The following is a 212,203-nucleotide window of genomic DNA, read 5'->3' as shown; positions in this document are numbered from 1 at the left end:
GAAAGGCAGACGGTTGTAGCTTAACCGGGTGTCCTCGAAACCGGGTGCAGCTCACATCTCGCGGATCGCTATTTCTTCGAAACCCTCGTTCGAATCCACCGGGCGACGGAGGGCGAGGCCTTCAGCGGTCTCAAGCCGGCCGGGAGCGTAGACCCGGCGATCGCTGCTGCGGACCGGGCGCTCGAAAGCGGCCAAGGTAACGTCATCGCCGAAGAGATCGCCGCCGGGGTTAGAGCCGGCGTTCAGGAACGGTTCGCTGCCGCATACGCCGCCCGGCAGACGGCAGACCGCTCCGCCGCGGATGGCAGGGCGTATGTTCAGGCCTATGTGCAGTTTACGCACTTTGTGGAGACGGCAAGCCACTTGGTGGAGAGTGGGGCGAGCCATCAGCATGCCGACGACCCGCAGTCCCACCGATGAGCGGCAGCGGCTATGGGGCTGTCATCGGTCAGCGTCGCCACCAACGCGCTACGTGTGAATCGCGTCAAGCTATAGAGCCGACGCTACACTCTTGATCGACGACGGCGTGGGGGTCATCGGGACCGAGAGGCTGGGAGCCATCACTGGCCGCTCTGGGTCGAGGCTGTGTGAAAACGTCGTCGGATCGACGGAATTTGCCTTATAATCCTTAGCTCGGAGGCGAAGTTGGCGCGGATTTGCCTGGCACCAACCGCTTCCTCTAGGCAGCGGACCGGATGTCGTTCGCTACGACGCCGAAAATCTGCACGGCGAGTTCGGGCCGAAGTTCCGTCTGTTGGATAGTATTACGGATTTGCACGAGACGCCTTGGGAGACGGTGTTGTCAGGTTAACCGCGCCAAGTCGAAAGCCGCCCTTCCCTACCGAAATCAGGCAACCGCAGCTGCCCAAATTGACGCCGCTCCGGCGCGGAAACGGCGAAGAGTGGGTCTGCTGATCAGGTGACGTTGGATGTTGAAGGTGTTGTAGATCGCGGCGTGGGTGGTGAGGAATCTCTGGGCCGAGGCTTGGGATTTGAACCGCTGCTGCTGGCGTTCTCGTCGTCGGATCGGGAGGTGGGAGTTCTCAACGCGGTTATTCTCCCGGAGCCGGCCGGGTCGATGAAGATGCCTCAGATCCAGCTGATCCAGAGCGGCTCCGTACGACGCCAGACCGTCCGTCGTGATCGTCTCCGGATCGACAGGCTGGTTGTGCAGCAGGCGTCGGAGAAGCCTCAACGCCGCCTCTGTATCCCGCCGGCGCTGGACCACAAGGTCCAGGACTTCGCCTTCGTCGTCGACCGCCCGCCACAGATACATCCGCTTGCCGGCGATCCAGCAGACCATCTCGTCCAGGTGCCAGCGTGGCGAGGGCGCTGGCCGGCGGCGCTTCAATCGCCTCGCAATGAGAGGTCCAAACTTGATGGTCCAGCACCGGATCGTCTCGTAGCTGACCTCGATCCCCCGCTGCGCCAGCAGCTCCTCGACGTCCCGAAAACTGAGGCTAAATCGAAAGTACAGCCACACGGCGTGGCGGATCACGTCCGCCGGAAATCGGTGACGTTTGAACGAAATCGGCTTCACGAAAAATCATCCCCGACAGCGGCTTACGCCGACTTTGCCGGAGACCTTTTAGCGTTAGCCTGACAGCACCCAGGTGCCAGCGTGGCGAGGGTGCGGTGCGCCGCTTCTTAAGCCGCCTGGCGATCAGGGGGCCGAACTTGATAGTCCAGCACCGGATCGTCTCGTAGCTGACCTCGATCCCGCGCTGGGCCAGCAGCTCCTCGGCGTCGCGAAAACTCAGGCTGAAACGAAAGTACAGCCACACGGCGGCGGATCAGGTCCGCCGGAAACCGGTGGCGCTTGAACGAAATCGGCTTCACGAAACACCATCCCCGCCAGCGGCTTACGCCGATTTTGCCGGAGACCTTTTAGCGTTTGCATGACAGCACCCACCGGCGAGGTCCGTTTGATGCGGATCAAGGCGGACTGGGTCCGACATGAGATCCTGTGGTCGGACAACAGGATTGAAGAAGGGCCGTGAACAGTCTTCCAAGGACCACGAACCATGAGCCCGGACCCCTTCTCTGGCGGGGGTCGCGCCGCCGGCTTGGGCATGGGCCGCCGCGGCAGGATCTTCACTTGCAGAAACGCGGCCTCGGGCGAGGGTTCGGGGACGGGCGCCACGGGGTCGCCAACGCCGCGCTTCCGCGATGAAGATCGCGCAGATCACCCCTCTGTATGAGGCCGTTCCCCCTCGGCTGTATGGCGGGACGGAGCGGGTCGTCGCGCATCTGACAGACGCCCTCGTCGATCTCGGCCATGACGTCACCCTGTTCGCCTCCGCAGAGGCCGAGACGCGGGCCCGCCTGATCCCGGTGCGGGATCAGGCGATCCGGCTGGACCCCGCTCCGCTGAAATCGGAACTCGCCGCCCACATGGCCATGTTGTCGGATGTATTGAAGCGCGCTGACGACTTCGACGTCCTGCATTTCCACACAGACATGATCCACTTCCCCTTCTTCGAGCGGTTGGCGGACAAGACCATCACCACCCTGCACGGGCGGCTGGACATGAAGGACCTGCCGGGTGTTTACGAGCGCTGGCCCCAGTTCGGGCTGGTGTCGATTTCCGATGACCAGCGCCGTCCCCTGCCCTTCGCCGGCTGGAAGGCGACGGTGCATCATGGCATGCCCGCAGACCTCTACGACTTCGGCCCGCGGTCGGACGGCTATCTCGCCTTCCTCGGTCGCATATCGCCGGAGAAGCGCCCGGACCGGGCCATCGAGATCGCCACGAAGCTGAACAAGCCGCTCAAGATGGCGGCCAAGGTCGACGCCGCCGACAAGGTCTATTGGGAGACCGTCATCCGGCCGATGGTCGAAGCCAATCCGCTGGTCGAATTCATCGGCGAGATCGGCGACCACCAAAAGTCCGTCTTCCTGGGCCGGGCCGAGGCGTTGCTGTTTCCGATCGACTGGCCAGAGCCGTTCGGCCTGGTGATGATCGAAGCCATGGCCTGCGGCACGCCCGTGGTAGCTTTCCGCTGCGGTTCGACCTCCGAGGTGATTGAGGACGGCGAGACCGGCTTCCTGGTCGACACCCTTGAGCAGGCGATAGCCGCCGCCGGGCGCGCCCACCTGCTGGACCGCGACGCCATCCGCGCCCGTTTCGATCTGCGCTTCTCCTCGACCGCCATGGCAAGGCGCTATCTCGACGTCTACGGCGATCTGCTGGCGCGGCGGCCGTTCGCCGAGAATCCGGTTCACCGGGCCGTCACCCGCATTCTCGAGCGAGCCTCTCTTAAGGTTCCTGGCGCGCCTGACCGCACGATGGTTCTCCCGCCGTGAAGGCCTGGAGTCGTGCCAAGGCAGGACTCGGGAACCTAGAGAGCGGGAGCCGGCCGCTGATCGAGCTCTCCCGGTTCGACGCGGCGGCGTTTGACCTCGACGGTGTGATCACCCGAACGGCGACGGTGCATGCGACCGCCTGGAAGCAACTGTTCGACGACTTTCTCAACTGTCGCGCATCCGGCGCCGAATTCACGCCGTTCGACCGACAGCGGGACTATGGGCTCTACGTCGATGGCAAGCCACGGCTCGCCGGCATTCGGGACTTCCTCGCCTCGCGGAGCGTCGACCTGCCGGAGGGCGACCCCGAGAATCCGCCCGGACGCGCAACGATGCACGGTCTCGCCAAGCGCAAGAACGAACTGTTCCTGCAGGCTATCGCCCGGGACGGGGTCGAAGTGTTCGACGACGCCATCCGGCTGGTGAATTCGCTTCAAGCCGCGGGCCTGAAGCTAGCGGTCGTTTCCGCTAGCGAAAACACCAATGCGATCCTGCAGGCGGCGGGCTTGGGAACCCTGTTCAACGTTCAGGTCAACGGGCTGACGGCGAAGCAACAGGGGCTGAAGGGCAAACCCGCGCCCGACACCTATCTTCACGCCGCCGGTCTGCTCGACGTCGAGCCCCGCCGCATAATCGGGTTCGAAGACGCGCTTTCCGGCGTCGAAGCACTCCGGGCCGCGGGATACGGGCTCGTGGTCGGAGTCGACCGGAACGGAAACGGCGACGGGCTGTCCCGCCGCGGCGTCGACCTGGTGACGACCGATCTGGACCAGATCGAATTGAGCCCACGGAAGACCCCCGGCCGGCGGCCGTCCCTACTTCAGACATTGCCGGCGACGCGCACGACCGACCCGGACTGGATCATCGAGGAGGGTCCCTTCACGCCGGCCCGGGAGCACGAAATGGAGTCCCTCTTCTCGGTGGCCAACGGCTTCGTGGGGACGCGAGGCTCCCTGTCAGAGGGGGATGGGCTGTCAGCACCCGCGACCTTCGTGGCCGGCGTATTCGAGGCCGCTGGCGACACGACTCCGGCCCTAGTTACTGCCCCGGACTGGACGCACATGGCCCTGACGGTGGAGGGACGGCCGGTTCGGCTGGACGTCGGGCGGCGGCTGGAGCATCGGCGGATCCTCGACCTCCGGCAGGCCATCCTCTGGCGCGAATGGCGGCAGGAAGATCCGGCGGGCCGCGTCACGCGCATCGTGGGGCTGAGGCTCGCCTCGGCCGCCGATCGCCATCTGCTGATCCAATCGACCCGGTTCGAGCCGGAGAACTACAGCGGTGAAGTCACGCTCGACACGGCCGTCCGGGGCTCGCTGATCCACCGAACCAGCACCGGGACGACGATCGCCATGGCCTCAACGACGCGCCTGGGGGGCGGTGGCGAAGTCGCGACGGCGGCCGACGACGCGGACTCCCCGGCCATGACCGTGGCGATCGGCGAGGTCTACGCGCTCGACCGTATCGTCGCGATCCACACCTCACGCAGCCCGGGCGACCCGGAGGCCCTGGCCCGCGTTCACCTGGAGCAGGCGTCCGGGCGGGACATCGCCGATCATATCGAGGACCATCGGCAGGCGTGGCTCGAGCGCTGGGCCCGTTCCGATATTCGCATCGAAGGCGATCCCGCCGCCCAGCAGGCGGCCCGGTTCGCGATCTATCACCTGATCAGCGCCGCCAACCCCGAGGACGAGCGCACGTCGATCGGCGCCCGCGCCCTGACCGGGAGCGCCTATCGGGGACACGTGTTCTGGGACACGGAGATCTTCATGCTGCCGTTCTTCATCCTGACCTGGCCCGCGGCCGCCCGGTCGCTGCTGATGTACCGCAGCCATACGCTTCCCGCCGCGCGGGCCCGGGCCGCCGCCGGGGGCTGGCGCGGGGCGTTATACGCTTGGGAGTCCACCGACACCGGTGAGGATGCGACGCCGTCGCTGGTCGTCCAGCCGGGCGGCGACGTTCTGCGAGTGCTCACCGGCGAGCAGGAGCAACACATCAGCGCCGATGTCGCCTACGCCGTCTGGAGTTACTGGACCGCCACCCGGGACGAAGCCTTCCTGCTGGAGGCCGGCGCGGAAATCATCCTGGAGACGGCCCGGTTCTGGGCCAGCCGGGTCGAGCGCGGCGAGGACGGCCTGCACCACATCCGCGGCGTCATCGGCCCTGACGAGTATCATGAGACGGTGGACGACAACGCCTACACCAACGCCATGGCGCGTTGGAACCTGACGACCGGCCAGGAGGTGGCCGCGCTGATGGCCGGACGTTGGCCCGACCGGTGGCTCGCCTTGTCCGCGGACATCGGCCTCACAGCCGACGAACCCGCGACCTGGGCCGCGATCGCCGACAATCTCTACACCGGCTTCAACGACGCCACCGGCCTGATCGAGCAGTTCCGGGGCTATTTCGACCTTGAGGATCTCGACCTTGCGGCGCTCGAGCCCCGGTCCGCGCCCATAGACGTCGTGTTGGGGCGCGAGCGCGTGCAACGATCGCAGCTGATCAAACAGGCCGATGTGGTGATGCTGCTGCACCTGTTCCCGGACGCCTGGCCGCCGGAGGTGCACGCGGCCAACTTCCGTTATTACGAGCCGCGGTGCGCCCACGGCAGCTCGCTCAGCCCCGCCATCCACGCGCTGGTGGCGGCGCGGCTGGGGGACATGGAGCTGGCGGCGCGGTATTTCCGGCAGGCCGCAACGATCGACCTGGCCGACAATATGGGCAATGCGGCCGGCGGCGTTCACGCCGCCGCGCTGGGCGGACTATGGCAAGCGATCGTGTTCGGCTTCGGCGGTCTTGACCTCGCGGAAGACGGGCCCCGAACCCGGCCGAACCTTCCGCCAGGATGGTCCGCGCTGTCGATGGAGATCACCTGGCGCGGCCAGAGGCATGCGATCCATATTCCCGCCGCCGGCGCGCCGGAGACCGCCCATGACTGAGCCCCTGATCCTCGTCCCCCTCGACGGCTCGACCCACTCCCTGGCGGCCCTGCCCGTCGCCGACGCCCTCGGGGAAGCGCTGGGCGCGTCGTTGCGGATCCTCCAGGTGACCAGCAACGCGCCGCCGTCCCTGGGGGTCCTGGCCCAAAGCCTAGGGCTGGAAGGCGCCGCGCATCACGCCTGGAGCCTTGAGGCGCGCGTGGGCGACCCCTCCGACGGCATCCTTGAGACGGCCTGCGAGGCCGGGGCCCGGTTGATCGTCATGTGCACCCACACGGCCTCGGCCCGGCCAACGGCGATGCTGGGTCACACCGCGCTCGATGTGCTGCGGCGCGCGCCGTGCCCGGTCGTGCTGGTGTCGCCGGTGCAGGACCTGAAGGGCTGGCGGCCGCGCCGGATTCTGCTGCCGCACGATGGCGGGACGGCGGCGGACATTGCAGTCGGACCCGCCGCCGAAATCGCACGTGCGACAGACGCTGAACTGTTGATCGTGGAGGTGGGCGCCCCCGGCGTGGGATCGCCCCTTGAACCCGGTTCGTTTCCGGTGCCGCGCTATGTGGACCAGGCGCAGCACGAGTGGTCCAGCTGGACGGACGAGGTCCTCGCCCGACTGGCCCGGCTCTGTCCGGACGGGCCGCTCAAGGCCCGGCTGCAGGTTCTGGGCGGCAACCCTGGCCGGGAGATCCTCAGGGTCGCCGCCGATCAGTCCGTCGACCTCATCGTCGTCGCCTGGAAGGGGGCCTGGAGCGACGAGCGGGCCCACACGCTGAAGGCCATCGTGCGCAACGCGCCCTGCCCGGTGATGGTGGTGCGCGCCGACCCGAGCTGCTGTTCACCGAGATCGAGCGCCTGATGCGAACGGATTGATCTGGGTCAAGGCGGTCGCCATCGCTTTCGACGAGGTGACAGTGGACCAAGGCAGATGCAGGTCGGCGTCAGACCAAAAGACGACGCGCGCGACTTCAACGCGCGAACGGTCAAGGCGCCGACCGAGGACCGCATAAACCGGCCGGAGAACTGACGCCATGAACCGCCTCACCGACAAGGTCGCCGTCATCACCGGCGCCGCCGTGGGCCTCGGCCGCGCGACCGCCATCCGCATGGCCGAGGAAGGCGCCTCCGTCGCCGTCCTGGACGTCCTCGACGCCGACGGCCTGGAGCTGATCGAGAGCCTGCGCGAGCGGAGACTGCCGGTCGCGTACTGGCACTGCGACGTGTCCAGTGAGCGCGAGGTGCAGGCGGTGATGGCGGAGATCGTCGAGCATTTCGGCCGCATCGACGTGCTGGTCAACAACGCCGGCGTGGCCGGGGTCAACAAGCCCACGCACGAGATCACCGAGGCCGAGTGGGACTGGGTCCAGGCCATCAACGTCAAGGGCGTCTTCTTCTGCACCAAACACGCCATTCCCCACCTGAAACAGGCCGGCGGCGGTTCCATCATCAACCTGTCGTCGATCTACGGCCTGGTCGGCGGGCCGGACATTCCGCCCTACCACGCCTCGAAGGGCGCGGTGCGGCTGATGACCAAGACCGACGCCCTGATCTACGCCCCCGACCGCATCCGGGTGAACTCCATCCATCCGGGCTTCATCTGGACGCCGATGGTCGAGGGGCATCTGTCGGGAGGGCTCTGTCAGCTCAAATGCACCGCTCGGTAAGGCGTAGCGTTTAGGCGGGCAGAATGGCCCGTCCAAAAAAGACCCACGATCCGTTCCGCTGGTTTGACTCGTCGCCGGAGGTGATCCGGACGGTCGTCATGATGTACGTGAAATTCCCGCTGTCTTTGCGAAATGTGGAGGACCTGCTGGCCGAGCGCGGCATCGACATCTGCCACGAGACGGTGCGGCTCTGGTGGAACCGGTTTGGGCCCATGTTCGCCGCGGAGATCCGCCGCAAGCGGGTCCAGAAGATGCGCGCCTTCACTCACTGGCGATGGCACCTCGACGAGGTCTACGTGAAGATCAACGGCGAGATGCACTACCTCTGGCGGGCCGTCGACCACGAGGGCGAGGTGCTTGAATCCTTTGCCAGCAAGACCAGAGACAAGCCAGCGGCCCTGAAGTTCATCAAAAAGCTGATGAAGCGGCACGGCCGCGCGAAGGCTATCACGACCGACGGTTTGCGGTCCTACAAGGCCGCCATGAAGGAGCTCGGCAACGCTGAAAAGCAGGAGGTTGGTCGGTGGGCCAACAACCGGGCTGAGAACTCACACCTGCCGTTCCGACGACGAGAACGGGCCATGCTGAGGTTCCGGCAGATGAAGACGCTGCAGAAGTTCAGCTCCGTACACGCCGCCTTCCACAACCACTTCAATCAGGACCGCCACCTCATCAGCCGAGAGACATATAAGGCCCAACGATCAGCCGCCCTGGCTGAGTGGAAGACGCTCGCTGAATAGGCTCTGCGCCCCCTGCCCTAGCTGCGGCTAGTGGAGACAAGTTGTCGTTGGACTGACAGCACCCTTTATAGGGATGCGATCCCCCCGTTTGCGTGGCCCAATGGCGCTACGTGTAACGACAGCGTCTTAGCCCCCGCGTTGGACTTCCGGATTCCGCAGGGGGTCCAGCAGCAACTGGGGGGCGAGAGCCAGCGCGCTTGCCAACCTGGCTAAAGCACGTACCGTCGGATTGCGAACGCCGCGTTCAACGTCGTGGAGGTAGCTGCGCTTCATTCCCGCTTCGATGGCGAGCTGTTCTTGGCGAGACCCGCTTCCTCACGTAGCCACCTGACGTTCCGCCCACAGATGACCACGAGGTCCAGACGCCATCCATTCTGGATTCCGCGCATACTCGGCAATCTCAGAAGGCCGCCGACGACTGAACCCGCACGCGCCTAGCATGTCTCTGCGCCTCTCCCTCACGGAGACAAGTTGCGATTGGACTGCCCCACCGCCACGCACTTCGATGAATAGTCTCAGTAAAGAGACGACGTAGACCGCGCGAATACTAATAACCGAAACTCAACCGCCAGCGATATTTAAATCGTATAACCTCTGTTCCGCGAAGCAGATGCGCAGAATGTCGACCGTGAGAAAGGGCGCCATTTCTCCTTCTGCGCGGGTGGTGTGTCAGACTGCCGTCTTCGACATAGCCGCGCCGGCGCGTGGGTCCGCGCTCGTCCTGACAACAAGGCGTCGACCGTCCCACAACTCCAGAGTTGGAACCTGGGTTACGTAATTCGAGAGTTTTCCAATCGCGGATGCATCATCGACCCCATCGAACTCCACACTATCGACGAACCTGCCTCCAGGCCCCAGCAAGTAAATCCGGTAACGCGTCATGGCGCGTCTAGCCCACACGCGACCGGGACTGCCCGCGGGGCCCAAAGAAAACGCGTCCGCCCGTCACGGGATAAGTACAACTGCGGGGTCGGCCAGTTTGGCGAACCGTTCCAGATGCCAGCGCGTGTCGCCGTATGACCTTTCGATGAGCGTCAGCCGCTTCACAAAGCTCCCAGCCGGATACTCCTGGGTCAGCGCGATAGCGCCGTGGAGTTGGATCGCCGCTTGGCCGACAACCCGGGACGCCTTGCCGATCGCCGCCCTGGCCGCCGAAACGTCCCGAGATCTCCGACGGCCGTCCGGGTCGCTGACCGCTACCGCGGCCAGGATCGCCATGGATCGCGCCAGCTCGAGATTGATCCGCATGTCCACCATCCGGTGCTGGAGCACCTGGAATTTGCCGATCGGCTGCCCGAACTGCTCGCGGGTCTTGAGGTATTCGGAGGTCATGTCGCAAAGCTCGGCCATGAGACCGATGGCTTCGTTCGCGAAGGCGGCGTTGGCCCGATCGAGAGCCCAGGCGACCGCGTCCCCGGCGTCGCCTTCGGCGCCCAGTCGCGCATCGGCGGGCACGAAGCAGTCGTTCAGTTCCAGGTCCGCGGCTCCCGTCCCGTCGTAGAGCTCCATCGACCTTATAGACAGCCCCTCGGCCGTCGCCGGGACGAGGAACAGCGTCAGGCCTTTTGCGGTATGGGCCGAGACGACGAACACGTCCGCGCTATCGCCCGCGAACACCATCGCCTTTCGGCCCTCGAGCTTCCAGCCGCCGGACGCCGGAATGGCGGTGGTCGCGACATCGTCCGCGCCCTGGTCGGTCGTGTCGTGATGGGCGAGGACAACCCTTTTGGCCCCTTCGACGACAGCCGGCAGAAGCGCGGCCTTTTGCGCGGCATCCCCCAGTCGCGAAACCAGTGCGGCCGCAGTGACGACGACCGGTCCGAAGGCTCCTGCGCCTCCGCCACGTCCCAGAGCCTGCAGGATGACCGCAAGGTCCTCGAACGTGCCGCCGCTGCCTCCGTCAGCTTCGTCGATTTCGGCGCCCAGCAGACCCAGCTCACCGAGTTGAGGCCAGAGCGCCGACGTGGTCTGCGAGGCCTGAAGCGCGCCGCCTCCCCGGACGGCCTGAAGGTGCTGGCCGACAAGCGCGTTCGCCGTTTCGGCGATCAGCGTCTGGGTGTCAGTGAGTCGGAAATCCATGTCACAGACCCATGAGCGAGCGGGCGAGGATATTGCGTTGGATCTCGTTGGACCCTCCGTAAATCGACACCTTGCGGAGGTTGAAATAGGTCATGGCCGTCGCGACGGCGGGCGAGGTTTCCAGACCGTCGCCCACGAACGCCGGACCGAAGGCTTCCGGGCCCCAGGCGTCCATGATGGCTTCCGCGATATCCTGCTGGAGCTCTGATCCCCGGATTTTCAGAATGTTGGCTTCCGAGCCGGGGGGCGCGCCGGCGTGCAGGGCGCTGACCATTCTGAGCGTCGTGAGTTCGAGCGCGCGCAACTCGATCTCGAGCGATGCGATGCGGGCGGAGAACACCGGATCGTCCCGGAGCGGCCGACCGCCGCGAACGACGGCGGCCGCAAGGGTTTTCAGCCGGCCGATCTCCCGTTTGGACTGGCCCACGCGGGCGATCCCGGTCCGCTCATGTCCGAGCAGGTATTTCGCATAGTCCCAGCCCTTGCCCGCCTGGCCGACGATATCTCCGGCGGGAATACGGACATCGTCGAAGAAGACCTCATTGACCTCGTGGGCCCCGTCGATGGTGATGATGGGCTTCACGGTAATCCCGGGCGCGTCCATCGAGACCAGCAGGATGGACAGCCCCTCCTGCTTCTTCGGCGCATCCTCAGTCCGCACCAGGCAGAAAATTCGGTCCGCCTGATGGGCGAGCGTCGTCCAGATCTTCTGTCCGTTGATGACCCATTCGTCCCCTTCGAGCCGGGCGCACGTGCGCACCGCCGCAAGATCCGAACCGGCGTTCGGCTCCGAGAACCCCTGACACCACCAGTCGTCGATGTTCAGAATACGGGGCAGCAGTTCGTTGATCTGTTGCGGCGTGCCGTATCGCATCAACACCGGCGCGAGCATCGACATCCCGAAAACGGGGGGCATCGGCGCGCCTTCCTCTGACAGGACCTCGTCGAACAGGTACCGTTCGACGACGGACCAGCCGGGACCGCCGTGCTCGACCGGCCAGGCGGGGGCGCCCCAGCCCCTTGCGACCAGAGCGCGCTGCCAGATTGTGCGTTCAACGCGGTCGGGAAGGTGTCCGAGAAGCACCTTTTCCCTGGTCCCGGGATCGAGGTTCGAGCGCACGAACGCGCGCACCTCCTCCATGAAGCCGAGCGCGTCATCGTCGAAATCGAGGTTCATCGCGCACCCGCCATATCGGCCATTTCAATAGTTATCAGGCGCCCTGATAATGCAACCCCTCAATCGTCGTCAAGCTGATCGGGGAGCGAGAGAGGATTTGCCGCGGCGCTTGCTCTCGTCGGCCAGGACGCGTTCGAGGTGGCTGCGCAACGCCTGCAGCTCGTCCGGCCCGAGAACGGCGAAGAGCTTCGCTTCCAGGGCATCCACCCGCGCCTCGGCCTTCTCGAGCAAGGCGCGTCCCGCGGCCGAGAGGCTGATATCGAGCACGCGGCGATTGCCGTCGCTTTCCTGCCGCTTAATCAATCCCTTGCGGGAAAGAGCCATGATCATTTCCGACATCGACTGCGGCGTCACCAGGACCCGGCGTGCAAGATCGGACGACGAAGTCTCGGGATGCAGGGCGAGCATACTCAGCGTCGCGTACTGGCTTGGGGTGAGGTCCAGATCCTTGAGCTCCGTTTCCAGCAGGGCGCGGCTGGCCACCTCGGCCCGCTTGATCAGATAGATGGTTCTCGCCCGCATTCGCTTCCTTTCCTCACCGCATTGACGGGTGATAAGACCGCCTGTTATCAGGTAACCTGATTAATAGGGGATCGGTAAATGTCATGGTAGATAACGCAGCAACGGCGGACGAGCTATTCGCCCGGTTGACGACCGTCAAAGTCGAGTTCGACGAAGGTATCGCCTGGGTCACGATGAACCGCCCCGAAAAGCGCAACGCCATGAGCCCCACGCTGAACCGAGAGATGCTTGAGGTTCTTGAAGCGCTCGAGTTCGACGAGCGGTGCGGGGTCCTTGTTCTGACGGGCGCGGGCGATTCCTTCACCGCCGGCATGGATCTGAAAGAGTATTTCCGAGAAACGGACAACGCGCCCGCGTCGGTGAAGCTGAAGATCCGTCGTGCCGCGGGCGAGTGGCAATGGCGCAAGCTTCGCCTCTATCCGAAACCGACCATCGCCATGGCAAACGGCTGGTGCTTTGGCGGCGGGTTCTCCCCTCTCGTCGCCTGTGACCTCGCCATCGCCGCCGACGAGGCGACCTTCGGCCTGTCGGAGATCAACTGGGGCATCATTCCCGCCGGGACCGTGACCCGGGCCGTGGCCGAGGTCATGAACCACCGTGCGGCCCTCTATTACATCATGACCGGCGAACCGTTCGGTGGGCAGGTGGCGCGCGAGACCGGGCTGGTCAATGAATCGGTGCCTCTGGCCCGCCTGCGGGAGCGGACGCGCGAATTGGCCAAGGTGCTGCTGGGCAAGAATCCGACTGTGATCCGTCAGGCCAAGAACGCCTTCAAGCGGATCGGCGTCATGGACTGGGATCTGGCCGAGGACTACCTCGCGGCCAAGGCGGAACAGACCGCGGCTCAGGATCCGGAAGGCGGTCGCAACAAGGGCATGAAACAGTTTCTCGACGAGAAATCGATCCGTCCGGGTCTGGACACCTATCGCCGTGACAGCTGACGCCATGAAGGCCTTCCCCGTTGCCCGGTTTCTGCGGCCCCGATCCATCGCCATCGTGGGCGTGTCTCCGGACCCGTCTTCGATGGGCGGGCGGGCGCTCTCGAACCTCGAAAGCTTCGGCTTCAATGGCGAGATCCATCTGGTCAGCCGCAGCAATGCGGCGATCGGTGACCGGGCCTGTGTGCCGACGATCGACGACCTGCCCATGGGCGTCGATGCAATGATCCTGGCCCTGCCCTCGGCGGCGGTGCTGGAGGCGGCAATGGCAGCAGCCCGGCGCGATGTCGGCGGGATGGTCGTGTTCGCTGCGGGGTTCTCGGAAACAGGCGACGAAGGCCGAGCGTTGCAGGATCAGATCAGCGCGGTTTGCAACGAGGCCGGCATGGCCTTGCTTGGACCGAACACTCTGGGCATGACCAACTATGTCGCCGGCGTTCATCTGGGCTTTGGACCCAACACCCCGGACCCCGTGGACGCACGCCCCTCACTCGCGGTCATCGCCCAGAGCGGCGCGATGGCCGCCAGCATGCGCCTGTCGTCCAGGACCCGCGGGCTGAGGACGTCCTTCAGCGTCGCCACGGGCAACGAGGCCGTGACCGGAGTCGAGGACTATCTGGCCGAGATCGTGGACGACACGGCTACCAGCGTCATCGCCATCTACGCTGAACAGCTGCGCAAGCCACGCCTGTTTCTGGAACTGGCTGCCCGGGCGCGAGAGAACGGAAAGCCGATCATCATGCTGCATCCCGGGCGCAGTGAGCGGGCCCGGGTGTCAGCGACGTCGCACACCGGCGCCCTGTCAGGCGACTATCCGACCATGCGCGCCCTGGTCGAGGATCAGGCCGTCGTCGTGGTCGAGACCCTGGAAGAGTGGCTGGATACATCGGAAATGCTTGCGCGTTTCCCGAACCCTTCGGTCAACGGCCCCGGCGTTATCACGGACTCCGGCGCTTTCAAGGGTCTGGCTCTGGATCTGGCGGAGACAATCGGCCTGTCGATACCGGACCTGTCCGGGGTGACCGCGAGAACCTTGGCAGAACGACTGCCGACCTTCGCCTCACAGACCAATCCGCTCGACATCACTGCCCAGGGTCTGAAGGACATGGGGATGTACGGGGAGGTCGCCGCCATCATGCGCGATGACCCCGGCTTTGGCGGCCTGATCCTGTCCTTGATGCCGGGCGCACCCGCAGTTGGCAAACTGAAGGCCGAGGCCGTCGTATCGGCCCTGGCTCCCCCGCGCGCGCCGACGGCGCTGGTCTTGATGGGCGGTGCGGCGCCCGTCGCGCCGGACCTGGAAGCGTCGGTTCTTGCTGCCGGAATTCCCTTCTTCCGCTCTCCGGAACGGGCGTTGCGCGTCTTCGGACACCTGCAGAGATATGCCCGCGCGAAGGCCGACGCCCAGAATACGGCTGTCATGCCCTCGGCGCCGGTTGAGCGCATCGAAGGCTCCGGAACACTGGCCGAGCACCTCGGCAAACGTACCCTGACGGAGGCTGGGCTGACGGTGCCGCAGGGCGCGCTGGCGACCTCCGTCGAACACGCCCTGGAGATTGCGACACGCATTGGTTGGCCTGTCGTCGCCAAGGCGCAGGCTGCCGATCTGCCGCACAAGACGGAGGCCGGCGGCGTCATCATCGGCATCGATGGACCTGACAAACTCCGCGCCGCCTGGACCGACATACATCGGAATGTTGAAACCGCGAGGCCGGGTCTGGCCCTCGACGGAATCCTCATCGAAACCATGAGCCCCCGAGGACTGGAGGTAGTCATCGGTGGTCGCAACGATCCGGCCTGGGGGCCAGTGCTTCTGTTCGGTCTCGGAGGAGTCTGGATCGAGGCGCTGGGTGATGTCCGACTGGTCCCGGCTTCAATCAGCAAGGAGCGGATCATCAATGAACTGCACAGGTTGAAGGGCGCGACCCTGCTCAAGGGTTTCCGCGGAAGTCCGCCCGTCGATCTGGCGGCGCTCGCTGATGCGATCGCTGCTGTGGGCCGGTTGCTGGTGACGCACCCGGAGATCGCCGAGATCGACATCAATCCCGTCATGGCCTTTGGCGAGGGAATCGACCCGGTCGCGCTCGACGCCCTGGTGGTGCTGGCCGACTAGGCCGGGATATCCAGCTCCCTGTAAGGCAGGAAAGGCACGCTCGACCGGGCGTGCCTTTCTCGCTGTTCGGCGCAACAAGCCAGCTTTCCGCGGGTCCAACTCAACGAAAAGCGGCGACTGCAGGGCAGTCGCCGCCTTCGATCGTCTCTTCCTGGAACCGCGTCTGGCGAGAAGACTGGTCGTTAGAACCGGACCCGAATGCCCGCCTTGAAGCTCCGACCAATCTTGTCATAGAAGCCAACCACCCCGGTGTAGGGGAAGGGCGGCTCAACATTGGCGAGGTTATTGACGACGCCGTAGATCTCGACCTGGTCGTTCACTTGGTAGTTGGCCGACACATTGGTGTAGAACTGCCCGTCGATGGTATTGTCGCCGATCGAAATCGGGGACGCCGGATTGTAGTCAGGGTCGTCGGGCCCGACGAGGGTCGCGTCAGTGATACCCCCGCCAACATAGCGCTCCTGGACCGTAACGGACCAGGCCTCGCGGCTGTACGTGGCGCTGGCATTCAGGATCCAGTGCGGTGCACTGGTCGCCCCGGTGATGCTGCTCGACGTGAAGCCGCCGACCTGACCGGCGCGGTCCACCACGCTTCCCACCGTCTGGATGACGCCCGCGCCGTTATAGGTGCGCGCCACATTCAGACCGTCGTCCGCAATCAGGTCTTGGGTATAGGTGCCGAAGAGGCGTGCATTGACTGAACCGCCTGCGAGGTCGAACCGGTAGGCCGCCTCGAAATCATATCCCCGAGCCTGGAAACCCGAGAGATTCAGTAACGGGGTGGCTATCGAATTAATGACGGTGGCGCCCCCCGTCCCGCTGCGGGAAACAAAGCCGCAGAAGAAGCCTGCTGCGCCGGCCGTGATCTCGGCGGCGCAATTGTCCAGAACATTCTGGGCGCCATACGACGAAATGGCGTCGGCGATATCAATGTCGAAATAGTCGATGGACAGCCGAAGTCCTTCAAGGAATCCGGGGCTGAATACTGCGCCGACGGTCAGTGTATCGGCCTCTTCCGGCAGGAGCGCCGTATTGCCACCGCTGATGACAGTCATCTGTGTCGTCGAGCCGGAGAATGGATTGCGATGCGTCGCCTGTGTGCTGGTCTGGGCGTAGAGATCGCTGTTGTTCGGCGCCCGGATATCCCGTGAGCGGGTGGCGCGGAAGGTCAGCATATCGTTGACGTCCCAGGTCAGACCCGCCTTCCAGGTCCAGACGCCACCGCTCGTCGAATAATCGGTGAAACGAACAGCACCGTTAAAATCGACGGACTGCGCGAACGGCGCATCCCTCAGCAGAGGCGCGACGATTTCGACGTAGGCCTCGTTGACGTCATAGGAACCCGCGAAATTTTTCGGGTTGCCATAGGAGAAGCCGCTCGCCTGGGAGATCGCATCGACACGCGCTTCCGCCTCTTCAATCCGCCGCTCCAGGCCGGTAGCCAGCGACACCGGGCCAGCCCAGGTCGAGAAGGGCTCGCCCCGGAGATTGATCGCCATCACTTCCTGGGACGTGTCGACGTCATAGTGCGCCGTCCCGGTGACATAGGCGATGGCCGCCGCTGTCGCCGAGCCTTCGCCGAAGAGATTGATGGGTACGCAGCCCGCGGCTTGGGCGGCGACATCGCGGCAAACGATGGTCCCGCCGCTCAACACGGCGTCGGTCGCATAGCGCAGGTTCTGGTTGATCTTGAGACGTTCGAGGGTCGAGCGGTACTCGTTCTCCCCATACTGATAGTAGGCATCCCAGGACCAGGTCCCGCCGAGGTCGCCGGACGCGCCGAAAGCGAACCGCGTCGTGGTGTTGAAGTTGCTCGCCGCCACCTCGCCGAAATCGCGATGCTCGCGACCGAGCGAGAAGGAGGTGATGTTGTTCGTCACCATGATGTCGCGGACACTGGTCGGCAGATAGGCATTGTCCCGCCGGATCACCAGCGCATTGGGCGTCGAGTCCCGAGCGTAGGCGGTATGGAAGTCCGCGCCGGCTTCCGCCCAGGATCCTTCGGCGAACAGCTTCAGCCGGTCGTTCACGTCGAAATCGGCGTGGAACATTGCGATGCTGCGTTCGACAGGAAGAACCAGGGTGTGACCCGAGCGGATCGACAGGCCCGGCTGGCCGCCCGTGAAATCGATGGCCGAAGTGCCGACGACCGTGCCGTATGGGAAGGACTGCACCGTTCCGCCCGGTCCGAACTGGATCCCGCGCAGGGGCTGGCCGACGCCAGTGTTCGGGCCGATGATCATGCCGCCATCGGTGAAGGTCACCGGGGTCACGCCGTGGGCCCAGTATCGTGAAGGCTGATCCGCCCCCCGGACTCCGGAATAGGAGACCAGTTCCTGCTGGTCTCGTCCGAACGGCCGATCGAAATGGCTATCGACCCCGTCAGCCTTTACGTATTCGCCGCCAACGACGATATGCCCACGCCCCTCGAGGAGGCTTGCGCCCCAGGCTGCCGAAGCGCGGATTTCCTCGTTGTCACCGTAGGTCGTCTCTCCATAGGAAAAATCGGCCTTGAACCCGTCAAGCTGGTTGTTGAGGATTACGTTCACCACGCCGGCGACGGCGTCGGATCCCCACTGGGCCGATGCCCCGCCAGTGACCACTTCGACGCGACTGACCAACACGGAGGGGATCAAATTGAGATCGACCTGACCCTCGGGCGAACTCGGTACGAACCGCCGACCGTCGACCAACACGAGGGTCCGGATGCTGCCCAAGCCGCGCAGGTCAGCGAAATACTGGCCCGCACCGCGCGCGCTCTGGGGATTCGACTGGGGCGTCTGGGTCGCGCGGAAGGCCGGAGCTTCGGTTAGAAATTCGCCGATCTGGGCGGATCCACGCTGCTCCAGTTCTTCAGACGACAACACGGTCGTCGGAGTCGGAGCATCGAAACCGCTGCGGTTCACCCGGGTGCCGGTGACGACCACATCGTCAATCTGGGTGGCGTCGGGCCCTGAACCTGTCGGGGCCTGAGGACTGACTTGGGCATTCGCCGCTCCGGCGGCGGCACAGACGAGCGCTGAAAGCGCAGCCGTGCAGAAAAAGCGATCACGCCTGATCATTGGACTTAAACTCCCCCTATGATTTGGCAGCGCCTCATTCATCGGACGCCCACATTAAGGAACTTTGCCTCAATCAGGGACCCTGTCAATAACAATCAGACGTCTGCTGTTGTGCGTCATGCTTCGCCGCAATGTCGGCTGGGCTCCCCACTATTGTTCGTCGCCAGCCTTTTTCCTCCTCGTCAATTGGCCTCGCTGCCTCTGCAAATGACCGTTTTTGGGCGGATCAACAGGCATCAGTCTTTGGACTTTGACGCCCGGGGCACTCCAGAGCGGCTTGCCAGATTACACAGACGTCTGCATATTTCGGCGCAAGAGGTTGTCGCGGCGCCCTTGCATCGCAGTCGACCCGCCGGGGCACGCCCCCAGGAGGTATATCTCGATGTTCAGATTTGACGCCGTCTTTCGCGACGAGCTTCGCGCCAACTGGCCCGTGCTCCTGCTCGCCTTCAGCTGCCTGTTCTTCGGATTCAGCGCGCCGGCGTTCGCGCTGCCCTTCCTGTTCTCCGAAGTGATCAAGGAATTCGGTTGGACCCGGGAACAAGCCACCCTGCTGGCGTCGGCGAAATACCTGACCGGCGCGGTTTCAGCCCTCCTGGTGGGCCGGTTCCTCGACGTCACCGGCGTGCGCGTCGCCCTGCTGACCACCCTCGGACTGGGCGGTCTGGCCTTGATAAGCTTCCTTTGGGTTCCAAACCTGACCGCCTACTACATCGTCGGCGCAGTGATGGGCCTGGCCGGACCCGGCGCCATGGTCGCGGTCAAGGTGATGGTCTCGCGGACCTTCCATGCCTCGCAAGGCACGGCGACCGGCGTGGCGCTGCTCGGCACCAGCCTGGGCTCGGTCCTCGTTCCCCTGGTGATCACCGGGCTGATCGGCGCGTTCGGCTGGCGTCTGGCGTTCGCCGGGCTCTCCGCGGGGATCTGGCTGATGGCTGTGCCCATGCTTTTGTTCTTCTTCCCGAAGGCCGCTCGAACCCCCCTGCCCGAGCCCGTCATCGCCGGCATAGCACCCACCGCCACGGGCCTTGGAGAAGTCGCCAGGCTGGCCAAGGGCAAGGCATTCTGGTTGCTGGGATCCGCCCTGTTCATCGGCGCCATGGTCGATCAGGCCTTCATCCAGCACCAGGTCCTGATCCTGAACGATCTGAACATGTCACGCGACATGGCCGCTCTGGCGATCAGCGCGATCGGGGTCGTCGGCATCTTCTTCCGCATCCTGATCGGCAACCTGCTCGACGGCACCTCAAACAAGGGCCTGAGCGCCATGTATCTGGTGCTGAGTGTCTCCTCGATGGTCGCCTTCTACCTCGTCAACCCGGTGCTGCTGATGAGCTTCGTCGTGCTGCGCGCAGCGGGGCATGCGGCGATCCTGCTCGATACCAATGTGATGACCAAGCACACGTTCGGCCTGAAGAATTTCGGCACCATGGTCGGCGTCTACACGGCCATAGTCAGCCTGGGGTTCGCCGTCGGACCGTGGGCCATGGGCCGGTTGTTCCAGATGTACGGCAACTACCACGCCGCCTTCCTGCTGTTCGCAGCCCTGCCGCTGCTCGGCGCGGTGCTCATCTGGAACCTCAAGCCCACATACTGGCTCGCCGCAAAGGCCGAGAAGGCCGCTCTCGCCGCCAAGACCGAAAGCTCCGCCGTCCTGCCATGACCATACTGAATGTAACCCTGCGTACCGGCGAAGAGCGGGCGATCGAGGCCCGAACCGGAGCCTCCGCGATGGAGACGATCCGGGACAGCGGCATCGACGAAATCATGGCCATCTGCGGTGGCTGCTGCAGCTGCGCCACCTGCCATGTGTATGTGGCCGAAGAGGACTGGGACCGCCTGTCGCCGGCCAGCCCGGACGAACTGGGTCTGCTTGAGTTCAGCGAGCATCCTTCGCCGCGCTCGCGCCTGTCGTGCCAGATCAAGATGTCCCCGGCCCTCGACGGACTGAAGGTGACGATCGCGCCGGAAGACTGAACGACCTTCTCCTGACCCTCAGATGCCGATCAGGCTGAGCGCCATCTTGATCCCGGTCGCGGCCAGGAAGAGCGCGAAGGCCAGGCGCAGCCAGCGGCGCTCCAGCTTGTGGGCGAGCGCCACGCCCCAGGGAGCGGCAAGGAGTGTCGTGGGTATCAGCGCGACGACGCCCACGACATTGGCGAACCCGAGTGATCCCCATGGCCGATCAGGCTCGCCCAGACCTCCGAGAATGAAGCCGACGGCGCCCGGCACGGCGATCAGCACGCCGATGGCGGCGGCCGTACCGACGGCCCGATGGATCGGATAGCCGAACAGGGTCAGGGTCGGGACCGTGAAGGTTCCCCCACCGATACCCATCATGACCGAGACGCCGGCGATCAGGACGGCCATGACGGTCTGACCAGCCCGACCGGGCAGCTCCGACGCCACGCGCCAGCTGTCCTTTCCGAACGCCATATAGAAGGCGACCGCCAGGGCGAAGACCGCGAAGACAGTCATCAGGACGGGCCCCTTGACCGAGGCGGCGGTCAACACCCCGAAGAGCACGCCCAGGGCGATACCCGCCAGCCAGCGCCGGAACATCGCCTCGTCGACCGCGCCCTTTTTGCGGTGCGCGAGAGCGGAGCGGATCGAGGTCGGAATCATCGCCGCCAGCGATGTACCGACCGACATATGCATGCGGACCGACTCGTCCACGCCCAGCAGGCCGAAGACGTAGTAGAGAACCGGCACCATGATGATGCCGCCGCCGACCCCAAGGAGGCCCGCCAACAGGCCCGCGAACAGGCCGGCGGCCAGCAGCGCGGCCGCAAGCGACGCCAGGAGTTCAATATGGGGCAAGCGCCGATCCTCTGCGGGTAGTGGCGATCTTCAGAGGAATCTGGTCGGGGCGATGATGGTTCGCCACATGTGGGTGGCGGGGCTGTTGTCGTTGCCCAGGCCGTCGGTCGGCTGTTTGAAGTTGCGGCCGATGATGTCCTCAAACTCGTCGATCTCGACGACGACGCCCGGCTCGAAGGCATAGAGGTCGTTGAGGGTGACCAGACGCGCGGTCATGTACCATTTGTGCTTGCGAGCTTCCTGGTACGCGCGGTCGATGAAGGGGTCGGGCACATAGTCAGCGCCGAACATGCGCAGATAGACCTCGGGGTATTCGTAGCCGACGCTCTCGTCCGGATAGAAGCGCAGCGCCTGGTGCGCCCGGATCGCCCAGCTGACTTCCTCCTCGACATAGGGCTCCAGAAGCTGGGCGCCCCAGTAGCCGTGGTCAGAGCGGATAAATCCGAACACGGCGATGTCGTGCAGCAGGCAGGCCAGAACCGTCTTCTCGTCCAGGCCGTTCTTCAGCGCCAGACGGGCGCTCTGCAGCAGGTGCTGCGACGGTCCGAACCGGTATTTGAAGAAGTCGATCAGCGTCGCGTTCGCCGGCATGGGCCGCAGGCGCGGATCCTCGCCCATCAGATAGTGCCGCCCCGCGGTCTCCGCCTTGGAGGGCCGCGCGCGCTCGGCGGCCGGATCGATGTCGCCGGACTGGTAGATCACCGACTTCATGACCAGCGCGTCGAGCTTGTCGCTCATTTCCGCCTCATGCGCCTCGGCCCGGTCGGACAAGGTTTGCAGGGAGATGGTCATCGGGACGTCTCCGCGATCAGAGCATATAGACATCGGCGACCGCCGGTATGCTGTCGTTGAGCAGATAGATGGTCTTGGCGGCAATTCGCCAGCCGTCCCCGGTCTGACGCAGCCGATAGACGTAGCGGCCGAAGAAGACGTGGCTGGATTTCCGTCGGGGGTCATAGACGCTGACGTTCCAGCTGGCCTTGACCTCCGCCTCGCCCGGAACCGTGGCGTCGGTCACCAGCACATTGGTCACCAGATGGGCCGTGCGCCGCAGGGGATTGGACGCGATCGAAAGCCCGCTCTTCAGCCGCCAGATGCGATCCTCCAGCCCGTCCCGGCTGTCGTAGAAGATCAGCGAGATCTCCGTATCGGGATCGGCGGTCGGATTGCCCTCGGCCGTCCAGGCGGGAACCCAGTAGCGGGCGTCCGGTACATACAACGCCAGCCAATCGTCCCAGCGCCGCTCATCGAGGTACAGGGCTTCCTGGTGCAGAAGTGTCGCCGCGGCGTCTTGCGACAGCGTCTCCCGCGAGACGGGGCGAGTATCCAGATCGACGCTCATGCCGCGACCTCCTCGGACCGGGCGGCCTCGGCGCGCGCCACCGCCGACACCCGTTCCCGCCAGGCGCGGTAGTAGGCGTGGAAGATCGTCTCGTCGCTCAGCCAGCGATCCGCCGCGACCGAACTTGACGGTTTCAGGCCGATCATGTCGGCGAACTGATCCGGCCCCTTCTTGCTGGCGCACATGCCCCGCGCATACCCCTGCAGCCAGGGCGACTGCTGTGAGGCGTACCCTTCCTGGCAGGCCTCATAGACGACAGCGTCGTCCGGCGTGGCCAGGCCGCTGGGGTTGAAAAAGTCCTCATACTGCCGGATGCGCTTCCTGCGGGCCTCGGCGCTTTCGCCGACCGGGGCCATGCAGAAGGTGCGCATCTCGGTCAGCCCGACCGAAATCGGCCGGATGATGCGCAACTGGCTCGAGGCGTTCTCGGCGAACTGCACGTTCGGGAAGATGGTCAGGTTGCGCGAGTACAGCATCCAGTCGCGCTTGCCCTCGCCGAACTCGCGAGCCAGTTCATCGTAACGTTCGAACAGCGGCAGGGCGTCCGGCGCATCGGCCATCCGCCAGTTCAGCACATGTCCCTGGTCGAAATTGTAGGTGCCGCCGGTCGGTTCGCCCGGAACCTCGTCGTGCCGCTTGTTGACGTCCCACATGTTGCGGGTTGCGCCAGCATAGGCCTTTTCCGTGCGGCGCTCGAGGATGCGCAGGTAGGACGGGTGCACCGAAGAGAAGTGATACTGGTCCGAGCAGTTCTCCAGCTGGAGCTTCCAGTTGGCCTCAAAGGTGAAGGTCACCGCGCCGGGCACCAGTTCGATGCCATGCGGGCTCTGGTCGACGATCAGATCGATCAGCTTCGTGGCCGCACCCAGGTGATCCTCCAGAGGCGGCACGTCGGCGCTCAGGCTGGCGAACAGCAGCCCGCGATAGTCGCCGAATTTCGCCACCGGACGCAGGTCGTGGCTGTCCTGATCGAAACCGTCGCTGTAGGCGCCCTGGGCCTTGCCCTTGATGGCCCGGTTGCGGCCGGCGCTGTCGAATGACCAGCTGTGATAGGGGCATACGTGCAGCTTCGCATTGCCCTGATCCAGCGGACAGATGCGAGCGCCCTTGTGCGGACAGCTGTTGATGAAGGCGTTCAGCGTGCCGTCGGCCGCCCGCATCACCGCGATGGGATGGCGGCCGATCGTGGTGGTGAAATAGTCGTTCGGCCGCGGCAGCTGCGACGACAGCCCGAGGAAGACCCAGCCGCTCTCGAAGATGGCCTTCATCTCCAGTTCGAAGATGTCCGGGTCGGTGAACAGGCGGCGGTGGACGCGGAAGACGCCGTCCTCGGGGCGGTCGTCGATCAGGTCTGCGATGTCTTGTGGCGCGATCATGATCACCCCTGGGCCACGTATTTGGTGACGAGGTAGGCCTCCAGACCCTCATGGCCCCCTTCGGAGCCATGGCCGCTTTCCTTGACGCCGCCGAAGGGCGTCTCGGGGCCGGTGAGGATGGAGAAGTTGATGCCGATCATCCCGGCTTCCAGCGCATCGCCGATATCGGCCGCCGTCCGGGCGGACCGGGTGTAGGCATAGGCGGCGAGGCCGTAAGGCAGCCGGTTGGCCTGTTCGACGACCTCGTCAAAGGACGTGAAGCGCTGGGTCACGGCGACCGGGCCGAACGGCTCTTCGTTCATGATCCGGGCGGAGTTCGGCACGTCGGCGAGAAGGGTCGGCTGCCAGAAATTGCCGGGGCCGCCCAGACCTTCGCCGCCCGCGGCGGCCTTGGCGCCCTGCCCGATCGCATCGCCGATGAACTCTCCCATGGCGCTCAGGCGGCGACGGTTCGCCAGCGGCCCCATCGCTGTCGCGGGATCCATGCCGGCCCCCAGCTTCAGGCTGTTCGCATACGCCGCGAATTTCTCGACGAAGGCGTCGTGAAGGCTGTCGTGCACATAGAAGCGGGTCGGGGCGATGCAGATCTGCCCGGCGTTACGGTATTTTGACCCGGCGGACAGGCGGACGGCGAGGTCCAGGTCCGCGTCCTCGAAGACGATGACCGGGGCATGGCCGCCCAGTTCCATCGTCGTCGGCTTCATGCCGTCGGCGGCCAGTTTGGCCAGATGCTTACCGACGACCGTGGAACCGGTGAACGACACCTTCCGGATGACGGGCGAGGCGATCAGATAGGTCGAGATGTCGGCCGGCACGCCGAACACGACATTCAGCACGCCCTTGGGAAGACCCGCGTCGTCGAGGCAGCGCGCCAGTTCCAGGCAGCTGCCCGGGGCCTCCTCGGCTGGCTTGATGATCACCGAACACCCGGCCGCCAGGGCCGCCGCCATCTTGCGCGACGGGATGGTGGTCGGGAAATTCCACGGCGAGAAAGCGGCGACCGGACCAATCGGCTCCTTGAACACCATGTGCCGGACGCCGGGATGTTTGGACGGAACGATACGGCCGTAGGCGCGGCGCGCCTCTTCCGCGAACCAGTCGAAGATATCGGCGCAGGCCATGGCTTCGGCGCTGGATTCCGCCAGCGGCTTGCCCTGTTCGGTCGTGCTGACCGAACCGATGTAGCGGCTGCGTTCGCGCATCAGCCGCGCGGCGTCATGCAGTATGCGGGCGCGGTCGTAGGCCGAGGTCTTGCGCCACACCTTGAAGCCCGCGTCGGCGGCGGCCAGCGCCTCGTCCAGGTCGGCCTCACCGGCGACGGGCAGGTCGCCGATGGTCTCCCCGGTCGCGGGGTTCAGGACCGGCTGGGTCGCGCCGTCGCCGGCCATGCGCCACACGCCCGCGATGAAGAGCTTGGGGGCCGGATAGGTGAAGGCGTCGGTCACTGGCGTTTCCTTTTCCCGCTTCGTCGTCAGGTCGCGACGCTCACAGCGGCTGGTCAATCAAGAAATCAGACGTCTGATTATAGGGACGTCATAAGGCTCCGGCTGCGGCGGGTTGGGGCGCGTCGTTCCAGCGTTCGCGCCAGGCCGGCAACGCCGCCGGGTTATGCAGGTAGTCGGGCCGCCGCCCCTCGAGCGCGGCCAGGGTGTTCTCGGCGGCCACGACCGGAATACGGGCGTACAGGTCCGTGGAATGGCCGACGTCGTGCGAGGTGGCGATGACCGCCGGATGGCTGCGCAGCGCATTGTCGGGCGCCGGCGGTTCGGACTCCCAGGCGTCGATGGCGACCGCCGCGAGCTGGCCGGAGTCGAGCGCGGCGATAACCGCTGCCTCGTCCATGCACCCGCCCCGGCCGATGTTGACGATGGCGCTTCCGCGCTTCATCGCGGCGATCCTGTCGGCGTTGACGATGTGCCGTGTCTCCGGCGTCAGGGTCACAAGGATGACCACGACATCCGACCGGCGGAACAGGTCGTCGATGCCGACCAGCTCCACATCCAGCTTCGCCGCCGCCGCGGGATCGACATAGGGGTCGCAGGCGATGATCTCGCAGTCCCAGCCGTTCAGCCGGCGCGCGACCCCCTGCCCGATCCGGCCCAGGCCCAGGATGCCGATGGTGGATTCCAGCACCAGGCGGCCCGCCGGAGCGGTCTTCCATTCTCCCGCCCTTACGGCGGCGGTCTTGCCGGCCAGCGCCTTGCGGGTCGCGGCGATCAGCATGACGCCGGCCTCGGCCATGCCGTCGAAATTCTCTGACATGGCCCCGTGTGCGACCAGAACGCCCGCCTCGGTCGCCGCTTTGACGTCGATATATTCGGTGCCGATGATCGGCGAGGTGATCACGCGGGCCCGGGGCGAGGCCTCGATCACCTCGCGGGGCAGTCCGATCCCCCGGAAGGTTCCGACATAGGCGTCGGCGGTGGAGGCGTAGCGGGCGATCAGTTCGGGAGTCCACGTCGTGGCGGCGGCCGGCAGCCGGTCGATCTCGCAGCCCGCCTCAACCAGGCGCGCGATCACGCCCTCGTGTGGGCCCAGGCTCGCTGTTGCGACGACCCGCCAGGCCATGGTCAGGGCTTCTCGCGGCGCTGGAGCAGGTGATAGCCCTGCTGCTTGCGGGCGTCATCCAGCCGCATGCCGGACGAGATCAGCTCGCGAATACGGCCCTCCGCCACCTCGATCGCCTCGGCGATGTCGAGCACCTCGGCCTCCCGGGCGCGCGGGATGACCACGACCCCGTCGGAATCGCCCCGCACCAGGTCGCCGGGACTGACGCGCGCATCGCCGATGTTGACGACCTGACCGACCGCTTCCAGCTGGACCCGGTCCTTGCCGGTCCGCATCGAATAGCTGCGGCTGTACATCGGATAGCCGAGATCGAGCGCCAGATGAGTATCGCGGCACGCGCCGTCGATCACCGTCCCGCCCAGTTTTCGCTGATGCGCGCACAGGGTCATGATGTCCCCCCAGACAGTCGCATCGGGCCGTCCGCCGTTGTCGATCATGACCACATGACCGTCCGGCACGTCGTCGATGAAGTCGCCGACCGTCCCACCCGGCGCCGCCGGGGCGTAGGTGACGGTGAAGGCGCGACCCGCGAGCCGGAACCCGTGGTCCAGCGGCTTCACGCCCAGGCACTGGCCGGGGATCCCCAGCTTGTCGAGCGCGTCGCTGAGGGTCGCTGTGTCGATGCGGCCGACCCGTTCTACGTTGGCGTCGGTCATATCAGCCCTGTTCCAGAAGGTGTTCGTAGCTGGCGCCCATCACGTCGCTGACCGGCTGACCGGACATGACCGCCTTGGTCATCGCCGCTTCCTTGACCGCGATCCGCTCGGCCGCCGCCAGCACCGCCTCGATCCGGTCGGCCGGCACGAAGGCCGCGCCGCTGGAATCGGCGACGACATAGTCGCCGTTCGAGACCGTGGTATCGCCGACCTGGATCGTCCCGCCGGTCTCCGCCTCATGGATGCGGCCGCGTGCTGTGCGTGCCGTACCGCCGCGCGCATAGACCGGGAAGCCGATGTCGGCCGCCTCGTCGATGTCGCGGGCCAGACCCTCGACGATGACGCCTGAAATACCCCGGCCGCGCGCCGCGTTCGACAGGATGCCGCCCCAGCCGGCGCATTCGACGCCCGTGCGCTGTTCGACCACGATCACAGCGCCGGCGTCCGAGCTGTCGATCGCCGTCGTGCACAAGTGTCTGGACGGCGCACCCTCAAGCGGTTTGCCGGCGGCCAGACGGACGGTCGTGACCCGACCGGAAATGCGCTGCCGCGCGGACAGGGCCTTCAGTCCCGTCACCGATGGCGGCGCCCCGACCTGATCGAGAGCGTCGGAAACGGCGCAGGCGTCAAGGCGCGCCAGGCGGATAAGGATTTCGTCGCTCATGCTCCCGCCTTCTTGTTCCACGCAATCCAGCCGTTGGCCGTGCCGGTCCCCGCCTCCGAGCGATAGCAGGGCACATAATCGACCAGATCGCCGCTCAGGTCGGTCTCGAAGAGACAGCCCGCAGCCGCGATCCAGTTCTTCAGCTCGGAGGTTCCCGCCTGGAAGTATTCCTCGCCGATGGAGCAGAGTGTTTCGGCATCGCGAGCCTGGATCGCGTCGATGATCTTGGCGTCGAAGGCCTCGTCGATGACGAAATGCGTCATGCCGCCCGACCCGAAAACCGCGACGCGAGCATCGGAGTCCCAGGCGCGGATCGCCCGGCCGACCGCCTGGCCGAAAGCGAAACACCGCCGCGCCGTCGGCTGGTTGGGCGGGAAGAAGGTGTTGGCGAACAACGGAACGTTGGCGACCGGCTTGTCGCGCATGATCTGGCGATAGATGAAGCCGAAGGCGTGCCCGATACCGCTATGCCAATTACCCGGATTCTCGGGCAGCTTCGACGACTTGGCCACGTCGAATCCGTCTGCGATGGCCTGCCGGATGATGCGATTGGCCAGCTCGGGGTGGCCGGGATATTCGGTGTACTGAGGCGGCTTATGCCCCCACTCCGATACGTGGATGCCCGGTGGCGATATGGCGGCCTGCGCCTCGGTCGCCGGGGCGTTCCAGATGGTCTCGCCGTTGAAGACGGTCAGGGCCGGGATGAGGTCATCCAGAAAGATTTCGTGCTGATCGTTGCCGAAGATGACCGCCACATCGACGCGAGCTTTCTCATAGATGTCCGCCAGCCGATCGATGGCGGCGCGACAGAGGAGCGACCGCCGGGTGCGCTCTTCCAGGGTCGCCTGGGCGGCCAGGTCCTCGTCTTTGCGCAGTTCGACGAGGGCGGGAAAGTCATAGGTTGCCCCCCGGAACGGGTGGTCCTTGCGCGCCTTGTCGGCGGGCAGGCGCAGCAGCCACTCTTCGGGCGTCGTCGAAAGAGTTGGCCCGTGTGTGGTCCAGGCGCCCAGAACGATCTCGGCCATCAGGGCCCCCTACTGGTCCAGCCGGAAGACGGCGCGGGCGTTGTCCTCGAAGATCTTCTTCTTGTCGGCGTCGCTCAGGAAATCGAACTTCGCGATGGTCGGTGCGATGTGGTCCATGGTGTGGTCGTGACCGTCCACGACCTTGGAGCCTACGCCCGGGCATTCCGACCCGAACAGACACCGGTCCACGCCGACCGTCTCGATCAGCAACCGCAGCGCGCCCTCGGTGTAGAGCACTGTGTCGTAGTAGAGCTTGCGCATCCCCTCTGAGAACCGGCGCTTTGATCCCGGATGGATCGAACCTGCCTCGAACCGGCCCAGCTGATAGGGTATGGCGCCGCCGCCGTGGCTGACCACGATCTTCAGCGAGGGGAAGTCGTCCAGCACGCTGGAGTTCACGAGGTTGAAGACGGCGATCGTCTCCTCATTGATGAAGTGCAGGCTGTAGGGCGTCCGGTCTGACCGCGACCCCGTCGCGTGTATGTGCGCTGGAATATCCAGTTCGCAGAGCTTCTCGTAGAGCGGATACCAGTAGCGATCGCCGAGGCCCGGCTGGTCAGTCCGCGTATTTTCATATGGGTCGGGGTTCAGCAGGCAGCCTTTGAAGCCCAGGCCGATGCAGCGATCCAGTTCCGCGAAGGTATTCTCTATCGGCTCGCCCGCCACCTGGGGCAGCCCGCAGACGCCGACGAACTTGTCCGGGAACAGCTGCGTCTGGCGATGGATGATCGTGTTGCACTCTTCCACGAACCAGTGGACCACCCGGCCCGGCTCGAAGCTGGACATCATCTGGAAGGGACGCGGGGAAATCAGCTGCAGGTCGGTGCCATGGCGCTCCAGCATGTCGAGGTGGCCGCAGGGCGCCATTTCGACCTTGTTGACGGCGCGACGGATGTCATCGTCGGAGACGCGGACGCCGCCTCGACCATGGGAGCCCCGATGCGACAGCACCGACGCCTTGTAGGCCCACAGTTCCGCGGGAGCGCTGACGTGGCCATGGCAATCGATGATCATTGTTGTCTCCGCACCCGCTCTTCGTAAGCTTAGCACCCATCACGACGTGATTGCGCAGACGTCTGTATATCCAGCCTGAACCGGAGCTTGCAAGGCTTTCTCGCTTCACAATCGGGTGCGGCGGCAGTTTTTCCTTGGCAACCAGGCAGACGTCTTATCATATAGGGCGAAACTCGATACAGCCCGGGAGGCCAACATGCCCGTACAGTCCAAGGAACGGCGCGACACGCAAGTTCTGCCGCAATCCGAAGCCGTCGCGGAAACCTTCCTGGCGCTGCTGAAACAGAAGGGCGTCGACTACCTCTTCATCAACAGTGGCACGGACGCGGCCCCGATCGCTGAGGCCTACGCTCGCCAGTCGCTCTCCCACCTCGACTTCCCGGCGCCGATCATTGGCACGCACGAGAATCTCGTCGTCGGCATGGCCCATGGCTACACCATGATCACGGGTCGGACGCAGGCGGTCATGGTTCACGTCAGCGTGGGGGCCGCCAACGCCGTCTGCGGCGTGATGAACGCCAAGCGCGACGAAATACCCATGCTGTTCATGGCCGGCCGCACGCCTCTCTACGAGAAGGGTCCCTTGGGCGCCCGCAGCGGCGCGATCCACTGGGCGCAGGAAATGTACGACCAGGCCGGTATGCTGCGCGAACTGGTCAAGTGGGACTACGAACTGCGTTCAGGCCTGAACCTCGAGGACGTCCTTGATCGCGGACTGATGACCGCCCAGGCCGCGCCCGCCGGACCGGTCTATCTGACCCTCCCGCGCGAGGTGCTGTCGGCGCAGTCCGAACCCCACACCGTCGAGGCCAAGCCGCTGGCTCCGACCAGCCGCGCCGCTCCGGATCCCGAAGCAATCCGGAAGCTAGCGGAGATGATCGACGCCGCCAAATGCCCACTGCTGGTGACGTCTGCCTCGGGTCGCGACCCGGAAACCGTCGCGCCGCTAGGCGAGCTCTGCGAACGATTCGGCATCGGCATCGTGGAGGCCAAGTCCCGGTATGTCTGCGCCTCGTCCGATCATCCCTATCACCTCGGCCAGTCGGTGCATCCGTATCTCGGCGAGGCCGATCTGCTGATCTGTCTGGAGACTGAGGTGCCCTGGCTGCCGGAAACGCGGGAGCCCCGGGCGGAGACCCGGATCGTCCATGTGGGCGTCGATCCGCTGTTCCTCGACTATCCGCTGCGGTCCTTCCGCGGCGAGCTGTGGGTCACGAGCTCCGCCGGCCAGTTGTTGGGACCGCTGACCGAGGCCCTAGCCGAGATCGTGGAGGAAAAACGCCTCTCTGACCGGGCGGCGAAGATCGCCACGCTTGCCGAAGGTCGGCGGGAGCGTCGGCGCAAACGTCTCGCCCCGCTGGCCGACACCCCGCGAATGAACAAGGACTGGCTGAACCTCTGCCTCAACGAGGCGCTTCCCGCCGACGCGATCGTCGTGAACGAGTACTGGGTCGACCGCGAGATATTCGACGCGAAAACGGCCGGCAGCTTCTACATGCACTCTCCGGCGGCAGGCCTTGGCTGGGGCATGCCCGCCGCCATCGGCGCCGCCCTCGCCGCCCCCGACCGGCCGGTCGTCTGCACCATGGGCGACGGCGCATATCTGTTCTGCAATCCCGCGGCCTGCCACCAGGCCATCGCGATGCATGAGACGCCCCTGCTGACGATCATCTGCAACAACGCCCGCTGGGGCGCGGTGCAATCCTCGACCATCGGCGTCTTCCCCGAAGGCCATGCGGCGCGCGGACCCAAACCGGCTCCGCTCAGCGATCTGCGCCCCATCCCCGACTTCGAGAAGTACGTCGAAGCGTCCGGCGGCTACGGCGAACGCATCGAGGATCCGGCCGCCGTTCCCGACGCGATCCGACGCGCCATCCGCATGGTCCGCGAGGATCGGCGACAGGTTCTGCTGAACATCATATCCGAGTGACGGCTGAGACGCATGTGGGCCTGACGGCGCCGCGACGGCACGTCGCCGTCCTGGCCTTGTCGCTGGGCACCGGTATGCTGGTCGTCGACAACGCGATCGCCACGGTCGCCCTGCCCACGATCGCGCGCGCGCTGAGCATCTCCTCCGCCAGCGCCGTGGTGGTCGTCACGGTCTACCAGGTCGCCATGCTGATGGCGCTGCTGCCCTTCTCCGCCCTGGGGGATCGGGTCGGGCATCGGCGCATGTATCAGTCGGGACAGCTGGTCTTCCTGATCGCCAGCCTGGGCAGCGCGCTGGCGACCAATCTGCCCATGCTTCTGGCCACGCGTTGCCTTCAGGCGCTGGGCGTCGCGGCGGCCCTGAGCGTCAGCTCCGCGCTCCTGCGTGCGACCTATCCCTCGGCCAGGCTCGGGCGAGGTATGGCGTTCAACAGCCTGGTCATCGCCGTGGCGGCCGCGGCGGCCCCCAGCCTCGGCGGGCTGATTCTCGGCGCGGGGTCGTGGCGCTGGGTGTTCGCGGCCGCCACCCCCTTCGCCCTGCTCTCGCTGGCCCTGGGCCAGGTTCTTCCCGACCCCAAGGCGCACAGCGACCGGTTCGATGCAGCCGGCGCCCTCCTCTGCGCCTTGATGTTCGGCCTGCTGATGAGCGGTCTCAGCCTGCTGCTGCACGGCGACGGCCCGATCGGCGCGGCCCTGGTCGCCGTGGGAATTCCCGTCGCCATCATTTTCGTGCGGCGCGAGATGCGATCGGCGCGTCCCATACTGCCGGTGGATCTTCTGGCGCGCGCGACCTTCGCCCTGCCCGCCGCGGCGGCGCTGTTCGCCTTCTCGGCCTCGGTGGCCTTCATGGTGGCCCTGCCCTTCCGCCTGCAGACCGCAGGCCTTCAGCCGGCCGAGATCGGGCTCGTGCTGGCGGTCTGGCCCTTGGCGATGATGATCGCCGCACCTGTCGCGGGTCTGTTGGCCGATCGCGCGCCCAGGGGCCTGCCCGGCGCGATCGGGATGATCCTGGCGGCGACCGGACTGGCGACCGCCGGCATCCTTTCTCCTGACAGCGGCGTCGCCGTTCTGGCGATCCCGATGGCGCTGGGCGGCGTCGGCTTCGGCCTGTTCATGGCCCCCACCGCCCACCTGATCATCGGCGCGGCTCCCCGCGATCGGGCGGCGTCCGCAGGCGCGCTCGTCTCGGCCACGCGTTTCGTCGGACAGGCGCTGGGCGCGGCGATGGCTTCGGCCCTCCTCGCCACCGCGTTCGGAGCCGGGCCGACGCCCGCCTTCGCCGCGGCGGGTCTCGCCCTGACCTCGGCCGGCTTCTCCCTTGTCAATCTGTTCAGAGGGGCCCGCCAGAGAGCCCTGGGGCCGACGGAGATCGTCCATGTCGAACCCTGAAGGCCGTCCCCGCGCCGCCTCGCCGCATTCGACAGTGTCACAGACGCAGTGTACTGATCGCCTTGAATCGAAGCGTCTATCTGGCGCGAGTTCGAGAAACCGGGGCTCCGACTTGCCTGCACGTTCCGCGACAAGCGCATCCGACATCAACAGCGTCGACGCACTCTACAAACGCCCCGGCTTCCTGCTGCGCCGGGCGCACCAGATCAGCGTCTCGCTGTTCATGGAAGAGAGCGCCGAGTTCAACGTCACGACGACCCAGTACGGCGTCCTGGTGATCCTCCGGTGCTGCGAGGACCTGGACCAGATCGGCCTGTCGAAGAAGGTCGGGCTGGACCGGTCGACCACCGGCCTCGTGGTCAAGCGCCTCGAAAGCGAAGGCCTGATCGTGAGAGTCGAGGACCGCGCCGACCGTCGCCGCAAGGTCATCGTCCTGACCGGCAAGGGCGAGAGGAAGCTGGAGAACCTGCGTCACGCCGCGCGGACCGCTCAGGAGCGCGCGCTGTCGGCCTTCACGCCGGAAGAAGGAGCGGAGTTCCTGCGCCTGCTGGGGAAGTTCGTGGACCGCTTCAACGGCGTGACCCGCGCGCCCATCGTCCTCGACGACGACTGACGCCGACCCCGATCAGCGTGTGCGCCCCGTGAACGGCAGGCCCGCGGCGATCTCCGTCGGCGCTCCCTTCGCAAAACCATAAAGATCCAGGGTCCGCTCTCCTCGCCGAATGGCCGCGATCTTGGCGGTCTCGTCCGCTTCACGTCGCTGTCCGGCTTCGACCACCTCCTCAGCCCGCGCCATGGACAGGGCGAAGACGCCGTCCCGGTCGCCGACGATCAGGTCGCCGGGCTGGATCAGCACCTCACCCATCCGCACCGGCTGTTGCAGCCATGCCGTGGCGTCATAGTCCTTGCCCGTGCCGCGGATGCAGATGCCATTGGAAAAGACCGGGAAGGCCATCTTCGTCAGGCCCGCGCTGTCTCGAACGCCGCCGTCGATCACCAGGCCGCCCAAGCCCCGCGCCAGAGCCGCCTCGTTCAGGATGTCGCCCCAATAGCCCGCTTCCACGCCTCCGCTGACATGGACCACCAGGATGTCTCCCGGTTGCGCGTGGTAGAGCGCGTGGTGGATCTGCAGGTTGGACAGCGCCGGGCAGTGCACGGTGAAGGCAGGTCCCGCCAGTGTCATGGCCGGATCAACCGGCTTGATCACGGAGGGGAGCGCGCCAATGCGCCCCGCGGCCTCGTGCAACGTCGCGGTTCCGAGCCGGCGCGCTTCGGTGATGGTTTCTGCCGATGGGGACATGGCTGGGTTTCCCGTTGATACGCGACGAACGATGCGACTTTCGACTTCACGTCAGATTCAGCGACTAATCAGACGTATTACATTCCGCGAACTTCGAGGGCTAGTCCGATTTTCGGCGGAGGCTCATATGCAGCTCCGGCACACAAAATTGCTGATAACGCGAGGATTCTAGCACCATAAAATGAGAACCCTTCATGGGGCGGATTCCGGGCGGCCGCATTTTTTTGAAAGGGCAATTGAACAGACGTCTTTCCATTGGTATGACCTCTGATGACTGGACGCCGTCCCACATCGAGTGGAGCCGGATCAAAGCGGTGAAGGAGGCGACGTGGAGATCGCGATTATCGGCGGCGGAATCGCGGGGCTGGCGCTGGCCATCGGTCTGCATCAGCGCGGTATTGAAAGCCGGGTCTTCGAGGCCGCGCGCCAAGTCCGCGAGATCGGGGTCGGCATCACCCTGTTGCCCCACGCCATGCGCGAGATCGCCGCCCTGGGTCTGCAGGACGCCATCCGGTCCAGCGGCGTCGAAACCCGCACCAGCGAGTTCTACAATCGCTTCGGTCAAAAGCTTTACAGCGAGCCTCGCGGCGTCGCAGCCGGGTACGACCTGCCCGAGGTCGCGATCAACCGCGGCAAGCTGCATTCGGTGCTGTACCGGGAAGCGCTTGCCCGCCTCGGCCAGGACCGCGTCCTCACGGACAGGACGCTTGCCGGCCTGAGCCAGGACGACGCCGGTGTGACCCTGCAGTTCACGGAGACGTCCACCGGTTCCGCATTGCCGCCGGCTCGGGCTGACATCGCGATCGGTTGCGACGGGGTCAACTCGGCGACCCGCAAGGTCTTCTATCCCGACGACAAGGTCGTCTTCACGGGCATAAACACCTGGCGGGGCGTGACGCGCCGCAAGCCCATCCTGGACGGGCGCACCTATTTCCGGATCGGTTCGATCCGGACCGGGAAGATCGTGATCTATCCCATCACCGACGACGTCGACGGCGAAGGCAATCAACTGATCAACTGGGTCGCCGAGATCGAACGGCCGACCTCGACGATGAACGACTGGAACCGGGGCGGCCGCCTGGAAGACTTCCTGCCGACTTACGAGGGCTGGCGGTTCGACTGGCTGGACGTCGGCGACCTGATCCGCAGCGCCGACACGCTGCTGGAGTATCCGATGGTGGACAAGGATCCGCTCGAGCGATGGACCTTCGGCCGCGTGACCCTGGCCGGCGACGCCGCCCACCCTATGTATCCCCGGGGCTCGAACGGTTCCGCCCAAGGCCTTATCGACGCGCGGACCTTGGCCGACCTCCTGGCCGCCGGCGGCGATCCTCAACAGGCGCTCATCGCCTATGAGGCCGCGAGGCTGGAACCCACCGCCCGGATCGTACAGACGAACCGTACGGCTCCGCCCGACATCATCAATCTGCGCGTTGAGGAACTGACGGGCGACCGACCCTTCGAGAACCTGGACGACTACATCACACATGACGAACTCCGCCTGTTGTCGGAGAACTACAAGCGCGTGGCCGGATTCACCGTTGATCTGGCTGCTGCCAAGTAACAGGGAGCCTGGCTTTGGACGCTGAAACCAACGAAATGCTTACCAGGGTCGGCCCCGGCACGCGCATGGGCGCCGTGCTGCGCCGGCACTGGACTCCCATCGCCGGCGCCACCGAGTTCGACGACAAGACCCGCATCAAGGCGATCCGCCTGATGGGCGAGGACCTGGTCCTTTATCGCGACCTGTCCGGACAATACGGCCTCGTCCAGCGCGCCTGCGCCCACCGCCGCGCCGACCTGTCGTACGGCTTCGTGGAGAAGTGCGGCCTGCGCTGCAACTATCACGGCTGGGCCTACAACGAGACCGGCCAGTGCGTGGAAATGCCCTACGAGGACACCGTCGCCGCCCGCGCCAAGTACAAGGACAAGGTGCGGATCACCGCCTATCCGGTGCGCGAACACGCCGGCATGCTGTGGACCTATATGGGGCCCCTGCCGGCCCCTGAGCTGCCGAACTGGGAGCCCTTCACCTGGGCCAATGGCTTCACCCAGATCATCATCTCCGAAATCCCCTGCAACTGGCTGCAATGCCAGGAGAACTCGATCGATCCGGTCCACTTCGAGTGGATGCACACCAACTGGTCGCGGCGCCAGACGGACGCCATGGCCGAGCTGGGTCCGAAACACCTGCAGGTCGCGTTCGACGAGTTCGAATACGGACTGATCTACCGCCGCCAGCGCGAGGATTTGCCCGAGGACCATTCGATGTGGACCGTGGGTCGCGTCTGCCTGCTGCCCAACTGCTTCTTCCTGGGCGATCACTTCGAATGGCGCGTGCCGATCGACGATGAGAACACGCTCAGCATCTCGTGGGTCTATACGCGGGTTCCGAACGACGCCGAGCCCTATGTGCAGGAAACCATCCCGACCTGGCACGGCCCGATCAAGGACCCTGAAACCGGCCGCTGGATCAGCACCCATGTGATCAACCAGGACTTCATCGCCTGGGTCGGTCAGGGCGTCGTCGCCGACCGCACCAAGGAAAAGCTGGGCCTGAGCGACCGCGGCATCCAGATGCTGCGCAAACAGCTGATGACCGACATGGACGCGGTGGAAAACGGCGAGGACCCCAAGGGCGTCATTCGCGACCCCGAGGTCGCCGCCTTCGTATCCCTGCCGATCGCCGAGCGCGACCTGCTGATCGAAGGAGTTTCTCTCGACACCTATCGGGCGCACCCTGTGATGAGCAAACACCTGGAGCGCTTCATGTTCCAGGCGGGACAGCCGGCCCAGGTCTGGGACGCCTATTGCGACGCCATGGGCATCGGCGGGGTGAAGGCGATTGACGACCGCATCGTCATCGAAATCTGACCGGATCGGATCATGTCGCACGCCGTCCTCAGCAACGAACAGTCCAGCCAGCTCCAGGCGCTCTACGACGAAATGCGCCCGGCCAGCCTGACGCCGCTGTGGGAAGTGCTCAGCTCGCTTGTGACGCCTGAGCCGACCTCGGCGGTCGTCGCGCACCGTTGGCGCTACGACGACGCGCGCGGCTATCTGATGCGCGCCGGCGACCTGATCAGCGCGGCCCAGGCCGAACGCCGCGTGCTGATCCTTGAGAACCCCGGCCTGCCCGGCGCCTCGCGGATCACCACCAGCCTCTACGCCGGGCTCCAGCTCATCCTGCCGGGCGAGGTCGCGCCCTGCCATCGCCACACCCAGTGCGCGCTGCGTTTCGTCATGGAGGGCGAAGGCGCCTATACGGCCATCGACGGCGAAAAAGCCGTCATGCGGCCCTTCGACCTAGTCCTGACGCCAGGCGGTCAGTGGCACGATCACGGCAATCCGACCGACGGTCCGATGATCTGGCTGGACGGCCTCGACATTCCAACCGTCAGCCATTTCGACGCCAGCTTCTCCGAGAAGCTCGGCGCGGATCAGCATCCCGAGACTGTCCCGCCCGGCGACACATCCAGCCGATACGGCCACAATCTGCGCCCCCTTCGCGGTAGCGCCGCCGATCGTCGCCCCGCGCATCAGCCCCTGTTCCACTATCCCTACGCGGAATGGCGGCCTGCGCTTGACCGGCTAGCGAGCGCGGCCGAACCCGATCCGCACCTGGGCCATGCCCTCGAGTTCCTGAACCCCGCCGACGGCGGCTCGATCATGCCCACGATTTCGGCCCACGTCCGGCTGTTGCCAAAGGGCTTCGCGACAAAGACCCGCCGTTCGACCGACGCCACGATCTATGTCGTCGTCGAGGGGTCCGGCCGGGCCTGGCTCGACGACCAGCCGATGTCGCTCGCGTCGCGCGACGTGGTCGTCGTGCCGTCGTGGACCAGTCTGCGCTTCGAGGCCGAAGAGACCCTGGTTTTGTTCGGCTACTCGGACCGGGCCTGCCAGGAAAAACTGAACCTCTTCAGGGAAGAAAACGCGTGACCCTCACCTTCGAACCCCAGCCGCCCGTTCTCGCCCCGACCACGGACGGCAAGGCGTTTCCGGTCCGCCGCATCTTCTGCATCGGCCGCAACTACGCCGCCCACGCGCGCGAAATGGGCAGGGACCCGGACCGCGAACCGCCCTTCTTCTTCACCGCCTGGGCCGAGACCGTCGTCCCGGATGGCAGCGTCATCGCCTATCCGCAAGAAACGGCCAACTACCACTACGAGATCGAACTGGTGGTCGCGATCGGCAGGTCAGGTCGCGAGGTCTCGACTGACGACGCGATGAGCCTGGTCTACGGCTATGCCGTCGGTCTCGACATGACCCGCCGCGATCTCCAGCTGGTCGCCCGCGACGCCGGCCGGCCGTGGGATACCGGCAAGAACGTCGAACAGTCCAAGCCCCTCGGCCCGATCCATCCGGCAGCCGGGATCGACGCCTCCAAGGGCGCCATCACCCTGACCGTGAACGGCGACCGCAAACAGACCGGCGACCTGTCCGAACTGATCTGGTCGGTGCCCGAGGTGATCGCCCATGTGTCCCGCTTCTACCGGCTGGAGCCGGGTGACCTGATCTACACCGGCACCCCCGCCGGCGTCGGCGCGGTCGTGCAGGGCGATGTGCTGGTTGGCGCGATCGCCGGGCTGGGCGAGCTGACCGTCACCATCGGCCCGCCCGCGGCCTGAGGACATCACGATGCTCCTGCACGGCTATTTCCGTTCTTCAGCGGCGTGGCGCGTTCGGATCGCCCTGAACCTGAAAGGGCTGACGGCGGACAGGCGCTACCATCACCTGCGGAAAGGCGAACATCGCCGGCCGGAGTATCTCGCCGTCAATCCGCAGGGGCTCCTGCCCAGCCTCGCCCTCGACGACGGCTCGGTCCTGACCCAGTCGCTGGCGATATGCGAATATCTGGATGAGCGGCATCCTGAGCCGCCCCTCCTCCCGGCCGATCCCGTGCAACGCGCTCAGGTTCGCGCCTTCGCTCAGGTTATCGCCTGCGACATCCATCCGCTTCAGAATCTCAAGGTGCTCAAAGCCCTGGCCGCGTCCGATCAGTCGGAAGATGAGGTCCAGGCCTGGGCGCGCACGGTGATCGAGGGCGGCTTCGACGCCCTTGAGGCCCTCATCGCGCACCGTGCCGGCCCGTTCGCCTTTGGCGACCGTCCGACCCTGGCGGACGTCTGCCTTGCCCCTCAGATCGGCAACGCGAGACGGTTTGGGGTCGAGATGCGCTGGCCGTCGCTGGAGCGGGCCGACGCCGCCTGCGCCGCCCTGCCCGCCTTCATCGACGCCCGGCCGGATCGCCAACCGGACGCGGAATAGGAACCGCCGATGAAGGTGCTCATCCTCGGCGCGGGTCATGCGGGCGGTTCGGCGGCGGCGTTCCTGCGCAGTTCCGGATTCGAAGGACGGATCGTGCTGGCCGGCGAGGAGCCGGTTGCGCCTTACCAACGCCCCCCGCTCTCCAAGGCCTGGCTCAAGGGCGAGGCCGATCTCGACGCCCTCCTCCTTCGCCCCGAGACCTTCTATCCCGAACACACGATCGAACTGCGCACAGGCGTTCGCGCGACCTCGCTGGACGCCGGGGCCCGCGTCGTGACCTTCGACGATGGATCGGTCGAACCCTACGATGTCCTGATCATCGCCACTGGCTCGACGGCCCGTCGCCTGCCGATCGCGGGAGCGGACCGGCCGGAACTCCTTGAGCTGCGCACCATCGCCCACGCCGAACGGCTGAAGGCCAGTCTGGGCCCGGGCCGCAGACTGGTCGTCGTCGGCGGCGGCCATGTCGGGCTTGAGGCCGCCGCCTCCGCACGCGCCCTCGGCGCCGAGGTGGTCATCCTGGAGCGCATGGATCGCGTCCTCCAGCGTGTGGCGTCGGAACCGCTGTCGGCCTTCTTCACCGCCCGCCATCGCGCCGAAGGCGTGGACGTGCGGGTCGGCGTCGAGGCGACGGGTTTCGAAGATGGCGGCGTGCGCCTGGCCGATGGCGAGCTGGTCGAGGCCGACGTCATCCTGGTCGGTGTCGGCGCCCTGGCGAACGACGCGCTCGCCCGCGACGCCGGCCTGACCTGCGAAGCCGGCGGCTCCGGCGGCGTCGTGGTCGACGAAGCCTGCCGGACCTCGGACCCGTCCATCTACGCCATCGGCGACGTGGCCTTCCGGCCCATCCCCGCCCACGCCCTTCACTTCCGGCTGGAGAGCGTTCCGAACGCGCTGGAGCAGGCCCGTCAGGCCGCCTTCGCCATAACCGGCAAGACCCCGCCCCCGCCCGAAGTCCCGTGGTTCTGGTCCGACCAGTACGACATCAAGCTGCAGATCGCCGGCCTGCCGTTCGAAGGCGACCGCATGGTCGTTCGCGGCGACACCGACAGCGGCCGCTTCGCGGTCTTCCACCTGTGCGGCGATCGCATCGTCTGTGTCGAGGCCGCCAACGCCCCGCCGGAGTTCATCGCCGGCAAACAGCTGATCGGCCGGCGCACACCGATCGACCCTGGTCGGCTGGCTGACCCGACGGTCTCGATGAAGGCGGTCGGGTTAGAGCCGAGTCCGGCCGCGTGAACGCCTCTGACGCCGGCCGAAAGGCCGCCAGCCCGGTCGCCGTGGTCACTGGAGCCGCGTCAGGCATCGGACTGGAGATCGCGATCGATCTCGCCGCTCGCGGATACAGGATCGCCGCTTGCGACATCGCCTGGCCAGACGAAGCGATCCAGCGCATTCGTGGGGCGGACGGCGAAGCCCTGTGCATTCGGGCCGATGTGGCGGACCAGGCCGCCGTCGACGCCGCGGTGCAGGAGTCATTGAGGCGCTTCGGTCGGATCGATGTGCTGGTGAACAATGCCGGCCTGTTCACCACCCTGACCCGCGGCGCCGCCGACGCTATCGATCCGCAGGAGTGGCGTCGAGTCATGGACGTCAATGTCACGGGAACCTGGCTGTTCAGCCGTGCCGTCCTGGCTCCGATGCGAGCGCAACGGCGCGGGCGCATCGTCAACATCACCTCCGCGACCGCCTTCTCGACGCCTCCGTCGATGCTTCACTACGTCACCAGCAAGGGGGCGGTGACGGCGATGACCTCCGCATTGGCGCGCGAGGTCGGCGTCGACGGAATCACCGTGAACGCGGTGGCGCCCGGTTTCACATTGAGTTCCGGCGTGCGCCTGCACCGGGCGGAAGGTCTCGAGGTCCAGTCGGCCCGGGCCCGCTCCGCGCGCGCCATCCCACGCGATCAGGAGCCCCGGGATCTGCTGGGCGCGGTCGCATTCTTCGCCGGCGACGAGAGCGGGTTCGTGACCGGCCAGACGCTGGTCGTGGACGGCGGCGGAGTCATGAGGTGACGATGAAATATTCAACCACGGATTCGCTCGCAGCCCTCGCGGCCTGCGTGAGCCCCGGTGCCCTTCTGGACGCCGCCGACGCCATGGCTCCCTACCTGTCCGACTGGACGGGCAAGGAAACGGGCGATGCGATCGCTGTGGCCCGCCCCGCATCCACGGCTGAAGTCTCCTCGCTGTTGCGGGTGGCCTGTGAGCACGATCTCGCGGTGACTCCGCAGGGCGGCAATACGGGGCTGACCGGCGCGTCGGTCCCCAGAAGCCGGCAGAGATGCCTGCTGCTCTCCCTGGATCGCATGACCGCCGTCCGTTCTATGGACGCCTTCACGCCCTCGATCACGGCCGAGGCGGGGTGCGTCCTCGCCGACCTGCAGGCCGCGGCGCGCGAGGCGGGGTTCGCCATTCCGCTGGGCTTGGGCGCGGAAGGAAGCTGCACCCTCGGCGGGGTCATCTCGACCAACGCCGGCGGCATCCGGGCCCTTCGTTACGGCAACTGCCGCGAAAATGTGATGGGCCTCGAGGTAGTCCTTCCGGACGGTTCGATCTGGAACGGGCTGCGCGCCCTGCGCAAGCACAACATGGGCTACGATCTGAAGCAGCTCTTCATCGGCGCCGAGGGCGGTCTTGGCGTGGTGACGGCGGCGGTGATGCGCCTGACGCCCGCCTGGCGCCAGATCGAAACCGCGCTTGTCGCGACGCCGGATCCGGCGTCCGCCATGACGCTTCTGAACGAGGTCCGTGGGGCCTGTGGCGACGCCGTCGTGGCGTGCGAACTCATCGAGGGGATCGGAATGGAGCTCGCGCTTTCCGCCATTCTCGACGCCCAGGACCCTTTGCCGGGCGACTTCCCTTGGTACGTACTGATCGAAGCCGCGACAGCTGCGGACCAGGGCTCCCTCCGGGCGGCCTTCGAGACCGGTATCGGTCAGGCCCTTTCGAAGGGCGCCGCGCTCGACGCTGTGCTCGCCGAAAATGAAGGCCAACGCAGCCAGCTCTGGCGCCTGCGCGAAGGCGTCGTCGACGGGCAGCGGCGCGCGGGCGCGTCCATCAAGCATGACGTTTCCGTACCGCTGGGGGCGGTCCCCGAGTTCATAGATCGAGCTTCCACTGTAGCGCGGACAATCGTGCCTGGCTGCCGGCCGCTGTCGTTCGGCCATATCGGAGATGGCAACATCCACTTCACGGTGATCCAGCCATCCGGCGATGAACCGCCGTCCTTCCTCAAACACGCTCCGGAGGTCATGGCGCGCGTGCACGACATCGCGCTTGCCTTGGGTGGTTCGATCAGCGCGGAACACGGGGTCGGGACCTACAAGCGTGACGAGTTCCATCGCGTCGTCGACGCCGTCGAGCTGGATCTGTTCGGGCGGATCAAGTCGGCCATTGACCCGTCCTGGCGCATGAATCCCGGGGTTCTTCTGTCACCCGGCGGTTAGAGAAGGCTGCGGTTCAATAGCGCTGCCCCGCCGCATCCTCCGCTTGTCCCCTGCCTTCAGCGACTATTCCAAGCCACTCAGCGGAGACCTTTTAGCGTTTGCCTGACAGCACCGCCACGCACTTCCCGGGTAGCTGCCGGGTCCCGTATTCAGGGATTACCCGCACATTGCCGCGCCGCCGTCCTGCTCGCACCACCCCGGCTGTGGCTCAGATCCTATGAGTCCTGAAGCTGGGTCGGCCTCAGGCCCAGGCACATCATCTTCAGCTCCAGATATTCATCCAGACCGAAGTGCGAACCCTCGCGGCCGAGGCCCGATTCCTTGATCCCGCCGAACGGGGCCACCTCGGTGGAGATCAGGCCGGTGTTCAGGCCGACCATGCCGTACTGCAGTCCCTCGCCCATCCGCCAGGCCCGGTCGAGGTCACGGGTGAAGACGTAGGAGGCCAGACCTGCACGGGTGTCATTGGCCATGGCCAGGACCTCGGCCTCGGTCTCGAACCGCACCAGGCCCGCGACCGGCCCGAAGGTCTCTTCCCGGTTCAGCAAGGCCGCCGGCGCCACATCGCACAGCACCGTCGGCTCGAACCAGGTCCCCTGATCGCCGCGCCGCGCGCCGCCGGTCATGACGGCCGCCCCGCCGGCCAGGGCGTCGGCGATGTGCGCCTCCACCTTGGCCACGGCGGCGGCGTTGATCAGCGGCCCCTGATCGGTCGGACCGTCCAGCCCGTCGCCGACCCGCAGGGCCTCGACCCGCGCCACCAGCCGGGCGGCGAAGGCGTCATGGATGCCCGACTGGACCAGCAGCCGGTTGGCGCAGACGCAGGTCTGGCCGGTGTTGCGGAATTTCGAGGCGATCGCCCCCTCCACGGCCGCGTCGAGATCGGCGTCGTCGAAGACGATGAAGGGCGCATTGCCGCCCAGCTCCAGCGACACCCGCTTGACCGTGCCCATGCAGGCGGCGGCCAGCATCTTGCCCACCGGGGTCGAGCCGGTGAAGGTGAATTTGGCGACCCGCGCATCGGTGGTCAGCACGGCTCCGATCGGCGCCGGCGGACCGGTGACGATGTTGAACACCCCGGCCGGCAGCCCCGCCTCCTCGCCCAGCACCGCCAGGGCCAGGGCCGAAAAGGGCGTAAGCTCCGACGGCTTGAGCACCACGGTGCAGCCGGCGGCCAGGGCCGGGGCGACCTTGCGCGTGATCATCGCGGCGGGGAAATTCCACGGCGTCACCGCGGCGACGACCCCCACCGGCTGTTTGAGCACCACGATCCGCTTGTCGGCCAGATGGCCGGGGATCACCTCGCCATAGGCCCGACGTGCCTCTTCCCCGAACCACTCGATGAAGCCGGCGGCGTAGGCCACCTCGCCCTGGGCCTCGGCCAGCGGCTTGCCCTGTTCGGCCGTCATCAGCCGGGCGAGGTCGTCGCGGTGGGCCATGACCAGCTCGTACCAGCGGCGCAGGATCAGCGACCGCTCCCGGGCCGAGCGCGCGGCCCAGGCCGGGAAGGCCGCGGCGGCGGCGGCCACCGCGTCCTGCGTCTCCGCCTCGCCGAGCGCCGGGACGACGCCCAGCACCTTGCCGGTGGCCGGGTTGGTCACCTCGATCAGCGTCTCGCCGGTCACCCAGGCGCCGTTGATCCAGGCCGCCTCGCGCAGCAGGTCGGGGCGTTTGAGGGCCAGACGCGCGCGCTCGGCCGGATCATGCGGATGGCTCAAGACAGACGCTCCAGCGAGGCTTCCAGGATATCCAGCCCTTCGTCGAGGATGGCGTCGGGCGTCGTCAAGGGCGCCAACAGGCGAATGGTCTCGCCGTAGACGCCGCAGGACAGGAGGATGAGTCCCTTCTCCAGCGCGCGCACGGTCACCGCCTTGGCCTCGGCGCCGTCGGGCTCGCCGCCGCCGTGCGTCCGGACGATGTCGAAGCCGACCATCGCGCCGGGACCGCGAATGGCGGTGACGGGAACCAGATCGTTGCGCCGGCTCATGGCCTGCAGCCGGCCCTTGATCCGCTCGCCCTGGGCGTCGGCCCGGGCCATCAGCTTCTCGTCCGCGATCACATCCAGCACCGCCAGGGCGGCGGCGCAGGCGATCGGCGGGCCGGCATAGGTGCCGCCCAGCCCGCCGGGCTCGGCCGCATCCATGATCGCCGCCCGGCCGATGACCCCGGACAGGGGGAAGCCGCCGGCCAGCGACTTGGCTACGGTGATCATGTCCGGCTGCACCCCGCTGTGCTCGATGCCGAACATCTTGCCGGTGCGGGCGAAGCCGGCCTGCACCTCGTCCGAGATCAGCAGGATGCCGGTCCGGTCGCAGATCTCGCGCAGCGCCCGCAGCAGTTCGGGCGGGGCCGGCTGGAAGCCCCCCTCGCCCTGCACCGGTTCGATGATGATCGCCGCCACCCGTTCCGGCTCGACATCGGCCCGGAACAGGAAGTCCAGCGCCCGCAGGCTGTCCTCGACGGTGACGCCATACTGCGGAACCGGGAACGGGGCGTGGAACACCTCGCCGGGCAGCGGGCCGAACAGCCGCTTGTACGGCGCCACCTTGCCGGTCATGGCCATGGTCAGCAGGGTCCGGCCGTGGAAGCCGCCGGTGAAGGCGATGACCGCGGAACGGCCGGTGGCGGCGCGGGCCATCTTCACGGCGTTCTCCACCGCCTCGGCGCCGGTGGTGAAGAAGATGGTCTTGGCCGGTCCGTCGAACGGGGCCAGCGCATTCAGCCGCTCGGCCAGTTCGACATAGGGTTCATAGGCGACCACCTGGAAGGCGGTGTGGGTGTAGGCTTCCAACTGCGCCCGCACGGCCTCCAGCACCCGGGGATGGCGGTGGCCGGTGTTGAGGACGGCGATGCCGCCGGCGAAATCGACATAGCGGCGGCCCTCGACATCCCACAGCTCGGCGTTCTCGGCGCGGGCGGCGAAGATCTGGGTGGCGGTGGCGACTCCGCGCGGCACGGCGGCCAGGCGACGGGCGTGCAGGTCAGCATTGGTGGACATGGGCATCAGCTCCGATAGGCGAAGGACAAGGGGCGGTCGTTGCGGACCGCGTTGAGGGTGGGAATCAGGCCGGTGGACGCTGTCGGTCCAGCGCCAGGGCCGGGGCGATCGAGGCCAGGCCGCTGAGCAACAAGCCGGCCACGGCCAGATTGATCAGGCCGTCGTACCGCCCGCCGGCGACGACGAAAGCGGCCAGGGCAGGGCCGGACGCCAGGCCCATCTTGGAGAAGAAGCCGCCCAGCGCCGCCATCTGGCCAACCGTGTCGAAGGCGGCGCACATGCCGAGCAGATAGGGGATGACGAAGGCCCAGGTGACGGCCGTCCCGATGTTGGCGATCAGGAAAATCCACGGCAGGCCGCTGAAATGGAACGCCCAGGTCCCGCCCAAGGTCAGGGCCAGTCCCGCCATCAGCGGCCAGAAGCGGCCGAACCTGACCCCGATCGCCACCACCAGCATGGAGCCGAGGGCGCCGATCCAGTTGGCCGCGCCGAGGGTGCCGGTGATCAATCCGAGCCCCAGACCCGCGGCCTTGCCCAGCCCGATGATGTAGGCGGCCAGACCCATGTTGGCGGCCTGGAACAGGAAGATCGCGGCAAAGGCGAGGATCAGCGGGACCCAGCGGGTCACCGCCCTGGCGGCGAGCGGCGAAGGCGCCGGCCGGGGCGCATAGACGCCCAGGAACGGCGTCATGGCCAGGGTCACGGCGCTGAACGCGGCCAGCGCCAGGAACAGCACGCCATGACCGAAGACCGGCACCAGCCTGGGCAGGAACATCAGGCCGAGCCCGCCCAGTCCGAACTGGACCACCAGCAGCATGCCGAAGGTGCGATCCGGGGTCTTCGTCCGCGCGATGACCGCGAAAGCCACCCCGACGAGCAGGCCGCCGATCATGCCGTGGAAGAACCGCAACCCGATCAACGCCTCCGGCGCCTTGATCAGGGTTGAGATCAGATCGACGACGATCAGACCGCACAACACCGAAAGGGCCGTCGGTCGCCAGGGCAGGCGGCGGATGATCAGGACGGCGATCAGCGCGCCCAGCGCCGCGCCATAGACATTGGCCGAGGCGACCAGGCCCGCCTGCTTCGGCGTCAGACCGGCGCCGCTGATCAGGCCGTCGACCAGCGCGGCCATGATGTTCACATAGAACAGTCCGGCGGTGGCCAGGAAGGACAACAGGACGCTGGCCAGCAGGCTGTCCTCGGGGATGTGCGGCAGGCGGCGGCGCGGCGGCGCGGCGGCCAGAACATCGTCGGTCATCGGCACAGTCCCCTGATCTTCGCGGCTTCGACCGCGGCCGGGGACCAGTCGAAGATCCCGCTGTCGCCGAAATAGTAGAAGGTCATTTCACCCGGCAGCATGACCACCGAGATGCCGCCATATCCGGACATGAAGGGCGTCCAGAGCGGCTGGTCGCAGCCGAGCGGCCCGGCCAGATTGCGGGCCCAGAAGCCGGTCTTGTAGCGGTAGTCGGGGCCGCCGCCGGGAAGGCCGGCCGGGGCCGGATCGCGCTGCAGGGCCGCCTTGAGCATGGCCGCGTCCAGCGCCGGACGTCCGTCCACCGGCGCCCCGTCGTCGAGCCACCCCGCGACGCGGACGATATCGTCGCTGTGATAGATCAGGCCCCAGCCGGTGAACGGCTGGCGCACCGCGTCGGCGGTCCGGCGCGTCTCCAGGATGGTCGGGCTGAGGCTCAGCGACCGCCACAGCGGCGCGACCAGATCGTCGTAGAGATCGCCCCCTGTCCGGTCCTCGAGGATATCGGCCATGGCGACGCCCAGCAGATAGGTGTCGGTCGTGTGATAGACGAAGGTGCGCCCCGGCCCGGTTCGCCGCCGGTATTCGCCGCAGGCGTAGGCGACCTTGGCGGCGTGATCGGGGGCCTCGAAGAAGGCCTGGATGGAAGGCGCGTTCTCGTCCGCCTCGAAGACGGTCGATCCGTAGATTCCCGTGGCCATGTCGGCCGCATGGCCCAGCGTCACCCCGGCCCAGGCCTCGCCGCGCGCGCAGGCCGGCACGTGATCGCGGATGAGGTCGGCGGCGGTTCCCGGATACATCGCTTCCAGCCGCATCAGCCCGACGCCGCCGACGATCGACTTGGCGGTGGAATAGGACGGCAGGGCCAGAACCTCGCAGAACGGATAGTCCCCGTGGCGGGTCCGGCAGGGGCCGGCATAGTGGACGCCGTCCACGACCAGACCCCAGGCCGAAGCCGGATCGCCGTCGGCCGGGGTCATCAGATCAAGCCGCCCGAGGTCGACGCCCGGATACAGGCCGGCGAGGTCCGCGACGGGCCGCACCGGCAGACGCGCCGCAACCTCCTCGCGCCAGGCGGTCGCCGCCGCCTCGCTCCCCGCCACGGGCCCCGGGACGAAGCGCGCGGGGGCCATGCCCCAGGCGTCGAACTTCAGATAGGCGCAGGTCTCGGAGGCGACTTCCAGGGCGACCCGCGACACCGCGCCGTCGGGCTGAAGCAGGAAGGTCAGCACCCCGTTGTGCAGACAGTTGGCGTTGCGCTCCGCCAGGGCGAACGGCACGGCGGCCCGCAGCCAGCCGTGGTCGCCCTCCTCGCGCCAGACCCGGCCGGGTTCCAGCACCCACTCCCATTCGGAATGCGTCGCGGCCACGGGTCCGCGCTGCAGCGGGATCAGGGCGGCCCCCTCCTGGACGAAGGCGAAATCAAAGGCCGGCAGGGTGGCCCGCGCGGCGCGGGCGGCGGCCGTGTCGGCGGTGTCGTCCTTCAGCACCGTGAGGTTCAGCGAGACGCCGGAAACGTCCAGGATCAGCCGTCCCTCGAGCCGCCCGGACGGCGCCCCGGCGGCGGGCGGCGGGGCGAAGGCGGACAGGTCGACGGGGGCGGCGAAACCGGACCCCGGCATCAGGGTATCGAAGGTCAGGTCGGTTCTCGCCGCCGAGGCGGCGGTCGCAGCCACGAGAGGCTGGCCGGTGACCGTGACGCCGTCGCCCCAGCAGGTGGCGTCGCGGCCGCCGGCGGCCCTGAAACGCAGCATCAGGCGAGGATTGTCGTCGGCGCCTGTCGGCGCGGTTTCTCCTCTGTGCAGGGTGACGCCGTCGTCGGCGCCGGCGCGGACCGAGACGACCTCACGCCAGGTCGCGCCCAGATCCGTGGAGACTTCCGCGACGCAGGCATCGTTCCGGCTCAGCGACAGGGCCGCCAGCGAGGCGGCGATCGTCACCTGCCCGTATCCGGCAGTCGAGACGGACGTCGTGGCGGTGGCCCCGCCGGTCAGCCGGAGCGCCACATTGCCCTGCCAGGTCGACAGGCGCACATCGCCGACGCCGGCCGCGCCCCATCCGTCCGCCTGGCCGTCCTGGAAATCGTCGACGAAGATCGGCGCCGACAGGGCGGAGGTCGCGAGGGTCAGGGCCGTCGTCAGGACGACGCCCCCCGGCCAGATACTGCGCATCAGACCAACTCCATCGGATCGACGCCGCCCGCTCTCAGCGCCACGGCGAGAGGCTCAAGCTGGCCGGCGTACCGCCGCCACAGGCCGACGGATCGGGCATGGATCGGCTGGCGAACCTGGGCCGCGCTGGCGGTGGCGGCCGGCGCGGTGTTTTCGTGGAAGGTCAGGCAGGCGTCCTGCCAGTCGAGGCCGCAATGGTCGATGATCCGTCGACTGACGGTTTCCTGATCGGCGACCAGCGCCTCGTAGTCGACGTCCAGAATCCGGCCCGGCGCCACCGCGCGCCAGTGGTCCATCAGGCGACGATGCGCCAGCATATAGGCCGCCAGATCCTCCAGATCATAGGAATAGGGGCAACCCATGCGAAACAGCGTCTTGTACAGCGCATAGCCGCTGTCGAGCGGATGACGACGCAGATGAATGATCCGGGCGTTGGGCAGGGCCCGGGTGATCAGGCCGATGTAGAGAAAATTCGCCGGCGTCTTGTCGATGAACATCGGCCGGGTCCGGCCATAGCCGGCGACGCTGTCCAGATAGGCCCGGCCCAGCGCGGCCGGATCGAGATCGGCGGATCGGCGGATCAGGTCGCCCTTGCCGCCCGCGGCCCCCGCCAGCCGCGTCAGGGCGAGCGCGAAATCATTGATCTCGCCCAGGCTCTCCACATCGCTGTGCGAGCTGATGATGCGATCTACGAGGGTGGTGCCGCTGCGCGGCAGGCCCATCACGAAGACGGGACCGGTCTCCGGGCAACCAGCCGGCGGGTGGTCGAACAGGGCGGTGTCGAACACCCGGGCGATCTCCGCCATGGCCGCAACATCCGCCTCGACGCGGTAGCTGAGCAGGCTGCGCCGCCGGTCGGCGCCGCGCTTGAGCCAGGCGAAGCTGTGATCCGGGTCGCCCAGATCCTCCAGTTCCTTGGCGAGGGCGTAGCAGAGCGCGACCTCGGCGGGCCCGGACCGGACCTGTTCCACAGCCTTCAGCAGGCCGGGAACATGGTTGGCTTCCGGGGTCTGGCGACGAAGCGTCGAGCGGTTCTGCCAGGCATCGGCGTCGTGCGGAGCCAGGGCGATGACCCGATCCAGCAGCGCCTCGGCCTCGACGATCTGTCCAAGCGCGATCAGCGCCGCGGAGAGATTGTAGAGGCAGCCGGGATCGTCAGGGGCCAAGGCGACCGCGCGCCGGTAGCAGCGGGCGGCGGCGTCCGGCTTTCCGCAGTGGGTATAGTGCTCGCCCAGGTGCTGCAGCAGGCGGGCGTCGTCGCCCGCCCCCGCCTCGATCACGACCAGCCTGGACAGGGCATCGCCGATGCGGCCGTCACGAATGAGCGGGGAGATCCCGCCCAGCGCCGCCATTGCATCGTCTTCCGCCGCCAGGCTGGCCATGTCCATCCTAGAAGCTGTAGTCGAGCGACAGGCCGATGGTCCGCGGCAGCGAGATGAATTCCTTCGATCCGTTGCCGTAGTAGCCCGCCGCGGGCGCCGTGCCCATGTAGGCCTCGGTGAACTCGCCGGTCACGCCCTCTTCTTTGAAGATGTTCTTGACGAACAGGGTCGCGGCCCACGGCCCGCGCGCCAGGGTCGCCGAGACGTTCCAGATCTGGAAGCCCGCGAGCGGGGTGTTGAAGGTCGGCCCCCCGATCGCGTTGCGGGTGCCCGACTGGTAGTAGCCGCTGGTCCGGGCGACCAGATTGACGTCGCCGCCCAGCTGCCAGGTGTAGTCCGCCGCCGCGGTGATCGCGTGCTCGGGCGTGCCCGGAAGGCTCGCGCCGTCCAGGGCGAGGATCGTGCCAAGCGGACTGACCACGTTCTCGCTCAGCCGGGCGTTGGTATAGGTGTAGCCGAGGCTGTAGTGCAGGGCGTCGGTCGGCCGCCCGTCGATGGCGGTCTCGAGCCCGTAGGTCCGGGCCGTGCCGCCGTTCTGGACCACGTAGAAGCCCCAGGCGGGCGTGGCCGTATTGAGCTGGATGTCCTCCCAGTCGACGTAGAACAGCGCGGCGTCATAGGTGATGGAGCCGAGCCGGCCTTTGACGCCGGCCTCGTAGTTGACCACCGAGTCCGAGGTGTAGACCTGCCAGCGCGGATCCTCGGCGAAATTGCCGGACAGCGGCACGGCGTTGGAGCCGCCGCGGCGGTAGCCTTCGGACACCGTCGCATAGAACAGTCCGTCGTCGCTGAAGGCCCAGGACAGGTTGCCCTTGAACAGCGCCTTGCTCTCGGACGAGCGGAACGTCGCCGTCACCGGCTGGCTCAGGGACGTGTAGAGCGGCACGTCGATGAAGGTGTTGTTGACCGCCTCGTTCTCGAACCAGCGGACGCCGCCAGTCAGGGCGAGGGTGTCGGTGGCGTGCCAGGTCAGCTCGCCGAAGACCGCCTTGTCGGTGAACTCTTCGTGGCGGCGATAGATGAAGTCCCGATCCCCTGACACGGCCGACGGGAAGCCGGTCAGGAGATCCCACCAGCGCTTGAACCCGCGCAGATAGCTGTCCTGCGTCACGATCAGGGTGTTGTCGTTATAGAAGGCCCCGACCACATAGTCGAAATCGCCGCCGGTCCGGGAGACCAGCCGGAGTTCCTGGATGGTCGCTTCGTCCGAATAGGCGCGCTCGGCCGAGGCCATCGGACGCGGATAATTATAATAGAAGCTGAGGAAGCCGGCCTTGGCGTAGAAGCCGGTGTTCTCGCTGACGCTGCTGCCCTCGTGCTCGTAGTGCGAGGTCGAGGAGGTCAAGGTGGCGAAGCCGAGGTCGACGTTCATTTCCAGGCTGCCCAGGCTCACGTCCCGGGAGGACGGCTCCAGCTGGACCGAGCCGTTTTCGTAGTCGCCGTAGGCGTTGCCGAAACCGTCGACGCCGCGGGTCACCTGGCGCCGCCCACCGATCTCGTCCGACTGCCGGGCGTAGGTGGCTGTCGCGTCGAACCACTCATTGGGAACCCAGCGCAGGGCCGCCCGGCCGAACCAGATGTCGACCGTATCGGCGTCTTCCTGGCTGCGGTAGGCGGCGTCCGGCGACAGAATTCCGCCGGGCGCGGACGGCGCGCCCGTACTGTCGAGCACATAGAGGTTCACGTAGTCGGTGAGGCCCGGGTAATCGAGCCGCGTGACCGTCGCGCGGAAGGCGAGCGTGTCGCCCAGCGGCACGTTCAGGGTCAGGTCTGCGCCCCAGCCGATGCTTTCGGAGCCGTTGACATTGCTGCCGGTCAGGTTGGCCGCGCCCTCGAAGACGCCGAGCTTCGGCGCGCGGGTGATGTAGCGGACGGTGCCGCCGAGCGACCCGGAGCCGTACAGGGTGCCCTGCGGCCCGCGCAGAATCTCGACGCGTTCCAGGTCCTTGAGCAGGAAGCCGGCGAACACCGGCGTGTCGTTGATATAGGTCGAGACCGGCGCGACGCTGGAGACGGCGTAGTCGCCCAGCGCATTGCTGTCGACGTTGATGCCGCGCATCAGGACGTTGTTGATCACACCGGAATTGCGGTAGCCGCGATCGACCACAGACACGCCTGGAATGCCGCGCATCAGCTCGGCGGCGTCGGTCATCTTGGCGTCCTCGATCGCCTCGCCTGACACGGCAGAGATATTGTACGGCACGTCGAGCACGCTCTGCGCGCGCCGCGTGGCCGTGACCACGACGTCGTCCAGCTGCGACTGCTGACTCTCCTGGGCCATGGCGCCGCCGTGGGCGGCCAGGGCCAGTAGCAGGGAGCCCATCGACGCGGCGCCCCTAAGGTGTGACTTGTTCATCCTGAAACCCCCTCCTTGAACACAGACTCTGCTGTGCTTTTTCTGTCTGGCGCATTCGGCGCGCCAGGGCCGCGTCCTGGATCCTGCCCCTGGGTTACGGTTTCTTCGTCCGTTCAACCTGCGGCTTTTCCAACGGCCCCAGTCCGGCGAACGCCGGCGAGGCCGGGAAACCCTTTGCGTAGGGCGGGAACACGATCGGCGTGTCCCGCAGACTCTTCAGCGGCTGTCCGAGACCGTGCCAGCCGCGCTCGCGAACCCGGGTCACCTGGTCCAGGTCGAGTTCAATGGCGATCACCTCGTGGCCGGAGGCGGCCTGGTGGATCACCTCGCCGCCGGGGCCGAACACGCCAGACCGTCCCACGCCCAGCGGTCCGGCGACATTGATATCGACGAAATACACCTGGTTGGTCGCCGCGCTGGCGCGGGAGATGGCGAGCTCCGCCTCGCGGTCGACGGTGTTGGTCATGCCCGGATGAAGGATCACCTCGGCCCCCATCCAGGCCAGGGTCCGGATGGTTTCCGGGAACCACATATCGTAGCAGATCGACAGACCGAACCGCCCGACGCCGGGGACATCGAACACCACGAAGCGATCGCCGCTGGAGACGCCCTGCTCATAGGGGTGGAACGGAAAAATCTTGCGGTAGCGATCCACCACGCGACCATTTGGATCGATGATCGGGGCGGTGTTGTAGATGCGCTCGCCGTCCCGTTCGAACAGGGTGCCGGGTATCAGCCAGACCCCCGCCGCCCGGGCCGCCTCGCACATCTTCGCTTCGGCGTCGCCGGGCATCGGCTGGGCGTCAGCCGTCGAGGCGCCAAACAGCGCCAGTTCGCCCAGCACGACCATCTCCACCCATGGCATGCGCGCCTTCACGGCCGCGACCTCGGCGGCGATCCGCGCGGTGTTGTCGCCCTTGGCCAGCTGAAGCTGCAAGCCCACGATACCAAACGGCCGCATGTCGTCTCCCGGTCACGGATCCTCCCGGACCCTGTGACAGGAGAGTGACGGCGGCGGAGATCGTCACATAGCGCCAGTGGCGACGCTTCAATGGAGCCAGTTCTGGCTCATGGCGCGCAGGAGTAGCAATCTGGCGCCAGACTCAATCCGTATCCGCCCGTCGGATGACCGCCGAGTCCAGCAGCCGCCCGCCCGCGTCGAACCAGCCGATCCGGTCGCCGACGATGACGGTTCTCAGACTGGAGACCTCGCCGTAGGACCAGCGCGTCCATTGCCGCCGCCAGACCTCGCCCTCGACCCACCAGCGCCCCACGTCGCAGTCCTCGTTCGCATAGCCTGCGCGGCCGACCATCTGACCGTCCGGCAGAAGTTCGATGGTGCAGGGATCGCCGTAGATGGTCTTGCACAGGAGGACCGAGCCCGACATCGCCGCCTGCAGCGCTTCGCCTTCAAGCCGCTGTTCGACCGAATAGGGAAAGGTCCGGGCGGCGACCGGCAGATCACGCATCAGGTCGGCCAGCACGGCCACGCCCTCGCGGATGCGATCGATCGGCAGGCTGGTGACCCCCAGGCGGAAGATGTTCCGCGGCCCCTTGCCGTCGGCGAAATAGGGTCCGACCGGTTCGATCAGCACCCCCCGCCGCTCGGCCTGGGCCGCGAATTCCTCGACGTCCAGGTGGTCCGGCCCCCGCACCCAGTAGGTCGCGCCGCCGCGCAGCGGGGCAATGGCCACCGACTGCTGGAGGTAGTGGTTGAGGGCGTCGCGCAGCGCCGTGCGCCGCTCGCGGAACAGCCGCCCCAGCCGTATCATGGTCGCATCGTAATGACCCATGCCCAGGAAATGCGCCGCGGTGCGCTGATTGTTCAGGGGCGGATGCCGCACCGCGAGATGACGCAGCCGCCGGGCTTCGGCGATCACCTCGGGCGAGGCCACGATGAAGCCCAGCCGCAGGCCCGGCCCCAGCACCTTGGACAGGCCGGCGACATAGATCACCCGGTCATCCTGATCGAGGCTGCGCAGCGCCGGACAGGCCTGGTCGAGGTAGTTGGTCTCGCAGGCGAAATCATCCTCGATGATGACCATGTCCCGGGACGCCGCCTTCTTCAGGAGGGCCTCGCGGCGCGCCTGGGTCATCATGACCCCGGTGGGGAACTGGTGGCTGGGCGTCACATAGACCAGATCGCAATCGTCGAGCCGGCGATCGACCACCAGCCCCTCGTCATCCACCGGCTGGAAGACGAGCCGGGCCCCGCGATCCGCGACCAGCCGGCGCATGTCGGGATAACCGGGATTCTCGACGGCGACGGTGCTGTCCCGATCGATCAGCATCTGGCTGACCAGGGCCAGCGCCTGCTGGGCGCCGACGGTGATCAGGATTTCGTCCGGCCGGGCCCGGATGCCGCGGCGCGGCAGCACCTTGGTGCGTATCTCCTCGATCAGCATCGGGTCGTCGGCGTCGCCGCTATCCATGGACCACTGGCTGATGTCGCCCACCGTCAGGGCCTGGCGGCTGGCCTCGCGCCATTCCGTCACCGGGAACAGCGAGGCGTCAAACAGCCCATCGATGAAGGGAAAGGGATACTGGCGCCAGTTGGGCGCCCGGCGGGCCGTGGGGACGTCCCCCTCCCCGGTCTTGAACCGGTCCGTCCAGCGTGACGACCGAAGCGGCTCCCGGCCGCCTGCCACGGACTCCACGGCGGCGCGGCCGCGCAGCATGTCGTGGTCGACATAGATCCCGCTGCGCTCGCGGCTGATGAACAGACCCTCGTCAACCAGCTTTTGATAGGCCAGCGTCACCGTATTGCGGGCGATTCCCAGCTGGGCGGCCAGGGCCCGCGAGGAGGGCAGCCGGCGCCCCGGCGGAAACGCGCCGGCGCAGGCGGCGTCGACCAGTTTCCGGCGCACCTGATCCTGGAGACCAAGGTCGCTGCCAGGATCAAGGAAGAAAAGCGGTGACGACATGCGGCGATCTTCGCGTGCCGCGAACGCTTGTGTCCAGCCGGCGCTGTCAGCTTGGCAGCCGTCGTTCTCGTCGTCGAATCGGAGATTTCCGCCCGATTGTTCTCCCGAAGACGACCTGGCCTGTGCAAATGGCGCAGATCCAGCTGATCGAGGGCGGCGCCATCGACGCCGTCGGCCGTGATCATCACCGGCTCCACCGCTGGCCATGGAGCAGGCGCCGGAGCGCTTCGAATCGGCCTCCGTGTCCCGGAAACTCAGGCTGAACATTCTGGAGCGGGACAGGCGCGAGAGCCGAGTGCACCTCGATCCCTGTCGCACCGGCGCCTCCTGATCGGCCTGATCCTCCCGAGCCGGAAGCTACCGGGGCGGCGTCGCGAGTCAGCACTGAAGAGACGGACATCCGCCCAAAAGTTAGCCGGCTGTGAAAGTTTTCTTGACGACGCCGTGCGTCACTAGATACTTTCCGTCGTGGCTAAGTTTCCGACCGAACTGAATAGCGCTTTTTCGGCGCTCGCAGATCCGACCCGGCGGGCGATCGTGAGCCGTCTGTGTGACGGACCGAAATCCGTCAGCGAACTTTCCGAGCCGTTCGAACTTGCTCTTCCCTCGCTGCTCAAACATGTGCGCGTGCTTGAGCAAAGCGGGCTCATCAGCTCCGAGAAGATCGGACGCGTTCGAACCTGCAGGATCGAGCCGCACGCCCTTCGGGCCACCGAGGCGTGGTTGCACCAGCATATCTCTGCCTGGGAGAGCCGCCTGGATCGTATGGAAGCCCACATCGAACGCATGAAGAGGAAGCATTGAGATCATGGTCGACCCATTCAAAACCCCCAATTCCCCCTGGCGGGATTGGCCCATCGATCGCGAAATCGTCCTCGCTCGGGTCATCGACGCGCCTCGGAGCGTCGTCTACTCCGCCTGGACGGATCCCGAACAAATCCAGGAGTGGTTCGGGCCTGACGGCATGTCGATCGAAACCCGCGAAATCGACCTTAGGCCGGGCGGGGTCTGGCAGTTCGACATGGTCGCTCCTGATGACGTCCGCTACAGCAGCCGTATGGTGTTCCTCCGTATGGTGGCGCCAGCGCTGATCGAAGTCGAGCACGGTTCGGATCAGGAAAACGACCCCGACAAGTTCAGAATGCTCGTCACCTTCGACGAGCAAGAGGACGGCAAAACCGTTCTGACGCTCCGGCAGATGCACCCCTCCAAAGCGCGACGAGATTGGGCGATCGGTTTCGGCGCTGTCGAATATGGGGGGCAGACCATGGCGAAACTGGCCGCTCACGTCGCGAAACTCATGAAATGAAAGAACACTGATGTCGCTGACGCTTTATGCTCACCCCTTCTCTTCCTACTGTCAGAAGGTGCTCGTGGCGCTGTGGGAAAACGATACTCCATTCGCCTACCGACATATGGAAGAGCCGGGGGTGGGCGACGACCTGGCCAAACTCTGGCCGATCGCGAAATTCCCCGTTCTGGTCGATGAGGGTCGCGCCATTGCCGAGACCAGCATCATTATCGAGCATCTGGATCTGCAGCATCCGGGGAAAGTGCGTTTCCTCCCGGACGACCCTGCAACGGCCCTGGAGGTGCGACTGCTCGACCGCTTCTTCGATCAATATGTGATGAACGCCGCGTCGGGGGTGGTAGGCGAAGCGCTACGGAAGACGCCTGACCGGCTGCAAGAGGCAACGGAGAATGCGGCGAGGGCGCTGGACGTGGCCTATGGCTGGCTGGAAAAGCGACTGGACGGGCGCGAGTGGGCAGCCGGCGACGACTTCTCGTTGGCCGATTGCGCTGCGGCGCCGTCTCTCTTCTACGGCGACTGGGTAAATCAGATCAGCGATGCCTACCCTCAGCTTCGCGCCTATCGCACGCGATTGCTGGCGCGACCGTCATTCGCGCGGGCGGTGGAAGAAGGGCGGAAGTATCGCTCATATTTTCCACTCGGCGCGCCGGATCGGGATTAGGCGCCTGCCGGGCCCGCTCAACGGGTGATCCGGCCCGTGGCACGGCGCGGCCTCAATGACTGTCCGCAACGTCAAGGCGGCCATCCCTTCGCCAATGGCTTTGATCGCCATTCTTGTAACCTGATTGGGAGTTCGGCGGGCGCGCAGTGGAAGCACCTGAGCAGCTCCCGCCCACCTCAGCTTCGGTCGGCTGGGGTGGCAAGGCTTTGATGGTAACAGCACCCTCTCCGACATCCCCATCGATTTGTGACTCAGGACGTTCGTGACGGCTGCCGAGTCCTCAGGCGTATTGGCGCTGGCCCGATTTCCGTATGGCGGCGCCTTCGCGGGAAAGACTGCCGCGCCCCGTTCGGGATGATTCTTGCGGCGGGAGCAAGGTTTCTGCGAAGTTGCGCAATATTGTTGCGAAACTACCTTGTGCACCGCAGCAAAATGTGGGTAGTCTTCAATCGAACTGGAGATTCACGTGGCCAACAGCGCCCGCATCGCTGATCGCACCATCGCCGTTTCGGCGACTGCGATGGCGCGCGAGTCGAACGTCCTGATCGCCCCTAGAACCCTTATTCTCGTTGTATCGCTTGTGCTGCTCCCCGGAGCGGTGTGGATGCACGCAACCTGAACCCAAGCCCCTTCAGGATCGCCCGCAGCCACCCGCTCCCGAAAGGAAGCGGGTTTTTTGTTGCGCGCGGTCCGGACCACTCCCGGAACCGACGCCCGCCATGACGCAAGATTTCACCTCACGCCCCGGACCGGACGGCCGCCCGCCGAATGCGCGCAGCCGCGCCGTCACGGCCGGTCCCAGCCGGGCCGCCGCGCGCAGCTATCTGCGCGCCGCCGGCATGCAGGACGCCGACTTCGACAAGCCGATGATCGCGGTGGTCAACACCTGGTCGTCGGTCACCCCGTGCAACATGCACCTGGACCGGCTGGCGAAGGATGTTCGCGCCGGGATCATCGCGGCGGGCGGCTGGCCGGTCGACTTCAACACCATCGTCGTCACCGACGGCATCTCCATGGGCACGGCGGGGATGAAGGCCTCGCTGATCAGCCGCGAGGTCGTCGCCGACTCCATCGAACTGGCCGTCGAGGGCCACCAGCTGGACGGCGTCATCTGCATCGTCGGATGCGACAAGACCATTCCCGCCGCCGCCATGGCCCTGGCGCGGATGGATATCCCCGGTCTGGTCTATTACGGCGGCACCATCCTGCCCGGCCGCATCGGCGCGCGGGAAGTCTCGGTCCAGGACATCTTCGAGGCCATCGGCGCCCACGCCGCGGGCGCGCTGGACGACGCCGGGCTGCAGGCCGTCGAGAGCGCCGTCTGCCCCGGCGCGGGAGCCTGCGGCGGTCAGTTCACCGCCAACACCATGGCCATGGCCCTGACGGTCATGGGCCTGTCGCCCATGGGCGCCAATGACGTGCCCGCCGTCGATCCGGCCAAGGGCGCCGAGGGCGAGCGCTGCGGCCGGCTGATCGTCGAGCGGGTGTTCGCCGGCGACACGGCCCGCAAATACATCACCCGGGCAAGCCTGAGAAACGCCGCCGTCGCCGTCTCCGCCTCGGGCGGCTCGACCAACGCCGTCATGCACCTGACCGCCATCGCCGCCGAGGCGGGCGTGGAGTTCGGCATCGAGGACTGCCACCAAGCCTGCGTCGACGCCCCGGTCATCTGCGACCTGAAGCCGGGCGGCCGCTTCCTGGCCTCGCACCTGTTCGCGGCCGGCGGCACGCGGCTAGTCGCCCAGCGAATGGCGGCGGCGGGCAAGATCGTCAACGCCCCCACCGTCAGCGGCCGCAGCCTGTTCGCCGAGGCCGCCGAGGCCGAGGAGACCCCGGGCCAGCAGGTCGTCGCCGACTTCGCCGCCCCGGTCATGGATCGCGGCAGCTACGCCGTCATCTATGGCGACATCGCCCCCGACGGGGCGGTCATCAAGCTGACCGGCCACAAGGTCGACCGGTTCGAGGGCCCGGCCTGCGTCTTCGACAGCGAGGAAGACGCCTTCCACGCGGTCCAGGACGGCTCGGTCGGCGAGGGCGACGTCATCGTCATCCGCTACGAAGGCCCCAAGGGCGGTCCGGGGATGCGCGAGATGCTGCAGGTCACCGCCGCCCTGAAGGGTCGCGGCGTCGACAACGTCGCCCTGATCACCGACGGCCGCTTCTCGGGGGCCAGCTACGGCTTTGTCGCCGGCCACGTCTCGCCCGAGGCGGCGGTCGGCGGCCCGATCGCTCTCATTCGCGACGGTGACCGCATCGCCATCGACGTCAGCAACCGCCGGATCGACGTCGACGCCGATCTGGTGAAGCGCCGGGCGGACTTCGTCCCCCGATCGATCCGCCCGGCGCACGGAGTCTTCGCCAAATATCGCGCCTCGGTGGCCTCCGCCGCCCAGGGCGCCGTGACCATTCCCGATCCGCCGCCGGTGCAGCGTCCCGCTGAAACCGAAACCCGATCCGCCCGAGAGGACGCCTGAACCATGGCCATCACCATCTACACCAATGACGATATTCGCCCCGGCGCCATCGCCGGCCAGCGCATCGCCATCATCGGCTACGGCTCGCAAGGCCGGGCCCACGCCCAGAACCTGAAGGACTCCGGCCACGATGTGGTCGCCGGCGTTCGCCACGGCGGCAAGGGCTGGCGCAATGCCACCGCCGACGGCGTTCCGACCGCCGAACCTGACGAGGCCGTCCGGGACGCGGACATCATCGCCATCCTGACCCCGGACATGATCCAGGCCGAGGTCTATCGCGACGTCATCGAGCCCAACGCCAAACCGGGCGCCGCCATCCTGTTCGCCCACGGCTTCTCGATCATCTACGGCCGGATCACGCCGCGCGCGGATATGGACGTCATCCTGGTCGCGCCCAAGGGGCCGGGCGATCTGGTCCGTCGCGAGTTCCAGCGCGGCCGGGGCGTCCCCTCCCTGTTCGCCATCGAGAAGGACGCCACCGGCAAGGCCCGCGACCGCGCCATGGGCTACGCCCGAGGCAATGGCGGGGCGACCGGCGGCCTGCTGGAAACCACCTTCCGCGAGGAGACCGAGACCGATCTGTTCGGCGAACAGGCCGTCCTGTGCGGCGGCGCCAAGGAGCTGGTCATGTCCGGGTTCAACACCCTGGTCGAGGCCGGCTACCAGCCCGAGATCGCCTATTTCGAATGCATGCACGAGCTGAAGCTGATCGTGGACCTGTTCTACGAAGGCGGCATAACCAGGATGAACGAGTTCATCTCGGAGACGGCGAAATGGGGCTCGGTCAAGTCCGGCCCGCGCGTCATCACCGACGAGACCCGCGCCCGGATGAAGACCATCCTGGACGAGATCCAGTCGGGTCAGTTCGCCCGCGAATGGATCGCCGAGAACGAGGCCGGCAAGCCCCGCTACGACGCCTGGGTCAAGGTCGACGGCGAGCAGCCCATCGAGATCACCGGGGCGAAGCTGCGAGAGCGGATGGCCTGGCTGCACGCACCCAAGTCGGAAGCCGCCTGACCCATGAACGCCGCCGCTGTCCGCGTTTCCGAACCCGTCGCCGCCCCCCGTAGCGGCGCGCGCCTGCTCGTCTCCACCCTGGAGCGGCTGGGGGTGGAGGTGGTGTTCGGCTATCCGGGCGGCGCCATCATGCCGGTCTATGACGCCCTGGCCGGATCGAAGCTGCGCCACATCCTGGTCCGGCACGAACAGGCCGCCGCCTTCGCCGCCGACGCCTGGGCCCGGCGTAGCGGCAAGGTCGGGGTCTGCCTGGCCACCTCCGGCCCGGGGGCCACCAATCTGATCACCGGCATCGCCAATGCGATGATGGATTCCGTCCCCATCGTCTGCATCACGGGCAATGTCGCCCAGGGCGTCATGGGGACCGACGCCTTCCAGGAGATCGACATCCTGGGCGTCACCCTGCCGATCGTGAAACACTCCATCCTGGTGCGCGACCCGGCCGACATCCCGGCGGCGGTCGAGGAAGCCTTCCACATCGCCGCCTCGGGCAGACCCGGCCCGGTCCTGATCGACCTGCCCAAGGATGTCCAGGTCGGCCAGACCACCGAGGACTTCGGCTTCCCGTATCCGAATACGGTCGCAACGATCGATCACGACGCCATCGCCGCCGCCGCACAGGCGATCCGCGAGGCCCGGCGGCCGCTGATCTATGTCGGCGGCGGGGTGAAGATCGGCCGGGCCACCGAGCAGGTTCGGGCCTTCGCCGACGCCACCGGCATTCCGTCGGTCGCGACCCTGAATGCCCTGGGCACCATCCCCACGGACGCCCCAGGCTTCCAGGGCATGCTGGGCATGCACGGCGCGCGCGCGGCCAATGAGGCGGTGCAGGAGACCGATCTGCTGATCGTCTTCGGGGCCCGGTTCGACGACCGCGCCACCGGCAAGCTGGCCGAGTTCGCCCCGCACGCCCGGGTCATCCATTTCGACATCGACGCCTCGGAGATCGGCAAACTGCGCGAGACCTGGATTCCGGTCGCGGGCGAACTGGCGCCCGGGGTCGAGGCGCTGACCGCGCATCTGGCGGGCCAGACCCTGACCATCGATCCGTGGATGATCCACTGCGCCGTCCGCGTGCAACGCACCGCCTTCCGCTACGACGACGCGCCGGGCGAGGGCGTCTTCGCCCCGGCCCTGCTGAAAGCCGTGTCCGAAGCCGCCGGCGACTCCTTCGTCGCCGCCTGCGACGTCGGCCAGCACCAGATGTGGGCCGCCCAGCACTGCCGCTTCTCAAAGCCGGAGGCCCACATCACCTCGGGCGGACTGGGAGCCATGGGCTTCGGCCTGCCCGCCGGCATCGGCGCCAAGCTGGCGGATCCGGAGGCGACGGTCGTCGTCATCGCCGGCGACGGCGGCTTCATGATGAACGTCCAGGAGCTGGCCACCCTGCGCCGCTATGGCGTGGCGGTGAAGATCCTGCTGCTGGACAACAGCTCCCTGGGACTGGTCCGCCAGTGGCAGGAGCTGTTCTTCGCCGGCAACTATTCGGAGATCGACCTGTCCGACAATCCGGACTTCGTCAGGGTCGCCGAGGCCTTCGGCATAGAGGCCTTCCGAATTAGCCGGCGCGAGGAGGTTCCGGCCGGAATCGCCCGCCTGCTGGCCGCCGACGGCCCCTGCCTCGCCCACGTCATCATCGATCCCCGGGAGAATGTGTGGCCGCTGGTCCCGCCCGGAAAGAACAACGCCGAAATGATGGAAGGCGCCTGACATGACCGCTGACACCCTGCACCTGCATATCGACCGCGCCGACGGCTCGCTCCAGCGCCTGATCGGTCTCGTCGAGCGCCGCGGTTTCCACATCGACGGCATGACCCTGAGCGACGAGGGCCATGGCCGGCGCGTCGAACTGGCCGTGCGCGGCCGCGACGACGGCCGTTGTCCCCACACCCTGGGCCGGCAGATAGACAAGCTGTTCGGCGTCACCCGCATCGTGGCTCCGGCCGCCGCCTTCCATCCCGAGGTAGCGGCATGACCCGGGTTCAGACCGCCGTCGCCGCCGACCCGGACAGGGTCGTCGTCTTCGACACCACCCTGCGCGACGGGGAACAGGCGCCGGGCTTCTCCATGGGGCCGGACGACAAGGTGCGCATGGCCCGGGCGCTGGCCGCGCTGAAGGTCGATGTGGTCGAGGCCGGCTTCGCCGCCGCCTCGCCCGGCGACGAGGAAGGTGTCCGGCGCGTGGTCGGCGAGGTGGAAGGCCCGGTCTTCTGCTCGCTGGCCCGCGCGAGCGAGGCGGACATCGACGCGGCGTACCGCGCCCTGCGCGGGACGGAGGAACGGCGCTGCCACATCTTTCTGGGGACCAGCCCCATCCACCGCTCGGCCAAGCTGAGAATGTCGAAGGCCGAGGTTCTGTCGGTCGCCGGGCGCGCCGTCGCCTATGCCCGCACCCGCTTCGAGGACGTGGAGTTCAGCCCCGAGGACGCCATCCGCACCGAGCCGGAGTTCCTGGCCGAGGTGTGCGAGGTCGCCGCCGCGGCGGGGGCCACGACGCTGAACATCCCCGACACCGTCGGCTATTCCACGCCGGGCGAGATCGGCGACATCTTCCGCACCCTGATCTCGACCGTCCGCGCCCGCTTCCCGCAGGTCGTCTTCTCCGCCCACTGCCACAACGACCTGGGCATGGCCGTCGCCAACTCCCTGTCGGCCGTCGAGGCCGGGGCGCGTCAGGTCGAGGGCGCCATCAACGGCATCGGCGAGCGGGCCGGCAACGCCTCGATCGAGGAGATGGTCATGGCCATCCGCACCCGGTCGGACCGCTACGGCCTGCACACCGGCGTGGACGCCACTCATCTGGTCCGCGCCAGCCGTCTGCTGAGCGAGATCACCCACACGCCGGTGGTCCGCAACAAGGCCATCGTCGGCCTCAACGCCTTCGCCCACGAGGCCGGCATTCACCAGCACGGCATGATGGCCGATCCCTCGACCTACGAGATCATGCGCCCCCAGGACGTCGGCTTCGAAGGCACCTGGTTCGTGCTGGGCAAACATTCGGGCCGCCATGCCGTCGCAAAGCGCGCCGAAACGCTGGGCCAGCCGGTGACCGGTCTGCACCTGGCCGCCGCCTTCGCCGGCTTCAAGGCCCGCGCCGACCAGATCGGCGAGATCAACGACCACGAACTGCTGGCCATCATCGAGGCCGCCCGACCCGTCACCCATCAAGAGGAGCCCGCCTATGCGGCCGCTGGCTGAACACATCTGGATCAACGGCGAGCTGACGCCCTGGGCCGACGCGAAGATTCACGTCATGAGCCACGCGCTCCACTACGGCACCTCGGTGTTCGAGGGCATCCGCGTCTATGACACCCCCGACGGGCCGCGCGGCTTCCGTCTGACCGACCATGTGCGGCGGTTGTTCGACAGCGCGCGGATGTACCATTTCCAGCTGCCCTGGACCGAGGACGAACTGGTCGAGGCCTGCAAGGCGACGGTCCGCGCCACCGGCCTGCGCAGCGCCTATATCCGGCCCATCGCCTTCCTCGGCCAGTGCGGCATGGGGGTGACGCCCTCGCCCGACAATATGAACATCGACGTCGCCATCGCCGCCTTCCCGTGGGGGGCCTATCTGGGCGAGGAGGCGCTGGAAAAGGGCGTCGACGCCTGCGTCGCCAGCTGGTCGCGCATCGCCCCCAACACCGTGCCCTCGGGTGCCAAGGCGGGCGGCAACTATCTGTCCTCCTATCTGATCGGTCGCGAGGCGCGGGTCGGCGGCTTCGGCGAGGGCATCGCCCTGGGCACCGACGGCCGCCTGTCCGAAGGCGCCGGCGAGAACCTGTTCCTCGTCAAGGACGGCGAGATCATCACCCCGCCCGCCGCCGCCTCCATCCTGATGGGCATCACCCGCGACAGCGTGCTGAAGCTGGCTCGCGGCCTCGGCTATGAGACCCGCGAACAGATCCTGCCGCGCGAGGCCCTGTATGTCGCCGACGAGATCTTCATGACCGGCACGGCGGCCGAGATCACGCCGGTGCGCTCGGTCGACGGCATTCCGACCCGCTGCGCCGGTCCGGGACCGGTGACAAAGGCGGTCAACGCCGCCTTCCGCGGCCTGTTCGACGGAACCACGCCCGACCGGTTCGGCTGGCTGGAGCCCATCGCCGCGCCCGCCGCCGCACCGAAACGCGAGGTCGAACATGCGTGAGACCCTGTTCGACAAGGTCTGGAACCGGCACGTGGTCACGCCGGAAACGGTGGACACGCCGGGCGTGCTCTATGTCGACCTGCATCTGGTGCATGAGGTCACCAGCCCGCAGGCCTTCAGCGAGATCGAGGCGCGCGGCCTGGCCGTGCGCCGTCCCGACCGCACCTTCGCCACCCTCGACCATTCGACCCCGACCCTGCCCGCCGGCGCCGACGGCGAACGGCCCTATGTGACGGCGGCGGCGCGGTCGCAGGTCGAGCGGCTGGAGGCCAATTGCGCCCGCCATGGCGTCCGGCTGGCCGGATGGGACAGCGACGATCGCGGCGTGGTCCATGTCATGGGCCCGGAGCTGGGCCTGACACGGCCCGGCATGACCGTCGTCTGCGGCGACAGCCATACGGCGACGCACGGCGCCTTCGGAGCCCTGGCCTTCGGCATCGGCACCTCGGAGGTCGGCCATGTGCTGGCGACCCAGTGTCTGCTGCAGCGCAAGCCCAAGGCAATGCGGGTCACCGTCACGGGCCGGCTGCAACCGGGCGTGTCGGGCAAGGACGTGGCCCTCGCCGTCATCGCCCGCCTCGGCTTCGGCGGCGGTTCGGGCCATGTCATCGAATACGCCGGCGAGGCCGTCCGCTCGCTGGACATGGAAGGCCGGATGACGGTCTGCAACATGTCGATCGAGGCCGGAGCCCGGGCCGGCATGATCGCCCCCGACGTGGTCACCATCGACTGGCTGCAGGGTCGTCGGCACGTGCCGAAGGGCGAGGCCTTCGGACGCGCGGCGGCCGACTGGCTGACCCTGAGGAGCGATCCCGGGGCGGTGTTCGATTCCGAGATCGAGATCGACGGCGCGGCGATCCGGCCGATGGCCACCTGGGGCACCACGCCCGACGCCGGCTCGCCGATCGGGACCCTCGTCCCCGCCCCGCGCGACGCCTCCGACGAGAAGGCGCTGGCCTACATGGGCTTCGCCGCCGGGGAGGCGACGACCGGCCATCCGGTCGATGTCGTCTTCGTCGGAAGCTGCACCAACGGCCGCCTGCCCGATCTGCGCGCCGCCGCCGAGGTCCTGCGCGGCCGCAAGGTCAGCCCCGGCGTCCGCATGCTGGTGGTGCCCGGGTCCGAGGCCGTGCGACGCGACGCCGAGGCCGAAGGTCTGGACCGGGTCTTCATCGAGGCCGGGGCCGAATGGCGCCTGCCCGGCTGTTCGATGTGCATCGCCATGAACGGCGATTTCGTCGCCCCGGGCCAGCTGGCCGTCTCGACCTCGAACCGCAATTTCGAGGGCCGTCAGGGCAAGGGCGCGCGCACCATCCTGGCCAGCCCCGCTACCGCCGCCGCCAGCGCCGTCGCCGGTGTGCTGAGGGACCCGCGCGTCTATCTGAAGGAGGCCGTCGATGCCTGAAGCCTTTCAAGCCCTGACGTCAAAGGCCGTGGTTCTCAGCCAGGCCAATATCGACACCGACCAGATCATCCCCGCGCGCTTCCTGACCACCACCTCGCGCGAGGGACTGGGCAAGGCGGCCTTTTACGACTGGCGCTACGAGACCGACGGCTCGCCCAAGCCCGAGGCGGTCTTGAATCGCATCGATCCGGCCGAGCGGCGCATCCTGCTGGCTGGGCCGAATTTCGCCTGCGGCTCGTCGCGCGAACACGCCCCGTGGGCGCTGGTCGACTACGGCTTCCAGGCGGTGATCTCGACCTCGATCGCCGACATCTTCACCTCCAACGCCCTCAAGACCGGCCTGCTGCCCATCGAGGTCAATCAGGCGACGTGGGACGACCTCGCCGCCTTCCCCGACCAGCCGGTGACCATCGATCTGGAGGCCGGAGAAATCCGCCGCGGCAACGCCGCCCCCACGCCCTTCACGGTCGAGCTGTTCGCCCGCCGCTGCCTGCTGGACGGCGTCGACACCCTGGGCTGGCTGCAAGCCCGCCTGCCCGACATCGCGGCCTGGGAGGCCGCTCACGAAATGGAAACCGCCTGATGCCCGCTCCCCGCACCTTCGACATCGTCGTCCTGCCCGGCGACGGGGTCGGCCCCGAGGTCGTCCACGCCGCCCGCGCCGTGCTGGCGGTCATCGGCGACTTCTTCGAGCATAAATTCCGCTTCCACGAGCATCTGATCGGCGGCGCGGCGATCGACGCGACCGGCGATCCCCTGCCGCCGGAAACGGTCAGCGCCTGCCTCGCCGCCGACGCCGTGCTGCTGGGCGCGGTCGGCGGTCCCAAATGGGACGGCGGCGCGCGCCGGCCCGAGGAAGGCCTGCTGGGCCTGCGCAAGGCCATGGGTCTGTTCGCCAATCTGCGGCCGCTGCAGGTGTCGCCGGTGCTGGCCCACCGCTCGCCGCTGAAGCAGGAGATCGTCGAGGGCGTCGATCTGATCGTGTTCCGCGAGCTGACGGGCGGCATCTATTTCGGCGAGAAGACCCGCACCGCCGACCGCGCCACCGACCTGTGTGTCTACACCACGCCCGAGATCGAACGCATCGCCCGCGCCGCCTTCAGGACCGCCCAGCTGCGGCGCGGCAAGGTGACCTCGGTGGACAAGGCCAATGTGATGGAGACCAGCCGCCTGTGGCGCGAGGTCGTCACCCGCGTCCACGCCGAGGAATTCCCCCGCATCGAACTGGAGCACGCCCTGGTCGACTCCATGGCCATGCATCTGATCCGCAAGCCGCGCGAATATGACGTCATCCTGACCGAGAACATGTTCGGCGACATCCTGTCGGACGAGATCTCGGTCCTGGGCGGCTCGATCGGTCTGCTGCCCTCGGCCTCGCTGGGCGCCGACGGTCCCGGCCTGTTCGAGCCGATCCACGGCTCGGCGCCGGACATCGCCGGCCAGGACAAGGCCAATCCAGTCGGGACCATCCTGTCCGCCGCCCTGATGCTGCGCCACAGCCTCGGACTGGAGGACGAGGCGGCCTCGATCGAGGCCGCCGTCGCCGCCGTGCTCTCGGCCGGCGCGACAACCGAGGACCTCGGGGGGACCATGGGCACGCGCGACGCCGCCAATGCCGTGATCGACGGTCTGCGCGCCATCCACTGGGCCGCCGCGCATCGCGTCCAGATGCACTGGGCCTGAGCGATGATGAGTGAAACCGTGTCGTCCAAAGCGCACAACATGGCTCCTCGAAGCCCTGAACAGATCAACTCGCGCCCATCCGGCAATAATATTGCCGGACGACTTGACGAAAGCCCGTGGCGCCCCGCAGCCTGCCGCCTGCACTTCAATGTGAGCCTGGTCCCGTGATCCGTTCCGCCGCAGCCTTCGCCGCCCTCTCGCCCGCTTCGCGCGGCGGCGAGATCGTGCGCCTCGGCGGGCTCGGCATGACCACCATGACCATCACCACCATCACCACGCCGACGGCGGGGACAGGTTAGCGCGCACCGAAGCTCAGGATCGCAATAACCCAACCCCGCCCGGACCCCCGGGCGGGGTTTTTCATTCCGCCCCACGCCTTTCCCTCCCCGCCCTGCACCGAAAGCCCCGTTCATGCCTGGTCTCGCCCTCCTCCGCCCCGAACCGCTTCCCGCCGTCGTCGCTCGCGACGTCCCCGTCGTGGTGATGAAATTCGGCAGCTCCGTCCTCACCGGGCCCGCCGACGCACCCGCTGTCGCCTCGGACATCTACGCCGAGGTGCGCCGTGGCCGCCGGGTCATCGCGGTGGTGTCCGCCTTCGCCGGCGAGACCGACCGGCTGCTGGCCGAAGCGCGAGCCCTCGGCCTCGCCCACGACAATCCCCTGCTGCCCGCCTGTGTCGTCCAGGGCGAGGAACGGTCCGCCGCCCTCGCCGCCCTCGCCTGCGACCGCATCGGTCTCAGCGCCACCACCCTGTCGGTGCGCGACCTCGGCATCGCGGCCGAGGGCCCCGGCGAGCACGCCCGTCCCGTCACCCTGAACCGCGGAGCCCTGGACCGGGCGCTCGACCGGCACGAAGTCGTGGTTGTTCCCGGATTCGGAGCCATGACCGCCGATGGGCGGGTGGTGCTGATGGGGCGCGGCGGGTCCGACCTGACCGCCCTGTTCCTCGCCGCCGAACTGGGGCTGGACCACGTCCAGCTGGTGAAGGACGTCGACGGCCTCTACGACCGCGACCCCAACGCCGACCCGGCGGCGCGGCGCTACGACCGCGCCAGCTGGGCCGAGGCCAAGACGCTGGGCGGCGGACTGGTCCAGCCGGACGCGCTGGATCTGGCCGAGGCCCGCCGCCTGCGCGTCGAGGTTCGCAACCACGCCGACGGCCACCGCACGGTCATCGGCGCCGGGAGCGCCCCGCCCCGCCCGGTCCAGCCCTCCAGACCGCTCAAGGTCGCCGTCGCCGGTTGCGGCGTGGTCGGCGGCGGGGCTCTCGCCCGACTGATCGCCGACCGCCGCGTCGAGGTGGTCGGCGTGCTGGTCCGCGACCCCGCGCGGCCACGCGACGTGCCGGGCGTCTCCGCCGAAGCGCTCGCCCCGTTGCTCGTGTCCGACATCCCGGCCCTGCTGGATCGGGAGCCCGACATCCTTCTGGAAGCCCTGTCCGAGGCCGGGGCGGGCCACGCCCTGATCCGTGCGGCGCTCCAGCGCGGCGTCGATGTCGCCAGCGCCAACAAACAGGCCGTCAGCCGCGATCCCGCCGGCCTGCTGGCCTTGGCGGAAGCGCACGGCGCCAGACTGCTGTGGTCCGCCTCCGTCGGCGGCGGTGCGCCGATGGTCGAGGCCTTGCGCGCGGCCCGCGCCCAAGGGCCGGTCGCAGCTTTCGAAGCGGTGTTGAACGGCACGGTCAACTTCATGCTCGAGCGGCTGGGCGGCGGCGCTTCATTCGAAACCGCCCTGGCCGAGGCGCGCGCCGCCGGTTTCGCCGAGGAGGACCCGTCTTCGGATCTGGAAGGCCTCGACGCCGCCGCCAAGGTGCGCCTGCTGGCCTTCGAAGCCTTCGGCGTCATGCCGGACGAGGCCGACATCCCGCGCGACATCCTGTCGGCCGACAGCCCCGCCGCCATCGGGACCCGGCAACTGTGTCGCTGCCGGATGGACAACGGCCGGCTGGTCGCCGAGGTTCGCCTCGTGGCCGATGCGGTGGACCCCCTGTTCGCCGCGCTGAAGGGAGAGGAGAACGCCTTGAAGGTCATCGCCGCCGACGGATCAGCCGTTCGTTGCCGGGGCCGGGGCGCCGGGCGTTGGGCCACGGCCGAAAGCCTGTTGGCCGACCTGTCCGATCTCGCCGCCCGCCGTCTCGCGCTCCGGAACGCCTGACATGGCCGTCTTCACCCCCGTGGACGAAGCCGACGCCGAGCCCTTCATTAGCCGCTTCGGTCTTGGGCCGCTGCGCGCGCTGACGCCCATCGCCGAAGGGGTGGAGAACACCAACTACCGGCTCGACGTCGATCAGGGGTCATTCGTCCTGACCCTGTTCGAGGGCCGCACCGACGCGGCCGCCCTGCCCTTCTGCCTCGGCCTGACCCGGCACGCGGCGGAGCGCGGCCTGCCTTGCGCCCGGGCCCTGACCGATGAAGACGGGCGCGCGATCGGCCGCCTGAACGACCGGCCGGCCGCCATCCTCAACTGGTTGCCTGGCGCGTCCACGGCCAGGCCGACCCTGGCGGACCAGACAGCCGCCGGGGTGATGCTCGCGCGCCTTCATCTCGCCGCCGCCGATTATCCCGCGCACCGCGACAACCCCGTCGGACTGGCGGGCCAGCGGGCGCTGTTCGATCGCTGCAGCGGCCGCGCGACGGGCTCTGACCGAAGTCTGCTCGAGCGGGTCGCGCCCTGGGTCGGCGAAGGCGCGCCCGATCCCGCCCCCGGCCTGCCGCGCGGGCCCATCCACGCCGACTATTTCCCCGACAACATCCTGTTCGAAGGCGGCTCGGTCAGCGGACTGATCGACTTCTATTTCGCCTGTGTCGACTCTCTGGCCTACGATCTCGCCATCGCCCTCTCCGCCTGGGGTTTCGACGAGAACGGCGCCCCGCTGCCGGCGGCCATCCAGGCGTTCCAGACTGGATATGAGTCCATCCGCCCACTCACCGCCGCCGAGCAAGCGGCCCTGCCCGGCCTCGGCGCCGTCGCCGCCGTCCGCTTCATCCTCACCCGTCTGCACGACCGGCTTTTCCACGACACCCGGGCCCTGGTGACGCCCAAGGACCCCGCCCCGTTCCTGCGACGGCTGGACTGGTGGACGGAGTTGAGCCTGGCGGCCTGACCTCAGTCGACGCGGCCGATCGCGGCCAGAACAGCGTCGAGGGACGGGTCGATCGTGTCGAACACTTCGGTCCGGCCTTCCAGCCCCTCCAGCTGAGGCGGGCGTTCCGGGGCGAAACCCAGGGCCGCCTCGACCGCCTCCGGGAATTTGGCGGGGTGGGCCGTCGACAGCGCGACCACGGGACCCGCTGACCGGTCCAGCCGCCGCGCGGCGTGGAGAGCCACAGCCGTGTGTGGACAGATCACGCGTCCCGTTTCCGCATGGGTCCGCGCCATCTCATGACGGGTTTCCGCCTCGCTGACCGAAACCGCCGAGACCTCGCGCCGCAGCGCCGCCAGGAGCTCGGAGGGCAGGGTCACCCGTCCGTGGCGGGAGAAATCCTCGAATAGACCGCGCGTGAGGGCGCTGTCCCGACCCGAGGCCTCGAACACCAGCCGCTCGAAATTGGACGGCGCCTGCACATCCATGCTGACGCTCGCCGTCGGCTCGGCCTGGATGCGTTCGTAGACGCCGGTCTCCAGCGCCCGCACCAGGGCGTCGTTCCGGTTCGTGGCCGCCACCAGTCCGCCCATTGGCAGGCCCATCCGCCGCGCCGCCCAGCCCGCGAAGGCGTCTCCGAAATTGCCCGTCGGGACGACATAGGTCGCCTTGCCCGCCGAGCGCCCCAACGCCTGCGCCGCGCTGACGTAGTACGGGATCTGCCCGGCCAGGCGCGCCCAGTTGATCGAGTTCACCGAGCTCACACGCCGCCCGGCCGTCAGGGCGCGATGGGCCAGAAGTCCCTTCACCAGCCGCTGGCAGTCGTCAAAGTCGCCCCGCACCGCCAGGTTCAGCACATTGGCGGCGCCGGAGGTCGTCATCTGCAGCCGCTGCACCGGCGACACCCGCCCCAGGGGGTGCAGCACCACGAGGTCGATCCGGTCCACGCCGCCGAAAGCCCGCACCGCCGCCGCGCCCGTATCGCCGCTGGTTGCGGTCACCAACAACAGTCGTTCGCCCCTCGCCCCGAGTGCGGCCTCCGCCAGCACGGCGACCATCTGCATGGCATAGTCCTTGAAGGCCGCCGTGGGGCCATGGAACAGCTCAAGCACGAAGAGGCCGGACTCCAGCTCCACCAGCGGCGTCGTATCCGGGTGGCTGAACTGGTCCGTCAGCCGCGCCGCCGCGCGGTCCAACGTCCCGGCCGGCAAGGAGTCGCCGACAAATGGAGCCAGGATCGCGGCGGCGAGATCAGCGGTCCCCGTGGCGGCGGCCGCCGTCTCCGTCAGCTGCGGCCAGAACGTCGGGACATACAGACCACCATCCGGGGCCACTCCCGCCAGTAGCGCGCCGACGAAATCCACATCCGGCGAGGACCCGCGCGTACTGACGTAGGCGGGGAAGGGCGAGGCGGCCATCAGCGTTCCATCCGGCCGTGCGCGGCCGTCGACATTTGATCGCCTCCCCCGGAACGATGCAACAGCTACTGGCGGCGTGAAAGCATCAGCCGGCGGCAATCGCAGAATCATCCTGACAGCCCGCAGCACGCCTTGGCATCGCCCGGTGGGACCGCCATGCTGGCGACATGCTCCCCAGCACCACATCCATGCCGGAAGTCGGCGTTCAGAACGCGGGCCAGGTCCTGGACGCCGCGCGCCGGGTGGTGGTGAAGATCGGGTCGTCGCTGCTCGTCGATTCCGCCAGCGGCGATGTTGATAAAGCCTGGCTTGACGCCATGGCCGGAGACGTCGCCCGGCTCCGGACGGCGGGCAAGGCGATCATCGTCGTCTCATCCGGCGCCGTGGCCCTGGGGCGCCGACGTCTCGGCCTCTCCGCCGACGCCCGACTGGACGAGAAGCAGGCCGCCGCCGCCGTCGGGCAATCGATATTGATGCAGGCCTGGTCCGCCGCGCTGACGGCTCACGACCTCGTCGCCGGCCAGGTGCTCTTGACCCGGGAAGACACCGAGCGTCGGCGGCGCTGGCTGAACGCCCGCGCCACTCTCGAAGCGCTTCTGACCCTCGCCGTCGTGCCCGTGGTCAACGAAAACGACACCGTGGCCACCGAGGAAATCCGCTACGGCGACAACGACAGGCTCGCCGCCCGCACCGCGCAACTCGCCAGAGCCGACCTGCTGGTGCTCCTGTCGGACGTCGACGGCCTCTACACTGCGGATCCACGCCGCGACCCGGGCGCGATCCACATCCCGTTTCTGGCTGACCTGACCCCCGAAGCCCTCGCGGCGGCAGAGGGCCCGAATAGTCAGACAGGCGTCGGATCCGGCGGCATGGTCACAAAGCTGATGGCGGCCCGCATCGCCCGTTCGGCCGGCTGTTCGACCCTGATCCTGTCCGGCGCCGCCCGTGCGCCACTGTCGGCCCTCGAACGAGGCGCCAGGGCCACCCTGATCGCCGCCCCCGGCACACCGATGACCGCGTACAAGCAGTGGATCGCCGGGAGCCTCGAGCCTGCCGGCGTCCTGGTTGTTGACGACGGCGCCGCCGTCGCGCTGGCCCGGGGCAAAAGCCTGCTGGCCTCGGGCGTTTCCGAGGTGCGGGGTGACTTCGACTCCGGCGACTGCGTTCGGGTAGTCGGACCGTCGGGACCGCTCGGCATGGGCCTGGCCGCCTACGCCGCCGGTGATTGTCGACGGATCCAGGGCCGCAACAGCCGCGATTTCGAGGCCCTGCTCGGCTGGAAGGGTCCCGGCGTTGCGATCCATCGCGACGATCTGGTGCTGACGTCATGACAATGATCGAGGGCGCGATGCAGGCGATGGGCGACCGCGCCCGCGCCGCCTTCGAGTCTGTGCGCATGACACCTGCGGCTGCCCGCACCGCCGCCCTCCACGCCATGGCGGACGCCCTGGAGCGTGGCGCCGACGAAATCCTCGCGGCCAATGAGGACGATGTGGCCCGTGCGCGTCAGGGGGACATGGCCGACGCCATGCTCGATCGACTGGCGCTGACCCGAGACCGCGTCGCGGGGATGGCCGACGGCCTTCGGGAGATCGCCGGCCAAACCGATCCCGTGGGTGTCGAGGACGAGCGCTGGACGCCGCCCAGCGGTCTCGACATCGCCCGTGTCCGGGTGCCGATCGGCGTGCTGGCGGTCATCTACGAGAGCCGGCCGAATGTCACCGTCGACGCCGCGGCCCTGTGCGTGCGCTCCGGCAACGCCCTGATCCTCCGGTCCGGCTCAGCCGCGCTGGCCAGCGCCATCGCTATCCACGCCGCCCTCGTGGAGGGACTGACCAAGGCAGGACTGCCGGGCGACCTGGTCCAGTTGGTCAGCACCCCCGACCGTGCTGCGGTGGGCGCCCTCCTGACCGGCCTGAACGGCGCCATCGACCTCATCGTCCCGCGCGGTGGACGCAGCCTGGTGCAGCGGGTCCAGAGTGAGGCCCGGGCTCCCGTGCTTGGACATCTGGAGGGCCTTTGCCACACCTACCTTCACACCGCCGCCGATCCGGAAAAGGCTCGCAGGATCGTTTTGAACGCCAAGATGCGGCGGGTCACGGTCTGCGGCGCGACCGAGACCCTGCTGGTCGACGCCTCGGTGGCGGATGCGCTCTTGCGGCCCGTGGCCGACGACCTGCTGGCGGCCGGCTGCGTCCTGCGCGGCGACGCCCGGACGTGTGCGATCTTGCCGGAGGCGACGCCCGCCGTCGAAGCCGACTGGACCACTGAACATCTGGCGCCGATCCTGGCCATCCGGGTGGTGGACGGAATGGCCGAGGCCCTGGCGCATATCGCCCGGCACGGCTCGGGTCACACCGACGCCATCGTGACGGAGGATCCGGCCGCCGCCGCCGAATTCCTGGACCGCGTCGACAGCGCCATCGTCATGCATAACGCCTCCACCCAGTTCGCGGATGGCGGCCAGTTCGGGTTCGGCGGCGAGATCGGGATCGCCACCGGGCGCCTGCACGCCCGGGGTCCCGTCGGCGCGGCCCAGCTGACCACCTACAAGTACCTGGTCCGCGCGCAGGGGGCGGTTCGCCCCTGAATTCATTGACAGGGCGCCTGTCACGGCCGCGCTGGACTGCCCGCACCGCCACGCGCCGGGCAACGCCCCCATGCCCATGACATTGGACCAACAGGAACCCGCCGAACGCAGGGTCGTTCAGATGCCGCTGTCACGTCGTGCGCCCCCTTGGTCGGTAGCGTTTGATTCACTCCGCGGGAGCATCCTGCGGATGGGGGCGCAGACGTCGGAGTTCTGACCTTCCATGACTACCAGCCGCATCCTGATCGCCGACGACGATCCACTGTTGCGGTCCTTGCTGGTCCACAAGCTTTCGGCTGACGGCCACCATGTTCTGGTCGCCGAAGATGGCGCCCAGGCGCTCGTCGCGATCGCCGAGCAGAACCCCGACCTCATTGTCCTCGACGCCCTGATGCCGATCATGGACGGCTTCGAGGTCCTGCGCCGCCTGAAAAGCGGCAACCTGTCCAGTGCGCCGGTCATCATGCTTACGGCGCTGAAGCGTGAACAGGATATCGTGGGAGCGCTGCAACTCGGCGCCGCGGACTATCTGGTCAAGCCTTTCATCCCCGACGAGCTGAGCCAGCGCGTGCGGCGGCTTCTGCTTCCGGCATCCTCCCCGCCACAGGAGGACCGGAATGATCGTGATCGCGCCTGAGGCCCAGGCTCTCGCACAAGCCGATTCCCAGACGCTCTACCGCGCAGCCGTAGCGGACCGCCGGGCGGGCCGGGCGGCCGACGCCGTGGCGAAATTGCAGCTCGTGCTGGCAGCTCGCCCGGACGATGTCGACGCAAGGCTCAACCTTGGCCTGGCCCTGATGGCGCTGGACCGACTCGACGAAGCCGAGGCCGCCTTCGCCGACGTGATCTCGCGGGCGCCGGACTATGTGGACGCCCGGGTTGGTCTGGCCCGGGTCGCCCAGCGGCGTGGCGACCTGGCGACCGCGCGCCGGGAATCGGCGGAGGCCTCGCGGCTGGCTCCCACGGACACGGAGGTGGCGGCGCTGGTTCGATCGCTCGAGCTGGGACCTCGATGGCGCCTGGACATCGCCGCCTCGCGCAGCGCGTTGTCAGGCGGACTCCCGGACTGGGCCGAGGCGCGCATTGCAGTGTCGAGAGCCCTGGGAGACCGCTGGAACGTCGCGCTTGCGCTCGAGGCGACCGAACGGTTTGACAACCGCGACACCTATGGCGAGCTCCGTCTTGACCGGCGGTTGGATGGCGGCGCCGTCTACTTCGCCCTGGGCGGCGCGCCGGACGCGGACTACCGGCCGGAGCTGGTTCTGGGCCTGGGCGGTCAGGCGCGCCTGACGGATCGACTGTCGGCGACGCTGGACGCGTCGGCGGCTCGATATCCGACCGGCGCCGTAACCGCGATCCAGCCCGGGGTTCTCGTCGAGATCGTGCCCGACCGGCTGCAACTGGCGGCCCGATGGATCGTCGTCCGCGACGAGACTGACGATCTCCGTCACGGCTATGCCCTTCAATCGCGCTGGCAGGCGTCCGAACGGGTCGGCCTGCGGCTGGGCTACGCAGACGCGCCGGAAAGCTCGGAAGGATTCACCGTTCAGGTGGCGGCCTGGAACGTCGGCGCCGATATTGGTCTGACCGACCGGCTGACGCTGCGCGTCGGAGCCGTATTCGAGGATCGCGGGGCCTATGAGCGCCAGGAAGCCTCTGTCGGCCTCGGCCTTCGTTTCTGATGAGCGGCCTGCTGCTCCTGTGGTGGACGTCGATCTCGCTGGCCGCGGGCTCGCTCGCGTGGATATCCGCCCTCGTCATCGGCCGGCTTTTCCGTGAGCAGAAGGATGCCCGGCGGGCGCGCGATCGGAACAGGGCCTGCGACGCCTTTCTTGATGTCATGAATGGTTCGGGAGACGCGTTGGGGCGGTTGCGGGGCGTGGATCATCGCGCGCGGCTGATGGGCGAGAGCCTTCTGGAATTGCTGGCCATGGTGCGGGGCGTGGAGCGGGAACGGCTGATAACCGCGCTTCGGTCGATACAGCTGGACGACCGATTGCGACGACGACTGTTCAAGGGGCGGATCGCAGGCCGCATGGTGGCCGCGGAGGCCCTGTCGATCTTCCCGGGGCCGGAAACGGTGAGGGCTTTGCGCGCCGCCCTTGATCAGACGCGCAACGGCAACCTGCGGGTGGCGCTCATGCGGTCGCTGATTGAACTCGACGCCGCGCCTCCGCTGGCGCAGGTCCTGCAGGATGTCCATCGCAGTCGGGGCCCGGAGTCCCTGCTCTACCTTCCCCTGATGGGGCGGCTTGTGAACGGCGATACAAGGGCGGCTCTGCGCGCCTTCGGCGACCCGGACACACCACCACGAGCGCGGGTGATCCTCGCCGAGGCGCTCGGGGCCAGCGGGGACTTTCGCGCCCTTCGGCCCCTATGCATCACGACCGGCGCACCCGACTTCGAACTGAGAATCGCCTCCGTGCGAGGTCTCGCCGCCATGGGCCATCCGGCCGCCGAGGGGCGAATTCTCGCGGCGCTGGAGGATCCCGTCTGGATGGTGCGGTCGGCCGCCTGCGAAGCAGCCGGACGGATCGGGCTCAGGACGGCCGTGCCCCTGCTCATCACTCAACTCTCCGATCCCGTCTGGTGGGTCCGGTTCCGCGCCGGGGAGGCGTTGTCCGCCCTGGGGCCGACCGGAGTGCGGGGCCTGCAAGCGGCGGCGACCGGGCCCGGCGACCGGCCGCGCAGGGCAGCGTCCCTGGCGCTGGCGGAACGCGGTCTGGCGATGACGGCCGCATGAGCGGGGTGATCACCCATTGGCTGACGGTATTCGCCCAGTCCATCGCGACCTTTGTCATCGTGACCGGCCTGCTTCAGAACCTCGTCTATCTCGTGCAATTAGGTCTCGCGGCGGCGGCGCTGATCCAGACTCCGCCGACCCCGTCGGGCGGCCTGCTGTGGAGGCGATATGCCGACGCCTCCCCGCCCATCGCCCTGCTGGCGCCCGCCTGCAATGAAGCCCTGACGATCGCCGAAAGCGTCCGTTCGCTGCTGTCACTACAGTACCCGAGCTTCGAGGTGATCGTCATCAATGACGGATCCAGCGACGACACCCTTCAGGTCCTGATCGACAGCTTTGGCCTCCGCCCCATCAAGCGCCATTACGATCTGCCGATTGATCACAAGCCGATCCGGGGGATCTACGGCGCGAAACACCAGCCGCGACTGATCATCGTGGACAAGGAGAACGGCGGGAAGGCGGACGCCCTCAATGCCGGCATCAACATCTCGCGCGCGCCGATCTTCTGCTCCATGGATGCCGATTCCCTGCTCGAACCAGACGCATTGCTGCGAGCGGTCAGACCTTTCGTGGAGGACCCCGAACGGACGGTGGCGGTGGGTGGCACGGTACGCATCGCCAACGGGTGCCGCATCGAACACGGCCGCGTGCTGGAAATCCGGCCGCCGCGAAACCTTCTGGCCCTTCTGCAGACTGTGGAATATCTGCGCGCCTTCCTGATGGCCCGCCTGGCCTGGAGCCGTATCAACACCCTGACCATCATATCGGGCGCCTTCGGCCTGTTCCGGCGCAACCGCGTAATCGAGGCCGGGGGCTACACGCAGGGCACGGTCGGGGAGGACATGGAGCTGGTCGTCAAACTGCACCGGCTGATGCGGGACAAGGGCCTGCCCTATCGGGTCGCCTTCGTGCCCGAACCGGTATGCTGGACCGAGGCGCCGGAGGACGTCCGCGTCCTGGGTCGCCAGCGCGCCCGCTGGCATCGTGGCTCGCTCGAGACCTTCGAACGTCACTGGGACATGATGTTCCAGCGGAAATACGGGCGGGTCGGTGTCGTCGGGTTCGGGTATATCTTCCTCGTCGACGTGCTGGGGCCTGTTGTCGAATTGCTGGGATATTTCCTGATCCCGCTGTTCTGGCTGACCGGCCTGCTGTCGATCGAGTATCTGCTGGCTTTCGCCGCCGTGACCTTCACCTTTGGCGTGGTGATCTCTGTCGGGTCGCTGGCGCTGGAAGAATCCAGCCTGCGTCGCTTCCCGCGGGCCCGCGATCTTGTGCTGTTGACCCTGGTCGCGGTCCTTGAAAACTTCGGCTACCGGCAGCTCAACAACCTCTGGCGGCTGCGCGGGGTCTGGCAATATCTCCGGCGCAGCCAGTCCTGGGGAACCATGACGCGGAAAGGCTTCGGCGCGCCGGTGGCTGGGCAGGGAGCCGGCGTTCCATGAGCAAGGATCCCGTGCAGTTGGGTATCGAATCCGCCGTGCCCGACAACGAACGGGAGCGCCTCGATGCCCTGTACGCGCTGAGGGTGCTCGACACACCGCCCGAACCGCGGTTCGACCGGCTCACCCGCCTTGCCGCCACCCTGTTCAACGCGCCGACGGCGCTGATTTCGCTGATCGACGCCGAGCGGCAATGGTTCAAGTCGCGGCACGGGTTCGACGCCTGCGAGACCTCACGGGGCGACGCCTTCTGCAGTAGCGCCCTCCTCTTGCCCGGCGGCAGCGTCATGGTCGTGGAGGACGCGACGAAAGACCCGCTCTTCGCCCGGAATCCGCACGTCACCGGCGCAGATCATGTGCGATTCTACGCGGGCGCGCTGCTGACCACCGCATCCGGCCACAACCTGGGCACGCTCTGCATCGTGGATACCGAACCGCGACGATTCTCGGAGGCGGAGCGCGCCTTGCTGCGCGAACTCGGCGACCTGATCATCGAACAACTGGAGCTGACCACCGAGCGGCTGGAGGCCGAGGAGAAGCGGCGGCTCCTCGAACTGGCAGAGTCGGTTTCCCACGTCGGTCACTGGCGGCGTACGGCGGAGGGCGAGACCACCTGGTCGACGGAGGTCTACCGGATTTTCGGCCTGCCCCCCCGGAAGCCCGGCACGCCGGTCCCCATGGACATCGTCCGTTCCGCCTACGACGGTGACCAGAGAGCGCGGCTGGATGCCTTCCTGGACCGTGCGATGGATCAGGACGCGACTGACGAGTTCCAGACGTCCATCACCCGGCCCGACGGCAAGCTGCGCCAGGTGGTGGTCAGCGCGCGCCGCCAGCTGGACAAATCGGGCCGCGTCGAGGCCCTGTTCGGCGTGGTGCAGGACGTGACCGACCGGCACAGGGCCCAGGAGCGGGTCCGTCGCAGCGAGGCGCAGTTCCGCCTGCTTGCGGACCATATGGGCGACGTCGTCACGCGCTTGAAGCTGGACGGCTCGAGTCGCTACATCTCGCCGGCTATCCGGGGGTTGCTGGGTTACACGCCCAAGGAGATGGAGGGACGTCCGGCCCAGGCCTTTCTTCATCCCGACGACCAGGCCGGGCTTCTCGACGCCTTCGCCCGCATCGCGGGCGGCCAGCGCCGGTGCGTCCTCCAGCACCGCGCCGTGCATCGCGACAGCCACATCGTCTGGGTGGAAACAACCTTCCAGGCAGTGCTGGACAGTGAGGGTCGGCCCACCGAGGTGATCGCTGTGATCCGCGATGTGTCCGAACGGCACACGCTCGAGGAAGAGCTCCGCGACGCCCGTGACAAGGCCGAGGCGGCGTCCGAAGCCAAGACCCGGTTCCTGGCCAACATCAGCCACGAGGTCCGGACTCCCCTGACCAGCATCATCGGCTTCTCGAAACTGCTTCAGGCGCGCAAAGGTCTCGGCGTGGTCGAGCGGCAGTGCGCCGACCGGATCAGCGTGTCGGCACAGGCCCTGCTCAACGTCATCAACGACGTGCTGGATTATTCGAAGCTCGAGGCCGGCGCCATGGTGCTCGCAGCGCAGCCGTTCGCAATCCGCACCCTGTTCCGCGAGACCGCCGAGATCGTGCTCGGCCAGATCGAGGACAAGGGCCTCACCTACGCCGAGGACGTGGGTGAGGATGTGCCCGCCGTTCTCATCGGCGACGCCGCCCGGTTGCGGCAGGTCCTGCTGAATCTCATGAGCAACGCCATCAAGTTCACGGAACGCGGCGGCGTGAGCGTCTCCGTGCGGTCGAGGACCGCCCCGGATGGCCGCTCCCTTGTCCGGGTGACGGTGACCGATACCGGAATCGGGATCGCGCCGGAGGTAGCGGCCACGCTCTTTGAGCGCTTCGTCCAGGCCGACGAGTCGACCACACGCCGGTTCGGCGGCACCGGACTGGGTCTGGCCATATCGCGCCAGCTGGTCGAGATGATGGGCGGCGCCATCGGCGTCCACAGCACCCCCGGGCAGGGATCGGAATTCTGGTTCGAGTTTCCTCTCAAGCGCGATACGGCGGCAGGAGCCATGCCATGCTGATCCTCCACGTCGATGACGACGAAGGCATCCGCGCCCTCACCGAGCTGGCGTTCTCCCTTGGCGGCCACGGAACCGTGCGCTCGGCCGCGTCTGGAGCCGAAGCGATCTCGGCGCTGGAATCCGGGTTCAGGCCAGACGTAATCCTTCTGGACGTCATGATGCCCGTGCTCGACGGACCCGGCGTCCTGACCCGGATCCGGAGGCTGGAAGGCCACGACGAGACCCCGGTGATCTTCATGACCGCCCAGACCCAGGATCACGAACTGAACCGCCTCGTCGCCCTCGGCGGCATCGGCGTCATTATCAAGCCATTCGACCCCTTGACGCTGCCGGACCGCGTGAAGGGCCTGTTGGGGAGCGGCTGCCCGTGACGGACCCCCTTGCGGCGCTCAGGTCGCTCTTCGTGGAGCGCTGCCGGGATGACCTTCGGGAACTCCGGCGCCTTCGCGACCAGGCCGATACGGACGCAGTGTGCGGGATCGTGCATCGCCTCGCCGGAGCGGCGGGCTCATTCGGATTCCCGGACATCAGCCGGGCCGCGCTCGTGATCGATCAACGGATGCGTGACGGTCGCGAAATCTCCGGAGTTGATGTGGAGCGGTTGCTGGCGCTCCTGGTCGAGGTCACGAACCCACCCGATGCCGGGTCTCCCCGAAAAGCCAACTCGGACGACGTTACATCGCAGGACTGACCAGCTCGCGGAGCACTCCGGCGAGCAGATCATCCCCGAGGGTGCGGACGCGGGGACGTCGCCCTGTCGGACGACGATCAGATTCCGCGACGGTGTCGTGAGGCGCGGAGGGGAACCGTAGACAACTCGGCGCCATAGGGGGTGTTTGAAACCTGCGCGCCGAGCGCTCCGTAATTCTTCCAGTTCTCGCCGCCCTGGCTGTAGAGGTCGAGGTCGGTATCGAGGAAGGCGCGCAGGGCCCCCTCGACCGTGGGCTGCCCCTGGTTTCGGCGTCATACTTGTCGAGCGCCTCCATCCGGTAGGCGATGGTCACCCCCGCCCACCGCGCGATCACGGCGTCGAACAGCTTCTTCTTGGCGGTCACACCCCGTCCTCACGTTCCCGACGCGCGCCCTGATTCTAGGGCCGGGCCCGGACCTGGCCGCCATCGGAGATCGACTGCCCCGGATGGAGCACCACTCGCTCGCCCGGCTTGAGCCCGGACCGAACCTCCGCGAATTCCCCGTTGTTCTGGCCGATTTCGACCCGCTGCAAACGGGCGCGGCCACCCTCGACCTTGAACACCGCCCACTTCCCCTGATGCCGGAACAGGGCGGCTACGGGCGCCCGGACCGCCGCCTCCCCGCGCCAGATCGTGACCGCCACCTCGACCCGATAGCCATGGCCGACCGACGCCCAGGCCACGGGAGGGTCGACCGGATCGATGATCACATTGACCCGCTGTTCCTCGACGCCGAGGGCCGAGACCTTGAGGAAGCCATAGGGTTCGACTTGCCGGACCCGACCCGGGATCGCCGGGCCGTCCCCCCAGGCGTCGATCACGGTCGGCGCCCCGACGGAAATCCGCGCCGCATCGCTCGAGAGCAGTTCAGCGACCACCTCGAGATCGCCAGGGTCGCCGATCTCCATCACCGGCGCGCCCTGGGCGACCACGTTTTCGCTCTCCTGGAACACCCGCAGGACCCGCCCGGCCACGGGGGCCCGGATCGTCACCGTGCGCCCCCCGGAACTCGCGGCCGCTGGCTCGACCAGACGCACGCGGGCCGCCTCGAGCGCCGCCTGCCGGACGCCAACGCCGGCGCGGGCGTTGGCGACAACGGCGGCGGCGGTGCGCACGTCGAGACGGGCGCGGTCCAGGGCGCTCCTCGACGCGACATCCACGGCGAACAGGGTCTCGGTCCGTTCGGCCTCGATCCGGGCATGGGCCAGCCGGGCTTCGGCGCCTTCCAGCTCGGCGCGCGCGAGGGCGAGGGCGGCTTCGGCCGAACGAACCCCGGCCTGGATTTCCTGGCGGGACCGTTCGTCCACGAAGGTCGCCGGCGCCGGCTGGATGATCGCGATCACCGCCCCGGCCTCGACCCGTTCGCCCGCGCGGTTGCCGACCCGCAGCAACCGGCCCGCGACGGGCGCGGACACCACATAGACGTTCCGGGCCCGGGTCCGCGCCTCGTCGCGAACCGCGACCGTGAGAGGGCCGCGGCTGATCTCGCCGAGGTCCGCCAGGACCGGCCGCGGCCGGAAGGCGAAGACCAGCAGCACCGCCACCGCCAGCGCGGCGGCGACCCAGAACAGGGTCCGGAATTTGAGATTGAACCGGTTGATCTTCACTGGGCTATTCTCCGGTCTTCAAGGCTTCGGCCAGATCCAGCCGGTCGATCTGACGCCGCACCATCAGGCTCGTCACGACCGTGATGACCAACACCACCGCCCCGGCCATGCCGAAGGTCGCGGGAGCGACGGCGAAAGGCAGCCGGAACAGGTCCGAACTCATGGCCCGGGCCAGATACCAGGCGAGACCGGCGCCGGCCGCCGCGCCCAGCGGCAGGGCGAGGAGCATCAGAAAGGCGACCTCGCCGAGCAGTATGTAGGACACGTCGGCGCGCGAGAAGCCGAGCACCCGCAGCGACGCCAGCTCGCGCTGGCGCTCGGCGAAGGAGATGCGCACCGTATTGTAGACCACGCCCGAGGCGATCAGGCCGGCGAAGAGGAAGAAGGTCAGGATGGATCGACCGAGGTTCTCGTCGAGCATGGCGGCCAGGCGTTTGACGGCGTCCCCCTGCAGGCCCACGCCAACCACCGAGGGCGCCTCCTTCAAACGCGCGTAGAGGCTCCCGGTCCGGTCGGCGTCGATCGTAAGCCAGGCGCCTGACACCAGCGCCCCTTCGCCCATCGCCCGGTTCAGGTCCTCGATCCCCATCCTCGCGCCGGACCCGACATAGCTGGTGGTGACGGCCGAGACCGGAAGCGCGAGCAGAGGCCGGCGGCCCTCCGTGACCTGCGCCTCGACGATGTCACCCGCCTCGATCCGGAGTCTGGCGGCCAGGTCGCTGGACAGGACCAGGCCGCCGGGATGCGGCTGGACCGGCCGGTTGTGGGTATCGACCATCCTCGACAGGCTGCCGTCCAGCGGCGCGCCGGTGATCACCGCCCGCTCCTCGCGCGCGCCATGGCGCAGGCGGACCGGGACGACGCGAAAGGGCTCGGCCGCCAGCACCCCGTCCTCGCGGGCCAGACTGAACAGGGCGGCGCGCGACCGGGGCTCGACAAAGCTCACCGACACGTCGTGGGGGTTCGATACGGTGAAGCTGGAATCGATCATCACCTTGATCCCGTCCATCATCGACATCGTGCCGATCAGCAAGGCGCCGGACGCCGCGATCCCGGCCACGGTCAGGGCCGCGCGCCAGGGCCAGCGGATGATCTGGCGCAAAATCATGCGCGACTGCTGGTCGAGGACCTTGATCCGGGTGATCCACGCCCCCGCGGCGCGGGAATAGTCGGGCGGGGGCGCGGGCGTCATGGCTTCCGCCGGGTTCAGGGCCGCGGCCCGCCGCACCGCCAGGGCCGCGCCGCCCATCACCGTCAGCATCGCTACGCCGACCACGGTGGCGTAGTCGGCCGGGTCCGCCTGGAACAACAGGAAGGGGAAGCGGTAATACTCCATATAGAGCTCCGCCATGCCCCGACCGAGCCAGATCCCCGCCGCTCCCCCGATCAGCACCCCCGTCGCCGCGATGACGGCGACCAGTTTGAGATAGTGGCCGATGATGTCGCGGTCGCGGTAGCCGAAGGCCTTCAACAGTCCGATGCCCGCCCGCTGGACGGCGATCAGTCTTGAAACCACGACATTGACGAGGAAGGCCGCCACCAGCAGGAAAACCGGCGGCAGCACCTGCCCCATGGTCGCCAGCTGGTCGATCTCACTGGACACGAAGGCGTCCGAAATCTGGTCGGCGCGGCCATAGGCGCCCGGCGCTCCGTAAGGCTCCAGAAGGCGATCCAGCCGGGCGATCACCGCCGGCTCGGAGGCATCACGTGAGAGGCGGACGACCGCCTCGTTGAAGGCCTCGTCCTGATTGACGGCCTGCGCCAGGGCGTTGCGCCGCATCCACAGGACGCCGAACAGCCGGTCATCGGGAACGAACTGGCCCGGGCCGATAGCGTAGACGTGTTCTGGCGACAGCGCGATCCCGACCACGGTCAACTGCCGGCGACCGCCGTAAAGGGTGGCCGGAACCGTGTCGCCGATCTCGAGCCCGTGGGCGTCGGCGAACGCTTGAAGCACCACCGCCTCATCCCGCTGCCCGGCGGTCGGAAGGCGACCGCGGACCAGGTGAAGGCGATTGACCGCCGCCTCTCCCAGGTCCGGCAACGACAGGACTTCGCCGGTGGCGGGGGCGCTCATGCCCTCCATGGCGAAGATCGCCGGAACCCGGATACGGGTCGCCGCGGCCTGAACTCCCTCGATCGCCCGGATGTCGGCGATCAGACGCTGCGGCGCGCGCACCACGGGCGCCCAGACGTCGGCGAACAGATAGCGTTCGTAGTAGGCGCGCCGGGTGTCCTGCAACGAACTCAGCATCCCCGCGGCGAGCAGATGGACGGCGACGCCCCCCGCGATGACGAAGGCGATCGCGAGCGCCTGGGTCCTCATGCGCCAGAGCTCGCGCACCAGCTTGCGGTCCAGCGCGCCCATCCAGGCCGGCAGCCGGTTCACCAGTAAATCTCCCCGGGGAGCCGTTTGTCTGCGTTCTCGCGAACTTCGCGCACCCGTCCGTCGGCGAATATCACCACGCGGTCGGCGATGGCTGCGATGGCGGCGTTGTGTGTGATCAGCAGCGTCGTGGCCCCCAGGCTGTCGTTGACGGTCTTGAGCGCCTCCAGCACCCGCACACCGGTGGCGGAATCCAGCGCGCCCGTCGGCTCGTCGCACAGCAGGACCGACGGCTGCTTGGCCACGGCGCGCGCGATCGCTACGCGCTGCTGTTCGCCGCCCGACAACTGGGCCGGAAAATGATCCAGACGGTTCTCCAGGCCGACCATGGCGAGGGCGTCTTCGGGGCGGAGCGGGGCCTCGGCGATTTCGGTGACGAGGGCGACGTTCTCGCGCGCAGTCAGGCTCGGCATCAGATTGTAGAACTGGAAGACGAACCCGACGTGCCTGCGACGGTATTCGGTCAGGCGCCGCTGGTCCGCCCGACTGATGTCCTCGCCCCGAAACAGAACCTCGCCGCCGGTCGCGGTGTCCAGACCGCCGAGAATGTTGAGAAAGGTCGACTTGCCGCTGCCGGACGCGCCCAGCACCACGACCATCTCCCCGTCCGGCAGGTCGAGATCAACGCCGCGCAGGGCGTGGACCGCCGCCGCACCTGACCCATAGACTCTGGTCACCGCGCGGGCCCGGAAGCAGAGCCCGGACGATGCCGATGCCCCGGTTCCGGCTCCGGTTCCGGACGCCCGTCCCGGGCCGGGCCCTTGCCCCCCGGGCGGCGTTGATTGCTTGATCCGCAAGGGCATGGGCGGCGGTGATCCAGGTCAGCCAGTCCACACGGTGGCAGACAGCAGACCCAGGCCCGTGATCTGGATCAAGACGGGCCGAAACCGCTGGCTTCAGATTTCGTCGACGGCCGCTCGCAGATGCTCACCCACGGTTCGCGCGTGGCCCAGGAGGTCAGGATTGTCGATGGCGCTCATCGATGCGGACGGATCGACGGCGAAGACCTCAACGCCCCCTTCGGCCTGCTGGACCACGACATTGCAGGGCAGCATGACACCGACGTGCGGCTCCAGCTTCAGAGCCTCATGGGCCATGACCGGATTGCAGGCGCCGAGAATGCGGTAGGGGCGGAAATCCTGCCCGATCTTGGTCTTGAGCGTGGCCTGAACGTCGATCTCGGTGAGGACGCCGAAGCCGTGCTTCTGAAGCGCCGCCCGGGTCCGCTCGACGATCGCATCGAAGTCGCCCTCGATGGTGCGGGCGTGGAAATAGGTCATGAAGTCCGTTCCTTCGGTTTGTCGCGGTAGATGTCGCAAAGCAGGGCGATGACCCGGGCGGCGGCCGGGTCGGCGATGCCGTAGTAGATGGTCTGCGCCTCGCGCCGCGGAGCGATGACGCCGGCGTCGCGCAGACGGGCGAGGTGCTGCGAACAGGCCGATTGCGACAGGCCGACGAAGGTCGCCAGGTCGCCGACGGCGCAGTCGCCCTCGCTGAGCCGGCACATCAGCATCAACCGCTGCTCGTTGGCGAACAGCCGCATCAGCCGGGCCGCCGGGGCGGCGTTGGCCTCAAGCTCGGCCAGGGTGGCCGCGTTCGGCGTGGGCAAGGCGTCGGTCATGGCGTCTCATGCGCGGGCTCGGGCGCGGGCTCGGGCGAGGCCAGGGGCCGGCCATCGTCCTTCAACGCAATATAGATGGCCGGGATCACCAGCACCGTCAGAATCGTCGAGGAGATCAGGCCGAACAGCAGGGAGATCGCCAGACCCTGGAAGATCGGGTCGAACAGGATCACCGCCGCGCCGATCATGGCCGCCAGGGCGGTCAGCAGGATCGGCTTGAAGCGGATGGCCCCGGCCTCCAGCAATACCTCGCGCAAGGGCCGCCCCGGCGTTCGGGCGTGGCGGATGAAATCGACCAGCAGGATCGAGTTTCGCACGATGATCCCCGCCAGGGCGATGAAACCGATCATCGAGGTGGCGGTGAAGGGCGCGCCGAACAGCATGTGCCCGATGACGATGCCGATCAGGGTCAGGGGGATGGGCGTCAGGATCACCAGCGGGATGCGGAAATCCTTGAACTGGGCGACGACCAGAACATAGATTCCCAGCAGGGCCACGCCGAAGGCGGCGCCCATGTCGCGGAAGGTCACCCAGGTGATCTCCCATTCGCCGTCCCACAGGACGGTGGGCCGGGCCTCGTCGTCCGGCTGCCCGTTGAGGCGAACCTCGGGCCGCGGCAGCCCCTTCCAGTCGTGCGCCTTGATGGCCGCGTCGATGGCCATGATGCCGTAGATCGGAGCTTCGAACTGACCCGCCAGTTCGGCTGTGACCATCTCGGCGGCGCGGCCGTCGCGGCGGTAGACCGGCCAGCCGCCCAGCTCGCGCCGCGCTTCGACGACCTCGCCAAGTTCGACCAGACGACGGCCTCCGTCGAGGGTGGTGACGGCGACAGGCATGACGGCCATTTGTTCGGTCCAGGCGCGGGCCGACTGGGGCAGGCGGACCGCGATCTCCACCGGGGTCCGCTCGTTGTCGCGCGCGGCGTAGCCCAGGATCTGGCCGCCCATGACGGCCGCGATGGAGTCATGCACCTCGCGCTCGGACAGGCCGAAGCGCTCGATCTTCTCGCGATCAGGGATCAGGCGCAGGACCGGGCGGCGAACGCCGTAGCTGTTGTCCACGTCGACCACCGACGACTGGGCCCGGAACAGGGTCTCCAGCTCGGCGGCCACGGCGCGGCGGGTGGCGGCGTCGGGGCCGTAGACCTCGGCCAGCAGGGTCGCCAGCACCGGGGGTCCCGGCGGGGCCTCGACCACCTTGATCGACGTACCGGCCGGCAGCGGCAGGTCAGCCAGGCGCCGGCGCAGGTCGAGGGCGATCGCGTGGCTGCTACGATCGCGCTCGCCCTTGGGAGCCAGCATGACGGCCAGGTCGCCCTGTTCGGCGCCGGCGCGCAGGAAGTAGTGACGCACCAGGCCGTTGAAGTTGAACGGGGTGGCGGTCCCGGCGTAGCTCTCCAGCGACTCCACCTCCGGCAAGGTCTGGGCCACGGCCGCGGCCCCGGCCAGGGTGCGTTCGGTGGCCTCCAGGCTGGTCCCCTCGGGCATGTCCAGCACGACCTGCAACTCGGACTTGTTGTCGAACGGCAGCAATTTCACCGGCACCGCGCGGAAGCCGAACATCGACATGGCCAGCAGGGTGGCGACGCCGACGACGATCAGGAAGGTCCAGGCGCTGCGGCGCGAACGGATCACCGGCGTGGCCACCTTGCGATAGAGACGGCCCAGCATCCCCTCGCCGTGCTGGTGACCGTGCCCCCCGGCCAGGGTCTTGCGGGCCAGGCGGATCATCAGCCAGGGCGCGATGACCACGGCGACGAAGAAGGAGAAGACCATGGCCGCAGAGGCGTTGACCGGGATCGGGGCCATATAGGGACCCATCAGGCCCGAGACGAACAGCATGGGCAGCAGGGCGGCGACCACGGTCAGGGTGGCGACCACGGTGGGGTTGCCGACCTCGGCCACGGCCTCGACGGTGGCCTGGGCGCGGCTGCGATCGTCGTTCATGGCCCAGTGGCGGGCGATGTTCTCGATCATCACGATGGCGTCGTCGACGAGGATGCCGATCGAGAAGATCAGGGCGAACAGGCTGACCCGATTGATGGTGTAGCCCATCAGATTGGAGGCGAAGAGGGTCAGCAGGATGGTCGTGGGGATGACCACCGCCGTCACGCCCGCCTCGCGCCAGCCGATGGCGAAGCCGATCAGGATGACGATGGAAATCGTCGCGAGACCCAGGTGCATCAGCAGCTCGTTGGCCTTCTCGTTGGCCGTCTCGCCGTAGTCACGGGTGACCACGACCTCCAGGCCGTCCGGGATCAGCGTGCCCTTCAGCGCCTCGACCCGCTGCATCACCCCGTGGGAGACGACCACGGCGTTGGCGCCCTGTCGCTTGGCCACGGCCAGGCTGACGGCCGGAGTCCGGCTCCAGTTCTCGCCGACGCGGGCATAGTGGGCGGCCCGGGCCTGGTCCTCGCGCGGCGCCTGCACGATGGTCGCCACGTCGCGCAGGTAGACGGGCTCGCCGGCCATCGAACTGACGGTCAGCAGGGCCGCATCGTCGGGCGTGGCCAGTCGTTCGCCGGAGCGAAGGGTCAGGGCCCGGCCCTGTTCACGTATGGACCCGGCGGGGAAGCTGCGGTTGGCCTGGGCCACGGTCTCGAGAATGGAGGTCAGCGCCACACCGCGCGCGGCCATGCGGGTCGGATCGGGCTCGACGCGAATCTCGGACGGGCGGCCGCCGACAATGAAGGTCAGGCCGACGTCCTCGACCTTGCCGATCTCGGTCCTGAGCCGGGCGGCGACCTCGTACAACGCCTGGTCGCTCCAGCGCCCGGCCGCGTCGGCGCGCGGCGTCAGGGTCAGGACCACAGCCGGGACGTCGTTGATGCCCCGGGTGACGATCTGCGGCTCGGACACGCCCGTGGGGATCGAGCCGTAGTTGGCGCGCACCTTCTCGTGAACCCGGACCGCGGCGTCGTCGGGGTCTGAGCCGACCACGAAGCGGGCGGTGACCATGACCTGGTCGTCCTGCACCTGGGTGTAGACATGCTCGACGCCGTCGATGCTGCGTACGATGGCTTCCAGCGGCTTGGCCGCCAGTTCGGTGGCGTCGGAGGCGCTCAGTCCCGGGGCCGCGACCATGATGTCGACCATCGGCACGCTGATCTGCGGCTCCTCCTCGCGCGGGATCGACAGCACGGCCATCAGGCCGACGGCGATCGCCGCCAGCAGCATCAGGGGAGTCAGGGGTGAGTTGAGCGTGGCGCGCGTCAGGCGCCCGGAAAGGCCAAGGTTCATCGTGCGCGCTCCGACGCGGCGACACGTGTCGGGGCAAGGACGACATCGCCCACGGTCAGGCCCGACAGAACTTCCACGCGGTCGCCGGCGACGGGGCCGCCCAGCTGGACCGGGGCCTCACTGACACGGCCGGCGCGGTCGACGGTGCGGACGAAATCGATGCCGTACCGGGTGGCGACGAAGCGGCGCGGCAGGACGAGCGCGCGCCGCTGGCCGACAGGAACCTGGACGATGACGCGCTGTCCGACCCGGTCGCTGGCCAGGCCATCAACGGCTATGTCGGCGGTGGTCCGCCCGGCCGTGGTGGCCGGATAGACCTGGGCGATCGCGCCGCCGGTCACCCCGGGCAGGTCCTCGGACGAAACGACGATGCTTTGACCGACCCGCAGGTTGCGGCCCTGGGCCTCGGGCAGTTCCAGCCGCAGGACCAGCGGTCCGGCGGTGATGGTGGCGACGGATTGTCCGGCGTTGACCACCGAGCCGGCGGGCACGTCGGCGGCGAGCACCCGACCTGAAGTCGGAGCGAGGATCCGGCCCTGGGCGCCGGTCTCGGCGCTGGCCGAACGCACGGCGCGCGCCGCCCGGACCTGGGCGTTGGCGGCCTGCGAGGCCGCGAGGGCCTGGTCAAGCCGGGCCTGGGCGTAGATGCCACGATCGAACAGGGTCTGGATCCGTGACAGATCGGCCCGGGCGCGAGCAGCCTCGGCCTCGGCCGCCGCGACCTGGGCGCCGAACGCCGCCGTCTCGAGGCCGACCCGGTTGTCCGTGACCACGCCGATGACCTGGCCCTCGCGCACCGTGTCGCCTTCGCGCACGTTCAACGCTGTGAGCGTGCCCGGAATGCGCGCCCGCGCCTCGCCGAGATCGCGCGAGGCGACCACGGCCGAGGCCGGCTTGATCGCATCGATCAGCGCTTCCGTCACGGCCATGCGCTCGCCCCGCGCGGGGGCGGTGGCCACGACCTCGGGTTCCCCACCGCAGGCCGACAGGCCGCCAGCCAGCAGGGCGGTGGCGGCGAGAGCGGCTAACAGAGCCGTGGGCTTCGTCATCGGGGCGTCCTTATGTAAGCTTGCTCTAATATTAGATATCTCTTATATGATTGCAAGCCTGAGGACTATGCTCCCGGCGTCGCTCGCGGACCTTGATACGGATCAAGGCGCGGCGGTCCGGGCGGCGCAGGATCAGGTATCGAAGACTGCCTCTGGAAGGAAATCGCGCATGAACCGGCCCACTATCGTCATCATCGGCGCAGGTCTGGGCGGCGCCATCGCCGCCTACGAAATCCGTGACGCCCTCGGCGACCGCGCGCGGGTTGTCATGGTGTCGAAGGGCGACACCTTTCACTTCACCCCCTCCAACCCGTGGGTGGCGGTTCACTGGCGCAAGCGCGAGGCCATCGAGGTCAGCCTGCCGGAGGTGATGAAACGCAAGGGGGTCGAGTTCATCAATGTCGGCGCCAGCCGCATCCGGCCCGCTGAAAAGGGCATCGACCTGGCCGACGGCCGGGCCCTGCACTACGATTATCTGGTCATCGCCACCGGTCCTGACCTGGCCTTCGACGAGATTCCGGGTCTCGGGCCGGACGGCCATACGGTATCGATTTGCCATGTCGACCATGCCGTCCACGCGGCCGAGGCCTTTGACGCGTTCGTGACGAATCCGGGCCCGATCGTGGTCGGGGCCGTCCAGGGCGCATCCTGCTTCGGCCCCGCCTACGAGTTCGCCATGATCCTCGACACCGAACTGCGGCGCCGCAAGCTGCGCGACAGGGTGCCGATGACCTTCGTCACCTCGGAACCCTACATCGGCCACCTCGGCCTCGACGGGGTCGGGGACACCAAGGGGCTGCTGGAAAGCGAGATGCGCCAGCGGCACATCAAATGGGTCACCAACGCCAAGGTGAAAAGCGTCGACGCCGGCATGATGCATGTCGAGGAGATCGGCGAGGACGGGACGGTCAAAGCGACCCACGACCTGCCCTTCGCCTATTCGATGATGCTGCCGGCGTTCCGGGGCGTGGAGGCGGTGCGGGGCATTGAGGGGTTGACCAATCCGCGCGGCTTCATCCTCGTCGACAAACACCAGCGCAATCCGGCCTGGCCCGAGATCTTCGCCCTGGGGGTCTGCATCGCCATCCCGCCGACCGGACCGACGCCCGTTCCCGTGGGCGTTCCCAAGACCGGCTTCATGATCGAGAGCATGGTCACGGCCATCGCGGCCAATCTGAAGCAGATCATCAGCGGCCAGGCGCCGACCAATGAGGCCAGCTGGAACGCCATCTGCCTGGCCGATTTCGGCGACGGCGGCGTGGCCTTCATGGCCCAGCCGCAGATCCCGCCGCGCAACATCAACTGGTCGGCCAGCGGCCGCTGGGTGCACGCGGCCAAGGTCGCCTTCGAGGGCTACTTCCTGCACAAGGTCCGCAAGGGTCAGGCCGAGCCGCTCTATGAGAAGCTGGCCCTCGACCTGATCGGCGCCCACAAGCTGCGCCGCCCTGCCCCCCCATCCACACCCTCGAAGGAGCCCTGAGCATGAGCCTCGATCGCACAGTCATGATGTTCGCCGGCCTGATGGTCCTGGTGAGCGTCGCACTCGCCCACTGGGTCCATCCGGGGTGGGCGTGGCTTACCGTATTCGTCGGAGCCAACCTGATGCAGGCGTCAATCACAGGCTTCTGCCCGGCCGCGATGCTTTTCCGCCGGCTGGGCGTGCGGCCGGGGGTCGCATTCCGGCAATAGTACCCGGACGCGGGCTCCGGGCTCCGGGCTCCGGGCTCAAATGTTGGAGGGAGGGTTTTCCGAATCGCTGAAGCGGTCGGGACCGCATCTCCTCGCCATAGCCCCTGGCCTTACGCAACGGGTCCTCGTGTTCGGGACTACGCGATCGGGACGGTAGCCGTTCGGTAGCCATTGCCCACCGATGCATGGGTGCACCGCATCAGGCCTTGGCGGCGAGGGAGGGCGGAACGGCGGCCGAGCGGGCGGCGACCGCCAGGCCGATGGCCAGGCCGGCGAGGCAGCCGGCGAGGACGGCGGCAAGACCGATCGGCCAGCCGAGGCGCACAGGCCACTCCCAAAGCCGGGCGGCGACCGCGGCCCCGAGAGCGCCGACGACAAAGCCCGCGACGGAGGCGCCCGAGGCGATCACGGCATGTTCGGTAGCAACCTGGGTCAGGATGTCCCGGGCAGTGGCCCCCATGGACATCCTCAGGGCGATCTCGCGACGGCGGGCAGCCGTCGCGGCGAGGGCGATGCCGCCATAGCCGGTCAGGCTGGCGACGAGAGCGGCTCCGGTGATGGTCCAGAGCAGCCGTGACAATGCGTCCCGCTGACGCGCCTGGTCAACGAGTTCGGCTCCCGGGTCATCATAAGAGTATGGGCTCTCCCGGGACATCGGGACACCGGCGACCCTTCGCAGGTCCCGGTCGATCAGATAGCGGGCCTCCGCCATGTCCGACCCCTTGCGCAGGAAAAAGCTCAGCCAGGTGGCCTCCCTTGGCCCGGCTCCGTCCTCGCCCGGCCCGCGAGCATCGAAGTAGCGTCGCGCCGCGAAGAAGGGGGCGATGACCGCGTCGTTGAAACGGCCGGCGGGTCGGCTGTCCGCATAGTCGAGCACGCCGACCACGCGGCAGCGCGGCCCGCCCAGGGACAGCTCCGAGTCCAGCGCAGGCCGACCCATGCGCTGCAGGTCGGCGGCCAAGGTCGCGCCGACCAGGCAGTGGCGCGTGAGCCCGCCCAGTTCGGTCTCCGTGAGCCATCGCCCTTCCGCGAGGACGGCGTCCAGCTCGCGACGGTAGTCGCCCAGCGCTCCATAGACGCGTACGATGCGGGTCTCGCCAGCTCCTCGTAAAGGTGCGGAGACCTCGACCCAGGCGGCGGATCCTTCCGCGTTCGGGATAAGGCCGTTGAGGCGGGTCCGGTCGTCGAGCGAGGGCCCGCCGCGCCGGGACGGGACGACGCCGTTGGCCCGGACAACGATCGTGTTGGCGTACTCGCCGAAGGCGAGTCGTCGCAGACGTTCGGAAAAGCCGCCAAGGATCGAGGCTGAGAACACGACGCAGCCGACCGCGGTCGCGAGGGAAAGGCCAAGGGCGAAGCTGCGAAGCGGCTGGGCGCGGATCGCCCAGAGCGCCGAGCGAAGCGCCAGGGCGCTCATGCAGACCGCTCGGTAGACACGATCCGGCCCCGTCGCATCTCGATCCGGAGGCCGGCCCCCGCAAGGACGACGGGATCGTGGCTGGCGCAGACGACGAGGGCCCCGGCGCGCGCCCTTTGCATCAGGAATTCGACGACCGTCCCGCTGTTGGCCTCGTCGAGGGAGGCCGTCGGCTCGTCGCAGATGACGATCCGGGGCTCCGACGCCAATACCCGGGCCAGGGCCACCCTTTGCCGCTCGCCCCCGGAAAGCAGGTCGACCGACGTGCCCGCCCGGTCGCCAAGGCCGACCCGGGCAAGAGCCCGGGTCGCGCTGACGAGGGCCTCGGCACGGGGGACGCCCCTGTAATCGAGCGGAAGGACAACGTTGTCCAACGCGGACATCCGGGCGATCAGACCGGCGTCCTGGAACAGGAAGCCGACGTGCTCACGGCGCAGGACGGCGAGGGCCGCCGACGGCAGGGCTTCCACCGCGGCGCCGTCGAGGCTGAGGCAACCCGTCGAAGCGCGATCAAGCAGGCCGAGGAGGTTGAGCAGAGTGGACTTGCCGCAGCCGGAGGGACCCGCGATCACGACAAAGAGGCCCGCTGGCAGCCGCAGATCGACGGCGTCGAGCGCCAGGACCGGGCCGCCCTGGCCATCGAAACGGCGGGACAGGCCGGCCGCCTCGAGGAGGACCGTCACGCCGGCTGCACCGAAGGCCCGCCGACCTTGCCGGTAATCACGACGTCGCCCTCCCTGAGACCTTCGATGATCTCCACGAAGTCATCCGTCTCCGCCCCGATCCGGACCTCCCGACGAGCCGGCCGGCTTTTCTCGAGGACGAATACGACCCTGCGACCTTCCTGGATCATCCGACGAAACTCGCGCCCGCGGGCGCCGACCCTGACCGCCTGCATGTCACCGTGGTATTCGCGCTTCAACTGTTCGAGGACATCCGGCGCGACCGGCGACACGTAATCGTCAGGCATGAAATAGGTCGCCCGCGCCGGAATTCTCAGGGTATTCCGCGCGTCCGCGCGGATGATCTGGACGGAGGCGCTCATTCCGGGCTTCAACACCTCCGCCCGGTTGTTCACGGTCGCCAACCCCCGGTAAGAGACGAAGCGCCCCTCACGTATGGGCGCGGCGCCGATGCTGACCAGTGTGGCGTCCTCCTGCACCCCCGGATAGGCGTCTACCGAGAAGCGTACGCGGCTGTTCGCGGTCACCCGAGGCAGGTCGGCCTCCGACACCATGATCTCCAGCGTCAGCGCGCGGATGTCCTGGCCCGTCTGAAAAAGGGGGCGCTCGTCGTCCGGCGAGACCTGCTGGCCGACGCGGACCGCCGCGAGGGTCACGACGCCGTCGAGCGGCGCGATGATATCGGAGTCCTGGCCTTCCGCGGAGGTCAGCCTCAGGCGCGCCCGCGCGGCCTGGCCCTCCGAGGACACGCGTTCGATCGAGGCCCGGGCTCGCTCCACCTCAGCCTCCCCGTTGCGGACGGCGGCGGCGCTGACGAAGTCCCGAGCATGCAGGGTACGGCTTCGATTCAGCTTTTCCTCGGCTCCGCGAAGCGCGATCCGGGCTTCCCGCAGGCTCGCCTCCGCGGCCTGGACATTGGCCGCGGCCTCGTCCCGCGCCGCCACGCGCGTCGGCGAGATCAGCCTGGCCAGGACCTGGCCGGCCCGCACCACCTGGCCTTCCTCGACCAGAACTTCGCCAACGACCCCCGCGCGGGGGGCGCGGATTTCGGCGCCGCCGCTCGCGACCAGGGTTCCGGTCGCCGGCACAATGTCCCGGACGTCGCCAATCCCGGCGATGGCGGTGGCGTATTCGGAAGCCGGGTCGGCTCGCGAGCAGGCGACGGCGCCCGCGACGACCAAAGCCGTCAGGAGCACGGCGAGCGAACGGCGGGGCAAGTGCTACTCCGTGCGGGGTATCAGCACGAGAGTACCCGAGGATGTGCGCTCCGCAATAGGCCAACCCCGCGCATGGGAGACGACATACTCGTTGTCGAGCGTCTCCGAGAGCTCGTCCGGGTTCAGCGTGGTCGAATAGGGCATTACCAGCCGGTAGACGACCACGGGCTCGCCCGCGGCGCCGGTGATCGCCGCCGCAGAGACGCCGCATTCGATCAGGGTGACCTTCGCCTGGCCCTGAAGCGTCGAGCGGCCACGGGAGTAGGCGGCGGGGATGGTAACGGTTTGACCCGGCTCCAGCGCGGTCATGGCGTCGTTGGCGCCCTCATAGCGCACCGAGGCGCCCAGAATCTGCGTCGGGAGGATCACCAGCCGGACGCCGCGGGCTTCCGCCGGAAAAGCGCCCTGCCCCGTCATCTCCAGCATCTCGTCGTAATCGACCACATCGCCGGACACTGCCTTGACGGTTTGGCGGCGAAGCGCCGATCGGTCGAGGCCGCCGGCGTCAGTCAGCATGCGGTAGTCGAAGACCTCTCCAGGCGACGGCCGCCCGGAAGGTCCGGCCGGACAATCGGCTTGCCGGTACAGCGGTATGGTCGCACCTGGGGCCGGGCCGACCGGAGCCGCCGCCTTGGCCGCCGGTTCGGCGGCGGAGAGCCCCGGCTCCTCGGCCCGGCCACAGGCGACAGCCGCGATCCCCATAAGGCCTATGCTCATCAGATTCGCGATCCGTCGCGCCATGGTCGGGCTTCCTTTCACAGTGGGTCAGGCAGCGATCAGCAGCCGCAGCACTGCGCGATGCAGCGGATGCGGTCGGTCGCGTTGGAGTACTGTTGGGCGCAGGGTGTGTAGCACTGGCCCGGCGTCGGGTTGGCGCCGAGTTCTTCCTGGTCTTGAGCGAACGACACCCCGCCCACCGTCACAAGGGCGGCGAAGGCGATTCCGGCGACTAACTTACGCATAGTTCCCTCCAAAGAAGTTGTTGCTGCGAAAAGGCTCGCAACCATGACGGAGCACGATACAACCCAGAGAGTCAATCGCTGGAGTTGTGTATCACAGCTTATGGTTTTCTTTGGCCGATCTCCGTTCGCCGGTTCGTGTCCGCTCCGGGGGGAGTGCTGTCGGCTCCGCCTTGGCGCCCGAAACCAGCGCTATGCTTGCCACGGGCCTCGACAAACTTGACCTTGCGCCTTGCGCCCGATGGCGCGCGCTCCCCCGGCCACCGGTGCGGCCCGGCCGGCCAGGCGGCGAACGGACGGTTGATCCGGATCAAAAGCGGGACAAGGACGATCCGGCGGTTCTGGTTCTCCACCAGGGAGATACCGAGGCCCGAAGCCGCCATGCCTAGTCGGCGCGGGCGCCCATCGTTCGAAGCTGCGCCAGATAGCGTTTGCGGCTCGCGTCGGACCGGGTCTCGACCCCGCCAATGATCGTGTCCCGGATCGGGCCGATGCCGACCAGGGCGAGGACGTTGCGCTTCAGGCTGCGCAGCGAGTGGGCGAGATAGAATATCCGGTAGGCGGCCGCCGGCATTCCCATGGTGACAACGATGCGCGCGGAGCGGCCCTTCAGCTTGCCGCCGCCGGGGGAGACCGTCTTGCCGCCGAAGGCGAAGGCAGGGCGGAAGGCCTGCTCGAGCAGCGCCTTCAGTCGCGCAGGCATGTCGCCCAGCCAAAGCGGATAGATGATGACGACGTGCTCCGCCCAGTCCAGCTGATCCTGAAGGGCGAGGATCGCGGCCGGCGTCGGGCCATCCTCCCAGTCGCTCCTGGATCGCAGAACAGGAAAATCCAGATCCGAAAGGTTCGTCCGGTGGACCACGTGCCCGACCCCGACCGCGCCCTGCGCATAGCTGGCGGCGAGGGCGTGGCAATAGCGCGCCGGATCCGGATCGGGATGTCCGTCAAGGATAAGGATGCGGCGGCTCATGTTCACAGGGTCGTCACGCGTTCGACGCGACAGGTACGGACGCCCCCGTCGCCGGCGATGTTGGAGCCATGCTCCCCCGGCGCGAAACGCTCGTTCCAGGACGGAAGCCGGTCGCGCCCCCGGCGCGGATATGGCTGGCCTCGGTGGTCACTCTGGCCTCCTTCAATGAGCCAGGACCAGACAGATGGTGCTGTCGGCGATCAGATCGCGGGTCACCCCCCCGAGGGCCCATTCACGCAGGCGGGCATGTCCGTATGCGCCAGCGACGATCAGGCCGGATTCACGCGCCATGGCCTCATCAAGGATCTGGCGACCGGGCGACTGGTCGCCGGCAAGGGCGATGACGGGCTCAGCCTGGATTTCGTGGCGCGCGAGGTAGCGGACCACCTCGCCGATTTCGCCGTCCGCCTTCTCGTTCTCCTCGGGAGTGCAGACGCTGTAGAGCGTCACGCTTGAGGCGCGCTGCAGAAGAGGGATCGCGCCGGCGAGGGCGTGTCGAGCCTCGCGACAGTCCTTCCATGCGACGAGAGCCGGATTGCCGACAGGCGAACGCATTCGCGTCGGCGGGGTCACCAGCACCGGGCGACCGCATCCCATCAGCACGTCCCCGACATCCGGGGCATGGTCCGGCGCGCGGCGGTTGCGCCCGCCGAGGATCACCAGGTCCGCCGCCCGGGCGGCCCGCGAACAGAACTCCGCCGGATAGCCGATGCCGCCGCGCCATTCGGTTTCGAGCGCCCGGTCGGCCGTGATCTCCGCAAAGCGAAGCCGCGCCCGTTCAACGTCCGCTTCGGCCATGTCGCGATACAGGGCCAACAGCTCTCCGACCATCGCTCCACCCGCCAGCGGATCGTACAGGGGCGGGGCGATCGACCCGACCGACATCCCGACAAGCAGGGCGTCGAAGGCGATGGCGAGATCGCAGGCCAGTTCGAGGCGGCTGTCGCTCTCCTCTCCGTCTTCGACGGCGACGAGCATGCTGGCGTAGGTCATTGGCGATCTCCTTGACGACAGGAGGCCCCAGGAAAGCATCGCCCGCCTTGATCCGGATCAAGATCGCCAGCAGCGAGGACTGACACCATCGGCCAACCTTGGAGCAGGTCATGTCAACCACCGCCCGCGCTATCGCCATCGCCTTCGCCCTCGTCGCCGGCGGGTCATCCTGTGCCCGAACCCCGGTCGCCCCTCAGGCCAGGGCGGAGACGTCAGTCAGCGTCGCCGCAGAGGCGATCGAGCGCGGCAGACTGCTGACCTCGACCACCTGCGCGGGTTGTCACGCGACCGGCGCGTCGGGAGACAGCCCCTTGCCGGCCGCGACGCCGCTGCGAGAGATCGCTCATCGCTATCCTCTGGATCAGCTGGAGGAAGCCTTCGCCGGAGGCCTGGTGACCACCCATCCCGCGATGCCCGGGTACAATTTCCGGGCCAGCGAGATCGACGACCTGATCGCCTATTTCGAAACCCTGAAGGCGGACCAATGACCGATCCGGCTCCCCCCCCCATCCATGAACGGGCCGTCGAGGCCATCGCCGGTCTGCTCAGCCGCGAGCGGCTGATGAGTGTCGCGCTCAACAACCCCGACGGCTGGCCCCAGGTAACGACCGTCGGCTATCTCAACGAGGGCCTGAATCTCTATTTCATCGTCGCGCGTTCGAGCCGGAAGGTCGCCAACGCCGGACGCGATCCCCGGGCCGGCGTCGCCATTCGTTCGGAAAGCAACTCGCACGGCGACGCCGTCGGCGTCTCCATGTCCGGCCGGGTCAGGGAGGTCCTTGATCCTTCGACGATCGAACGGCTCAACCGCCAGGTCATCGCGCGCTATCCGGACGTGCACGTCTACTGCCCCGGCGGGGACGCGGTGGCTGTCCTGCATTTCACACCGGAGATCGTGTCCTGTGTCGGGGTCATCGACGGGCGCAGCGAGACGCAGACCTTCTCGATCGCGGACCACCCGGCGTCCGGGGGCGGAGAGTCCCGACTGTTCTGAAGGCCCTTGATGTCGATCAAGGGCAGGCCGCGATGCGCGGCGCAGTCTCCTTTCGGAAGGAGATTGCGACATGAGCCTGAAACACATGATAGCCATCGCGACGGGCGGGGACGGCGACAGCCGGGCTCTCGGCCTGTCGAGCAGTCTCGCCAGCCAGCACGACGGTGTGGTGGAGGTCCTGCCGATCTACCCGGACAGCGCAGCCGACATGGTCGCCCTCGGCACGAGCCTGGGCGCCACCCTGTCCGAGGAGGCGATTGAGGAGCTGGTCGCCGCGGAGCGCGAACTTCAAGGCAGGATCGAGGAAACGGCGCGGGCCGCCGCCAGCGAGGCCGACGTCGTGTTCGGTTCCGGCGAGGGGGCGCCGCGGATGTCGGTCCTGGGCCGGAGCCTGAGGCCGACGCTCGCCGTCAGCCGCCACGCGCCGCTGGCCGATCTCATCATCTTCAGCCAGGGGCATCTGGATCACGGTCTGGGGCGCGACATGTTCGGCCATTGCCTTCTCGGCGCCCGCGCGCCGGTCCTGGTCGCGCGTCATGACGCGGATTCGCTCTCGGGGGCGGCGGCGATCGCCTGGGACGGCAGTCCGCAGGCTGGACGGGCGGTCAAGGCCGCCCTGCCCCTGCTGGCGATGGCCAGCGAGATTTACATCATGCAGTGCGTGACCGGCCTCGATCGGGACGCGACCGCTCCCGAGATCGACCCGCTGAACGCCTATCTCAAGCTCCACGGCGTCGGCGAAGGCGAGGCCGTCATGGTCGAGGGAGAGGACGAGGGCGCGGCCCTGATCGGGGCGGCGAGAGCGAAGACGGCGACCTTGCTGGTCGCGGGGGCCTGGGGTCACTCCCGTCTCCGGGAAGCCGTTTTCGGCGGCGCCACCCGCGCCTTCCTGGGCTGCAAATCCGGGCCCAACCTGTTGCTGGCTCACTAAGGTGGCCGTCGTTCGAACCGCCCCATGACCGTGAATCTGACCTTCCACGGCGCCGCCGAGTGCGTCACCGGCTCATGCATGCTTCTCGATACCGGCAGCAGCCGTGTGCTGGTCGATTGCGGCATGTTCCAGGGCCCCAAAACGCTCAAGGCCCTGAACTACGAGCCGTTTCCGTTCGATGTCGGCAGGATCGACGCCGTGTTGCTGACCCATGCGCACATTGATCACTCCGGTCTGCTGCCGAAACTGGTCCGGGCGGGATTCCGGGGGCCGATCTTCGCCACGCGCGGAACCCGCGACCTCTGCGAAGTCATGCTGGCCGATTCGGCCGGCATCCAGGAAAGCGAGGTTCGCCACCTCAATCGCCGGAACGAACAGCGCGGTCTGAAACGGGTGGAACCGATCTACACGACCTCTGACGTGGAGCCGACCCTTCGCCTTTTCGAGACCGTGAAGTTCAACGCGCCGCATGACGTGGCCGAGAACGTCGAGGCGCGATGGTGGCCCGCCGGCCATCTGCTGGGCGCGGCCTCGATCGAGGTGCGTATCGGCCGGGGCGAGGATCCGCTGACCCTTGTTTTCTCGGGCGATGTGGGCTCCGGACGCCAGCCGTTCCTGCCCAGCCCGGCAGGGCCGGTCGATGTCGATCACATCATCCTGGAGAGCACCTATGGCGATCGCGAGCGCATCGACCTGGAACTCTCCGCGCGGCGCCGGGCGCTGGCCGGGGAACTCCGCGCCGCCAAGGCCGCGGGGGGCCCCCTTCTCATGCCGACCTTCGCCATCGGCCGGGCCCAGGAACTGATCCTGGACTTGCTGGCCGTTATGCAGGACGAGCCGGACCTGGCGGCGGAGATCTTCCTGGACTCGCCCCTGGCCATCGAAGCGACGGAGGTGTTTCTTCGTCGCGGCTGGAACGCGGACTCCGGCGAGAATCCGTTCGAGCCGCTGCGTCATGCGGCCAGCCTCCATCACCTCCTGCGGCCACAGGAGAGTGATCGGCTGGAGCGGCTGAGCGGCTGGCATGTGATCCTGGCCGGCAGCGGCATGTGCGACGCAGGCCGTATCCGACGTCATCTGAAGCGCCGGCTGTGGCGCAAGGAGGTCACGGTTCTGATCACCGGCTTCCAGGCCGCCGGCACGCTCGGACGATTGCTGGTCGAAGGCAGGACCGCGGTGCGGATCCAGGGCGAGGACATTCGGGTCGGCGCCCGCATCCGGAACCTGGACAACTACTCCGGTCACGCGGATGCGACCGAACTGGTCGACTGGCTGAAGGCGAGGGGCGCCGTCGCGGGCAACGTGATTCTCGACCACGGCGAACCCGCGGCCGTCGCCACCCTCGCCGCCCGCCTGTCCGGGCTGGGCTATCGATCGATCACTGCGGGCCTCGACCAGACCTACGCCTTGACCCGGGACAAGGCAGAGCCTGTCGGGCAGGCGCGCGCCAGGATCGCGCCGGGACAGGCGACCCGGCCGGACTGGCACAACGATCGCGCCGCCTTCCTCGCCGATCTGAACACCACCCTGCAGCAACTGCCTGGCGACGCCGAGCGACAGGCCCTGATCCGGAGTCTCGAGGCGGCGCTTACGCCACCGAAGGGCGGCTGATGAGCGATCCCGCGCCGAATGCGCCGCAGCGCGACTCGGGAGCCTATCGCCTCCCGGCCGCGGATCGCGACTTCCTTCTGGGTGACTCGATGCGAGGGGTCCGCTTCCTGCTCGAGTTCACCAAGGCCGATGAAGTCCTGAGGGCCTGGAACATTCGCTCAACCATCGTGGTGTTCGGCAGCGCCAGGGTCGCGGAGGACGGGCCGCCGGATCACGCCCGCTGGTATGCGGAAGCCCGGCGTTTCGCCGCGCTTGCCTCCCGCGAGGGCGGGGCGCTGGATCAGGACGGGGCGCCGCGCGAGAATGTCATTGCGACTGGAGGCGGCCCCGGGACCATGGCGGCGGCGAACCGCGGCGCGTTCGACGCGGGCGCGCCCTCCATCGGCTTTAATATCAGCCTGCCGCTGGAACAGGAGCCCAACGCCTGGTCGACACCGGAACTCACCTTCCGCTTCCACTACTTCGCCATGCGGAAGATGCATCTCGCCATGCGGGCGAACGCACTGGTGGCCTTTCCGGGAGGCTTCGGCACCCTGGACGAACTGTTCGAGATTCTGACCCTGCGCCAGACCGGAAAGATGCGCACCGTCCCGGTTATCCTGGTGGACAAGCCATTCTGGACCGATCTGATCCGGTTCGACTTGCTGGTTGCCCACGGACTGGTGTCCGAAAGCGATCTCGACCTCATCCAGTTCGCCAGCGATGGCGAGGACGCATGGCGGCGGCTCGCCGGGAGTCTCGTGGCTCCGCGGCCCGATTCCCGTCGGAATGCTCCCGGTAGGGCGTCCGTCGCCGCTGAATCCTGAGACGCTTCGCCGAAACCCGCCTACCAGTGACAGCAGGCAGGGATTCAGACGCAGGACGAATCCCACCAGGCATCCCGACATGTCAGCTCGAACCGCGTTCCTCCGGCGCTTGAGGAATGCTTCAGGTCCGCGCCGAGCTGGCCCGCAAGACGCGACACCAGCGACAGACCAAATCCCGCCTTCATCTCACCGTCCGGGGTCCCGGCGCCGTCATCGCGGACCGTCAGAACTGCGCCGCCGTCGGCAGCACGCAGGCTGACCTCGACCCGTCCGGCGCGCCGGGCGAGTCCATGCTCGAGTGCGTTGCCCAGGAGTTCGGCTGTGATCAGCGCGAGCGCGGAGGCTGTTTTCGACCGGGCGCAGAAAGGTTGAATGTCGACGCGGACCGTCGCGTCACGTTGCACGGCGTCCAACTCCGTGACGTCACGGCACACATCGGTCAGCAGGTCGTCCAGCCTGACGACATCGCCGTCCGCTTCCTGCAACCGCTGGTGCAGCCGCATCACCGTCCGAACGCGGCGCCCCGCCTCGTGGAGCGCGGTCGCCGCCTCAGGCGGCGCGGATCGACTCTCGAGGTTCAGGAGACTGGCCACCGACTGCAGGCTGTTGCCGATCTGGTGATGCAAGGCCCGCACTGCGTCCCGGCCCTCTTGAGACATGTCAGGCATGGGTATCTCCTTCAGCTCCGAAACTAGGTTCCGCCGGCCTCCTGTCCTTGAGCCAGATCAACCCGCCCGGCGGCGGAAGGATGATACTGAGCTTATGGATACCTCAGCCCCCCGCATCGCCGTCATCGTCGCCCATCCGCGCAAGCGAAGCTTCACGCTGGCGATGGCCACGGCCTTCGCCGACACCGCGCGCGCCGCCGGTTGCGAGGTGGACGTACGCGATCTCTATCGCCTTCGGTTCGATCCCCGGCTCCGGGCCGAAGAGATGCCTGATCACTTGGGAGCCACGGTGAAGCCCGACGTGGCCCGGGAACGCGCCGCCATTGTGGGGGCGGACATCTTCGCCTTCTTCTACCCCCTCTGGTTCAACGCCACGCCGGCCATGATGAAGGGCTATGTCGATCGCGTCTTCGGAATGGATTTCGGCTATTCAGCCATCCGTGAGGGCGGCAACCAGCCCCTGCTTGGCGGTCGCAAGATGATCACCTTCACCTCGTCGGGCGCGCCGCAGGACTGGGTCGAAACCACCGGAGCCTGGTCGGCGATGCAGAAGCATTTCGATGCGCATTTCGCCGCCATGACCGGCATGGAGATCATCGGCCACCACAATTTCGGCGGCGTGGGTCACGGGATGCGGAAAGATGCGGTGGAGCGCTGTCGGGCCGAGGTTCAGGCCCGTGCCCAACGCATCGCGGGGGTTTATCGTCGGGAGTGAAGTTTTATCTCGCCGTATAGCCGCCGTCGATGACGAGCTCGGACCCTGTAACGAATCCGGCTTCGTCGGACGCCAGATAGACGGCTCCCCAGGCGATATCGTCGGGCACGCCCATATGACCGAGCGGATGAAGGTCGCCCACGGCCTTGCGGCCTTCCTCGACATCACCCTGACTGGCCAGATGCGCTTCGACCATGGGCGTCCAGATGAAGCCCGGATGGATCGAGTTCACCCGGATGCGGTCGCTCGCATAGAGCAGGGCGTCCGTCTTGGTCATCAGCCGGACCGCCCCCTTGGACGCATGATATGGCGGCACGTCGGGCGCGCCGACGAGACCGTAGATGGACGACAGATTGATGATCGAGCCGCCGCCGGCGGCCTTGAGATGGGGAATGGCGTGTTTGGTGCAGAAAAACACGCCCTTGACGTTGATTGACTGGACCCAGTCCCACTCAGCCTCGGTCACCTCGTGTGTGGGCTTGCTGACCCCCGCGACACCGGCGTTGTTGACGAGGACGTCCAGCTTTCCAAAGCGTTCGGCGACCGCGTCGAGGGTCGCTCGCACCTCGGACTCGCTCGCGACGTTGCAGCGCCAGTAGGCGGCCGACAGACCTCGCTGGGTCAATTCCGTCGCCAGTGCGGCGCCTTCCTCGTCACGTACGTCGAGTATGGCCACGGCGGCTCCCTCTTCCGCCATGCGAAGGGCGGTCGCCCGGCCAAGACCGACAGCGCCGCCGGTGATGACGGCGATCTTTGAGGCCAGTCTGTTCATCGGTCTGCTCCCGCACGATTGATAGGGTGCGTCTGAACCCGTCGGGCCGCCTCCGCCTTGACCGGAATCAACCGCCGGCAAGAAGATTTTTGATCTGCTCGAAGAGGCTTTCATCCAGCAGCGGCTTTTCCACGATGGGTGCGCCGACCGCGGCCGCCTGGCGTCGCAGCGCAGCCGAAGGATCGGTCGTCATCAACAGCGCGGGGGCGTCTATTCCAGCCGCCCGGATCTGCTGGAGAAGACGGATCCCCGAAATGTCGGGCAGGTTCTGGTCGAGCACCAGACAGGAGATGGACTCTTCCAGCCGGATCATCGCCTGGGCCGCGGTGGCGCAACCGAGCACGTCATAACCCCGGGTCCCCGCCATGAAGGCGAGAGAGCGCAGGACTTCCGCGTCGTCATCGACGATCAGCAGGACCGGACGGACGATCGAAGAGGGTGACATACTGGCGGCGACCCGGAACGCTGGTTCGCCCAGCTAACCAAGTTTGGCGTTCCCGCGCGGTCCCGCCTTGATTCAGGACAATTCTCTAGAGACCCGCGGCCAGCGCGATCCGCATCAGTTCAGCGACGTTTCGGGCCCCGGTCTTCGACATCAGATTGGCGCGGTAGATCTCGACGGTGCGCGGACTGATTTCCAGTTCATAGGCGATGACCTTGTTGAGCTTGCCCTCGACCACCCCCGCCAGAACGTCACGTTCCCGCGGCGACAGCTGCGCCAGCCGCGTCTGCGCCGCAAGCCGGGAGGCGTCGGGCTCGACACCGTCCTTCATACCCTCGAAGGCCGCCTTGATCGCTGCCAGGAGAACGTCATCGGCGAAGGGCTTTTCGATGAAGTCAACAACGCCCGCCTTCATTGCTTCCACAGCGAGAGGTATGTCCGCATGACCAGTCATGACGATAACCGGCAGGTCCATTCCGCGGCCCTTCAACTCGCGGACGAGTTCAAGCCCGGTAAGACCGGGCATGCGGATGTCCGTCAGGAGACACCCTTCCTCGACCGGCAAGGCGGCGAGAAAGGCGTCGCCGGACTCATAGAACCGCGCGTTGACGCCATTGACCTCCAGCAGAAAGGCCAGCGCGTCGCGCAGTCCCGCGTCGTCGTCGATGACATGAAGCAGCTCAGCCATTGGCGACCTCCCTGTGCGCCCGCGGCAGGGTGAAGACGAAGACCGCCCCGCCGTCCGGGTTATCCTCTGCCCATATCCGCCCGCCATGGGACTCGACAATGGTGCGGCTGATCGAAAGCCCGATCCCCATGCCCTGGACCTTGGTCGTCGCGAAGGGCTGGAACAGGCGTTCCCGGAAGGCCGGGTCCAGGCCAGGCCCGCTGTCGGCGACGCTGACGCGGACGGTGTCCGCGTCCTCCAGCCGCACGGCGATCTCGAGTGTCCTCCGCGGACCCTCCGCCATCGCATCGACGGCGTTGCGGATCAGGTTCAGCGCGACCTGCTGGATCTGGATCTTGTCGACCACCACGTCGCCGAGGTTCCGGCCCAGGCGAAGGTCGACACGGACATCCTTGTCCTTGACGCCGACCAGGGCCAGGGCGCTCGCCTCCTCCATCAGCCTTGCCGGATCCTCGAGGGAATGCTCGGTCTCGCCCTTGGCGACGAACTCCCGCAGATGTTTGATGATATCTCCGGCGCGCAGGGCCTGGTCTCCGGCGCGATCGAGCGCCGCACGGAGTTTCGGCAGATCCGGCTGTTCGGCCCCCAGCAAGGTGACGGAACCCTTCATGTAGCTGGCGATGGCGGACAACGGCTGGTTCAGTTCATGAGCCAGCGACGAAGCCATCTCCCCCATCGCGGTCAGGCGCGATACATGCATCAGTTCGGACTGAAGTTCCTGGAGTCGCCGCTCCTGGTTCCTTCGTTCAGTCAAATCGCGGACGAAGCCGGTGAAGAACCGGCCTCCCCCCACCCGGGCCTCGCCGACCGCCAGCTCCATCGGGAAGGTCGAACCATCCTTGCGTTGACCCACCACGATGCGCCCCATGCCGATGATCCGCCGCTCACCCGTGCCGAGGTAGCGCTCAAGGTACCCGTCATGCTCGGATTGATAGGGCTCGGGCATGAGAATGCTGACGTTGCGGCCGATCGCCTCCTCGGACGTCCACCCGAAAAGGCGGACCGCGGCGGTGCTGAACGATTGCATCTTGCCCTCCGCATCGATGACGATCATCGCCTCGGGCACGGTTTCAAGGATCGATTGCAGGTGGGCCTGCCGGGTCGTCGCCTCGCGGCTGTGGCGCCAGAGACGTTCACCGACCAGCGCGATGACGGGCCCCAGCACCACGAAGGCCAGGAGGTCCACGAGATTGGCGGGGTCCCGCCAGAGGGCGTCCTGCATGGTCGCCGCGCTGATGCCCAGGCAGAGCGCCGTCGCCAGGAGCGCCGGCCCGCGTCCACCCAGACCCGCCGCGACGAGTACAACCGGCAGGTGGAGAATAAGGAAGGTTCGGTCCGCAAAGGCGGCGTTCAGACCGAGGCGAAGGACGAGAACCATGAACGCCCCGGCGATGGCGGCGATATAGCCGTTGCGGCGGAACTTCATTTGCCGGATGGCGGATCGAAGGTGCACCGGCCACTCCCGGCCCGGCCGCGGAAAATGCGACCATGAGCTGAGTCTAGCATAGAGCCCCCTGCTCTCCCAGTTTCAGGCGGCAGCCATTTCCGACAGGCAGCCGGGACGGCGGATGCGGTATTTCCGCGAGCCCGAGAACTCGATCACGCCATCGGCCTGGAGGCGGCCAAGCATGCGGGAGATCGTCTCGATGGTGAGGCCCAGATAGTCCGCCATATCCTGCCGGCTCATGGGCAGGTTGACGAACTCGCCCCTGAACCGATTGGCGATATCCATCAGAAACCGGGCCACCTTTTCGCAGGCCGTCGCGCGTCCCAGCAGCAGCATGTGGGACTGGGCCCGATGCAGTTCGCTGGCCGTCGCGGCCCAGATCATGCGCTCGACGCGGCCCGTCTCGTAGGCCGCCGAGCCGGAACGGCGAAGGGCCAGAACCTCGCAACCCGTCAGCGCCTCCGCGGAGAAGCGATGGACCTCGCCGACCTCGACGCCGATGATGTCGCCTTCGTAGTAGAAGTCTCCGATCTGCCGGCGGCCGTCCGCCTGTAGATGCGTGGTCCGGATCGAACCGCGCACAAGGCAATAGATCAGATCCGCATCTTCCTCCTGGGCGTAGATTTCCTCGCCCTGCCGAAAGGTCAACCGGACCGCGCCGGCCCAATCCTGACCAAGCCCCTGGTTTTCGGCGACGACGGTTGATGTTGGCTGCGACATGGCTGAACCCCTCAGGTGATGTTGAGGAATTATCCCAATCAGGCCCTCCTGCTTATTCAGGAGCCCTCCCTAAGGGCCTGCCTGTAAGTAGCGCTACGGAGGCGGGGAGTGGAGATGGCCCGCCGGCTGAGCGAGGGTGCGGATCAACGGGGACGCCCCTTCGCGCGTCGACTGCAGCGCCCGGACCCGGCCGTCCGCCCCGCCGCCGCCGGCGCGCGCGGGCCGTCTGACGAATTGTCGCAGGCGGCCCGCCTTTGCTCCGGATCAACGCCTCGGGACAGGCGTGGCCGCAGAACGCCTCTGACGTTGCGGCGACCGAATTCGCGGCCGCGCATCGTCGGGGATAGAACCATGACTCTCAAGACCGTCTCTCTCGCCGCCCTCGGCCTCCTCACCCTGTCGGGCGCCGCCCAGGCCCAGGAAGCCTGGCATGCGCCGCGCGCCGGCGACTGGCTGGTCACCGGCCGCATTACCGATGTCGCGCCGACGACCGACGACGCCATCACCACGGCCGCCGGCGCCCCCACCGGCCTTGAGGTCGATGTCGGCGACAGCATCATGCCGACGCTCGGCTTCACCTACTTCATCACCGACCACTGGGCGGTCGAGGCCATCCTGGGCTCCACCCACCACGAGATCCGCGCCCGGGGCGGCGCGACCGACGTGGCGGTGCATGAGACCTGGGTGGTGCCGCCGGTCGTCACCATCCAGTACCGGCCACTGACCGAGGGCCGCTTCAGCCCCTATGTCGGCGCCGGGGTAAACGCGATGCTGTTCTACGGCGGTGACGACAAGAACGGCTTCACCGTCGATCTCGACGATGGTCTCGGCTACGCCGCCCAGGTCGGCGCGGATATCGGCCTGCAAGGCCCCTGGAGCCTCAACGTCGATGTCAAGAAGGTGTGGTTCAACACCGGCGCCGATATCAATGGCGGCGCGCTGAAGAGCGACGTCGATCTCGATCCCTGGGTCGTGTCGGTCGGTATCGGCCGGACGTTCTAGGCGGCCAGGACTGCGGAAGCGCGGTAGCGCGGCGGCCACCACGGTCGCCGCGCTTCAGTATTCCGGAGGGAGCGGAGGCGGACAGGCCGGTGATACCGAGCCGCCCCGCTCCTGTGGTCGTCAGGAGGTGGCGACGGCGCTCTCCACCCGCTCGCCCTGACTTCGTTGGCAAACGGCAAGCCGAACCGCTGGGCGGTCGCCGCCTCAGTCCGCCGAGCCGCCCGAAGCCGCCGCAGTCAGCCGGGTAGCCACGCCCTCCCGGGCGGGATCCGTTCGCGCCTGCGACAGAAGGCGTGAGACCGTCTCGGTGAAGGGCTCAGCCCGCAGCGGCTTGGCCATGGTTTCGTCAGCTCCGAAAACCAGCGCCATCCGCAACAGCTGACCCGCCTCCATACGCCCCCCCGACGAGATCGCGAGGATCCGCATCCGGGGCCTGCTGCGCCGGAGCTCCACAATGGTTTCAAGCCCGTCCTTGTTCGGCATGAGCATGTCCAGAACGACCAGGTCAAAGGCCACCGCGGCGACCTGCTTCAGGGCCTCGTCCCCGTCTTCGGCCTCGAAGACCTGATGGCCCGCCCTGGTAAGGAGTTCGGCCGCAATCATCCGAACGGTCGGATCGTCGTCGACGACGAGAATAGCGGACATCACGAACTCCCTTTACTGGTGACTGTGCTGACGGACGGACAACTCACGCCGCCACCCTTTCATCGCCGACGGGCAGGTCCGCGAAGTCGCAGGGCCGGCGGTAGTAGTAGCCCTGGATGTAGTGGACCCCCGCCGTCCGCAGGAAGCGGTATTGCTCTTCGGTTTCCACGCCCTCACACACAATCTTCATGCCGAGCGCCCGACCGACGCCGATCACGGCGTGGATGATGGCGGCCGACGCCGTATCCTCGCAGCACCGCATAACGAAGCTTCTGTCGATCTTGAGCGTGGCGAAACGAAGCCGCCTCAGCGCGTGCAGGCTGGTGTATCCCGAGCCGAAGTCGTCCAGAGCGACCGCGACGCCCATCGTCTCCAGCCGTTCGAGCGTCGGCCGGGCCCGTTCGATGTCGAGGATCGCGGTCTCGGTGACCTCTATCTCGACCCTTTCGATCGGATAGCCGGTGCGCGCCCCGGCGGCGGCGACCCGATCGGCGAAGTCATCCCGCTGGAACTCCTCCGCCGACGCGTTGATGGAAATCCGCAGCCCCGGCCGGGCGGCGCCCTGCTCCATGGCCCGCTCCAGAACGAAATCCGTCAGACGGGAGATGACGCCGGCGGCTTCCAGCGCGGGAACGAACTCGTCCGGGCTGCGGACACCCCGCTCGGGGCAGGTCCAGCGCACCAGCGCCTCGGCCTTGTCAGCGAAGACGCCGTTGCGGTCCATCATGGCCTGATAGACGAGCCTGACATCGCCGCGGGCAAGAGCCGCATCAAACTCCTCGACCACTGTGGGGACCGCGGGAATGGCGTCTTCTGACGCGGGCTCGCGGGAGCCCATGCTGGCAAGCGTCCTGTTCAGCAGTTCGCCGAGCCCGTCGATGTCGATCCCCGAGCTGTCGTCCGCCCGCGCCGCGCCCTCGACCGCCGCCGCCGCAGCTGCGACCGCGGACGCGCCCAGACTCAGGCTCATGGATTTCAGGGCGTGCGCGGCCCGGGCGGCCTCGTCGTTGCGTCCGGCCAGTACGGCTTGCCGAAGGTCGGCCAGACGCAGAGGCGCATTCGCTGCATAGAGCCCTTCGATCTTGGCGACGAAATCGGGCCGGCCATTGCGAGCCATGGCCTCCAGCTCGGCCTGGACCACGGGATCGAAAAGGCCCGTCTGCGCCTGCACAGATATCGTGGCGGAATGCGCGGCCTGCCCACGCTGGGCGAGCCCGGCGCAATGTTCCCCGAGGGCGTCGGCGAGATCGCGCATCGTGAACGGCTTGTAGATGACCCCGTCCATGCCCGCGGCCTGCCAGGCGTCGGCTGCCGATCCAACCACATGCGCGGTCAAGGCCAGGATCGTGGCCCTCGGCCGATCCTGGGCTGCCTCTTCAGTCCGGATGATCTCGGTGGCTTCAAACCCGTCGAGATTGGGCATGGACCCATCCATCAGGACAAGGTCGAACCGATCGGTCCTCAGCCGCTCGACGGCCTGCAGCCCGTCTTCGGCCAGGGTGACGGACGCACCCAGCCTCGCCAGCGCCTCGCCGGCGACCTCGCGGTTCACCTCGGAATCGTCGACCACCAGCACCCGGGCGCCGGGGAACTGGACCGACAGGCTATCCGCGGCCCGGCCTTCCGGGATCGCCAGCGGTTGACCGGAGTGAAGCTGGCTCACGATCGCTTCAAGCTCGCATCGCCGCAGAGGCGTCTGCAGGACGCACGATCCAGCCGGCGCCTCGGTCTCGCCGGACGCGACCACGATGGTGCGGACATCCGGGAACGGCTGACCGGGCCCGCGGAACGCCGCTTCCGCGGCCTCGCCAACCGGAACCACGGCAATACCGAAGTCGGCCAGGTAGCGCCGCAGCGCCCGCTCCGACATGGGACCTATGCCCTCGACAGAGGCCGTCAGGGTCTCTGGCGCCGGCGCGAGACCAACACTGTCAGGTGCGGTCGAAAGGGCGACGGCGAAGGCGAAAACAGAGCCCTCCCCCAGGCGGCTCTCCAATCGCCATTCCCCGCCCATGGCGTTCACGAGCCGGTCGCAGATCGTCAGGCCGAGGCCGGTCCCGCCGTGCTTGCGGGTCGTGCTCTGGTCCGCCTGGGAGAATGCCTGGAAAAGGCCCGGCAGTTTGTCCTCGGGTATCCCCGGTCCGGTGTCGGCGACCGCCATGACGTAGCGGCCGGTCGCGACGGCGTCAGCCTCGATGGTGACCAGAACGCCGCCTTGATCGGTGAACTTGATCGCATTGTTCGCGAGGTTGCTGAGAATTTGCCGGACGCGTGTCGGATCGCCGCATACGCGAGGCAGGGCGGGATCGACATAGACGGCGAGGTCGAGACCCTTCTCGCGCGCCCGTTCCGTGAACAGCCCGGCCACATCCTCCGCCACATCAGTGAGATCAAACGCGACGTGTTCCAGCTCCAGCTTGCCGGCCTCCACCTTCGAGAAGTCGAGGATGTCGTTGATGATCGCCAGAAGCGATTTCCCGGACCTGGCTATGACGTCCGCGTAGCGCCGCTGACGCGGCTCCAGGTCCGAGCCTGACAGAAGTTCACTCAGGGCGAGAATGCCGTTCATGGGCGTCCGGATCTCGTGGCTCATGACCGCGAGGAAGTCGGACTTGGCCGCGGTGGCCGCCTCAGCGGTCTCCTTGGCCACCTGAAGCTCCGCGGTTCGCGCCGAGACCTCCCGTTCCAGGCCCGCGACATGGGCCGCGATGCGGTCGTCCCGGACCTTGATGCCGTCCATCATCGACCGGACGCCGGACACGAGTTCGCCCACCTCGCCGTCGGCCGCGATATCGGGCGTCCGGGTGAAATCGCCGGTCTGCCGGACGTCGTTGGTGAAGGCGGCGAGCTGAACGATCGGCGTGCTGATGCGCCGCGCCAGTCTCAGCGCGATCAACAACCCGGCCAGGAGAGCGACGCCGGCGCCGGCGAGACCGGTCAGCACCGCGGCGAGGATGCGCGACTTCAGCCCGGGCGCCTGGCCCAGGAGAGTGATCTCCCCGACCTGGGATCCCTGGCTCATTACGGGCACGGCCACCTGCAGCGTGCCGCTCCGCAAGACGGCCCAGAAGGACGCCGCGCCCCCTTGTCCGATAGTGGCGTCTGACGTCAGCCGGACGCCGCCGCCCGTCTCGGCCAGCAGGCGGCCGCCGGGTCCCGTGATGCGGGCATAGGTGATGTCCGGCATCTGGCTGATCGAGCGGATGGCTGTGAACGTGCCCGCGGCGTCACCCGACCGGACGGGATCGGCGGCCAGCGAGGCGATGACCCGCGCCGTTTGCGTCAGCCGCTGGGTCTCGAGCGCGGACTGGTCCCGGGCGTCAATCCACACTGCAAGCGTTGCCGTAACGACGCAGGTCGTCAGCAGAGACGACAACACCAGTCCGATCAGCTTTCGGCGGATTGACCCGCTTGTGTACGGCTTCGGATTTAGCACGTTTGAGTACCCGGACCCTCGATTTTGTCAGGATACAGTCGCTTAATGACTCTTCCCTTAAGCTCTCATGGTCGGGACTACGCCGACGGGGCCGACAAAGCCTCAGAGGGTGAAGCAGTGGGTGATTTTTTCTATGTACTGGATGAGCCGGCGCGAATTCTCTTCGTGGATGACGACCCCATCCTGCGAGAGTTCGCCCAGGTAAATCTGGCCTCGCCGCAAGCCAGGATCGATCTCGCCGTGCACGGGGCGGACGCGCTGGAGCGCCTGACCGAAGGCTACGACATCGTCCTGCTTGATCTCGAGATGCCTGTCCTGGACGGGTTCGACACCCTTGCCGCCATCCGCGCGAACCCGAACACGAGGGATCTGGCCGTCATCGTCCAGACAGGCCGCGAGGACGTCGAGGCCATAGATCGGGCGTTCCGGCTCGGCGCAACCTCGTTCGTGACAAAGCCTCTGAACTGGCGCCTGCTCACCTATCAGATTCTCTATGTCCTGCGCGCTTCGAGAGCCGAACGGGCCGTGCGAGAACCAGATCGGGAGAGGGCGGCGTGAAAGCCGTGAAGCGAATCCTGACGGGGCTACGGGCGCGGCTGAGCCCCCTGCGATCCGACACGAGGGGCAACATCGCCCTGGGCTTCGCACTTGTGGGTCCGGCGGTGATCCTGCTCGGCGTTGGCGCTGTCGATCTCTTCGCGGTGCACACGGCCCAGGGGCGTCTGCAAGGCATCGCCGACGCCGGCGCCCTGGCAGGCGCGCCCGCGCTGGCGCTGGCGACCGATGGCGCCGCAGCCAAGGAAAGAGCCGCTTCGTTCGTGGTGGGCGCCATGAGCGCGTGGCCCGAGGCTCCGGGTTATGAAGGCGACTACGAAATCGTCGATCAGGGCGGTCAACGCGCGATCCACGTCCTGCTGAGGGGGCACCGCCCCTCCTTCTTCGCGAACCTGCTGCCGCCAGGTGGCTGGAATTTCGTCGGCGACGCGACGGCGACCTCACTGGGCCTGGTGCCATTGTGCGTCCTCGTGACCGGCGGCGCCGGCGCCCAGGTCTTGAGCATCAAGGACGACGGCCGCATCGCTGCGCCGGCCTGCATGGTGCACTCCAATCGGGACATTCTGGTGGAAGGCGGATCGATCACCGCCGCGGCGGTCCAGGCGGTGACCTCCGCCAGCGGCTCGATCAGCCCATCGCCCGGGACCGGTGCGGCGCGCATCGACGATCCCTTCACCGAACTGGATCTCGACCGGAGCGCGCCTCCCGGTTGTGAGGTGGGCGCCGTGCTCCAGCCTCTGAAACTCGCCGTCGGCGTTACCCGCCTGTCGCCCGGGGTTCACTGTGGAGGCCTGGACATTTCGGGAAGCGCCACCGTTGTTCTTGAACCCGGCGAGCACTGGTTCCTTCGCGGTCACCTGACCGTCAGGGAGGGCGCGCGCCTGCAGGGGGACGATGTCGTTCTGTTTTTCGACACGGCGTCGAAATTCGAGTTCAGGGACACCGCGCTGGTCAGGCTTTCGGGACGGACAGGCGGCGCCTATGCGGGGATCGTGATGGGCTCCATGCGCGAGAACAGGCAGAACTTCATCATATCCAGCGACAACGTCGACAGCCTGCTGGGGGTGATCTACGTGCCCAACGCGCAGCTCGTCATCGAAGGCACGGCCGATGTCGCCCGGGACAGCGCCTGGACCGTCATCGTTGCCAAGGGTCTGCAGCTCAGGGGCGCCCCCTCCCTGTTCGTGAACGCCAACTACAACTCGACAACCGTCCCGGTCCCGGAAGGCGTCGGTCCGCGCACCGGGGGAGCCCGCCTTATCGACTAGTGAGGAAATCATGTCCGTTGAAGCAGAGAGCATTGCCGACCGTATCGATGGCGAACTGCCCTCCGAGCGGCGCTCAGGGCCGGGTGACCGCCGCGGGCGCGATCGGCGGAAACCAGGCAGCCGCATCAATGAAGACGCGCCCCGCCGCTCCCTGCTCAAGGCCGTCGGCGCCTTCGGGGTGGTCTTCAGCACAGCCGCATTCGTTCTGACCCTCCTTGGCGGACAAATGCTGGAACTGCCGACCGCCGTGGTCGTCGTGGGGTTCGAAGCGGCGGCGCTCATCACCTCGGTCCTCCTGCTCGCCCTTGGTTCGATCGAGCTCCGGCTGGTCGAAATCCGTCTGGAACTGATGATGGCGAATGGCGGTATGCGGGGAGAAGACCGCCGCCGGGATGATCGGCGCGACTAGATTCACCCCACGATCCGGCCAAGGGCGCGTGCGCACGGCCGCGCCCCTATCCCGGACCATGGGACACGCACCGGCCTCGCTCGCCCGCCCAGATGCGCGGATCGTATTCAACCTTGAGCCCGACCAGGATGGAGCATCGCCGCCCTGTCGGCGGGACCGGCGCTATGCATCGGGTCCTCCCCCGGGCGTCGATCCAGTCCCGGATCACCGAGGGAGTGACCCCGAAATAGGCGGCGAGCGCCGCCTGCTGATCGGGATCGGAAGCGATCATCTCGATCAGCCCGATCCAGACATTGCCCATCTCCCGAAGAAATTCCCCGGGCGTCTGGGCGCCCCGGTAGGACGGCGGCGCAGAGATGTCAGTCATGCTTGCGATGACCGCAGTTCTGACAGACCAGGGTGCCCGGGCGGCTCACGCTATACCGGAACTTGTGCCTGCAAAACACGCGCCGCAACAACTGACCAAACCGGACCATTAACCACCCTCCGGTGGCGAAAGCGCGCGCCGATGACTTGGGTTCCGGCGTCAGGTGTCACGGGCGCGCGGACAGGTACGCGCCCCTGTTCGCCAGCAAACCATTCATCGGGCGGATCGTTGAAATTGCGCCGGCGTGCAGCCGTAGGCCTGTTTGAAGGCGGCGCCAGGGTCGGACCGGCGACCAGAGAGCAAAGGAAAGACCGGAGGGACTTCGTCATGGGCGCCTGGCGTAATGGAGCTTTCCGGATGGCCCCGCGGCGGCGTCACGCGCTGTCGAAATCTTTAGCGATCTGAACGCCCCGCCTTCCGCCGGGCCCGAACAGGCCGCCCGGCAGTTCGACGGACACCCCTGGGCGGGCACGCGGAATAGGCGTTGACACCGGTTACCATGCATCCGCATTCTGCCGCCTCAAGTCGCCGGCAACCGCTCGGGAACAGGGTGGATCGGCCGGGAAACAACGGGACGAGGCGATCATGAGCAACGTTGCAGGCGCGACCGCGAACCAGCCGGCGCCGGCGGGCAAGTACCGCTGGGTGGTGGTGTGGCTGCTGTTCGCCGCCATGGTGATCAACTACGTCGACCGTCAGGCCATCGGGGTGCTCAAGCCCACGCTGATGACCGAGTTCAGCTGGACCGAGGGCGACTTCGCCAACATCATCTTCTGGTTCCAGGCGGCCTATGCCGTGTCATACCTGCTGTGGGGCCGGATCGTGGACAGGATCGGAGCCCGCTGGGGCTTCGGCCTGGCCTTCATCATCTGGCAGATCGCCTTCATCGCCCATGCGGGCATCCGCAACCTGAACCACATGATCTTCGCGCGGCTGGCCCTGGGCATCGGCGAGGGGGGCGGTTTCCCGGCCGGCATCAAGGCGGTGACCGAGTGGTTCCCCAAGAAGGAACGCGCCTTCGCCGTCGGCCTGTTCAACGCCGGGACCAATATCGGGGCGATCGTGACGCCTCTCATCATACCGCTGATCGCCTCGGTCTGGCTGGGCACGGCGGAGGATCCGAACTGGCGGATGGCCCTGATCATCGTCGGCGCGGCCGGTCTGATCTGGGTGCCGATCTGGTTCATGGTCTACAAGCGGCCCGGCGAGCACAGGAAGGTCACGCCCGAAGAGCTGGACTACATCGCCCAGGACGCGCCCGACCCTGCCCACAAGATCGGCTGGCTGAAGCTGCTGACGGTCAAGGAGACCTGGGCCTATGCCCTGGGCAAATTCCTGATCGACCCGATCTGGTGGTTCTTCCTGTTCTGGTTGCCGGGATTCCTGGGCGCCCAGTACGACCTCAACCTGCTGACCTTCGGCCCGCCGCTGATCGCCATCTATCTGCTCAGCGATGTGGGCTCGATCGGCGGAGGCTGGCTGTCCAGCCAATTCCTCAAACGGGGCATGAGCCTGAACGCGGCGCGCAAGCTGACCATGCTGATCTGCGCCCTGGCCGTCGTCCCCGTGGCCTTCGCCGGCATGGCCTCCAACGTCTGGACCGCGGTGCTGATCATCGGCATCGCCACAGCGGCCCACCAGGGCTTTTCAGCCAATCTCTACGCCATGCCCGGAGACGTCTTCCCGCGCTCGGCGGTGGGCTCGGTCGTCGGCATCGGCGGCATGATCGGCGGCTTCGGCGGCATGGCCATGGCCAAATACGCCGGCTACGTCCTGGAAAGGATCGGCAGCTATACGCCCATCTTCGTGGTCGCGGCCTCGGCCTATCTGATCGCCCTGCTGGTCATCCACCTGCTGTCGCCGCGCTACGAGCCGGCGAAGGTCTAGGCCGCCCCAACCTCGCCGTTCGGGTTTTGCAGGCGAACCCCGGCAGGAATTTATTCCTGCCGGGGCTTGACCATCGATCCCCGCGCCCCATGTCGGAGAGCAAGGCGGCCGGGCGGCCGTCGGGGTCTTTGAGAATCGAACACGGTACGCGGCGCTTCAGCGGCGTGCCCGGCGGAAATTTCCGATAATCTGGCAGGGTTTCGCCTCACCTCAGCGCCAATGATGGCGCTAATGGGCGACTTTCACACAACTTTTCGGCTTCGCTGGCTTGGCGCGTTTGGCGCCCCGAATTCGAAAAACCGTGCCAACGGGAGGGCGTCGAGGTCGGTCCGTCGAGCGCTGGCCCGCCGACGCATATGCGTGAACCCTTGGGCGACCGACGCGCTCCGATGTAGGTTGCCGCCAGTCCCTCCCGGAGTCCCTCATGCCGTCCCTGAAACCGTCCTGGCCCCTCTACCTCGCCAATGAGGCGCTGACGCCCAACCAGGACCTGGAGGTCACCGACAAGTACTCCGGCAAGGTGGCGACGCGGGTCGCCATGGCCGACGCGGCGACGATCGACAAGGCCATCGCGGCGGCGGTCGAGGCGACCCGGCCCATGGCCGGGATGGCCGCCTATGAGCGTCAGGCGGTCCTCGCCCATTGCGTGACGCGGTTCCAGGAGCGCTCCGACGAACTGGCCTATGCCCTGTGCATCGAGGCGGGCAAGCCGATCAGGGATTCCCGCGGCGAGGTCAGCCGGCTGATCGACACCTTCCGGATCGCCGCCGAGGAATCCGTCCGCATGACCGGCGAGGTCCAGCCGCTGGACATCTCGGCCCGGGCCAAAGGCTATCAGGGCATGTGGAAGCGGGTGCCCATCGGCCCCTGCTCCTTCATCTCCCCCTTCAACTTTCCGCTCAACCTCGCGGCCCACAAGATCGCACCGGCCCTCGCCGTGGGTTGCCCGTTCGTGATGAAACCCGCCTCGCGGACCCCGCTGGGCGCATTGATCATCGGCGAGGTACTGGCCGAGACGGACCTGCCGAAGGGAGCGTTCTCGATCCTCCCCGCGACGCGTGACGGGGCGGACCTGTTCACCACGGACGACCGGCTGAAGCTGCTGTCCTTCACGGGCTCACCGGAAGTGGGCTGGGCGCTCAAGGCCAGGGCCGGCAAGAAGAAGGTGGTGCTGGAGCTCGGCGGCAATGCGGCGGTGATCGTCGACCGCGACACGGATCTGGAGGACGCCGCGGACCGGATCATCTTCGGCGCCTTCTACCAGTCGGGCCAGTCCTGCATCGGGGTGCAGCGCATCCTGATCCACGACGACATCTATGACGCCTTGCGCGACAGACTGGTCACGAAGGCCCGCGCCCTGATCGCCGGCGATCCCCGGGACGAGACCGTCTTCATCGGCCCCATGATCGACGAGGCCGAAGCCCGACGGCTGGAGAGCTGGATCGCCGAGGCCGTATCCGCCGGGGCGACCCTGCTGTGCGGCGGAGGCCGTGAGGGCGCGATGCTGGAGGCAACACTGCTGGAGGGCGTCGGACGCGGTCTGAAGGTCCGCGAGGAGGAAGCCTTCGGACCGGTGGCGATCCTGTCGCGCTTCTCCGACTTCGAAGCGGCGCTGGAAGAGGTCAACGACAGCCGCTTCGGTCTGCAGGCGGGCATCTTCACCCGCGACATCCACAAGGCCATGCGGGCCTGGGAGGTGTTGGAGGTCGGGGGCATCCTGATCGGCGACGTGCCCAGCTATCGCGTCGACAACATGCCCTATGGCGGCGTCAAGGACTCGGGGCTCGGCCGCGAGGGAGTCAGGTTCGCGATGGAGGACATGACCGAGATCCGCAATCTGGTGATCCGGAAGCGGCCCTAGGTCCCGGGCTGGACATAGGGCGTCAGGGCGAAGAAGCGGCGCTCCGCCCCGCGAGGATCGTTCTCCAGACGGGTCTCGACATCGAACACCATCGTCTCGCGATCAGGCAGGCCATACGGGGTCCAGGCCGGAAGGCCGGCGTGGCCCGGATCGCCCGAGCGCGCGAAGGCGATGAAAGCCTCGCTCAGGCGGGCGGCGACCGCATGCGCGCCGGGGCCCGTGCCCCGCCTCCGCGCGGGAGGATGTGACGGAGGCCACCGTCGCCGCCAGCGCGCCCAGGCTTTCGCGGCGCGTCAGCACAGGATCACCGGATCGACCGTCCGTCGCCGCCGGCCAGCAGGGCCGCGATCTCATCACGCGAAACCATGGAGGCGTCGCCGGGCGTGGTCATCGCCAGAGCCCCATGGGCGGCCCCCCAGGCGACGGCTTCCTCGACGGACAGATCGCTCATCAGCGCCCAGGCCAGGCCGGAAACGAAACTGTCCCCTCCCCCGACCCGGTCGAGGATTTCCAGCTCCGGCCAGACAGGCGCGGTATGCAGTTCACCGCCGCTCCACGCCGCCGCTGACCAGTCGTTGCGGCTGGCCGTCGACGGCCGGCGCAGGGTGGCGGCGACGACCTTCGCCCGGGGATAAAGATCGCAGAACGCCTCGGCGGCCGCGGCGAACGCTGTGGCGCCGAGGTCGGCTGCATTCTCCGCTCCCGGATTCTTCAGATCGATGCCGAGGCAGGTTTCAAACCCGTGGCCGTCGCCGATCATCACATCGACAGCGCCGGCGATGGCGCGGTTCACACGGCGCGCGGCGTCCGGATCCGGGTGGCTGTCCCACAGGCTGGCGCGATAGTTCAGGTCGTAGGAGACCACGGTCCCGTGCCGTCGCGCCGCCTCCACCGCCTCGACTGCAACCTCCGCGGTCGAGGCGGACAGGGCCGCAAAGATGCCGCCGGTGTGAAACCAGCGAACCCCTTCTTCGCCGAACAGCCGGTCCCAGTCGATCTCGCCGGGCCGCATCTGACTGGCGGCCGAATTGGCGCGGTCGGACAGGCCCCGGGCGGGACGGACGCCGAACCCGCGCTCGGTGAAGTTCAGGCCCAGCCGCGTGTTGCGTCCCATGCCGTCAGCGTCACGCCACAGGATATGGCTTCGACCCACCCCGCCCTGGGCGATCAGGTCGTCGGCCAGCCAGCCGAGATCGTTGTCCGGCAGGGCCGTGACGACGGCGCCGCGCAGGCCGAACGTCTTCGCCATGGCCCGCGCCACATTGTATTCCCCACCGCCCTCCCAGACGTCGAACGAGCGGGCGTTGCGCACCCGCCGCTCGCCGGGATCGAACCGCAGCATGACCTCGCCCAGGGCGACCATGTCCCAGCGGCAGTCTTCGGACGGGCGGAGGTTCAGCACGGCGGACATCCCGAAATCCTGTACGCCGTGTCCTGACGGCGTTGGAGCGAAAGAAAGAGAGGGCCGGCGACTGGCGCCGCCGACCCTCAAGGCACGTTCAGGAGAACGCGATTCTAGAAGCGATAGCGGGCCCCGACGAAGAACTGGCGGCCCGTGTGGTGATAGACGGAGGTGCTCTCGCGAGAGAGGCCGTCGCCGACAAACTGATGGTTCTCCTCGTCCGTCAGGTTCAGGGCCTCGAAGTTGAGCTGGACCTGTTCGGTGAGCTGGTACGAGGCCGAAGCGTCCAGGTTGAACGTCTCCATCTTGCCTTCGATGTTGTTGCCGTTCCGGCCAGGCACGTTCTGGAGATATGAATCCCGGATCGCCGCCGAAACCCGCGCCGAGAACTTTTCATCCTCGTAGTAGACCGTGGCGTTGTAGGACTGGGGCGAAAGGTTGATCAGATCAGCGGTGACGAATGTCGAGCAGGTCGCGTTGTTGCAATAGTCGATCTCGGATTCGACGTGGGTGTAATTCAGCTGCACTCCGGTGTTGGCCAGGAAGCCCGGCAGGAAGCGGAAGGGCTGCTGATAGCTGATCTCGAAGCCCTTCAGCGGGCCGCCCTCTGTATTCACCGCCGCGGTCAGCTGGAAGATGGTCGAGGAAGAGCACGGCGCGTTGCAGAAGCTCGGGGCGAAGGCCGAAGGGTTCAGGGCTGTCAGATCCGAATAGGGCAGATCCTGACGAACGAGCTGAATGTAGGTGTCGATGTCCTTGTAGAAATAGGCGAACGACAGCAGGCTTTCCGGCGCGAAATACCACTCGATGCTGAAGTCGTAGGTGTCCGCGCGGAATGGCTCCAGCTTCACATTGCCGATCGTCGCCGTGAAGTTCGGCCCCATGGACAGCGAGGTGGTCGGAACCAGGAAGTTGGTGCCGGCCAGGTTGTTGTTGATCGGCGGACGCGCCATCACCTTGGCCGCGCCGAAGCGCAGGAACAGGTCCTCGACGGGTTCGAGGACCAGGTTCATCGACGGCAGGGTGTCCGAATACTCGTTCTCGCCGGTCACAAGGGTGCCGCCGCCCGTCGAGCTGTAACCCGTCGCCTCCAGGACCGTATTGGCCTGCCGCACGCCGATGTTGCCGCGGAACGGCATGTCGAACAGCTGGGTGTCGAAGTCGGCCTGGATGTAGAAGGCCAGATCCTGTTCGTAGATCGACCGGTTGCCGCCGCGGGCGTTGCCGTTGGTAATGCTGGCGAGGCGGAAATCGCCGCCAGGCACGCCGGTGTCGCAGTTGCAGTAGATGTTGAACAGGCTGGCGATGGCGTTCAGGTTCGGCCGCAGCCAGCTGGTGTCAGCGCCGGTCGGGACCAGATCCTTGCCGAAGCCGGTCAGCAGGTTTGAGATGTTGGCCACGGTGACGCCGGCCGGCAGCGCCGGCACGAGGGTTTCGTCGGCCCGGCGCGACTCATAGGAATCGGTGTCGTAGGTCTTGAAATTGACCCCGGCCTTGAAGGTGACGAACTCAGTGGCGTCATAGGCGATGTCGGCCTGGGCGGTGGTGAACAGGGTGTCGACGCCGTTGGGCCGCAGGCGGATTTCCGAACGCGGCAGCACGGCCACGCCGGCGCCCAGATTGGCGCCCCGCCAGGCCCAGTTGGCCGGGCTGGTGACGTCATAGCCATAGTTGATCAGCGGCGCTTCCATGTTGCCGCGGAAGTCCCAGGAATAGCCTTGGCTGTTCTGCCGATCGAAGGTGACGGTCGTCTGGACCGGGTTCTCAAAATTCGACTCCGCCCGGCCGTAGTAGAAGCTGCCGCGCAGGCGATCCGAGAAGTCATGGTCGGCCGAGAAACTGATCTGGGTGTATTCTGTCGAGAGCACGTCGAAGCGGCTCTCCGAACGGATATCGACGTTGTCGAACACGCCGTGGACCAGCATGTTGTTCTCGACCACGGCGTCCCGGACGTGGATCTGGGTCTGGCCGCCGGCCGCAGCGTTGCGGCTGAAGGACAGGGCTTCGAGGAAGTCTTCCTGACGCGTGGCGTCCAGCTTGGAATACAGGATGTCCAGCGAGAACAGGGTGGTCTCGGCCGGCCGCCACTGGAAGGCGCCGGTGACGCCCAGGCGTTCCTGCTCGTGGGTCAGGCGGCCATAGCGCGGCAGACGCGGGATGAAGACGCCGGCCTGGTTCGCCGTGGTGAAGGCGGCGATGTTCGCCGCGGTGTTGGCCGGCCGCGCCACGCCCGTCGCGCAGTTCGCGGCGTTCGAGCCGTTCGCGCCACTGTTGCCGGGGTTCTGGGGGGCGAAACCGGCAGGACTGCAGAAGCCACCGCTGTTGGTCGCGCCCGGCGCCGCGGCGGGGGCCCAGCGGACGGAGCTGAAGCCTTCTTCCAGCAGGCTGCGCTCGCTGTAGGCCAGCGAGACCAAGGCGCCGAACTCGTCATTGGCGCCGAAGGTGTTGCTGAGCAGGAGGGCGTAGCGCGGGTTGTATTCTTCCGAGAGGTCGTTGTAGCCGGCCTGGACCGAGGCGGCGGCGGTGAAGCCGTTGCGGTCGAACGGGCGGGTGCCCTGCAGGTCGACAGTGGCGCCCAGCGATCCCTCTTCCGTTTCGGCCGCCGCGGTCTTGCGCACGGTGATCGAGTTGAAGAGTTCCGAGGCGAAGACGTTGAAGTCGAAGCCACGGCCGCGGTTGGCTCCGCCGGAGGAGTCGGTGCCGCCGGCGGTGGCCTGGGCCTCCATGCCGTTGATGCGGGTGCGGGTGAAGTCGGGGCCCAGACCCCGGACCGTGATCGTGCGGCCTTCGCCGGCGTCGCGGTCGATGGAGACGCCTGGAACGCGCTGGATCGACTCGGCCAGGTTCAGGTCCGGGAAGTCGGCGATATCCTCGGCGACGATCACGTCGACCATGTTGTTCTCGCGCCGCTTGGCATCGAGACCGGCGCTCAGGCTGGCGCGGAAGCCCGTGACGACGACCTCGTCGATCTCGGTGGCTTCGGGCTGGCCGGCGGGCGCGTCCTGCGCGGCGGCGACGCCGACCCCCAAGGACAGGGCCACGGCCAGGCCGGATGCTCCCGCGCACAGACTACGGCGAAAGGCGCGGGTCATCCCCGGCTGAATGGCTTGCATCATATGCCTCCTCCCAATTGGGCATACAGGTCGCCGAGGTGACCCCGGTCTATCGATTTTTGCGGTTCAGCATCGTTGGCCGTTCCGTTTGACACCGGTGTCATATTGGCGTGGAATGATCCCTGACACCGGTATCAATCGGAGCCTAACCCCATGACCCGCGTTTTCGCAACCCCGGTTATACGCACCCCCCTGACAAGCGCGGCCATAACACTGATCTGCGTGACTTTGGGGGCACACCCGGCGCGGGCGCAGGCGGTTCCCCCGGGTCCTGTCGCCTTCCCCGGTGCCGAGGGCGCCGGACGGATGGCCCTCGGCGGACGCGGCGGGCGCGTCGTACGCGTGACTAATCTGGACGACTCCGGCCCGGGCAGCCTGCGCGCCGCCGTCGAGGCTGACGGTCCGCGCACAGTGATTTTCGATATCGGCGGGACCATCCGGCTGGCGTCGCCACTGACGATCCGCAGGGGGCGGATCACCCTTGCCGGCCAGACGGCTCCCGGAGGCGGGATCACCCTGCGCGACCATGCGCTGGTCGTCGCCGCCGACGACGTCGTCGTCCGCCATATCAGGTCGCGCCTGGGTGACGAGAGCCGGATCGAATCGGACGCCGTGTCGATCGAGCGGGGCCGGCGGATCATTCTGGACCACCTCTCCGCATCCTGGTCCGTGGACGAGACCCTGTCGGTCGGCAGCCGGTACGACCCGCCCGAGCGCGGCGTCTATGACGTGACGGTGCAATGGTCTGTCATCGCGGAGTCCCTGAACGCCTCGAGTCACGCCAAGGGCGAGCACGGCTACGGGTCGCTGGTGCGGGGCGGGCATGGCGCGGTCATGACCTTCCACCACAATCTGTGGGCGGCGCACCGGGCGCGTATGCCACGGCCGGGCAACTACAATCCGCCAGCGGTCGATCCGGAAGGTCCGCGGTTCGAGTTCCGCTCCAACGTCTTCCACGACTGGGGCGGCTCGCATGCCGGCTATAACGCCGACACCGAAAGCCTGTCGGCCTACGCCTTCATCGGCAATGCCTACATCCCGGGCCCAGACTCGGCCGGCCGCCGGGCGTTCGAGGAGTCCAACCCCCTCGCCCGGGCCTGGTTCGAGGGCAATGCAATGGATGGAGCGATCCCGGAGGATCCGTGGAGTCTGGTGGAGGAGTCCGACCGTCCGGGCTATCGGATGGCGGCGCGCCCGGACTGGGCCGAACCCGCGACCGAAACGGCGGCCGAGGCCGTGACGGAGGTGCTGGCCCGAGCAGGAGCGGGTCCCGTCCGGGACGCCGTGGACGAGCGGATCGTGGCGGGCGTGCAGGCGCGGGCGCTGCGGATCATCGACAGCCAGAGCCAGGTCGGCGGCTGGCCGATGCTGGAAGCGGGATCGCCCTGGATCGACGGCGATGGCGACGGGATGCCGGATAGCTGGGAGCAGGCTAACGGCCTGGATCCGACCGACGCCGGGGATGGCCAGGCCGACCGGAACGGCGACGGCTGGACCAATCTGGAGGACTGGCTGAACAGCCTGCCCAAACAGCCCTATGACTGAGTCCCCAGATTTTGGCGGACTCTTCGGACACATCGGACATTTCGCGAGAGTCCGCCTCCGCCAGAATTCAGCGGACAACTGGGACACATCGGACTCTTCACAGAGACCCGGACGGACGTTGTCAAAGACCGGCCCCTCGGGCGCCGGACATTGAAGCATGTCCCTACGTCAGAAACTGACCTGGGCGTGGCGGCCTATCGGGCCAACCAACCGCCGTCGACCGCCAGCACCGTGCCGTGGACATAGCTGGCGGCGTCCGACGACAGAAAGACCGCGGCACCCGCCAGATCGGACGGCTGGCCCCAGTGGCCGGCTGGAATGCGGGCCAGGATGTCGCGGTTGCGGGTCTCGTCGGCGCGCAGGGCCTCGGTGTTGTTGGTCGCGAAATAGCCGGGCGCGATGCCGTTGACGTTGATGCCTTTCGACGCCCACTCGCAGGCCAGCAGACGGGTCAGGCCGGCAAGACCGCTCTTGGACGCCGTGTAGGACGGCACGCGGATGCCGCCCTGGAAGGACAGCATCGAGCAGATGTTGATGATCTTGCCGCCCCGGCCGTCCGCGACCCATGTCCGGGCCACGGCCTGGCTGAGGAAGAAGGCGGTCTTCAGATTGGTGTCCATCACCGCGTCCCAGTCGGCCTCGGTGAAGTCGAGACTGTCGGCGCGGCGAATGATCCCGGCGTTGTTGACGAGGATGTCGACGGGACCCGCCTCGGCGACCACATCGGTGATCGGGGCGATGGAGCCGAGGTCGGCGGAGACGGCTTTGAAGGCGCGGCCCAGCCCCTTGACCAACGCTTCGGTCTCGGTCGGCGCCGACCGGCCGACGGCGACTATGTCGGCCCCCGCCACGGCCAGGCCGACGGCGATGGCTTGGCCTAGGCCAGTGTTGGCGCCAGTGACAAGCGCCGTGCGGCCGGTGAGGTCGAAGCCGCTCATTTCAGCTGGCAGATGTCGAGGACGGTCATGTCCGTATAGTCTAGGTTCTCGCCGCCCATGGCCCAGATGAAGGTGTAGTTGGACGTGCCCGAGCCCATGTGGATCGACCACGGCGGCGACACCACCGCCTCACCGTCGGCGACCACGATGTGCCGCTGCTGATCCGGTTCGCCCATGAAGTGGAAGACGCGGTCGTTCTCGCTGAGGCCGAAGTAGAAATAGACCTCGGAGCGCCGGTCATGCAGGTGCGGCGGCATGGTATTCCAGACGCTGCCGGTCTTGAGGATCGTCAGGCCCAGCAGCAACTGGCACGACTGGCAGGTGGCGGGGACGATATACTGGTAGATGGTCCGCTCGTTCGACGTCTCCAGCGCGCCCCGCTCCAGTGGCACCGCCTGGCTGAGCGAGATGTGCTTCGTCTCGTAACGGACATGGGCCGGGGTCGAGGCGAGGTAGAAACGGGTGTCGCCGGCGAAGGTCACGTCCTTCGAGCCCATCGCGATGTACAGGCCGTCGTTCGCCTCCAGCGTATAGGCCTGACCATCCACGGTGACCGACCCGGTCACGCCGCCGACGTTGACCACGCCCAGCTCCCGCCGCTCGAGGAACGGATGGCCCGCGGCCGAGGCCGGCTCGGTCTGGTCGGGCAGTCTCACCGTCGCCCCGCCCGGCTGGACGCCGCCGATCACGAACCGTTCGTAGTGGGTGTAGTTCAGGCGGATATCACCGCCCTCGAACAGGCCGTCGATCAGATAGCGCTCGCGCAGCTGGTCATTGGTGGCCCCGTCCATCATGTCCGGGTGGGTGGCGTGATAGGTCTTGCAGTACATGGAAATCACCTTGTCCGGGTCGGAGCGCAGCGTCTAGGTAACCGGTGTCATGAATGGGAGCAAGGCGTGCACAGAAGGGTTGTGGCGGCTTCCGACCCACAGTGGACATCGTCAGACGGGTCTCGATTGGTCCTCTACGGGGATTCCCCAGGGTGTTTCCGCGCACAGGACGGGTGATCATCGGGTCCCAGTTTCGCCGGGTGCTGACCGGGACGCCGCGCCTCCCGTTCTTGCACCCGGCCAATCGACTCAGGAGGCAAAAATGATCCTGGAACTTCTACTTCTCCCGTCAAACCTGGTCTGCGATCATCTGGGCCTCACGGACCAGCACGAACGCGGAATGATGCGTATGTTCGTCAACATGTGCCTCTTTTCCAGTGTGTGCGTGGTCGTGTTCTACGTCCTGTGGAAGATGTTTGCGTAAGCCCGGCTCGCCCCAACGGGATGGCGGCGCCATCTCGACGCCTGGCATCCCGATGTGTCGCTGACGGTTCGAGCTTCGTTTTGCCTGCTGCCGAGGCCAACACCTGAACAACGGCCCAGACGTTCGCCAGCGCGATGCCGACCCGATCTCAGGCCGGGTCAGGTCACCAATCTAGAGCGCCGCAACCGCACGGACCGCGACATAGACGGCGACGATCAGGATCAGGACCGCAAACAGCGTCCGCCCCAGCGCGGCGTTGGCGCCCAGCCGCCTTGCGATGGGAAGACCCGCGGCAGTGCCCGCGATCCCGCCGAGCGCCATCGCTGCGACCAGGGCCGGATCGACCCAGCCGGACAGGGCGTAGTTGCCCGCCGTCGTCGCGCCGAACGCCGCCACGCTGAGAAGAGAGGTCGCCTGGGCGGTGGCCAGGCTCATGCCCGTGGCCGCCATGAGCCCCGGCACGATCAGGAAACCGCCGCCGATGCCGAAGAACCCGGCCGCGGATCCGACGCCGGCTCCCGCCAGACCGATACGCGGCGACATGGCCAGGGTCAGCCGCGGCTCGGGCCGGATGACGACGGCCTTGGGGCGCAACATCGACACGCCCACGGCCGCCATGGCGACGGCGAAGATCAGAAGGAGCTGATGTCCGTCGATCATCTTGGCCAGCGACGATCCGAACCATGCGCCCGCGGCCCCGGTCACGGCGAACAGGGTGGCGCAGGGCCAGCGCACCCGACCGGCTCTCGCATGCCCGGAGAGCGCCGTCAGGGCGTTCAGCGACACACCGGCCGCCGAGACGCCGATGGCGATGTGGGGATCGGTGACGCCGACGACATAGAGCAGCAGAGGCACGGCCAGCACCGACCCGCCGCCGCCGAAGAGCGTCAGGAGAAGGGCGACAATGCCCCCGCTCAATACAGCGAGAAGCAGGGGAAGCAGATCGGTCGTCATGGTTCTACGCGGCCTTCATCGCAGCTCTGTCGCAGACATGGCGGCCAGCGTTGACCAAGGTCAAACCGCCGGCCGCCATCCGCACCTCGTGCATCAGTTCTGTCGACCGGACTATGTCCGCTCTGTCGCAAGCCCCTGGGCCTTCCAGCCGTCAAGGCCGCCCGCGAGCACGAAGGCCTCGCCGGGGACGCGCGAGGCCAGACGGGCGCAGTTCATGCCTGTGCGGGTCCCCGTCCGGCAGGTGTAGATCACGTCCCGTCCGTCCGGCAGTTTGAGCGGGAGCCGGTCGAACGAGGACAGGGGCGCATGGATCGCTCCCGCCACATGCTCGCGCGCGAATTCGTCCGGTTCGCGGATATCGATCAGCACGGCGCTTTGCGTCTCGAGCCTGTTAGCGACATCGGCGGGCTTCAGCGGGGTCAGGGTGGTCATCGGGTTACGCCTTTCTGGAGGGGAGAGGGGGGCAATAGACTTCGGCCAATACGGCGATGACCTTCAGGACCGCCGGCTCGGCGACCCGATAGAAGATGGTCGTGCCGTCTCGTCGGGTGGCGACCAGGGCTTCCTCGCGCAGCTTCGCGAGGTGCTGCGACAGGGCCGATTGTGAAAGTCCGACCAAGGGGAGCAGTTGGCCCACCGACATCTCCCGGTCGCCGAGCTGGCACAGGATCATCAGGCGCCTGTCGTTTGACAGGGCGCGCAACAGGCGTGCGGCCTCACCGGCGCTGGCTTCGAAACGGTCGGGCTCGATGATTTCAGGTACGGTCATGAAGGGCAATATATTCATTGTTGCTAAATAAGCAATATCTAATATATAAAGAACCGAAAGGAGCTCTCTCATGGCCCACCGTCCCGATGTCCGGGGGTTCTTCGACCCCGCCACCCACACCGTCACCTATCTGGTCAGCGATCCAGCGACCGGCATGGCCGCGATCATCGACCCGGTTCTGGATTTCGACGCGGCGACCGCGCGCACCTCTTCCCGTTCGGTCGATGCGGTGATGGAAGCGCTGAGGGAGGCGGGACTGACACTGGCCATGGTGCTGGAGACACACGCCCATGCCGATCACCTGACCGCCGCCAGTCATCTGCGCGATTCAGAGGGCGTATCCATCGGCATCGGCGCGCGCATCACCGAGGTTCAGGCGACCTTTGCGCCCCTGTTCGGCGCCGTGGACGTGACGCCGGACGGAGGGGTGTTCGACCACCTGTACGCCGAGGGAGACACCTTCGCGCTCGGGACGATGACCGTCGAGGTGATCCACACCCCGGGTCACACCCCCGCCTGCGTCAGCTATCGGATCGGGGATGCGGCCTTCACCGGCGACACCCTGTTCATGCCGGACTACGGCACCGCCCGAACGGATTTTCCGGGCGGCGATGCACGGACGCTGTATCGCTCGATCCAGCGTCTGCTGTCCCTGCCCGGCGAGACCCGCATCTTCGTCGGTCACGACTATCTGCCGGAGGGCCGCGCCAACCATCGCTTCGAGACGACGGTCGCCGAACAGAGGGACCACAATATCCACATTGGGGGCGGCGTGTCGGAGGATGCGTTCGTGACGATGCGCGAAGCCCGCGACGCGACGCTGAAAGCGCCGCAGCTGATCCTGCCGTCCCTGCAGATCAATATCCGCGCCGGAGCCCTGCCACCGCCGGAGCCAGGCGGTCAGCGGTATCTGAAGCTGCCGCTGGATGCGATCTAGAGGCGCAGGCGCCCCCGGGCTGGCGCCCTGACGGCCTACCGGCCCGGGGGCGCCGTCGAATCCCGCACGACCAGTGACGGATCGACCTCGGGCTGGACAAGGGTCGCGGGATCCAGGCCCCGGCTGCGCGCCGTCAGCTTCTCGGCCGCCATCCGGCCCATGTCGCGGATCGGCAGACGGACCGTGGTCAGGTTGGGCCAGACGCGCGAGGCCATGGGCAGGTCGTCGAAACCGACGATGGACAGATCTTCCGGCACCCGCAGCCCGGCGTCGCGGGCGGCCTTCATGACGCCGATGGCCATTTCGTCATTGCCCGCGAAGATGGCCGTCGGCCGCTGCGGCAGGGCCAGCAGTTCCGCCGCCGCCGCCACCCCCGACTCGAATGTATAGGCCGCGCGCCGGACGTAGGCGGGGTCCAGCGCCACGCCGTGTTCGGCCAGACCTTCGGCGAACCCCCTGCCCCGCTCGTGCGACGAACGGAAGCTGTCGGGACCCGAGATGAAGGCGATCCGGCGGTGGCCCAGCTCGGCCAGGTGCCGCGCCGCCCGGGCGCCGCCGCGGCTGTCATGGGTCACGACCATGCAGGCGGGCTCATCCAGCGAGACCGAGGCGATACGGACATAGGGGCAGTCGGCCTCCTTGAGGATGGCGACGACCCGGTCGTCTTCCGACACCGAGGGCGGCATGACCACGCCGAACAGCTTCTGCCGCACGATGAAGGCGCGCACCTCGTTCAGAAAGGTCTCGGAGCCGCGGTTGCAGGGGTGGACCACCAGCTCCAGACCCGAGCCCCGGACGGCGTCCAGCACGCCCTGCTGCATGTTGACGACATAGTTCGGGCTGGGGTTGTCGTAGATCATCCCGACCAGGAACGAGCGCCGGAACGCCAGGCCGCGCGCCTGGGGATCCGGGCTGTAGCCATGTTCGGCGATCACGGCCTCGACCCGCTTGCGGGTGTCCCCCTTGACGAAGGGCGAGTTGTTGATGACCCGGGACACGGTCTTCTTCGACACCTCGGCCAGCCGGGCGATGTCGTTGATGGTGGCGGGCTTTCCGCCGGTCCGTCGGGTTTCGTTCACGTCGGGAATCTCTCTGACCGAGCCTTGTCCTTAGCCGCTGCCGCGAGGTCTGTCAGCGGTCACGTCCCGCGCCGCACGGCCGGGCGATCCAGCACCTCGTCGCGCAGCGGGGTCATGAAGCGCAGATCCCAGTCGTCGGGATTGAACGGCTTGCGGGTCGCCTCGGCCACGGGCGGATAGCCGCCGACCTCGCGCTCGTGGTCGATGATCTCCCCGCGGCCCTCGGCCACCTCGGCGATCAGCAGGACGTCGCGCATGTCGCGGTCCCATGGCCGGGCCCCGACCCGCGACAGCACGGCGACCTGGACCTGCTCGGCGGGCATCGGGTTCAGGCCCTCCCACCAGACGGGCGGACGGCGGGTCTGGATGATGCGGGCGTTGGTGGTGGTGTAGCGGCCGAACATGCGGATCGGCTCGCCGACCTGATCCACGGCGATGTTGTCGCGGCCATAGTATTCCACGTCGCCGGCTCCGCCGATCATCATGAAGGCCAGGCGATCGACGGGCGTCGACGGACCGGCGCGCAGGACGTTGCCGACGACCGCCATCCTGCCGACCTCGAACGGGACGCTGCCCCACTCCTCGGGCGCGAGGTTGTAGTGGATGGCGCGCGGACCGGGGTTGTAGATCAGGTTGTTGACGATGACACCGTGGACCCCGCCCTTGAATAGCGGGCTGCGCTCATAGTTGTGGGCATACAGATTGCCGACGATCAGCAGGTCGGTGACGTTGTCGTGGATCAGTGAACCCTTGGAATGCTCACCCTTGGAGTGGGTCGAATACGCCAGGCTTTCGCCGTTCAGATTGTTCGAGAAGGTGATGGCGTGGCTGGTGCCCTGACGCCATTCCGCGGCGGTCGATCCGGTGAAGCGCGGGCCCGAGGCCGACAGGTTCTCGTCAGTCGCCCAGGTCAGGCTGCAGTGGTCGATGATGACGTTCCAGGCGCCGATTGTGGAGATGCCGTCCTCGTCCCAGCCGCTCATCCACTCGCCGCCGGCCGAGCCGGGACGGATGCGGATGTGCTGGACCACCACGTCGTGGGCAGTGATATCCATGCCGCCGCGGATCAGGGTGATTCCCGGCGACGGCGCGGTCTGGCCGGCGATGGTGATGAAGGGGTTCTGCAGCTTCAGGGTCTTCTTGCCCAGGTCGATGACGCCGCCGACCTCGAAGACCACGATGCGGGGGCCGTCGGCCTCGATCGCGGCGCGCAGGGATCCCGGGCCCTCACTGTCCAGATTGGTGACGCGCAGAATCTGTCCGCCGCGTCCGCCCGGCGTCGCCGCCGCCCAGCCCAGCGCACCGGGGAAGGCGGGCAGTGGGGCCGTGGCGACCTCGGTCAGCGGGGTTTGCGCCCGGACCGCGCCGAGCGGGACGACCAGCGCCGCCAGCACGGCGACCAGGAGAGCGATGAGGCGCGAAGGCCGCGAGAACCGGGTCATGTTTCCATCCTGTCGCACAGTCGCTGTCGCCGCGACCTTGAGCTATAGCGCCGCCGGAGGGGCGTCGCCGGATTCAAATTGACACCGGTTTCCTTCCTGCGCAATGTCGTTGTGAAACGGGAGGCGGCGTGAGCCACGCATACGACAAGAGCATCTTTCCGCCGATCGCGCGCGCCTTCGTCGAGGCGCGCCGCGCGGGGCGATCCCTGTCGCCCTATCCGGGCCGGGCTCCCGCCACCCTGGCCGAGGCCTACGAAATCCAGGATGAGGCGATCGCCGTTTGGCCGGACCGGATCGCGGGCTGGAAACTGGGGCGGATCAAGGAACCTCTCGACCAGCAATACGGCGCGGGGCGCCTGGCGGGGCCGATCTTTTCCCGCAACGTCTGGCAGGCCGGCGCGGCGCCGACCCGATTTCCCGTCATCGACGGGGGCTTCGCGGCGGTCGAGGCGGAGTATGTGATCCTGCTGGGCGCCGCGGCGCCCGATCGCGGGGACTGGACGGCCGAGGCGGTGGTCCCGCTGATCGGACAGGTCCTCACCGGCGTCGAGATCGCCGGCAGCCCTTACGCCGGCATCAACCAGTCAGGCCCGGCGGTGACGGCGTCCGACTTCGGCAACAACGCCGGCCTGATCCTGGGCGACGAGATCACCGGCTGGCGGGATCGTCTCGCGGACCTGAGCTGCACGGTCGCGATCGACGGCCAGACGGTCGGCCGGGGCGGGGCCGTCGACATTCCCGGCGGGCCGCTGGACTCCCTGGCCTTCCTGCTGAACCTGCTGCATCAGCGCGGCCGCCGGCTGGAGGCGGGACAACTGATCTCCACCGGCGCGGCCACCGGAGTGCACGAGATCCACATCGGACAGTCCGCCGTCGCCGACTTCGGCCCGGACGGGTGGATCGCCTGCCAGGCTGTGGCCGCTACCGCGACAGTCTGAGCCACGACGAAGTTGCTGTTGGACGGGCGGCGTCACGACCGGCTATCTGCATGGACCCTTCACCTCCCCTGCCGGGCCAATCCGCCGGAGCGACCTCATGAGCGCGTCCTCGATCTCCGCTCGCGACGGCTGGCGTTTCTGGATCGACCGCGGCGGCACCTTCACCGACATCGTCGCCCGCAGCCCTGACGGGCGGCTGGAGACGCGCAAGCTGCTGTCCGACAATCCGGAGCAATACGCCGACGCCGCGGTGGAAGGCGTCCGCCGCATCCTGGACGCCGGGCCGGGCCCGCTGCCCGAAGGCCGCGTCGAGGCTATCCGCATGGGCACGACCGTGGCGACCAACGCCCTTCTGGAGCGCAAGGGCGAGCCGGTGCTGCTTGCCATCACCCGGGGGTTCGGCGACGCCCTGCGCATCGGCTGGCAGAGCCGGCCCGACATCTTCGCCCGCCACATCGTCCTGAACGAGCAACTCTACGATCAGGTCGTCGAGATCGGCGAGCGCGTCCGCGCCGACGGAACGGTCGAACAGCCGCTGGACGAGGCCCGGGCCCGCGCCGACCTGACGGCGGCCCATGAGGCGGGGCTGCGCGCCCTCGCCATCGTGCTGATGCACGGCTGGCGCTTTACCGACCATGAGACCCGGCTGGCGGAGATCGCGCGCGAGGTCGGGTTCGAACAGATTTCAGTCAGCCACGAGGTCGGGGCGCTGATCAAGCTGATCGGGCGCGGCGACACCACCGTGGCCGACGCCTATCTGTCGCCGATCCTGCGCGCCTATGTCGACCGTGTCGGCGCCGATCTGGGCGAGGCGACGCCGCTGCTTTTCATGCAGTCCAGCGGCGGCCTGACGGCGGCGGGCGCCTTCCGGGGCAAGGACGCCATCCTGTCGGGCCCGGCGGGCGGCGTGGTCGGCATGGCCGAGACGGCGCGGGCGGCGGGCTTCGACCGGGTCATCGGCTTCGATATGGGCGGCACCTCGACCGACGTGTCGCATTTCGCCGGCGACTATGAGCGGACGTCCGACGCCGTGGTGGCCGGCGTCCGGCTGCGCGCGCCGATGCTGAGCATCCATACGGTGGCGGCGGGCGGCGGCTCGATCTGCCGCTTCGACGGCTCGCGCCTGCGGGTCGGGCCGGAGTCCGCGGGCGCGGTGCCCGGTCCCGCCGCCTACCGGCGCGGCGGCCCGCTGACCGTGACCGACTGCAATGTCATGCTGGGCAAGCTGCGCCCTGACCAGTTCCCCGCTGTCTTCGGCCCCGACGGCGACCAGCCGCTGGACGCCGACGCTGTGCGCAAAAAGTTCGAAACTCTCGCCGCCGAGGTCGCCCGCGCCACGGGCCGGGGGACGACGCCGGAGGCGCTGGCCGAGGGCTTCGTCACCATCGCCGTCCAGAACATGGCCGAGGCGATCAAGTCGGTGTCGATCCAGCGCGGCTACGACGTCACCCGCTACGTGCTGAACTGCTTCGGCGGCGCCGGGGGCCAGCACGCCTGTCTCGTGGCGGACGCGCTGGGGATGACGCAGGTCATGTTGCACCCGTTCGCCGGGGTGCTGTCGGCTTATGGCATGGGGTTGGCCGAGGTGAGGGCCATTCGGCAGGCGACCGTGGCGGCCCCGCTGGAAACGGCCGGCGACGCGGCCTTGAGTGACCGGGCCGACGCCCTGACAACCGACGCGCGCGGTCTGCTGACGGCGCAGGGGTTCGCCGACCGTTCGATCACGGCCCTCGTTCGCGCCGAGATCAAATTCGCCGGTTCAGACACGCCGCTGTCCGTGCCGTTCGGCCCGGCCCACAGGATGCGAGCCGCGTTCGAGGCCCTGCATCGCCAGCGCTTCGGCTTCTTCGCCGAGGACAAGGCGCTGGTCGTCGAGACCCTGGAAGCGGAGGCCGTCGCCGCCTCGGACCAGGCCGCGTCCACGCCCTTCGCCGGCGGGAGCGAGGGAACACCCTCGGTCGTCGCCCGTGTCCCCGTGCGTATGGCGGGCGCGGACCATGACACGCCGGTCTATCGCCGCGACGCCTTCGGACCTGGCGGCGCCGTCGACGGGCCCGCCGTCATTCTGGAGGACACCGGCACGACGGTGCTGGAGCCCGGCTGGCGCGCCACGGCCGACAACGCGCTGAACCTGATCCTCGCCCGCGTGGCCGCCCTGCCCCCGCGCACGGCGTTGGGCACGGACGCCGATCCGATCATGCTGGAGGTCTTCAACAGCCGCTTCATGGCCGCCGCCGAACAGATGGGAGAGGCGCTGCGGGCCACGGCCTATTCGGTCAACATCAAGGAGCGGCTCGACTTCTCCTGCGCCGTCTTCGACGCCACCGGCGCACTGATCGCCAATGCGCCGCACATCCCCGTCCATCTCGGCTCGATGGGCGAGAGCATACGCACCGTGATCCGCTCGCGCGGCGGCGGTGCCGACGGCCGGGGCATGAAGCGCGGCGACGTCTACATGCTGAACGCCCCCTACAACGGCGGCACCCACCTGCCCGACATCACCGTCATCATGCCGGTCTTCCTCGAGGCCGACGACGCGCCCGCCTTCTTCGTCGCCGCCCGGGGCCACCATGCCGACGTCGGCGGAACCACGCCGGGTTCGATGCCGCCCTCGTCGAAAACGGTCGAGGACGAGGGCGTGCTGATCGACGACTTCCTGCTGATCGACGCCGGTCGGTTGAGAGACGCCGAAACCCGCGCCCTGTTCGCCTCGGGCCGCTATCCGTCGCGCAACGTCGGGCAGAACATGGCCGACCTGAAGGCCCAGGTCGCCTCCTGCGCCCGGGGCGCCGACGAGCTGAACCGCATGGTCGCGGAGTTTGGGCGCGACGTGGTCGCGGCCTACATGGGTCACATTCAGGACAACGCCGAAGAGGCCGTCCGGCGCGCCATCGCCGCGCTGAAGCCCGGCTCTTTCGACCTGGAAATGGACGACGGGGCGGTCATCCGGGTTCGTATCGACGTCGATCCCGAGGCCCGCAGCGCCGTGGTCGACTTCACCGGGACCAGCGACCAGCGGCCGAACAATTTCAACGCGCCCCTGTCGATCACCCGGGCCGCGACGCTCTATGTCTTCCGCACCCTGGTGGACGACGCCATTCCGCTGAATGAGGGCTGTCTGAAGCCGATCCGGCTGATCGTGCCGGAGGGGTCGATGCTGAATCCCCGCTATCCGGCCGCCGTCGTGGCCGGGAACGTCGAGACCAGTCAGGCCGTGGTGGACTGCCTGTACGGCGCCCTCGGCGTGCTGGCCGCCAGCCAGGGAACGATGAACAATTTCACCTTCGGCGACGACGCCCGGCAGTATTACGAGACCATCGCCGGCGGCTCGGGCGCCGGTCCCGGCTTCGACGGGGCCTCGGCGGTCCAGACCCATATGACCAACAGTCGCCTGACCGATCCGGAGGTGCTGGAAACCCGCTTCCCGGTGCTGCTGGAAGAATTCTCGATCCGGCGCGGCTCGGGCGGCGCCGGCGCCCATCGCGGCGGGGACGGAGCGGTGCGGCGCGTGCGCTTCCTCGAGCCCCTGACGGCGGCGATCCTGTCGAACCACCGCAGAACGGCTCCCTTTGGCGCGGCCGGGGGTGAGGACGGCGCGACCGGCGTCAACCGCATCGAACGGGCCGACGGCGCGCGGGAGCCGCTCAGCTCGACCGCCGAGGTTCGCATGGGCGTCGGCGACGTCTTCGTCATCGAGACGCCGGGCGGCGGCGGCTACGGACCGAAAAAAGCTTCCTGAACGGCGCGACAGGCGTAACCATCCGACGGGGGAGAATCCGATGCTTGTGCTTCTTGGGATCGCGGTCGTGGTGTTGGGCTTCATCGCCCGCATCAATCCGCTGCTGGTCATACTGCTCGCCGCGATCGTGACGGGGGTGGCGGCCGTGGTGGCGCCCGGCGTCGACGCCCGCGCCCTGGCGCAGGCGTCGGTCGACACCCTGGCGGCGTTCGGCGACGCGTTTAATGACAATCGGTATTTCCACATCACCTGGCTGGTGCTGCCCGTCATCGGCCTGCTGGAGCGATCCGGACTGCAGGAGCGGGCCCGGCTGCTGATCGCCCGGGTCAAGGCGGCCACGGCCGGCCGTCTGCTGATCAGCTATCTGATCGTGCGTCAGGCGACGTCGGCGCTGGGCCTGACGTCGCTGGGCGGGCATCCGCAGATGGTCCGGCCGCTGGTGGCGCCGATGGCCGAGGGCGCGGCCGAGGTCCAGGCCGGCGGGACCCTGCCGGACGCCCTGCGCTTCCGCATCCGCGCCATGTCCGCCGCGACCGACAACATCGGCCTGTTCTTCGGGGAGGACATCTTCATCGCCATCGGCTCCATCGTGCTGATGGTCGGCTTCCTCGAACAGGCGGGGATCATCGTCGAGCCGTTGCAGATGTCGGTCTGGGCCATCCCCACGGCCATCGCGGCCTTCGCCGTCCACGGCGCGCGGCTGCTGCTGTTCGATCGCTCGGTGAAGCGTGATATCGCGGCGGCGGCCGAGGCCGGAGCGGCGAAATGATCACCCTGGATCACGCCTATGTGCTGACGGGGCTGATGTTCGGGGCCTTCGCCGTCCTGACGCTCCTCGACCGGTCCCATCCTACGCGTATCCGCAGCGCCGTCTTCTGGGGCCTGATCGCGGGGTCGATGCTGTTCGGCTCGTGGCTGGGCGGACTGGGCAACGGCGTGCTGGTTCTGGCCCTGGTGGCCGTCGGCGGCCTGAAAAAGCTGGGCGTCGGCCATCCCCCGACGACGACGGTGGAAGAGCGGCGCGAGGGCGCCGTGCGCCGCGGCAACGCCCTGTTCATCCCGGCCCTGATCGTGCCGCTGGTCGCCGTCGGCGGGACTTTGGCGGCCAAGCATACGGGCGCCGGGGCGTGGCTGCTGTCCTCGACCCAGACCACGCTGATCGCGCTCGGCCTCGGCTGCGTCATCGCCCTGTTCGCGGCCATGGCCTGGCTGAGGCCGCCCGTCATGGCGCCGGTCCAGGAGGGTCGGCGGCTGATGGATTCCATCGGCTGGGCCGCCGTGCTGCCGCAGATGCTGGCCTCGCTGGGCGCGGTGTTTCTGGCGTCCGACGTGGGAGGGGTGGTCGGCCAACTGGTCAGCCAGGCCGTGCCCCTGACCTCGCCGCTGCTGGCGGTCGTGGTCTACTGCCTCGGCATGGCGCTGTTCACCGTCATCATGGGCAACGCCTTCGCCGCCTTCCCGGTGATGACGGCCGCGATCGGCCTGCCGTTCGTTGTCGTGCAGTTCGGCGGCAACCCCGCCATCGTCTGCGCCATCGGCATGCTGGCCGGATTCTGCGGGACCCTGATGACGCCCATGGCGGCCAATTTCAACGTGGTCCCGGCCAATCTGCTGGAGCTGCCGGATCGCGACTCGGCGCTGAACGGGGTCATCCGGGCCCAGATTCCGACCGCCCTGATCCTGCTGGGGATCAATATGGCGCTGATGTACGCCCTTGCTTTCAGGTTCTGAGATGACGCACAGCCTCGATGCCGCCACCGCCTCCCGCTTCGCCTCGACGGCGCTGGGCCATGTGGCCCGCGAATATCCGAACAAGATGGACCACGTCCTGTCCGGGCCGGACGACGTTCAGGGTCCGCGCGCCCTGCACCCGATCTTCTTCGGCAGCTTCGACTGGCACTCGTGCGTCCACGGCTGGTGGACCCTGTTCACATTGGCGCGGCTCTATCCCGACATGCCTGAGGCCGGGCGGATCCGGGCGCTGGCCGACGACCTGTTCACGCCGGAGAATATCGCCGCCGAGACCGCCTATCTGGACAGCCCGGGAAGCCGCGGCTTCGAGCGTCCCTATGGATGGGCCTGGCTGCTGATGCTGGCGGCCGAGCTGGAGCGGCACGGGGATGGGCGCGCCGATACCCTGCGGCCGCTGACGCTGGCGTTCGTCAAACGGTTCACCGACTTCCTGCCGCTAGCGGATTATCCCGTGCGGGTCGGGACGCATTACAATACCGCCTTCGCGCTGCGGCTGACGCTGGACTACGCCGAGGGCGCCGGCGACGCGGACCTTGCCAGCCTGTGCCGCGACCGCGCCCTGCGCTGGCACGCCGACGACCGCGGCTGCCAGGCCTGGGAGCCGTCGCAGGACGAGTTTCTGTCGCCCGCCCTGATGGAGGCCGTGCTGATGCGGCGGGTGATGACGCCCGATGCCTTCGCCGGCTGGTTCGACACCTTCCTGCCCCGGCTCGACCGGCGCGAGCCCGCGACCCTGTTCCAGCCCGTGGGAGTCAGCGACCGGTCCGACGGCAAGATCGCCCACCTGGACGGCCTCAACCTGAGCCGGGCCTGGTGCTGGCGCGAGATCGCCTCGGCGCTGGACGCGGGCGATCCTCGCCGGCCGACCGTGCTGGAGGCCGCGCGCGTGCATCTGGACGCCGCCCTGCCCCACGTGACCGGCGACTATATGGGCGAGCACTGGCTGGCCAGTTTCGCCCTGCTGGCCCTGCTGGCCGGCGAATAGACGCGGGCGCCGAACGAAGGTCCGCGAACGCACACAGGAACCGGGGCGGCCGGCGCCCGTTTGCCGGGCATGCGTGCTGTTCGTGAAATCTGGCCGGTACTGGTCGGCGCGGCCCTCCTGGCGGTCGCCAGCGCCTGGGTGGTCATCAAGCTCGACCGCGATGGGGCCTCCGTCCGGCAGGACCGGTACGAGCGCTTCATGGACGGCACACGGGGCGTTTAGCCACTGCCCCCCGGGGCTCAACCGCGGGAGAGAGCGTCTTCCGCAAGGGCGATGGCGCCCAGAGGGCCGGCGCGATCGCCCAGCGCCGGAGCGACGACGAAGTCCTCGATCCTTCCGACGATTTCAGGCGCCGCGGCGTAACCGTTCAGACTCTGGATCAGCGCCGCTCTCAGCCGCGGCAACAGGAAAGGCTGCCCGCCGACCACCCCGCCGCCTATGAGAATTCGCTGCGGCGCCGTCGTCAGCACCAGATTGTGCAGCAAGGCCGCCAGTGCATGGACCACTTCGTCCCACACCGGACTGGAAGGCTGCAGCCGATCGCCCGGCCCGCCCGCCTTCGCATGGATCGCCGGGCCGGAGGCCAGCCCCTCCACGCAGTCTCCGTGGAACGGGCAGACTCCCGCCCAGGTCTCGCCGGCCAGACGCGGGACGCGCAGATGCCCCGCCTCGGAATGGCCAAGCCCCCGGACGGTGCGGCCTTGGACCACCGATCCCACGCCAATGCCCGTCCCGACGGTGATGTAGGCGTAGCTGTCCAGGCCTCGCGCGCCGCCCCACCGCCCCTCGGCCAGGGCGGCGCCGTTGACGTCTGTGTCGAACCCGATCGGCGCCCCGAACCCGCGCAGCGGCGTCAGGACGTCGGCGCCGCTCCACCCGGCCTTGGAGGTGTTGACGATACAGCCGTAACGGGGGGCGTCGGGATCGAGCTCCAGCGGGCCGAAACTGGCGACGCCGATGGCGGCGAACGCCTCCCGCTCATGCCAGCGCGCCAGCACGGCCTGGATGGCGGCGAGGGTCTCTTCCGGCGTGGTCGTCCCGATCCGGACTTCCTCGCGGATGTCGTCCGGCCCCGAGGCCAGCAGGCAGACGCATTTGGTCCCGCCCAGTTCGACTCCGGCCAGCAGGGGACTCCGGTCTGACATCAGCCTTTCCCCGCGGCGTTCGGCATGGACTCAATCCATCGCCTGTCGCGGGACAGCGCACAAGGTTTCGCCAGGAACAGACGACGGCCCCCGCCCTTGCGGACGGGGACCTCGCACTGATGCTTACCAGCTGACCTTGAGCTTCACGCCGACCTGGTTGTCCTGCAGGCGTTCGCTGAACAGGCCGCGGTATCCGGCGGAGACGGTGACGCCCTCGCCGGCGCCGACTTCCAGACCGAAGTCGACGATCCCGGCCAGCGGCGGGGTTTCGGCGCCCTCGACGGTGAAGGTCCCGAAGCCCGCGGGCGCGCCGGAGAAGCGCATGTCGCCGGTCGCCTGACGGTCGCCCGCCGTGGCCATGACGCCTGCCCCGGCATAGATCCGGTAGCCTTGGCCGTTGACGCGATAGTCCTGCGATCCGCGGGCGCTGAGCTGCAGCGACTGCCAGTCCCGCTCCATCCCAGAGGCCACCAGCGACAGGCCGCCGGCGCCGGTTTCGGTGTAGCCGTCGACCGAAGCGTTGGACGCCGTGCCGATGGCGCCCACGGCGATCATGGTGTTGTCCGTCACCTGGAAGCGGCGCGCCACGCTGGCCGAAAGCGCCTGGCCTTCGACGTGGGTGTTGCCGATGGCCTGGCCGTTGAAAGCGCCGACCGTGATGCCGCGACGGGTGTCCAGGTCGCCGCCGTAGAAGGAGGCCGTCAGGTCGGCCGCCCAGACTCCATCGTCGAAGGCGGCATAGCCCGCCGCGTGCGACAGGTCGCTTTCGTAGTGGCCCTGACGCGCCGCGACGTCGCCTTCCAGACGGGTGACCCCGCCGGCCGCGCCCACGCTCATGGACCCGTTGCGGACGCCATAGCCGCCGGCGAAGCCGTTCAGGCTGCTCTCGACCGTGGCCTGACCCGGCTTGCCCTCCAGCGTCTGGTCGCCGGCGTAGGCCGAGACCCAGCCGCCCGCGCCGCGCCCCGTCGAAGCCGACGGATCGAAGGCCCCCAGGACGTCGCCCAGACGGTCGGCGCTGTTCTCGCGCCCGCCCGCGAAGCTCAGCCGGTCGACGAAGTTCAATGCCTCGCCGCCATCATCCCGGCCGTTCAGTCCGCCGTCCCGCACCGCGGTCAGGAAGCTGTCGTTGGCGCTGAACATGGAGGCTGTGACATCCGCCAGCGGCTCGCCGCTGATGCTGTCGAAGGCCGCGGCGCGTTCAGCGTCGCTGAGGCCGGCGATCAGGCTCAGGATGGCGGCCCAGTCGTCCGACGCCGCCAGCTGGCCACCCGACAGGGCCTGGCCGACCGAACGCTGGTTCCCGGTTCCGGTCGCGCCCGGATCGAAGTTGGTCAGCTCGCGCAGTTCCAGCACCGCGGCGTTCGGAGCGAGGTCGTAGCGGACCCGCCAGAACAGGCCTTCCTGCGCGGCCGCGGTGAAGGTCCCGCCGTTGGCGAAGGTCCCCACCAGGTTGTTGGCCTGCAGGAAGAGGTAGCGGGTCGAGAAGTCGAAGTCCGTCGCCGCCGAGCCCTGGAAGGTCGGGGCCAGCAGACCGCCGGTCAGGGTCGCCGCGCCGTTGATGCGCAGTTGGTCGATCAGATTGCCGCCCGACTTGCCCAGCACATCGATGGCCAGGGTCCCGCCGTTCAGCGTCAGGCCTCCGGCGACGAAGCCGCCGACGCCATTCTGCACCCCGGCCAGGCCGGGCGACAGGACCGCGCCGTTGGAGGCCGTCAGGGCTCCGCCGATCGTGCCCGCGCCGGTCAGGCTGCCGCCCGAGGCCGACAGGCCTCCGGTGGTCGTGCCCAGGAAGCGCAGCTCGCCGCCGGTATTGCTGATCGAGGCGATGGTGTGATCACCCATCAGGGTGAACAGACCGCCGGTGTGAACCAGCGAGCCGGCGCCCGACAGATGTCCGCCGAAGCCGGACTCGACGCCGCCGAAGGTCAGGCGGCCCGCACCGACGTTGACGTCGCCGGTCCCGAACAGGGCGCCGATGCGCTCGTTGAAGCCGTTGACGTCGAAGGTCGCGCCCGTCGCCGTCCATACCGACGCCGCATCGGACAGACGCTCGGAAGCACCCAGCCGCAGCGTGCCGGCGTCGATCGACACCTGGCTGGCCGCCGCCGTTCCGGTCAGGGTCGAGACCCCGCCCAGGTTGAACAGGGCGCCCGCGCCGAGGTTGGCGTTCACCGTCGCCGCGTTCAGCTGGTACTGGGCCGCCGTCAGCGTCCCCGTTCCCGCCAGCGCGCCGTTCAGGACCGCCAGACCAACCGTGTCGTTGAAAGCGCCCAGGTTCAGGGTCGAACCCGAAGCAACGGAAACCGAGGCCGTGTCAGCCAGGCGGTCGGATGCCCCCAGCGTCAGGGTCCCGGCCTGCACCACCACGTTTGCGGCGCCGCTCGTCCCGGTCAGGGTCGAGACGCCACCGGTGTTGAACAGATTGCCCGCGCCGAGGTTGGCGTTGATGGTCGCGCCGTTGAGGCCGTACTCGCCCGCCGTCAGCGTGCCCGTGCCGTTCAGCGTGCCGCTCAGCAGCGCCAGGCCGACCGTGTCGTCGAAGGCGTTCAGGTTCAGGGTCGAGCCCGAGGCCACCGACACCGTGGCGTTAGCCGCCAGGCGGTCAGAGGCGCCGAGGCTCAGCGTCCCGGCCTGCACGATCACATTGGCCGAACCGCTCGTCCCGTTCAGCGTCGAGACGCCGCCGGTGTTGAACAGATTGCCCGCGCCGAGGTTGGCGTTGATGGTCGCGCCGTTGAGGCCGTACTCGCCCGCCGTCAGCGTGCCCGTGCCGTTCAGCGTGCCGCTCAGCAGCGCCAGGCCGACCGTGTCGTCGAAGGCGTTCAGGTTCAGGGTCGAGCCCGAGGCCACCGACACCGTGGCGTTAGCCGCCAGGCGGTTGGAAGCGCCGAGGCTCAGGGTTCCGGCCTGCACCGCCACATTGGCGGCGGCGCTGGTTCCGTTCAACGTCGAGACGCCGCCGGTGTTGAACAGATTGCCGGCGCCGAGGTTGGCGTTCACCGTGGCCGCGTTCAGCTGGTACTGGGCCGCCGTCAGCGTTCCTGTCCCGGCCAGCGTGCCGTTCAGGTTGAGGGTCGTGATAGTGTCGCTGAAGCTCTGCAGGTTCAACGTCGCCCCCGTGCTGACGCCCACGAGCGCCGCATCGGACAGCCGGTTGTTCGCGCCGAGGGTCAGCGTGCCGGCGGTGACGGTCGCCGTGGCGGCGCCGGACGTTCCGTTCAGGGTCGAGAGACCCTGGCTGTCGAGGTTGCCGGCGCCGAGGTTGGCGTTCACCACGCCTCCGTTCAGGCTGTACTGGGAAGCCGTCAGGGCGCCGGTTCCGTTCAGCGAACCGTTCAGCGCCAGGACTCCAATGGTGTCGTTGAAGGCGTTGAGGTTCAGGTTGTAACCCGAGGCCACGGTCACCGTGGCCGTATCAGCCAGGCGATTCGAGGCGCCGAGCGACAGGGCGCCGCCGTTGACGACGACCAGACTCCCGCCGGCCGTTCCGTTCAGCGTCGTGGTCCCCCCCACGGCCTGGAGCGTTCCCCCACCGAGGTTGGCGTTGAGGATCGCGCCGTGGCTGGTGTAACTGCCGGCGCTCAGGGTTCCGGAACCATCCAGCCGCGTGCCCGTGAAGAAGGTGGCGGTCGCGACGGTGTCGCTGAACGTTCCCATGTCGATGACGCCGGCGAAGCTGGCCGTCAGATTGGTCGCGTCAGCGAGCACGTTGGAGGCGCCGAGGCGCAGCGTTGCGCCCGAGGCCGTCGTGGCGCCGGTGTAGGTGTTCGCGCCGCTGAGCGTGAGTACGCCGCCGCCCGTAACCGTTACGCCGCCCGAGCCGCCGATGACGCCGGCGTAGTGGCTGGCGCCCGCGCCGCCCACGGTGAGCGTGCTGGATCCCAGCGCGACGGCGCCCGAGCCGTTCAGGGCGCCGATCCGCTCGCTGGCGTTCAGCTGAAGCGCGCCCGGAGCGGCGATGGTCACGGAAACCGCGTCATTGATCGCGCTGCCGCCACTGACGGCCAGCGTGCCGGAGTTGATCGCCCAGGCTGTCGTCGAGCTGTCGGATCCCGTCAGGGTCCAGACGCCGGCGCCGTTCATGCTGCGGCTCTCGAAGCCGAGGACGTTGCCGATGTTGACCGTTCCCGCGCCCGCGCCGGCCAGTTCGAAGCTGTCGACCCCGGCATTGCCCTGAAGGATGCCGCTGACGACGCCGCCGCTGACCAGGGTGACCGTGTCGGCGCCGCTGCTGCCGGCGTAGGTTCCGTTCAGCGCGCCCGCGACGCGCAGAACCCCATTGCCGCCGCCGAAGTTGAGGACCCCGCCGTTGACGGTCGACCCCGCCTGGATGTCGACGCTCAGCAGGCCCGACCCGAAGTTGGCGACGCCGTTGTTGATGACGCCGCCGGCCTGGTTGACGATGGACGTGGCCACGGCCCCGTCGATCGTGACGCCCTGGTTGGCGCCCGCCTGGGAGCCGCCGCCGATCGTGCCCGAGTTGGTGATCGTTCCGCCCGCGCTCAGCGCGATGCCGGCGTAGTCCGTGGCGCCGATCACGCCGGCATTGACGATGTTGGCCGCCGCATAGCCGCGCACGCCGTAGTCGACGCCCGTGATCGTTGCGCCCAGCCGGTTGTCGAGCGTCAGCAGGCCCGCATAGGAGGCGACACCGTGCGTGCCCGTGATGAGCCCGCCCGCCTGGTTGGTGACGCTGCCGCCGACGTTCAGCCGGATGGCGTCATTGCCGCCCGCCGTCACGACCCCGCCGGTGATCGAACCGGCGACGATCCGACCCGAGTTGGTCACGCTGTCGAGCGCACTGTTGCTGACGAAAGCGGAGAAGGCGTGAGAGATGTCGCCCGCGTTGTTCAGCGAGACGGCGCCCGACGCCGTCGACAACACGGCCGCGGCGCCGGCGCCGGCGATCGAACCGCCTGCCTGGTTGTTGATCGTGAGCAGGCCGGAGCCGGCATTCTGGACGAGTCCGTTGATCACGCCGGCGTTTGTCACCGTGCCGGTCGCCGCGCCGTTCTTGACCACCGCGCCATTGACCGTGCCCGCGTTGGTGAAGGCGCCGCCGTTGGCGAAGGTGACGGCGTTCGACGCCGTGATGACGCCCGTGCCGGTGAGCGAGGAGCCGTCGATGATCGTCACGCCCGGCGTCGCCGTGATCGCCCCGCTGAGGGTCACCACGCCGCTGACGCCGACCGTGCCGGAACCGCTGACGGCGTTGGCGAAGTCGTGGTTGTCGCTGCGAGCGAAGACCAGCGCCGCATTGTTGACCACGGACCCGGCGATCGAGCCGGCCGCGGCGCCGTCGCCGATCTGCAGCGTGCCGGCGTTGATGGTGGTGCCGCCGGTGTAGGTGTTCTCGCCTGCCAGGATCAGCGTGCCGAGGTCGGTCTTGACCAGTCCGCCGGAGCCGGTCAGCGCCGAGGCGATGGTGGCCGTCCAGGCCGCGCTCGGGGCCGTGCCGTCGCCGACGCGGATCGTGGTGCTGGCGTTCGCAAGGGTGACCGCATCGCCGTCGATGCGATAGCCGTCGGCGGCGAACTGCATGCCGGTGACGGACACCGCACCCCCGCCGTTGTTGACGGTGACCACGCCGCCGGCGCCCTGGAAGATGGCGAAGCCGGGTTGCGGCTCCATGGCGCCGTTGAACGCGCCGTTCGCATCGGTCCATTCGGAGCCCGCGGCCGTCCAGATTCCGGACCCGCCGTTGACGGCGCCGTTGTCGTGCTGACCGGCGGCGCCGCCGTCCCAGAACAGCAGTTCCGTGGGGGCGTGGACGATGTTGACCTGGCCCGCGACCGAGGTCTGGACCAGCACGCGCTGGGCTCCGCCGGGGATGGTCCCGATCACAAGGCCATTGTCAGTGAGGGCGCCGCCATAGGTCATCAGACCATAGACGCCGAAGCCGTAGGCTCCGGTGCTGGCGACGTTGACCGTGCCGTCCAGCGTCAGGTCGCCGGTGACCGAGAACAGGGCAGGCCCGGCCGCGCCGCTGAAGGTCGCATTGATGGTCGAGCCGGACAGCAGGCCCAGCGAACCCATGGTCAGGGTCGTGCCCTGGACGCCGGTCAGGGCGCCGCCGTTGGCGATGCTGACCGCGCCGGTGATCGTTCCGCCGCCGCGCAGGGTCGCGCCGCTGGCGACCGTGGCCGCGGACTGCAATGCGCCGTTGACGACCAGCGTGCCGCCCTGGACCGAAGAACCGCCCGAGAAGGCGCCGGTTCCGGTCAGGGTCAGGGTGCCCGACTGGCTGGCGAAGGTCTCGAAGTTGGTCAGGTTGGACAGGTTGACCGAGGCGACACCGCCGCTGAGGTTCGAGGTGAAGCTGTCCGTACCGGTTCCGGCGTCGATCAGGCCGCTGAAGCTGCCGCCCTGCCAGGTGAAGCTGTCGGCGCCGGCGCCGAGGCTGGCGCTGGTCATCGAGCCGGCCGCCGCGAGGGTCAGGTTATCGACGCCGGTCCCGGTGGCCACATAGGCTCCGGTCAGCGATCCCGCGACCGTGGTCGTGACCGTTCCGCTGGCCGTCGAGCGCACGAGGCCGGTGGTCGAGCCGGCTTGCAGGTTGAGAGCGAATGCGGTGGCGCCGGACAGCAGCATGCCGCCGGAGACGCCCGTGATCGAGCCGCCGGACTGGTTGGTGACCGACCCGCCCGCCGTCATCGATACGCCGTAGGAGCCCGCTCCCGCGCCCGTGATCGAACCCGCGTTGGTGATGGATGCGCTCGAGGCGGCGCTTACGCCTCCCAGGCTTCCGGTGATCAGGCCGCCGACCTGGTTCACGAGCGTCAGGGCGCCATTTGTAACGACGCCATAGCCGCCCACGGTCTGCGTATTGGCGATGTCGCGGCCGATCACGCCCGCGTTCGTCACCGTTACAGCTCCGGCCGAGGCGCTCGAGACGCCGTTGCCGACCAGGGTGTAGATCTCACCGCCGGCGAAGTTGTTGAGGGTCAGGCCGCCGTTGGTGTTCTCGATGCCGTTATAAACGTCGCCCAGGACGCGGCCGTAGTTATTGACCACCAGCGTGCCCAGCGCGCTGTTGTCGTGCCGGATGCCCGCGTTGTAGCCCCGGATGGTCGAGCCGGCGCCCGTGTCCGAGACCGAGCCGTTGTTGATCGTCGTCGTAGTGCCGGCCGCGTCAATGACGAACACGCCCGCGCCCACGGCGCCGTCGCCGCCCGTACCGGCGTTCTGGATCAGGCCCAGGTTGGTCAGCGTCGTGTTGGTCCCGTTCAGGCGCACGCCGTTGAACTGGCCGCTCTGGACCGAGGCGGTCGTGGCGACGTTCAGGGTGGTGTTGGAGCCGGTCAGGACGACGCCGGTGGCGTCGCCGCCGCTTCGCACGCCGCCGTAGGTCCAGGACCCCGAGGCGAGAACCAGCGAGCCGCCGGTGATGTTCCCGGTGTAGGTTCCGGCGCCGCTTGCCAGCGTCAGCGTCTGGCCGCTCGCGATCGTCGTGGCGCCGGTCCCCGTCAGACTGGCGATCGTCTCCGTATTTGCAACCGAGAAGGCCCCGGGGCTCAGCACGTCGACGGTGCTGAGATTCGAGATCGCCGCGCCGTTCTGCACCACCAGCGTGCCGCCGGTGATCGAGGTCAGGCCGGTGTAGTTGTTGGTTCCGGACAGCGTCAGCGTGCCCGTGCCGGTCTTGGTCAAGCCGCCACCGAGGGCGACGCCGCCGCTGAAGGCGTAGTTGAAGGTGGGCGTGCCGGTGTGATCGCCCACATAGGCGGAGCTGTCACCCTGGTTGTTGTACCCGGCGCCGCCGGTGTCGATGCGGGCGTCGACCGCCAGCTCGGTGAAGTTCGCCGGGTTGCCGCCGTACCGGTTGTACCAGGCCGTGTCAGTGATGGTCGAGGTGCTCGCGCCGGCCGTCGAGATGCGATAATCGCCGGCAGCGCCGCCGAACAGCAGGGCCGCGGCTTCCTGGCCAGTGTAGGTCGGTGGATTGATGGACCAGTTCGGGCCGGCGGCGACGTTCCAGCTGCCGACATAGGCGACGGGCGTCTGATCGGTGATCGATCCCGAGAAGGTGGTGGAGGCGTCGTTGCCGCCGAGGGTCAGCGTGTTGCCGAGCACCCGCGCCGTGCCGGCGCCGGTCAGGCCGCCGATCGTCTCGCTGTTCGCCAGCTGAAGGGTCGCGCCGCTGGCGATCGTCACGGCGCTCAGGTCGCCGACGGCCGACCCGCCGCTGGCGATGAGCGTGCCAGCGGTGATCGTCGTCGCGCCGCTGAAGGTGTTGACACCGCTCAGCGTGACGGCCTGCGAGGGCGCATTGATCTGCAGCGTGCCCGCGCCGGAGATATCGCCGACGAAGGTTCCATCGACGTTCTGGTTGAACACAAGCGCGCCAGCGTTGGCGATCGAGCCGCCGGAAATGGTGTTGGTCGCCCCCTGCAGGGTCGTGCCCGCGTTGATGGCGGTGACCCCGCCCCAGATGTTGCCGGTGTTGGTCAGAATGGTCGTGCCGCCGTCAAAGGTGACGTACTGGTTGGCCCCGCCGACTCCGCCGGTTTCGTAGATCCGACCCGAAAGGGTGATCGTCCCGCCGCTGATGTTGCGCAGCCAGGTGGGATCGATGGCCTGCTGGCCGTTCACGACCTCCAGCGAGATGTCGTTGGCGTAGGTTCCGGTCGCCGCGAACTGGATCGTCGGATCGATCATGTGCAGCGTGCCGGTTCCGAACGCCGTCGTAGTGGTTGCGCGAACCGTGGCGCCGTTGACGTTGATCGCCCCGGTGAGGCCCGTGCCGCTGAAGATCAGCAGGCCGGCGGACCCGCCCATGCCGGCGTTGATCGTCATGCCCGGAACCGCGGCCGCGCCCGTCAGGGTCCAGGTGCCGTTGTCCAGCTTGGTCAGCACCTCGGCCGTGTTGATGGTGGAGCCGCCCAGATCCAGCGAGCCCGCTGCGCCGTTCGCGCCGCTGTCATCGCCCGCGCCACGCAGCTGCAGCGTATCCGTGCCGCCGCCCAGGTTGACCGTGCCGACCGTCGCGGCGGCGTTTGCGCCCGCGGTCTGCAGCGTGATGCCTGAACCGCCGTCGGTCAGCCCCGCGAAGGTCGTGCCGGTTCCGCTGTAGATCGCCAGGGTATCGTTGAAGCCGCCCGTTTCGATCGCGCCCGTGACCGAGCCGGCGAACAGATTGAGGGTCCCGGTTCCGAAGACTCCGGCGAAAGCGGCCAGGTCGCCCGTGACGGTTCCGTAGTTGTTGAACGTGCCGGCGCCGCTGTTGAAATAGACGCCGTAGCCGCCCGTGGTGCCCAGCAAGCCGCCGGCGGCGTTGGTGACCGTGCTCGCCCCGTTCGTATAGACGCCGGCGGCGTTCGCCTGGGTCCCGGTGATCGAGCCCGCGTTCAGAATGGTCGCCGCGCCGACGACGGACACGCCGTGAGACGTGCCCAGGCCCGTGCCGAGACCGTTGATGATCCCCGTCGAGGTGTTGGTCAGGTTCAGCGCGGCGTTCGCGCGGATGCCGCCGCCGGACCCGCCGGTGATGGTGCCGGAGTTGATGACCGTACTGGCCGCTTCCAGGCGGATGGCGTTGTTGTTGCCGCTCGCCGTGTACACGCCGCCGCCATCGACGGTTCCGCCGCCGATAAGGCCGGCGTTATTGATCGTGGCCGCGGTCGCGCTGAAGATCGCATAGCCGCCGCTGCCCACGATCTGGCCGCCTGCGTTGTTGGTGATCGACACGGGGCTGCCGCTGCCGTTGGCGACAACGCCGCCGTTCGCGCCGCCCAGGATGCGGCCGGTGTTGTTGAGGGTCAGACGGGACGAGCCGCCCGTGGTGATCGCGACCGCGCCGCCGATCTCGGCCCCGGCGGCGTTGGTGACCGTAAGCAGGCCGCCGTAGGTCGCCCCCTGGATCGAACCGCTGGTAATACCACCGGCGCCGCCGCTGATCGTGCCCGCGTTGTTGGTGACCGTGGCGCCCGCATACTGCGACAGGACGCCGAAGCCCGTCGTGGCGTCGCTGCCGCCGGTCACCGTGCCCGTGTTCGTCAGGTTGGAGGTGGCGAATCCGAAGCTGAAGGCGCCGCCCGTGCCTGCCGTGACGGTTCCGGTGTTGACCGCCGTGAGCGCGCCGTTCGTCAGGAGACCTGTGTTTGAGCCAGCCACCGTGCCGGCGTTGCTGAAGTTGTTCGCCCCACCGGTGTTGAACCAGACGCCGACATAGCCGTTCAGCGCGGCCCCTGTCAGGATCGCGACGGTGGCCGGCGATCCGTTGCCGTTCATGGTGATCCCGTACCCGGTACCGGTTGTCGCGGTCAGCGACCCGTCCAGTGTGAGGCTGGATCCGGGAACGAGGTTCCAGCCCGGTCCGGTGGCGCGCGTTCCCGTCAGGGTCAGATTGCCGGACAGGTGGTTATAGGTGTCGAAATTGCTCAGGAGGCCCAGGTCGAGCGAGCCGCTGACGCCGACGCCGAGCGCGCTGTTGAAGGCATCGGCCGAACCTGTGCCCCCGTTGATCGAAGCGAAGGTCCCGCCCTGCCAGTTGAACACGTCTTCGCCGGCGCCGAGCGTGACGGCCCCCGTGATCGAGCCGGTCGAGGCCAGGGTGAGGGTGTCGACGCCGCTCCCGGTCGCTGCGTTGTAGGCGCCGTCCAGCAGCCCCGCCACCGTCACCGTGCGTGCGCCGGTGCTGGTAGACAGGAGTTGACCCGTCACGGTCGATCCGAGGTTGAGGTTAAGCGTCGCCAGGTCGTCGCTGCTGATCAGGATCCCGCCGATCCCGCCGGTGATGACGCCCCCCGACTGGTTGGTCAGCGTCAGAATGCCGTCCTCGACCTCGACGCCATAGCCGTGCGTGGCGTCGCCGCCCCCGGTGATCGCGCCGCTGTTTGTGATGGTGTTGGTTTGCGTGAGGGAGGTGTTCAGCCGCAGGCCCGAGAGGCCGGCGCCGCCCGTTCCGCCGACAGTGTTGATGACACCGGTATTGGTCAGGGTGACCCGTCCGCCGGTGATGTTGTAGCCGTGCGAAACGCCCGTGATTGTGCCGCCGGTGTTGGTGTGAACGGTGGGGTTGCCGCCCGAATAGACGCCATCGTAACCCGTGATCGTGCCCGTGTTGGTCACGTTCACGCCGCTGGAGCCATACACGCCGGCGGTGCCGGTCGCCCCGTTTCCGGCGATCGTTCCGGCGTTGATCACCGAAGCGACGTTCTGGTACCAAATTCCGGTCGAACCGGTGATCGTGCCGGTCGCCGTGTTGGTCACCAGGCCGTCGCTGCTGAAGTGCACGCCGTGGCTGCCCGTGCCGCTGGCGACCAGGGAGCCGTTGTTGGTGACCGTGTTGGTCCCGTTGACCAGATACAGGGCGGCGTTGCTGGAGCCGTTGCCGGTCGAGGTCACGGTCACGCCCGCGCCGATGCCGACCGTATAGTTGCCGACATTCGTATAGACGCCGGTCGCGCCGGTAACGTTGCCGCCCAGGGTGATCGCGCCGGTGTTGCCGAACGTCCCCGCGGTCGCGCTGATGGCGCGGCCCGTGGCGACGATCGCTGCAGTCGTCGTGATGTTGATCGCGCCCGTCGATGTGCCGGTGGTCGAGGCAAGCACGCCGACGCCGTGCGCCGTTGTCGTGCCGATCGCCGCGCCCACATTGACCGTCACGGCGGTCGTTCCGCCCGAGCTGGTCGCGATGATCCCCGTCCCGGTTCCCGCCCCGGTGCTGTTGATCGTCCCCGCGCCGCTGGTGGTGATCGTGGTTCCGTTGGTGTTGGTCGAGTGGATGCCCGTCGGAGCGACGATGGCCGCCTGGGATTCAATGGTGCTGCCGCCGCCCGTCGCATCGGTGCGGATGCCGGTGACCAGGGCGTTGATCGAACCGCCCGTCATCTCGACGAAACTGCCGAAGAAATTGCTCGCATTGATGCCGGTGTCGAAGCCCGTGAACGTCGACGAGCCCAGTCGGAGGCCGGCGTTGACGGCGCTGACCGCGTTGAGGCCGGCGATGTGCGTGCCATTGCCGATGAACGACTGGCTCTGGTTCACCGAGTTGAAGTCGATGTAACCGCTCGGCGCCTGGATGTTGACGCCATAGCTGCCGGTGAAGACGGAGCCGCTGGAGTTGATCGTGACGCCGACGTTGCCGTTGGCCGTCACATAGAGGGCCGAGCCGCCGGCGGTCGTGGTGGTGAGAAGGTTCGTGCCGGTGAGCAGTGCACCGCCCGAGTTCAGAGTGCCGGTCTCGCCCTGGATGCGCAGGGCGTCGATGGTCGGCGCCCCGGTCGTATTGTTGATCGTGACGCCGTTGACCGTGATCGCCGCCGCTTGCGTGACGTTGCTGATCAGGACGCCGCCGCCGCTTCCGGTCTGGTCCGTGGAGCTCGAACTGCCGCCTGTCCGGGTGATTGTGCCGCCCCCGACGGGGCTGGCGATCGTCGTCTGGGCGAAGGCCGGAGACACCGCCAGCGACGCCGCGATCAGCGCCGTCGAACCCAGCAGCCCCATCCGCGTCCGACGCGCCGCGTCGGCGCCGGTGTTCGAGCGAGCAGGCGAGCGCGAGCCCGCGACGGGACGCTTGTTGGAAGCCGACATGTAGAAACCCACCCCGAACGGCCGGCTTCCGCCGACACAAAACACCAGACACGCACAGAGGGAGCACAGGTCGCCCACACCAAACGGACGGCGGTAATACATTGGCAACCATAGTGAAGGAACGGCTCGCATAGCGGCGTTCGTCCCAAACTTGGGACGCCTCGCCTGCCACGGGATTCTCCCCTTCCAGCGCACTGCTGAAGGCGATTTTCTCCGTGCGGCGGCACACGTTTACGACCGTGTGTGAGGTCTCAATCTTGCAGCGCGCTGACGATTTTAGACTTAAGGATGTGCAAACAACCGGGACACCGGTACTTGCAGTTGAGCCTTCCACGCCACAGTTCGAACGAAATTCGTCGTTCTCTCATTGTAACCTGTGGCGTCAAGGCAATAGACGTGGGACATAGCGGCCTTGGCTTGCAACCAACGCTCTCGCGTGGTGTTGTGTTCGCCGACGCTGTCTAAATCATCACGGAGCCGACCCATGAAAAAAACTCTTGCTGCAATCGCGACCGGCGCCCTGCTGATCGCCGGCCAGGCCGTCGCCGCCAACCAGGTTTCCGCCGCTCCGAGCGTCGCTGACCGCGTGGGCAGCACCGCTGGCGCCTCCGACGAATTCGGCGGCGGCATCGCCCCCGGCCTGATCTTCGCTGTGGTGGCCATCGCCGCCTTCGCCGCCGTCACGGCCGCCGACGACGACTCCGAAAGCGACTAAGTCGACCGGCTGACGTTTTCGTCGGCTTCGAGACCAACAGGAACGGCGGCTCCTTCCAGGGCCGCCGTTTTCTTTTGCGTGGTGCTACGAGAGTTCGCCCATCCAGCCGGCCCATCTGCGACGACTGTCCACGGGATCATCGGGCCTGGAGGCCGCTACCTCTTCGCGATAGGCTTGGGGTGAAACCTCGTAGGCTTCGCGGAAGAGCCGGCTGAGCTGGGCTTCGTCCGTGAACCCGAAGGTCCGCGCCAGGTCCGCCACCTGGGCCGGCTCGCGATTGTCCAGCGCCTGCCGAACGCCGTCCAGGCGCCGCTTCTGGATCAGGCGGGCGACACCGCCATAGTCCTCGAACAGCCGATAAAGGGCCGAACGGGACATGCCCATGCCCCGGCTCAGGGTCGCGACAGACAGGCAGGCATCACCCAGATTCTCGATGATCATCCGTTCGACGGCGTCCCGGCGAAGATATTCCCCCCGGCGCGCTTCGCTGCCGCGCACACCCTTGTCCTCAACCGAAGCCAGAACGTGGATGAAGGCGCGCGACAGCCCCGGCTGCGCCTCTGTCTCGATCGCATCGCCGTTTCGGGCCAGGGACTGGAGATAGTCAGCCAGCATCAGGTTGCGCGGGGGTTTCAGGATGCGTCCGTGCAAACCCGCGATGCCGCCCCGCGCGGCCTCGATAATCTCTTTCGAAACGCTGGCGGTCAGCACATGGGCGGACTCAAACGCGGTCCGCGAAGGTCGCGAGGTGTCGGTCACATAGATTTCGCCGGCGACCGCCTCCCCAAACCCGCTGGCCTGTCCGCCCGTCACCCGGCCAGACAGCACAAGGCTGAGTACGATGTGGTCAAAACCATCGGTCCCCGCACGGGCGCCGCGGGAATGGACAACGCCCGATAGGCGCCGCTCGAACAGCAGCAGTCCCTCCAGCCGCCACGCCCGGACCTCCGCCCGAAACTCTCCTTCGCCCCGGGTGACGTCCGAACCGTTGTTGTACAACAACGCATAGGCCTGGAACGCCTCTTCCCGGGGAAGCGCATCGCTGTTGAAACTGAAACGCTCGGACATGCGGTACTGGAACGCTACAATTTAACTGGAATCAGGCGCGACACGCCAACTGGCTTGCGAACACATGGTCTGATTGATCCGCGTTCGTCAAGAAATCACGCTATGCGGAATATCCGTTCCGCCAACCGGTCCCGTTCACGACCAGCTGTAGGCCGTCTTGGTCTGGGTGAAGAACTCCACCGCCGCGAATCCCTGCTCGCGCGCGCCATAGCTGGACGCCTTCGAGCCGCCGAACGGGACGTGATAGTCGACGCCGGCGGTCGGCAGATTGACCATCACCATGCCCGCGCGGGCGCGGCGCTGGAAATCGCGAGCGTGTTTCAGGGAGCTGGTGACAATACCCGCCGAAAGGCCAAACTCGACCCCGTTGGCGATGGCCAGCGCCTCTTCGTAGCTCTTGACCCGGATCGCCGAGGCGACGGGTCCGAAGACTTCCTCGTTGTTGATCCGCGTCTCCGCGCCCGTGTCCGCGATCAGGGTCGGCTGGACGTACCAGCCCGGCTTCTCGAGATTCAGACGCTCGCCCCCGGCGACGACGCGTCCGCCCTCGCTTCGGGCGATGTCGATATAGCGGTACGACGTCTCCATCTGATCCTCGGACACTGCGGGACCCATCTGGGTGTCGGGATCCAGCGCATCGCCGACACGTAGCGCCGAAACCTTTTCGGCGAGGGCCGCGACGAAGCGGTCGTGAATCCCGTCCTGGACGATCAGCCGGCTGGAGGCCGTGCAGCGCTGGCCGGTGGCGAAGAACGAGCCGTCGAGGGCGATCTGCACGGCCCGGTCGAGGTCGCAGTCATCCAGCACGATCAGCGGGTTCTTGCCGCCCATTTCCAGCTGGACTCGCGCCTGCCGCCTGACGGCGCCCGCCGCCACGCCGGCGCCCACGCCCTGCGATCCCGTGAAGCTGAGGCCGTCCACGTCCGGATGATCGACGATAGCCTGCCCAACCCGGCCGCGGCCGATGACGAGGTTCAGCACCCCCTTGGGCAGGCCCGCCTCATGCAGGATGGCGACCAGGGCTTCCGCCGTCGCCGGGGTCGGTCCGGCCGGTTTCATCACCACCGTATTGCCGAAGGCCAGGGCCGGCGCCGCCTTCCAGGCCGGAATGGCGATCGGGAAGTTCCACGGCGTGATCAGGCCATAGACGCCCACGGCCTGCCGGTAGGTCTGGATCTCCACGCCGGGCCGCACCGAGGCCAGGTTCTGGCCGTGAACCCGCAGAGCCTCGCCGGCGAAATATTTCAGGATGCGGCCGGCGCGGACCGTTTCGCCGATGCCCTCGGCCAGGGTCTTGCCCTCCTCGCGCGACAGCAGCCGGCCCAGGGCCTCGCGGCGCTCCATGACCAGCGTGCCCGCCCGGTCGAGAATATCCGAGCGCACCTCGGGTGACGCCTCGGACCAGGCCGGGAAGGCGGCTTTGGCCGCGGCCACGGCCGCATCGACCTCGGCCACATCCCCGTCCGGCGCGCGCGCGACGACCTCGCGGGTATCCGACGGGTTGCGGCTTTCAGTCGGCCGGTCGGCCGGGACCTTCTCTCCGTTGATCCAGTGCGAAAGCTCGAGGGTCTCGGTCATGGGGATGGTTCTTCGTGCGGAGTGGGCGTCCATCAGCTCATAGCGGACTATGCCGGGACGCGGCCACCGCCGTGTTCAGTGGACGCTCCCGAGATTTTGCTTTAGGCTTAAAACATGTCGTCGACACAGGCCGTCAACAGCATAGCGATCGTGGGCGCGGGTCCGGGCGGGCTCTATCTCGCCATATCGCTGAAGCTGAGAAATCCGGCGCTGGACGTGGTCGTGCACGAACGCAACCGCCCCGACGACACCTTCGGCTGGGGCGTGGTGTTTTCCGACCAGACCCTGGCCAATCTGAAGCTCAACGATCCGGAAACGGCGGCGACCATCGAGGCCGCCTTCGTCCACTGGGACGACATCGACGTGCACATCCACGGCCGGACGATCCGGTCAGGCGGCCACGGCTTCGCGGGCATCGGCCGTCAGAAGCTGCTGACGGTGCTGCAGGAACGCGCCCGGTCGCTGGGCGTCGATCTGCGCTTCCAGGACGAGGTCGCCGACATCCGCGCCCTGCCCGCCGACGTCGTGGTCGCCGCCGACGGCCTGAACAGCCGGACCCGCAACGACCATCCCGAAACCTTCGGTGTCGATGTCGACGTGCGGACCAACAAGTACATCTGGCTGGGCACGAAACAGTCCTTCGACGCCTTCACCTTCGCCTTCGTCGAGACGCCGCACGGCTGGATCTGGGCCCATGCCTACCAGTTCGAACCGGGCGCCTCGACCTTCATCGTCGAATGCACCGAGGCGACGTGGCGCGGCCTCGGCTTCGACGCCATGGATCAGGACCAGACCTGCCGCGCGGCCGAGGCGCTGTTCGCCGACTGGCTGGGCGGCCATGCCCTGATGAGCAATGCGAAACATCTGCGCGGCTCGGCCTGGCTCAACTTCCCGCGCGTCGCCTGTTCCAGTTGGCGCGACGGCAAGGTGGTGCTGCTGGGCGACGCGGCGCACACGGCCCATTTCTCGATCGGTTCCGGCACCAAGCTGGCCTTCGAGGACGCCATCCGGCTGGCCGAAGCCCTGACCGACGGCGGCGACCTCGACGCCGCCCTGGCCGCCTATGAGGCGGAGCGCCGGGTCGAGGTGCTGAAGCTGCAGAGCGCCGCCCGCAACTCGACCGAATGGTTCGAGACCGTCGATCGCTATGTCGGGCTGGAGCCGCTGCAGTTCGCCTACAGCCTGCTGACCCGCAGCCAGCGCGTCAGCCACGAGAACCTGCGCCTGCGCGACCGCGACTTCCTGACCGGGATCGAGCGCTGGTTCGCCGACGAGGCCGGCGCTCCGTCTACGGACAATCCTCCCCCACCCATGTTCGCGCCGCTGCGTCTTCGCGGCCTGACCCTGCCCAACCGCGTCGTGGTTTCGCCGATGTGCATGTATTCGGCCGAGGACGGAATGGTGGGCGACTTCCATCTGGTCCACCTGGGCGGTCGGGCGCTGGGCGGGGCGGGACTGGTCTTTACCGAGATGACCGACGTCTCGGCTGACGCCCGGATCACGCCGGGTTGCGCGGGCATGTACCGGCCCGAGCATCGCGATGCCTGGCGGCGGATCGTCGACTTCGTCCACGGGCAGGGTTCGCGCATCGCTATCCAGCTGGCCCACGCCGGGCGCAAGGGCTCGGTCGAACGCCCTTGGGGGCCTCGCGCGGATCAGCCGCTCGAGGACGGCTGGCCGCTGATCGCCGCCTCCGCCATTCCGTGGTCGGACGAAGACCGAATCCCGCGTGAAATGACCCGCGCCGACATGGACCGCGTCGGCGACGACTTCGTGCGCGCGACCCGATGGGCCGACGAAGCCGGATTCGACATGGTCGAGCTGCATTGCGCCCACGGCTATCTGCTGTCGTCCTTCCTGACGCCGGTGTCGAACCATCGCACCGACGACTACGGCGGCCCGGTCGACAACCGGTTGCGCTTCCCGCTGGAGGTGTTCGCCGCCATGCGCGCCGTCTGGCCGGACGAGAAGCCCATGTCGGTCCGCTTGTCCGCCAGCGACTGGGTCGAGGACGGTCTGACGCCGGAGGATTCGGTCGCCATCGCCCGCGCGTTCGCCGAGGCCGGCTGCGATCTGATCGACGTCTCGGCGGGCCAGACCTCGGAGCAGTCGCACCCCGTCTACGGCCGCATGTTCCAGACCCCGTTCAGCGATCGCATCCGCAATGAGGCGGGCGTGGTCACCATGGCGGTCGGCAACATCTATGAGACCGACCACGTGAACAGCATCCTCGCCGCCGGCCGCGCCGACCTGTGCGCCCTCGCTCGGCCCCATCTGGCCGATCCGAACTGGAGCCTGCGCGCCGCCGCCGAACTGGGCTGGCGCGGTATCCAGCCGCCGGTCCAGTACCGCGCCGGCTTCGCCCAGCTGGCCCGCAATCTCGAGAAACAGCAGCAGGCGGGGCCGGTATGAGCCTGACCGGACACCATGCCGTGGTCACCGGCGCCGGCTCCGGCATCGGCCGCGCCGCCGCCGAGCGGCTGGCCGAGGCCGGCTGTCAGGTGACCCTGATCGGCCGTCACGTCGCCCGCCTGAACGAGACCGCCGACCGTATCGGCGACCTCGCCTTCGCCGCCCCCGCCGACGTCACCGACCCCGACGCCCTCGCCGCCGCCATCGAGGTCGGCCGCGACCGGTTCGGCCCGATCGACATCCTGATCAACAACGCCGGCGCCGCCACCTCGGCCCCCTTCCTCAAGACCGACGCCGACGCCTTTCGCGCCATGCTGGCGCTCAATCTCGAGGCTCCGGCCGAGGCCGCGCGTCTGGTCCTGCCGGGCATGCTGACGCGCCGTTGGGGGCGGATCGTCAACGTCGCCTCGACCGCGGGGCTGAAGGGCTACGCCTATGTCTCGGCCTACGTCGCAGCCAAGCACGGGCTGGTCGGCCTGACCCGCAGCCTGGCGCTTGAGGTCGCGTCGAAGGGCGTCACGGTCAACGCTGTCTGCCCCGGTTTCACCGACACCGATCTGGTCGCGAAGTCCATCGACTCCATCATCGCCAGGACCGGACGCAGCGAAGAGGAGGCCCGCGCCGCACTGGCCACCTCCAATCCGCAGGGTCGGCTGATCACCCCGGACGAGGTGGCCCAGACCATCGTCTGGCTGTGCGGCGACGGGGCCTCCGGGGTCAACGGCGCCGCCGTCCCCGTGGCCGGGGGCGAGCTGTGAACGCCGCCGCCGCCGCCCTGCCGGACCGGCTCGGCGGCGCCCCCGACGGCAAGCGCTCGCTGCGCCTGTGGCTGCGGCTGCTCACCTGCGCCACCACCATCGAACAGACCATCGCCCAGCGCCTGCGCGACGAGTTCGGCTCCACCCTGCCCCGCTTCGACATGTTGTCGGCGCTCGACCGGGCGGGGGAGGCAGGCCTGACCATGGGCGAAGTCTCGCGCATGCTGATGGTCTCCAACGGCAACGTCACCGGCCTGGCCGCGCGGCTCAAGGCTGACGGCCTGATCGAGGCCATGGCCGGCGCTGACCGCCGGGTCCAGCGCGTGCGCCTGACGCCGACGGGTCAGATCCGCTTCACCGCCATGGCCCGCGCCCACGAACGCTGGATAGAAGCCCTGTTCGCCGACCTGACCGAGACCGAGGCCGACGACCTGACCCGCCTGCTGGAGCGCACCAAACGGTCGCTTCACGCGACCACCCACGAGGAGCTGAACGGATGAAGGCGCGCGACTACAAGGCGGCTCATTTCCTGTGGTCAGTGGATGACGACGGCGTCGCGACCCTGACCCTGAACCGGCCCGAGCGGAAGAACCCGCTGACGTTCGAGTCCTATGCCGAGATGCGCGACCTGTTCCGCGCCCTGGTCCATGCCGACGACTGCAAGGTGGTCATCGTCACCGGCGCGGGGGGCAATTTTTCTTCGGGCGGGGATGTGCACGAGATCATCGGCCCGCTGACCGAGATGGCCACGCCCGCCCTGCTGGCCTTCACCCGCATGACCGGCGATCTGGTCAAGGCCATGCGCGGCTGCCCCCAGCCGGTCATCGCGGCGCTGGACGGGGTCTGCGTCGGCGCCGGGGCGATCATGGCCATGGCCTCGGACCTTCGCCTCGCCACGCCGCGGACGAAGACGGCTTTCCTGTTCACCCGCGTCGGCCTCGCCGGCTGCGACATGGGCGCCTGCGCCATCTTGCCCCGCCAGATCGGTCAGGGCCGGGCGTCCGAGCTGCTGTTCACCGGCCGGGTCATGACCGCCGACGAGGGCGAGCGCTGGGGCTTCCACAATCGCCTCGTCGAACCGGAGGCCCTGATGGAGACGGCGCTGGAGCTGGCCCGCTCGCTGGCCAAGGGGCCGACCTTCGCCCACGGGATCACCAAGAACCAGCTCAACCTCGAATGGGACATGAGCCTGGACGCCGCCATCGAGTCCGAGGCCCAGGCCCAGGCCATCTGCATGCAGACCAGGGACTTCCGCCGGGCCTACGAGGCCTTCGCCGCCAAACGCGAGCCGGTGTTCGAGGGGAACTGAGCCATGGCCGACCGCACCTTCCTCGACTGGCCCTTCTTCGAGGACCGCCACCGCGCCTTCGCCGCCGATCTGGACGCGTGGGCGGACAAGACAGCCGCCATCGGCCTGCACGGCGACCACGACCTCGACGGCGACTGCCGCACCATACTGAAGGCGTTGGCCGAGGGCGGCTGGCTGAGAAACGCCGTGCCCGACGCCAACGGCAAGCTCGACGTCCGCACCCTGTGCCTGACGCGCGAAACGCTCGCCCGCCGCTCTGGGCTCGCCGATTTCGTCTTCGCCATGCAGGGCCTCGGCTCCGGCCCGATCAGCCTGTTCGGCACGGACGAACAGAAGGCCCGCTGGCTGCCGGGCGTCGCTTCGGGCCAGACCATCGCCGCCTTCGCCCTGTCCGAGCCCGAGGCCGGCTCCGACGTCGCCGCCCTGTCGACCACCGCCCGCCGCGACGGCGACCACTGGGTGCTCGACGGGACCAAGACCTTCATCTCCAACGGCGGCCTCGCCGACCGCTACGTCGTCTTCGCCCGCACCGGGGAAGGGGCCGGCGCCAAGGGTCTCGGGGCCTTCGTCGTCGACGCGGATACGCCCGGTTTCGAGATCGTCGAACGCATCCCCCTGATGGCGCCGCACCCGCTGGCCACCATCCGCTTCGCCGACTGCCGCATCGACGCCGACCGCATCCTCGGCGCGCCGGGCGAAGGCTTCCGCATCGCCATGGCCACCCTGGACGTGTTCCGCTCGACGGTGGCGGCGGCGGCCCTCGGCTTCTCGCGCCGCGCCTTCGACGAAGCCGCGACGCGCGCCACGTCCCGCAACCTGTTCGGCGCCCCGATGAGCGACCTGCAGCTGGTGCAGGCCTCGCTGGCCGAGATGGCGCTGAAGATCGACGCCTCGGCCCTGCTGATCTACCGCGCCGCCTGGTTGAAGGATCATGGCGCGCCCCGCGTCACCCGCGAGGCCGCCATGGCCAAGCTCTACGCCACCGACGAGGCCCAGGCGGTAATCGACGCGGCGGTGCAGATCTTCGGCGGCCTCGGCGTCGTCTCGGGTCATCCGGTCGAGCGGCTGTATCGCGAGATCCGCGCCCTGCGCATCTATGAGGGCGCGTCCGAGGTGCAGAAGATCGTCATCGCCCGGCAGGTGCTGGCGGGTCTGCCGGGAGGCGTCTGATGGGGACGAGCGCGCACATCGACCGGTTCGTTCTCGATCATCTGCCGCCGGCGCATCAGCAGCCCGAGCTGGTCTTCGACCTGCCGGAACTGACCTATCCCGAGCGGCTGAACGCCGGCGCCGAACTGCTCCGCCGGGCCATCGCCGCCGGCGGCCCCGACGCGCGCGCGCTGATCGACTTCGATCATGAGTTTTCGTGGAGCCGGGTCGACGCCATCTCGGACCGGATGGCGCGGGTGCTGGTCGGGGACATGGGCCTGGTCCCTGGAAATCGCGTCCTGCTGCATGGCCCGAACTCGTCCTGGACGGTGATGGCGTGGTTCGCGATCCTCAAGGCCGGCGGCGTGGTCGTCGCCACCATGCCCATGCTCCGGCCCGCCGAACTGGCGACCGTGATCGACAAGGCCCGGATCAGCCACGCGCTGGTCTACACCTCCCTCGCCGAAGCGGTGACAGAGGCGCAGGCGGCGGCCCCGTCGTTGAAGCACGTCATGGACTCGGCGACCCTCCAGGCCGCCGCACAGTCCCAGCCGGCCGGCGCCCGCTTCGACGCCATCGACACGGCCGCTGACGACCCGGCCCTGATCGCCTTCACCTCGGGCACCACGGGCAAGCCCAAGGGCTGCGTCCATTTCCATCGCGACATCCTCGCCATGGCCGACACATTCGCCCGCCACATCGTCGGCCTGACGAAGGATGACATCGTCCTCGGCACGCCGCCGATCGCATTCACCTTCGGCCTCGGCGGTCTGGTTGTCTTCCCCGCCGCCGTCGGAGCAGCCACCGCCTTCGCCCCCCTGCCGGGGTTCGAAGCCCTGGCCGAGACCATCGCCCGCCATCACGCCACCGCCCTGTGCACCGCCCCGACCGGCTACCGCGCCCTGCTGAAGCTGGCCGGCCAGCACGATCTGTCGAGCCTGCGCACCTGCGTCTCGGCGGGCGAGGCCCTGCCCGCCGCCACCTCCGACGCCTGGCATGAGGCGACGGGCGTCCGCATCATCGACGGCATCGGCTCGACCGAGATGATCCACGTCTTTATCTCGGCGCGCGGCGACGACATCCGCCCCGGCGCCACCGGCAAGGCCGTCCCCGGCTATGAGGCTCGCATCATCGACGCAGACGGACGCCCCCTCCCCGCGGGTGAGACCGGCCGCCTCGCCGTCCGCGGTCCGACCGGCTGCCGCTATCTCGATGACGTGCGACAGGCCGCCTATGTCCAGGACGGCTGGAACCTGACCGGCGACGTCTACCGGCTGGATGAGGACGGCTATTTCTGGTTCGTGGCCCGGTCCGACGACATGATCGTCTCGTCCGGCTACAATATCGGCGCCCCGGAGGTGGAGCACGCCCTGCTGCGCCACGACGCCGTCGCCGAGGCCGCCGTCATCGGCGCGCCTGATCCCGAGCGGGGCCAGATCGTCCAGGCCTTCGTCGTGCTGACTGACGGTCACGCCCCGTCCGACGCTCTTCGGATCGAGCTCCAGACCTTCGTGAAGGGGGTCATCGCCCCCTACAAATATCCGCGCGGCCTGGATTTCGTGGACGCCCTGCCCAAGACCCAGACCGGCAAGCTGCAGCGCTTCCGGCTCAAGGAGCCGACATGACCGGCCAGGTTTTCACGGTCGACCGCCGCGTCCGTTTCGCCGACTGCGACGCGGCCGGCATCGTCTTCTTCCCCCGCTATTTCGAGATGCTCAACGGGGTGGTCGAGGACTGGTTCGCCGGGCCGCTGCAGGCCTCGTTCCGTGAGCTTCACCTCAACCGTCACGTCAGCGTCCCTACCGCCGCCGTCGAGGCCCGGTTCATCGCCCCGTCGCGGCTCGAGGACGAACTGACCTTCGCCCTGACGGCGACCAGGCTGGGCGGCGCCTCCTGCGGCCTGCGCCACCGCATCAGCGCGGGCGGTCAGCTGCGCTTAGAGGCCAGCCAGACCATCGTCTACGTCGGCGCCTCGCTGAAGCCCGAGCCATGGCCCGACGCCATTCGCGCCCGCATCACCCCCTTCCTGGAGCAGCCCCTGTGAACCGTGTCCTGCTGCCCGAAGGCTGGCCCCGGCCGAAGGGCTATTCGAACGGCGTCGAGGCGACCGGCCGCATGATCTTCGTCGCCGGCCAGATCGGCTGGACGCCCGAAGGCGTGTTTGACGAAACGGGCTTCGGGGGCCAGTTCCGCCAGACCATCGAGAACACCCTCGCCGTCCTCAGGGAAGCCGGCGCCGGGCCCGAACACATCGTCCGCATGACCTGGTACGTGGTCGACAAGACCGAATACCTGTCCGCCCTGCGCGAGATCGGCGCGGTCTGGCGCGAGCGGATCGGCCCCCACTACCCCGCCATGGCCGTGGTCGAGGTCAAGGGACTGATCGAGGACGCCGCCCGCGTCGAGATCGAGACCACAGCCGTCATCCCCGCGTGAGGCTTGGCGCCGCGCGATTCCGGGGCCACAGCTAGACCATGCGGCTGCACGACGACGTCCTCGGCCGGCTTGAAGCCGAAGCCATTCACATCTTCCGGGAGGTCGCCGCCGAATGCGAGCGGCCGGTGCTGCTGTTCTCGGGCGGCAAGGACTCCGCCGTCCTGCTGCATCTGGCGCGCAAGGCCTTCTTCCCTGCTCCGCCGCCCTTCCCGCTGTTGCACGTCGATACGACCTGGAAATTCCGCGAGATGTACGCCTTCCGCGATCAGGCGGCGGCGGACGCCGGGATGCAGCTGCTCGTCCATCGCAATCCCGAAGCCGAGGCCGAGGGGATCAACCCGTTCGACCACGGCGCCAGCGTCCACACCGACCTGTGGAAGACGCAGGGGCTGAAACAGGCGCTGGACCTGCACCGGTTCGACGCGGCCTTCGGCGGCGCCCGCCGCGACGAGGAAAAGAGCCGGGCCAAGGAGCGGATCGTCTCGGTCCGCAGCGCCGCCCACGGCTGGGACCCGAAACGCCAGCGGCCCGAGCTCTGGAGCCTGTACAACACGCGCCTGGGCGACGGGGAATCCCTGCGAGTCTTCCCCCTGTCCAACTGGACCGAGATCGACGTCTGGCGCTACGTCCGGCGCGAGGCGATCGCCCTGCCCTCGCTCTATTTCGCCGCCGAGCGACCCGTCATCGAGCGCGACGGCGCCCTGTTGATGGTCGATGACGACCGCATGGCCTTGCGACCGGGCGAACAGGCCCGGCCGCGCCGCGTGCGTTTCCGCACGCTGGGCTGCTGGCCCTTGACCGCCGCCATCGACAGCGACGCCGACACCCTGGACGCCGTGGTCCGCGAGGTGCGCGAAGCCTCCATGTCCGAACGTCAGGGCCGGGCCATCGACCACGACCCGGCCGCCTCGATGGAGCAGAAGAAGCGGGAGGGCTATTTCTGATGGCCCGGACGACCGACAGCGGCCCGCGCGAACTCATCCGCCTGATCACCTGCGGCTCCGTCGACGACGGCAAGTCCACCCTGATCGGCCGCCTTCTGTACGAGGCCGGCGCCGTCCCCTTCGACCAGACCGCCACCCTGCCCCTGATCGACGGCGAGCCCGACCTGTCATTCCTCGTCGACGGTCTGGCCGCCGAGCGCGAGCAGGGCATCACCATCGACGTGGCCTATAGGTTCTTCGACATCGGCGAGCGCCGCTTCATCCTCGCCGACACGCCGGGGCACGAGCAGTACACGCGCAACATGGTGACCGCCGCCTCGACGGCGGACCTCGCCATCGTCCTGATCGACGCCCGCAAGGGCGTGCTGACCCAGACCCGGCGGCACAGTCGTCTTCTGGTCCTGCTGGGGGTCCGGCGCGTGGTGCTGGCGGTCAACAAGATGGATCTGATCGAGGGATCGCGGGACCGGTTCGACGCCATCGTTGACGAGTACCGCGCCTTCGCCGCCTCCATCGGCCTGACCGATGTGACCAGCATCCCCGTCAGCGCCCGGCGCGGCGACAATGTCATGACGCCGGGCGCCTCCATGCCCTGGTACGCCGGTCCCAGCTTGATGGCGCATCTGGATACCGTGCGGGTTCCGGATGCGCCGGCCGGCCCCCTGCGCATGGCGGTCCAGAGCGTGACCCGGTGCGGCTGTTTCCGCGGCTTCACCGGCCGCATCCAGTCGGGCTCGGTCCGCCCCGGCGACGCGGTCCGCATCCTTCCCTCGGGCGTCGGCGCGACGATAGACCGGATCGTGGCTTTCGACGGCGATCTCGACGAGGCCCGCGCCGGCCAGTCCGTGACCCTGACCCTGACCCCCGAGGTCGATGTTTCCCGCGGCGACCTGATCGCCGCCGCTGATGCGCCGCCCGGGGTCGCCGACCAGTTCGACGCCCATGTCGTCTGGATGTCGGACCGGCCGCTGCTGCCGGGCCGGGCCTGTTGGCTCAAACTGGGCGCCGCCACCGTCCCCGCCCGGGTCAGCGACATCCGGCACAAGGTCAATGTCGACACCGGCGAGGAACTGGCGGCCACGACCCTGTCGCTGAACGACATCGGCCGCTGCACCCTGGCCCTCGACGCGCCTGTCGTCTTTGAGCCCTATGCCGTGAACCGCGACCTGGGCGGCTTCATCCTGATCGACCGGATGACCAATGAGACGGCGGGCGCCGGCATGATCCGCTTCGCCCTGCGCCGCTCGGCCAATGTCCGGCCCCAGGCCCTCAGCGTCAGCCGCGCCGACCGCGCCGCCCTGAAACACCAGTCGCCGCTGGTGCTGTGGTTCACCGGCCTGTCGGGAGCAGGCAAGTCGACCATCGCCAACCGCGTCGAACAGCGGCTGAACGCCGAAGGCCTGCACACCGCCCTGCTGGACGGCGACAACGTCCGCCACGGCCTGAACCGCGATCTGGGCTTCACCGACGCCGACCGCGTCGAGAACATCCGCCGCGTGGCCGAGGTCGCCCGGCTCATGACCGACGCCGGTCTGATCGTGCTGGTGTCCTTCATCTCGCCCTTCCGCGAGGAGCGCCGCATGGCGCGCGACAGGATGGAGCCCGGCGAGTTCGTCGAGATATTCGTCGACACCCCGCTGGCGGTCGCCGAGGCGCGCGACGTCAAGGGTCTGTACGCCAAGGCGCGGGCCGGCCAGCTGGCCAATTTCACCGGCATCGACAGCGCCTATGAAGCGCCGGAAGCGCCCGAGCTTCGCATCGACGCCGCCGCCTGCTCGCCCGACGAGGCCGCCGAACGGGTCCTGGCCCTGATCCACGCCCGTCTGGCGCGCTGAAGACCGCTCAGGCTTCGGGAGGCCGCCGCCACGGCCCGGCGAAGGTCAGGGCGACGCCGGCCACGACAACCGCCGCCACACCGACCACCGACGCCAGCGCCCACGCCAGGGCGTCCGGACCGGCCGCCCCGTGATCGCTGATGATCCCCGTGAGCAGCGGACCGAAGCCCACGCCGGTCAGGGATACGAAGGCAAGATAGACAGCGCCGACCTGGGGCCGCAGCCGCGTCTCCGTCAGGCTCTGAATCTCGATGAGGGCGAGGACCGCCGCAAAGCCGCCGCCGATCGACAGCCCGGCCAGACCCGCCGCCGCTCCGGCGAGCGAGTTCGACGCCGCCAGCAACAGGCCGCCGGCCGCCGCCAGCACCATTCCAGCCGCCAGCAACGGGCCTGTCCCGACGCGCCGTCCAGCCCTCGACCCCAGCAGCCAGCCGGCGCCCAGATGCCCGGCCGGTGCGAAGGTCAGGACGACCGCTCCCGCCAGCAGCGCCGCATCCGCCGCCGACAGGCTGAAGCCGCGATTCAGGATCGAGGCGCTCCATGCCCCGGTGGCCTGAACCAGCAGCACTGAACCGGCCCCGACGATCAGGATGGGCGCAAAGACCCGCCATCGGTTCCGCATCAGGATCATGGCGGCGCCGATGCCCTGTCCCGGCTCCCGCCGGGAAATCTCATGGCGGCGGGACGAGCAGGCGAAGAAGGCGATCAGCGCCAGGTTCGGGAGGACCAGCACCAGGCTGGCCGCGCGCCAGGGCTCCAGACCGGCGACGGATCGCCCGGCGACCACGGCCAGCGCCGCTCCGCCCAACAGCAAGGCTGCGCTGCGCCCCGTCGCGGAGCCGGTTGTGAAGGTGGACAACGCCCTGGCGCGGCGGGCGGCGTCTTCCTGCCCGGCCAGCAGCATCAGCGCCGCGGGCGCGAAGAACGCCTGACCCAGCCCCATGGCGACCCGCGCCGCCAGCATGCCGGGATAGTCGGGCGCGAGGGCGAACAGCACGCCGCCGCCGGTCCAGACGACCATGCATCCTGCCACGAGGCGCCAGGGGTTGCGGCCGGCGACGAAATGCCCGGCGACCAGCAGCCCCACTGCGTACAGGGTCGCGAAGGCGGGGCCCTGCATCAGGCCGATCTGGGTGTCGGTCAGGCCGAACTGCGCCTTGATCAGCGGGGCCACGACCGCGGGCAGGCCGCGATCGACGTAGGCCGCGAACTGGGCTGCGGCCAGCAAAAGGATCGACGACCAGGCCAGCGGCGCGAGCCGCTCGGAAGACGGAACTGGGGAGATGAGCCGTCCTCTCAACCGGAGCGTTCCGGACCTGGAGTTTTCGGCGGCGTCGCCCGGCTGGTCAAGCCTTACCGTGTTCGCTGAACCGCCATTTCATGGCCAGCACGCCCGAAGCCATCACCAAGGCGCAGGCGTTGGCCACGATGATGGGCCACGCCCCCGTCAGCACCCCATAGGCTGTCCACAGGACGAAACAGGTCACCGTCAGGGAGTAGGTCTTCAGCGACACGGATGAGGCGTCACGCTCCTTCCAGATCTTGATCATCTGCGGAGCGAAACTGGTGATCGAACAGAGGGCGGCGGCCGTTCCCACTACGTTCGCGGCCAGATCGCTCACACCGAAGCCTTGTCGCGAGGCCTGGCTCCGGTCCGCGTCTTGCGGGCTTCCGGCGCGGCCTGCTGCACCAGCGCCGAACTGTCTTCCGCCCGGGTCGCGACGACGGGCATGGCCTTGGCGCCGCCGCCGTGAATCCGCGTCGCCCGACCTTCGACCTCCAGCAGGATCTTCTGGAGATCCTTCTCTGTCATGTGTTCGACGCCGATGAACCGCTCGTCGGCCGCCCGCACGTGGATCAGCTCGTCCAGCTTGGCCTGCATCGCCGCGCCGTCCCGATTCTGTGTGTTCTGGATCAGGAAGACCAAAAGCTTTTCCATGCCCGCTCCAAACCAACCGTCACGCCGAAGGTTGCCGCCCTATCGCCCCGCCAGCGTCGGGGGCCTGCGCTCATGTGTTCGCTGCTCATAGGCATAACCCAGCGACAGAATGTGGGCGTCGTCCCACTGGCCGCCGATGAAGCTCAGACCCACCGGCATGCCCCGGTCGAAGCCCATCGGCACGGTCAGGTGCGGATAGCCCGCCACGGCCGCCAGCCGGCTGGCCGACCCCTGGGCGTTGTCGTCGTCCTCACGGTCGTTGGTCCAGGCGCGCGAGGTCGTCGGCGCGATCAGGGCGACGACGGTGTTGTCCGCCATCAGCCGGTCGATGCCCTCGGGCCCGGCGGCCCTCAGCGAGTTGGCGCGGGCGTCCAGATAGACCGGGTCCTCGAGCCCCGTCGTCGCCTCGGCGCGCAGGAACAGCTCCTGACCGAACAGCACCGTTTCACGCGGCTCGGCGTCGTTGAAGGCGATCAGGTCTGCAAGCGTGCGGGTCGGCACCTGGGCCGGGTCGGTCGAGGCCAGATAGGCGTTCAGGTCGTGCTTCAGCTCGCTCATCAGCACCTGGATTTCCCAGCCGCCGAGCGCCCGGAAATCCTTGGGAGCTTCAGTGATCTCGACCAGTTGAGCGCCGGCGTCGCGCAGGGCCTGAAGCGCCCGCTCGAATTCGGCCTGGGTCTCCGCCGAATAGTTGGAGACGAGGAAGCGCATCACGCCGATCCGGGCGCCGCGCAGACTGTCCGCATCCAGAGCGGCGCGATAGTCGACCTTGCGCGCATCGGCCTCGACCGTCGCCGGGTCCAGCGGGTCGGAGCCCGCGATGATCGACAGCACGATGGCCGCGTCCTCGACCGTGGTGGTGATCGGTCCGGCCGTGTCCTGCGAATGGCTGATCGGCACGATGTGGGTGCGGCTGACCAGCCCCACCGTCGGCTTGAACCCGACCACGCCATTGACCGAGGCCGGGCAGGTGATCGAGCCGTCGGTTTCCGTCCCGATCGCCGCCGGAGCCAGGCCGATGGCGACTGCTACGGCGCTGCCGGCGGATGAGCCGCACGGCGTCCGTTCGGGATCGTAGGGATTGCGGGTCTGCCCGCCGACCGCGCTCCATCCGCTGATGGAGTTGGTCGAGCGGATGTTGGCCCACTCCGACAGGTTGGCCTTGCCGAGAATGAAGGCTCCGGCGTCGCGCAGGCGGGTGACCAGCGGTGCGTCCCGTCCGGGCGCGTTCGCCTCCAGCGCGAGGGATCCTGCCGTCGTCGGCATGTCCCGCGTCTCGATATTGTCCTTCAGCAGGATCGGCAGGCCGTTCAGCGGGCCGGACGGGACTGTGAAGTGCTCCGCGATGACCGCTGGGGAGATTGCGATCACCGACGCCAATGGTTGTCCGGTCGCTCTGTCCTGGCTCAGCGCCAGTTCGACCGAGCCCTCGATCGCCCGACGCGCCGGGAAGCTGCCGTCCACGACCGCTGCAGCGGTCGGCGGCTGATAGATGCGTCCCCCGTCGTCGCCCGCCACCGTCCAGCTGCCGTCGCCGTTGGGCGTGGCGCTGGCGCAGGCAGCAAGCGATAGCGAAGCAGCCGCGATCAGTCCCGCGCGGCGGGCGCCCTTGAACCGATCGTGCGATCCAGGAAGTCGAGATAGGTACGCCATTGCTGCAGCTGCCTTTCATTGCCCCGCACGCCGTGGCGCTGACCGGGATAGAGCATCAGTTCAAACGGGGTGGACGAAGCCTGCAGCGCGTCGATGACGCGCGTCGAGTTCTCGAGGATGACATTGTCATCGGCCATGCCGTGCATCAACAGCAGCCGGCCGGTCAGGTTCGGCAGGCGCGGAATGGCGTCCGAGGCGGCATAGCCCTCGGCGTTCGCCTGCGGCGTCGACATGAACCGCTCGGTGTAATGGGTGTCGTACAGGCTCCATTCGGTCGGCGGCGCACCGGCGATGGCCGAGGTCAGCCCCATGTCAGGTTCGGTCAGCGCCATCAGGCTCATGAAGCCGCCATAGGACCAGCCCATCATGGCGATGCGGCTGTCATCCACATAGGACAGCGATCTCAGATAGTTGGCGGCGAGGACCTGATCCTCGATCTCGGGCTGCCCCATCTTCAGATAGAGGGCCTGCTTGAACGCCGTCGACCGGTCGCCCTCACCGCGGTTGTCCAGCCGGAAGACGATGTAGCCGGCCTCGGTCAACAATTGATTGTTGGCGCTCTGCCAGCCGCGTTTGACGCCTCCGCCGGAGGGGCCGCCGTAGACCTGCATGACCACCGGGTACGTCTTCGACGGATCGAAGCCCGGCGGCGTGGTCATCTGCCAGACCAGGGTCTCGCCATGACTTTCCAGCGTCCCGAACGTCACATCCCCCCGGCGCGAGAGAAACGGATACATCGGATGATCGGCGTCCAGCCGGTTCTCCTCGATCCACCGCACGAACGTGCCGTCGGCGCGATAGAGGCCGGACTGCATCGGCGTATCCAGGTCGGTGTAATTGCCGACGAAGGCCGTACCGGTCTTGTTGACCGAAACACCCCACCAGCCGCCCGCGGGCGTAACCGCCACCGGATCCACTGGCCGGCGCAGCGAGGCGCGGAACATCTGCTGTTCGATCGGCAGTTCGCGCCCGTCGCGCATCGAGGCTGTGAAGAAGACCTCGCCCGTCGCCTGGTTGACGCCGTTCAGCGACTTGACCGGATACGCTCCCCGCGTGATCGCCCGCAGACGGCGGCCCTCGCGGTTATGGAGATACAGGTGCCTCCAGCCCGTCTCCTCCGACGACCAGATGAAATTGCCGTCGTCCAGCGCCTTGAAGTCGTTGTTCAGCGACACCCAGGCGTCCGACCGCTGGGTCGAGATCACGCGTGACGCGCCGGTCGCGGGATCGACGCTCAGCAGGTCCAGCCGCTTCTGGTCGCGGCTCTCGCGCTGGACATAGAGGGTGCGCCCGTCGGCCGACCAGTTGACCCGCGCCAGATAGATGTCGGTATTCTCGCCCAGATCGACCTTGACCCGGCCGCCGCCGACGATGTCGCGCACATACAGTTCGACCACGGCGTTGGGCCGGCCCGAGCGGGGATAACGCTGCTCGACCACCGCCGCCCCCCCGCCGGTGATGTCCAGCCGCGGCACGATGTCGACAGTGGACTCGTCGGTGCGTTGCAGGGCGATGTAGCGCTCGTCGGGGCTCCACCAGTAGCCGGTGTCGCGGTCCATCTCCTCCTGGGCGATGAACTCGGCGGTGGCCCAGGTGATCAGGCCCTCGCCGTCGTCGGTGATGGGCGTCTCGGCGCCGCTGCCCAGATCGAGGACGACCAGATCCTGATCGCGCACGAAGGAGACATAGTTCCCCCTGGGCGAGACCTTGGCGTCAATCTCGTCGGCCTCTGTTTCGGTCAGGCGGCGCACGGCGCCTCCGTCGCGGCTGGCCAGGAAGATGTCGCCTTCCAGCGGGGCCAGGATGTAGCGGCCCTGTTCATCCCACGAATATTCGACCACGCCGCGCTGCGAAATCCGCATCCGCTCACGCCGCGCCTTCTCGGCCTCTGACAGTTCGCCGGCGTCGGGAACCAGCGCCCGGGCGTCGATCAGCCTGAACGGCTCGCCGGCGCCGATGGGCGCGGCCCACAGATCCTGCACGTCCACGTCGTCCTCGCGCGACCGCAGGAAGGCCACCAGTTCGCCATCGGGCGACAGGCTGACCGACTTCGCCACCGGGCCGGCCAGCGAGGGATTGGCGAACACTCGCTCGGGCGTCAGGATCGCGGGGTCCACGGTTTGCGCCATCGCTGCGGTGAACGGCGACAACGCCGCAAGGAACAGGGTGGAGGCGAGGAGTTTGTTGCGCATGGCCGGGACGCTAGAGGGAGAATTCGTCGTCGTCATCCCCCAAGCATGGATCGCGACATCCGCGCGGCTTCCCCCCCGCCGCCGCACCGCCTAATAAGCCCACAGATGACCGACGCCGCCCTCTCCCCCCCGCCCGCGAAGCCGTCCGCCTTCCACGAACTGGAGGTGCTGTGGGTGCGCCACTGGACCGACCGGCTGTTCAGCTTCGCCATCGCCCGTCCCGGGGACTTCCGTTTCCGCTCGGGCGAGTTCGTCATGCTGGGCCTGCCCGGCGAAGACGGCGGCAAGCCGATCCTGCGCGCCTATTCCATCGCCAGCCCCGGCTGGGACGAGCAGCTGGAATTCCTGTCGATCAAGGTCCCCGACGGTCCCCTGACCTCGCGCCTGCAGAATATTCAGCCGGGCGACACCGTTCTGATGGGCAAGAAGCCGACGGGCACCCTGGTGCTGGACGCCCTGACCGGCGGCGAACGGTTGTGGCTGATCGGGACCGGCACCGGCCTGGCGCCCTGGCTCAGCGTCGTGCGTGACCCCGACACCTACGCCCGCTTCGGCCAGGTGGTGGTCTGCCACACGGTGCGAAACGTCGCCGACCTGACCTACCGCGACTTCCTCACCTCGGGCATCCACGACGACCCCCTGATCGGCGACGAGGCGAAGGCCCAGCTGACCTACTATCCCACCGTCACCCGCGAGCCGTTCGAGACTCCCGGCCGGATCACGGATCGCATCAAGTCCGGCGCCCTGTTCGCTGACCTGGGCCTGCCCGCGGGCTTCTCGCCCGAACGCGACCGGGTCATGCTCTGCGGCTCGATGGCCATGATCAAGGAAACGGCCGAACTGCTCGAAACCTTCGGCATGAGGGAGGGCTCGAACGCCGAGCCGGGCGACTATGTGCTGGAGCGCGCCTTTGTCGGATAGCCTCACGATCGATCCGCGCACCGCGCCGGAAGCCTGCGCCTCCATGGCCGAGGTCCGCCAGGGCGTCGACGCCCTCGACCGCGCCCTGGTCGTTCTTCTGGCCGAGCGCCAGCGCTACATGGACGCCGCCGCCCGCATCAAGCCGGACCGCTCGGTCGTCCACGACGACGCCCGTATCGAGGACGTGGTGCAAAAGGTTCTGGCGGCCGCCGGTCCCGCCGGCCTGTCGCCCGCCATCGCCGAGCCCGTCTGGCGCACCCTGATCGACCGCTGCATCGCCCACGAGTTCGACACCTTCGACCGCACGCGCGGCTAGGCCCGCAACGACCTCAACATCAGCGCGTGCCGGTACGCCGCCACGTCGGCCAGCGCGATCTCCAGCGCATCCCGCACCCGTTCCAGCGGCGCCGCGGCCTCGGCCTTGTCCGCCACCTCCGCCGCCTGACAGGCCCCCGCCAGCGCGCCGGCGCCGATGCCGGCGGCCGCGCCCCTCAGGGTGTGGAGCGCATCCCGCCAGCCCTCGTCCCGCACGTCCAGCATCGGCGACCACAGGGCCGCCTGCTGGGCGAACAGGCCCAGCACCTCATCGCTGATGCCGTCGTCGCCGCCGGTCGTCGCCTCCAGGACGCCGAAGTCGACCGCGCCGGACAGATCGCGCAGGGCCATCAGCCCGCCTGCTCCTCGCCCTTGGCCAGCCGCGAGTTCCGCGACGACCAGACGAAATAGATGACCAGGCCGATCACGTTCCAGATCACGAACCACATCTGGGTCCGGGCCGCGAGACTGAAGAAGAAGACGATGCAGCCGATAATCGTAATGCCGCCCACCAGCCACCACAGCGGCGCCCGGAACAGGCGTGGCCGGTTCGGATCGCGGACCCGCAGCACGATCAGGCAGAGCCCCACCGCGGCGAAGGCCGCCAGCGTCCCGGCGTTGGCCAGCGAGGCCAGCTCATCCAGCCGCATCACGCCCGCCAGCGCCGCCACGACAATGGCGGTGAAGATGGTCACCACCGCCGGCACGCCGCGCACCGACACCCGGGCGAGGCGACGCGGCAGCAGGCCGTCGCGCGCCATGCCCAGGAAGATGCGGCTCTGTCCGAACAGGAAGGCCAGCAGCACGGTCGGCAGGGCGATCACGGCGCTGGCCGCGATCCACTGCGCCGCCGTCCCCTGCCCCATCTCGCGCAGGATCAGGGCCAGAGGCTCGGGGCTTTCGGCGAAGCTGGCCACGGGCCGGGCGCCGATCGCGGCGGCCGCGACCACCAGATACAGCGCCGTGCAGACCACCATCGAGCCGACGATGCCGATGGCCAGGTCGCGCTCGGGCCGCTTGGTCTCCTCGGCCGCCGTCGAGATGGCGTCGAAGCCGTAGAAGGCGAAGAAGATGATGGCCGCCGCCGCCATGACCCCGGTCTGGACGACGGGCTGGCCGGTGATCTGTTCGGCGAACGGCAGGGCCGGCGAACCGAAGCCGTTGGGCATGAAGGGGGTGAAGTTGGCGGCGTCGAACGCCGGCAGGGCGATGGCCACGAAGGCGATCAGGGCCAGGATCTTGATCACCACCAGCACCGCGTTCAGCGTCGCGCTCTCGCGCGTGCCCAGCAGCAGCAGGCCGGTCACCACGGCGATGATGAACACCGCCGGCAGATTGACGATCCCGCCCGCCACATGCGGCCCGACCGTCAGCGCCGTCGGCAGGTCCAGCCCCATGCCGCTCAGGAAGCCGACCGCATAGCCCGACCAGCCCACGGCCACCGCCGAAACGACCAGCGAATATTCCAGGATCAGGCTCCAGCCCACGATCCAGGCGATCAGCTCGCCCAGCACGGCATAGGAATAGGTGTAGGCGCTGCCCGCCGCCGGCATCATGGTCGACAGCTCGGCGTATGCCAGGGCGGCGCAGGCGCAGACCAGACCCGCCAGTCCGAAGCTGATCATCACCGCCGGCCCGGCCAGGCCGGCGCCCACGCCGATCAGGGTCAGGATGCCGGTGCCGACGATGGCTCCGACGCCCAGGGCCATCAGGTGCGGCCAGCTCAGCGTCTTCTTCAGCGCATGCCCGCTGTGCGGGGCCAGCATGGCGTCGATCGAGCGCCGGCGGTTCCAGAAGGCCATGGTGCGTGTTCCCCCGTCGCCGCTCCCCGGCGGCTGATTCAGCGACCCTAGACCGTCCTGCGGCAAAGCGGAACGGACCGCCAGATCCCCTTGCGCGCGAGGACCATTCCCATTAGGTACGCCCCCTCGCCGACACCGGTCCAGACTGGTACGGTCGGGACGGCGCGAGCCTTGCGAGGCTCGCCTGACGAATGGTCCGGGTGATTAGCTCAGTTGGTAGAGCAGCTGACTCTTAATCAGCGGGTCGTAGGTTCGAACCCTACATCACCCACCATCGTCCTTAAGTGAAATCAATAAGTTAGCCGCATCGTAGAGCACGCTTTCGTTCTAGCTTGGCCGTTTAGAACGGTGTTTAGAACGGTGCATTCCGCGGCGTTTTTGAGCCGTGAGTCGCCGGTGACTTCTTCGTGAACAAGCGATCTGACCCGTCACTTCACGGTGCCAGCCCACCGGGTCGCCCGGAAGATCGGCTGGGAGGATGATCCGCTGAACGGAGACGGAGGTTCGCTGTGAGCGGACGTGTTGGTCAGCGGTTTCTAAGGACCCCTCAAGCGGGGGAATATCTCAGCCTCTCAAGTCGAACCCTTGAGAAACACAGAACCTATGGGACTGGACCTGTGTACCGGAAGCTCGGCGGGCGAGTCGTCTACGACCTGGACGATCTCCGCACGTGGGCAGACAGCGGGCTCCGCGCATCAACGTCGGATCCACAGTCTGGTCCGCACCCGGCCTCGCCTCGCGCGTAGCTCCTGTTGCGACCGGGATGCACACCCGACGCAGTCCGACATCACGATCACCATGATCGTTAGGGAGGTTCGGGCCGCACGAGCAGACTGACTCCCTCGTCGGTCGAAGGCCAATCAGTTGTGCTGATGTTGGCGATAACTGCTGCCATAGACTGGTCATACAGTCGGGAGTTCGCCAGTGGCGATATGGAACCGCCAGACCGAGAGCGACAGATGACCGGCCTTTTCGGCATCCCGTATCCAGGGGAAGGTCCGCAGATTGGCCAGCGAATGCCGGAACACGGCGTCCTCCATCGCCGCCTCGAAGCCTTCTCCCGCGCCCTGCTCGGGCATGGGCCACATCACCGGCTCGGCGATGTCCATCCACGGCCCGAAGAAGTCTTGGGCATTGCGAAGGGGGCGTGGATCATGGCGTGGACGCCGTCGCAAACGGCGGGTCCGAGCACGACGATGCGCCGGACTATGGAATCTTGACCGCGAACTCTAGGGCAGCGCTGGTCCCGTGGCAGCCCCAGTCTGGCGCATACTCCGAAACCAGGCCCGCCACGTTGCGGATGACGAATAGGTCGCCGGGCTCGGCGTCGAATATGGTCTGCGGATCGATCCGGGAGTCTGAGCAGGCGATCACAGCCGTCGTGGGGCGCTGACGCCTTCGGGCGAGTAGGGCGTAGCGCTGCGCCTAGGCGGGCCAGACCGTCGCACGAAAGCCGGTAACCCGCCATCAGCGGATCGTCCGGGTGGAGCGTCATGGGGCAGGTCATCAAGGGCTCGAAATCATCCCGATGATCGAGCGCATTCAGGATTCGGGAGCGATAAGCCTCGGCCTTCTCTACAGGTGATCGGTGGCGCCAGGTTGGGCATGACGATCGCACGGCTGAACTGGCGCGCCGTGTATGCGACGACAGAGCGCAGCATTTCCCCGTCCCAAAGATGGACGTGCCAATCATCCGGAGAGCGAATGACAAGACGCTGATGGTGGGTAGGCTACTTAGGCATCTTCTCTTGTTAGCCGATCTTGTCCCGCGCGCCGATATCCGACTGTGAACCGTGGATTCCCCGCCTTCGAGCCTTGGGAGCCGCGCCTCGTCCAGCGTCCATCGTCCATTGAGAATGATAGTGCGATTGACTCGCAAGAAAGCCTGTGGTCAGACCGCCGCTGTCATTAGCCTGCTTCTGAAGTGCTCCATGTCCCCTCGCCTCCTCGCCACCGTCGCCTTTCTGCCGCTACTCTTGGCTGCCGTTCCCGCCAAGGCTCAGGAGGCCGCGAAACTGGACGCCGCAATCCTGGACGAGGTCGTCGTCACCGCTTCCCGGATCGAAACCCCGCGCTCTGCCATCGCCGCCACGGTGGAAATCATCGACTCCGAGGCCATCGTCCAGCAGACGGCTTTGGCCGCCTCGGCGGTCGATACGGTGGCGGCCCTGGTGCCGTCCTTCTCCCCCACCCGGCAGAAGCTGTCGGGCTTCGGCGAGACCCTGCGCGGCCGCTCGCCGCTGTATTTGGTAGATGGCGTGCCCCAGTCGACGCCGCTCCGCGACGACAGCCGTGACGGCTACACCATCGATCCGTTCTTCATTGATCGTGTCGAGGTCATCTTCGGCTCGAACGCCATTCAAGGCATCGGCGCCACCGGCGGCGTGGTCAACTACGTCACCGCCCGCAAACCGGCCGAGGGTGAAGGACTGACCGGCCGGATGTTGACCCAGATGACGACCGATGACGAAATCCAGGGCGACGGCATCGGGGCCAAGATCGCCGCCATTGGTGGTCGCGACTTCGGCGCCTTCGACCTTAGCCTGGGCGCGGCCTTCGAAACGCGCGGGGCGTATTACGACGCCGACGGTCGCCGCATCGGCTTCGACGGCGCCCAGGGCGAGGTGCAGGATTCGCAAGCCCTTTCGCTGTTCGCCCGCGGCGGCTGGGATCTCGGGAACGACCGGCGCCTCGAAGGCTGGATCAACCGTTTCGATCTGGAGGGCGACGGCGACTATGTCACTGTGGCCGGCAACCGGACGACGGGCGTGCCGACCACCGCCGTGCGCGGAAAGGCGCCCGGCGAACAGCCCTCGAACGCCGTGACCTCGGCCGCGATCAGCTATACCGACCGTGACCTGTTCGGCGGCGTGTTCCGGGCCCAGGTCTTCGCCCACGACTATAAGGGCGTCTTCGGTGGCGGCAATTTCGCCGACTTCCAGGACCCCCGCATCGCCCCCGTCGGGACCCTGTTCGATCAGTCGGCGAACAACTCCGAGAAGCTGGGATTCAAGATCGACTGGCAGGGCGAGGTCCCCGGCCTGACCGGCCTCAAGGCCCTGATCGGCGTCGATGGCCTGCGCGACCAGACCTACCAGGAGCTGGTCTTGACAGGCCGCAACTGGGTGCCCGAAACCACCTACGAGAGCCTGTCGCCCTTCCTGCAGCTGAATCAGTCGCTGCTGGCCGACCGGCTCAGCCTGTCCGCCGGCGTTCGGCATGAATCGGCCCGGCTGAAGGTCGACGACTTCACGACCCTGTTCGCCTACGGCCCGCAAACGGTGGGGGGCGGCGATCCGGGTTTCGAGGAGACCCTGTTGAACGTCGGAGCCGCCTTCGAGGTCGCGCCCAGCCTGCTGGCCTACGCCTCCTTCGCGCAAGGCTTCACCATGCCGGACGTCGGACGCGTGCTGCGCGGCATCAACCGGCCCAACCAGGACGTCGACACGTTCCTGAACGTCGAACCGGTGGTGTCGGACAACACTGAGGTCGGCATCGAGTATCGTGGCGCCCGGTTCGAACTGTCCGCCGCCGTGTTCCGGTCCGAGGCCGAGCGCGGCTCGCTGCTGAATCGCCTGCCCTCGGGCATCTTCGAGGTGCAGCGTCAGGCCACGCGGATCGACGGCCTTGAACTGAAGGGTCTGTTGCGAGTCACCAACGCCTTCACCCTCGGCGGCAGCTACGCCGCGCTGGACGGCCAAAGCGACAGCAATGGCGACGGTGAACTGGACCGGGATCTGAACGGCGCCAACATCTCCCCCGACCGTCTGCTGTTGTGGGTCGAGTATGAGGCGGGTCCCGTCGCCCTGCGCCTTCAGGCCCAGACCTTCCTCGAGCGCGACTTCGACGGCGAACTGACCGCCAACGGCTTCGAGGGCTATGAGGTTCTGGACGCGGTGGCGCGTTACGAGGCCGGGTTCGGCACGGTGTCGCTGGGCGTGCAGAACCTGCTGGACGAGCAGTACATCTCCTACTTCTCGGACACCCAGGGGCCGACCGACAACCTGCGCTATTTCGCCGGGCGCGGGCGGACGGCCACGCTGACGTTGACGCGGAGCTTCTGAGCCGGTGATGGGTGCGATCCGCACGCTGCACGCCTGGGCCGGAGTCGCGCTCGCGGTTCTGGCCGTGGTGTTCGGCCTGACCGGATCGCTGCTGGTGTTCGAGGACGACTGGATCCGCGCCACCGTCCCCGCCGCCCGCGCCGAGGTCGATCTCGATCCCGCGCGCCTGGGCGCGGCGCTAAACCGGCTGGAGACGTCCGAACCCGGACTGACCTCAGTGGTCTTGGCGGGTGGAGCGGTTGGAGCGCACCGACTCTATCTGGCCGACGAGGGCTTCGGCTACGCCGACGCCGAGGGGGCCGTGGTCGACCGCTGGCGCGGCGCGGCGCGGGCGGAGACCTGGATTTTCGACCTCCACCACGAACTGCTGGCCGGCCACACCGGCAAGCTGGTCGTGGGCGGCGCCGGTCTGGCTATGGTCCTGATGATCCTGACCGGCCTGATCGTCTGGATCCCCGCCTGGCGCGCATCGGGCTGGCGGGTCTGGCCTCGCTCTGGCGCCCGGCGCGAGCTGATCGGCAGCCACCGCAACCTCGGCTTGATCTTCGCGCTTCCGCTGGTCGTTTTCAGCCTGACCGGCGCGGCCATCGTCTTTCACGGCACGACCCAGGTCCTGCTGGGCGGCGCGCCGACCCCGCCGGCGCCGGTGGTCGGGACGGGCGACGTTGACTGGGTCCGCGCCCTGACGGCGGCGCAGGCCCGCTTCCCGGAGGCTACCTTGCGCATGGCCGGCCGTCCCGCCGCGCCGGGCAAACCGGCCACGATCCGATTGAGGCAGACGGGCGAGTGGCATCCCAACGGCCGAACTACAGCGACCGTAGACCCAGCCACCAGCGAGGTGGTCGCAACCTCTGACGCCAACGCCCTGCCGGCCGGCATTCGCGCCTTCAACGCCTTCTACCCCCTGCATGCCAGTTCGGTCGGGGGCCGGCTCTACGATTGGGTGACGGCCCTCAGCGGCCTGGCCATGGCGGGGCTCGGCGTCGTCGGAGCCTTTGCCTTCCTGATGAAGCCCCGGAGCCGGTCGCGGCAGCCTGCATCGACCTGCTGACCAGCGCGCCGTCTCTCGCCGATGCCGCCCCACAGCTCTGGGGCTCTCCTCGTCATGATCGTCCCTGACGGCCGCGCATGGGCCGAACCTCGAGGAACGGCGGGCCTTCCGCAGCGTTTCGCGGACGGTCCGCGAGCAACCGCGAGCCGCTCGTGCCGGGTCCCGCCGTGAGACGTCGCGATGGGGCCTTTCCGTGATGACGAACGCAGGCTGAACGGGGCCAGCGAAGCGGACATAGTCGGTTGGCCGGACAGTACGACGTCGTCGCGCTCGGCTTGGTCCAACTCGTTGTCACCGTTGAGACCATGGCCGACGGCGGCAACCAGTTCGATCAATGGATGAGCGTGTGGCGCGCGGGCAGCGCGTTCCCTCCATATAGCTGCTTCGGCTGGCTCATCCAGAACGATGTGCGAGAACGCGCGAACACCCAGCATGCCGTAGCGCAAAGGATCGAGCGGGCTGAGCGACATCGCCGCGTCGGTGAGCGCCCGGCCGTTCCGCACCAACCCCAGATCAGATCTCCAATGGACTCTCGCGAGCGTATTAAGGTTTAAATCCGATTTGTCGAGTTTAGTTTTTAAGCGTTAAGTTTGAGCGCGCACAATTGAGCATGGCCCGCAAATTTCTAACAATAGGCTTCGTTCGTAGGTTCACGATCCACACGCGTGGCAACGTCGCCCTCTTGTTCGCCCTCTCATTGCCCCTTATCGTGGGTGCTGGCGGGTTCCTTGTAGTCCCCGTCCTCGCCGTCATGGCGCTCCTGTCACACGATGTCTGGCAGAACGGCCGGGCGACCCAGAAGGCGGCCGCAGCGGTCGATATTGCGGTCGAGTATTATTTCAATGGGGGCACAAGCGATTCCCGAGCCCGCCAAGCGGCCTTAGATGGCTGGCCAGACCGATCACCGGATGCCACCGTCGAGATCTCCCGCAAACTCGGTTGCGGGGGGACCACAACAGTCTCTGAACTATGTCCCGACGGTTCCAAGGCGGAGACCTATGTGACGATTGATGTAGAAGGGTCAACGCAGGGGATGCTGTACAAGCCGACTGTACGACTTAGAAGAAGCGCCCGTGTACGCTGAAACTGTAAGATCATTTTTTAAGAACAGTGATGGGGCCAGTGCTCTTGAATTTGCTATCTGCGCGCCAATACTCTTGGCACTGATTTTTGGTGTCTTCGCTCTGGCTTTTGCGCAGCACTCCCAATCGAGCGTGCGGTTCAGCGTAGAACAGGCCTCGCGCAGCCTTTCCCTCGATCCCTCATTGCCGAAGACTGAAATCGACAGGTTGGTCCGAAACAAACTACCTGAAATCCAGCCCGACGATCTGGACATAGATTTACAGATCACGGCGGAAGGACCGACAGGAAAATTGGGAACGATAACAGCCACGCTGCGTCAGGAAGTTTCTATTCCGATGGTCTTGACGGTGCCCCTGTCTAGTACCGTCCGGATTGAGACGGCGCTGCGACCACTTTGACAGGTCAGGCAGGAGTTTCAGAACTCTCGCCCCAGCCCTCGAACTAATGTAGCGCGCCCCGGTCAAGACACCGACGAGGTCAGCTGGCCTCCAGGCTGACCAGCTCGTGTTCCCAGCGCGTGATCCGGCGCATCTTTGAGGGGCTGCAGTGGGCCTTGATGGTGCAGGGACCCGCTTGCCTGGTCCCAATAGCGATGCAGGGTCTGGCCCTCTTCGACATTGGTCAGCCATCAGCTCGGCCTCGCGCTCTAGTCTAGCCGCCGGCTCAACGAGATTCTGGTTTATGTAGCCGTAGAAATAGGCCTTCAGCAGCACCGCCGGATGATCGCCGGGGTGCCCCGTCGCTTGCGGCATACTCCCCTCAAAGCCCAGTTCTCGCGGATCCCGCTCATCGACAAGACATCGACCACCCGGACTGGGTTTTCCTCGGCCACATAGTCGTCGAGACATTCGGCAACCCGACATCATCCGGTTTACAGTGATCCGCGGCGACGGCGACTGGCGTGTTCTCGGCGATGGACAGGATTCCGGACAGTTCGATTATAGTGTTGACGCCATCGGTCTGCGCTCGTCCGGGCGACAGCGCCGATCGACAGGAACGTGCCGACCGAGGTCTTCGTCCAGGAAGGCCGGCCAGCTCCGCCAGGTCGATCCCGTTGGCAGCGAAGTGCTGCACTGAAAGTCGCCTGCGCCCATAATGTCTGACCCATTTGGGTGACAGCGACGGCCTCGGACTAGTAGCCGTCGTCGTCCGCCGGGGGGCGCCCCGACTGGCGCAACTGCGCCCCGGCGCGACGCAGGGCATCAATCTGCCGCTCGACCGTCTCATCAGGCGTGGCGATCAACCGGACGCCGATTTCATCGCCGCGCTGCCAGGCGACATCCGCCATATGCACGGCACCGGACGGCTGGATCTCGATTCGCATCCGGCCATTCACGGCGATGCGGGAGTTTAGGCGAAGCCGCGCGCCGTCTTCGTGCAGGTCGCGAATGATCGCGTCCACCACTTCGCGCCAAGGACCATGCGTAATCCGGCAGCGCAAAACGCACCGCTCCCGTCGTGCGGAACGACGGTCAGCGTCGGGCCGCGCGGCTTTTGGTTCGGTTCTCATGGAGGTTAGCTTGCCCGAGGGAGCTTTCGAAACCATGAGCGCCACTTGGCTACTCCGGGCTATGGCTCGCGGCATTACCGCGCCGTCAAAACCACCGTCATCCCGCATCCTGCATCAGGATTTATACCGCGTAACAACGCCCTCGCTTTCAATGCTGGCCAACTCAGTGACTGCCTCGAAAGCCTCGCTAATCGCTCCGATCAATGTCGCGGATGTTATCGGTTTGGCGACATGGCCGTTGGCCCCTGCAATCCGCCCAGCCTCGACGTGCTCCGGCAGGGCGTTGGCCGTCAACATCAGGACCGGCACGGGCTGACTATTCTGCGCAACCTCCAGCTCACGGATTCCACGCACAGCTGCCAGCCCGTCGATAACAGGCATCTGCATATCCATAAGAACGAGATCAAACGGCTGGATCCGAAACGCCAAGATCGCCTCGGCGCCGTTGGTTGCCGTAACGACCTCGGCCCCAATCTGTTCAAGGATCAGTTCGACGACCTTGAGGTTCGTTGGATGGTCGTCAGCCACAAGGATACGCAGGCTGCGGTTGATTGTGTCCGCTTCCGCGGGTGCCGCGATTGCCACGTCCATTACAGACGCCTCCAACGGGACGTCCAACCAGAATGATGAACCAAGGCCTGGACGGCTGGTACAGCTCAGGCTCCCTCCGAGCTTTTCTGCGAGTTCCTTGGAGATCGTGAGCCCAAGGCCACTGCCACCGAACCGGCGGGTGATCGATCCGTCAGCCTGCTGAAAACGGGAGAAAACATCGTGGAGGGTTGGATCGAAACCGATCCCGGTATCAGTCACGGCAAATCGGACGACGGCTCCGTCCGGCCGCTGCACCGACAACGCAACCTCACCGATCAGCGTGAACTTCACCGCATTGGAGATCAGGTTAGTCAGGATTTGCCGCACGCGCGCGACATCGCCCACAAACATTCGATCAAGATCGGCATCCAGGTCCAGCCGAAGGGCGATGCCTTTTTCCTCGGCCTTCAATCGTGACAGGGCCACGGTCGCGCGGACCGCATCGCCAAGCTGGAACGGCTCGTGCTCGATGTTCAGCTGCTGAGCTTCGATCCGCGCGATGTCGATAATGTCGGAGAGAAGGTGTTCAAGTGTCGAACCCGAACTGCGGATAATCTCCGCGATCTCCCGATCTTTTGCTCCAAGGTTGGATCTACAGAGCAGATCAGCCATGCCAACCACGCCATTCAGAGGCGTTCGGATTTCGTGGCTCATGTTGGCCAGAAACTCACTCTTGGCCTGGCTTGCCGATTCGGCCGCTGCGCGGGCTTCTTCCAGCTCTCGTGCATGGGAGGAAAGTTCGGCTTCGCGATCCTTGTGTCGCGTAATATCCACTGCGATCGCGACCAGTCCGCCGTGTGACAAGCGCCGGTCCTCGACACGATACCATTGGCCGTCGCACAGCCGCTGTTCATGCGAACCACAGGCTTGGGCGCGCTGCTCAAGACGCTCCCGGATCCAGTCCTCTTCGCGCCCGCGGGCCTCGGGATTGGCTCCGCTGGCGACCGAGCGACGTAATAGCTCCTCGAACGTACGTCCGATTTTTAACGAGGATGAGGCGTCGTCCGAGCCGCCAGCGGTCACATAGTGGGCGTTCCACAAGAGAAGTCGATCGTCGGAATCATAAAGGGCGACGCCGACGGGTAGCGCCTCTATCGCTCCCCTCAGATTGGCAAGGTGGGCGGCGCTAGCGGCGTCGGCCGCCTCAGCGACCCGGACCGCTTGCTTGAGTTTTGCTTCGCGCCTACGCGGGCCAGTGATGTCGCGCGAGGTGACGAGAAGCCGGACCGTCTGGCCAAGCTCGTCAACTACCGGCGAGATGATGTGCGACCACCACCGCTCTCGTCCCCGAACTGTCGGACAGGGGGCAATGAATTCTGGACACTGCCCATCTCGCGCGCGCTTCAGAGCAAGATTGAGTTTGCGGTGCGATTCAGCGGGCCATAGGTCCGCTAGCAACTGTCCCCGATTGCGCTCGAAGTCGGTTATCTCCAGGAGCGCCATACCTCGATCATTCATGTATTCAACCCGGCCCTCGAGGGTCACGATCCGCACCACATCCTGGCTGGCGCGCATGATCGCTAAGAAATAGCCCTTCGACAGAACAGCGTCCTGCATCGCACGCCCCAAACTAGTTGAGCCACGCAAAACTCGTCGCCCTGGCAAACGCTGTAACTAAAAGAGAAGAACGTCGTTTTAACGCCAGGTGTGTTTCACTCCAGATCGGCCCCGCTATACGCGGTTCGGATCGCCAACCTCCCACCGCCAGAGCGATCAGGGGCTGCTAATCAGCGTCAGATGAACTGGCGCATGTCGGGTTCTTGGCCCGTAGCCGAAGGTCTGGTTTGTAGTTTCCTCATGAGTCGCAGACCACCTCGGAGTGAAAGTTCGGTTGGCGCGGCCCGGTCATGCTAAAGCCCCCGCTGCAGCACGAGCGCAACTAGCGAAATCCGGCATCCCGCGCCTGCAACTCTTCGGTCGCCGTCGCTGTATCCTCTCCCATGAGATCGTCTACGGCCACCAAAACTGGCGTCGGCATGTCGGACCCGGCCATCCTTAGCTCTCCAACAGCACTGTGGGAGGGGACCAAGGCCTCGATCATCCATGCTTCATTTTTCCTACACGCCAAGCCGGCCAGGGCCTTGGCTGCATCTTGAAAAGTGCGACACCAGCGGGCTTCATGGTCCTTGAATGTCAGGCCGACCGATAAACCCGAAGTGTCCTGTCCGTCAGCGTTCAGACGTGCATCCAACACCTCAACCAGGGCGACGTCGGCGATCCGCCCCTGGGCATCGACCAGACCCGCGGGTCGATTCATTATGCCAGGCGCGACCATGACGCCCGCCGCGAACCCGGCTGCCGCCAGAGCCGCTCCGGCGGCGATTGTTTGTGGTCTAAGCCATTCGGGCCAGCCGCACAGGCCGAATTTTCCACGTGTGATTGGCGCTCTCGCGATGCATTGCGCCAGCGCGGCATCGCGGGGATCAACCATGACTGGGAAAGCGTCGCGCATGGCGACGGTGGTCATCCGCAAGGAAGCCAGCCGCTCGGCCACTCTCGCGTGGGTTCGGGCGGCCGCATCCACCGCCGCAGCGGTCGCTGCGTCCAACTCGCCATCGATGCGGCGCATCAAGATTTCGTCGTTGAACCCGGTCATGTTGACACTCCTTGGCGTTCCAGCGTCTCCACCAGAGACTGGCGGCCCCGCACGAGGCGACTCGTCAAAGTGCCTACTGGAACGCCCATTACCCCGGCCGCCTCGGCATAGGACAAGCCGTCCACGAGGACGAGAGCCACGGCCAGCCGCTGATCCTCCGGGAGCGCGTGGATAGCGTTGCGCGCGGCCAGGGCATCGACCCTCAACGCCTCGTCCGCCTGTCCGACGTCCGCTACCAGAACGGTGTAGTCATTCTCGGGCGTCATCACGCGGTTCCAACGCCTGCGCGCCCGATTCTTGTCGATGAAGAGGCGCTTCATGATTGTGTAGGTCCAGCTGTCGAGGCGCGTTCCGGGTATCCAAGCGTGGCGGCGACTGAGCGCTCGCTCAACGGTTTCCTGCACCAGGTCCTGGGCATCGGCGTCGGACCTGACGAGCGCGCACGCGAACCGCCGCAACCTCGGAAGCAGCGCCACCAACTCACTTTGAAACTCTTCCAATGCGCGTTCCTGATCATAAAGGATTAAACGCCCTAGGCTGGACGTTTAATCCCTGACTGTGGAGGTTTGTGCGCGATGACCAAAACGAGGACAAGCATCGGCCGGTGGATGGTCATCGGCTTGGCTTTTTTTGCCATGCCTGAAGTCGCAGTGGCCCAAGGCCGCCCCGGCGGTTCGCCGCGACCGGACGCGGCGATTCAAATGCGCCCCTTGGTCCCGCCCGCGCCGGGCGTGGCCGGGCCGCAATCCCGTCCCAGCGCCATTCCCCAGCTGCCGAGCGTGCCTGTCACGCCCGAAGCGGCGGCTGGGCGGATGAGTCATGCGGGGCAGGCCCAAGGTGTGGCCGACGCCGTGCTTCAGGCCCCCGCTCGTTCCCGGGCCCAGATCCAGCGGTCGAACGGCATCCTTCAGGCCGACCCCTTTGGCTGGCCGGTGGTCTCGGGCGAGATCGTTGCGATCGGCCTGTCGGACCGAGCCCGCGCGGAAGCGCTCGGGCTTGGCTATCACCTCATTCGCGAGGAGAGCCTTCCGGATCTGGAGATGGATGTCCTGGTTTTTTCTCCGCCCGCCGGCCAGCAACTAAGCGACGCGGTCGAGCGGCTGGCTCGGCTCGACCCCCAGGCAGATATTGGGTTCAATCATGTCTATTCTCCCGCAGGTGCGGTCTCGATGGCTCCGTCCCCGGTGATCGCGCCTCAGCGGGTCGGATCTTCCGTTCGGCTGGGCCTGATCGACACTGGCGTCGCCGCCCATCCTGCTCTGGCCGGGTCGGATATCACGCAGCAGGGGTTCGCCGGGCCGGTACATCCAGGGGCCCATGGCACGGCCGTCGCCTCGCTGATGGTCGGAGAGGCTGGCTTCTTTTCGGGCACCGCGCCTGGCGCAGGCCTGTTGGTCGCGGACGTCTATGGCGGCTCGGCGGCGGGCGGGTCCTCGACTGCCTTGGCCCGCGCGCTGGCCTGGATGTCGAGCCAGCGGATCAGAGTGGTCAACGTCAGCCTGGTGGGCCCGCGCAATCCAGTGGTCGCACGCGCCGTCGCGCAGGCGCAGGCGAGAGGCATGACGATCGTGGCGGCTGTGGGCAACGACGGCCCGGCTGCGCCGCCGCTTTACCCGGCCGCCTATGAAGGCGTGATCGGGGTATCAGCCGTCAACGGACGCGGGCGGCCTCTGCCCGAGACCGGGCGCGGGCCCCAGGTCGATTTCTCGGCTCCCGGCGCAGACATTGCCGCGGCGAGTGTGTCTGGGGGCTATGTCACCGTGCGGGGTTCGTCGTTCGCCGCGCCGCTCGTTGCGGGGTTGATCGCTCGCCACGGCGAAACCAACGTGGCGCGCCACGCCCGCGACATGGGCGCTCCCGGGCGAGACGACATCTACGGTCGGGGCCTTGTTGGCAACGATATGACTGTCGCGCCTCGCGCCGTGGGCGCGCATGGCGCGTTGCGTCGCTGATTTTTTTGAAAAATCGGGGATGGATCGCGCGTGCCCGAGCGTTGGGTTCTGGTGAGGCGGCATCGTCCGCCACCAGCCAAGGATTTTGCACCATGAATACGCGCTTGATGTTTGCGACGGTCGCCGTGGCCACCCTGTTCGCCGGAGCCGCTGCGGCTCAGGGCCGTCCCGGCGGCGCCCCGATCCTGCCGCCCCAGGCCGTCCGGCCGACGCTGCCGGTGACCGCCCCCCCCTCCATGCGCCCGCCGATGATCGCGCCGCCGTCGAACGCCGCCGCGTCCTCCAATGTCGGCGCAGGCATCAGCGGCACCGCTCGCTCCACCCGCAGCGGTGAGGCCGTGCGCACCGAAGCGCGCGCGCTTCGCTCGGCAACGGCGGGAAGCAACGCCAATGCCTCCGCCAACGCCAATGCAAACGCAGGCTTCACCGGCGAAACCAGCGATGACGACGGCGTGACGGAGGGTTCAACTTCGACCGGCGCCCAGGGCTCCGTCGACACCCGCACCGACGCCCGATCGCGCAGGCAGGGCGCCGACCGCGCCGATGACCGCGGAGTTGAGCGTTCGAACGACAACGCCGGCCTGCGGACGGACGCTGTATCCGATGCGACTGTTTCCAGTCGCGACGCCCGCGCCGTAACGGCGGAGCTGAACCGTCTTAGCGCCGAGGGAAGCGCCGCGACAGGCGTGGAAGCGCGGACCAATGCCCGCGCCAACCGGCAGGAACCCGCCCGCGCCAACGCCCAGGGCAGGGAAAACGCCGACCAGAACTCCGGCCTTCGTGACGACTAGGACTTAAGGGTCCGGAAACACCATGCCCCCGATGCTTCGGCACCGGGGGCTGCTTTTTGAACCGCGTTCCCGAGACCGGGTTTTCGCTGCACTTTATGGAATGTGAATGTCTAAATTCTGCCTGTTCGGCGCGGCCTGTGTGGCCGCCCTCGCCGTCCCCGGCCTGGCCTCTGCGCAGGTCGTCTGGGAAGGCACAGCCGGTGTCGATTACTCTTCGGGCAAATATGGCGGTTCGCAGGACACACACGTGCTCTATGCCCCGTTGGGACTGCGGGCCCAGGCCAACCGCTGGAGGGTCGAGCTTGCCGTTCCTTACGTCAACATCCGCGGACCGGAAGGCTCGGTAGGCGGGGGAGTGGTCGTGCCCGGCGATGGCGCAGTGTCCTCACGATCCGGACTGGGCGACGTCACCCTGTCCGCTGCCTATCAGCTCATGCCAGCAGGCGGTCAGGGGTTGAGCCTTGAAGTCGGCGGGACAGTGAAATTCCCGACAGCCGATGAGGATCTCGGCACCGGGGAGAGCGACTACAACCTTCTTGTGTCTGCCCAATTGCCGTTGGCGGACCGGTTCCGCCTCACGGGCAGCGTCGGCTATTCCTGGCTTGGCGACCCGGACCTCTACGAACTTGAAGACGGTGTTACCGCCTCGTTAGGCGCGATCTATGACGTGTCAGCCACGTCAAGCCTCGGCCTGATGGGAAGCTACCGCGCCGAATATTTCGCCGGGCTCGGCGAGCAGACCCAGCTCAATCCCTTTGTCAGCTTCCGCTCAGCCTCCGGCTGGTCCGCAACAGCCTACGGGACGGTGGGTCTTTCCGACGCCGCTCCGGACTACGGCGCGGGCCTTCAGTTGGGCCGTACGTTCTAGGCGGTATGGGCATTTGTCGGGATCCACAGTGGTTTGGATGCGACGAAACCGAGGAAGTGTCGGGGATGTTGTTCAACGGTTCGGGTTTCTTGAAATGGGGGTTGGGGGGCCTACCGTGAGGACAGTTCGGAACAGGGGACCCAGTCTGGGACTGCAAGTCGGCCGTCACCTCTCACGCCGCCGGCCCCGGACGGCGGCGGGGTTAGCCACGTCGATGTTTCGAAAGGTCAGCTCCACCTCTGCGCCTTTCTGGCGCCGAAGGAAGGATGCAAGGGACGCGTATTTGGCAATCGTCGTGTTTTTCCTCTCCCATCACCGCCGGTCAAGCGAGACTCGCCCGGACGCCCTGGGTCGGTGTAGGATTATCGACGGCGGGTTCCGGGAACGATAGGCGCCGATCAAGAGCCAGGGGACGTGCAAACGTCGGCAGCGATCGGCGACGAAACGCCGGGCTTCCTCACAGAAGTTCCTGGCCCGCCCCCTTCGCTCATCCCGGCTCGACCAATCCCTGTCGTACGCCGGAAGCGACAGCCTCGATCCGGGTTCTGACCCTGAGCTTGGAGCAGACCTTCTCAAGATCACGCAGGACTCCGCCGCCCTCGGCCTCATAGGCCTCGACACCGACGAAGCGGACCCGCCGGTCATCGACGCGAACCTTGGCCTCGGTCATGGCGCGACGGATGACGTAGGCCGGGGTATGGGGACCGATCTGCTCCAGCACCTGCCGCTGCCGGTCCCGATCCTCGCTGACGCAGAAGGCGGTCAGCTGGTCGAGCGCCAGCGTCCCCGCCCGATAAGCCGCCATCAACTCCGGCGCCGCCGCCCCCAGCCGCAGCCGTTGGCGCACCACATGGGCGGACACCCCGAACCGGGCGCCGATCTCCTCCGGTCCATAGCCCTTCTCCTCGGCCAGCCGCCGGAAGGCCTCGAACTGGTCGGCGGGGTGCATCGCCTCGCGGGTGATGTTCTCGTCGAGGCTGATCTCATGGGGGTCGTTCTCGGCGTCCACGATCACCCGGACCGGATGGGTCCGCTTGATCGCCTTGCGCTTGGCGAGCAGTCGAAGCCCCTGACGCCGCCCTTCCCCGATGCTGACGAGGTAGTTCCCGGTCGGGGCGCCCTCCCCGTCCCGCTCGATCTCGACCACGGGCGGCTGCAACACCCCCTTGGCCTTGATGGAGGCCGCGAAGGCCTCGATGATCGCCGGGCTGTGCGGGGTCTTCCTCGCATTCTTCGGCGACGCCTTGAGCCGGTTGAGCGGCACGGTGATTTCCGCGCCGTGCGGCGGCGTGGTCGCCTCCGTCGCCTCAATCGCGACGGTCTGGATGGATTGAGCAGTCACGTCTGCCTCCTTTGGGCATGGGTTGCAGGCACGCGAACTGCGCGCCTGAAACCCTGCCCCTCGGCGAGAGCGGGGTAGCAAAGGCCAGGGCGGACCGGCCGGAGGGGGATCGCCCGGCCTGCACAAGCCTGACGGCAATGACGATGATGATGATCATGACCGGCGCGGAAGGTCGGGGAGACCGGCCGGTCCGGCGGCGGAGCCGCTTCACCCTGGCCTGCGCGAGGGCGGAGCCCTTAGCGCTTCCTTGTTTACAAAATCGTCCCCAGCTTACTTTCTCCGAGTTAGTTGACGAATCATCGAGTTTGCCCATTATGGTCTGGCAGGCTTGGAGCTCCGCATGACCCCTTGGGAACATCACACCGCCCTCACCCGCGATCGTCTGATCACGATCGGGAAACTGATCGAGCGCGGCCGCAACGACGCCCTGGATCGCTTCGACGCGAGCGCGGGCTGCACGGGATGGACCCTCGGCTGCGAGGCCTTCGCCTTCCAGAAGCACCAGATCGAAGCGACGGCGCCCGACGTCGACTGGCTGGAGATCCTGAATCCGACGATGCAGTTCGTGTTCAGCGTGGGCGGCGTGCCGATCCGCTTCTATCGCGGCGAGCCGGACGATCCGAACGCGCGGACCCTGAAGCAGACCTTCTCGGAACTTCAGCAGCTGAGCCTGTTCGGCGCCGATGAACTGGTCAAACTGACCTCCGAGCCCCTGTACCGGTTCGCGATCGAGACCGATCTGGACGGCGCGATCACGGCCGTGACCTTCGTGGTGCTGGCGGGCGATACGCCGGTGCTGACCTGGCAGGTGCCGCTGGACGAGCCGGTGACCAAGGTGTCGCCGCTCTGGGTCGCGGGCAGCGAGGGCGTCGATCTGCCTGCCCCCGCCGTCGGAATCGCGGCAAGGAAGCAGAAAGACGGGACGACCGAATGATCGGCCGCTCCGCACGGATCTGGGTGGGGGGCGGTCGCTAAACCGGCCAGTCATGGAAACGAACTCGAAAATCGCGGGCGAGCAACTCCGGCTCGCCCGGCTGGCGCATGGCTATTCGCTCGAGGAGGTCGGCGAGCTGATCGGGGCGACCCGTCAGTTCATCCACCAGCTCGAGACCGGCTCGCGGTCGCCCTCGGACGAAGTGGTGGACGCCCTGGCCGATGTGCTGGGCGTCACGCCGGCGTTTCTGGCGCAACCGATCCCATCGACGGTGCGGCCGGAACAGTGTCATTTCCGCGGGCACATCACCCGGCCAGCCTCGATCACGAGCCAGGTCCTCGCCCGGGGAACGCTGCTCGATAAATTCGTCGCGGCCATCGAAGTCCACCTGGAACTTCCGGCCGTGTCGTTCCCCGATCTGCCGGCGGCCACGGCCGAGGAGATCGAACAGGCGGCCGAAGAGGCCCGTCGATATTGGGGGCTCGGAACGACGGGTCCGATCACCAGCATGATGCGGGTGGTCGAGAACGCCGGCGCCGTCGTCACCTATTTCGGCGACCTGTCGGATCGGGTGGACGCCTTCTCGATGGATCGGCGCCGGCCGATCATCGTTCGCAGCTCTCTCAAGGAGAGCCTGTGTCGGCAACGGTTCGACTTCGCCCACGAGTGCGGCCATCTGATCATGCATCGGGGCATGCAGACGGGAGATCGCGCGACCGAAGACCAGGCCCACCGTTTCGCGAGCGCCTTCCTGTTTCCGCGTGGGGCTGTCCTGCGGGAATTCCCGCGAGGGCGTGCGATCAATTGGCGCGCGCTGTTCGAGCTCAAACTCAGGTGGAAGATGTCCGTCCGCGCGCTGGTTCGGCGGGGCTATGACCTGGGTCTGTTGACCCCGGCCCAGTACCGCACCGCCAACATCCATCTGGTGAAGACAGGACAGGCCAAGGTCGAGACCTATGACGCGGACGGCGCCTTGCCGGTCGAACAGCCTGAGCTGCTGCCGTCGGCGCTCTCGGCGCTGGAGGACGCGGTGATCGGGGGCGCCGGGGGAATCGGGCGCGAGATCGGTCTGGCTCCGGCCATGCTCGAACTGATCACCGGCTCCAGCTTCCCGGAACCTGCGCCGTCGATCGACGATCCGAAGGTCGTCCGCCTCAGACCCGTGTAGGGTTGGTTTGACAGTGCGTGAGTTTGATCACTCACAGTGCTCAAACGGCGGCTCTGTAAAAGATCATATTTGACATTTCGTCACTTTGCGCACCATAAGTGCTCAAATGCTAGGAAAGCTAAACAAGCTGGAGCGGCTGTTGCCGGAGGGGCTGGTGGTGGACTCCACCTGGCTCAACGAGCACGGCTACTATAATTCGCTCCGCGCCAAATACGTCGCCGCCGGCTGGCTCGAGCAGCCCGCGCGCCGCGTCTATCGCCGCCCGCGCGGCACGCTGGACTGGCAGCTGGTCGTGCTGTCGCTGCAGACATTGCTGGACTACCAGCTGGTGGTGGGGGGCCGCACCGCCCTCGAACTCCAAGGGTTCGGCCATTACCTGAACCGCGAGGTCCAGGAGGTTCATCTGTACGGCCTGACCCGGCCGCCGACCTGGCTGAACGACCTCAAGCTCGGCGTCGCCTTCCTTTATCACAACCCGGCCAGGCTGTTTGGCCATGCCGCCAGGTTCGGGCTCCGGGGCCGGGAGCCTTCCGGGCCCGCCGATCCCTTCGCCTGGGGCCAGGCCGGCGTGGCCGAGATGCCCATAGGGCATTGGAAATGGCCGATGCTCGTCTCGACGCCCGAACGGGCCCTTCTCGAACTGCTCGACGAACTCCCCGACCGGGAGACGTTCGATCAGGTCGACGCGCTGGTGGAGGGTCTGGCCAATCTCAGCCCGCGTCGCCTGCAACTGCTCCTCGACGACTGCCGGAGTATCAAGGTCAAACGCCTGTTCTTCTTCTTCGCCGACCGTCACGGCCATGGGTGGCTGAAGCGGTTGGACCGGAGCTCGATCGACCTCGGCAGCGGCAACCGCATGCTGGCCAAGGGCGGGCGGCTCGATCCGACCTACCGCATCACCGTGCCGGAGGACTTCAATGCCGTTCGGTGATCTCTACGAACGCCAGGTCCGGTTGTTGATCCGCACCCTGCCGTTCGTGCTGGTCGAGACCGAATTCGCCCTGAAGGGCGGCACGGCCATCAATCTGTTCGTCCGCGACCTGCCGCGCCTCTCGGTCGATATCGATCTGACCTATCTGCCGGTCCGCGAACGGGCCGAGTCCCTGGCCGCGATCGACGCCGGACTGAGGCGGATCGCGGCCGCCATGGCCGCCAGACTGCCCGGTGTCCTAGTGACGCCGGGCCAGGCGCGGCCCGAAGGCACGATCGACAAACTTCTCGTCGCCGCCGACGGAGTCCAGATCAAGATCGAGGTCACGCCCGTATTGCGCGGCACGGTGTTCGCTCCTGAACTGCGGGGCGTCGCGCCGGCCGTGGAAGACCGGTTCGGCTTCGCCGAAGCCCGGATGGTGTCCCACCCCGACCTCTATGCGGGCAAGATCGCCGCCGCCCTGGATCGCCAGCATCCGCGCGACCTGTTCGACGTGCGCGACCTGCTGGCCAATGAAGGCGTGGACGATCTAATGCGCCAGGCGTTCATCGCCTATCTGATCAGCCACCCTCGCCCGATGGCCGAAGTGCTGCGCCCGCGCCGAAAGGACATCGCCGAGGAGTTTCGGCGGGGCTTCGTCGGCATGACGCAAGAGCCGGTCAGCCTCGACGGCCTGCTCGCCGCGCGCGAAGCCCTGATCGCGATCATCGTCGATGCGATGCCGATCGCGCACCGGGAATTCCTGATCGGCTTCAAAAGCGGCGAGCCGGATTGGGATCTCATCGGCCTGCCCGGCATCGCCGACCTGCCGGCCGTGCGCTGGAAGCAGCGAAACCTGGATCAGCTCGCGCCCGACCGGCGTGACCGCCTGGTGGAAGGCCTGCGCGCCGTCTGGCCGTCATGAAGCGGCGGGGAGTGGTCGCCTGGCTCCCCTCGCTCACTGCGGCGGCCTGGTTCGCCATAGACAAACTCCTCCCCGACCTTCTCCCGCCGGTTCCTCGACCCTGGGCCTCGGCGATCGTCGCCCTGTCCGTCCTCTTGGCGGCGGTGGCGCTGGGCGTTCAGGCCCTCCACCGCGTTCGGGCGCGCGTCCCGGGTCCGTGGACGGCGAGACCGATCTAGTCGATCCTGCGGTGGCTCCGGGAACGACCCCGCGTTTCCATTCTCACGGCGGCGGCGTCGGCGGAGTTCGGCGTTTCGACGCTCGACCAATTCCGGATCAGGCTGACCCTCCACCGCAGTGTTGAACGGGCGACGGCGTCGTGCCTGATCGACTTCGAGCAGGCCGTCCTGACGCTGATTCAGGACGACCGGCAGGGCCAACGGCGCTTGCGGTTGGTTCCCGTCGAGGCGGGCGGGTTCCTGGCCCTGCCGCTGGCGCCGCGGCGCTCGGACTCGGTGCTGATCGACTTCGTTCCGACGACCCTTCCCCTGCCGAGCGCTCGCGCGCCCGACCTGCACAAACCCTTCGCGCTCGAGCTGAGATCGGTTCACGCCGAGATTCAGACGCGCCGCCCGATCTCGGGGCGGCTGCCGATAGCCGCACTGGTGATCGCCGCTCCGCAGCTGCCTGCCGCCGTCGCTGGCTGATAGGGCCAAGAGGCGCGACACACGGCGCGTCGCCAAAGGCCGACTCGACGTCCATGATCGTCATTCCGCCGTCTCAACGGGACCCGCGCCAGTGGCCCAGTCGTCTCCCACTCGCCATTCGCTACTCGCGGGCCTTCCCGTCTCGGAGAGCCTGCTCGTCGACCAAGGGACTATGGCGGGATCCGCGAGCACGGCTTCGACTGACCGCTGTTCGGGAGAAGTGGCATGAGCTTGGAAGACCAGACGTCCTCCAGTGCGACCGGGAAGAAGCCCAACCCGCCGCGGAAGCACCACTTCATCCCCCAATTCCTTCTCGGCCAATGGACGACGAACGACGGAAAGCTGTGGCGCTTCATGCAGCCCGCCCCCGGCAAAATCGCGGTCAAGTCGGTGTCCCCAGCGGAGATCGGCTACGAGGAATATCTGTACGCCACTCCTGGCTTGCCGCCCGAGAAGGCCCAGCAGGTCGAGCAGCATTTCATGTCGCCGCTCGACTCACTCGCAGCCGACGCGCAGCAAATGCTGCTGGCGGGCCAGGCTAGCAAAATGCCCCAGAAAGAGCGCAGCTCCTGGAGCCGCTTCATCATGTCCCAGTGGTTTCGAACGCCCGCCGGCCTGAGCTACTTCAAGGAGGCGATGGGCTTGGTGCTCAAGGCCCGGGATGAGCCACTCAACGCGCGATACCAGGAAATTCGCAAAGAAGGAGACCCCGAGAGGCTGGAGGACGCGATCGCGGCCCTTGGACCCGACTTCGCGGAGGGCGCGGCGATGGACCTGTTGCGCCGGATGAGCGACGACCCGAAGCTTGGGCACAAGCTGAACAATATGCGGTGGTTCGTCGTCGACATCTTGGCTGGGGACGAGCTGCTCATCTCGGATGCCGCGTTTCAGCAGTCACAGGCCGGCATCCTGTCGCCGCAGGGGTACATGACGATTCCGATCGCGCCCCGAAAGCTATTCGTGGCGGTCACCCGGCAGAGCACCGCCGACGCGATCCGCGCGATCCCCGTTGCCGAACTTGCTCGGCGCAACAACAGCGCCGTCGTCCGGCATGCTTCGATTTTCGTTGGCGCGACCGACCGCTCCCAGGAGGGCTTCATACGCGAGCACTTCGGTAAGGAGGAACACAGGACAATGATCCGCAGCTTGGCGGAGGAATATCGGTCGGACGCGAAGGGCGGGGAAGATTCGACGAACGGGTGACTATGGCTCCACCAATCGACGCTCATGCGTATCTATTCCGGAACTATTTCTCCGCCGAAATGCCTATTCCTCAGGAGCGCGATCGGGCCGTTGATACCTGTCAGTCGCCTCGTTCTTTACGTCTGTTAACACCTGAAGGTCTTTGACCAGGCAGTCGCTGGACTCGGGGTGGGCGAGCGCGATAAGGCCGATGATGGCCAAGCCAAAATCTAGGCAGGCGCACAGGCCGCGCACCGTTTCGATGTGCGTCGCACCGTACAGGGCGGTGAGCGTGACGGCCGTATAGCTGTCATCGCGCTCGTCATCGATGGACAGGTGTCCGGCCACGCCTTTGATGTTCGGGTACCCATCTGGCCCAATGACCGCCGCGCGCGCCGCTAGCGTTGCCAACGTGTAGCGGGAATCCCGCAGGTCGTCCCGTCGAACACAAACGCAACACTGTAACGAGCGCGGGTCGCCGCAACGTACATTTTGGTCGCTGACTTTTCGACGTGGCTGATCTTGCCGGTAGCCAGCCATTTGCCTGCCAGCCCATGCGGATAAACCAAGGTGCGCGCGAACGTCAGTCCCTTGGACTCCCCGAAATTCATCGCCTCATAGAGATCGCATTTCGTCTTTGCGGAGTAGCGAAGAACCTGAGGTGAATAGCGACCGACATACTCAGCGACATCCGTACTCGCGACGAGAAAAATGCCGTCGTGACCAGTGACCGTATTGTTCTTCGAGACAGTCTTAGGTTCGTTCGGGAAGAAGCTGTCGCCTAGATCGGCGATGGCCTGATTGCAACGGTGGGTGTGGCACTCGTACTCGATGGAGGTGAGACCAGCCGTCTTCCACTGCTCGAATTTTTTGATGATGGCTGGCCCGACGAATGCCTTGTTCTTCGCGGCATTGTTCGTTGCGAACGTCGCCTGGCGGTGGTCGCCGACGAACGTCACCGGGGTGCCGGATTTTAGGATCAGTTCCAGGAGGTCGAGGTCGTACCCCGCCATATCTTGGATTTCGTCGATGATGATGTGGCTAAAGCGCTGCTTGAGGCGACGCATGATAGCGCCGCCCGAGCGGCGGTCACATTCGCAGACGAACTTTGCGATCTTGTCGGAATAAATCCGGCTTCCATCGAGAAAATAATGAGCGCCGGTTTTCGATGCCGGGATGTAGGGAACGGACTTTCCCTCGACCCAGTGGATACCGTCGATCCGGTGCGGGTGCATCTTTGAGCGGTAGGGGCGCGCGAGCTCCCTGAGCAGAAACGAGTACCAGGAGATCACCTCGACGTGGGAAGGAATGACTGGCGAGCGCTCATAGGCCTTGAGCTGAATTTCGCGGACGTTGTTGCGGGTATAGGTGATCAGGGCCGTTGCGCCCTGATCGTGCGCCAACGCCTGGTCGACTACGCGCGTCGTCTTTCCACCGCCCGCAGCAGATATGACGATGCGGCTAGCGGATAGCACGGTCGATATAATCCGGCGGTGACCAAGGAACGCTCGTTTCGAAGAATCTGAGAGCTGTATCGGCCTTGTGGGCGATCATGTGGTCGATCGCGGTCGCCTCGTCGGCGAAGGTCTTTCCAAGCACCTCGCTGATCGTCGCGAGCCCATTCTTCTTCATCAGTTGCGGCTCAAGAGTGCGCGCCGTCTCGTCGCCGTCGTACTGAATTGTCACCACGTCGGACGTGAGATAGTCGGCATACTTCTTCTTGAGCGCGGCCACGTCGGCATCATTATCTGTGACGACATCGACGGTCTTTTTCATCGAAACGGCAATCTCAAGGAAGCGTTTGAACGCGAGCGAGTTGACCGAGATGACATCGACGCTGTCCTCTAGCGGCATCTTGCCATGCTTCATCTGGTAGGCGCGCTGGACGATGAGCTCGTCCGAGGGACCTTCCACGAGGATCGATCGCTTGGCGAGTATTAGCCGCAGGGTGTCGTGGCCCGGCAGCTTCATGAAATAGTCCTGAGTCGTCGTGTCCTTGAGGTCGGTCAGCCGCATGCTCTCGCCTCGCTGGAAGAGCAGGACCGACTCAACGCCCAGCTTGTTGAGAACGAAGCTGCTGTGCGTCGTGATGAAGATCTGGCGTGTGCCTGCGTTGGCGGCGATGTGGCCAATCAGCTCGTTAAGGCTGGTATAGGAGAGATGGTTCTCCGCCTCTTCGATGAGAATGATGTGTGACTTCGCCGAGGTCTCCATCGCCAGCTTGATCTTGACGGCGCTCTGCTCGCCCTTCCCGACAAGCGGCAGAGGAATATCGTCGAGATGGGGCATGATCCCCGCTTCCCAGTTCGCTCGGGCGGAGGTGTCGAGCGAAACGGAAATCGCCTTGTCGCTGATCTTTCCTTTTTTGGCCGCGAGCGCATCGTTGATGGTTTTGACCTTAGGCTCCTCGAGGAACCTGTCCTTCATCAGCCGGTAGGTCAGGGCGAGATCGACTTTCTCTTTCGAGCTCAGGCTCTCCTTCACGATATCGATGACGTAGCGGCTGGCGGCTGCGTTATTCTTGATCGTGCTCGCGTCGATCAGGCTGGAGTGAAGCGGGATTCCGCGCGCGTTCTGAATGTCATTTTCGGCGAAGTCGCGCCATTTGATCCAGTAATACTCAATCGGCATCGTCCGAATTTCGGAGGGGTCCGAAACGTACTGGGCGAAATCCTCAGCGTGAGCCGGGTTGAGCTCGATCGAAAGTGATACGCCGGGCAGATCGAGTCTGAGCGTGTTGTTATCGCCTTTGAGCTTGGCGAGTGCGGGATCGTCCGCGAGGTAAAGTTCGATCAGGATGGAGGGCGGTTCTGGCGTCTCGCCAGTCTGCAACTTTTCTATGTACGCCTGCACGAGGTCGAGGTTGAATAGATACGGATGAAGCTCGATCTGAAGTGGGCGTCCGTTGAGCTGCCCGGTCAAAGCGAGGTTGATCGCTTCGAGCATCGTTGACTTGCCGCATTCGTTGTTCCCAACGATGACATTCAGCCGCTCGTTCAAGGTGACATTTGCCTGCTTTAGGCAGCGGTAGTTCCTGATGATCGCCCGTTGGATAAACACGTCGCCCCCGATTTTGCCTGCCAAACTACCATAAGGCGAAGCTCGGGCGAAGGCTGGCGGGACCCTCGTCCACAAACCCTGGTGGCATTAGTGTTTGCTGGCTTGAAGCACGCCTCTGCCCCCTCGAAGTGTGGGGAGTAGCATCGACATTCGAGGAGAAGGCTTGTGATCGACACTGGAGGGGTTCTGCCGAATTTGACGGGTGCCTATGATGTGCGCGCGAGGTTCGATCCGCGTTCTGGCGTCTGGATTCTCAGACGGCTTGTCTGCCCGCCGAACAGCGATCCCAAGTGGGTCACCCTCTTCGAGAGCGGCACCGGTCCTTTTGGTCGGCCCATGATGTTCGGGCGGGACCGGGCCGCAGCTGAAGCGGCCGCTCAAGAAGCGCGCCGCGCCCTCGGGATCAACCTTGATCCAGAGCGGCTGAACGAGAGCGGGGCATCCTCGCAGTCGTTGAAAATTTCCAAAGCCGTCGTGTCGCGCAAACGCCTCGACGAAGAGGAAGACATGATGCGTAGCGAGGCGATCAAGCGTCACGCCACAACGCCCCACGTGTCGATTGAAGCGCTGGTGATCGATCCGAGGTCGGAGGCCTACCGAGAGGAGATCATTACCAAGACACGGGAGATGCCCTACCTCCGTACTATGATGGTCGGGATGCTCGGTACCAGGGCCGTCGTTCTTTCCAAGGATGGCGTGGTCTGGGGACAGCCTTGGCGAAGAAACAGCGCGCACGACGCGGGTGTCGCGGCGCGGGCGGAAATCTCAGAGGGCTTTGGCTTCGGCCCTCGCCTTAACTGGTCCACGACCAAAGCCGAAATTCGCCGCATCCTTCTTCCCCGCGCGAACGAGCTTTTGAAGCTAGCGAGCGTAAAGCGGCTGCTGGATGAAGCGCTTGCTGCGGGCAAACGCGCGCTTGTGATTGGCAGCTTCGTCTTCTGGTATGAGCCAGAGGGTCAAGTTGGATGGGTCGTGAAGGCGCTCGGCTCATCAAAGGCGAGCGGTGACGGCGACACCATCTGGGAAGCCGGAAAGATCATTTCAAAAAATCATGGCCGCATCGTTGTACTGCCGTACCTGAAGGATAACGGTGAGCATGTCAGCGGTTACACGAAGAACGTGGCCGGAGACGGTCCAGCTCTCCCTCGCCACCCGACCCAGTACGTCGAGATTCCATTCGACCGACTCGAAGAGGACGCGATGATCAAGCTTATGGGCGAGTTGCCCTACGAATAGCGCCGCCGAGCCATCTGTCCGGGTCACCGTCTGCCTCAAGTCACCCCTAGGTGGAGGCACGAAAACGACGTCGCCCGATCCATGATCCTACAAGGCACAGGATCCGCCCTTCGCATGCTCGTAAAGAGTCACGACCGGCCGTGTGCCGCCGCCTGTCGTCGAGGCCGTCGACTCGGCGCATCGATCAGCACACCCGGCAGCGCGTGAACGGCAACCCGGGCGGCCTGCACTTCCAGTCTCCGCATCGTCGCCCTAGGGCCCGCCTTCAGGCGAGCCACGTCCGGATCCACCGCCATCAGATCGTCCAGCAGCGTCCGGCTGGTGCTGTTCAGCCAGCGGGTCAGCTCCGGGGGCGCCGTCTTCCCTCGCCCCACGATGCCGCCCAGCAGGAACGCCGAGAGCCTCTCCTGCGCGCTCCTGAGGTGGTCGCGCATCAGCTTGGAGCGGGTGATGTAGCCGGGGTTCACCCCGGGGAACGCGTGGTTCATCAGCAGGTGGATGTCGACCTCGGAGATCTCCGCCGCCTGGGCGAGTGTCCGGTAGGTCTGACGCAGATCATTGCCCCAATGGCTGAGGAGCGTTCGCTTCTCCTTATGCTCCTCCATGTGGCCGCTCGGGCTGTCGCTCGGGAACAGCCAGACCCGGCCGTTCTCCGGGTAGATGACCGGCCCGATGCGACGGAGTCGGAAAATGCATTCCAGCATGGCCCGCGACAGGGGGATGTCGAAGGCCTTGTCGGTCCCGCCTTTCGGGCTGCGGATATGCATCAGTCGCTCGCGAAGGTTCAGATCTTCTACCCGCACGTTCTTGAGCGCCTCTGGCCGGCAACCGGACAGCAGCATCAACAGGTGGAACTCGCGTCGAATCGGATTGGGAATCTGCCCCAGCTGCGCGAACCACGCCGGCAGGTCGGCCACGCCCATGGCGGTGTCCTTGCGCTTCTCCGGGTTCCAGTCGATCGCGAGTGACGGGTTCTCGGCGGGAAGCGCCCGGCAGGTCTTGCGCGCGTGGTTGTAGACGGCCCGAAAGCTACGCATGGCGCCGTTGGCGATGGCCGGTCCGTTATCTTTCGAGATTTGGTCATGTCGGTCGGCCAGAAGCCGCGGTTCGTCGCCGATTTTCGATAAGGGCCAGTCCAGCCAGTCCGAAAACAACCGTTCTAAATGGTCCTTGTAGATGCGGACGGTCGCCGTGCTGCGCCCCTTGCGCTCTAGATGAGAGACCCGGAAACGCCCCCAGGCTTCCCGCAAAGTCGGGATGTGCGTGGACGGCTCGGGCAGGCTGGGCGGCGCTTTGCGGGGCGGCCGGGGGTCCTCGCCATCGGCGATCCGTCCGAGCAGCGCCTTGGCTTTGGCGCGGGCGTCCCGGGATGATAATTCTCCGACTTCCGCCACCTTCATCCGGACGGTTTGCCGGGCGCCGTCCAGGCGCAGATCGGCCTGGATCATGAAGCTCTTGGTCTGGCTTCCGATGAGCACGAAGAAGCCGCCCAGATCCGTGTCCCGGGCTCGATACTGACCGCTCGGAGCGAAGGGTAGACCGATCAGATTCTTGTCCGTGAGGGGCAGTCTGAGGTCCGGCATGTTGCTAACTTTTCGGCCATTAGAACGGTGCTTTCGGGGGCGTTTAGAACGGCGTTAGAACGGCAAACTCTTCCGCGAAAGTCAGCATCGGGCGCCTGCGAAAACATGCGAAACGATGCGCGGGAACGCGAAAAGTGTCAATGACTTCAATTGGTTGGATCGCACGCCCGGCGGCGTTCGGCGGCAATCGGAAAACCCGAGAACGGGTTCTCTTAATCAGCGGGTCGTAGGTTCGAACCCTACATCACCCACCATCGTCCCTTCATCGAACCGGAACGCAGCGGCTCAGCCGGGCGGCTTGTAGGTCAGCCGGAAGCCGACAACGGTCTCTTCCTTCTCGATGCGTCCGTCCAGCGGGTCCTCGCCAGAGCTGTAGTTGATGCCGATGGACGGTTGCCAACCCGGGCCGCTCTCGAACGAACGGTGACCCAGCTCGAAATCGATCGATGCGGTGAACAGGTCGGAGTCCTCCGGGAACGAGTTCGCGCGCTCGTCCGAAACGCTGAAGGCCCACATCCGCTGATAGCTGGAGCGCATTACGATCCGGTTCTGGAAAACGGGCGGTGAAACGGCGAAGCCGATGACCGCGCGCGCACCGGTGACCCCGCCCGTCTCTTCGCCGAAGTCGCCGAGCACCGCCTGCGTCACCTCGTCATGGAAGAGCCGCAGCGTCGGGGGCGAGAAGGAACTGACCCAGCCTTCGTTGTCGAGACGACCGTCGCCATCGCTGTCGACGACCGTGTTTCTCGTCTCAAGACCGCGGTTGTAGAGAAGGAAATCGAAGGCGATGCGCACCGACTGCTGCGTCTGCTCGCCGCAAACGGTCTGGGTTGGATCCAGAACGCATGCGGCGCTCGACCGGTCGGGGAAAACGACCTTGCTTGCGAAGGCGACCGACGAATCCGTCTGCAGAAACCAGGCCCGGTCGACCTCCTCTATCGGCGCATTCTCGTCCACGATGGCCCGCTGGAACTTCACGCCCAAGCCCAGCGCGAAAGCCTCCTGCTCCTTCTTCTCCTGATCGCTGATGTGCACCAGGCCGCGCACGAACCAGTGGTCCGCGTCCCCGACCCAAGGCAGGGCGAAGGAGACGACGGGTGCCTGGTGCCGGACCGCCAGATCGAGGGTCGCCCTGTCCTCGGAGCTTTCCGAGCTGCTGACGTAGGAGAATGCAGCGGGCTGCGTCCAGGCTTGAACCTTCGGCGCTTCATCGCCCGCGACCGTCAGCGTGCAACCCTCGCATACCTGGGCAAGGGCCGAGCCGGGCAGGGCAAGCAGGCCGCTCGCCAGAATCAGGGATGCGAATTTCATTTCAGCCCCGCTGCGGTCAGGCACCAATCTTCGAGCGCGCTGTATTTGGTTTCCGGTTTCAGCTTGCCGATCATCAGGTGCTTGCCGTGAGGTTTGAAATACTCGCGGTTCACCCAGTAGGTGACCGGATTGTCCAGGGCGCCGGCCTGCAGTCCCAACGTCGCCATCGTATCCGCGGCGGTGGGAGGGCACTCGTCGAGCTCGCGCAGCTTCGCGAAATAGTCGATGTCTCTGAGGAGACGCGCCTTCATCTCATCCGCTGTTTCCGGCATCGTCGCCCCCTCCTTTTGCGAAACCGCGTTATTCCAACTCGGGGTTCGAGAGGATGTCAACTCTTGATTGAGACGCCCTGCGCCCGGGAGGCTGAGAGACAGCCGACCAACTGGCGGACTCTGGCGTCCTCCCGACAACGCTCCTAGGCTCCCCCATCATCGCACAGGGGGCTTCTACATGCGGCGGATCGGGCTGACGGCGGTTCTGGCAATCGCGCTCGCGGGCTGCGCCACCGCTCAGGAAGCGCCCCCTCCCCTCCCCACCCCCTTCGAGGCCGTCGATCCCTTCATCGGCACGGCCGGCAAGGGCCACACTTTCCCCGGCGCCGTCGCCCCGTTCGGCACGGTCCAGCTCAGCCCCGACACCGACTACCGGCCGTTCCGCCAGTCCTATGACTGGGCCTCGGGCTACCGCTACGACGACCCGACCATCATGGGCTTCTCGCATACCCATTTCTCGGGCACGGGCCACTCCGACCTGGGCGACGTGCTGATCACCCCGATCTCGGGCGAGATCAAATGGGACCCGGGCGCCGCCGACCAGCCCGGCTCGGGCTACCGTTCGCGCTACAGCAAGGCGTCCGAGACGGCCGAGCCCGGCTATTACGCCGTCAGCCTGACCGACTCGGCCGTGCGCGCTGAACTGACCGCCGGGGTCCGCGTCGGCCTGCACCGCTACAGCTTCCCGCGCGGCGCCCCGGCGCGAGTGCTGCTCGACTTCCGCGGCTCCATCTACGACTACCCGGGCAAGGTGCTGTGGTCGCGCATCCGCCTGCATCCCGACGGCACGGTCACCGGCTTCCGCGAGACGCGCGGCTGGGCGCCGGGGCGCCAGATCTTCTTCGCCGTGCGCTTCTCGCGCCCCATGGTCGGCCATGAGCTGAAGGACCGCGACGAGGCCATTCCCTACAACGGCTTCCGCCAGCCGGGCCGCGCGCCCGCCGACCGCGACCAGGTCCAGGGCCGCGCGCTCGAGGCCGCCTTCGACTTCGGCCAGATCGCCGGACCGCTGCTGGTCAAGGTCGCTGTCTCCTCCGTCGACGAGGCCGGGGCCATCCGCAATCTGGAGTCAGAGGGCGGCGATTTCGACTTCGACGGCGTCCGCGCCGCCACCCGCGCCCAATGGGAGGAGGCGCTGAACGTGGTTCAGATCGAGGCCGCGCCCGAGATGCGCACCACCCTCTACACCGCCCTCTACCACGCCCTGATCGCGCCCTCGGTCCACGGCGACGCCGACGGCCGCTGGCGGGGCCCGGACAATGCGGTGCACGCGTCCGACTTCACCGTCCACTCGACCTTTTCGCTATGGGACACCTTCCGCGCCGAGCATCCCCTGCTGACCCTGGTCGCCCCGCCCGCGCGCAATGCCGACATCGTCAACTCGCTGATCGCGGCGCAGCAGGTCAGTCCGTACGGCATCCTGCCCGTCTGGTCGTTCCACGGTCAGGAGACCTGGACCATGATCGGCTATCACGCCGTCCCGGTCATCGCGGACGCATATTTGAAGGGCGTCCCCGGCATCGACGGTGAGGCGGCCCTGAGGGCCATGACCGCCAGCGCCACCTACCGGCCCTATGGCGGTCTGGGCGACTACATGGACCTCGGCTATGTCCCCATCGACCACGAACCCGAGGCCGCGTCCAAGACCGTCGAATACGCCTATGACGACTGGACCATCGCCCGCATGGCCGAGCGGCTGGGCCGGGGCGACGTGGCGGCCCAGTTCGACCGCCGCGCCGGCAACTGGCGCAACACCTTCGACCGCGAGACCGGCTTCGTCCGCGCCCGTCTGGCCGACGGCACGTACCGCACGCCGTTCGACCCCACGGCCATCAACTACGGAAGCGACTACACAGAGGGCAACGCCTGGCAGTATTCGTGGTTCGCGCCCCAGGACCTGGGCGGCCTGGTCAACCTGATGGGCGGCGACGCTGCGACGGTGGCGAAGCTGGACGCCATGTTCGACTTCGACAACACGGGGCTGGACTACTCCCACGCCGAGGACATCGCCGGCCTGATCGGCCAGTACATCCACGGCAACGAGCCCAGCCACCACACCGGCTATATGTACGTCTACGCCGGCGCCCCGTGGCGCACCCAGGCCCGCCTGACCCAGATCGTGACCAGCCAGTATCACGCCCGCCCCGACGGCCTCGCCGGCAATGACGACGTCGGCCAGATGTCGGCCTGGCTGATGTTCACGGCCATGGGCTTCTATCCGGTGACGCCGGGCTCGAACCAGTACGTCATCGGCCGCCCGTTCACGGACCGCACGGTGCTGACCCTGCCCGACGGCAAGCGCTTCGCCATCGTCACGGAGGGTCTGGCCGACGACCACCCCTGGATCCAGTCGGTGACCCTGAACGGCCAGCCGCTGGCGCGGACCTGGATCCGGCATGAGGAGATCATGGCGGGGGGCGAGCTGCGGTTCGTGATGGGGGCGGAGCCGAACATGACCTGGGGCGCGGGGGCCGAGGCGCGGCCGTATTCGATGACGGGGTACTGACCTTCACCTCCCCATTCGCGGAGGCGAATGGGGAGGACAGGTCGCGTCAGCGACCACGCGCGAAGGCGTTCCGGCGGGTGATGACCCCGCCTGAGGCGCGGTTGTGGCAATGGCTTCGAGCGAGGCGATTTCGCGGGCTGAAGTTCCGGCGGCAGCATCCGGTCGGCCCGTACATTCTCGACTTCCACTGCGCCGAGGCGAAGCTGGCAATCGAGGTGGACGGCGCGGTGCATGACGGCGCCGAGCAGGCCGAGCATGATCGTCGGCGGACGGCATGGCTGAGCGGGCGTGGTGTGCGGGTCATCCGGTTGCGGGCGACCGCGGTCCGGGATGATCTCGGGGGCGTTCTCGACTTCGGCGGTTCCACCCATCAGGACCAGGGCGTGGCGGCGGTTCGGGGATCCGCTGCATCACCCAAAGTACCGGGTCCCGGCTTTCGCCGGGATGCACGGAGTTGTTTAGCCTGACCTTCGGGGTAGGGTTGCCGCATGACCGGTTCCGGTTACCTCGGCTCGCCAGTCCTCGAACGCCGGCGTCACGCTGGAAAGGACTGGGTCCCGGCTTTCGCCGGGATGAAGAAGGAGGGTTACCGGCTCGCCGCCAGCCTTGGCCCGTTCATCCACGGCGGCTCGGGCATCGACCGCCGCGCCGTGTTCTGGGCCCGGGTCCAGCGCTCGTGCAGGTCGGCGAAATAGGGATCGTCTTCCTCGATCCGGCGCTGTTCGCCGCTCAGGAAGCCGCGCTGGATCGTGATCAGGTCGAACGGCGCCCCGACCCCGACGTTGCTGCGCATGGTCGTCGAGAACGAGATCAGCCCCAGCTTGACCGCCT

At 67.4% G+C, this 212,203-nt stretch carries 179 protein-coding genes, 1 tRNA gene and 3 pseudogenes (1 of these 183 running past the window's edge); 98 read left to right on the top strand and 85 right to left on the bottom strand.

Annotated elements, in window-relative coordinates:
* The first annotated feature begins 93 nt into the window (after positions 1-93).
* Positions 94-420 (top strand): DUF6448 family protein, encoded by a 327-nt coding sequence (locus tag PSV23_RS17380; protein WP_366524216.1) that lies wholly within the window; start codon positions 94-96, stop codon positions 418-420.
* Positions 421-847: 427 nt separating this feature from the next.
* Here PSV23_RS17380 and PSV23_RS05520 read toward each other — a convergent pair whose 3' ends face one another.
* Positions 848-1,540, bottom strand: coding sequence for an IS6 family transposase (locus PSV23_RS05520; RefSeq protein ID WP_300466690.1), 693 nt, complete (start codon positions 1,538-1,540; stop codon positions 848-850).
* A 154-nt stretch (positions 1,541-1,694) separates the two neighbouring features.
* Positions 1,695-1,839, bottom strand: a pseudogene (locus tag PSV23_RS17455) (IS6 family transposase); the annotation flags it as partial.
* Positions 1,840-2,169: 330 nt separating this feature from the next.
* Here PSV23_RS17455 and PSV23_RS05510 point away from each other — a divergent pair.
* The 5 genes from PSV23_RS05510 (at position 2,170) to PSV23_RS05490 (ending at position 8,643) form a co-directional block, all read left to right on the top strand.
* Positions 2,170-3,306, top strand: coding sequence for a glycosyltransferase family 4 protein (locus PSV23_RS05510; protein ID WP_300466688.1), 1,137 nt, complete (start codon positions 2,170-2,172; stop codon positions 3,304-3,306).
* Positions 3,303-6,245, top strand: a complete 2,943-nt coding sequence (locus tag PSV23_RS05505; protein WP_300466686.1) for an HAD-IA family hydrolase — start codon at positions 3,303-3,305, stop codon at positions 6,243-6,245. Before PSV23_RS05510 ends, PSV23_RS05505 begins: the two co-directional genes overlap by 4 nt.
* Positions 6,238-7,098, top strand: a complete 861-nt coding sequence (locus PSV23_RS05500; RefSeq protein WP_300466684.1) for a universal stress protein — start codon at positions 6,238-6,240, stop codon at positions 7,096-7,098. Before PSV23_RS05505 ends, PSV23_RS05500 begins: the two co-directional genes overlap by 8 nt.
* A 172-nt stretch (positions 7,099-7,270) precedes the next feature.
* Complete coding sequence (locus PSV23_RS05495) at positions 7,271-7,903, top strand: SDR family oxidoreductase (RefSeq protein ID WP_300466682.1); 633 nt, start codon at positions 7,271-7,273, stop codon at positions 7,901-7,903.
* Positions 7,904-7,926: 23 nt separating this feature from the next.
* Positions 7,927-8,643: an IS6 family transposase gene (locus tag PSV23_RS05490; RefSeq protein WP_300466680.1), complete on the top strand. Its 717-nt coding sequence runs from the start codon at positions 7,927-7,929 to the stop codon at positions 8,641-8,643.
* 126 nt (positions 8,644-8,769) lie between these two features.
* On the opposite strand, the pseudogene PSV23_RS17375 reads toward PSV23_RS05490, so the two are convergent.
* The 4 genes and pseudogenes from PSV23_RS17375 to PSV23_RS05475 form a co-directional block, all read right to left on the bottom strand.
* Positions 8,770-8,940 (bottom strand): annotated as a pseudogene (locus tag PSV23_RS17375) (helix-turn-helix domain-containing protein); the annotation flags it as partial.
* A 648-nt stretch (positions 8,941-9,588) separates the two neighbouring features.
* Entirely contained in the window at positions 9,589-10,722 is a 1,134-nt protein-coding gene (locus PSV23_RS05485; protein WP_300466665.1) for an acyl-CoA dehydrogenase family protein, read from the bottom strand.
* Position 10,723: 1 nt separating this feature from the next.
* Positions 10,724-11,899, bottom strand: a complete 1,176-nt coding sequence (locus PSV23_RS05480; RefSeq protein WP_300466663.1) for an acyl-CoA dehydrogenase family protein — start codon at positions 11,897-11,899, stop codon at positions 10,724-10,726.
* 69 nt (positions 11,900-11,968) lie between these two features.
* A complete protein-coding gene (locus PSV23_RS05475) occupies positions 11,969-12,421 on the bottom strand; it encodes a MarR family transcriptional regulator (RefSeq protein WP_300466661.1) in 453 nt (150 codons plus the stop codon).
* Between the two features lie 83 nt (positions 12,422-12,504).
* Here PSV23_RS05475 and PSV23_RS05470 point away from each other — a divergent pair, with 83 nt between their 5' ends.
* The gene (locus PSV23_RS05470; RefSeq protein ID WP_366524212.1) at positions 12,505-13,362 is read left to right on the top strand and encodes a p-hydroxycinnamoyl CoA hydratase/lyase; all 858 of its coding nucleotides are present in this window, start codon (positions 12,505-12,507) and stop codon (positions 13,360-13,362) included.
* Positions 13,352-15,472, top strand: a complete 2,121-nt coding sequence (locus tag PSV23_RS05465) for an acetate--CoA ligase family protein (protein ID WP_300466657.1) — start codon at positions 13,352-13,354, stop codon at positions 15,470-15,472. The genes PSV23_RS05470 and PSV23_RS05465 overlap by 11 nt, the downstream gene beginning before the upstream one ends.
* Before the next feature lie 182 nt (positions 15,473-15,654).
* Here PSV23_RS05465 and PSV23_RS05460 read toward each other — a convergent pair whose 3' ends face one another.
* Entirely contained in the window at positions 15,655-18,534 is a 2,880-nt protein-coding gene (locus PSV23_RS05460; RefSeq protein ID WP_300466655.1) for a TonB-dependent siderophore receptor, read from the bottom strand.
* Positions 18,535-18,916: 382 nt separating this feature from the next.
* On the opposite strand from PSV23_RS05460, the gene PSV23_RS05455 reads away from it, so the two are divergent.
* Complete coding sequence (locus PSV23_RS05455; RefSeq protein ID WP_300466653.1) at positions 18,917-20,197, top strand: MFS transporter; 1,281 nt, start codon at positions 18,917-18,919, stop codon at positions 20,195-20,197.
* Entirely contained in the window at positions 20,194-20,511 is a 318-nt protein-coding gene (locus tag PSV23_RS05450) for a 2Fe-2S iron-sulfur cluster-binding protein (RefSeq protein ID WP_300466651.1), read from the top strand. The genes PSV23_RS05455 and PSV23_RS05450 overlap by 4 nt, the downstream gene beginning before the upstream one ends.
* A gap of 18 nt (positions 20,512-20,529) precedes the next feature.
* On the opposite strand, the gene PSV23_RS05445 is transcribed toward PSV23_RS05450, so the two are convergent.
* The 10 genes from PSV23_RS05445 to PSV23_RS05400 all read right to left on the bottom strand — a co-directional run bounded on the left by PSV23_RS05445 (position 20,530) and on the right by PSV23_RS05400 (position 29,999).
* Positions 20,530-21,354 carry a sulfite exporter TauE/SafE family protein gene (locus PSV23_RS05445; RefSeq protein WP_300466649.1) on the bottom strand — a complete coding sequence of 275 codons (825 nt, stop codon included), beginning with the start codon at positions 21,352-21,354 and terminating at the stop codon, positions 20,530-20,532.
* A gap of 30 nt (positions 21,355-21,384) precedes the next feature.
* Complete coding sequence (locus PSV23_RS05440) at positions 21,385-22,146, bottom strand: HD domain-containing protein (RefSeq protein WP_300466647.1); 762 nt, start codon at positions 22,144-22,146, stop codon at positions 21,385-21,387.
* Positions 22,147-22,162: 16 nt separating this feature from the next.
* The gene (locus tag PSV23_RS05435; RefSeq protein WP_300466645.1) at positions 22,163-22,696 is read right to left on the bottom strand and encodes an aromatic-ring-hydroxylating dioxygenase subunit beta; all 534 of its coding nucleotides are present in this window, start codon (positions 22,694-22,696) and stop codon (positions 22,163-22,165) included.
* On the bottom strand, positions 22,693-24,072 hold the full coding sequence (locus tag PSV23_RS05430; RefSeq protein ID WP_300466643.1) for an aromatic ring-hydroxylating dioxygenase subunit alpha: 1,380 nt from the start codon (positions 24,070-24,072) through the stop codon (positions 22,693-22,695). Before PSV23_RS05430 ends, PSV23_RS05435 begins: the two co-directional genes overlap by 4 nt.
* 2 nt (positions 24,073-24,074) lie before the next feature.
* Complete coding sequence (locus PSV23_RS05425; protein WP_300466641.1) at positions 24,075-25,517, bottom strand: NAD-dependent succinate-semialdehyde dehydrogenase; 1,443 nt, start codon at positions 25,515-25,517, stop codon at positions 24,075-24,077.
* An 88-nt stretch (positions 25,518-25,605) separates the two neighbouring features.
* Positions 25,606-26,640 carry an NAD(P)-dependent oxidoreductase gene (locus tag PSV23_RS05420; protein WP_300466639.1) on the bottom strand — a complete coding sequence of 345 codons (1,035 nt, stop codon included), beginning with the start codon at positions 26,638-26,640 and terminating at the stop codon, positions 25,606-25,608.
* A gap of 2 nt (positions 26,641-26,642) precedes the next feature.
* A complete protein-coding gene (locus PSV23_RS05415) occupies positions 26,643-27,296 on the bottom strand; it encodes an RraA family protein (RefSeq protein ID WP_300466637.1) in 654 nt (217 codons plus the stop codon).
* A 1-nt stretch (position 27,297) separates the two neighbouring features.
* Entirely contained in the window at positions 27,298-27,960 is a 663-nt protein-coding gene (locus tag PSV23_RS05410) for a hypothetical protein (RefSeq protein ID WP_300466635.1), read from the bottom strand.
* A complete protein-coding gene (locus tag PSV23_RS05405; RefSeq protein ID WP_300466633.1) occupies positions 27,957-28,985 on the bottom strand; it encodes a hypothetical protein in 1,029 nt (342 codons plus the stop codon). Before PSV23_RS05405 ends, PSV23_RS05410 begins: the two co-directional genes overlap by 4 nt.
* A 9-nt stretch (positions 28,986-28,994) precedes the next feature.
* Complete coding sequence (locus PSV23_RS05400; protein WP_300466631.1) at positions 28,995-29,999, bottom strand: amidohydrolase family protein; 1,005 nt, start codon at positions 29,997-29,999, stop codon at positions 28,995-28,997.
* 196 nt (positions 30,000-30,195) lie between these two features.
* Here PSV23_RS05400 and PSV23_RS05395 point away from each other — a divergent pair, with 196 nt between their 5' ends.
* From PSV23_RS05395 to PSV23_RS05385, 3 genes are all read left to right on the top strand, one after another.
* Positions 30,196-31,929 (top strand): thiamine pyrophosphate-requiring protein, encoded by a 1,734-nt coding sequence (locus PSV23_RS05395; RefSeq protein WP_300466629.1) that lies wholly within the window; start codon positions 30,196-30,198, stop codon positions 31,927-31,929.
* A 14-nt stretch (positions 31,930-31,943) separates the two neighbouring features.
* On the top strand, positions 31,944-33,317 hold the full coding sequence (locus PSV23_RS05390) for an MFS transporter (protein WP_300466627.1): 1,374 nt from the start codon (positions 31,944-31,946) through the stop codon (positions 33,315-33,317).
* A gap of 112 nt (positions 33,318-33,429) precedes the next feature.
* Positions 33,430-33,930, top strand: coding sequence for a MarR family transcriptional regulator (locus PSV23_RS05385; RefSeq protein WP_300466625.1), 501 nt, complete (start codon positions 33,430-33,432; stop codon positions 33,928-33,930).
* A gap of 12 nt (positions 33,931-33,942) precedes the next feature.
* On the opposite strand, the gene PSV23_RS05380 is transcribed toward PSV23_RS05385, so the two are convergent.
* Positions 33,943-34,617, bottom strand: a complete 675-nt coding sequence (locus tag PSV23_RS05380; RefSeq protein ID WP_300466623.1) for a 4-carboxy-4-hydroxy-2-oxoadipate aldolase/oxaloacetate decarboxylase — start codon at positions 34,615-34,617, stop codon at positions 33,943-33,945.
* A 328-nt stretch (positions 34,618-34,945) separates the two neighbouring features.
* Here PSV23_RS05380 and PSV23_RS05375 point away from each other — a divergent pair, with 328 nt between their 5' ends.
* The 8 genes from PSV23_RS05375 to PSV23_RS05340 all read left to right on the top strand — a co-directional run bounded on the left by PSV23_RS05375 (position 34,946) and on the right by PSV23_RS05340 (position 43,336).
* A complete protein-coding gene (locus tag PSV23_RS05375; RefSeq protein ID WP_300466621.1) occupies positions 34,946-36,181 on the top strand; it encodes a flavin-dependent oxidoreductase in 1,236 nt (411 codons plus the stop codon).
* A 35-nt stretch (positions 36,182-36,216) separates the two neighbouring features.
* Positions 36,217-37,491, top strand: coding sequence for an aromatic ring-hydroxylating dioxygenase subunit alpha (locus PSV23_RS05370; protein ID WP_300466619.1), 1,275 nt, complete (start codon positions 36,217-36,219; stop codon positions 37,489-37,491).
* Between the two features lie 12 nt (positions 37,492-37,503).
* Positions 37,504-38,559, top strand: coding sequence for a gentisate 1,2-dioxygenase (gene gtdA, locus PSV23_RS05365; RefSeq protein ID WP_300466617.1), 1,056 nt, complete (start codon positions 37,504-37,506; stop codon positions 38,557-38,559).
* A 113-nt stretch (positions 38,560-38,672) separates the two neighbouring features.
* Positions 38,673-39,248 carry a fumarylacetoacetate hydrolase family protein gene (locus tag PSV23_RS05360; RefSeq protein ID WP_370461003.1) on the top strand — a complete coding sequence of 192 codons (576 nt, stop codon included), beginning with the start codon at positions 38,673-38,675 and terminating at the stop codon, positions 39,246-39,248.
* 10 nt (positions 39,249-39,258) lie between these two features.
* Positions 39,259-39,888, top strand: a complete 630-nt coding sequence (gene maiA / locus PSV23_RS05355; RefSeq protein ID WP_300466613.1) for a maleylacetoacetate isomerase — start codon at positions 39,259-39,261, stop codon at positions 39,886-39,888.
* Between the two features lie 9 nt (positions 39,889-39,897).
* Positions 39,898-41,127 (top strand): NAD(P)/FAD-dependent oxidoreductase, encoded by a 1,230-nt coding sequence (locus tag PSV23_RS05350; protein WP_300466611.1) that lies wholly within the window; start codon positions 39,898-39,900, stop codon positions 41,125-41,127.
* A complete protein-coding gene (locus PSV23_RS05345; protein ID WP_300466609.1) occupies positions 41,124-41,903 on the top strand; it encodes an SDR family NAD(P)-dependent oxidoreductase in 780 nt (259 codons plus the stop codon). The genes PSV23_RS05350 and PSV23_RS05345 overlap by 4 nt, the downstream gene beginning before the upstream one ends.
* Before the next feature lie 2 nt (positions 41,904-41,905).
* On the top strand, positions 41,906-43,336 hold the full coding sequence (locus PSV23_RS05340; protein WP_300466607.1) for an FAD-binding oxidoreductase: 1,431 nt from the start codon (positions 41,906-41,908) through the stop codon (positions 43,334-43,336).
* A 215-nt stretch (positions 43,337-43,551) separates the two neighbouring features.
* On the opposite strand, the gene PSV23_RS05335 is transcribed toward PSV23_RS05340, so the two are convergent.
* The 8 genes from PSV23_RS05335 to PSV23_RS05300 form a co-directional block, all read right to left on the bottom strand.
* Positions 43,552-45,054, bottom strand: a complete 1,503-nt coding sequence (locus PSV23_RS05335) for an NAD-dependent succinate-semialdehyde dehydrogenase (protein WP_300466605.1) — start codon at positions 45,052-45,054, stop codon at positions 43,552-43,554.
* On the bottom strand, positions 45,051-46,334 hold the full coding sequence (gabT, locus tag PSV23_RS05330; RefSeq protein WP_300466603.1) for a 4-aminobutyrate--2-oxoglutarate transaminase: 1,284 nt from the start codon (positions 46,332-46,334) through the stop codon (positions 45,051-45,053). The genes PSV23_RS05335 and gabT overlap by 4 nt, the downstream gene beginning before the upstream one ends.
* Before the next feature lie 64 nt (positions 46,335-46,398).
* Entirely contained in the window at positions 46,399-47,595 is a 1,197-nt protein-coding gene (locus tag PSV23_RS05325; RefSeq protein ID WP_300466601.1) for a hypothetical protein, read from the bottom strand.
* Positions 47,592-49,763: a hypothetical protein gene (locus PSV23_RS05320; protein ID WP_300466599.1), complete on the bottom strand. Its 2,172-nt coding sequence runs from the start codon at positions 49,761-49,763 to the stop codon at positions 47,592-47,594. Before PSV23_RS05320 ends, PSV23_RS05325 begins: the two co-directional genes overlap by 4 nt.
* On the bottom strand, positions 49,763-51,145 hold the full coding sequence (locus tag PSV23_RS05315; RefSeq protein ID WP_300466597.1) for a sulfotransferase: 1,383 nt from the start codon (positions 51,143-51,145) through the stop codon (positions 49,763-49,765). Before PSV23_RS05315 ends, PSV23_RS05320 begins: the two co-directional genes overlap by 1 nt.
* Positions 51,146-51,152: 7 nt before the next feature.
* The gene (locus PSV23_RS05310; protein ID WP_300466595.1) at positions 51,153-53,501 is read right to left on the bottom strand and encodes a TonB-dependent receptor; all 2,349 of its coding nucleotides are present in this window, start codon (positions 53,499-53,501) and stop codon (positions 51,153-51,155) included.
* Between the two features lie 94 nt (positions 53,502-53,595).
* A complete protein-coding gene (locus PSV23_RS05305) occupies positions 53,596-54,462 on the bottom strand; it encodes a carbon-nitrogen hydrolase family protein (protein WP_300466593.1) in 867 nt (288 codons plus the stop codon).
* A 142-nt stretch (positions 54,463-54,604) separates the two neighbouring features.
* Positions 54,605-56,425, bottom strand: a complete 1,821-nt coding sequence (locus PSV23_RS05300) for a PLP-dependent aminotransferase family protein (RefSeq protein ID WP_300466591.1) — start codon at positions 56,423-56,425, stop codon at positions 54,605-54,607.
* Between the two features lie 468 nt (positions 56,426-56,893).
* Between PSV23_RS05300 and PSV23_RS05295 the strand changes: the two genes are divergently transcribed.
* From PSV23_RS05295 to PSV23_RS05220, 16 genes are all read left to right on the top strand, one after another.
* Positions 56,894-57,229, top strand: coding sequence for a metalloregulator ArsR/SmtB family transcription factor (locus PSV23_RS05295; protein WP_300466589.1), 336 nt, complete (start codon positions 56,894-56,896; stop codon positions 57,227-57,229).
* 4 nt (positions 57,230-57,233) lie between these two features.
* On the top strand, positions 57,234-57,734 hold the full coding sequence (locus tag PSV23_RS05290) for an SRPBCC family protein (RefSeq protein WP_300466587.1): 501 nt from the start codon (positions 57,234-57,236) through the stop codon (positions 57,732-57,734).
* Between the two features lie 10 nt (positions 57,735-57,744).
* Complete coding sequence (locus PSV23_RS05285) at positions 57,745-58,398, top strand: glutathione S-transferase family protein (protein ID WP_300466585.1); 654 nt, start codon at positions 57,745-57,747, stop codon at positions 58,396-58,398.
* A gap of 466 nt (positions 58,399-58,864) precedes the next feature.
* Positions 58,865-59,017 carry a hypothetical protein gene (locus tag PSV23_RS05280; protein ID WP_300466583.1) on the top strand — a complete coding sequence of 51 codons (153 nt, stop codon included), beginning with the start codon at positions 58,865-58,867 and terminating at the stop codon, positions 59,015-59,017.
* Between the two features lie 100 nt (positions 59,018-59,117).
* Complete coding sequence (locus tag PSV23_RS05275; protein WP_300466581.1) at positions 59,118-60,872, top strand: dihydroxy-acid dehydratase; 1,755 nt, start codon at positions 59,118-59,120, stop codon at positions 60,870-60,872.
* 3 nt (positions 60,873-60,875) lie between these two features.
* Positions 60,876-61,889 carry a ketol-acid reductoisomerase gene (ilvC, locus tag PSV23_RS05270; RefSeq protein ID WP_300466579.1) on the top strand — a complete coding sequence of 338 codons (1,014 nt, stop codon included), beginning with the start codon at positions 60,876-60,878 and terminating at the stop codon, positions 61,887-61,889.
* A 3-nt stretch (positions 61,890-61,892) separates the two neighbouring features.
* Positions 61,893-63,599, top strand: a complete 1,707-nt coding sequence (gene ilvG, locus PSV23_RS05265) for an acetolactate synthase 2 catalytic subunit (RefSeq protein ID WP_300466577.1) — start codon at positions 61,893-61,895, stop codon at positions 63,597-63,599.
* A 1-nt stretch (position 63,600) separates the two neighbouring features.
* A complete protein-coding gene (locus tag PSV23_RS05260) occupies positions 63,601-63,864 on the top strand; it encodes an ACT domain-containing protein (protein ID WP_300466575.1) in 264 nt (87 codons plus the stop codon).
* Positions 63,861-65,087 (top strand): 2-isopropylmalate synthase, encoded by a 1,227-nt coding sequence (locus PSV23_RS05255; protein ID WP_300466573.1) that lies wholly within the window; start codon positions 63,861-63,863, stop codon positions 65,085-65,087. The genes PSV23_RS05260 and PSV23_RS05255 overlap by 4 nt, the downstream gene beginning before the upstream one ends.
* Complete coding sequence (locus PSV23_RS05250; RefSeq protein WP_300466571.1) at positions 65,071-66,036, top strand: branched-chain amino acid transaminase; 966 nt, start codon at positions 65,071-65,073, stop codon at positions 66,034-66,036. The genes PSV23_RS05255 and PSV23_RS05250 overlap by 17 nt, the downstream gene beginning before the upstream one ends.
* Complete coding sequence (gene leuC, locus PSV23_RS05245) at positions 66,029-67,441, top strand: 3-isopropylmalate dehydratase large subunit (RefSeq protein ID WP_300466569.1); 1,413 nt, start codon at positions 66,029-66,031, stop codon at positions 67,439-67,441. Before PSV23_RS05250 ends, leuC begins: the two co-directional genes overlap by 8 nt.
* Positions 67,434-68,024 (top strand): 3-isopropylmalate dehydratase small subunit, encoded by a 591-nt coding sequence (gene leuD, locus PSV23_RS05240; protein WP_300466567.1) that lies wholly within the window; start codon positions 67,434-67,436, stop codon positions 68,022-68,024. The genes leuC and leuD overlap by 8 nt, the downstream gene beginning before the upstream one ends.
* Positions 68,024-69,124: a 3-isopropylmalate dehydrogenase gene (gene leuB / locus PSV23_RS05235; protein WP_300466565.1), complete on the top strand. Its 1,101-nt coding sequence runs from the start codon at positions 68,024-68,026 to the stop codon at positions 69,122-69,124. The genes leuD and leuB overlap by 1 nt, the downstream gene beginning before the upstream one ends.
* 164 nt (positions 69,125-69,288) lie before the next feature.
* On the top strand, positions 69,289-69,423 hold the full coding sequence (locus tag PSV23_RS05230; RefSeq protein WP_300466563.1) for a hypothetical protein: 135 nt from the start codon (positions 69,289-69,291) through the stop codon (positions 69,421-69,423).
* Between the two features lie 112 nt (positions 69,424-69,535).
* Positions 69,536-71,278: a homoserine dehydrogenase gene (locus PSV23_RS05225; RefSeq protein ID WP_300466561.1), complete on the top strand. Its 1,743-nt coding sequence runs from the start codon at positions 69,536-69,538 to the stop codon at positions 71,276-71,278.
* A 1-nt stretch (position 71,279) separates the two neighbouring features.
* On the top strand, positions 71,280-72,227 hold the full coding sequence (locus PSV23_RS05220; protein WP_300466559.1) for a homoserine kinase: 948 nt from the start codon (positions 71,280-71,282) through the stop codon (positions 72,225-72,227).
* A gap of 2 nt (positions 72,228-72,229) precedes the next feature.
* Here PSV23_RS05220 and thrC read toward each other — a convergent pair whose 3' ends face one another.
* Entirely contained in the window at positions 72,230-73,624 is a 1,395-nt protein-coding gene (gene thrC / locus PSV23_RS05215) for a threonine synthase (RefSeq protein ID WP_300466557.1), read from the bottom strand.
* A gap of 167 nt (positions 73,625-73,791) precedes the next feature.
* Here thrC and proB point away from each other — a divergent pair, with 167 nt between their 5' ends.
* The 9 genes from proB (at position 73,792) to PSV23_RS05170 (ending at position 83,141) form a co-directional block, all read left to right on the top strand.
* Positions 73,792-74,955, top strand: a complete 1,164-nt coding sequence (gene proB / locus PSV23_RS05210) for a glutamate 5-kinase (RefSeq protein ID WP_370461002.1) — start codon at positions 73,792-73,794, stop codon at positions 74,953-74,955.
* On the top strand, positions 74,952-76,214 hold the full coding sequence (locus PSV23_RS05205; RefSeq protein ID WP_300466555.1) for a glutamate-5-semialdehyde dehydrogenase: 1,263 nt from the start codon (positions 74,952-74,954) through the stop codon (positions 76,212-76,214). Before proB ends, PSV23_RS05205 begins: the two co-directional genes overlap by 4 nt.
* Before the next feature lie 223 nt (positions 76,215-76,437).
* Positions 76,438-76,851, top strand: coding sequence for a response regulator transcription factor (locus tag PSV23_RS05200; RefSeq protein WP_300466553.1), 414 nt, complete (start codon positions 76,438-76,440; stop codon positions 76,849-76,851).
* Entirely contained in the window at positions 76,832-77,896 is a 1,065-nt protein-coding gene (locus tag PSV23_RS05195) for a YaiO family outer membrane beta-barrel protein (protein ID WP_300466551.1), read from the top strand. The genes PSV23_RS05200 and PSV23_RS05195 overlap by 20 nt, the downstream gene beginning before the upstream one ends.
* Positions 77,896-78,957, top strand: a complete 1,062-nt coding sequence (locus PSV23_RS05190) for a HEAT repeat domain-containing protein (RefSeq protein WP_300466549.1) — start codon at positions 77,896-77,898, stop codon at positions 78,955-78,957. The genes PSV23_RS05195 and PSV23_RS05190 overlap by 1 nt, the downstream gene beginning before the upstream one ends.
* Complete coding sequence (locus PSV23_RS05185; RefSeq protein ID WP_300466547.1) at positions 78,954-80,402, top strand: glycosyltransferase; 1,449 nt, start codon at positions 78,954-78,956, stop codon at positions 80,400-80,402. Before PSV23_RS05190 ends, PSV23_RS05185 begins: the two co-directional genes overlap by 4 nt.
* Complete coding sequence (locus PSV23_RS05180) at positions 80,399-82,450, top strand: ATP-binding protein (protein ID WP_300466545.1); 2,052 nt, start codon at positions 80,399-80,401, stop codon at positions 82,448-82,450. The genes PSV23_RS05185 and PSV23_RS05180 overlap by 4 nt, the downstream gene beginning before the upstream one ends.
* The gene (locus tag PSV23_RS05175) at positions 82,444-82,821 is read left to right on the top strand and encodes a response regulator (protein WP_300466543.1); all 378 of its coding nucleotides are present in this window, start codon (positions 82,444-82,446) and stop codon (positions 82,819-82,821) included. Before PSV23_RS05180 ends, PSV23_RS05175 begins: the two co-directional genes overlap by 7 nt.
* Entirely contained in the window at positions 82,818-83,141 is a 324-nt protein-coding gene (locus PSV23_RS05170) for an Hpt domain-containing protein (RefSeq protein WP_300466541.1), read from the top strand. Before PSV23_RS05175 ends, PSV23_RS05170 begins: the two co-directional genes overlap by 4 nt.
* Before the next feature lie 399 nt (positions 83,142-83,540).
* Here the strand turns inward: PSV23_RS05170 and PSV23_RS05160 are convergent, their stop codons facing one another.
* The 7 genes from PSV23_RS05160 to PSV23_RS05130 all read right to left on the bottom strand — a co-directional run bounded on the left by PSV23_RS05160 (position 83,541) and on the right by PSV23_RS05130 (position 93,044).
* Positions 83,541-84,749, bottom strand: coding sequence for an efflux RND transporter periplasmic adaptor subunit (locus PSV23_RS05160; protein ID WP_300466539.1), 1,209 nt, complete (start codon positions 84,747-84,749; stop codon positions 83,541-83,543).
* A gap of 4 nt (positions 84,750-84,753) precedes the next feature.
* Positions 84,754-87,138: an ABC transporter permease gene (locus tag PSV23_RS05155; protein WP_300466537.1), complete on the bottom strand. Its 2,385-nt coding sequence runs from the start codon at positions 87,136-87,138 to the stop codon at positions 84,754-84,756.
* Positions 87,135-87,812 carry an ABC transporter ATP-binding protein gene (locus tag PSV23_RS05150; RefSeq protein WP_300466535.1) on the bottom strand — a complete coding sequence of 226 codons (678 nt, stop codon included), beginning with the start codon at positions 87,810-87,812 and terminating at the stop codon, positions 87,135-87,137. The genes PSV23_RS05155 and PSV23_RS05150 overlap by 4 nt, the downstream gene beginning before the upstream one ends.
* Positions 87,813-88,031: 219 nt before the next feature.
* Complete coding sequence (locus PSV23_RS05145; RefSeq protein ID WP_300466533.1) at positions 88,032-88,415, bottom strand: DUF302 domain-containing protein; 384 nt, start codon at positions 88,413-88,415, stop codon at positions 88,032-88,034.
* Positions 88,412-88,756: a metalloregulator ArsR/SmtB family transcription factor gene (locus tag PSV23_RS05140; RefSeq protein ID WP_300466531.1), complete on the bottom strand. Its 345-nt coding sequence runs from the start codon at positions 88,754-88,756 to the stop codon at positions 88,412-88,414. Before PSV23_RS05140 ends, PSV23_RS05145 begins: the two co-directional genes overlap by 4 nt.
* Positions 88,753-91,995, bottom strand: a complete 3,243-nt coding sequence (locus PSV23_RS05135) for an efflux RND transporter permease subunit (protein WP_300466529.1) — start codon at positions 91,993-91,995, stop codon at positions 88,753-88,755. The genes PSV23_RS05140 and PSV23_RS05135 overlap by 4 nt, the downstream gene beginning before the upstream one ends.
* Complete coding sequence (locus PSV23_RS05130; RefSeq protein WP_300466527.1) at positions 91,992-93,044, bottom strand: efflux RND transporter periplasmic adaptor subunit; 1,053 nt, start codon at positions 93,042-93,044, stop codon at positions 91,992-91,994. The genes PSV23_RS05135 and PSV23_RS05130 overlap by 4 nt, the downstream gene beginning before the upstream one ends.
* 169 nt (positions 93,045-93,213) lie before the next feature.
* Here PSV23_RS05130 and PSV23_RS05125 point away from each other — a divergent pair, with 169 nt between their 5' ends.
* Both PSV23_RS05125 and PSV23_RS05120 read left to right on the top strand, forming a co-directional pair.
* Complete coding sequence (locus PSV23_RS05125) at positions 93,214-94,524, top strand: NAD(P)/FAD-dependent oxidoreductase (RefSeq protein WP_300466525.1); 1,311 nt, start codon at positions 93,214-93,216, stop codon at positions 94,522-94,524.
* 2 nt (positions 94,525-94,526) lie between these two features.
* Entirely contained in the window at positions 94,527-94,733 is a 207-nt protein-coding gene (locus PSV23_RS05120) for a DUF2892 domain-containing protein (RefSeq protein WP_300466523.1), read from the top strand.
* Between the two features lie 199 nt (positions 94,734-94,932).
* On the opposite strand, the gene PSV23_RS05115 is transcribed toward PSV23_RS05120, so the two are convergent.
* The 7 genes from PSV23_RS05115 to PSV23_RS05085 all read right to left on the bottom strand — a co-directional run bounded on the left by PSV23_RS05115 (position 94,933) and on the right by PSV23_RS05085 (position 100,972).
* The gene (locus PSV23_RS05115; protein ID WP_300466521.1) at positions 94,933-96,150 is read right to left on the bottom strand and encodes an ABC transporter permease; all 1,218 of its coding nucleotides are present in this window, start codon (positions 96,148-96,150) and stop codon (positions 94,933-94,935) included.
* On the bottom strand, positions 96,147-96,833 hold the full coding sequence (locus tag PSV23_RS05110; RefSeq protein WP_300466519.1) for an ABC transporter ATP-binding protein: 687 nt from the start codon (positions 96,831-96,833) through the stop codon (positions 96,147-96,149). Before PSV23_RS05110 ends, PSV23_RS05115 begins: the two co-directional genes overlap by 4 nt.
* On the bottom strand, positions 96,830-98,050 hold the full coding sequence (locus tag PSV23_RS05105; protein WP_300466517.1) for an efflux RND transporter periplasmic adaptor subunit: 1,221 nt from the start codon (positions 98,048-98,050) through the stop codon (positions 96,830-96,832). Before PSV23_RS05105 ends, PSV23_RS05110 begins: the two co-directional genes overlap by 4 nt.
* A 3-nt stretch (positions 98,051-98,053) precedes the next feature.
* Complete coding sequence (locus tag PSV23_RS05100; RefSeq protein WP_300466515.1) at positions 98,054-98,767, bottom strand: hypothetical protein; 714 nt, start codon at positions 98,765-98,767, stop codon at positions 98,054-98,056.
* 59 nt (positions 98,768-98,826) lie between these two features.
* A complete protein-coding gene (locus PSV23_RS05095; protein WP_300466513.1) occupies positions 98,827-99,012 on the bottom strand; it encodes a hypothetical protein in 186 nt (61 codons plus the stop codon).
* A 382-nt stretch (positions 99,013-99,394) separates the two neighbouring features.
* Positions 99,395-99,979 (bottom strand): NAD(P)H-dependent oxidoreductase, encoded by a 585-nt coding sequence (locus tag PSV23_RS05090; RefSeq protein ID WP_300466511.1) that lies wholly within the window; start codon positions 99,977-99,979, stop codon positions 99,395-99,397.
* Between the two features lie 162 nt (positions 99,980-100,141).
* A complete protein-coding gene (locus PSV23_RS05085; protein ID WP_300466509.1) occupies positions 100,142-100,972 on the bottom strand; it encodes a universal stress protein in 831 nt (276 codons plus the stop codon).
* 110 nt (positions 100,973-101,082) lie between these two features.
* Between PSV23_RS05085 and PSV23_RS05080 the strand changes: the two genes are divergently transcribed.
* The 5 genes from PSV23_RS05080 to PSV23_RS05060 all read left to right on the top strand — a co-directional run bounded on the left by PSV23_RS05080 (position 101,083) and on the right by PSV23_RS05060 (position 105,314).
* Entirely contained in the window at positions 101,083-101,460 is a 378-nt protein-coding gene (locus tag PSV23_RS05080) for a cytochrome c (protein ID WP_300466507.1), read from the top strand.
* On the top strand, positions 101,457-101,966 hold the full coding sequence (locus PSV23_RS05075; RefSeq protein ID WP_300466504.1) for a pyridoxamine 5'-phosphate oxidase family protein: 510 nt from the start codon (positions 101,457-101,459) through the stop codon (positions 101,964-101,966). The genes PSV23_RS05080 and PSV23_RS05075 overlap by 4 nt, the downstream gene beginning before the upstream one ends.
* Positions 101,967-102,036: 70 nt before the next feature.
* Positions 102,037-102,897 (top strand): universal stress protein, encoded by an 861-nt coding sequence (locus PSV23_RS05070; protein WP_300466502.1) that lies wholly within the window; start codon positions 102,037-102,039, stop codon positions 102,895-102,897.
* A gap of 24 nt (positions 102,898-102,921) precedes the next feature.
* Positions 102,922-104,508 carry an MBL fold metallo-hydrolase gene (locus tag PSV23_RS05065; RefSeq protein ID WP_300466500.1) on the top strand — a complete coding sequence of 529 codons (1,587 nt, stop codon included), beginning with the start codon at positions 102,922-102,924 and terminating at the stop codon, positions 104,506-104,508.
* Positions 104,508-105,314, top strand: coding sequence for a TIGR00730 family Rossman fold protein (locus tag PSV23_RS05060; RefSeq protein ID WP_300466498.1), 807 nt, complete (start codon positions 104,508-104,510; stop codon positions 105,312-105,314). The genes PSV23_RS05065 and PSV23_RS05060 overlap by 1 nt, the downstream gene beginning before the upstream one ends.
* Positions 105,315-105,358: 44 nt before the next feature.
* On the opposite strand, the gene PSV23_RS05055 is transcribed toward PSV23_RS05060, so the two are convergent.
* A complete protein-coding gene (locus PSV23_RS05055) occupies positions 105,359-105,982 on the bottom strand; it encodes a sensor histidine kinase (RefSeq protein WP_300466496.1) in 624 nt (207 codons plus the stop codon).
* A 94-nt stretch (positions 105,983-106,076) separates the two neighbouring features.
* Here PSV23_RS05055 and PSV23_RS05050 point away from each other — a divergent pair, with 94 nt between their 5' ends.
* Positions 106,077-106,697 (top strand): NAD(P)H-dependent oxidoreductase, encoded by a 621-nt coding sequence (locus PSV23_RS05050; protein WP_300466494.1) that lies wholly within the window; start codon positions 106,077-106,079, stop codon positions 106,695-106,697.
* 4 nt (positions 106,698-106,701) lie between these two features.
* Here PSV23_RS05050 and PSV23_RS05045 read toward each other — a convergent pair whose 3' ends face one another.
* From PSV23_RS05045 to PSV23_RS05025, 5 genes are all read right to left on the bottom strand, one after another.
* Complete coding sequence (locus PSV23_RS05045) at positions 106,702-107,469, bottom strand: glucose 1-dehydrogenase (RefSeq protein ID WP_300466492.1); 768 nt, start codon at positions 107,467-107,469, stop codon at positions 106,702-106,704.
* A 67-nt stretch (positions 107,470-107,536) separates the two neighbouring features.
* Positions 107,537-107,914, bottom strand: a complete 378-nt coding sequence (locus tag PSV23_RS05040) for a response regulator (protein ID WP_300466490.1) — start codon at positions 107,912-107,914, stop codon at positions 107,537-107,539.
* A gap of 85 nt (positions 107,915-107,999) precedes the next feature.
* Positions 108,000-108,599, bottom strand: coding sequence for a response regulator FixJ (gene fixJ / locus PSV23_RS05035; RefSeq protein WP_300466488.1), 600 nt, complete (start codon positions 108,597-108,599; stop codon positions 108,000-108,002).
* Positions 108,592-110,052 (bottom strand): PAS domain S-box protein, encoded by a 1,461-nt coding sequence (locus tag PSV23_RS05030; protein ID WP_300466486.1) that lies wholly within the window; start codon positions 110,050-110,052, stop codon positions 108,592-108,594. The genes fixJ and PSV23_RS05030 overlap by 8 nt, the downstream gene beginning before the upstream one ends.
* A gap of 75 nt (positions 110,053-110,127) precedes the next feature.
* A complete protein-coding gene (locus PSV23_RS05025; protein WP_300466484.1) occupies positions 110,128-110,766 on the bottom strand; it encodes a helix-turn-helix domain-containing protein in 639 nt (212 codons plus the stop codon).
* Between the two features lie 351 nt (positions 110,767-111,117).
* Between PSV23_RS05025 and PSV23_RS05020 the strand changes: the two genes are divergently transcribed.
* Positions 111,118-111,768 (top strand): OmpW family protein, encoded by a 651-nt coding sequence (locus tag PSV23_RS05020; RefSeq protein WP_300466482.1) that lies wholly within the window; start codon positions 111,118-111,120, stop codon positions 111,766-111,768.
* A 204-nt stretch (positions 111,769-111,972) separates the two neighbouring features.
* On the opposite strand, the gene PSV23_RS05015 is transcribed toward PSV23_RS05020, so the two are convergent.
* On the bottom strand, positions 111,973-112,413 hold the full coding sequence (locus tag PSV23_RS05015; RefSeq protein WP_300466480.1) for a response regulator: 441 nt from the start codon (positions 112,411-112,413) through the stop codon (positions 111,973-111,975).
* Between the two features lie 43 nt (positions 112,414-112,456).
* Complete coding sequence (locus PSV23_RS05010) at positions 112,457-115,792, bottom strand: EAL domain-containing protein (RefSeq protein WP_300466478.1); 3,336 nt, start codon at positions 115,790-115,792, stop codon at positions 112,457-112,459.
* Between the two features lie 102 nt (positions 115,793-115,894).
* Here PSV23_RS05010 and PSV23_RS05005 point away from each other — a divergent pair, with 102 nt between their 5' ends.
* From PSV23_RS05005 to PSV23_RS04995, 3 genes are read left to right on the top strand one after another with little or no spacing between them, the layout of a single operon-like run.
* Positions 115,895-116,407: a PleD family two-component system response regulator gene (locus tag PSV23_RS05005; protein WP_300466477.1), complete on the top strand. Its 513-nt coding sequence runs from the start codon at positions 115,895-115,897 to the stop codon at positions 116,405-116,407.
* Positions 116,404-117,672, top strand: a complete 1,269-nt coding sequence (locus PSV23_RS05000) for a hypothetical protein (protein WP_300466475.1) — start codon at positions 116,404-116,406, stop codon at positions 117,670-117,672. Before PSV23_RS05005 ends, PSV23_RS05000 begins: the two co-directional genes overlap by 4 nt.
* Positions 117,673-117,682: 10 nt before the next feature.
* On the top strand, positions 117,683-118,081 hold the full coding sequence (locus PSV23_RS04995; RefSeq protein WP_300466473.1) for a hypothetical protein: 399 nt from the start codon (positions 117,683-117,685) through the stop codon (positions 118,079-118,081).
* A 46-nt stretch (positions 118,082-118,127) separates the two neighbouring features.
* Here the strand turns inward: PSV23_RS04995 and PSV23_RS04990 are convergent, their stop codons facing one another.
* On the bottom strand, positions 118,128-118,448 hold the full coding sequence (locus PSV23_RS04990; RefSeq protein WP_300466471.1) for a hypothetical protein: 321 nt from the start codon (positions 118,446-118,448) through the stop codon (positions 118,128-118,130).
* 585 nt (positions 118,449-119,033) lie between these two features.
* On the opposite strand from PSV23_RS04990, the gene PSV23_RS04985 reads away from it, so the two are divergent.
* Together PSV23_RS04985 and PSV23_RS04980 are read left to right on the top strand one after the other, a co-directional pair.
* The gene (locus PSV23_RS04985) at positions 119,034-120,335 is read left to right on the top strand and encodes an MFS transporter (RefSeq protein ID WP_300466469.1); all 1,302 of its coding nucleotides are present in this window, start codon (positions 119,034-119,036) and stop codon (positions 120,333-120,335) included.
* A 424-nt stretch (positions 120,336-120,759) separates the two neighbouring features.
* The gene (locus PSV23_RS04980) at positions 120,760-122,196 is read left to right on the top strand and encodes an aldehyde dehydrogenase family protein (RefSeq protein WP_300466467.1); all 1,437 of its coding nucleotides are present in this window, start codon (positions 120,760-120,762) and stop codon (positions 122,194-122,196) included.
* A 304-nt stretch (positions 122,197-122,500) separates the two neighbouring features.
* On the opposite strand, the gene PSV23_RS04975 is transcribed toward PSV23_RS04980, so the two are convergent.
* Both PSV23_RS04975 and PSV23_RS04970 read right to left on the bottom strand, forming a co-directional pair.
* On the bottom strand, positions 122,501-123,607 hold the full coding sequence (locus PSV23_RS04975; RefSeq protein WP_300466465.1) for a sugar kinase: 1,107 nt from the start codon (positions 123,605-123,607) through the stop codon (positions 122,501-122,503).
* Positions 123,608-123,711: 104 nt separating this feature from the next.
* On the bottom strand, positions 123,712-126,711 hold the full coding sequence (locus PSV23_RS04970) for a TonB-dependent receptor (protein WP_300466463.1): 3,000 nt from the start codon (positions 126,709-126,711) through the stop codon (positions 123,712-123,714).
* A 153-nt stretch (positions 126,712-126,864) separates the two neighbouring features.
* Here PSV23_RS04970 and PSV23_RS04965 point away from each other — a divergent pair, with 153 nt between their 5' ends.
* Entirely contained in the window at positions 126,865-128,256 is a 1,392-nt protein-coding gene (locus PSV23_RS04965; protein WP_300466461.1) for a pectate lyase, read from the top strand.
* A gap of 194 nt (positions 128,257-128,450) precedes the next feature.
* Here PSV23_RS04965 and kduD read toward each other — a convergent pair whose 3' ends face one another.
* The 5 genes from kduD to PSV23_RS04940 form a co-directional block, all read right to left on the bottom strand.
* Complete coding sequence (gene kduD, locus PSV23_RS04960; protein ID WP_300466459.1) at positions 128,451-129,194, bottom strand: 2-dehydro-3-deoxy-D-gluconate 5-dehydrogenase KduD; 744 nt, start codon at positions 129,192-129,194, stop codon at positions 128,451-128,453.
* Complete coding sequence (kduI, locus tag PSV23_RS04955; protein WP_300466457.1) at positions 129,191-130,024, bottom strand: 5-dehydro-4-deoxy-D-glucuronate isomerase; 834 nt, start codon at positions 130,022-130,024, stop codon at positions 129,191-129,193. Before kduI ends, kduD begins: the two co-directional genes overlap by 4 nt.
* 595 nt (positions 130,025-130,619) lie before the next feature.
* A complete protein-coding gene (locus PSV23_RS04950) occupies positions 130,620-131,402 on the bottom strand; it encodes a sulfite exporter TauE/SafE family protein (protein ID WP_300466455.1) in 783 nt (260 codons plus the stop codon).
* Positions 131,403-131,513: 111 nt separating this feature from the next.
* Positions 131,514-131,834, bottom strand: coding sequence for a rhodanese-like domain-containing protein (locus PSV23_RS04945; protein ID WP_300466453.1), 321 nt, complete (start codon positions 131,832-131,834; stop codon positions 131,514-131,516).
* Positions 131,835-131,838: 4 nt separating this feature from the next.
* Positions 131,839-132,171, bottom strand: coding sequence for a metalloregulator ArsR/SmtB family transcription factor (locus PSV23_RS04940; RefSeq protein WP_300466451.1), 333 nt, complete (start codon positions 132,169-132,171; stop codon positions 131,839-131,841).
* A 70-nt stretch (positions 132,172-132,241) separates the two neighbouring features.
* Here PSV23_RS04940 and PSV23_RS04935 point away from each other — a divergent pair, with 70 nt between their 5' ends.
* Positions 132,242-133,108, top strand: a complete 867-nt coding sequence (locus PSV23_RS04935; protein ID WP_300466449.1) for an MBL fold metallo-hydrolase — start codon at positions 132,242-132,244, stop codon at positions 133,106-133,108.
* Between the two features lie 35 nt (positions 133,109-133,143).
* Here the strand turns inward: PSV23_RS04935 and PSV23_RS04930 are convergent, their stop codons facing one another.
* On the bottom strand, positions 133,144-134,196 hold the full coding sequence (locus PSV23_RS04930; RefSeq protein ID WP_300466702.1) for a LacI family DNA-binding transcriptional regulator: 1,053 nt from the start codon (positions 134,194-134,196) through the stop codon (positions 133,144-133,146).
* Positions 134,197-134,246: 50 nt separating this feature from the next.
* Positions 134,247-135,629 (bottom strand): pectate lyase, encoded by a 1,383-nt coding sequence (locus PSV23_RS04925; RefSeq protein WP_300466447.1) that lies wholly within the window; start codon positions 135,627-135,629, stop codon positions 134,247-134,249.
* Between the two features lie 128 nt (positions 135,630-135,757).
* Between PSV23_RS04925 and PSV23_RS04920 the strand changes: the two genes are divergently transcribed.
* The 6 genes from PSV23_RS04920 (at position 135,758) to PSV23_RS04895 (ending at position 143,265) form a co-directional block, all read left to right on the top strand.
* Complete coding sequence (locus tag PSV23_RS04920; RefSeq protein ID WP_300466445.1) at positions 135,758-136,567, top strand: 2-keto-4-pentenoate hydratase; 810 nt, start codon at positions 135,758-135,760, stop codon at positions 136,565-136,567.
* A 97-nt stretch (positions 136,568-136,664) separates the two neighbouring features.
* Complete coding sequence (locus tag PSV23_RS04915; protein ID WP_300466443.1) at positions 136,665-140,306, top strand: hydantoinase B/oxoprolinase family protein; 3,642 nt, start codon at positions 136,665-136,667, stop codon at positions 140,304-140,306.
* Positions 140,307-140,346: 40 nt separating this feature from the next.
* Entirely contained in the window at positions 140,347-141,075 is a 729-nt protein-coding gene (locus PSV23_RS04910; protein WP_300466441.1) for a DUF969 domain-containing protein, read from the top strand.
* Positions 141,072-142,037 (top strand): DUF979 domain-containing protein, encoded by a 966-nt coding sequence (locus PSV23_RS04905; protein ID WP_300466439.1) that lies wholly within the window; start codon positions 141,072-141,074, stop codon positions 142,035-142,037. The genes PSV23_RS04910 and PSV23_RS04905 overlap by 4 nt, the downstream gene beginning before the upstream one ends.
* A gap of 1 nt (position 142,038) precedes the next feature.
* Positions 142,039-143,043 carry a DUF2891 domain-containing protein gene (locus PSV23_RS04900; protein WP_300466438.1) on the top strand — a complete coding sequence of 335 codons (1,005 nt, stop codon included), beginning with the start codon at positions 142,039-142,041 and terminating at the stop codon, positions 143,041-143,043.
* 69 nt (positions 143,044-143,112) lie between these two features.
* Entirely contained in the window at positions 143,113-143,265 is a 153-nt protein-coding gene (locus tag PSV23_RS04895) for a hypothetical protein (RefSeq protein WP_300466436.1), read from the top strand.
* 17 nt (positions 143,266-143,282) lie between these two features.
* Here the strand turns inward: PSV23_RS04895 and PSV23_RS04890 are convergent, their stop codons facing one another.
* Positions 143,283-144,188: an ROK family protein gene (locus PSV23_RS04890; protein ID WP_300466434.1), complete on the bottom strand. Its 906-nt coding sequence runs from the start codon at positions 144,186-144,188 to the stop codon at positions 143,283-143,285.
* A 123-nt stretch (positions 144,189-144,311) separates the two neighbouring features.
* Positions 144,312-156,725, bottom strand: coding sequence for an autotransporter-associated beta strand repeat-containing protein (locus tag PSV23_RS04885; protein ID WP_300466432.1), 12,414 nt, complete (start codon positions 156,723-156,725; stop codon positions 144,312-144,314).
* 484 nt (positions 156,726-157,209) lie between these two features.
* Between PSV23_RS04885 and PSV23_RS04880 the strand changes: the two genes are divergently transcribed.
* A complete protein-coding gene (locus PSV23_RS04880) occupies positions 157,210-157,440 on the top strand; it encodes a hypothetical protein (RefSeq protein WP_300466430.1) in 231 nt (76 codons plus the stop codon).
* An 84-nt stretch (positions 157,441-157,524) separates the two neighbouring features.
* On the opposite strand, the gene PSV23_RS04875 is transcribed toward PSV23_RS04880, so the two are convergent.
* Positions 157,525-158,508 carry a helix-turn-helix domain-containing protein gene (locus tag PSV23_RS04875; protein WP_300466428.1) on the bottom strand — a complete coding sequence of 328 codons (984 nt, stop codon included), beginning with the start codon at positions 158,506-158,508 and terminating at the stop codon, positions 157,525-157,527.
* A 135-nt stretch (positions 158,509-158,643) separates the two neighbouring features.
* Entirely contained in the window at positions 158,644-160,086 is a 1,443-nt protein-coding gene (locus tag PSV23_RS04870) for an aldehyde dehydrogenase family protein (RefSeq protein ID WP_300466426.1), read from the bottom strand.
* A gap of 114 nt (positions 160,087-160,200) precedes the next feature.
* Here PSV23_RS04870 and PSV23_RS04865 point away from each other — a divergent pair, with 114 nt between their 5' ends.
* From PSV23_RS04865 to cysC, 10 genes are read left to right on the top strand one after another with little or no spacing between them, the layout of a single operon-like run.
* Positions 160,201-162,498: a bifunctional salicylyl-CoA 5-hydroxylase/oxidoreductase gene (locus tag PSV23_RS04865; RefSeq protein ID WP_300466424.1), complete on the top strand. Its 2,298-nt coding sequence runs from the start codon at positions 160,201-160,203 to the stop codon at positions 162,496-162,498.
* Entirely contained in the window at positions 162,495-163,256 is a 762-nt protein-coding gene (locus tag PSV23_RS04860; RefSeq protein ID WP_300466422.1) for an SDR family NAD(P)-dependent oxidoreductase, read from the top strand. Before PSV23_RS04865 ends, PSV23_RS04860 begins: the two co-directional genes overlap by 4 nt.
* A complete protein-coding gene (locus PSV23_RS04855; protein WP_300466420.1) occupies positions 163,253-163,756 on the top strand; it encodes a MarR family winged helix-turn-helix transcriptional regulator in 504 nt (167 codons plus the stop codon). The genes PSV23_RS04860 and PSV23_RS04855 overlap by 4 nt, the downstream gene beginning before the upstream one ends.
* Positions 163,753-164,565, top strand: coding sequence for an enoyl-CoA hydratase family protein (locus PSV23_RS04850; protein WP_300466417.1), 813 nt, complete (start codon positions 163,753-163,755; stop codon positions 164,563-164,565). The genes PSV23_RS04855 and PSV23_RS04850 overlap by 4 nt, the downstream gene beginning before the upstream one ends.
* Positions 164,566-164,568: 3 nt before the next feature.
* Entirely contained in the window at positions 164,569-165,735 is a 1,167-nt protein-coding gene (locus tag PSV23_RS04845; protein WP_300466415.1) for an acyl-CoA dehydrogenase family protein, read from the top strand.
* A complete protein-coding gene (locus tag PSV23_RS04840; protein WP_300466413.1) occupies positions 165,735-167,339 on the top strand; it encodes an AMP-binding protein in 1,605 nt (534 codons plus the stop codon). The genes PSV23_RS04845 and PSV23_RS04840 overlap by 1 nt, the downstream gene beginning before the upstream one ends.
* Positions 167,336-167,758: a thioesterase family protein gene (locus PSV23_RS04835; RefSeq protein WP_300466411.1), complete on the top strand. Its 423-nt coding sequence runs from the start codon at positions 167,336-167,338 to the stop codon at positions 167,756-167,758. Before PSV23_RS04840 ends, PSV23_RS04835 begins: the two co-directional genes overlap by 4 nt.
* The gene (locus tag PSV23_RS04830; protein WP_300466409.1) at positions 167,755-168,150 is read left to right on the top strand and encodes a RidA family protein; all 396 of its coding nucleotides are present in this window, start codon (positions 167,755-167,757) and stop codon (positions 168,148-168,150) included. The genes PSV23_RS04835 and PSV23_RS04830 overlap by 4 nt, the downstream gene beginning before the upstream one ends.
* A gap of 38 nt (positions 168,151-168,188) precedes the next feature.
* The gene (gene cysD, locus PSV23_RS04825) at positions 168,189-169,094 is read left to right on the top strand and encodes a sulfate adenylyltransferase subunit CysD (protein WP_300466407.1); all 906 of its coding nucleotides are present in this window, start codon (positions 168,189-168,191) and stop codon (positions 169,092-169,094) included.
* Positions 169,094-170,929 (top strand): adenylyl-sulfate kinase, encoded by a 1,836-nt coding sequence (gene cysC / locus PSV23_RS04820; protein WP_300466405.1) that lies wholly within the window; start codon positions 169,094-169,096, stop codon positions 170,927-170,929. Before cysD ends, cysC begins: the two co-directional genes overlap by 1 nt.
* 7 nt (positions 170,930-170,936) lie before the next feature.
* Here the strand turns inward: cysC and PSV23_RS04815 are convergent, their stop codons facing one another.
* From PSV23_RS04815 to PSV23_RS04795, 5 genes are read right to left on the bottom strand one after another with little or no spacing between them, the layout of a single operon-like run.
* Positions 170,937-172,229 carry an MFS transporter gene (locus tag PSV23_RS04815; RefSeq protein ID WP_300466403.1) on the bottom strand — a complete coding sequence of 431 codons (1,293 nt, stop codon included), beginning with the start codon at positions 172,227-172,229 and terminating at the stop codon, positions 170,937-170,939.
* A gap of 46 nt (positions 172,230-172,275) precedes the next feature.
* Positions 172,276-172,551, bottom strand: a complete 276-nt coding sequence (locus tag PSV23_RS04810) for a SemiSWEET transporter (RefSeq protein ID WP_300466401.1) — start codon at positions 172,549-172,551, stop codon at positions 172,276-172,278.
* Positions 172,548-172,868 (bottom strand): low affinity iron permease family protein, encoded by a 321-nt coding sequence (locus PSV23_RS04805; protein ID WP_300466399.1) that lies wholly within the window; start codon positions 172,866-172,868, stop codon positions 172,548-172,550. The genes PSV23_RS04810 and PSV23_RS04805 overlap by 4 nt, the downstream gene beginning before the upstream one ends.
* Before the next feature lie 39 nt (positions 172,869-172,907).
* Entirely contained in the window at positions 172,908-174,521 is a 1,614-nt protein-coding gene (locus PSV23_RS04800) for an amidase (protein WP_300466397.1), read from the bottom strand.
* A complete protein-coding gene (locus PSV23_RS04795) occupies positions 174,455-176,713 on the bottom strand; it encodes a S9 family peptidase (RefSeq protein ID WP_300466395.1) in 2,259 nt (752 codons plus the stop codon). Before PSV23_RS04795 ends, PSV23_RS04800 begins: the two co-directional genes overlap by 67 nt.
* A gap of 105 nt (positions 176,714-176,818) precedes the next feature.
* On the opposite strand from PSV23_RS04795, the gene PSV23_RS04790 reads away from it, so the two are divergent.
* Positions 176,819-177,634, top strand: coding sequence for a ferredoxin--NADP reductase (locus PSV23_RS04790; protein WP_300466393.1), 816 nt, complete (start codon positions 176,819-176,821; stop codon positions 177,632-177,634).
* Complete coding sequence (locus PSV23_RS04785; RefSeq protein ID WP_370461000.1) at positions 177,606-177,950, top strand: chorismate mutase; 345 nt, start codon at positions 177,606-177,608, stop codon at positions 177,948-177,950. Before PSV23_RS04790 ends, PSV23_RS04785 begins: the two co-directional genes overlap by 29 nt.
* Here the strand turns inward: PSV23_RS04785 and PSV23_RS04780 are convergent.
* Both PSV23_RS04780 and PSV23_RS04775 read right to left on the bottom strand, forming a co-directional pair.
* Entirely contained in the window at positions 177,947-178,300 is a 354-nt protein-coding gene (locus PSV23_RS04780) for an Hpt domain-containing protein (RefSeq protein WP_300466391.1), read from the bottom strand. The two genes, PSV23_RS04785 and PSV23_RS04780, sit on opposite strands and share 4 nt — an antisense overlap.
* Positions 178,300-179,751 carry an amino acid permease gene (locus tag PSV23_RS04775; protein WP_300466389.1) on the bottom strand — a complete coding sequence of 484 codons (1,452 nt, stop codon included), beginning with the start codon at positions 179,749-179,751 and terminating at the stop codon, positions 178,300-178,302. The genes PSV23_RS04780 and PSV23_RS04775 overlap by 1 nt, the downstream gene beginning before the upstream one ends.
* Positions 179,752-179,949: 198 nt before the next feature.
* Between PSV23_RS04775 and PSV23_RS04770 the strand changes: the two genes are divergently transcribed.
* A tRNA-Lys gene (locus PSV23_RS04770) sits at positions 179,950-180,025 on the top strand.
* A gap of 235 nt (positions 180,026-180,260) precedes the next feature.
* Entirely contained in the window at positions 180,261-180,497 is a 237-nt protein-coding gene (locus tag PSV23_RS04765) for a DNA-binding protein (protein WP_300466387.1), read from the top strand.
* Between the two features lie 156 nt (positions 180,498-180,653).
* Here PSV23_RS04765 and PSV23_RS04760 read toward each other — a convergent pair whose 3' ends face one another.
* A complete protein-coding gene (locus PSV23_RS04760; RefSeq protein WP_366524211.1) occupies positions 180,654-180,860 on the bottom strand; it encodes a hypothetical protein in 207 nt (68 codons plus the stop codon).
* A gap of 97 nt (positions 180,861-180,957) precedes the next feature.
* The gene (locus tag PSV23_RS17370) at positions 180,958-181,125 is read right to left on the bottom strand and encodes a carbonic anhydrase (RefSeq protein ID WP_366524210.1); all 168 of its coding nucleotides are present in this window, start codon (positions 181,123-181,125) and stop codon (positions 180,958-180,960) included.
* A gap of 557 nt (positions 181,126-181,682) precedes the next feature.
* Here PSV23_RS17370 and PSV23_RS04755 point away from each other — a divergent pair.
* From PSV23_RS04755 to PSV23_RS04745, 3 genes are all read left to right on the top strand, one after another.
* Positions 181,683-183,815, top strand: coding sequence for a TonB-dependent receptor (locus tag PSV23_RS04755; RefSeq protein WP_300466383.1), 2,133 nt, complete (start codon positions 181,683-181,685; stop codon positions 183,813-183,815).
* A gap of 7 nt (positions 183,816-183,822) precedes the next feature.
* Positions 183,823-184,866, top strand: coding sequence for a PepSY-associated TM helix domain-containing protein (locus PSV23_RS04750; protein ID WP_300466381.1), 1,044 nt, complete (start codon positions 183,823-183,825; stop codon positions 184,864-184,866).
* A 1,073-nt stretch (positions 184,867-185,939) separates the two neighbouring features.
* The gene (locus PSV23_RS04745; protein ID WP_300466379.1) at positions 185,940-186,347 is read left to right on the top strand and encodes a pilus assembly protein; all 408 of its coding nucleotides are present in this window, start codon (positions 185,940-185,942) and stop codon (positions 186,345-186,347) included.
* 234 nt (positions 186,348-186,581) lie between these two features.
* Here the strand turns inward: PSV23_RS04745 and PSV23_RS04740 are convergent.
* The 5 genes and pseudogenes from PSV23_RS04740 to PSV23_RS04720 form a co-directional block, all read right to left on the bottom strand.
* A pseudogene (locus PSV23_RS04740) lies at positions 186,582-186,799 on the bottom strand (IS5/IS1182 family transposase); the annotation flags it as partial.
* Between the two features lie 282 nt (positions 186,800-187,081).
* Entirely contained in the window at positions 187,082-187,459 is a 378-nt protein-coding gene (locus tag PSV23_RS04735; RefSeq protein ID WP_300466698.1) for a PilZ domain-containing protein, read from the bottom strand.
* A 114-nt stretch (positions 187,460-187,573) separates the two neighbouring features.
* Positions 187,574-189,607, bottom strand: coding sequence for an ATP-binding protein (locus tag PSV23_RS04730; protein ID WP_300466377.1), 2,034 nt, complete (start codon positions 189,605-189,607; stop codon positions 187,574-187,576).
* Positions 189,608-189,929: 322 nt separating this feature from the next.
* Positions 189,930-190,646, bottom strand: a complete 717-nt coding sequence (locus tag PSV23_RS04725; RefSeq protein WP_300466375.1) for a hypothetical protein — start codon at positions 190,644-190,646, stop codon at positions 189,930-189,932.
* The gene (locus PSV23_RS04720; RefSeq protein WP_300466373.1) at positions 190,643-191,146 is read right to left on the bottom strand and encodes an RNA polymerase sigma factor; all 504 of its coding nucleotides are present in this window, start codon (positions 191,144-191,146) and stop codon (positions 190,643-190,645) included. The genes PSV23_RS04725 and PSV23_RS04720 overlap by 4 nt, the downstream gene beginning before the upstream one ends.
* Positions 191,147-191,221: 75 nt before the next feature.
* Here PSV23_RS04720 and PSV23_RS04715 point away from each other — a divergent pair, with 75 nt between their 5' ends.
* The 3 genes from PSV23_RS04715 (at position 191,222) to PSV23_RS04705 (ending at position 194,257) form a co-directional block, all read left to right on the top strand.
* Positions 191,222-192,598 (top strand): S8 family serine peptidase, encoded by a 1,377-nt coding sequence (locus PSV23_RS04715; protein ID WP_300466371.1) that lies wholly within the window; start codon positions 191,222-191,224, stop codon positions 192,596-192,598.
* 92 nt (positions 192,599-192,690) lie between these two features.
* Positions 192,691-193,389: a hypothetical protein gene (locus tag PSV23_RS04710; RefSeq protein ID WP_300466369.1), complete on the top strand. Its 699-nt coding sequence runs from the start codon at positions 192,691-192,693 to the stop codon at positions 193,387-193,389.
* A 106-nt stretch (positions 193,390-193,495) separates the two neighbouring features.
* A complete protein-coding gene (locus PSV23_RS04705) occupies positions 193,496-194,257 on the top strand; it encodes a transporter (RefSeq protein WP_300466367.1) in 762 nt (253 codons plus the stop codon).
* 487 nt (positions 194,258-194,744) lie between these two features.
* On the opposite strand, the gene PSV23_RS04700 is transcribed toward PSV23_RS04705, so the two are convergent.
* Complete coding sequence (locus PSV23_RS04700) at positions 194,745-195,599, bottom strand: ParB/RepB/Spo0J family partition protein (RefSeq protein WP_300466365.1); 855 nt, start codon at positions 195,597-195,599, stop codon at positions 194,745-194,747.
* A gap of 340 nt (positions 195,600-195,939) precedes the next feature.
* Here PSV23_RS04700 and PSV23_RS04695 point away from each other — a divergent pair, with 340 nt between their 5' ends.
* The 6 genes from PSV23_RS04695 (at position 195,940) to PSV23_RS04670 (ending at position 201,425) form a co-directional block, all read left to right on the top strand.
* On the top strand, positions 195,940-196,533 hold the full coding sequence (locus PSV23_RS04695; protein WP_300466363.1) for a hypothetical protein: 594 nt from the start codon (positions 195,940-195,942) through the stop codon (positions 196,531-196,533).
* Positions 196,534-196,585: 52 nt separating this feature from the next.
* Complete coding sequence (locus PSV23_RS04690; protein WP_300466361.1) at positions 196,586-197,701, top strand: XRE family transcriptional regulator; 1,116 nt, start codon at positions 196,586-196,588, stop codon at positions 197,699-197,701.
* Between the two features lie 106 nt (positions 197,702-197,807).
* Positions 197,808-198,632, top strand: a complete 825-nt coding sequence (locus PSV23_RS04685) for a type IV toxin-antitoxin system AbiEi family antitoxin domain-containing protein (RefSeq protein ID WP_300466360.1) — start codon at positions 197,808-197,810, stop codon at positions 198,630-198,632.
* Complete coding sequence (locus tag PSV23_RS04680) at positions 198,619-199,536, top strand: nucleotidyl transferase AbiEii/AbiGii toxin family protein (protein WP_300466359.1); 918 nt, start codon at positions 198,619-198,621, stop codon at positions 199,534-199,536. The genes PSV23_RS04685 and PSV23_RS04680 overlap by 14 nt, the downstream gene beginning before the upstream one ends.
* Before the next feature lie 425 nt (positions 199,537-199,961).
* Positions 199,962-200,222 (top strand): hypothetical protein, encoded by a 261-nt coding sequence (locus PSV23_RS04675; RefSeq protein ID WP_300466358.1) that lies wholly within the window; start codon positions 199,962-199,964, stop codon positions 200,220-200,222.
* Between the two features lie 225 nt (positions 200,223-200,447).
* Positions 200,448-201,425 (top strand): DUF4238 domain-containing protein, encoded by a 978-nt coding sequence (locus tag PSV23_RS04670; RefSeq protein ID WP_300466357.1) that lies wholly within the window; start codon positions 200,448-200,450, stop codon positions 201,423-201,425.
* Positions 201,426-201,488: 63 nt separating this feature from the next.
* Here the strand turns inward: PSV23_RS04670 and PSV23_RS04665 are convergent, their stop codons facing one another.
* The 3 genes from PSV23_RS04665 to PSV23_RS04655 are packed head-to-tail and all read right to left on the bottom strand — an operon-like array spanning position 201,489 to position 204,488.
* Positions 201,489-201,752: a hypothetical protein gene (locus PSV23_RS04665; RefSeq protein WP_300466356.1), complete on the bottom strand. Its 264-nt coding sequence runs from the start codon at positions 201,750-201,752 to the stop codon at positions 201,489-201,491.
* A 50-nt stretch (positions 201,753-201,802) separates the two neighbouring features.
* The gene (locus PSV23_RS04660) at positions 201,803-202,879 is read right to left on the bottom strand and encodes a UvrD-helicase domain-containing protein (RefSeq protein WP_300466355.1); all 1,077 of its coding nucleotides are present in this window, start codon (positions 202,877-202,879) and stop codon (positions 201,803-201,805) included.
* Complete coding sequence (locus PSV23_RS04655; protein ID WP_300466354.1) at positions 202,866-204,488, bottom strand: ATP-dependent endonuclease; 1,623 nt, start codon at positions 204,486-204,488, stop codon at positions 202,866-202,868. Before PSV23_RS04655 ends, PSV23_RS04660 begins: the two co-directional genes overlap by 14 nt.
* 141 nt (positions 204,489-204,629) lie before the next feature.
* Here PSV23_RS04655 and PSV23_RS04650 point away from each other — a divergent pair, with 141 nt between their 5' ends.
* Positions 204,630-205,700, top strand: coding sequence for a hypothetical protein (locus PSV23_RS04650; RefSeq protein ID WP_300466353.1), 1,071 nt, complete (start codon positions 204,630-204,632; stop codon positions 205,698-205,700).
* Positions 205,701-205,828: 128 nt separating this feature from the next.
* Here PSV23_RS04650 and PSV23_RS04645 read toward each other — a convergent pair whose 3' ends face one another.
* The 3 genes from PSV23_RS04645 to PSV23_RS04635 all read right to left on the bottom strand — a co-directional run bounded on the left by PSV23_RS04645 (position 205,829) and on the right by PSV23_RS04635 (position 208,866).
* The gene (locus PSV23_RS04645; protein ID WP_300466352.1) at positions 205,829-207,283 is read right to left on the bottom strand and encodes an integrase family protein; all 1,455 of its coding nucleotides are present in this window, start codon (positions 207,281-207,283) and stop codon (positions 205,829-205,831) included.
* 285 nt (positions 207,284-207,568) lie between these two features.
* Complete coding sequence (locus PSV23_RS04640; protein ID WP_300466351.1) at positions 207,569-208,594, bottom strand: hypothetical protein; 1,026 nt, start codon at positions 208,592-208,594, stop codon at positions 207,569-207,571.
* Positions 208,591-208,866: a hypothetical protein gene (locus PSV23_RS04635; RefSeq protein WP_300466350.1), complete on the bottom strand. Its 276-nt coding sequence runs from the start codon at positions 208,864-208,866 to the stop codon at positions 208,591-208,593. Before PSV23_RS04635 ends, PSV23_RS04640 begins: the two co-directional genes overlap by 4 nt.
* A 178-nt stretch (positions 208,867-209,044) precedes the next feature.
* Here PSV23_RS04635 and PSV23_RS04630 point away from each other — a divergent pair, with 178 nt between their 5' ends.
* Together PSV23_RS04630 and PSV23_RS04625 are read left to right on the top strand one after the other, a co-directional pair.
* Complete coding sequence (locus PSV23_RS04630; RefSeq protein ID WP_300466349.1) at positions 209,045-211,372, top strand: GH92 family glycosyl hydrolase; 2,328 nt, start codon at positions 209,045-209,047, stop codon at positions 211,370-211,372.
* Complete coding sequence (locus PSV23_RS04625; protein ID WP_366524215.1) at positions 211,324-211,839, top strand: endonuclease domain-containing protein; 516 nt, start codon at positions 211,324-211,326, stop codon at positions 211,837-211,839. The genes PSV23_RS04630 and PSV23_RS04625 overlap by 49 nt, the downstream gene beginning before the upstream one ends.
* 119 nt (positions 211,840-211,958) lie before the next feature.
* Here PSV23_RS04625 and PSV23_RS04620 read toward each other — a convergent pair whose 3' ends face one another.
* Positions 211,959-212,203, bottom strand: partial view of a peptidase gene (locus PSV23_RS04620; RefSeq protein ID WP_300466348.1) — the final stretch only. It continues 529 nt past the right edge of the window; only the last 245 of its 774 coding nucleotides appear in the window; its start codon lies beyond the right edge, outside the window; it ends in the stop codon at positions 211,959-211,961.

Source organism: Brevundimonas sp. (genome assembly GCF_029946145.1).
In the GTDB taxonomy this organism is placed as follows: Bacteria; Pseudomonadota; Alphaproteobacteria; order Caulobacterales; family Caulobacteraceae; genus Brevundimonas.
This window is presented reverse-complemented; position numbering and strand designations above follow the sequence as displayed.

What these genes read in the sequence shown, in the direction of transcription:
- PSV23_RS05510 (WP_300466688.1), top strand. Translation starts at nt 2,170, where the DNA reads ATGAAGATCGCGCAGATCACCCCTCTGTATGAGGCCGTTCCCCCTCGG.
- PSV23_RS05500 (WP_300466684.1), top strand. Translation starts at nt 6,238, where the DNA reads ATGACTGAGCCCCTGATCCTCGTCCCCCTCGACGGCTCGACCCACTCC.
- PSV23_RS05495 (WP_300466682.1), top strand. Translation starts at nt 7,271, where the DNA reads ATGAACCGCCTCACCGACAAGGTCGCCGTCATCACCGGCGCCGCCGTG.
- PSV23_RS05490 (WP_300466680.1), top strand. Translation starts at nt 7,927, where the DNA reads ATGGCCCGTCCAAAAAAGACCCACGATCCGTTCCGCTGGTTTGACTCG.
- PSV23_RS05485 (WP_300466665.1), bottom strand. Translation starts at nt 10,722, where the DNA reads ATGGATTTCCGACTCACTGACACCCAGACGCTGATCGCCGAAACGGCG.
- PSV23_RS05480 (WP_300466663.1), bottom strand. Translation starts at nt 11,899, where the DNA reads ATGAACCTCGATTTCGACGATGACGCGCTCGGCTTCATGGAGGAGGTG.
- PSV23_RS05475 (WP_300466661.1), bottom strand. Translation starts at nt 12,421, where the DNA reads ATGCGGGCGAGAACCATCTATCTGATCAAGCGGGCCGAGGTGGCCAGC.
- PSV23_RS05470 (WP_366524212.1), top strand. Translation starts at nt 12,505, where the DNA reads ATGGTAGATAACGCAGCAACGGCGGACGAGCTATTCGCCCGGTTGACG.
- PSV23_RS05460 (WP_300466655.1), bottom strand. Translation starts at nt 18,534, where the DNA reads ATGATCAGGCGTGATCGCTTTTTCTGCACGGCTGCGCTTTCAGCGCTC.
- PSV23_RS05455 (WP_300466653.1), top strand. Translation starts at nt 18,917, where the DNA reads ATGTTCAGATTTGACGCCGTCTTTCGCGACGAGCTTCGCGCCAACTGG.
- PSV23_RS05450 (WP_300466651.1), top strand. Translation starts at nt 20,194, where the DNA reads ATGACCATACTGAATGTAACCCTGCGTACCGGCGAAGAGCGGGCGATC.
- PSV23_RS05440 (WP_300466647.1), bottom strand. Translation starts at nt 22,146, where the DNA reads ATGACCATCTCCCTGCAAACCTTGTCCGACCGGGCCGAGGCGCATGAG.
- PSV23_RS05435 (WP_300466645.1), bottom strand. Translation starts at nt 22,696, where the DNA reads ATGAGCGTCGATCTGGATACTCGCCCCGTCTCGCGGGAGACGCTGTCG.
- PSV23_RS05430 (WP_300466643.1), bottom strand. Translation starts at nt 24,072, where the DNA reads ATGATCGCGCCACAAGACATCGCAGACCTGATCGACGACCGCCCCGAG.
- PSV23_RS05420 (WP_300466639.1), bottom strand. Translation starts at nt 26,640, where the DNA reads ATGGCCTGGCGGGTCGTCGCAACAGCGAGCCTGGGCCCACACGAGGGC.
- PSV23_RS05415 (WP_300466637.1), bottom strand. Translation starts at nt 27,296, where the DNA reads ATGACCGACGCCAACGTAGAACGGGTCGGCCGCATCGACACAGCGACC.
- PSV23_RS05410 (WP_300466635.1), bottom strand. Translation starts at nt 27,960, where the DNA reads ATGAGCGACGAAATCCTTATCCGCCTGGCGCGCCTTGACGCCTGCGCC.
- PSV23_RS05405 (WP_300466633.1), bottom strand. Translation starts at nt 28,985, where the DNA reads ATGGCCGAGATCGTTCTGGGCGCCTGGACCACACACGGGCCAACTCTT.
- PSV23_RS05400 (WP_300466631.1), bottom strand. Translation starts at nt 29,999, where the DNA reads ATGATCATCGATTGCCATGGCCACGTCAGCGCTCCCGCGGAACTGTGG.
- PSV23_RS05395 (WP_300466629.1), top strand. Translation starts at nt 30,196, where the DNA reads ATGCCCGTACAGTCCAAGGAACGGCGCGACACGCAAGTTCTGCCGCAA.
- PSV23_RS05380 (WP_300466623.1), bottom strand. Translation starts at nt 34,617, where the DNA reads ATGTCCCCATCGGCAGAAACCATCACCGAAGCGCGCCGGCTCGGAACC.
- PSV23_RS05370 (WP_300466619.1), top strand. Translation starts at nt 36,217, where the DNA reads ATGCTTACCAGGGTCGGCCCCGGCACGCGCATGGGCGCCGTGCTGCGC.
- gtdA (WP_300466617.1), top strand. Translation starts at nt 37,504, where the DNA reads ATGTCGCACGCCGTCCTCAGCAACGAACAGTCCAGCCAGCTCCAGGCG.
- PSV23_RS05360 (WP_370461003.1), top strand. Translation starts at nt 38,673, where the DNA reads ATGGGCAGGGACCCGGACCGCGAACCGCCCTTCTTCTTCACCGCCTGG.
- maiA (WP_300466613.1), top strand. Translation starts at nt 39,259, where the DNA reads ATGCTCCTGCACGGCTATTTCCGTTCTTCAGCGGCGTGGCGCGTTCGG.
- PSV23_RS05350 (WP_300466611.1), top strand. Translation starts at nt 39,898, where the DNA reads ATGAAGGTGCTCATCCTCGGCGCGGGTCATGCGGGCGGTTCGGCGGCG.
- PSV23_RS05340 (WP_300466607.1), top strand. Translation starts at nt 41,906, where the DNA reads ATGAAATATTCAACCACGGATTCGCTCGCAGCCCTCGCGGCCTGCGTG.
- gabT (WP_300466603.1), bottom strand. Translation starts at nt 46,334, where the DNA reads ATGTCCACCAATGCTGACCTGCACGCCCGTCGCCTGGCCGCCGTGCCG.
- PSV23_RS05325 (WP_300466601.1), bottom strand. Translation starts at nt 47,595, where the DNA reads ATGACCGACGATGTTCTGGCCGCCGCGCCGCCGCGCCGCCGCCTGCCG.
- PSV23_RS05320 (WP_300466599.1), bottom strand. Translation starts at nt 49,763, where the DNA reads ATGCGCAGTATCTGGCCGGGGGGCGTCGTCCTGACGACGGCCCTGACC.
- PSV23_RS05315 (WP_300466597.1), bottom strand. Translation starts at nt 51,145, where the DNA reads ATGGCCAGCCTGGCGGCGGAAGACGATGCAATGGCGGCGCTGGGCGGG.
- PSV23_RS05310 (WP_300466595.1), bottom strand. Translation starts at nt 53,501, where the DNA reads ATGAACAAGTCACACCTTAGGGGCGCCGCGTCGATGGGCTCCCTGCTA.
- PSV23_RS05305 (WP_300466593.1), bottom strand. Translation starts at nt 54,462, where the DNA reads ATGCGGCCGTTTGGTATCGTGGGCTTGCAGCTTCAGCTGGCCAAGGGC.
- PSV23_RS05300 (WP_300466591.1), bottom strand. Translation starts at nt 56,425, where the DNA reads ATGTCGTCACCGCTTTTCTTCCTTGATCCTGGCAGCGACCTTGGTCTC.
- PSV23_RS05290 (WP_300466587.1), top strand. Translation starts at nt 57,234, where the DNA reads ATGGTCGACCCATTCAAAACCCCCAATTCCCCCTGGCGGGATTGGCCC.
- PSV23_RS05285 (WP_300466585.1), top strand. Translation starts at nt 57,745, where the DNA reads ATGTCGCTGACGCTTTATGCTCACCCCTTCTCTTCCTACTGTCAGAAG.
- PSV23_RS05275 (WP_300466581.1), top strand. Translation starts at nt 59,118, where the DNA reads ATGACGCAAGATTTCACCTCACGCCCCGGACCGGACGGCCGCCCGCCG.
- ilvC (WP_300466579.1), top strand. Translation starts at nt 60,876, where the DNA reads ATGGCCATCACCATCTACACCAATGACGATATTCGCCCCGGCGCCATC.
- ilvG (WP_300466577.1), top strand. Translation starts at nt 61,893, where the DNA reads ATGAACGCCGCCGCTGTCCGCGTTTCCGAACCCGTCGCCGCCCCCCGT.
- PSV23_RS05260 (WP_300466575.1), top strand. Translation starts at nt 63,601, where the DNA reads ATGACCGCTGACACCCTGCACCTGCATATCGACCGCGCCGACGGCTCG.
- PSV23_RS05255 (WP_300466573.1), top strand. Translation starts at nt 63,861, where the DNA reads ATGACCCGGGTTCAGACCGCCGTCGCCGCCGACCCGGACAGGGTCGTC.
- PSV23_RS05250 (WP_300466571.1), top strand. Translation starts at nt 65,071, where the DNA reads ATGCGGCCGCTGGCTGAACACATCTGGATCAACGGCGAGCTGACGCCC.
- leuC (WP_300466569.1), top strand. Translation starts at nt 66,029, where the DNA reads ATGCGTGAGACCCTGTTCGACAAGGTCTGGAACCGGCACGTGGTCACG.
- leuD (WP_300466567.1), top strand. Translation starts at nt 67,434, where the DNA reads ATGCCTGAAGCCTTTCAAGCCCTGACGTCAAAGGCCGTGGTTCTCAGC.
- leuB (WP_300466565.1), top strand. Translation starts at nt 68,024, where the DNA reads ATGCCCGCTCCCCGCACCTTCGACATCGTCGTCCTGCCCGGCGACGGG.
- PSV23_RS05225 (WP_300466561.1), top strand. Translation starts at nt 69,536, where the DNA reads ATGCCTGGTCTCGCCCTCCTCCGCCCCGAACCGCTTCCCGCCGTCGTC.
- PSV23_RS05220 (WP_300466559.1), top strand. Translation starts at nt 71,280, where the DNA reads ATGGCCGTCTTCACCCCCGTGGACGAAGCCGACGCCGAGCCCTTCATT.
- thrC (WP_300466557.1), bottom strand. Translation starts at nt 73,624, where the DNA reads ATGGCCGCCTCGCCCTTCCCCGCCTACGTCAGTACGCGCGGGTCCTCG.
- proB (WP_370461002.1), top strand. Translation starts at nt 73,792, where the DNA reads ATGCTCCCCAGCACCACATCCATGCCGGAAGTCGGCGTTCAGAACGCG.
- PSV23_RS05205 (WP_300466555.1), top strand. Translation starts at nt 74,952, where the DNA reads ATGACAATGATCGAGGGCGCGATGCAGGCGATGGGCGACCGCGCCCGC.
- PSV23_RS05200 (WP_300466553.1), top strand. Translation starts at nt 76,438, where the DNA reads ATGACTACCAGCCGCATCCTGATCGCCGACGACGATCCACTGTTGCGG.
- PSV23_RS05195 (WP_300466551.1), top strand. Translation starts at nt 76,832, where the DNA reads ATGATCGTGATCGCGCCTGAGGCCCAGGCTCTCGCACAAGCCGATTCC.
- PSV23_RS05190 (WP_300466549.1), top strand. Translation starts at nt 77,896, where the DNA reads ATGAGCGGCCTGCTGCTCCTGTGGTGGACGTCGATCTCGCTGGCCGCG.
- PSV23_RS05185 (WP_300466547.1), top strand. Translation starts at nt 78,954, where the DNA reads ATGAGCGGGGTGATCACCCATTGGCTGACGGTATTCGCCCAGTCCATC.
- PSV23_RS05180 (WP_300466545.1), top strand. Translation starts at nt 80,399, where the DNA reads ATGAGCAAGGATCCCGTGCAGTTGGGTATCGAATCCGCCGTGCCCGAC.
- PSV23_RS05175 (WP_300466543.1), top strand. Translation starts at nt 82,444, where the DNA reads ATGCTGATCCTCCACGTCGATGACGACGAAGGCATCCGCGCCCTCACC.
- PSV23_RS05145 (WP_300466533.1), bottom strand. Translation starts at nt 88,415, where the DNA reads ATGACCTATTTCCACGCCCGCACCATCGAGGGCGACTTCGATGCGATC.
- PSV23_RS05140 (WP_300466531.1), bottom strand. Translation starts at nt 88,756, where the DNA reads ATGACCGACGCCTTGCCCACGCCGAACGCGGCCACCCTGGCCGAGCTT.
- PSV23_RS05135 (WP_300466529.1), bottom strand. Translation starts at nt 91,995, where the DNA reads ATGAACCTTGGCCTTTCCGGGCGCCTGACGCGCGCCACGCTCAACTCA.
- PSV23_RS05130 (WP_300466527.1), bottom strand. Translation starts at nt 93,044, where the DNA reads ATGACGAAGCCCACGGCTCTGTTAGCCGCTCTCGCCGCCACCGCCCTG.
- PSV23_RS05125 (WP_300466525.1), top strand. Translation starts at nt 93,214, where the DNA reads ATGAACCGGCCCACTATCGTCATCATCGGCGCAGGTCTGGGCGGCGCC.
- PSV23_RS05120 (WP_300466523.1), top strand. Translation starts at nt 94,527, where the DNA reads ATGAGCCTCGATCGCACAGTCATGATGTTCGCCGGCCTGATGGTCCTG.
- PSV23_RS05115 (WP_300466521.1), bottom strand. Translation starts at nt 96,150, where the DNA reads ATGAGCGCCCTGGCGCTTCGCTCGGCGCTCTGGGCGATCCGCGCCCAG.
- PSV23_RS05100 (WP_300466515.1), bottom strand. Translation starts at nt 98,767, where the DNA reads ATGAGCATAGGCCTTATGGGGATCGCGGCTGTCGCCTGTGGCCGGGCC.
- PSV23_RS05095 (WP_300466513.1), bottom strand. Translation starts at nt 99,012, where the DNA reads ATGCGTAAGTTAGTCGCCGGAATCGCCTTCGCCGCCCTTGTGACGGTG.
- PSV23_RS05090 (WP_300466511.1), bottom strand. Translation starts at nt 99,979, where the DNA reads ATGAGCCGCCGCATCCTTATCCTTGACGGACATCCCGATCCGGATCCG.
- PSV23_RS05085 (WP_300466509.1), bottom strand. Translation starts at nt 100,972, where the DNA reads ATGACCTACGCCAGCATGCTCGTCGCCGTCGAAGACGGAGAGGAGAGC.
- PSV23_RS05080 (WP_300466507.1), top strand. Translation starts at nt 101,083, where the DNA reads ATGTCAACCACCGCCCGCGCTATCGCCATCGCCTTCGCCCTCGTCGCC.
- PSV23_RS05075 (WP_300466504.1), top strand. Translation starts at nt 101,457, where the DNA reads ATGACCGATCCGGCTCCCCCCCCCATCCATGAACGGGCCGTCGAGGCC.
- PSV23_RS05070 (WP_300466502.1), top strand. Translation starts at nt 102,037, where the DNA reads ATGAGCCTGAAACACATGATAGCCATCGCGACGGGCGGGGACGGCGAC.
- PSV23_RS05065 (WP_300466500.1), top strand. Translation starts at nt 102,922, where the DNA reads ATGACCGTGAATCTGACCTTCCACGGCGCCGCCGAGTGCGTCACCGGC.
- PSV23_RS05060 (WP_300466498.1), top strand. Translation starts at nt 104,508, where the DNA reads ATGAGCGATCCCGCGCCGAATGCGCCGCAGCGCGACTCGGGAGCCTAT.
- PSV23_RS05055 (WP_300466496.1), bottom strand. Translation starts at nt 105,982, where the DNA reads ATGCCTGACATGTCTCAAGAGGGCCGGGACGCAGTGCGGGCCTTGCAT.
- PSV23_RS05050 (WP_300466494.1), top strand. Translation starts at nt 106,077, where the DNA reads ATGGATACCTCAGCCCCCCGCATCGCCGTCATCGTCGCCCATCCGCGC.
- PSV23_RS05045 (WP_300466492.1), bottom strand. Translation starts at nt 107,469, where the DNA reads ATGAACAGACTGGCCTCAAAGATCGCCGTCATCACCGGCGGCGCTGTC.
- PSV23_RS05040 (WP_300466490.1), bottom strand. Translation starts at nt 107,914, where the DNA reads ATGTCACCCTCTTCGATCGTCCGTCCGGTCCTGCTGATCGTCGATGAC.
- fixJ (WP_300466488.1), bottom strand. Translation starts at nt 108,599, where the DNA reads ATGGCTGAGCTGCTTCATGTCATCGACGACGACGCGGGACTGCGCGAC.
- PSV23_RS05025 (WP_300466484.1), bottom strand. Translation starts at nt 110,766, where the DNA reads ATGTCGCAGCCAACATCAACCGTCGTCGCCGAAAACCAGGGGCTTGGT.
- PSV23_RS05020 (WP_300466482.1), top strand. Translation starts at nt 111,118, where the DNA reads ATGACTCTCAAGACCGTCTCTCTCGCCGCCCTCGGCCTCCTCACCCTG.
- PSV23_RS05015 (WP_300466480.1), bottom strand. Translation starts at nt 112,413, where the DNA reads ATGTCCGCTATTCTCGTCGTCGACGACGATCCGACCGTTCGGATGATT.
- PSV23_RS05005 (WP_300466477.1), top strand. Translation starts at nt 115,895, where the DNA reads ATGACTCTTCCCTTAAGCTCTCATGGTCGGGACTACGCCGACGGGGCC.
- PSV23_RS04995 (WP_300466473.1), top strand. Translation starts at nt 117,683, where the DNA reads ATGTCCGTTGAAGCAGAGAGCATTGCCGACCGTATCGATGGCGAACTG.
- PSV23_RS04990 (WP_300466471.1), bottom strand. Translation starts at nt 118,448, where the DNA reads ATGACTGACATCTCTGCGCCGCCGTCCTACCGGGGCGCCCAGACGCCC.
- PSV23_RS04985 (WP_300466469.1), top strand. Translation starts at nt 119,034, where the DNA reads ATGAGCAACGTTGCAGGCGCGACCGCGAACCAGCCGGCGCCGGCGGGC.
- PSV23_RS04980 (WP_300466467.1), top strand. Translation starts at nt 120,760, where the DNA reads ATGCCGTCCCTGAAACCGTCCTGGCCCCTCTACCTCGCCAATGAGGCG.
- PSV23_RS04975 (WP_300466465.1), bottom strand. Translation starts at nt 123,607, where the DNA reads ATGTCCGCCGTGCTGAACCTCCGCCCGTCCGAAGACTGCCGCTGGGAC.
- PSV23_RS04970 (WP_300466463.1), bottom strand. Translation starts at nt 126,711, where the DNA reads ATGCAAGCCATTCAGCCGGGGATGACCCGCGCCTTTCGCCGTAGTCTG.
- PSV23_RS04965 (WP_300466461.1), top strand. Translation starts at nt 126,865, where the DNA reads ATGACCCGCGTTTTCGCAACCCCGGTTATACGCACCCCCCTGACAAGC.
- kduD (WP_300466459.1), bottom strand. Translation starts at nt 129,194, where the DNA reads ATGAGCGGCTTCGACCTCACCGGCCGCACGGCGCTTGTCACTGGCGCC.
- kduI (WP_300466457.1), bottom strand. Translation starts at nt 130,024, where the DNA reads ATGTACTGCAAGACCTATCACGCCACCCACCCGGACATGATGGACGGG.
- PSV23_RS04950 (WP_300466455.1), bottom strand. Translation starts at nt 131,402, where the DNA reads ATGACGACCGATCTGCTTCCCCTGCTTCTCGCTGTATTGAGCGGGGGC.
- PSV23_RS04945 (WP_300466453.1), bottom strand. Translation starts at nt 131,834, where the DNA reads ATGACCACCCTGACCCCGCTGAAGCCCGCCGATGTCGCTAACAGGCTC.
- PSV23_RS04940 (WP_300466451.1), bottom strand. Translation starts at nt 132,171, where the DNA reads ATGACCGTACCTGAAATCATCGAGCCCGACCGTTTCGAAGCCAGCGCC.
- PSV23_RS04935 (WP_300466449.1), top strand. Translation starts at nt 132,242, where the DNA reads ATGGCCCACCGTCCCGATGTCCGGGGGTTCTTCGACCCCGCCACCCAC.
- PSV23_RS04925 (WP_300466447.1), bottom strand. Translation starts at nt 135,629, where the DNA reads ATGACCCGGTTCTCGCGGCCTTCGCGCCTCATCGCTCTCCTGGTCGCC.
- PSV23_RS04915 (WP_300466443.1), top strand. Translation starts at nt 136,665, where the DNA reads ATGAGCGCGTCCTCGATCTCCGCTCGCGACGGCTGGCGTTTCTGGATC.
- PSV23_RS04910 (WP_300466441.1), top strand. Translation starts at nt 140,347, where the DNA reads ATGCTTGTGCTTCTTGGGATCGCGGTCGTGGTGTTGGGCTTCATCGCC.
- PSV23_RS04905 (WP_300466439.1), top strand. Translation starts at nt 141,072, where the DNA reads ATGATCACCCTGGATCACGCCTATGTGCTGACGGGGCTGATGTTCGGG.
- PSV23_RS04900 (WP_300466438.1), top strand. Translation starts at nt 142,039, where the DNA reads ATGACGCACAGCCTCGATGCCGCCACCGCCTCCCGCTTCGCCTCGACG.
- PSV23_RS04895 (WP_300466436.1), top strand. Translation starts at nt 143,113, where the DNA reads ATGCGTGCTGTTCGTGAAATCTGGCCGGTACTGGTCGGCGCGGCCCTC.
- PSV23_RS04890 (WP_300466434.1), bottom strand. Translation starts at nt 144,188, where the DNA reads ATGTCAGACCGGAGTCCCCTGCTGGCCGGAGTCGAACTGGGCGGGACC.
- PSV23_RS04885 (WP_300466432.1), bottom strand. Translation starts at nt 156,725, where the DNA reads ATGTCGGCTTCCAACAAGCGTCCCGTCGCGGGCTCGCGCTCGCCTGCT.
- PSV23_RS04880 (WP_300466430.1), top strand. Translation starts at nt 157,210, where the DNA reads ATGAAAAAAACTCTTGCTGCAATCGCGACCGGCGCCCTGCTGATCGCC.
- PSV23_RS04875 (WP_300466428.1), bottom strand. Translation starts at nt 158,508, where the DNA reads ATGTCCGAGCGTTTCAGTTTCAACAGCGATGCGCTTCCCCGGGAAGAG.
- PSV23_RS04870 (WP_300466426.1), bottom strand. Translation starts at nt 160,086, where the DNA reads ATGACCGAGACCCTCGAGCTTTCGCACTGGATCAACGGAGAGAAGGTC.
- PSV23_RS04865 (WP_300466424.1), top strand. Translation starts at nt 160,201, where the DNA reads ATGTCGTCGACACAGGCCGTCAACAGCATAGCGATCGTGGGCGCGGGT.
- PSV23_RS04860 (WP_300466422.1), top strand. Translation starts at nt 162,495, where the DNA reads ATGAGCCTGACCGGACACCATGCCGTGGTCACCGGCGCCGGCTCCGGC.
- PSV23_RS04850 (WP_300466417.1), top strand. Translation starts at nt 163,753, where the DNA reads ATGAAGGCGCGCGACTACAAGGCGGCTCATTTCCTGTGGTCAGTGGAT.
- PSV23_RS04845 (WP_300466415.1), top strand. Translation starts at nt 164,569, where the DNA reads ATGGCCGACCGCACCTTCCTCGACTGGCCCTTCTTCGAGGACCGCCAC.
- PSV23_RS04840 (WP_300466413.1), top strand. Translation starts at nt 165,735, where the DNA reads ATGGGGACGAGCGCGCACATCGACCGGTTCGTTCTCGATCATCTGCCG.
- PSV23_RS04835 (WP_300466411.1), top strand. Translation starts at nt 167,336, where the DNA reads ATGACCGGCCAGGTTTTCACGGTCGACCGCCGCGTCCGTTTCGCCGAC.
- cysD (WP_300466407.1), top strand. Translation starts at nt 168,189, where the DNA reads ATGCGGCTGCACGACGACGTCCTCGGCCGGCTTGAAGCCGAAGCCATT.
- cysC (WP_300466405.1), top strand. Translation starts at nt 169,094, where the DNA reads ATGGCCCGGACGACCGACAGCGGCCCGCGCGAACTCATCCGCCTGATC.
- PSV23_RS04805 (WP_300466399.1), bottom strand. Translation starts at nt 172,868, where the DNA reads ATGGAAAAGCTTTTGGTCTTCCTGATCCAGAACACACAGAATCGGGAC.
- PSV23_RS04800 (WP_300466397.1), bottom strand. Translation starts at nt 174,521, where the DNA reads ATGGCGTACCTATCTCGACTTCCTGGATCGCACGATCGGTTCAAGGGC.
- PSV23_RS04795 (WP_300466395.1), bottom strand. Translation starts at nt 176,713, where the DNA reads ATGCGCAACAAACTCCTCGCCTCCACCCTGTTCCTTGCGGCGTTGTCG.
- PSV23_RS04790 (WP_300466393.1), top strand. Translation starts at nt 176,819, where the DNA reads ATGACCGACGCCGCCCTCTCCCCCCCGCCCGCGAAGCCGTCCGCCTTC.
- PSV23_RS04785 (WP_370461000.1), top strand. Translation starts at nt 177,606, where the DNA reads ATGTGCTGGAGCGCGCCTTTGTCGGATAGCCTCACGATCGATCCGCGC.
- PSV23_RS04780 (WP_300466391.1), bottom strand. Translation starts at nt 178,300, where the DNA reads ATGGCCCTGCGCGATCTGTCCGGCGCGGTCGACTTCGGCGTCCTGGAG.
- PSV23_RS04775 (WP_300466389.1), bottom strand. Translation starts at nt 179,751, where the DNA reads ATGGCCTTCTGGAACCGCCGGCGCTCGATCGACGCCATGCTGGCCCCG.
- PSV23_RS04760 (WP_366524211.1), bottom strand. Translation starts at nt 180,860, where the DNA reads ATGGACATCGCCGAGCCGGTGATGTGGCCCATGCCCGAGCAGGGCGCG.
- PSV23_RS04755 (WP_300466383.1), top strand. Translation starts at nt 181,683, where the DNA reads ATGTCCCCTCGCCTCCTCGCCACCGTCGCCTTTCTGCCGCTACTCTTG.
- PSV23_RS04750 (WP_300466381.1), top strand. Translation starts at nt 183,823, where the DNA reads ATGGGTGCGATCCGCACGCTGCACGCCTGGGCCGGAGTCGCGCTCGCG.
- PSV23_RS04735 (WP_300466698.1), bottom strand. Translation starts at nt 187,459, where the DNA reads ATGAGAACCGAACCAAAAGCCGCGCGGCCCGACGCTGACCGTCGTTCC.
- PSV23_RS04730 (WP_300466377.1), bottom strand. Translation starts at nt 189,607, where the DNA reads ATGCAGGACGCTGTTCTGTCGAAGGGCTATTTCTTAGCGATCATGCGC.
- PSV23_RS04725 (WP_300466375.1), bottom strand. Translation starts at nt 190,646, where the DNA reads ATGACCGGGTTCAACGACGAAATCTTGATGCGCCGCATCGATGGCGAG.
- PSV23_RS04715 (WP_300466371.1), top strand. Translation starts at nt 191,222, where the DNA reads ATGACCAAAACGAGGACAAGCATCGGCCGGTGGATGGTCATCGGCTTG.
- PSV23_RS04710 (WP_300466369.1), top strand. Translation starts at nt 192,691, where the DNA reads ATGAATACGCGCTTGATGTTTGCGACGGTCGCCGTGGCCACCCTGTTC.
- PSV23_RS04705 (WP_300466367.1), top strand. Translation starts at nt 193,496, where the DNA reads ATGTCTAAATTCTGCCTGTTCGGCGCGGCCTGTGTGGCCGCCCTCGCC.
- PSV23_RS04695 (WP_300466363.1), top strand. Translation starts at nt 195,940, where the DNA reads ATGACCCCTTGGGAACATCACACCGCCCTCACCCGCGATCGTCTGATC.
- PSV23_RS04690 (WP_300466361.1), top strand. Translation starts at nt 196,586, where the DNA reads ATGGAAACGAACTCGAAAATCGCGGGCGAGCAACTCCGGCTCGCCCGG.
- PSV23_RS04685 (WP_300466360.1), top strand. Translation starts at nt 197,808, where the DNA reads ATGCTAGGAAAGCTAAACAAGCTGGAGCGGCTGTTGCCGGAGGGGCTG.
- PSV23_RS04680 (WP_300466359.1), top strand. Translation starts at nt 198,619, where the DNA reads ATGCCGTTCGGTGATCTCTACGAACGCCAGGTCCGGTTGTTGATCCGC.
- PSV23_RS04670 (WP_300466357.1), top strand. Translation starts at nt 200,448, where the DNA reads ATGAGCTTGGAAGACCAGACGTCCTCCAGTGCGACCGGGAAGAAGCCC.
- PSV23_RS04645 (WP_300466352.1), bottom strand. Translation starts at nt 207,283, where the DNA reads ATGCCGGACCTCAGACTGCCCCTCACGGACAAGAATCTGATCGGTCTA.
- PSV23_RS04640 (WP_300466351.1), bottom strand. Translation starts at nt 208,594, where the DNA reads ATGAAATTCGCATCCCTGATTCTGGCGAGCGGCCTGCTTGCCCTGCCC.
- PSV23_RS04635 (WP_300466350.1), bottom strand. Translation starts at nt 208,866, where the DNA reads ATGCCGGAAACAGCGGATGAGATGAAGGCGCGTCTCCTCAGAGACATC.
- PSV23_RS04630 (WP_300466349.1), top strand. Translation starts at nt 209,045, where the DNA reads ATGCGGCGGATCGGGCTGACGGCGGTTCTGGCAATCGCGCTCGCGGGC.